The following is a 230,686-nucleotide window of genomic DNA, read 5'->3' as shown; positions in this document are numbered from 1 at the left end:
ACAAACGGAGAAACATAAGTAGCTCCAGCTTTTGCAGCCAAAAGAGCTTGACCAACAGAGAAAACAAGAGTTACGTTAGTTTTGATTCCTTTATCAGAAAAATATTTTGCAGCCATAACACCTTCCTTAGTCATAGGAAGTTTTACAACAATCTGATCATGTAATTCAGCTAACTCCTCACCTTCTTTAACCATTCCGTCAAAATCCAATGCATTAACTTCAGCACTAACATCACCTTCAACAAGATTACAGATGTCAACATAATGCTTCAAGATGTTGTTTTTTCCAGTGATTCCTTCTTTTGCCATCAAAGATGGGTTAGTTGTTACACCATCCAAAACACCTAAAGCTTGTGCTTCTTTAATTTGAGCTAAATTAGCTGTGTCAATAAAAAATTTCATAATTTATATTATTTAAATTGTGTTGATTATTAGGGCGTGACCATATTTACAAAAGGCGCACTCATCAAACCGCTTACGAGCGCCTTTTCCAAATCTGGTCGGGCTATACGCACTACTTAGGTAGTTTGCTTCTATCCCTCACGCAAAATTCAGCTGCAAAATTACGAAATCAATACCAATAACAATTTCAAAAATTAAAATCAATTTGCGAATTATAGTAAAATTCACAAAATATTTACAAACAGTAAATTATTTATTTCTGTTTAGTTCTTTCAATTCGTCTCTAATTTCTTCTAAAACCCTTAAAGTATCTTCTTTGTAACTTTCAGAATTATTTATTTTATCGCTTACTGATCCTAAAATTCTACGAATCACAAACCAAATAATAAGCAAAACTAAAACACCAAAAACAGTTGGCAAAAACTCATTAAACTTTTCCATGATTCTATAATTTATAATGGTTCATTAGCATTTTCTCATACATTTTATCTGGAAGCGCACGTTTCAATACAATCGAAAACTTCTGCATAAAAGCGCCAACTTTATAATGCACATTTGGTTTTTTCACTTGAATAATTTTATAAACCGCTTCTGCCATTTCATTCGGATTACTTCCTGCATCAACGTGATCGTTCATAGTTGCCAAAACGCCTCCATAAACTTTCTCATAAGCCGAATCTTTAATCACTGGTGCATGATAGCGACCAGCAGCAATATTGGTTGCAAAATCTCCTGGCGCAACATTGGTAATTTCAATACCGAAAGATTTCACTTCCATTCTCAAAGCTTCGGTAATCAATTCTAAAGCACCTTTTGATGCCGAATAAACACTTCTATAAGGAAGTCCCATATAACCAGCAATAGAAGTAATATTTATAATTAATCCTGAATTCTGTTTACGCATTTGCGGTAAAACTGCTTTCATCACTTCAATCGGGCCAAAGAAGTTTGTTTCAAAATTATTTCGAATTTCTTCAGTCGGAATTTCTTCCAAAGGCCCAGTAATTCCAACTCCAGCATTATTTATAACGATATCTAATCTTCCAGAGGTTTCAATAATTTTAGAAACAGCATTTTGAATAGATTCTGCATTTCGAACATCTAAAGCAACCAAAGGAAAAACAGAATTTACAACTTTATCAGGATTTCGGCTTGTTCCATACACAACGAAACCTTTTTGATGTAAAAATTCACCAATAGATTTTCCAATTCCTGATGATCCTCCGGTAATTAAAACGACTTTGTTCATTTGACAGATTAAATGTTAGGTTAAAGTGATTATCTATGAGTCAAAATTAATACAACAAGAAAAAATCTTTAGTTTCTTTCATATAATTTCCAACTTTCGAGATGCCCAAAAATAAAAAAATCTTCCAGAAGGAAGATCACAAATTAAGTATTTCTAAAAATAAAAAAATGGCAAGCGACCTACATCGCACCGCTCAACCACGTACCCTTGCTATGTTCCCATCCTGGGGGAGTCTGCAGGAGCTGGTCGTGTAGGACTTGCCGGTGCAAATATACAACCTTTTTATATTTTTGCAAGACCTTTGTTGCTATAAAAATATCGTCGTATATTGGCTTATTCAAATTTTAAACTATGAAAAATTATAACTTCCTAACTCTCATTTTATTAGGAATCACATTAATTGGATGTGGAGATAAAAATAAAGCTGAAAATTCTTTATTTAATATTGATGATAGTGCTTTTCCTGCTCATTTTACCCAAAAAGAAGCGCTTACAATTGGAATTTTAAATCCAAAATCGAAAGAAATCGACAGCGTTGCCTACTTCATAAACGATCAAAGAGTAGGAAGTACAAAAGGCGCTAAAGAATTTAGATTTGAATTAATAGATCAAAAATTAGGTTACCAATACTTAAAAGCTACTGTTTATTTTGGTGGAGATTCTTCTGATGCCACTAAAAGAATTGAAGTTGTTTCTGATATCGAACCAAAATTATTAAAGTATAAAGTTGTCAATACTTTTGTGCACGATACAACTGCTTTTACAGAAGGTTTAGAATTTTATAATGGAAGACTTTTTGAGAGCACAGGACAAAAAGAAGATTCTTATTTTAGAGAAGTAGACTACAAAACTGGAAAAGTAATTAAACAGGTTGATCTTCCGAAAGAATATTTTGGAGAAGGAATTACATTTTTTGGAGGTAAAATATATCAATTATCTTGGCAGGAAAAAACTGGTTTCATTTATGACGCTAATACTTTCAAGCTAGAAAAAACTTTTAAATACGATAAAGATATTGAAGGTTGGGGAATGACGCATGATGACAAATACATTTATCATTCTGACGGAACTGAGAAAATCTGGAAAATGGATCCTACCACTCAAAAATTAATTGATTATATCAATGTATATTCTGGAACGTCAAAAATTAAAGCAATTAATGAGCTAGAATTAATAGATGGCAAATTTTATGCAAATGTTTGGCAGAAAGATGCTATTGCAGTAGTAAATCCAGAATCTGGAGCTGTTGAAAAAATCCTTAATCTTTCAGATTTACGCAAATCATTAAAAGCTAAAAATGCTGAAGTATTAAACGGAATCGCTTACAATCCCCAAACAAAAACAATTTTTGTAACGGGTAAATACTGGGATAAAATGTTCGAAATAACAGTTTCTGAATAAACCTAAGACAAAAACAATTTTACGAATTTCACAGATTTCACGAATTAGTTCGTGATAATTTGTGAAATTTGTGTTTTATAACAATATCAATAATGAAAACATTAATTACAAACATAAAAGAATTACTTCAAGTTCGCGAAACTTCAATTGCTAAAGTTTCAGGTTCAGAAATGGCGGTACTTCCAACAATTAAAAATGCTTTTTTAGTTTTAGAAGACAATCTTATTGCAGATTTTGGTTCAATGGAAAATCTTCCAGAAATTAATCCTGATAAAGTTATTGATGCCACAGGAAAAGTAATTCTACCGTCTTGGTGCGACAGCCACACACATATTGTATATGCAGGAAATCGCGAACAGGAATTTGTTGACAGAATTAATGGATTAACATATGAAGAAATTGCCAATCGTGGCGGCGGAATTTTAAATTCGGCTAAAAAACTAAATGAAACTTCAGAAGATGAGATTTACGAACAATCTAAGACTCGTCTTGAAGAAGTTATGCGTTTAGGAACTGGAGCAGTTGAAATAAAATCAGGTTACGGATTAACATTTGAAGGTGAATTGAAAATGCTTCGCGTAATTAAAAAATTGGCAGAAAATTATCCAATTTCGATCAAAGCAACATTTTTAGGCGCACACGCATTTCCAACTCATTATAAAGAAAATAAAGCAGGTTATATTGATGAAATCATTTCGAAAATGATTCCAGAGATTGCTAAAAATAAACTGGCAGATTATGTCGATGTTTTCTGCGAAAGCGGCTACTTTTCTGTAGAAGAAACCGAAAAAATTATGCAGGCAGGAATTGATTTTGGCTTAAAACCAAAAATTCACGTCAATCAATTTAATTCTATTGGCGGAATTCAAGCTGGGGTTAAATTTAAAGCGCTTTCTGTTGACCATTTAGAAGTTATGAATTCAGAAGATATTGATGCTTTAAAAGATTCAGAAACGATGCCTGTTGCTTTACCTTCTTGTTCTTATTTTTTAAGCATTCCGTACACTCCCGCGCGAGAAATGATTAATGCTGGTTTACCTTTAGCATTAGCCACAGATTTTAACCCAGGCTCTACTCCATCTGGAAATATGAATTTTGTTGTTGCAACAGCTTGTATTAAAATGAAAATGACACCAGAAGAAGCGATTAATGCCGCAACAATTAATGGCGCTTATGCAATGGGACTTTCAGAAACTCATGGAAGTATTACAAAAGGTAAAAAAGCCAATTTAATTGTAACAAAACCAATTTCTTCTTATTATCAAATTCCTTATGCTTTTGGAAGTAATTTAATCGAGTCTGTTTTTCTTGAAGGTAAAATTCTGGAATAAACTTTTATTATTTTCCACAAAATTAAAATCAATTAAACTCAAATATAGCCCATGGTTTCAACCACGGGAAACGTATTGTTACCTATTGTTTAAAAAATCATTCAGAACTAATCCATAAAAAAAGGTCTGTGAAAATGCACAGACCTTTAATATCAAAGTGGTATTTATCCCTTTTGGCTAAATTATCTTAAACTGAAGCTAGTTTTAGAAACTAACTCATCATTATCAAAAACATTGATGAAGTAAGTTCCTTTTGCGAAATCTTTCCCAGGAAGGTCTTCACTAACATTTACGCTTTTGTTTTCGTACTTAACAGTAGTTTTAAAGCTGTATGTTAAAGAGTTATCTCCAAAACTTTCTGTTTTCTTTTCTCCTAAAACGTTGTTTTTAGCATCAATTACTTGTACATAATAAGTTTTGTCACCAGATTTTGCAATTTGGTTTTCAGCAATTGTAAAACTAACTTTTAAGATATCAGCACGACTTGCTTTATCTGTTTCAATTTGTTTTCCTGAGCTTCTCAATTTGTAAGCTGCAGTTTTTGTATTTAACACAGATAATTTAGAACCTCTTTCTACAGTTTTAGAAAGTTCTTCGTTTTGACCAACTAAAACTTCATTAAACTTTTTAGATTCTCCTAAAACTACGATTGTACTATCTCTCTGAGTTGTTAAAACACCATTTTGTTTTTTCAACTCATCGTTTTCAGCAACCAAAGTTTTCATTTTACTTTGCATAGCCTGAACTTGAGATTTGTATTTAGAAACATCCCCTTTAGATTTGTTTAAATCATCCATTAAAGCAACTACTTTATCCCTCTCTTGGATCAACTCATCAGACATTGAAGTATTTTCAGCAATTGCAGCATCGTACGTTGCTTTTAATTCCTGTAAATCTTTCATAACAGATTCTTTTTCTGTCATTGATGTTGTAAGTTCTGTTTTAACTACTTCTGAATCAGAAGATAATTTAAAAATATACACTAAGCTACCAATCAGTAGGACTGCTAAAACTGCGATTATCGCTTTTAGACTTGAATTGTTGTTCTTTGGGTTTTCCATATTTAAAAAATTTTCTTTAATAACAAATTTAAGAATTAATATAAGGTAATAACGTAAGTTAGTACAATTATATTATTTTTGGAAAATAAATTTTTTTAATGGAGAAATTAATCCCTTTCACTATAAATGATTTAGCAAAAGTCACAAATCATCGAAGTGGTGAAATAAAGTTCGGAGAAAAAATGATTGTCATTCCGCCAGGAACTGACAAAGTTGATTTTCTAAAACAAAGTGAAGCTAAATATGTGCTTTTAGGAATTCCTGAAGATATTGGCGTGCGCGCCAATTACGGAAGACCTGGAGCCGCTTCTGCTTGGCAATCTGCCATAAAAAGCATTGCCAATATCCAACATAATCGTTTTTCTAAAGGAAGTAATATTATCATTTTAGGACATATTAATGTTGCTGATGAAATGCGCGAAGTTGAAAACTTAGATTTTAACGACATTGACGATCGTTCTAAATTAAGTCAACTTGTTGAAAAAATAGACAAAGAAGTATCTCATATTATATTTACAATTATTAAAGCCGGAAAAACACCAATTATTATAGGCGGAGGACATAATAATGCATACGGAAATATTAAAGGTGCCGCTTTAGCGAAAGGAAAACCAATAAATGCCATTAATTTTGATGCTCATTCTGATTTTAGAATTCTTGAAGGTCGTCACAGCGGAAATGGATTCTCTTATGCCTATGAGGAAGGTTTCTTAAAAAAATACTTCATTTTCGGACTTCACGAAAATTATACTTCAAAAAGTGTTTTAGATATTATTAAAAAACTGGAAGATCGAGTTCGATATAATACTTACGACAGCGTTAATATTAGAAAAGAAAAAGACTTTAATCGCGAGATGATTACAGCTTTGGATTTTATAAAAAATGATGCTTTCGGAATTGAAATAGACTTAGACGCAATTCCTAACATCGCCAGCAGCGCTATGACAATTAGCGGTTTTTCTGTAGAAGAATTAAGGCAGTTTGTTTCCTTTTTTGCCGAACATAAAAACGCTGCTTATATTCATATTTGCGAAGGCGCACCAGATTTAGACAATGCTCCAAATAATAATTTAATTGGAAAATTAATTGGTTATTTGGTAACCGATTTTATAAAAGCAAACTTAGAACAGGATTGATTTTGAGCATCAATTTCAATCCTAAAACTAAACACGTTTGCCAAATAATCGCCAATTCAAACAAACGATTGACTGAATAAACCTATCTTTGCACAGCATTTTAGTACATCAAACTAAAATACTTAACAAATTAAGATATGTTATTCGAAGATTTATCACTTTCAAAAAGTATACAAAAAGCCGTATTTGAAGAAGGCTATTTAAACCCTACTCCTATTCAGGAACAATCTATTCCGATTGTTTTATCAGGAAGGGATTTAATTGGCTGCGCGCAGACAGGAACAGGAAAAACAGCGGCATTTGCTATTCCAATTATACACCAATTACACCGAATTGTAGGTTCATCAAAAAAAGCAAAACAAATTCGTGCACTTATAGTTACACCAACTCGAGAACTTGCCGTGCAAATTGGAGAAAGTTTTGACACTTATGGAAAATACACCAACTTGACACAATTAACGATTTTTGGTGGTGTTTCTCAGAACCCGCAAGTTGAAACTTTAAAAAAAGGAGTAGATATTTTAGTGGCAACTCCAGGAAGATTACTTGATTTACACAAACAAGGTTTTTTAGATTTTGATCATTTGCATACTTTGGTTTTAGACGAAGCCGATCAAATGTTGGATATGGGTTTTATAAACGATGTCAAAAAAATCGTAAAACTGACTCCAAAAAATAGACAAACCTTACTTTTCTCCGCAACAATGCCTATTGCAATTCGCGAATTGGCAGAAATGTTCCTAAAAGATCCAGAAAAAGTAGAAGTTTCTCCAGTTTCATCAACAGCAGAAAACGTAGAACAACGTGTCTATTTCGTTGACAAAACAGAAAAAAGAAACTTATTATATAAATTGATTCAAGAAGAAAATTTATCAAACGTACTTGTTTTTTCGAGAACAAAACACGGTGCAGATAATGTTGTAAAAGCGCTTCGTAAAAAAGAGATTCCTGCAGAAGCAATTCATGGAGATAAATCTCAAAATGCTAGACAACGTGTTTTAGACGCTTTTAAAAACAAAGAAGTTGGGGTTTTGGTCGCAACTGATATTGCAGCGAGAGGAATTGACATTGAACAACTTCCGTATGTAATCAATTTTGATTTACCGAATATTCCTGAAACTTATGTTCATCGTATTGGTCGTACAGGACGTGCTGGAAATGGCGGAATTGCGATTTCTTTCTGCGGAAAAGATGAAGAGCCATATTGGAAAGATATTAAGAAGCTAATCAAAGTAGATGTAAAAATCATTTCAGATCATCCCTATCCTTGGCATTCAGGAAGTCCAGAAGCTGGAGAAAAACCTAAAAATTCTTCTAATAGAAGCGGCGGAGCTCATAAATCGAGAAAGTCGAATTCTTCTAAAAAAAACAAAAAACGCTGGTATTAAACAGCGTTTTTTTCGTTTATAAGGAAATTTATTATTTTAAATAATTTGACGGGTTCAAAGGGTTTTATAATGATATCATTCATTCCTGCTGTAATGGCTTCATCGGTAATTTCATCTTTATCAAAAGCAGTTAAGGCAACAATTGGAGTATCTATTCCTAGAAGACGAATTCGTTTTGTGGTTTCAAATCCGTTCATCAAAGGCATATTAATATCCATTAAAATCAAATCAAAAACTTCATTTTCTAAAATCCTTAACGCCGCAAAACCATCATCAACAACTTTACATGCATAATTGTTTTTTTCGATAATTTTTTTGGTCACCAATTGATTGATTAAATTATCTTCTACAACCAAAATTTTATAGATTTCATTTGAAGTTAAATCTACTTCTATTTCATTAATTATACTTTTAGTTTTGGCCAAATCATGTTCAAAAGCAATTACAAACGAAAATGAAGTTCCTTTTCCTAGATCACTATCCAATGTAATCGAACTGCCAAAAAGTCCAAGCAACCTTTTAACAATACTAAGTCCAAGACCAGTTCCTTGATAATCTGATTCTTTGCGCCCTACTTGAACAAATTTCTCAAAAACCTTACTTTGATCTACCGCTGCGATACCTATACCATTATCTTTAACCATAAAATTCAAGTGATTTAGCTTTCCTTCAACATTCACTAAATCTACTTTTATTTCTACTTCTCCATCTTTTGTAAATTTCAATGCATTACTTACTAAGTTCATCAAAATTTGCGATAATCGAAGTTTATCCCCAATTAAATATTCTGGAATTTCGGGATCAACATCTATGGAAATTTTGTTATTATTTTTCTGCGAAAGAAAAGATAGCGAGTTCTTAATAACGGTAATTTCGTCTAGAATATTAAATGTGAAATTTTCTAGCACAATCTTATTTTCTTCAATCTTATTAATTTGAAGAATATCATTTACCAAAGAAAGCAAATATCTGGCTGAGAATTTTAGGGAACTTAAATGTTGGCTTTTTGAGATTTCCTCATGTTCTTCTAAAAGCATATTAGTGATACCAACAACACCATAGAGCGGAGTACGTAATTCGTGGCTTATAGTAGAAATAAACTGTGTCTTTAATAAAGAAGCTTCCTCAGCTATTTCTTTTGCTTTTAAAAGCTCTAAATTATGTTTTTTCTTAAATCGGATATTCTTTATTAAAGTGATGATTAAGAAAAGGAGAATTAAAGAAATCAGAATAAATAAAATTACAATAATTCTTGATTTTTTAAGACTTTGGGATTGTTCTACTTTTTCATTTTCGATTTTATCAATTTCTCTTTTGTATTCATCTAGTTCTAAACTGATTCCTGCATTTGAAGCTTTACTTAACTTCCCTTCATTATAAATATCTTCAGAAATTTTATTGTAATTCTTTAAAGCTTCATAAGCTTCTTTATGCTTATCAATTTTATTTAGAAAAGTAGCATATTCTAAATAAGCGTTTGATAAATCTGTTTTTTCTTCGCATTTATTTCCAGCTTCTATTGCTTTTAAAAAATAGACGTTTGCCTCATCATTCTGTTTTTTATGGCTTAGATAAATACCATTAAGCATATTAACAATAACATCGGTAGACTTATCTCCATATTTTCTGTTATTATTTACATATTTCAAGAAAAGATATCCTTCGTCATAATTTTTAATATCAAAGTACGCCCAAGCAATATTGACATTAGTAAAAAATACATCTTTTAAATTATTTGTTTTTAAGCAATAAGCGATAGCTTTCTTATAGTATCGAATTCCTTGATCAAATTCTCCTCGATCAAAGCAATGCATATTTCCTAAATTGTTGTAAATATTAGCTTTTAGAGAATCGTTAGTGGTTTTGTTTGCATAACCTAAGCTTTTTTTATAAAAAAAGATAGACTTGTCAAACTCTGAAACAGCATTATAATTAGCTGCAATTATGTTGTAAGATCTAGCAATAATACAATTGTCTTTTTGTAATGTTGCCGCATTTAAGGCTGTTCTGGAAAGTATTAATGATTTCTCAAAGTTGGATTCTCTGAAAGATGCGAGCGCCTGTTTAACCAGTTTTTCCGTTTTAGGATTTTTACCGCAGTCAGATTGCGCCATAGCCGATTCTATGCCGAAATTCAGGCAAAAAATCAGAAATAAATAAATCCGTATTCGGGGCATCAATCGGGCTAGTTTAATCAAATATACACTTTAAAATAAAAAAAAGCTGTATTTCAAATAAAAATACAGCTTTTCAATTGTTATTTAGACAACTAAGATTAAAATTGTAATCTCAGCGCTACTTTTTCTTATTCTTTTCCGTCTTCCCACTGACCTACTACAGAAGTAGCTAAAGCGTTTCCTAAAACATTAGTTGCGCTTCTAAACATATCGCAAAAGTGGTCAATTGGTAAAATTAATGCAATACCTTCAATAGGAATATCAAACATTCCGCAAGTCGCAGCTACAACTACTAAACTTGCTCTTGGCACACCTGCAATACCTTTACTTGTAAGCATTAAAACCAAAAGCATTGCCATTTGAGTACCTAAATCTAAATGTACGTTGTAGAACTGTGCAATAAAGATACTTGCAAAAGTCATATACATCATACTTCCGTCAAGGTTAAACGAATAACCAAGAGGCAGCATAAACGAAACAATTTTATCTTTTACGCCAAAACCTTCTAATTCCTCTGTTAATTTCGGAAATACAGCTTCACTACTAGTTGTTCCAAAAGCAATTGCCAAAGGTCCAGTTATACGTCTTAATAATTCGGTCATTCTTCCTTTTAGAAAAATATATCCGACTGCAATTAAAATAATCCATAAAGTACTGATTCCGATTAAAAACGAACCGAAAAATTTAAAGTAAGTAATGACCAATTCCTCAGCATCACGAATAGCAAACACACCTGCAATAGCACCAAAAACTCCAATTGGCGCAAATTTCATTACATAGTTTACCATTTTTAAAACAATATGAGATAATTTGTCAAAAGCACCAATAATTGGTTTTACCTTCTCGCCTAAAGACGCAGCTGCCAATCCGAAGAAAATTGAGAAAACTACAATTTGCAGAATTTCATTGGTTGCCATTGCTTCGACGATACTTTTTGGAACGATGTGTTCAACGAAATTATCAAAAGACAAGTTTTGAGTTTTACCAGTAACTTCTGAAGCTGCTGCCATATCTACGTGATCCAATTTTAGACCGACGCCTGGCTGTAAAACATTTACATAAAATAATCCAATTAAAAGAGAAATAAACGAAGCTGTAAAAAACCATCCAATAGCTTTTCCTCCAATTCTTCCAACGGTTTTAATATCGCCTAATTTCGCAATTCCCACTACCAAAGTCGTAAAAACCAACGGAGAAATAATCATTTGCACCAAACGGATGAAGATGGTTGCCAGCATTTTTATTTTACTGCTAAATGCTTGTGCTGCTTCGGGCGAAATGCTGTTGTGCAGTATAATTCCTAATATGGCTCCAAGAACCATCGCAATTATAATCTGCCCTGTTAATCCCGAAAGAAATGATTGTTTTTTAGTTTCTGTAACTTCTTGCATTAATTTATTTTTTAATTATTAAAATATAAGACCCTCACTGTCTTACCTTTTATTAATATGTTTTGTTGATTAAATAAAAATCAGCCAAAACAATTGCTGCCATTGCTTCTACAATTGGCACAGCGCGAGGCACTACACACGGATCATGACGTCCTTTTCCTGTCATTGGTGTAATATTTCCTTTATTATCTAATGAGTCCTGTGTCTGCATGATAGTTGCAACAGGTTTAAAAGCTACTCTGAAATAAATATCCATTCCATTGCTGATTCCTCCTTGAATTCCGCCAGAAAGATTTGTTTTTGTAGTTCCGTCATTATTATACAAATCATTGTGTTCGCTTCCTTTCATTTCAGAACCAGAGAAACCGCTTCCGTATTCAAAACCTTTTACAGCATTAATAGAAAGCATTGCTTTTCCTAATTCTGCATGAAGTTTATCAAATACAGGTTCTCCCAAACCAACTGGAACATTTTGGATTACACAAGTTACAACACCTCCAACAGTATCGCCTTGTTTACGAATATCACGAATATATTCTTCCATAATTGCAGCCGATTTTTCGTCTGGACAACGAACAGGATTGCTTTCTATTTTAGAAAAATCCAATTCCTGGTAAGGCGTTTCTAAGTGAATTGGCCCAACAGATGAAACATAAGCATTGATTTTAATTTCAGGAAGCATTTGTTTTGCAATTGCTCCTGCCACTACTCTACTTGCCGTTTCTCTTGCAGAACTTCTTCCGCCTCCACGATAATCGCGGAAACCATATTTCTGATCGTATACATAATCAGCGTGGCTTGGTCTGTAATTATCTTTTATATGTGAATAATCATCTGACTTTTGATTGGTGTTTGGAATAATAAAACCAATTGGAGTTCCAGTAGTTTTTCCTTCAAAAATTCCAGATAAAAACTGAACTGCATCTGGTTCTTTTCTTTGTGTAACAATTGCCGATTGTCCAGGCTTTCTGCGAGCCATATCTACCTCAATTGCTTCAAAATCTAGTTGAATTCCTGGAGGGCATCCATCGATAATTCCGCCTAAAGCTTCACCGTGAGATTCTCCAAATGTTGTTACTTTATATAGTTTGCCGAAGCTGTTTCCTGCCATTGTAATTTGTTTTGAGCAAATGTAAGTTTTATGAATTAAATTAAAAAATTTAAAACTGGTATTATTAACTAAACATTAACTGGAATAAAAATCACAATTTGGTAAAATTATCCGCATTTTCATAACCTTTTGATAAAATAAATCTAAACAGACTTTCTTTAATTTGTAAAACTTCAAATCAAGAAAAATTGAAAAAGAGAAATGTCGAATTGGTCATTCTTTCTGATGTCCATTTAGGAACTTACGGAAGTCACGCTAAAGAACTAAACAACTATCTTTCAAGCATTAAACCAAAAACTTTAGTCTTAAACGGTGACATAATTGATGCTTGGCAATTCCGTAAATCGTACTTTCCGAAAGCACATTTGCGAGTAATCCAACGCATTATCGGAATGGCATCTAAAGGAACAAAAGTGTATTATATTACTGGAAACCACGATGAAATACTTCGAAAATTCAGTGATATGAATATGGGAAATTTTGCTTTGGTCGATAAATTAGTTTTAGAATTAGACGATAAAAAAGCTTGGATTTTTCACGGAGATGTCTTTGATGCTTCTGTACAGCATTCAAAATGGATTGCAAAATTAGGCGGATTAGGTTATGATTATCTAATTCTAATAAATCGATTTGTAAACTGGTGTCTGGCAAAATTAGGACGTGAACCATATTCTTTTTCTAAAAGAATCAAAGCGAGTGTAAAAAAAGCAGTCAAATTTATTTCTGATTTCGAAACTACTGCAACTGACTTAGCCATCGAGAAAAATTACGATTATGTAATCTGCGGTCATATACATGAGCCAAAAATCATGACCAAAGAAAACAAATACGGATCTACATTATACTTGAATTCTGGTGACTGGGTAGAAAATCTTACAGCATTAGAATATCATAAAAAACGCTGGAAATTATTCTCCTATAAAGCCAGTAATTTTGTTGAAGAAGAAAACCTATTTGAAATGGAAGATATTCTAACTTCACAACTGATCTCATCCATAATATTGAAATAAATTTTAACATTTAGATTGCGAAATTTCAAAAAATGTAAATTATATAACAATTTTCAAAAATTTTATACGTTCTCTTTCTGACTGTAATAATACATTTGAAAAAAATAATTTAACCATTTTATGAAAAAGATAATTTTATCTGCCATTATGCTTTTTGGATTAGCATTCACGGCTCAATCACAAGAAATTTCAAAACACGCTTTAGGATTACGTCTTGGAGACAACAACGGATTTGGTGGTGAGGTATCATACCAATTAGGATTGAATCAAAAAAACAGACTTGAATTTGATTTAGGCTGGAGAAATAGTAGAGATGTTGATGCCATTAAAGGTGTTGCACTTTACCAATGGGTTTGGAACATCGATGGAGGTTTTAACTGGTACGCTGGTGTCGGTGGAGGTTTAGCCGCTTGGGATTACGATTACCGCTACAACGATAATAGATTTAAAGATAGCGGAACTTATGTTTTTGCTGCTGGAGATATTGGTATCGAATACAGATTTAAAGAAGTACCATTAACACTGTCATTAGACGCTAGACCAGAAATTGGTTCTGGATATTATGATGATGACAATTTTGGATTTGACGTCGGTTTAGGGGTTAAATTCAGATTCTAAATAAAAATAAAAAATAATTGTAAGAAGAAAATCCTGTCATTTCACAATGACAGGATTTCTTTTTTTTGACAACATCAAAATTTCTATTTAATTATAATTTCTTTCTTAGAGTGAATTTTTACTACAGTATAAGGATAAGAGATTACCTGCATTGTCATTGCATCTTTTGCAGGGCTATTTTCTTTTACAGTAATAATAATATTTTTATCTGTTTCTTCCACTTTTTCAACGTCGATAGAATAACCGCTGGTGTTTTTTTCGCCCATATTTAAGATTACATAATTATAATCGTGAACATTTGGACTCTTCATTTTATCAGCCAGAAGAGGATCATTTTCGAGCATTTTAATTTCGTTTGGTTCTGTTAAAATCTCAAAAAATTTAATGTTTCCACCACCATCAGATTGCTTTGTCAAAACTTCATACAATGCGTTTGAACTTTCAACTTTCTTAACACCACAAGAAATCATCACAAAAACCGCTAAAACAGAAATTACTTTTTTCATTTATTGCTCTTTAAATTAATGCTTTTCATATTTATAATCATCAACTGCTTTTTGATACAATGCTTCGTATTTAGGAAGAATATTTCTGATATCAAACTTTCTAGCCACTTCTAAAGCATTTGCCTTAAACTGACTTAAAACAGCATCGTCTCTTAAAATTTTCAATGCGTTTTCAGCCATTTCCTCGACATTTCCAACATTGCTTAAATAACCCGAAAAGCCATCAAAATTAACCTCAGGCAAACCACCAGAATTACTAGAAATTACGGGCACACCACACGCCATTGCTTCTAAAGCTGCCAAACCAAAACTTTCAGTTTCAGAAGGCAATAAAAACAAATCGGTCATGCATAAAATTTTATCAATTTCATGGCTATTTCCAAAGAAAATCACTTTATCTAAAATCCCTAATTCTTGGCATAAGATTTCTGCCTTTTCTTTTTCTGGCCCGTCTCCAACCATCATTAACTTAGCAGGAATTTCTTTCTGTACATTATAGAAAATCTTAATAATATCTGGAATACGTTTTACCTTTCTAAAATTACTGATGTGTGTTATAATACGCTCATTTTCATTTGCCATCACATATCTGTGACATGGTGCTAAAGGATCTTTTTTAACTTTATCCAATTCAATAAAGTTCGGAATTACTTTAATTTTATTCTTGATTTTGAATAATTTCAAAGTATCATCTTTCAAACTCTGCGAAACAGAAGTAACATAATCCGATTTATTGATGCTAAAAGTTACCGCCGGTTTATAAAACGGATGATTTCCGACCAATGTAATATCAGTACCGTGAAGCGTCGTAATCATCGGAAGATTAATCCCTTCATTTTTAAGCATTTGTTTCGCCATATAGCCTGCATAAGCATGAGGAATGGCATAATGCACGTGTAAAAGCTCAATTTTATATAATTTAACCATATCGACCAATTTGCTCGACAAGGCTAATTCATAAGGCTGATAATGAAACAATGGATACTCCGGAACATTTACTTCGTGATAATGAACATTCGGATTTAAAAGCGCCAACCTTACTGGTTGACTGTATGTGATAAAATGTATTTCGTGTCCTCTTCTGGCTAATTCGAGACCTAACTCTGTGGCTACCACACCACTACCTCCAAAAGTAGGATAACAAACAATTGCTATTTTCATGGATTAAATTTAATTCTACGAAAATACTCAAAAATCACGTGTAAATAAGCTTTTAAATTGTTAGATTTTTGACAAAATTAGATTAATTCTAGTTAATAAATATTTTTAGAAGCAGACAATATCAAATAAAAAGAACCACTCGTCCCGCTGTCCGCTAAATTCCCGACCAACAAAAACTACGGCTAAAAAGCCTTGTTTTTCTAAATCGGGAGATACCGCTCCCATCGGGGCTAGATAAGATATTTTTGTTTTTCATAAGAACTTTTCTTCACAAACTTTGTCAAAGTTTAAAACTTTGATAAAGTTTCACGCTGTATTGTCATTCCGAGGAACGAGGAATCTTCGTAAGAAACTCGACAAAGATTGGTAATTTTAATTGCGGAGCTACTTGCGGAGATTCCTCGTTCCTCGGAATGACAAACTTTGGCGAAACCTGAAACATTAAAACAAAAAAAGGCATAAAACCTAAGTTTCATGCCTTTCAAATAATTTATAAATCTTTCTTAGAAAAATCTGCTGTGCCAACTATCAGCAGCAGGAACTTCCCAAGATTCATTAAATTCTTCGATATTATTAACCAAATTATTGAAAACAATTGTATTCTCAGAAACAGATTTATCTTTAACCATTTTCTTAAAATCGATTAATGGTTTGTGTGCAATATGTTCGCCAAGTTTAAAAGTAACGTTCATTTTATCTAACAAATCAACGTTATATTTTTTCTCTAAACTTTGAATAAATTCTACTGAACTATCAATTGAACAGCCAGTTGCTGCTTGCACATCTTGATTTACAGCCAATATTATAAATCTATTGTATTTCAATAAAAAAGAAGCTTCTAGACTTGTTCCGTGAGCGGCCCATTCTTCTACAAAAGCTTTTAAATCAGTTTCAATTTCAGAAAACTCTTCCTCAGAAAACTTTCTGTTTGATTGGTAAATCCAAACTCTAGATTCACCTGGTAAATTTTCAAAAGGTATATACATTTTTTAATTTTAAATTGTTGATTTTAGATTTTTTGAAAAGTTTTAAGTTTAATGTTTCAAGTTCAAAAACTTAGAATCTTAGGAACTTAAAAACCTTAGCAACTTTTTTTTACAAATCTTGTGCATTTGCTATTAACTCAGCAACGTCCATTACTTTTATCTCACCTTCTTTATGCGCGTGTTTAATTCCATCTGTTAACATCGTATTACAGAATGGACAACCTGCGGCAATAATATCTGGCTGAACCTCTAGAGCATCTTCTGTACGAAGAACGTTCACTTCTTTATTTCCAGGTTCGGCATCTTTAAACATTTGCGCTCCACCTGCACCGCAACATAATCCATTTGCCTTAGAACGTTTCATTTCTACTAATTCAACGTCTAACTTCTCAATTAAATCTCTTGGTGCTTCGTAAACTTTATTTGCTCTTCCTAAATAACAAGGATCGTGAAAAGTAATTTTTTTACCTTTAAATTGTCCACCTTCAACAGTTAATCTTCCATCATCAATTAATGATTTTAGAAATTCTGTATGATGAATAACTTCGTAATTACCTCCTAATTCAGGATATTCATTTTTTAAAGTATTAAAACAATGAGGACAAGCTGTTACAATTTTCTTTGCTTCATAAGCATTCAGAACTTCAATATTCATCATCGCCTGCATCTGAAACAAAAATTCGTTTCCAGCTCTTTTTGCAGGATCTCCAGTACAGCTTTCTTCTGTACCTAAAACTGCAAAAGAAACATTCGTACGATTCAAAATTCGCACAAACGCTTTAGTAATTTTTTTTGCTCTATCATCAAAACTTCCTGCGCAACCTACCCAAAACAAAACTTCTGGTTGTTTCCCTTCGGCAAGCATTTCTGCCATTGTTGGCACCACTAAACTTTCTGACATCTCTCTCACTTTGTTTAATCGGTTAATCGTTGAATTGTTTAATCGCTAAAAGCAAAATCACAATTTTATAAAAACCGAAGTATTATTTTAAAATTGATTAAACGGTTAAACAACTAACCGAATAAACAATAAATCTTAATTCTCGTTTTTCCAATTCAAACGGTCTTGCTGGCTATACTGCCAAGGCGCACCATTATTTTCAATATTAGTCATCATCGCGTTTAATGACATTGGAGCAGCACTTTGTTCCATAACCAGATAACGACGCATATCCATAATAATAGATAACGGACTAATATTTACAGGACATTCCTCTACACAAGCATTACAAGATGTACAAGCCCATAATTCTTCTGGAGTAATATAATCGTTTAAAAGTGATTTATTATCGGGAACAAAAACACCTTTATTGGCGTCAATATTTTTTCCTACTTCCGTCAAACGATCTCTTGTATCCATCATAATTTTACGAGGAGACAATTTTTTACCCGTTTGATTTGCCGGACAAGAAGAAGTACAACGTCCACATTCTGTACATGTGTAAGCATTTAATAACTGAACCCAGTTTAAATCCTGAACATCACTTGCGCCAAATTTAGCTGGAGCAGCATTTTCATCTGCGGGCGGTGCCGCTGCAAACGGATCGGCATTTGGATCCATCATCAGCTTCACTTCATTTGTAACAGAAGCTAAATTATCAAATTGCCCTTCTAGCTTTAAATTAGCAAAATAAGTATTTGGGAAAGCCAAAAGAATATGCAAATGTTTAGAGAAATATAAATAGTTCATAAAAACTAAAATTCCAGCAATATGCAACCACCAGAAAACTTCAAATAAAAGCACAACCAATTCATTTGACATTCCGTTAAAAATCGGAGCGATAAACTGACTAATTGGAAAACTTCCTGCTTTATGAAAAACACCTCCTGGAACATTTTGCAAATGATAATCTGAAGCGTTCATCAATAAAAACAAAATCATCAAAACAGTTTCAAAATACAAAATGTAATTCGCATCGCTTTTTGGGAATCCAGTTAAATCAGAGTGAATAAAACGTTTCAATCTAATGAAATTTCTTCTGATCCAAAAAACAGTAACCGCAAAAATAACCAGTATTGCTAATATTTCAAACGAAGCAATTAAAACATCATAAACTACTCCCAAATACGGAGCAAAAATTCGGTGTGTACCGAAAAGCCCATCAATTATTATTTCAAGTAATTCAATATTAATAATGATGAATCCCACATAAACAAAAATATGCAGTATTCCTGCAACAGGGCGTCTCACCATTCTTGATTGCCCAAGAGCAATCAAAGCCATGTTTTCCCATCGAGCTTTAGGATTATCTTTTCGATCTACATCTACTCCCAAATTAATGTTTCGGATGATCTTTTTTACGCTCGCTGCAAAAAAACCGAAACCAACTACAAGAAGTATGGCAAACAAAATATTATCTAAATAACTCATTTACAATTATTTTTTATCAGTTGAATTTGTATCTTCAGTTGGCGCCACATAAGGCTTGTTTTTCTTTCCAAAAAGAGAAACATTTACGTAACGTGTTGGATATAAACGAACATCTTGTAAAAGCAATTCAAGCTCTTTAGATGTTTTTGCTAAGTTATTATAAAGAGCATCGTCGTTTAATAATTTTCCAGCAGTACCTTTTCCTGAATTTAAATTAGCCATTAAACCGTCAACTTTGGCAAGAGTTTGATTTAAACTACGAACTGTTTTCCCTAAATCAGCTTTGTTTAAAGAATCAGAAATTTTATTGAAATTGTTTGATGCTTTATTAAAGTTAGAAACCATTCCGTTAATCTGTCCTTTATTAGTGTCTAAAATATTATTTAAACTGCCTGAAGCTTTATGAAACTGCGCCATTGTCTGACTTAGCTCAGCAATTGTTTTCTTCAAATTTTCTTGCGTTTGCTTATCTAAAGTATTGTTTAGTCCGGTAACTAAAACATCAATATTTACAAGCATTTTGTCTAGCTTTTGCTGAATTGGCTCAATTTTCCCTCCTAAAGATTCCGTTAATCCAAGTTCTACATTTGAAGCTAAAGTCTGCCCGTCTTCTGCTAATTCTTTGTCAGCCAAATTCGGAACAATTTTAATTTGCTTTCCTCCAATTAAACTAGGAGAATACAATGATGCAGTGCTCGTTTTAGAAATTGGAAAATCTGTTTTTAACTGAAGTTCAACTAATAATTTACCTGTTACTTCATCTATAGTGATTTTACTTACTTTACCAATTGCAAGCCCGTTAAGTGTAACTGGCGCTGAAGGTGAAAGATCTTCAACATTATCATATTGAACATATAAAGTTTTATAATTTGTAAAAAGATCTCTGCCTTTTAGAAAACTATAACCCCAAATAAATAATAAAATCGATGCGATGACTAATATAGCCGTTTTAATTTCTCTTGTTAGTTTCAAAATTCTAAGTGTTTGTACAAAATTAATATAAATATTCGAACTTAGGCTTATTATTTAATTGCGTCCTGAATACTGATTTTTTCTCCATCTCTAGTTGCCACTAAAAATGCTGCGCCATACCCTTTACTTTTAGCTTCTTGCAAATATTTTTGCGCTGTTTCGTAACTTGAAGTTTCTTCGTAGAAATACTTATATATATTGTTTTCAAATAACATCGTCACATTTTTTAGCCCTTTAAAATTTTTAGGTTCCAATGGCGTTTTTTTAATACTCGCTATCAGCTGCACTTTAAAAAAGGTTCCCTTAGGAGCATTTTTAACCGCTGCAACAGGTGCGGTTGTTTTAGGCTTTACTGGTTTTGAAGTATCTCTTATGGGCCGACTGTCGTCTGACTCGGTTCCTGATCCAAAATACTCTCTTTTATAACTTAAGATTGCCTCTGCAATTGCTCTTGCAATATCATCCTGACCTTCTTCAGAATTTAAAATATTACCTTCTGTTGGGTTAGATACAAATCCAGTTTCAACCAAAACTCTAGGCATGTATGCTTTATGAAGTACCATAAAAGGTGCTTGTTTCACACCGCCTTGACGAAGTTTTTTACCTAATTTTTCAAAATTATCTTCAATTTTGGTAGCTAAAGAAATACTGTTATCTAAATATTCTTCTTGCATCAATGTCATACCGATCATCGATTCTGGCGAATTAGGATCGTAACCTTCGTATTTACGTTTATAATCTTTCTCTAAAGTAATTACAGAGTTCTCTTTCTTTGCTGCTTCAAGGTTTGAGGCAACTTTACTTAAACCCATTACATAAGTTTCTGTTCCGTCGGCAGCTGTATTTTTATTGGCATTACAGTGTATAGAAACAAAAATATTTGAATTGGCTCTATTTGCGATATTGGCTCTTTCGACCAAATCGATAAAAACGTCTGTTTTACGGGTATAAATTACATTAACATTCGGATTTAGCTCTAAAATCTTTCCCACTTTTAGAACAATCGCTAAAGCAATATTTTTTTCAATTCTGCCGCTATAAACAGCTCCAAAGTCATGATCGCCATGTCCAGCATCCAAAGTTACCTTAAACACATTGGACTGACTATGAGCATAAAAAGACAGGATTGTTAGAAATAAAGTAAATATTACCTTAAATTTGTTAATTCTATTCATAAATCTAAAAGTTAATTTTAATAAAATGCAGCTGTTATAATTTTCAGAATTGATTATTTTTGCCAAAAAATTATATGTAAGTTTGACATGTCAAAAAACAAGCCATAATTTTACAAAAATAGCATTTAAACCTTTGCATACAAACTTATTTAATATCGTTTTAATATCATTTTTCCTAACTATAGGTTGTGGTAATTTATATTCGCAAGAAATAAAAAACAAAAAAAAGTCTTTACCTGCTGTAAAACAAACAGATAAAGAATCCAAACCCGTAATCGATACTATAAAGCTAGACACTGTTAGACCTAAAAAGACTTTTTTGGATGGAAAAGTAAAATACAAAGCTAAAGATTATGCAAAAATTGATCAGAAAAACAAACTTATCACTTTATATAATGAAGCCGAATTATACTATAAAGATGTAGAATTAAAATCGGGTATCATTATTCTTAATTATGAAAAGGACGAAGTTTATGCGGGAAGAATAAAAGATTCTGCTGGGGTTTTAGTCCAATATCCTAATTTCAAACAGGGTTCAAGCGAAGTTCAACCCGACTCAATTCGATTTAATTTCAAAACAAAAAAAGCATTAATTTATAATTCTAGAACCGAACAGGGAGAATTTAAAATTAAAGCCGCAGTCACCAAAAAAGAAAACGATTCTGTTTATTTCTTAAGAGGAGCACGTTTTACAACTTCAACAGATGTTGATCATCCAGAATATTATTTCCAAACCAGTAAAGTAAAATTTATTCCTGGAAAAAAAGTAATTACCGGTTTAACCAACATGGTAATTGCAGACGTGCCAACACCTTTAGCACTGCCTTTTGCTTATTTTCCGATGAGTCAGGAAAAAAGTGTTTCTGGTATTATTATTCCTAGTTATAATGATTCTAACACCAGAGGTTTTTCTCTTCAAAATGGTGGATATTATTTTGCTTTAAGCGATCATTATGACTTAACCGTACTTGGGGATTATTACACCAACGGAAGTTACGCCATGCGATTTGAATCTTCATATGCAACAAGATACAAATATCGAGGAAATGTAAATATACGTTTTGAAAATCTAATAAACAGCGAACGTGGATATCCTGATTACTCAAAACAGAACATTTACAATATTCAGTGGTCGCATTCTAAAGACACAAAATCAAACCCAAATTCAACCTTTTCTGCGTCGGTAAATATGGGTAGTAGTAAATACTTTAAACAATCTATTAATCAAGCCAATATTGGTTCGAACCTAAACAACACTTTAAGTTCTTCTATTTCATACAATAAAACTTTTAATACTATTCCAGGATCACGTATTTCGTTATCAGCAACACACCAGCAAAATACACAAACAGAAGATATCATTATGACACTTCCTACATTGCAAGGAAGTATAGACCGTATTTATCCTTTTGCTGGAAAAGACGGCGTTAAGAAAGGGATAATCAAAAACATTAACTTACAATATAATGTAAGCGGAAAAAATGAATTTAAAACAAAAGATTCTTTGTTTTTCAAGCCTCAGATGTTTAAAGATGCCCAAATGGGAATGCAACATACAATTCCTCTTAGTACAAACTTTAAGGTTTTTAAATATTTTAGCGCAAGCGCATCGACAACTTATCAGGAGACTTGGGTAAATAAAACAATCAAAAAAAGCTATGATCCTTCAACAGGACAAGCTGAACCTTCAACTGTAGGTGGTTTTGACTCTTTTAGAACTTACAATTTTAGCACAAACTTAGGAACAACCATTTACGGAACTTTCAATTTTGGCGAAGACAAGAAAATTCAGTCTATAAGACACGTTATGCGTCCAAGTGTAACTTATGCTTATACACCAAGTTTTGAGCGTTATTATGATACTTATGCGGTTGATGCAAGCGGAAGAATCACTTCTGAATATACAAGATTTGAAAACGGTCTTTTTGGACAGCCTGGTAAAGACAATTCTAACGTAGTTGGTTTTTCTTTGAGCAATACTTTTGAAGCAAAAGTAAGAGACAAAGACAGTACTAAAACTGAACCAAAAAAAATAATGCTGTTAAATAACTTAAACTTCAGTACAAGCTATAATTTCAATGCAGACGGAAAAACAACTTTTGGCTGGCAACCTGTATTAGTAAGTGGTGGAACGCAGTTTTTTGACAACAAAATGAATATGAACTTTGGTGCAACATTAGATCCTTACGCGATTGATAATGGAGGTAACAAGCTAAACAAATTCAACATTGATAACGGCGGAAGTTTATTTAGAATGACCAGTGCAAACGTAACGGTAAACTATTCGTTTTCTAGCAAAGGAACCGGCGACAAAGAAAAGAATACCCAAAGTCAGCGGAATGGTGGGCGAAGTGATGATTTATTTGGTACAAACACCGATTTAAATGACACTCGAAATAGCCAATTTGCCAATGAACCTGAAAAAGAAGATGTGATAACAGAGTTTTTTAACTCAAAAATCCCTTTTGACATGACGCTTGCTTACTCTTTAACATACTCTAATATAAATCGAGAGAATAGAATCTCTAATAACTCTCTTATGATTTCGGTCAACACAGACATTACACCAAAATGGAAAGGTGGAATTTCTACTGGTTATGATTTTGTACAAAAAGGAGTTACTTTTACTCAATTCCGTTTTGAAAGAGATTTGTTAAGCTGGAGAATGGCATTTAACTGGCAGCCTTTAGGAACAAATTCTAACTGGAACTTCTTTATCGGAATTAAATCTGGTATGCTTAGTGACATTAAATGGAACAAACGAAGCGTTTCTAATCGATAAACTTTCGAATCAAAATACTTTCATTATGAAAAAAATAATCTTTACCGAGAAAGCTCCGGCTCCAATCGGACCTTACAACCAAGCTGTTTTATCTGGAAATACACTTTATGCTTCCGGACAAATTGCAATTAATCCAGAATCAGGAGAATTGATTACAGACAATATTAACGACGAAACTAACCAAGTTATGCAAAACATTGCTGCAATCCTAGAAGCTGCAGGAATGACTTTTGAGAACGTTGTAAAGTCAACTATTTTCATCATGGACATGAATAACTTTGGAGCAATAAATACGGTTTATGGTTCGTATTTTAACGAAAAAACCGCTCCAGCACGTGAAACGGTTCAGGTGGCTTGTCTGCCAAAAAATGTTAATGTAGAAATATCTATAATTGCTGTGCAATAGCATCTAGTAATAATTGTGCCGTTGCTTCGTTTGTTGCCAGCGGCACATTATGCACATCGCAAACACGAATCAACATATTAATATCTGCCTCGTGCGGATGACTTGACAAAGGATCTTTAAAAAAGAAAACCATTTTTGTAATTCCTTCAGCCACTCTTCCTGCAATTTGTGCATCGCCTCCTAAAGGCCCAGAAAGCATTCTTTGAGTTTTAAAACCCGCAGCTTCAGCTTTACCTCCAGTAGTACCAGTACCAATTAATCTTATTTTTTCATTGTGTAAAACAGCTTCATTTTTAATTAAAAAATCAATTAAATCAGCTTTTTTTCCATCATGAGCAATAATGGCAATTTCCATAAAATCAGAACTATTGATTAGCGACATGATATGCAATTAATCCATCAATAGGTCTTCTTAAAACATTTCCTAATTGAAGTTCATATTTATTGAAAGTTTCTTGTAATTCGTCTTTCAAATAAAATGCAATAGAACCAACAAAATGCACAGGAACCTCTTTGCAGTTATCGAATTGCTTAATGTAATTCTTAACGAAAGATTTCATTCCTTTGAAGATAATTTTTCTACAGAATTCCGTATCCTTATGTTTAATTAAAAACTTAGCATAAGTTGCTAAATAAGCATTTGGATTTGGTTCTTTATATAATTTATTTTTAATAAAATCTGGATCAACGTCGTACTCTTTTTCAAGTTCAACAGCCAATTCTTTAGGCATTTTATTAAAGTAGTATTTTCTAATCAATTCTTTTCCAAAAACGTTACCGCTACAGTCGTCCATAACAATATATCCTAAAGACTGTACTTTTTGATGCAATACCTTTCCATCAAAATAACTACAGTTAGAACCAGTTCCTAATATAGAAACAATTGCTTCTTCTCCTTTTGGAGTTGTTGCGTAAACCGCTGCGTAAGTATCTTCCTGAACATCTACAATAGCGTTAGTAAAATACTCTTGGAAAATTTGAGATAATGCTGTTTTCATTCTATCAGTACCACATCCTGCACCATAAAAGAATAAATGAGTAGCATTTTTTTTGTTTTGTAAGATATCAAAACGGTCGTTTAATCTTTCGATAATTTCCGGACCATCAAGAATTTCAGGATTTAATCCTAAAGTTTGTGTTGTGAATAATACTTTTCCATTATCATCTATCGCAATCCAATCGGCTTTAGTAGATCCACTGTCAACTATTAATTTCATTTGTTTAGTTTTTGGAATTAGGCTTTTTCTATTTTTAATTTAAAAGTGTGATTTTTACATTAATTATAGAGGTAACAAAATAAGAAAATCCCGTTATTGTAGTAACGGGATTTTGCAAAAATATATATTATTATTTTAAACCTGCAATATGTACAGATAAATCGATCAATTTGCTTGAGTATCCGTACTCATTGTCATACCAAGAAACTAATTTGAAGAAAGTTGAGTTCAAACCAATTCCAGCAGTAGCATCAACGATAGATGTTCTTTTGTCAGAGATGAAATCTTGAGAAACAACAGCATCTTCAGTATATCCTAAGATACCTTTTAATTCGTTTTCAGAAGATTTTTTCAATACAGCCATAATTTCTTCGTATGAAGTTTCTTTAGCCAATTTTACAGTTAAATCTACTGTAGAAACGTCAGCTGTAGGAACACGGAAAGCCATACCTGTTAATTTTCCATTTAAGTCTGGAATTACTTTTCCAACCGCTTTTGCAGCACCAGTTGAAGAAGGAATGATGTTGATTGCAGCAGCACGTCCACCTCTCCAGTCTTTTCTAGAAGGTCCGTCAGCTGTCATTTGAGTTGAAGTAGTTGCGTGAACAGTAGTCATTAAACCTTCAACAATTCCGAAGTTATCATTGATAACTTTAGCTAAAGGAGCTAAACAGTTTGTAGTACAAGAAGCGTTAGAAACAACTAAATCAGAAGCTTTTGCAGTTTCATGGTTTACTCCCATTACAAACATTGGAGCGTCAGCAGAAGGAGCAGAAATGATAACTTTTTTAGCTCCTCCTTTTAAGTGCTCGCTTGCAGTTTCGATAGTTGTGAAGATACCTGTACATTCTGCTACTACATCAACATCAACTTCGTTCCATTTTAAGTCAGCAGGATTTCTTTCTGCAGTAATACGGATATTTCTTCCGTTTACGTAAAGTTTTCCTTCTTTTACTTCTACAGTTCCGTCGAAACGACCGTGAACTGAATCATATTTTAATAAATAAGCTAAGTGATCAACATCTAATAAATCGTTGATTGCAACAACTTCTACATTATCTCTATTGAAAGATTCTCTAAAAACGATTCTTCCGATACGTCCAAATCCGTTTATTCCTAATTTTACTTTTGACATTTTACTAAATTTTTGCTTTTGTTTTTATTACACTATTTTCAAAGTCTAATTTCCTCACAATAAACTTCTCTTCTTTTTAAACTTTTATCTTTGATTATGTTGACATGATGTCAGACACTCTTAATAATTCTCTATCAATTTCTGATTTTCCTTTAATAGCTTGCTCTAATGGAGTTAAAACCACTTTATCTTCTTTTAAACCAACCATATAGTTAGATTTTCCTTCTAATAAAGATTCTACAGCTTTCATTCCTAAACGGCTTGCTAAAACACGATCAAAACAAGATGGAGAACCACCACGTTGCATGTGTCCTAAAACAGAAACCCTTACATCGTATTCTGGAAGATTTGCCTCAACATAATCTTTTAGTTCGAATACGTTTTTACCAATTTTATCTCCTTCAGCAATCACCACAATACTTGATGATTTTCCTGAAGCTTTACTTTTTTGAAGTGAATCTAAAAGACGATCTAATCCTAAATCTTCTTCAGGAATAAGAATCTCTTCTGCTCCAGCACCAATACCAGCATTAAGAGCAATATGACCAGCATCTCTACCCATAACCTCTACAAAAAATAGACGGTTATGTGAACTTGCCGTATCTCTAATTTTATCGATACAATCAACAACAGTATTTAAAGCCGTGTCGTACCCTAGAGTAAAACTTGTACCATAAATATCATTATCAATAGTACCTGGAATTCCCATTACTGGAAAATCGTATTCTGAATTAAAAATCAAACCTCCTGTAAAACTACCGTCTCCACCAATTACAACAAGAGCATCAATACCTGCCTTTACAAGATTTTCGTGCGCTTTTTTTCTACCTTCTGGAGTTCTAAACTCAACTGAACGAGCCGATTTTAAGATCGTTCCGCCTTTGTTTACAATATTATTTACACTACGAGGCCCCATTTCTTTGAAGTCGCCTTCAATCATTCCTTGATACCCTCTATAAATTCCGATGCATTCTATATTATGATATGCACAAGTACGAACAACCGCTCGAATTGCAGCATTCATTCCAGGTGAATCTCCTCCTGAGGTAAGAACACCTACTTTTTTTATTGTTTTTGGCATTATTTAAGTATTAAAGTGTAAAATTAGCAAACATTAAGCACTTTTCGGGTTACGATTATCATAAATTAATAAAATCTGTTAAATTCAAACGTTTTCGTTAATAAGTTTTTTCTATGAAAAAATTTCATTAAAAATAAAAAATTGCTATTTTTTTATTAAATCGTCAAAAATTAACAATACCCAAATGAAGTGTTATAAAACTAGAATTTTTCTCTCACATGAAAAATCCTTAAAGTGGGCCTAAATTTAGCACAAAAAAAACCATTATGAGAATAATGGTTTTATAAATATCTTTTTTTAACAAATTGTTAATAATCATTATCAGGAATTAAACCTTGATTATTTGCTGGTTCTTCTTTTTTCTTCTTCTCCTCTTCTTTTTTCTTTTTCTCTTCCTCTTTCTCAGCTTTCTTTTTATTTTTCTCCGATTCTTTCTTGCTTGTAAAATTCACATAATCTGGATTTAAATAAGAATCTTGAAGATCATCTGAGGTTTTAGAAGCACGCTCGATTTTTTGTTTTTTAAACAGCTTGTTTACAAGCTCGCTAAAAGTATCAAAATCCACTTCATAAGAAACACCGACTCCTTGCGTATATCCAATTCCTTGCCCTATATAATTAATATCATTTTCTTTATTAAATAATCGAAGATTCATTGTTCCATCTTCATTTACACGATACAAAATTTCAATATCTCCGACAATTGCAGATTCATTAACCCCTCCAACCGGAACTCCAACCTTTCCATTAATCGTAATTCGCTCATTTACCTGAGAAGAAATATTCGCTACAAACTGACCATCTACTTCCTGCCCTGTTCTTCTGTCGGCAGCAATATAATTTAAATCAATATTTACCTTATCATTATCCGATTTTATAATTCCTCCTAATAAACTCGACGCCGTTTCTGTTAATGTTCCAGAGAAATCGCCTTGACTAAATCCGTCTGTACTCATAAACGAACCTGTTGACAATAAATACAACGCTTGCGTCTGACGTATATCTTTATCATCTAATTTATATTGAATTTCAGATTTCAAGACATTACTAACAGATGGAAACTGAATATCAAAGTTAGGCTCTGGACTTGCCAAATCTCCTCTTAATCCGATAACTACTTCTACAGGAACTTTTTTATTGAATGAAGAAGTATTATCCAAAAGCACAGCCGGATTGGCTTGCGTTTTATAAACTGCTTCTAAATTTAACTGAGCACGCATCGGGTTTCCTTCCCAAATGATTGAACCTCCTTTTTTAACCGCAAACTTTTTATCGATAAGTCCACCGTATTTGAAATTATAAGTCCCTTCGTATGCCTGGAAATCTCCCCACATATTAAATTTACCTAGAGTATTAATTTTAAACAAAAGAGATCCATATCCTTTTCCTTTCATTCCATGGCCAGAATTTCGATCCAGAATAACTTCTACTTCGGCGTCTGGCGTGATATCAAAATCAAATTCAAGTTCAAGTCCGTTATAGTTTTTAGTTTTTTCTTCAATTCCATTCGCTAGATTATATTTTTCCTGTGGCGTAACAAAATGAATCCAACTGCTTTCTCCAACACTTTGCACATTATTAATAGGTATCTTAACCTCTGTGCCTTTTTCAGATTTAGCGTCTACTTTTATAAACAAACCTTCAACAGGACCTCTTATACTAGCCGATCCGTTTATGAACGCTGTTCCGAAATAGGCCGCATCATCACTATCTTTAGTATCTAAAGCCAATAAGCGTTTAGAAGTTATGTTCAAATCCAGTTTCCAATCGCCAAAATTCTTATGCTCAATACTTCCATTAAGCAAACCTTTTGTTCCGTATTTCGTGTCTGTTAACTGATTATTTCTAAATAAAAACTTTTCATTCGTCAAATCAATTACAGTTCGATCGCTTAATTCATAATCTGTATTAAGATACGGAATTGTCATACCTGCCTTTTCTACATACAAACGTCCATTGATTTCTGGTTTTTTCAAGTTTCCAACTACAGATGCATTTCCAGAAACCGAACCTCTAATATTAGACAGCACATCGCCGCCAATCGTTCCTAAAGTTGCTAGATTGAATCCTTCCAATTTCAGATTCATATCCATGATTGTTTCTTTATTTTCTACAGCAAAAGTTCCGTTAGCTCTAAAAGATTCTGTAAAACCATTTTGTATAGAAGAATTAACAGTAAACTTTCTAAAAGTTTCGTCTCCAGAAATATCAAAATTAAGTGTACCTAATTCTGTTTTATTCAACACAAGATGATCAATTTTAATAGATGCCGTTGGCTGATAAACATTTTTATTCTGCTTATAATTGACTCTTCCGTTTAGGTTACCATCAAATACAAATTTGGAATTTAAAGGTGTAATTTTATTGATATCAACATCTTCAAAATTGAGCTCGAGATCTTTATAATCACTTCCTTTCATAACTCCATTCAAATCAATTTTCTGATTTTCGTGAGATAAAACAATATTATCAAATGTGAAATTCTTGAAAAACTGATCAAAAACAATCTGATTATCTGGTCCTGCTTCTTCATTTAAATACCATATATAGTCTTTAAATTTCATTTCCGATTTCTTGATTCCGACAATATTATTTTTATTCTTATCAATAGTATGATATAAATCTAAATTGAAATAATCCTCGCCTTGATTTCCTCCTTTAAATTCAGAACGAACAAAAAGCGTATCTTTAGAAGTAACATTAATTAAATTGAAATCTCGAATCTTATAATAAGGCGTTTTGATGCTATCTAGCTCAACATAAGCATTGTAAAGCGGATTTTTATTATCAACATTTACACGAATATTGTCAAATGTGTTTTTAGCCGCTGTAATTTTTTTAGATCTGAATCTAAATTTAAATTCCTGAAGATCAGAATCGATTTTCCCTCTTACAACTGTTGACGAGTCAATATTAATTTCTGGATAAAGCATTTCGACAACTTTATCGTAAACACGGAAATTGAATCTTAAAAACTGCCCTTTTCTAACTTTATAAGGTTTATAATTGGTATATAAACTACCAACGGAATTCATTACCAGTTTGTCTAATTGGTCAAATCTAAATTTACCAACGATTTTTCCATCCACGACATCATTTGAACTAATTGTAATTGTTCTAATTCTTTCGGCATCAAAGTTTGAATTGATATTTACTTCATCAAAAACATAAGTTGCTTTTGGATTCTGATATTCTGTGTCTTTGATATAAATATTTCCTTGAAGATTTTCAATTGAATTCCCGGTTAACTGAACTTCAACATCTCCTCTAAATTTAGAAATAGAATCTCCAACAAACTTAAGCTTTCTTAAATCTGAATTTTCTACGTTAATGTGAAAATCATATCGATTTTCTTTTTTGCTTAAATCTAACAAACCATCAAAAGTTAAATTCAGATTCGGATCATTTATAGCAATTTGTCCTTTGTAATAAGGAAGTTTAAAATTTCCGTTTACAACAATATTATTATAAGTGTATTTATTATAATCCAACTTAGAAATATCTCCTTTTACTATGGTATTCAAGTATTTCTCTGTAAAACCAACTCCTTCAACATCAAGATTTAAGGTTGTTCTCCCTACGTCTTTTCTTCCTAAAACTGCTCCGACATTAAAATTATCCAGCACAATATTTCCCGAATAAGAAGCTTTATCAATAAAGTCCATATTATTCAGATGCAGATCGACTTTTCCGTTTCCTAAATCAGTCGCCATTTTAAAATCGGTTTCTAAGGCAGTTGTAGAAACTTTAGCTTTTCCGACAATATTAAATTTTCCAATTCTTTTAAGTTCTTTTGGAAGTTTTTTGCCCAAAATTTCTGGAAGCAAAATCACTAAATCATCATAACTAGAAAGCAGTTTATCAAACTTTCCGTCCATGTAAAATTTCTGGGTTTTACTGCCTAAAAGATTTTTAAAGTTTATGGTTCCATTAATTTTCGATCCGTTTGTATCGCTCAATCTTAATTTAGTAAGAGTTAAATCATTAAGCGGACCATTTAATTTGGTTTTGATTTTAAAATGCTGATTTTTACCCAATCCGTCATAAAAATGGCGAATATCGTTGGTAGCAATTGATGCAGAATCTAAAACAACATTAAATCTTACTTTATCTGTAAAATCCAGAAAATCTTCTGGTTTATAATTTAATATCGCAATACCATAAAGAGAAGATCTTTTTGTTTTAACAGCCAGATTTTCTACCTTAATTTGCTTTTTGGTATAACTAAATTTACCCGCAAAATTAGAAACATACAAACCGCGATGATCCATAAAAGAAAACCTATGAATTGTTGTATTAACTTCTGGTCCGTAAAGTTTAAAATCGCTTATGTAGGCATTTAATTTCGTGAAATCTAAAAACTTAGGCGTAGTTTTATTTTCATCGACAACAGAAAATCTTCCTTTTTCGATGTATGCATTTTTAGCAGTTAATAGAAAATGTTTGGTAGATTTTTTCTTTGGTGTATTTTCAACCTCAAACGCTTTAATAAATTTATTGATATTATTCTCGTCTTCACCTTTATAGGTTTTCAGATTAAAGATTAAGCCTGTCAGACGCAAATCTCCAAAAATTAAGTCGCCGTCAAGTAATCGGCTAAGACTTGCAATATCAGTTGTAATAATATCAGAATAAATCAGTGTGTTTTTATGATGATCTAAAATCATCACATTTTTAAGTTTAACACCTCCAAAAATATTAATCGCCGTTTTTTCTACACTGATATTAACTTTATAATCTTCGTTTAAAGAATTAGTGACATAATTGGCAATCTGAGTTTGAACAACAGGTAAAGAAAGTATGATAGCCAATGCCAGCACAAGTAAAATCAACCCAAATAGGGTTCGTGATATTATTTTCTTTACTGTTTTTATAGCTGTTTTAATTTTAGTTTTCTTTTAATTTATTTTGAGCAGACAAAGAACAACTGTTTTTGATAAAAATTCTTTAATTTTGAACACTGCTTAAATCAAAGAAATCATTTCGTTTGATTTGTCAAATATAATTCAAAATTTGTGCCTTTATATGCAAAATCCAGAGGTTTTTATTCTAGCCATCGAAAGTTCATGCGATGATACTGCTGCCGCGGTTTTACATAACGACAAAGTATTGTCAAATGTTGTAGCCAATCAATTAATTCATAATCAATACGGCGGTGTAGTTCCAGAATTGGCTTCTAGAGCACATCAGCAGAATATTGTACCGGTCATAGATGCTGCACTTCGCAAAGCAAATGTACAAAAAGAACAGTTAAGCGCAATCGCATTTACGCAAGGTCCAGGATTAATGGGATCTTTATTGGTTGGAACTTCTTTCAGCAAATCTTTAGCGTTGGCTTTAAAAGTTCCGTTAATTGCTGTAAATCACATGCATGCCCATATTTTGGCTCATTTTATTGATGAAGAAGGTTATGATAAACCTGAGTTTCCATTTTTAGCTTTAACCATTAGCGGCGGACATACGCAAATTGTAAAAGTGAACAGTTTTTTTGATATGGAAATTATCGGCGAAACCACTGATGACGCCGTAGGAGAAGCATTTGACAAAAGCGCAAAAATTCTTGGACTTCCTTATCCAGGCGGACCTTTGATTGATAAATATGCGAAAGAAGGAAATCCGAAAGCGTTTGCTTTTACCAAACCAAAAGTTCCTGGATTAGATTTTAGTTTTTCTGGACTTAAAACTGCTATTTTGTATTTCATCAAAAAAAACAAACAAGCAAACCCAAATTTCATTGAAGAAAATCTAAATGACATTTGTGCTTCGATTCAGCATACGATTATTGAAATTTTAATGGATAAAATTAAATTGGCTGTAAAAGAAACCGGAATTACGCAAATCGCAATTGGTGGCGGAGTTTCTGCAAATTCTGGAATAAGAAATACGCTGAAAGAAACGGAAAGCAAATATGGCTGGAAAACTTTTATTCCGAAATTTGAATATACAACAGACAATGCCGCAATGATTGGAATTGTTGGCTACCAAAAATACTTATCTAATCGTTTTGAAACTTCTTCAGTTGTTTCTAAAGCAAGAATTCAATTCTAAATCATGCAGTTATTTTTTAATCCGAATATAGACGAAACAACCGAAAGTTTTTCTTTTGATAAAGAAGAAAGCAGACATATTATAAAAGTTTTACGAAAAAAAGATTCTGATATTCTTCAAGTTACAAACGGTTCAGGATTATTGTTTGAGACGCAGATTACTTTGGCTTCAGATAACAAATGTACCGTTGAAGTACTTTCGATAAAAAATGCTGAAAAACCTAAATTCCATCTTCATCTTGCCGTTGCGCCGACCAAAATGAACGATCGTTTTGAATGGTTTCTAGAAAAAGCAACCGAAATTGGAATTCAGGAAATTACTCCAATTTTCTGCGATCGTTCTGAGCGAAAAGTAATTAATCGTGATCGTTTTGAAAAAATTATTCTTTCGGCAATGAAACAATGCAACGAAACATTTCTTCCAAAATTAAATGAAGCCGTTTCGTTTAAAGATTTTATTAAGCAGAAAAACAATGGTTTACAATTAATTGCGCATTGCGAAGAAACCGATAAAAAATCTTTGAAAGAAGTTTTAAAATCAAATGAAGACGTTACCATCTTAATTGGTCCAGAAGGAGATTTTTCTGAAAAAGAAATCGCATTGGCATTAGAAAACAATTACAAACCTGTAACTTTAGGAAACACACGTTTAAGAACCGAAACGGCTGCGGTTGTGGCTTGTCATAGTGTTGTTTTTTTTAATGAGGCTTAATTATCCCCTCAATCTTGTCATTTCGACGAAGGAGAAATCTCCGTTAGAAGCTCGACAAAGATTGGCAACTTACTTTACGGAGTTATTTGTGGAGATTTCTCCTTCGTCGAAATGACAAAAATGCGAAAACAAGATATTTAAAACTTATATGAAAAAAATATTCTATCTATTTTTACTAATTTCAATCTCTTCTTTCTCTCAAGAAATTGCTTTGCTTAAATACAGCGGAGGAGGCGATTGGTATGCAAATCCTACTTCTTTGCCAAATTTAATTGCTTTTTGCAATTCTAATATAAATACGCGAATTAAAAGTAAACCTTCAACTGTAGAACCAAGTAATCCCGATTTGCTTTCGTATCCGTTTGTACACATGACAGGACATGGAAATGTGGTTTTTAGCGATGCCGATGTAACGAATTTGCGGAATTATTTAACGGCTGGAGGTTTTCTGCATATTGATGATAATTATGGAATGGATCAGTTTATTAGAAAAGAAATCAAAAAGATATTTCCAAATAATAGTTTAGTCGAAATTCCGGCAAATCATCCTATTTTTCAAAAGCCATTTCCTTTTCCAAACGGATTGCCAAAAATTCACGAACATGACGGAACACGTCCGCAGGCATTTGGAATTTTTATCGACAATAAACTCGTTTTACTTTATACTTACGAATGCGATTTGGGCGACGGCTGGGAAGACGCCGAAGTGCATAACGATCCTGCAAACGTACGTGACAAAGCGCTAAAAATGGGCGCAAATATCATAAATTATATTTTTACTAATTAATCGCAAGTAATTACTATTCACAAATCACTAATTACTTTTCACCAACAAAAAATGCAGCTTACTCACGAAGAAAATCAATTTGAAAGAAAAACATTTCCGATAACGCTAGTTTGCGATCATATTTACTTTCAGCAGAATATTGGTTCTTTGTTCAGAATTTCTGAAGCTTTTGGAGTTGAAAATATTATTTTCTTTGGAAAAGACATTCCGCTTACACCACGTAAAATCAATAAAACTTCACGAAGCACGCATCTTCATGTTGCACATTCTGTTATTGAAGAATTTACTGAACTTCAATCTTTTCTTTTGGATAATAATTTTGAAATTATTTCACTAGAAATAGCATCCAACAGTAAACCTCTAAAAGAAGTTACAATTCCAGAAAACAAAAAAATCGCTCTTTTAATTGGAAGCGAAATAAACGGAATTTCAGAAGAACTTCTAAAACTTTCTCATCAAATTGTTCATATTAATATGTTTGGAAAAAACAGCAGTATGAATGTTGTTCAAGCTGCTAGTATTGCACTTTATGAGATTACTTCTTTTTAAGTTTTTCAACTAAAAAAATTCATTTTAAAAGCATTATTTCAATTTTTAGATAATTTTTAAATATTAAAATAATCGTTAAAAGACTAATAATCACGATGAAATACATAAATAAAAACAAAAAATAAGTAAAAACTTATTAATATTTTTATTTGTGATTTTGTAAGAACCAGTATTCGTAAGGGGTTGTAAAAATTCTCACAAAAAACTTGTTATAAAATTTTTCTGTAATTTCATTTTGTTATAAAATTGTGTAAATATTTAACCAAACAATGTTTTTACAACAAAAAACCCAAATTATTATGAAAAAAGTTATTATTACAACATTTGCAGCTCTAATGCTGTTCTCTTGTCAAAACGAGCAATCAGAATCAACCAATTCAGAATCTATGGCAGCTTCTCGACGCGGATGCGCGACACAAGAAGTTTTAGAAGCACAACTTAAAGCAGATCCGATGTTGGCTATTAAAATGAATGAAATTGAAGCTTTTACTGCTAAACATTCAGTTGGTAATTTTACAGGCCGTTTAGTAAATGGTAAAATCGAAATCCCAGTTGTTGTTAACATTCTTTACAGAACATCGGCACAAAACATTTCAGATGCACAAATTCAATCTCAGATTGATGTTTTAAACAAAGATTTTAATGCTCTTAACTCTGACTACAACAATGTTCCAGCGTTATTTTCTGGCGTAAAAGCAAATATCGGAATCACTTTTGTTCTTGATCAGATTATAAGAAAATCAACAACAAAAACCTCTTGGGGAACAAATGATGCCATGAAAAAAACAGCTCAAGGCGGAATTGCTCCTACTTCTCCAACAACAAAATTAAACCTTTGGTCTTGCAACATTGGCGGCGGAATTTTAGGTTATGCCCAATTTCCAGGAGGTTCTTCGTCTACAGATGGTGTAGTTATCGATTCTCGTTATTTCGGATTATCTGGTACGGCAAATGCTCCATTTAATTTAGGAAGAACTGGTACTCACGAAGTTGGACATTGGATGAATTTACGCCATATTTGGGGAGATGCAACTTGCGGAAGCGATCTTGTAGCAGACACACCAACTCATAACGAAGAAAATTATGGAGTCCCTGCTTATCCTCATTACAGCACTTGTTCTGGAACGCCTGTAGAGATGACAATGAACTATATGGATTATGTTGATGATAAAGCCATGTATATGTTTACAACGGGGCAAAAAAACAGAATTTCAGCAATTTTTACAGCTGGAGGCGCTAGAGCTTCATTTGCACAATAATTGCTAACAAAATAATGCTTAAAGCGAGATGTAATACGTCTCGCTTTTTTTATTTACACCCTATTTTTAAAATGCTTTTTCCTATATTTATAGTCTAAATTTTAAACATGGTCACATCAAAAACTATTTCGAACGGAATTTTAAGAGCTTTAGCAACCATCTTAATAATTGGTATCGTTTTATATTTTTTATATGAAATTCAAACCGTAATCGTTTACTTGTGTATTTCTTTAATTTTATGCTTAATTGCAAACCCGTTGATTTTGTTTTTGAAAAACAAATTAAAATTTGGTAATTCGATGGCTGCGACGACCACAATTATACTTTTTATCTTTTTGATTGTTGGTTTTATTTTGTTGTTTGTTCCTTTAATTATCTCTCAGGCTAATAATTTAGCTTTGTTAGACACAGCTCATCTTCAGACAAAATTTATAGAAACCGAAAAACATCTCGAAGAATATTTCAATATTCAGCATATTGATTTAAACAAAATTATTAAAGATTCTAAACTTACTTCTGTACTTGATTTTAGTTATTTTACAGGATTTATAAATTCGATTATCAATTTTATGGCCGATATGGGAATGGGATTGGTATCGGTATTTTTTATTACTTTTTTCTTTATTAAAGATCAAGACATTTTTAAAGATCAAGCAAGAAGAATACTTCCAGACTCAAACGAAGACAAAATTTTAAATTCAATTACGAAAATAAACCATCTTTTAACTCGATATTTTATTGGTTTATTATTACAGCTAATTGTAGTTTTTATTCTCTATCTAATTGTCTTATTGATATTTGGAAACAAAAATGCCTTTGTTATTGCTTTCTTATGTGCAATTCTGAATATTATACCTTACTTGGGACCAATTATCGGAACTACTTTGGCTGGAATTCTGACTATGATAAGCATGATCGGACAAGATTTTCAATCGGAAATTCTGCCGACAACTATTTATGTTATTATCGGCTTTTTAATTGTACAAGCGATTGACAATAATGTAAGCCAGCCGATAATTTCGTCAAAAAGTGTAAATTCGCACCCGTTAGAAATATTCTTAATTATCTTAATTAGCGGTATTACATTTGGAATTGTCGGAATGATTATTGCCGTTCCTGCTTTTACAATGGTAAAAGTAATTTTAAAAGAATTTTTTCCTAACAATAAAATTGTCTCTGTATTAACCGAAAGAATTTAGCTTTGAACACTTCTATTTTGCATCCAGATATTCAGGAATTTATAATTCGAAATACTGGTGCAGACATAACTAAAATGGCGCTTCAGAAAAATCCGTTTCCTGAAGTCGATTGGATTTTAATTTTAAATCAAATTGAAGCACGTTCTAAAGCAAAAGACAAACTTTCGACTTGGTTTTCTACAGAGAACATCATTTATCCAAGTAAAATTTCGGTAGAACAAACTTCATCAGAAAAAACAGCCGTTTATAAAGCAGATTTAATTTCTGGGAAAACTTTAATTGATCTTACTGGAGGTTTTGGTGTTGATGATTATTATTTTTCAAAGAAATTCAAATCGGTCACACATTGCGAAATAAACGAAGAATTGTCTTCGATTGTGGCACATAATTTCAAACAATTAGAAGTTGAAAATTGCACTTTTTTTTCAGGTGATTCTATTCATTTATTAGAAGAAATAAATCAGAAGTTTGATTGGATTTATATTGATCCGTCAAGAAGAAATGATGCAAAAGGCAAAGTCTTTATGCTGAAAGATTGTTTGCCAAACGTTCCTGAACTTTTAGATTTTTATTTTGAAAAAGCAGATTCAGTTCTAATTAAAACCGCACCTTTATTAGATATTTCGGCTGGATTATCAGAATTAAAAAACGTAAAAAACATTCATATTGTTGCGCTTGAAAACGAAGTAAAGGAATTGCTTTTTGAAATTCATAAAAATTATTCTGGCGAAATAACTATAAAAACAGTCAATATTTTAAAAGAAAAAACAGAAACTTTTGAATTTGTTTTAGGTGAAGATTTATTTTCAACTTATGATTTGCCTGAGAAATATCTTTACGAACCGAATTCTGCAATTATGAAATCGGGAGGTTTTGATGAAGTGAGTTCGAATTTCAAAATCGATAAACTTCACAAACATTCGCATTTGTACACTTCTAAAGAATTAATTGATTTTCCAGGAAGAAGATTTGAGGTTCAAAAAGTCATTTCGTACAATAAAAATGAGATGAAAAACGAACTTGCCAATCAGCAAGCTAATATTACAACTCGTAATTTTCCTGAAACTGTAGAAAACATCAGAAAAAAATGGAAAATAAAAAATGGTGGGAATTTGTATTGTTTTTTTACAACAGATGTAAAAGATAACAAAATAGTTTTAATTTGCACCAAAATAATCTAAACAATGAAACAACTAATTACGCTAACATTTTTTTTATTAACCTTTACCGCATTTGCCCAAAAACAGAAACCATGTGAATATAGTGTAAATGTAAACGATTCAATTGGATCTTATAAAGTGACAAACGAATACTTAATAAGTGAAAAATATTTTGGAGGAAGCTTCAATTATATTTTCTTCTCTCTAGCACAAACTGACGGTTTGCCAACGCTGAATCTGCAATCTATTCAGAAAAGTAAAGATTTTATTAAAGCCAATTGTTTTGATAAAAATTCGAAAATCTTTCTTCAATTAGAAAACGGAAAGATTGTTACGCTAATGCACATCAATCAAGAAAGCTGTGGTACATTAGTTCACGATGACAAAGGCTATGACAATCGTGTAAACACAGGAATTTTCATGTTTATGAAAGATAATTTTGAAGAATTGAAAAAATCTCCAATTTCGATTATGCGAATAAAATATCTTACTAATGTAGAAGATTACATTGTGAAACGTGAACTTACGTCTGAGTTGACGGGTAAAGTGACAAATCCGAATACTTATTTTATGGAGAATATTAGATGTGTAGAATAATCTAATCGCATTTCCATTTTTCGTTGGCTACTTTATCTTTTAAACCTGTTTTCAAATTATAGTGCCACCATTCAGAATCAAATGAATTAAAGCCATTTTTGATCATAGTTTTTTTCAAATAGGCTCTTTTAGCAAGAATTTTTTTTGAAAGCTGTTTGAAATTATGACTCGCCTGAATTCCGAAAAAATCGAAAGAAGTTCCCATATCTACTTCTTTTCCATTTATATCGACTAAAGAAATATCAACGGCTCCTCCTCTATTGTGGATGGAGCCTTTTTTTGGATCAGCCACATATTCTGGATTTGATACTATTTCCCACATCTTTTTCTGAATATCTAAAGGTCTGTAGCAATCAAATAATTTGATTCGGTATCCTTTTTTCAAAAAATCATTATTGGCTGCTATAAGTGCTTTTACGGTCTTCAAACGCAGCATACATTCGGCACAATCGTAAACTTTCGCTTTCAGGAAATTGTCTTCGGTTGCGTATTTCATATCATAGATAAAATCGTTGCTGTAATCTCGTAAGTTTACAAATGTTGTGTCTGAAATTTGTGCAGTAGACTCTTCATCTGTATACGCTTCATTTTGCGCTTGTAATGATGTAAAACAGAAAAGAAGACCGAATATTATTTTTGAAAAACAATTCATTGCTAGATAATTTTAAAAAATTGAAATTAAGCAAAAAATCTCAAAACTGACGCTACATTTACTTCTTCTTTCTATTTAAAATTTATAATAATTAGTCTCGATAAACGTCTTAAATTCCTTTCAAAACAAACTTAATTTTAATATCTTTATGAAAATTAGACCGTTATGACTTTATAATTTTATTATTAATTCTTAAAATCAATTATTATGAATTGCAGAGCCAAATACATTTCTCTAGTTCTATTAAGCACTTTTATCTTTATTTCCTGTAAAAAAGAAATTATAAAAAGTGTTCCTACTACCGATTCTACTTCGATAAAAACAGAAGCTTTAAAAACAGATAGTACGGTTTTAAATCCGATTGATTCTTTATACACTTTGGTAGATAAAAGCGTCATCGGAACGCAATTTTTAACCAAAAGCAGTTTGGCTCCGAGAATAAAAAAATTATTAGGATCGGACTATGAAGAAATGGTTAAAAATTGGAATACAGAAACTCCTTTTGAAAAACAGGAAAATATACTTCACGCGTGGGGATGCAAACAGCACGACTGCAATTCGTATTCTTACGATTTATATATTGATGTAAAAAATAACAAAATTAATGTTTACAAATTTGCCGAGTCTAAACTAACCGTTTTTAAAGAAGATAATTTTGACGTCGAAATAAAAGATGGGCTTTTAAAAGATTTGAATATTAAGAAAGAGGATATTAAGAAGTAATTGTTAATTGTTAATTGTTAATTGATAATTGTTAATTGTTAATTGTTAATTGTTAATGTTTAAATTTCTCCTGTCATCAGAATATTTTCTTTTACTCCTTTGTTTTTCAGCATTCTGAAATGAGATCTTACTGCGTGATAAAACGGATATGATGTATATGGTAAATCATATTCTTTTGCGTAACGTCGAATAATAGGCGTAATATAAGGATAATAGGTATGCCCGACGCCTGGAAAAAGATGATGCGCAACATGATGGGTAAATCCGCCGTATAAAAAATTTGCCAATTTGCTTTCTGTGCTAAAATCCTTAGTTACAATCATTTGGTGCATTGCCCATGTTGCGGAGAGATTTCCATCTTCATCCGTATTGGGAAAATTGGCATCTTCGTCTACATGAGTAGAAACAAGTGCTACAACACCAAGTGCGCTTCCGCACATATGCAAACTTAACCAAGCTAACAGAACTGTATACCAAGGCTGATTTAAAAAAATCATTGGTATAAAAAGCAAATAAATGAGATTTATAATTTTTGCGGCAAATAACCGGTAAACTTCTTTTCTTGGAATTTCCTCCACGACTTTTTTTACATAGTTGTCTTTCTTGCCAAAAAAGTCTTTAAAATCACGAATATAAATCCAATTTAGGCTGTAAAGAGGATAAATAAACCACATGTAAATATGTTGGTATTTATGATAATCAAATAATGGACTATTGGGAAAAATTCTAATAATATTACTTTGTTTTATATCGATATCCCAATCTGGGACATTTGGATAGGCATGATGAAGTCCAATATGTCTTCTCATCCAAAGCCAATGATTACTGCCAAAAAGTTCTAAAACATATAAAAACCATTGATTATGTTTTGGTTTTTTAAATAAAGCTCCGTGTGCAGCATCATGAAAGGCATTTATAAACAAGACAATCATAGTGATACCAGACAGAATATAAAAAAGAAATAGTAAAGAAGTTTTATTCCCAAAAATTAAAATACAGGCATAAAACAAAAAAAAAGCGGCAAGAAGCCCTAAAGACTTCACTACATTCAACAGGTACAAAGAAGATTTTTTTAAGACCGTTTCATTAACTTCTAAACGCATCTTTTTAAAAAAATCATCGGTTCCGGCTTTAAGATAAACCGGTCGTTTTAATTTTTCCATATAGTTATAGCTAGAAATTGTTTAACCCAAATTTAATAAAAAAAAGCTTAAAACATTAAAATACAAACATTTAACAATATCGATTTAAAACAGAAAGCCACTCATTTAGAGTGGCTTTTGTGATTCATTAATTGGTAAGTTTGTTTGATATTTTTGGAAAATTATACTTATTCCTCAAATTTCTTTTCTGCTAAGCGCAGTCGAATATTATGAATACGACCTTCAATTTCTTCCAAATCATTCAGAATATTTCTTTTTTCATAAACTGCGCCGGCTTCGTTAATCATATTTTGCTCTTTTTCTGGAGCAAACAGATCATTTAAATCTACATCTGGAAAATTTTTACTTAAACTAATAATAAATTCAGAACCAATATTAGCTGTACCGTGTAAATATCTTCCAATCATTGCTGGGCTAAATCCTAAAATTGCCCCTACCTCTTTTTGCTTTAATCCTTTAGCTTTAAAGAATTTGCTTAGTTTTTCGTTGTACATCATCATTTAAATTCAACACAAAATGTAGTCATAATATATTTTTTAACATAAAAAATACCAATAAAATATAATATTATTCTTACATTTACATTAAATATGGAAATATTAAGTTATAAACTGCAAATATATGTCAAAATTAATCAATAATACAGATTTTAAAGAAGATAATTCTCACAATCAAAAAGCTTATGAATTTATTAACAAGCATTTACCTTCTACGTATGTTGACTTAACTATTAATCGTTTAATTGAAAAAGGACATGCTGCTCCTAGCAAAGCTTTAATTAGAAACGTAAAGAATAGAACTATACTTAGGAATGATATTTTACTTGCTTTGGTAGAAGTAGCAAATGAAAATAAACAGGCTATCGAGAGAATTAACTTTTTGATTTCTTAATTACAATTTAATCAATTTATAATAAAACTTTAGGATATATGTATAATCAAACCACTACAGAATTTAATGATAAATTTCCCGAAAAGGAAAAAGATGCAAATTTTGAAAAAAATATGACAGTACCTATTGCAGATTCTTTTTATCTGTACGGAATGACTTTTGAACAATATCAAGAAGGTAAAGAAATTCATTCTAAATACTTTGATCAGTTGAAGAATTTAGTCAATTAAAATCTCAAGAATTATTCCATTTATAAAAGAACTTAAAATATACCCATGCCTTCTGGTTTAATTGTAAAGCCGAGGCGAATCATACTTTTATGTTCCTGATAATCTATTAAACTTTCTGTATATCCGACAAACCATTGCAAAGTCACATAATAATTTTCTTCTTTGTAAGGCCTCCAATTCAATTGCGTTTGCAGAGAACCGTAATTAATTAGTCCGCTTCCTTTTCTAAAGAGAACATCGGCACTCCAACGCCCTGGTTTTATTTGGTAACTTGCACTTGCTTCGCCATAACCAACATATTTTGTTAATTCTGGATTGTCTTCTTTATCAACCAAAGGAATCCATCCTCTAATTCCGACAGTCCATCTTGGAGAAACTTGCGATTTTAATGAAAATGCAAGCATATTCCATGTTCTAGAATAAATGGAATCTCTTCCATTAGATTCGTGTTCAAACGAAATTGTGCCATAAGTAAGTCTTCCTCCTTTGAGATAAAAAGGACGCACCATTGCAACTCCAGGATTAAAATTAATTTCAGAAAATGGTTTCGAACTTGCGTAAATATCCCAAAAAGCTTTCTGCGTATACATTAAGTACGGAAAGAAACCTCCTAAAATTGGTTTTGAGTTTAATCTAAGCTTAAAACTAACTTGATATTTTACGTCGGCAGAATTTCGTGTTATAGGTTCATCTAGTGGTACTCCAGTTAGGAAATAATTGTCTCGATGTACTGAAAAACTGTTTTCTTTTAATAAAGAATCTGCTGCTCTAAAGTTTTTTTTCTCTTCTACAATTTGAGAATTAGATTGAATTGAATATAAAATAAGGAAAATTAATATCGATTTTAAACGCATTCGTACTTGTGATTTAGGTTTTTATATTAAGCCATTTACACTAAGTTACGTTTTTTAGTATTCAATAAAAAATATTTAAACTCTCCATTTCAAATTTTACACGATCTGAAATCTATTTCCAATAAAAACAAAAGACCACTCAATTGAGTGGTCTTTATTTAAATTTATATGAGAAATGCTTACTAAATGATTTACATCATAAAAAACAAAGCTCTCTGTAGAACTTCTAGCTGTTTTTGCTGCATTTGTGACTTTCCGAAGGTTTTGTTGGATATTTTTGGAATTAAACTGGAAGATTTAAAATAGCTTCTTAAATCTTGAAAGATCTCTGTCTTGCTTTTTGATGCATCTATCAAAATTAGATCTTTAATTTCTTCTATCATAGATAAACTATTGTATAGATGTTTACTAAATAAACAAACCATAAAATTTGTATTTATTCCTTCTAACTCAAAGAAATCCAATAGTTCAGAGTATTCGTAAACTACAAATACAGAATGATCATAAGAATTTGATTTTTTCTCATTTTCTAACAAAAATGAATCCTCAGAAAATTCAAATTCATCTTTAAATTTTCTTTTGAACATTTTTAAAAAAATCCCCTTATTATCACGAACCAGAACTCTTTCTTTATTGACCATCTCTTAAAACAAATTATATTTTAATGATAAACACCCCGTTATATTCCGCGTATATTACTCATACCGGAATTTGATTATTAATAAACAAAGCTTTAGCTCTTTGAAAAAAAAGCAAAGCCTATAGTAATCTTAGTCTGAATTTTTACTAGAATAATGTAAAAACCAAACGAAAAGATTCTATTAAAAAATACCAAAAACAGAAGGGGCTATTATTTATCGCGAAAAGGGACTTTTACCGATAGAAATCAAATAAAAGTGATTAGGCAATGTATAACAAGGAAAGAGTCTGCAGAATTTAAGATTTGCTAAAAATCTAAAATTGAGACTAAAAATGGAAGATTTTGGAGAGCTTTGAATTAATGGGCGACAACTTTTGCACTACGACTAAATCTAAAAGGGTTAAGCCCGATATTTTTCGAGCTAATTCCTTTTAGATTTAATCATAAAATCGTCTAAACTTTTGGATGTATTTTATTTTTACTCGATCAAAAAAGAAAGTAAAAATTCAAAAAGTAAATATTTTTTATTTCACTTCACTAAAAAGCACACTTATTAGATTTAACTTAATTAATAAGCGTACAAAGGAAAAATCTAAATAAATACAGTCTTAAACACCAACATTGTAATTTTGAGTTTCTGACGGACTCAAAGTTTTCAATTTTTTGATTTTGTCATTCAATTTTAAAATTCGATCCAATTGTTTTTGTTGGATAGTGTATTTAGTATAATATTTATACCATTCTTTCCCGATAAAAAAGGTTGTAACAGAAACTCCTGTAAGTAAACCGATTAAGTAATTAGTTATGTCCATGATTCTATTAGTTTTATTAGTTTATTTTTTTAAGTTATTTTGAGTTTATTATTAAGTTCATTATTTATTAAAAGGCATTTTTATCTCCTTTTAAGGTTACAATTACAGTTAAGAAGCAAATTTTAATATCTTTTATTAAGCTCCAACGCTGTACGTATTCTATATCTGTTGTTACGCGTCGTTTCATATCAGATACTTTTTTTGTTTCTCCGCGCAGACCTGAAACTTGAGCTAAACCTGTAATTCCTGGTTTCACAAAATGACGAACCATAAAATTATTGATGTGGTCGTTATAGTCTGACGTATGTTTAATCATGTGAGGACGTGGTCCTACTACACTCATATTTCCAATCAAAACATTAAAGAACTGCGGCATTTCATCTAAACTGGTACGGCGAATAAATTTTCCGATTGGTGTTACCCTACTGTCGCCTTTCTGAGCTTGTTGAGCTTCATTGGCATTATTAACGTACATGCTTCTGAATTTATAGCACCAAAAACTCTGATTCTTTTTTCCGGTTCTCATTTGTTTGAACAAAACTGGTCCTGGACTTTGTTTTTTAATGATAATAGCCAATAAAGGATACAACCAAGACAAGATGAAAATGATAACCAAAATGCTAAAAACTAGATCAAATATTCTCTTTGCTAATCTATTGTAAGCATTCTGCAAAGGTTCAAAACGAGGTTTTATAACATGAAAATTATTTAAATGGCTTGAGTTGAAATGCTTTTTTGAAATGGACGAAAAATCCGGCACAAATTTCAAACGCATACAATGTTTATCTCCAAGCTCAAAAAAATCATTCAGATCTGAAATAAAATCAGGTTTAGAAACAATGTATAATTCATTGATATTATCTCTCGATGCTTTATCAATTCCTGCACAAAGCGCTAAAGAAAAATCTTCATTGTTGGTGTATTCTTCAGATGAATTTTCATTTAGAATACCCACAAAATTGATAAAGAACGAATTACTTTCTAGATGCGAGGCTAATTCGATACTTGTCTTATTAAAGCCCCAAATTGCAACTGTATACTGTCTAAAAACCCATCCTTTGATCTTTCCTATAACCAATGTGAAAAGAATTCTGGACAACAAAAAGTAAGACAATAAGAAACTTAATTGAATCAAATTTGCTTTGGTTCCAAAGAAATACAGAACATCATCTTGAAAAATGAAAATGTATCCGTGCCATAAAACTCTTTGAGTAAAAAACGCACGCCAGCTGTTTCTAAAAAATTCATCTAAACTAAAAAGAACGTCTACTCTATATAATTGAAAATAAGTAACTGAGAACAACCAGCTTAAAATTGTAATAGGAATCATTTTATTTACAAATAAAGTATTCCAACCTACTTTCTCTTCAATAGCAAAATTCAAAAATATTATTGTTCCAAACACCATCGCAATCATATCGGCAATAGCGCAACACATTATGAAAGTAAATTTATGTCTGTTTCGCATTTCTTATTTTTTTCAGTAAATTATAACTTAACGCTCCTGTAAAACTTCCTATAACTCCGTAAAAAACATCCATTAAATCTGGACTTCTTCTTTGAATTACAAACTGCCCTGCTTCGGCTACACACACTATTATGGCTGCAATAACTATATTTTGTATAAAATTTAAATTCTTGTTATAATTTACATCTGTTACCCCTCTTTTATCTGTATATATTTCCAATAAAAAGCCAACAGCTACAAAAGGAACAGCAGTTCGCAAATTGTAATAATGATTACTCCAGTTCAAAAGCCATCTTGGCAAATAGGTTTCACTAGACAAACTTGGATCAGAAAGCCAAGAGAAGTAAAACACAACCCCGATAACTGTCAGCAATAGTATAAGAACTATTTTATTAAACATTTTTTAGTTTTAAATTTTAGTAAATAAGCTTTGAAATTGGTCAAATAAAAGACTGATTTTAAGCCTCTTTTACTCTTAGCCCTTTTTTATACCAGGGCTTTTTTGCTTGTGCTTCTTGATATTTATATCCGTAACTCGCACCATATCCGTATCCATAAGCCGTTTTCATATTTACTCCATTTATAAGAATACCTACATTTTTCAGCTGTTCTTTTTTAATAAAATTACTTGCCTGAACTAGATTACTCTTATCTGTATAATCATATTTTACAACAAATACCGTCACATCTGCCAAATGGCTAAAGTTTAATGTATCAGAAACAATTTGGACTGGCGCTGTATCAAGAATGATATAATCATAAAGCTCTCTTGCTTCTTCAATCAATGTTTCGAAATTAGAATTTGTTATCAATTGCGAAGGATTTGGAGGCGTTTCTCCCGTAAATAATACGTCTAGGCTATCCGAAAAATTATTGTCTTTTTGTAAAAACTCTTTCCAGTTATCAGTTTTATTCGCCAGAAAGTCTGAAAGTCCTGAAACTCTCCTATTTACATTGAAATAATCATGCAATTGAGGATTTCTTAAATCGACACCAATTAATAATACTTTTTTATTCAGGTTGCTAATGGTTATTGCATTATGAAAAGCGCAAAACGATTTTCCTTCTCCTTGAATTGCTGAAGTATATAATATGACGTTGCCTCTACTTTCTTTTTTTCTTGGCAATAAATAAGACACATTTGAAACTAAGGCTCGAGATGCTTCTGCAATCATAGAACGTGAAGTTGCCGTGTTGTCTAATTTGTCATGTGTTTTAATTTGAGGAATGTGTCCTAAAATCGGGATATTAGAAAGTACTTTCTCAATATCATCTTCATTGTGTATTTTAGTATCAAAAAACAAACGCAAATAGGTAATTCCGAATGGAAGCAATAAAGCAAACATAAATGAACCAAGCATGAATACTTTTGGCTGAGGGAAAATGGCAGAATAATTTGTTTCTGGCGCATTTAGAGTTTTTAAATTAGACTCTAAAATGGCACCGTTTAAAACTGCTTCTTCTCTCTTTTGCAATAAGGCAACATAAGTTTCTTCTTTAAGGCTAAGATTACTGTTGATGTTTCCTAAAACTTTATCTTTTGTCGGAATACTTTTTACTTTAGCATCTACGACGCTTTGTTCTGCTCTGTTAACTCTGCTATTTTGATTAAGAAAATTTAAATATCCTTCTAACGTATTTAATAATTCTTGTTTTTGAACCCTTAACTGAGTCATCAAACTAATATACGCGGGATTATTTTTTTGAGCTCTTTCTAAAATCAATTGGCTGTCTAGAATTCTTGCATTATAATTTACAAGCATTTGGTTAACAGATGGAGATTCTAAATTATAGCCTGTTCCTAAAGTTTGAGTTGGTCCGGCTTGTCTGATATCATTAAGTGCAAAATTGGCAAGTGAGATTTGTTTTTCATTATTAGAAGAACTTTCCTTTTTCTGGCTTCTATCAGCAGTTTGTTCAACAATATAATTGTCCATTACGCCGATATCATTATTTTGCAGGTATTTTTCTTTTACACTTTCAATAGAATCTTTTTCTTTTGTGAAATTTTTTATTCTTTGATTTAAGTAAGAAACTGTATTTCTGAATACTTTTTGCTTGTTTAAAACAATACTTCTATCAAGTAAAACGATAATTTCACCTAAAATTTTTCTTGATTGATCTGGACTAACTCCAACATGACTAAGCTCTACTACTCCTTTGGCTTTTTCGTCAGCTACAACAAAGAGTGATTTTTTTAAGTTTTTTAAGGCTAATGCCGTTGGCTCAACAACTACTTTATATTCATTTTCAAAATAAATAGAAGGATTCTTTTTTGCTTTAGCAGATAACTGAATCTTAAAAGGTAATCCAGCTATAGCCTCAGTTCCTTTGTATCCTTTAATATTCCAAGTTTTTTCTGTGGCTTGATCTTTTATAATAAAACCATCATTATTTACTTTAATTTCATAAGTAACTTCTGGAAGAGAATCTTTGGCAACAGTTGGTATTAAAGCGAAAGGAACTTCATTTACAGTATTATTTTGAACAGTATATACTTTTTCAAAATAAGAGAAATTTAAATTCAATTTTTTTACTACATCCAATAAAAACTCGTTTGAAGTAATTAATCTAATTTCATCTTCTAGATTATCTTCACTGCTTTTTTCAGCTGTACTAATTGTAATTATTTTTGTTTTGTCTTCTTGCTTTTTGTCAAACAAAATAGTAGCCGTAGTCTCGTATGTAGATGGAGTTATTTTTATAAAAATAAAGGCACCTCCCACAAATACAATCAAACTTAGTACAAACCAAGGCCAATATCTCAAATACTTTAAAAGTTCTTTTTTGAAATCCATAATTATTTAATTAAATACAGTGGTATTAATAACAATACGTAAATTTTGATTCTGAAATACTTATCTAATCTTTTTTACACTTATGCTTTTTACTTAGCAATTACAATAATCAATGCCGAAAGAGACGCCACTATTCCGAGCAATTGAAGCGGATCTTTTATAAGACCTCCACTATTTGCTTTTAGTTTATTTGGAGTTACGACAATTACATCATTTTGTCTGATTCTAAAATTTGGATTAGACATCCAAGAAGCTGTCGTAATGTCAACATGGTACACTAAACGTTTTCCATCTACTTCACGAATAAGTTTAATATCTTTTCGAATGGCTGAATAGGTTAAATCTCTTGCCATTCCAATTGCATCAAGCAAACTAATCGATTCCTCGCTAAAAGAGATTACACCTGGTGAGTTTACTTCTCCTAAAATGGTAAATTTATTGTTAAGCACTCGTACTTGAACAGTAGGATTTACGAGATAATTCTCATTTATTAAGCGTTCTTTTATTTTAATTTCTGCATTAGCGGGTGTTAAACCTCCTACTTTAACTTCGTTAAGAATTGGCATCATAATAGTCCCCTGCGGATTAACCAAATAACCCGATAATTTCATCATTTCAACCGAGTTCTGCATATTTGTAACTCCGTAATTTATATTAAAAGGTGCAGCTACAACTGGGTTAAGATCTCCAATGTCAATTTTTAAGATGTCATTAGGCTGAATTTTAGGCGATGTATAGGTTAAGGTCGAATTTGAATAACTATCTAAATCCTGCAAATACAACATTTGCTTTTTGGTAGTACAAGACCCCAACATTAATAAAAGCGATAAAATAAAAGGAAAGAAAAATTTCTTCATGTTAACGGTGTATATATTTATATTTTCTATCACTCTAGAATTATTGAACTATATATTGTTTTAAAGCAAGACCTTTTTTAAGAAATACTGCTTGTGCTGCTGTTAATCCGTGATATTTATAGATTCTGTAGTCTTCATTTAAAACTTTTAATGCCGTTTTAAAACTCGTACTCATACCTCCCATTCTCATTTTAACGATATATTTATCAATGTAACTCATCTTAATTTTATACTTATACAAATAGCGAAGTAAAAATTCTGTATCTGAAGCTATTTTAAAATCAAGATTATACAAGCCATGTTTATCAATTATACTCTTCTTCAAGTAAACAGTTGGGTGCAACGGCAACCAGCCTCCCTTTACTTTTTTAAGACTAAAAACGCCTCCAATTCTGTCGCGAACTAAACGTTCATCAGAATCATTGGTTACGTAAACTCCGTCACCATAAATGCCTTCTATACTCGAATCGGTATTAAAACGAGCAGCAATTCTCGAAATAGCTTTGGTGTCGTAAAATTCATCATCGGAATGCATTAGACCAATAACATCTCCTGTTGCCAATTTCAATCCTTTGTTTATGGCATCGTACATACCTTTATCAGGTTCAGAAATATACTGGCTTATTCTGTCTCGGTAAGACTCAATAACGCGCTGTGTTCCATCTTTAGAATTTCCATCAATGATGATATATTCGATGTCGTGATAATTTTGAGACAACACACTTTTGATCGCTTTTTCGATAGTCGCTTTCCTGTTGTAACATACTGTGATAATAGTGATTCTCATAATAATTACATTTTAAAGTAAATGTTTTTCATAATTTCAAGGTAAAACTAAAACAAAAGAACGCCACTAGAAAAACTTCTCGACGAAGCGCCACAATCCTCGTTAAAACCCAAATTTTGTACTATTGATGTCCTTAATAAGGAAATTGCAAAAAAAGAAAAGAGTATAAAGCAGTATCTTCGAGTTTATCGAAAGAAGTTTATTGATTTAACAATAACTTGTCGAAATAGTTAATAGTGGTAACTAAACCTTCTTTTAATTGTATCTTTGGTTCCCAGCCATTTAACTTGCTTTTAGCCAAAGTAATATCTGGCTGTCTTTGCTTAGGATCGTCTTTCGGAAGTTCTAAATGAATGATTTTCGATTTAGAATTTGTTAATTCTATAACTGCTTGAGCAAGTTCAAGCATTGTAAACTCATTTGGATTACCCAAATTTACTGGACCAAGAAAAGCAGGATCAGAATTCATCATTCTAACCATTCCTTCCACTAAATCATCAACGTATTGAAAAGAGCGGGTTTGAAGTCCGTCTCCAAAAATAGTGATATCTTTTCCTTGCAAAGCCTGCACAATAAAGTTAGAAACTACTCTCCCGTCTGCAGGATTCATATTAGGACCATAAGTATTAAATATCCTGATGATTTTGATAGCCACATTATTTTGATTGTGATAATCCATAAATAATGTTTCAGCACAACGTTTACCCTCGTCATAACAAGAACGAATCCCGATCGGGTTTACATGTCCCCAGTAATGTTCTGGCTGAGGATGCACAAGAGGATCTCCATAAACTTCACTTGTACTAGCTTGCAAAACTTTCGCATTTACACGTTTTGCCAATCCTAAAACATTAATCGCTCCCATTACGGAAGTCTTTATAGTTTTGATTGGATTGTATTGGTAATGAACTGGAGATGCAGGACAAGCAAGATTGTAAATCTCATCAACCTCAGCATAATAGGGTTCTGTAATATCGTGTCGAACCATTTCAAAATAAGGGTTATCCAACAATTCTATAATATTAGATTTGGCTCCTGTAAAATAGTTATCTAGGCAAATTACTTCATTTCCTTCGTTTAGTAATCTTTTGCACAAATGTGAACCTACGAATCCAGCTCCACCAGTTATTAATATTCTTTTCATATTAATTTATATTATTTTTGATTGAATCTACTTTGGTTTGAATTTGAAAAAAATAATGTGACTTAAAACGTGCCAAGTAAAATCCTTCTTTACCATCTAGAAATCCTAATTTTAAAAAATAGGCTCCTAAAAAATAAACAACAGGAAGCAAACCTGTATTTAGAAGACCGTATTTAATCTTTTGGTTAAGTGAAAGAAGTTCGTTTTTAGATTTCTTTAATTGGAGATAACGTTGTGCTTCCCAAGAAGAATACGCATTGTGTTTGGCGATATAATGTTCTAAGTTTTTAAAGTCTTTATGTACAACTTTAGATTTAATAACACCAACTTTTCCTTCTATAATTGGGTGTTCATGAACTTCCATATCTAAATGACTCCACAAATCTTCTTCGATTTTTTCGTACGCTCCTTTAGATTTCTTAAAAAGTGCCGACTTTTGAAATCCGTAACCATATTTAAGTTTTCTTCCCATAAAATAGTTTTCAAACTGTATGGTAAATCCGTTATAGTTTGGATCTAGGGTTTTTACTGCAACTTCATCAACAAATGCTTCAGTAACAAATTCGTCAGCATCCAAAAACAAAATCCATTCATGGCGAAGATTTCCGTTTTGGAGCGTCCAATTACGCTTCTTAGGAAATTTTCCATTCCATTCAAATTGTAATACTTCAGCACCCTTTTCTTTTGCAATAGCTATAGTATCATCAGTACTGCCAGAATCTACCACGATAATTTGATCAAATCGTTTTAATTTATCCAGACAAGAAGGTAAATTAAGTGCTTCGTTTTTAACAGAAACGACTACGGTAATTGGAATTTTATTCAAAGCTTCTAGATTTTATAAATTTGGCAGGATTTCCTGCGACTATATTATTTTTCTCAACATTTTTTGTAACCAAACTTCCTGCACCAACAATAGCATTTTCTCCTATTGTTAATCCTGGCATTATGATGGCTCTTACCCCAATAAAAACACCTTTCTCTATCGTTATTTTTTTTGTAATCAAATTGAAAGCAGGATTTTCAAAAGCATGTGTTCCTGTACATAAATAAACTTCCTGCCCTACTGTAGCATGCTCGAATATTTCTATAACGCCCAATGTATAAGCATTGGCTCTATCTCCTAAACATGCATGATCATGTAAAATCAAATTCCAAGGAATTTGAATTCTCGCTCTTTGATGTACAAATGGTTTTCCATAAATTTTACAGCCAAACAATTTCAGCCAAAATAATCTCCAGGCATTAAAGGGTTTTGGCGTCCAAATACAAAACAATAACCAAACATATTCCCAAATAATCATTTTAATTCGTTGCGAAAATGACCAAGGCGAATCATAAGGTGAATTTTGTGCGTATTCCTGTTCCATTACTATTGATATTTGAGTTTCATCGATTCAAATTCGTTTAAAAATTCAGCTGCTAATTTTTCATTAGAATGTGTTTCATTTACCTTCAAACCAGCAGTAGCCAAATCGTTAATCAGTTTAGGATTCTCAATAAGATCTTTAAGATATTGATTTAGAATTTCAACTCTTTTTTCTACGCGGTGGTCAAAACACAAACCATTTTTATTATGAATCAAAAAATCTTTAAAGCATTCTAAATTTGAAACAATTGTAGCACATCCCCAGCTCATGGCTTCTAGTGGAGAAACTCCAAATGTTTCGCCTTGTTCTGCTATTGAAGGATAAACAAAAACTGCTGCTTTCAAATAGATTTCGTTCAACTTATCGATATCAAAAACGGGTTCCAAAAATCTCACATTACTGTTTGCAGATAGTGCTTTCAATTCATTTAGATAAGATTCACCACCGCCACCTGTTTCTGTAGAATAAGGGCCTACAATAAGCAATTGCCAATCTTTAGCTTCTAAGGCTGCAAATGATTTTATTAAAATATCTAAACCTTTCTCAGGATGTATTCTTCCTGTATAAAGTATTATTTTTTCTTTTTTAGAAAAATCGATAACTCTATTATTACTAAAAGGAAGTGTATTCGGAATCATTACAACTCTATCAAAATACTCTTTCTTGATTTCGTCTTTTATAGCTTTGGCAACAGGGGTTGAATTAGCTCTTAATCTGGCATTTTTTGTGTAAAATTTCATCTGCCCCTTCGGCATTCTTGCCACATCAATCATGCACTTTTTCTTTTGCTTAGATGATAAAAGTATCGGCAGCCAAAAAGTATTAGAAATAATTATATCTGTATTAGCAGCTATTTTTCGAACTGCTTTTAATGTATAAAATAAATCTAAGACCTTTAAAATAACACCAGACGAAGGCACTTTATATCCTTTAACTCTTGTATGATTGATTCCTCCTTCGCTTTCAATATCCAAAAATCCCTGATATGATTTTGATATATAGCTTACTTCATGTCCTTGGTTAACAAATTCTTTTGCCAAACCATACCACATTTTTTCGACAGCGCCACCTAATAATGGAGGGACAGGAAAAAAAGCTCCCTGAACTATAGTTATTTTCATCTTTTTAAATCGTTTTATACAATTCAAGCATTTTTTTTCCGACTGTATCTATATCATATTTATCAACAACCAATTCTCTTCCATGTTTTCCCATCATTTCTAACAGCATGGTTGGTGAGTTGAAAACTTTAAATAACACTTTTTCTAAATTGGCAACAGATAAATCAATCCACCAGCCACATTTATGAATTTCTAGATCTTCCCAAGGTGTTCCCTGAGTTGTAATTACTGGAACTGCTACAGCAAGAGCTTCAGCCACAACAATTCCGAAATTTTCACTATGTGTTGGTAAAACCATAACATCAGCAGATCTTAGAAAATCCCATTTTTCTTCGCCATATTTTGCTCCAACAAAATGGACATTTTTTAAATCTTCTGTAATTTGCATTAAGCTGTTAACATATTCTTCTTCACCACTTCCAGCGATTTCAAGAGTCCAGTCTTCCGTATTACTAGTTCTCCAAGCATCTAAAAGTAATTCTATACCTTTTTTAGGATGAATTCGAGACATGAATATCATTTTTTTTGTTCCGTAATCTTCCTTAATCTTTTTGACATCTCTTAAGTGAATTCCATTTGGAATAATATGAATTGGATTTTTGAAACCTAAAGCTTGGATATTTTTAGCCTCCATTTGCGCAGTTGCATGAAGACATAGAGATCTTTTTAGTGCCGTTTTTTGGTATAAAAACAAAGCTATCTTTTTCTTTATCGGATTGTGCGCCATAATCCAAGGTTCCAACATACCGTGAGGAGAAACAATTACTTTGATTCCTAATTTTTGAGCTACATTTTGAAAAGCCCAATTTTGAGGAGTCCATATTCCATTAATATGTACAATATCTGGTTTTTCATTTTCTAAAAAAGTGCGGTATTCTTTGTTTAAAGAAAACCAGCGTGCTATTTTATTATTAAAAAATTTTACTGGTACTCCTTCAATAGAAATTGGTTCTTTAGAAAGCCCCGTGGCAATACTAAACGAAATATCTTCTTTTAATACTTTGCCTAACAAGCGCATATACTCTGTTGTTCCTCCGCCACTTTTATCAATACTGGCTATATAGTGAATCACTTTCATTCTGGTGGTAATTTATTTGGTTAAGTATACCGTTAAAAGACAAAACCTGTTTCTCTTTTGAAATACTTGTATTCTTGTGACAATTCTTTAATTTCTTTTGCTGGATTTCCTCCATATAATCGATAAGGAGTACTAAAGCTTTTATTTAATAGTGAGTTGGCCCCTAGAACACTATAATCTGGTAAAGTTGCTCCGCCCAAAAGCGTGGATGCTGTTCCTACAAAACAATAATTTCCTATGCTTATAGGATTACTGTCTTGAATATTCAATTCTATATTAATAGAATGTGTTAGCAATTGACTGGAGTAACCTGCAACTGTAACAAAATTTCCAATTTGAATTACATTGGTACAATCAATATGATGATTCTTTGTAATTGCCGAATGTTCTCCTATTATTAAATTTGACTGTCTATCTTTTTGATGTGAAAAATGTTTAGAATCTGTATTCGTTGGAAAACCAGTGATCCAGTTGCCTCTTGCTATACTTGAGTATTTTCCGAGTTTTAGTAAATCTAAATGCACAGCTACATTAAAATTTCCAATGTAAGAATTCGAATCCATAATTAATTTCTTAGGAAAAATCCAAGAAAATCCAATTTTAGCAGATCGGTCAATTTCATATTTAAAAAATTTTACTAACATAAATCGCTTTAATGGCCAAGGCATTAAAACGGTCATTATTTTTAGTACTATCATGCTTATTTTTTTAGCAATTCAACATATTGACGAATGGTGTTATCAAAATCAAATCGTTTTGCATTTTCATACCCCAACTCGATAACTTCGTTTCTAAAATTTTGGTCTTTAAATTTTAGAAATTGATTTACAAAAGCACTTGGATCATCAGGATCAGCATACAAAGCTGCTTTTCCTCCTACCTCATCCATCATTGGTGCTTTATTTGTCGTAATTACGGGTGATCCACAAGCTTGCGCTTCAATTATCGGCCATCCGAATCCTTCAGAATATGATGGAAAAATCATTACTTTACACATAGAATAAAGAGCAACAATTTCATTATCACTAGGGTTTTCTATATGTAATATTTGATTAGAAACTTTTAATTTTTTAATTAATTCTAGTAATTCAGCATTTAATTTTTCTCCTGCTAAAACTAAAATTCCATTCCAATCTTTTTGCAACTCATATACCATATTGATAAGCAGTTTTCTGTTTTTTCGCTCTAAATCTGAACCGACATGCAGAATGATTTCCTTATCTTTTAATTGCTGATATTTTCTAAGTAATTCCTGAATCTGATCGTCTGATGAAGGCATGAATTTTTCAGACAAAGCGTTATGAATAGTAATCCAATTTTTATTTCTTTCTGGTTTATTATCAATTTCTAATAATTGATTTAAAGTAAATTCTGATACAGTAACTAGTTTTTTAGCTGTACACAAAGCATTCAAAATTATTCTTTGTAAAACTTGTCCTGATTTTGTGGCATAACAATAAGTATCGGTAAATCCAAGTCCAGCTCTTATTGCTAAAACATCATGACAAGTTATTATTGTTTTATTTTTAGGTAAGAAGTACAGATAAAAAGCATTCGAATGATCACAAATATGATAGTTTACGGATCTAAGTAAAATAAAATTTAGACTTCTAAAACCTAAAAGCTGAATCGGAAAAACAAAGAATTTATCAATATACGCTAGCCATTTTTCTAAACTTGGTTTTCTTAAAGCTAGTTTTCTAAATATTTCGCGAGGACGAATTGCACTAACCTTAATTTCTGATTTACTGTATCCTTCTGCCATTAAGGATTCAAAAATTTGCATACTAAATTGCTTGTCAGGTTTGTAATTACCTATCAGAATTATTTGATTCATAAAACAGTTTTCTCAAATTGAGTTTCTACTTTCTTTTTGCTTGCGATAACTAATCCGGACATAATAGTTGCATAACCTAAAATACTTGGTTGAGCCCATTGTCCTTGAGCTATTGATATACAAGCTGCTCCGCAAAGAATAAATGGAAGAAGTTTTTTTTCTTGTGGCAATTTAAAAGATGTAATTGCTAAACTAACTGCAAGTATGATACGTAAAACCATTAATCCTCCTCCAAAAATAATTCCTTGTTCTCCCCCTAAACGACCAAACTCCGTTTCTGAAACTAAGAAAACCGTTTTACCTGTTAGCATTTGAGCTCCTGCATTTGTTCCCATCCCTAAATTCCCCGCAAACATTGGCTGACTAAATAGATCAGAAAGCGGACCTAGAAATTCATTTAGAGCCCTTAAAAAAATTGAACTTTTCAAACCCCCTCCATCTACTTTATTTACAGTATCAACTCGATCCATAAATACTTCGGTTCCTAGACTAAAAATGGTTGAATATTTTTGAAGAAATACAACAATAATTGATAAAAGAACACCAATTAATACCACTTTAAACAACATTTTTCCTGTTGTTACAGATGCTATAACTGCAAATAAACCAACTATTGCTACAGCAACAACAGCACCTCTACTAATTGTTAATGGTAAAGCAATAATTAAAGCAATTGTACTTGCGTAGAGCAAAATCTTAGAACAGTGATCCTTAGATAGCCAAAAGTAAAAGACAAAAACTGATACTGCAGTATAAAAAATAGATAATCCAGAAATAAAAGAAAATGTTCCGGGTGGTCTACTGTATCCCATTGCACCAGAAAATCCTGCGCTCCCTTCTCCTCCAATACCAACATTAATAAAGGCAGTTTGAGGACTTGTAAATTGAAAATAAACAATTATTGTCATTACAATATTCATCACCAGTAAAAATTTACCGATTTTAAGTACATCATCCTTTGTAAAAACTTCTCCAATTATAAAGATCAAAGGAAAATGCAGCAACATTATTCTTGCACCATATATACCGACAAATAAATTTTCATGTCCAAAAGTAAGCGTCAGTGCTAATCCGAATAATGTAAATATTAGACCAAAAACAACATATGAATTTATAAACTTTACATTTTGGTATATAGCTCTATATATAATGTAAATCGCTATCGGATCTCTTACAACTAATAAAGGTGTAGCAAGACTTGGTAAAATCCATTTACGAAGAGCTCCTTCAAAAATCCACAGCAAGAAGTACAGCCAAATGGCTGTTTTTATGGACTTATAGTCTACTAGTACTTCTTGTTCTGTTATTGCTATTGTGTTCATAAAAAACTTTTGCTTTTAATTATTTAAGGAAGAAAGTGCATCAGCCATTTCTTGTCCGTAAACCGACCAAGGTCTTGTTTTAGCTTTGCTTTGAGCAGCAAGTCCAAATTCTTCTAACATCTGTGGCTTTTCTAGTATTTTGTTAATTACCTCTTTTATAGCTTCTGAAGAACCAGATGGTACGATCCATCCATCTTTCTCATTTTCTATTAAATCGGTTCCAGCTGTTCGATCTGTTGTAATTACAGGGATTCCTTGTGACATTGCCTCTGTAATTACCAATCCAAATCCTTCAAATAATGAAGGAAAAACAAATACATCATGTTCGTGCATGCATTCTAGTACTTGATCATGCGATAAAGATGGAATCCAGTTATGTTTTTCTAAAGCTGTATTTAATGCTGTGCAATCAGAAACCGATTTATGACCTACTACAGTCAACTCGACTTTATCTTGCAATCCTTCAACGGCTTCAAATAAATAAGAGATTCCTTTGCGTTGCGATAATCCTCCAATAAATAAAACTTTAAGTTTTCTGTTTTCTAAAGACTGATATTTCTTTTCTTTTTTGACCTCTGGAAAACCATACGGAATAACTTTTACTTCTGGTAGATTTCCTTTATATTCTTCTAGCGTTTTTTTTGTAAAACTGCTGGCAACAAAAATTACATCTGCCAGAGCCAATTCTTGGTCTTTTTTGTTCAACTTCTCTTCTGAGTCATTAAAACCTGTAATTGTGCTAGACCAATCTGGGTTAATATCAAACTCTTTTTGCATTAATAAACGAGCACTTCTCCAGTAACCAATTGGCAAATCATAAATGCACTTAAGTCCTAATTGTTTAGCTTCTTTAAAAGTAGATAATGCTCCATCCTCGTAAGCATATACCGCAGCTAATCCATTTTTTTTGGCTTTGGCTAAATTAGTAGCAGTCCATTTATCATGTTCCTGATAGACATTATCAATACAAAAAAAGCCTTTTTCGTGTTTTACCAAAAAATCTAATTTTAGCTTTGAAGCTAACAAACGTCCAAACTCAAAAAAAGATTTAGACTTTGTGTAAGGTTGCCAAGACTTGCTTAAACTTCTTCTTTTTAAATCTTTTAACTTTGGATTGTTTCCTAATTTAAACAGCAATTGATCAGGAAAAATGGCAATTGACGTGAATAATTTAAATAGAAGCTGGTTTTTTAATAACCCAATTACTAAATTCTTTGAATTTGCATTTAAAGTCGGATGAGAAACAAGCAGCTTCATAAAACAGAAATTGAATTAATAAACTGATCGGCCATAGTATTCACATTAGCTCCTTCAATATTCATTGGAACTATATTTAGATTATTTTTTTCGTATTTAATAATTTGCGGAATTACATAATGGCCTTTTGTTGGTGTCCAATTTCGAGAAACACATATCGTATTAAGCTGATGTTCTTTATATGCTGCATAAACACCGCTTTTTTCACTCTGATAATAAGGCGTTGTAGATATTCCGAAATCACTGTTTCTAAGCACTTGCGAAATCACATTTTCTGGCTGAAGACCTAAAACCTCATAGCGAATATTATAATAATCTAATATTGCCGTGTAATTTGTTAATTCTGGTCCGTTTTTTCCAATGAAAACAAATTTTATTGGTTTGCTAAATTGATCTGAATTTATCATTAGATCCTCAATAAAATCTTCAAAAGGAGCTCCATTATGAATCGTTCCAAATAAAACAAATTGAGCAAATTCTCTACGGTCAATTTTTACCGCTGTTAGAGGTATATTGCCACAAATTGGTAAAATTTCTGCATCAATATTATGAGATTTTAGAAAATACTGATAAAGCTGATTTTGTGTATTAATGAAATGAGTTTTGGTATTTTGAATTATCTTTTTAGCAATTACTTGCTGTAATTTGCCAATTAATTTATGTTTTAAAGAAGATTCAGTATCTATTCCTAGCCATAACTCATGAAACATAATATGCCATTTGTGATTTCCTCTTATTTTTTTCAAATAAGAAGGCAACCAAAAAGGCAAACCTTTCGGATTAAAGCTATAAGGCACATATTGTAACGAAATCAAATCTGGTTCAAAATCTTTCAAAACATTCTGCAACCATATCAAACGCTGTTTATTAGTTGTCGATGCTGGAATTCTGTGTGCTATAACAGTTGTTTCTTCTACAATTTGACTTTCAGTAGAATAATAAATAATCTGATCGCATAAAGACAAAATCTGTGCTTTATGACCTGCTTTTATAAGTTTGCCGCATAATCGGCGTGTATAATCACCTACACCATCATTACCTAATTCGACAGAGCCGCAAATGAAAAGAATATCCATATTATTTATACTGAAAATTTAACTTTTATAAATGAATCCAAAACTTTGATAATCTCAGAATTATCTTTTTTATATTCTTTGAACTTTATTTCTTTACTTGAAGAATATTGTAAATGCAAAATAAAATAGTCTGAAATAATACAATTAATCCAGTAGCAATATTGAAAAACAAAACGCCTTTAAGCGTACTTAAATCTAGCATACTAGCAAAAGCAATGATAGCCAAAACGCTAACTGCAATTGACAAAATTGGAGATATAGCCCAGCCTCTCGCACTGTATAGGTTGAAAACTACACCAGTCATTAGCCCAATGCAGCTACTAATGACAGTCAAAAACAATTCATACGACAATCCTTTATAAGAATCTCCAAGAATCCAAAGTATAGGTGCAGGAAAAAGATAAACGAAAACTGTAACGATGAATAATATAACAACTAAAAGAATCATTATTTGTAAAAAACGTTTTAATAGAAGATATTTATCTGATTCTAATTTTGCAAAACGCGGAATAATTAATGTTGTAATAATTACATTAAAAATAGATAATATAACACTCAATCTACTCAAAGCTCCCAACTGAGCCAGAGAACTAGTATTTCCAAATACAGAAATTAACCAAATAGTTATTTGTCCTGAAAGGCAATAATAAATTGATGTAGGCAAAAGACGTCTAACTAAAGCTAAAATGTCTTTTCTAATTTCTTTATCAGGCTGTTTATCTTTAGCGGCCATAGTGTAAACGATTTTCCTCAAGCCAACATTTCCCCAGACGCGAGGAATTCCTCCAGCCATAACTGCCACTAAAGCCCAAGGAAAAATAAACATTGTTAAACCAAGCAAAAGCAATCTTCCAATTCCAACTTCTACCTGATTGCGTTGCAAGGGCAAAATACTCTGATTTAATTTTGGCACAATCTCAAGTAAAGAATCAGACAATGCTGCATAAAATGCTGGAATCATTGCAATCGATATTAAGATAGCCATCAGCCAGCTAGATCCGTTTCTGATTAAAAGATAAATTAAGATTGGAATAGAAACTACAAAACTTGCTACTGCAAATCTTTTTCTAAGATCTAGTCCTGTTGCTAAAACAACACCCATTTTTTCTTTATTATGCCATGCTTTCCCTCCTTTTGACATTACGCCAGTTGCAATACCACTATCTGCAAGCACGGTCATGGTTCCCAACATAGTATTGGCTAAGGTGTAAAAAGCATACTCTTGAACTGGCAACAATCGAATAATTAAAATACCCGAAATTAATCCTATAGCTTGTATTAAGATTTGTGCTCCTCCAGTAATAGAGATTAGCTTTCCCCAGTTAATGAAGATTTCATATTTGGGATGTTGTTTGAATTTTAGCAAAATATTTTTCAAGAAAATGGATTATAATCGTTTAAAAAACTTCAAAAAAATAGGCTACTTTAACCTTTCCCTATTCCTTTTATTTGAAAACCTATGGCTCTTAATTTTTCTGAATCCAGAATATTACGTCCGTCAAATACAAAAGCTGGTTTATACATGTTGACGTAAATCGAATTCCAATCGTATGTTTTAAATTCGTCCCATTCAGTCAAAACCGCAACTGCATGAGATTCATTAAGCGCTTCTTCGTAAGATTTATAAATAAAAATCTGTTTTAATTTCGCTTCAATTTTTTGCTCTGTAAATCCTTTTAGTTCCCACAGATAGCTCATATCTGCTTTAACTTTTTCTTCAGAAACTTTAGGATCATAAACATGAATTTCGGCACCGTCTTCAATTAAATGCTCTGCTACATAAATTGCTGCAGATTCACGAGTATCATTAGTGTCTTTTTTAAATGCCCATCCTAAAAAAGTTATTTTTTTACCGCTTACAGTATTAAAAAGAGAAGTAATAATTTTTTTTGCAAAACGGTATTTCTGATAATCATTTAAAATGGTAATCTGTTCCCAATAATTTGCTACTTCTGGTAAATTAAAGTATCGGCACAAATACACTAAGTTTAAAATATCTTTTTGAAAACAAGAACCTCCAAAACCTACTGATGCTTTAAGAAATTTAGGTCCAATACGACTATCAGTTCCAATTGCAGCGGCTACCTCATCAACATCTGCTTCTGTTACTTCACATAAAGCAGATAAGGCATTAATCGAAGAAATTCTTTGCGCCAAAAATGCATTCGCAGTTAATTTAGATAATTCTGAAGACCAAACGTTTGTAGTTAAGATCTGTTTAGGAGACAGCCAATGCGAATAAACATCAACTAAAGCCTGAATTGCTTTTTTACCGCTTTCAGTTTGATTTCCACCTATTAAAACTCGATCAGCGTTCAATAAATCTTCAATAGCTGTTCCTTCTGCCAAAAATTCAGGATTAGAAAGTACTTCAAATTTAACTCCGTTTCCTGTATGATCTAAAATAGTTTGTAAAGTTTCGGCTGTTCTAACTGGAAGAGTCGATTTCTCCACAATAATTTTATCATTTTTTGCTATTCTAGCAATTTGTCTTGCACATAGTTCGACAAATTTTAAATCAGCAGCCATACCTTTTCCTTCTCCATAATTTTTTGTTGGAGTATTTACGGCTATAAAAATCATATCGGCCGCTTCAATTGCGCTATCAACATCTGTTGAAAAGAACAAATTACGTCCTCTTGCTTCTTTTACAACTTCGGCAAGTCCTGGCTCATAAACTGGTAATTTATCTAAATCTTCTTCATTCCAAGCAGCAATTCGATTTTCATTTAAATCAACAACTGTTACTTTTATTTCAGGGCATTTTAATGCAATTACAGACATTGTAGGACCGCCTACGTAACCTGCGCCTAAACAACAAATATTTTTGATTTTCATTTAATTATCTTTTTCGAGGCAAAAAATGTTTGTTTCTCTTTTACTAATCTATTATTCAAAATAATTTAAAATCGCGAAACCAGAATCTTTTAAAAGCTGTTCTTTTCTCATTAGTTTTATGTCTGATTCCATCATTTCTTTTACTAATTCTGACAACTCATATTCGCATTCCCAGCCTAATTTTGTTCTAGCTTTAGTAGGATCTCCAATTAATAAATCAACTTCTGTAGGTCTAAAATAATGCGGATCTACAGCCAATACTTCTTTTCCGATTGGCAATTGATAATCAGGATTACTGCAAGAAACAACAAAACCTTTTTCTTCAACACCTTGACCTTTAAATTCTAACTCAATACCAACTTCGGCAAAACTCATTCTTACAAATTCACGAACTGGAGTAGTTTTTCCGGTAGCAATTACAAAATCTTCTGGTTCATCTGCCTGAAGAATCATCCACATCATTCGAACATAATCTTTAGCATGTCCCCAATCACGTTGTGCGTCTAGGTTTCCTAAGTATAATTTGTCTTGCAATCCCAAAGCTATTCTTGATGTGGCTCTTGTAATTTTACGTGTTACGAAAGTTTCTCCACGAATTGGTGATTCGTGATTGAATAAAATTCCATTACAAGCGTACATTCCATATGCCTCTCTATAATTTACAGTAATCCAAAAAGCATACATTTTTGCTACTGCATAAGGAGATCTCGGATAAAAAGGTGTAGTTTCTGTTTGCGGAACTTCTTGTACTTTACCATACAATTCTGAAGTTGATGCCTGATAAATTCTGGTCTTTTTTTCTAAACCTAATAAACGAACTGCATCTAAAATTCTTAATGTTCCTAATGCATCTACATTTCCAGTATATTCAGGCGTTTCAAAAGAAACTGCTACATGGCTCATTGCTGCCAAATTGTAGATTTCATCTGGTTGAATTTCCTGAATCAAACGAGTTAAATTTGTACTATCACTCATATCACCGTAGTGAAGAATAAAATCTCTATTCTCGATATGTGGATCTTGATATAAATGATCAATTCTATCGGTATTAAACAAAGATGTACGTCTTTTTAATCCGTGAACGATATAACCTTTTTCTAACAAAAATTCACTTAAATAAGCGCCATCTTGTCCTGTCACTCCTGTGATAAATGCTGTTTTTCTTGCTGGATTCATAATATTATTATAAGGCACAAAGGCATTATGCTGCAATGTTGCAAAATTGATAAAATCTTAATTTTAAAGTCTTTGGGTGAGTCTCTAGATTTAAAGAGAATGAAGCTTTAGTAGCTTTTTTCTTTTAAACTTTCTATGTTTTCTAGAAACCAATTGTAGGTTTTTTGAATTCCTTCTTCTAAATTCACTTGGTGTTTCCATCCGATGTTGTGCATCTTAGAAACATCCATTAATTTTCTTGGTGTTCCATCGGGCTTGCTGTCATCCCAGATGATTTCTCCAGTATGCCCCACAATTTTCTGTATTGTTGACGCCAACATTTTAATGGTCAAATCTTCTCCAGTTCCAACATTATACAAATGTTCTGGCAATTTGTTTTCTAAAGCAAAAACTACTGCTTCTGCCATATCATCAACAAACAAAAATTCTCGCATTGGGGTTCCGCTTCCCCAAAGTATTACAGATGCATTGTTACTCTCTTTGGCTTCGTGAAATTTGCGAATCATTGCTGGCAAAACATGAGAGCTGCTCAAATCAAAATTATCGTGAATACCGTATAAGTTGGTCGGCATTAAACTCACATAATCTTTGTTGTACTGTTTGCGAATAGCCTCGCACAATTTTACACCAGTAATTTTAGCTAAAGCATACCATTCATTCGTTTTTTCTAAAGAAGCGGTTAACAAATAATCTTCTTTTAAAGGTTGTGGAGCAAGTTTTGGATAAATACAAGAACTTCCTAAAAAAATAAATTTATCTACATCTAAATTGTAAGCTTCACTAATTAGATTGTTTTGAATTTGCATATTTTCCATCAAAAATTGATACGGAAAATCATTGTTTGCCAGAATCCCTCCCACTTTTGCAGCGGCGTCTATAATAACATCTGGCTTTACTTTTTGAAGAAATTCTCGAACTGCATATTGATCTCTCAAATCTAGTTCTTTGCTAGATGCACCAATAAGATTGCTGTAACCTTTTGCAGTCAAGCTTCTCCAAATGGCACTTCCAACCATCCCCTTATGTCCAGCAATATATATTATCGCGTTTTTATTAATCATTGTTTTTAATTATTTACAATTACAATAATGGAGAATCGATAGATTCTAATTGCTGATAAACTTGTTTTACTTCTTGAGAATTTTCCTTTTGCAACACCATCAAAGCATCGGCAGTATAAATCAGGATACAATTTTTTACTCCTATAAAAGTTGTATGCATGGAAGTTCCAATTACAATATTTCTATTGGAATCTATAGGATGACCTTTTTCAACCAAATAATCATAAACCGATTCAAAAGAACCAAGATCTGACCATTCAAATTGTGCAGGAACAACTTTAATAGCATCGCTCCTTTCCATAACAGCATAATCAATGCTTATAGATGGTATGTTTAAAGATAATTCATAATCTAGAAAACCGTCTTTATTTCCTTCCCAAGCCGTTTTTGACGCCCAATAAACTTCAGGTTCCTGGCTAACAAGCTCCGCTAAAAACTTGCCAGCTTTGAAACAAAATAGTCCACTGTTCCAGAAATAATTTCCGTTCTCCAGATATAATGATGCTGTTGCTAAATTTGGTTTTTCATGAAATGCGATGACATTTTCATTTTCAAATTCGATATAACCATAACCCGTTTCTGGTTTAGTTGGTTTAATACCAAAAGTTACTAGATAATCTTGGTTTGCAAGAGCAATTGCTTTATGCAAAGCATTACTATACAAATCGTTGCCATCGATAACGTGATCAGATGGAGTAATCAATAAAATATCATCTGGTTCTGATGCAAAGGCTGCAAATGCAATAGCTGCTGCAGTATTACGAGGAAGAGCTTCTACAATATGAGTAAAAGGTTTCTCGAATTTAGACATAATGTCATTGCTCATTTTATAATTCTCAATATTACCAACTACTATAGTTTTATCGGAAATATTTAAATTACGAGCCACCGTTTTTTCAAAAAGCGACTCCCCATCAAAAAGTTCAAGATATTGCTTAGGCAATGTCTTTCTGGAAAGAGGCCATAATCTACTTCCTACTCCTCCAGTTAAAATAACATGTGTAACAGTATTAATTTCCATTTGAATGCACTAAAACCTCTCTTTGATAAACTTCATGACGTAAATTAGTACTCGAAAAACGATGATCTCTAGTATTAAAATACAATTCAATTCCTTTTTCCTCGCAGTAAGTTCTACCAGTAAAATCTCTCTCTTTATATTCGTCTCCTAAGATGCGTACATCAATAGCAAAAGCTTTTAAAATATCTTCTAAATCTTGTTCTGTAGCATAAGGAACAATTTCATCAACAAACTTACACGCCTTAAGCTGTATGTATCTTTCGACAACTGTTTGAGTTGGTTTGTTTTTTGTCGGACGATCTAATGTTGGATCCGTTTGTAAACCAACAATTAAGTAATCACAATGTTGTTTTGCTTCTTCAAGCATTTTAACGTGCCCTGCATGTAACAAATCAAAAGCACTAAATGTAATTCCGGTTCTCATATGCTTAATGTTTTTAAATTAAAAAAATATGCTTGTTAATGTTGAATGCTTAGTAAATCATAATCTGCCATTTTACTGGGGTTACAGAACTTTTTTTTAAATTTTAAAAAAGGGTTCCCCGTGAATAGTTACATTTTAACTACTCAAAAAAATCAAATTATAAATGGTAAAAAAATCAAATTATTATCGATTTTGACTAACTGAAAATGATTAAAACTTCGATAAAAAAACAAGAAATTTTAGTCATTATCACAGCACTAATTCTCTATAATAATTTGAGATAAAATTATAATAATAGGGCTGATCGCAAATCTCATTTTTGTTGCTAAATGTCCTTAATAAGGAAATTTTAGTATAAAACTCATCTATTATTTTCGTGTCTTAGATTTAAATTTACCACTTAGTTTAAAGACCGAAAGTCTTGTAATTATTGATAATTTATAAAAAACTCTTATTTACATCGATTGCGAAATATTTCTTTTCAGAATGTTTGTATTTTAAAAAAGTAGTTACATAAAAGAATATCGTTTTTCTAAAAATTTGAGAGAAATACAAAAAGAGTTAAAAACAACATTTTCTATTAAAAAACTATTTAAAATTTTTACAGAATATGAAATGGTATGTAGTGTACACAAAACCTAAATGGGAAAAAAGAGCAGCAGAACAATTAACTAAATTCAACATAAACTGTTATTGCCCTGTTATAAAAAAGATACAGCAAAGATCAGACAGAAAGGTTAAGGTTGAAGTTCCGTTATTCAACAACTACATATTCGTACAACTGCAAGAAAAAGACAGAAATTTAATATTTGATTCTCCTGGTGTAGTAAGATATTTATTTTGGTTAGGAAAACACGCAATTGTAAAAGACCATGAAATTGCGACTATTAAAGAGTGGCTTGATACTGGAGATACTTCTCAAGAGATATCTGTTATGCAATATCAAATTGGTGATAAGGTACACTTAAATTCTGGACCTTTTTGCGATCAAAATGCTGTTGTAAAAGATATTACAAAAACACACTATGTATTAATTTTAGAATCTTTAGGTTATGTTTTAAAACTAAAAAACGTAAATAATAAATCAGAAAAGAAAGAGCTGATATAAGAAATGCTTATCTTTTTTTACTCTTTTTTATAGAACAAATACAATTGGAAAATTTAATTTTCTAATTGAAAAATCTGACTCTTTTTAATGCCAAGAATCTTAACTAATCGATCTAGTTTTGACAACTTAAGGTCGACCATTCCGTTTTCGATTTTCTCGTATGTTTTTACACTCATTTCCATTTGAATAGCTACATATTCAGGAGTATGATTATTCTGCAACCGATACTCTTTAATCTTTAAGTAGTAATTTTCCATGATATTATTTTTTTATTTTAACTTATTAGTTTTATTACTTTAATAATTAATAAATTACACAAGAAATATCATCTAGTTTCACTAAAAAAAATGGAAACATCGAATTTAAATATGAACTCAATTGAGACCTCTAAAACTTTTGAAATTTCTATCAATTTAGAAACTGTTAAATCAACATCACCCCTTTCAATTTTCCCGTAACCGCTAGTACTCATTTTTAATTCTGCAGCTACATACTCTCGGGTGAAATTTTTTAATTCTCTTATTTTTCTAATATTTTCGTATACACTATATTTCATAAAAAATAAAAAAGTATAAATAATTCATATTTTAAAGCTACTGTCATCATAAAATAAAACTCGCAAAAGTTTTAAATTACATTTGCCTTATTATTGTAAATAAATCACCTTTTAACAGTAACTATTCAATTATTAACAACGTTTAAAGCTAAATGACACTTTTTCTTTATCATTCATTTTAATTTTCGATCAAAAATATAGAATGTTTTGACCATATAATAATAAATCTGTTCAACGGATTTTAAAATCCGATAAAATACACCATGTTGAGTTTTACGGCTTGTATCATCGGTAATAAATTGCTAAAAAACTTACTTTATAAGAGAATAAGCACGTAGTTTTACTTGCTTTAGCTATCAATTTATCACTAACCAAATACTAAAAAAAGTAGTTAAAGCTAAAAGATTGCCATATCACAGAAATGATAGCTTTGAAAAGTTGTTTTTCAAACTTTAAAATAGGATTTAAAAACAGGTAACAAACCAATATAATTTTGTTTTTACAATAAACACTTTTAGTTGCATTGTAAGATCTATAAATAAAAAAACCGTTAATTTAAAAAATTAACGGTTTGTATTATCATGTCTAAGTTACAGCCTTACTGCGTTACTAAAAGTTGCGGATAAGGATTTGAAGCGGTATTTATAATTACTGTAGAAACACCTTCTTTCATATTTACAAGCAACTTACTAAGAGTCGAGTTTGCTTTAAAATTATTATTCATAAATACCCCTGAATATTTACTATTCCAATCTCCATCTATAACCAGAGAAGAAATACTACTTGTAACAGTAGAATTTAAAATACTCACAAAAACAGGGTTGTATATAACTGATGAAAACATAGGTGTTGCATCCGAAAAATTAGATCCCTCAATATGTGCCGCAATTGATTTAATTGTTGATTTCGTATTACTATTGCCTGAAAAGTTAACACCATAAAGAGAAATCTGCTCGCTCTTAATCACATGATTACCATTAAAGTTGGTAAAATCACTATTTATAACCATTGGATAATTATTTGCAGCTAAATCAAGCGCTGTTTGACCTCCACTAAATTTACAATCAATCCATGCATTCAAATTATCAGCTCTTGTTGCTATCATTGAAACTGATGTAGCACAATTTATAAATTGACTTTTATAAAATACTGTTTTATCTACGAAGCTTGAATTATCTGAAACACCACCTGGAAGAGGCTGTTGATAAAAGCCTTTATTACAATTTACAAAAGAAATATTATCAAAAAAATTATTATCAAACCCCATCATCTTATCTAAATGAATACCAATAGTCTGATCTCTAAACACAACATATTTCAACCACACAAAACTCATATGCTGTGTGCCAAAATTTTGTGAAGAATAAACTCCTGTACTTCCACCTTGCAATGTCAAATGTGACAAAACAAAATTATCATCCTGGCCACCGGTAAGGGTAATTAAAGGAAAATCGTCTTTTAAACCAACAATAACTGTTTTACCAGTACCTTTCCCCATAATTCCATGTTTTCTATCAAGAGGCATTTTTAAGGTTGAACTAATATAAAATACTCCTTCCGGAAGATCTGCAATACCTGCATTATTAATTAAATTTTGAATATATGTGGTACTGTCTGGCTTTCCTACTCTATCAGTTCTCCAATTTGGTCCTAAAGGATCTGGTAACGTTTCCCATGTAGGTCTTGCCCAAGGCGTATATTTTGTCCCTAAAATAGAGCTACTTAAATTAGCAAGAATTGTAGAGTTTGTTATTGCCGCGGTTTGCTCTACATTATTATATTTTATAGAATTACTATTATCTAAGTTACCCCATAAATCATATCCTGTAACTGTACCTGTGCTTCTTTTGTACCCTCCTAAAGCATTTATAAGCGTCATATTTGTCCTTGGCGATATTACATCAAATTCAGTATTAAGCTTTTTATTTAATATAAGTACGTTTGTTGCATCAATATCATAAGCTCCGGTACGTACTGCTGAGTATGAATTACCACCTCCTAAATCTGTAATTTTAACATTCCCCATATTAGACGCCTTAAACATCGCATTAGATCCTGCTCCATTAAGATTCCATCCTTCTGCATCAATACCAACAAAAGTAGCCGATTGAAGATTAGTCAACTCTGATGTATCTCCATGAGGTGTTAGAAAATTTGTATGCAAATGCACGTTTCCGTAACTCGGAGTTACTGCATTTCCTTTCATCGTTAATACTTTCGTTATACCTGATTGATGTTTTATAAACCTATTGTTTCTAAAATAACCAGACTGACTGCAATCAATAACTATAGGTCCACCATAATTTATGAAAGAATTATTCTCAAATGTTGCATTCGTTGCTTTCAAAGTTGCCCATTTTATTGATTTAAATGTACAATTAGAAATTACTCCTCCTGCTTCAAGAGTTATGGTTTTATCTGCTGGAATTAAATATTCTACCACAACGCCAGTACTTCCAGCAGCTATAGTAATATTCGAAAATGCATTAAGTGATGGATGCCCATATAATTTTTGATTACTTTTCATAACAATATTCACTCCAGAGTAATCTCCCTTTTCTAATCTTACAGCACCATATTTATCTAAAGCCTGTTGGATAGTTGCTTTTTGTGCAATCGGCAGCAAATAAGCATTAAAATAAGCTACTTCTTCAGCCTGATTGTTTACAACTGGAGTTTCCGGAGTAGTCTTAACCGGAGTTTCATCTATTGCATAATGATAATTCTGCGAAAAACCAGCCGTTGAAAGAAGCAAAAAATAAATTAAATGTTTCATTGTCCTGATATAATATAGGAGTTTGTTCCTGTTTTTCTAAGAAATCCAAATCTCACGTTTCCAGCTGTACTTGTAAATTTAGCGCTTCCTGCTGCAGTATAATTTAATGTAACACCAGAAGCTGCCTGTACCGTTAACACAGCCCCATTGTGAGCTTCTAAGTTAATGGTTTCGCCAACTGCCATGCTTCCAAAATCTGAAGTCAATGTTAATGTAGATGCAGTTGTGCATTCTATTGTATTATTTACATCACTAGCAGCGATATTTCTCGAAGAAGTAAATGAAACAATTGCTGATCTAAATGGAGTACTTGAAGTGCCTCCTGCAGTTTTAGCGTACAAGGCGTAAGGAACACTTAAAAGCTGTGTTACTCCAGTGATATTAAAATTACTTCCTCCTTTTACATCAACTTGTGTTTCTATATAGTAAGGACCTTTATCCCAAGCTATTTTACTAAAATCACCTGTTACAATTGTCCCTGTTCCTATTTCTAAAGAAACTAATCCATTCGCATTAGTCGTTGGAGAATGTGTTTCTTGATAAACGATAGTTCCTGTAGCGGTACTTTGATGAACAATCACTTTTAGGCTTATCTTAGAATTAACAACCAAGCTATTGTCTTGTGCACGAATGATTGCCTGATAACTCATTTTTTCAGGTGATTGTGCAAATACCTTAAATGATAGCGTTACAAATAATAATATAAGGGTATGTGCCAGTTTCATTAGATCTTCCGTTTTTAATTTTTAATTATTTTAAATGATTTCAAAATCTTATTGTCTACATATACTACGAGTATATAAATAGACGGACTAAGATTATTTAGACTGACTTGGGTATCAGCTTGATTAATTGTATTTTGTTTTAAAAGCCTTGCTTGAATATCGTAAAGTCTGTACGATCGCTGTCCGCCTTCCAATTCCATACCATTCATACTTATATTAACAAAGTCTGCAGTTGGATTTGGGTAAACAAACATTTCGGCTTTAGCAGGTTCTTCTACATCTGGGGTATCTAATGTTTCGTCTTTTACTTGCTGTTGAATTCCTTGAGCTACATTGTAAACGGCATCAACTCCCATATAAGTATAAAATACTTGGCCGATTGAATAAGCTACTGTGCCAGAAGTTCCCGTTGCATTGTTTCCAGATGTAATTATAGTTTCCATTAAATTATCATTACTTTGACTAATTCCTACAAAAGGAATAAAAAACATCATAATAATGATTAGTTTTATATGTCTCGGTCGCGAATGCTTCACAGTTTATTATTCTTAGATTATTTTATAGTGCAAAAATATTTAAATTCAAAAAATAATCGATATAATAAAACTTATTTCCGATAATCTGCATATAATGTAGTATTTTAGTGACTATTTACTTACATTGGAAAAGTTAAAAAAACGCTTAATTTTTTTTGATTAGCCATTTAGAAAGTTACAATCCAATTCAGACAAATTGTAACACTAAATATTCTTGGGCTTTTAATCTTAGTAGGAAGATTTACAAAATAACGACGATTTATTTGTTTAATTATATATGTAGATGCTTTTTATTTAATTTTTAATACACCTATCCATATAATTTGAAATTCATAATTATTAAGTGTATAAATAACAAAAAATTTATTCAACCAGCATTTACACAACTGATTTACAAATATTTAAATAGCCTTACTAGGACTATTTTATCCTGATTTATACAATTGAGCAATTTCGGTAGATTTTAGCAAAAGAATTGAGAGCTGAAAAGAAGAAAAAAGCACTTTAAAAAGCATTAAATGAACGGCAAAAAAGCAAATTAAATCAAAAATGGATTTTGAAATACCTACGCTATTTTTTTAATAAAACTTGTCTTATTCAATTCAAAATATGCCATTCATCGAGAATAATGGCTTTATATAGAAAATGCGCGTTTTACTGAAATATTTTTCCTTTTTTTGATCATCTTATTGAATAATAAGTGATAAAATCTATTTAAACATAGAAATAAAATAAAGGCCAAAACTAATTAAACTCTTACATGAAGTAATTGTTAAGCAAATAAAGCTTTAATGAAAAATGTAATCTTATTCCGCTAAATAATTAAAAAAAACACGATTTAAAATCTTGTTTCTTTTTTAGTCCAACGCCAATATTACCATTTTATTTTACTCAACTTTAATTTTAATACAATTAAAATGAAAAGATCTAACAACAATTCAGACAAAGAGATAAATGGAGCTAAGATGGTGTATCCAGAAAGTGCTCTTCATGAACTTTTTGCTAAGCAAGCGGAAGCATCACCAAATGCCATAGCATTAGAATTTGATGATGAAAAGATTACATATGCTTCATTAGCAAATAAGACTAATCAGATAGCGAATTATTTTTTAGAGCAAGGTTTAAGTCCTGGACAATTTGTTGCTGTATCAATGGACAGAAGTCCTAATTTAATTGCTTCACTTTTGGCAATTTTACAATGTGGAGCTGCTTATTTACCATTGGATCCGAAATTTCCAACAGAAAGGTTAGAATTCATGCTTGAAGATTCTGAAGCCGCATTTTTACTTACTACAGAATCTCTTTCTTCATCATTGCCTAATAGTTCAAAAACTATATTAATTGAAGACATATTATCTTCATTAGATCAATATCCTTCTACACCGTTATCAATTACGGTTTTGCCCGAAAAAGTAGCCTATATAATGTATACTTCTGGTTCTACCGGAAAACCAAAAGGTGTAACTGTAACACACAAAAATTTAGTAAACTTTCTTTTTAGTATGGCAATTGAGCCAGGTATCGAGCCGGCAGATAAACTGTTATCGATTACAACTATCTCATTTGATATCGCTGGACTAGAATTATTTTTACCTTTAATTAAAGGCGCTTCAGTCGTTTTTGCTGATTACGAAACGACGCGCGACGGTCAGCTTTTATTCAATCTTTTACAGAAAAAAGAAATCACAATATTACAGGCTACACCAACTACGTGGCAATTGCTATTAGATTCTGGCTGGAATACGCCTCTACCTATAAAAGCACTTTGCGGCGGAGAAGCTATGCCATTAAATCTTGCACGCTCATTAACGGCACGATGTAATTCTCTTTGGAATATGTATGGTCCGACTGAAACTACAATTTGGTCTGCCGTAAAACAAATTAAAGCCGAAGACGAATTAATTACAATCGGATTTCCTATTGCAAATACACAAATATATTTATTAGATGAAAATCGTAAAGTTGTCGAAGCTGGAGAAATTGGAGAAATTGTAATTGGCGGAGACGGAGTTGCAGAAGGTTATTGGAAACGTGAGGAACTTACGGCTGAAAAATTCATCTCGAATCCGTTTTCAGATGAAAAAGATTCTATTCTTTATCGTACTGGAGATTTAGGAAAATTACTTCCGAATGGCGAATTGCAATGTTTAGGACGTATCGATCACCAAGTAAAACTTCGAGGACACAGAATTGAATTAGGTGAAATCGAAGCAACTTTAAATACACTTTCAGGCATTAAACAATCTGCTGTAATTGTAAGCAGACATTTTGGAAATGAAGATAAATTGATAGCTTACTTAAAAACTAGCGGAGAATCAGGAGATGAGAAACTGATTCAAGAAGCACTTTCTAAAGTTTTACCAGATATTTTAATTCCATCAAAATTTATTTGGGTAGAAGAATTTCCGATAACACCAAACGGAAAAATTGACAAAAAAAATCTTCCACTTCCAGAAAATACCAGACCAGATTCTGCTCCTCTTTACAAAAAACCAACTACGAAATTAGAAAAAGACATTGCAAAAATCTGGAGCGAAGAATTAAAAATAGCAGAAATAGGCATTGATGATGATTTCTTTGATATTGGAGGAAGTTCAATTCTTGCTCAAAAAGTAACAACCTCTATGAAACAGTTTTTATCTGTAGATGTTCCTGTTTCAAAAATCTATATTCACCCAACAATTAAAGAACTTGCTTCTATTTTAGAAGAACAAAATGACACCGAAGAATCATTTGAGTTTAAAGCACCAAATCATTATGGAGGTTCTGCAGATATTGCGGTAATTGGTATGGCAGGGAGATTTCCAGGTTCTGATACGATAGAAGAACTGTGGGAAAATCTTAGAGATGGTAAAGAAACCATTTCACTTTTTACAAAAGAAGAACTAGACAGCAGTTTGCCCGAAAGTCTTAGAAATGATCCGCTTTATATTGGTGCAAGAGGAGTTTTGCCTTCTGCAAAAACATTTGATCCAAGTTTCTTCGGATTAAATCCGCAGCTTGCCGCAGCAATGGATCCGCAAATTAGAGTGTTTTTAGAAATTTCATTTGAAGCATTAGAACAAGCTGGACATCTTCCTAAGCATTATAAAGGAAGCATTGGTGTTTATTCTGGAAGCGAAATCAATACGTATTACGAAAACAATATTTTCTCAAATAAAGAACTTAAAAGTTCGATTGGAGAATTACAAATTTATACTGTCAACGGAAAAGACTTTATTGCACCGCGTACTTCTTACCATTTAAATTTAAAAGGACCTTCAGTAAGTGTACATTCTGCTTGTTCTACTTCACTATTGGCTGTTGCCGAAGCTGTAAAAGCAATAAGAACTGGAATGTGCGATGTAGCTCTTGCAGGAGGATCGAGCGTAACTTGTCCTATAAATAGCGGACATCTTTATGACGAAGGTTTTATTAAAAGTCCAGACGGTTCTACTCGCTCTTTTGAAGCTTCTGGAAAAGGAACCGTTTTTAGCGATGGCGCTGGAGTTGTCTTGCTTAAAAGATTAGAAGAAGCAGAAAAAGATGGTGATATAATTTATGGTATAATTAAAGGTGTTGGCGTAAATAATGACGGTGGAGACAAAGGAAGCTTTATGGCTCCAAGTCCAAAAGGTCAGGCCGGCGCTATAATTAATGCATTTAACGATGCTCAAGTCTCGCCTTCGACTATTTCTTATATGGAAGCGCACGGTACTGCAACACCAATTGGAGATCCTATAGAAATTGAAGGCCTTAAAATTGCTTACGGCAAACAAGATAAAAACAACTATTGTGCTTTAGGATCTATAAAAAGCAATATGGGACATACAACGGCCGCTGCTGGTGTCGCTGGATTGATAAAAGTATTGCTAGCCATGCGTCATAAACAAATACCGCCAATGGTTAATTTTGAAAAACCAAATCCTAATATTGATTTTGATAATAGCCCTTTTTATATCAATAATAAATTAATAGAATGGAAATCTGACGGAATCAGAAGAGCTGGTATTAGTTCTTTTGGAATTGGAAGTACAAATGTGCATGTTATTGTTGAGGAATATAACAAAGAACCTATACCGTCTTCAACTGGAAGACCAATGGATATTTTGATGTGGTCTGCAAAAAGTCAAAATAGTTTGTTAGGCTACGAAAATACTTTGGGGCATTTTATTGATAAATCTAAAGAAACACCTTTAGCAGATATTGCTTATTCTTTAAATATTACAAGAGACGATTTTAATCATAGAAGCTTTTTATTGGCAGATTCAACAGCAGATGCGGCTGAAAAATTAATTTCATTAAAAACAAAAAACACTAAATCTTCAATATTAAAAAGTGTGCCTAGCGAATTAGGATTTCTTTTCCCTGGACAAGGATCGCAATATTTGCAAATGGGTAAAAAACTTTATGATAACGAAAAAGTTTATCGCGAAGCCGTAGACAAATGTGCTGATATGTTAATGGGAGAATTGGGCTTAGATATTCGCGAAATTCTTTACCCTAAAGATCATTTTACAGACGCAGAAGAACTTCTTAGAAATACACGTTTAACGCAACCTTCCTTATTTGTTACAGAATATGCTTTAGCCCAATTATGGATGAGCTGGGGAATAAAACCAACTTTCCTTTGCGGTCATAGTATTGGAGAATTTGCTGCAGCACATTTGGCTGGAATTTTAAATCTAAAAGATGCATTGCATATCGTCGCTGTAAGAGGAAGATTAATAAGTCAATTGCCAGGCGGATCGATGCTGATTGTTCGTGTGCCAGTAGAAACATTAAATGAATTAAAACCAGATACACTTTCTATTGCAGCTATAAACTCAAAACAGTTTTGTGTTGTATCTGGAAAAAAAGAAGATATCGCAAGCTTCAATCAGGAACTTGATGCTAAAGAAATTCCGAATAGACTTCTTAATACAAGCCATGCCTTCCACTCTTTTATGATGGAACCAATTTTGGATGACTTTAGAAATGAGTTAGAAAAAATAAAATTGAACATTCCTCGATTGCCAATTATTTCAACTGCAACAGGAACGTGGCTTACAGATACAGAAGCTACAGATCCGACTTATTGGGTAAATCAGTTAAAAAATACGGTGCATTTTGCAGATGCAATGGACACGGCATTCGAATTAGAAGACTTTGTTTTATTAGAAGTTGGTCCTGGACAAACCTTAATAACTTTGGCGCGTCAACAGGCTGCTGGTAAAATTATACCTGCATTTCCAAGTATCAATTTCCCGAAAGACGAAAATGATAATGAGTACACTACATTATTGACTGCATTGGGCGAATTATGGTTACGAGGCATAAATCCTGACTGGAAATCATTTTATGGTGAACAGCAAAGACAGAAAATAGATTTGCCAAATTATATTTTTGACCGCAAACTTTGCTGGATTGAACCTTTGAGTATTGTAGAAACAGTAGTTCCTCAAAAAGCTGTCGTTTCTGAAGCGCCTGTTATTTCAATAGAAACTGAAAATAAAACAGTTGAAACTAAACATTCTAGAAAAGACGAAATCCTTTTTAAAATTTCAGATATTATAAAAAATGCTTCTGGAATAGTATATGAGTCTGAGTCTTCCTCAAATACTTTCTTAGAGTTAGGTTTAGATTCTTTATCGCTTACGCAATTATCAGGAAAGCTGAAAAAAGAGTTTGATTTACCTATTACTTTTAGACAATTAAACGAAGCGTATTCAACTCCTTCTCTTCTTGCAGATTATATAGAACTTAATCTTCCTGAAGAAGTTATTACTGAAATAAAAGAGGTAGAAAAAGTTGTAGAACATACAGCTTCGCCTTCGCAAAACGGAACACAATTATCCTCCAACCAAAGTCAGATTTCTTTAGAACAAATTGTTCAGCAGATTCAGCTTTTGAGTCAGAAAGTAGATCAGCTACAGAATTTTCAAAGCACTTCTGTAAACGGAAATGCTTCATTTGTAAATCTAAAAGCAGAAAATTTTGATGTTTCTAAATTTAACCATGACCTTAAACCTGAGACAAATGGTTCTGTAAAAACTAATGGAAATTCTGCGAATATTTTGGCACTTCATGATCAAGAGCGATTTGAAAACAACAATTATGAAAAGAAATATACGATAAAATCAAATGAACCGCCAGTACAGGGTAGCAAACTTGGAAGAGATGAAAGCGGAAATCCTGCATGGTTCATAGAAGATCCAAATCAGAACGGAAGTTTCGTTAAGATTAAGCTATAAGAGTTAGACAAAAAAAAATAGAAAGTTAATATTTTAAATTACCAATTTAAAAGTTGCAATTACATTTAAAATAGGTGCAAAATGAAAAATCAACCGCAAATACAAATAGAAATGGAAGCTGAAACAAAAATTCAATTTAATCCATTTTCCCCTGAAATCGAAAGAGTAATTCATACAACAAATTCGCAGCAGGAAATATGGACTGATTGCATTTTTGGCGGAAGTGATGCTAACAAGGCTTACAACTTATCTGTATCGATAAATTTTAAAGGAAATTTAATCATCGAGATTTTTGAGCAAGCTGTAAAAACTCTAATCGATCGTCATGAAGCTCTTAGAGCCTCTTTTAGTCCAGACGGTCGCTTTATGTGTATTTACAAAGATTACAGCATCAAAGTTTCTCAAAATGATCTTTCTGAAGCGCCTCCAATTGAAAAAGAATCGTCTATAGACAAACACATTAGAGAACAAGTTAGCGAGCTTTTTGATTTAGTAAGCGGTCCATTATTTAGAGTTAATTTGCTTAAAATTGATGAATTTGAAACAATAGCGACATTAACAATTCATCATATTGTGGGTGATGGACTAAGTATCGATATTATTCTAGAAGAACTTGGCGTACTATATTCTGCTTATCTTGAAGGCAAAGATTACGAGCTGCATGCTCCAGAAAAATTTAGTGAATTTGCCGAAAGGATAAATTCTTTGATGGAAAGCACCGATTACAAACCTTTAGAAGATTTTTGGATTGATATTTATAAAGAATCCGTTCCAACTATCGAATTACCAATTGACTTTGTAAGACCTTCATTAAGAACATACAACAGTAGCCGTCTAGATTTTGCTTTTGATGATGCTATTATTAGTGAATTAAAAAACATCGGAATAAAAACAAGCAGTAGTTTAGTAACAACTTTGCTTGCTTCGTTTGAGATTTTTCTATGCAAACTTACGGGACAAAATGATCTAGTAGTAGGTTTTCCTTCTTCTGGAAATACATTGTACGGCATGAGGCAACTAATCGGAGATTGTGTAAATTTGCTTCCTCTTCGCAGTAAAATCAATTCTGATATTAGTTTTCTAGATTATTTAAAACAAAGAAATACGCAATTATTTGATGCTTACGAACATCAGCAAGTTACTTTTGGACATCTTTTAAAGAGTTTTGCTATTGCGAGAGATCCGTCTAGAATTCCGTTGGTACCAGTTATTCTTACTGTAGATTTGAGCAGAACTATAGAAGATGATTTTTCATATACTGGTCTTACTCATAGCTTTAAGCCAAATCCAAGAGAATACGGAACATTTGAAATTCAGTTGCATATCTTTAGAGCTAAAAGCGGCCCTTCTTTTCAATGGACTTACAACACTACTTTATTCAAACCAGAAACCATAACTAAAATGATGGCTTCTTTTGAAGAAATCATTAAGGAAGTCATAGCAAATCCTACGAATCCATTATCAGATATTGTTGGCGGTAATTATTTAGCAGATTATGCTGAATTAAATGACACCGAAATGGCTTATCCTGATATTACTCTAACAGAGTTACTTAGAAAACAAGCAGAAATTACACCAAATAAAACAGCCGTAGAATTTCATGAATTAAAAACTACTTATAAAGAATTACACGAAAAGGTAAATCAAATGGCGCATTATCTGAAAGATCAAGGCGTTCAATCTGGCGATTTTATTGCCGTATCTTTTCCTAGAAGTCCAGAATTACTATATGCCTTACTTGCTATTATGCAATGTGGTGCGGCCTATTTGCCATTAGATCCAGATTACCCAAAAGAGCGTTTAGAATTTATGCTTAAAGATTCTAATGCAAGAGTTTTATTGACTACCAAAACTTTGTTTGCATCTTTGCCATCATGGCCGCAAACACTTTTTATAGAGGATGCTATAGAAACATTAAATAAGTATTCTGTTTTACCGCTTCCGTTTATGGTTAATTCAGAAAATAACGCTTATATTCTCTATACATCGGGATCAACAGGTAATCCGAAAGGTGTTCCAATTACTCATAAAAATTTAGTAAACTTTCTTTGCAGTATGGCATTGGAGCCAGGTATTAGCGAAAATGACCGATTACTTTCTATCACAACGATTTCTTTTGACATCGCTGGATTAGAATTGTATTTACCATTGATGAAAGGCGCTACATTAATACTGGCAGATCAAGAAACGGCAAGAGACGGAAGACTTTTACTTGATTTGGTAAAGAAAGAAAATATTAATTTCCTGCAAGCAACTCCAACAACTTGGTCAATGCTTTTAGATTCTGGATGGTCAGAAAAATTGCCACTTAAAGCATTATGCGGAGGTGAAGCAATGCCTGTAGATCTTGCCAACGAACTTTTGTCTAAATGTGATACGCTTTGGAATGTTTACGGCCCTACTGAAACCACAATATGGTCATCTGTAAAACAAATAAAAGCCGAAGATAAATTGATTACCATTGGAAAACCAATTGGAAATACTCAGATTTATCTAATTGATACTCAAGGTCAGCTTGTTGCTCCTGGAAATATCGGGGAGATTGTTATTGGTGGCGATGGCGTTGCAAAAGGTTATTGGAACAGACCAGAACTTTCATCAGAAAAATTTATTGCGAATAGATTTTCTTCCAAAAAAGAAGATATAATGTATCGAACTGGCGATTTAGGAAAGTTACTTGCAAACAATGAAATAGAATGTTTAGGACGTCTTGATCAGCAAGTTAAAATTCGAGGTCATCGTATAGAACCAGGAGAAGTTGAACAAGCATTATTGCTATTAGAGGGCATAAAATCTGCTGTAGTTCTAGCCGATGAAAATTTCTTAATCGCTCACATTGTTCCAGAAACAAGCATAGAAGAAGCTGAAAGTCAAGTTGCCTCTTGGCGAGAAACTTTAAGCACTCGATTACCAGCGCAATTAATGCCTCACGATTTTAATATAATCGAAAAGATACCAACAACTTTAAACGGTAAAATTGACCGTAAAGAATTGGGAAAATACAAAGCCAATAAAAAAATCTCTTACACGGCGCCTCGAACTGAAGAAGAAAATATTGTAGCAACGATCTGGAAAGAAAGCTTGAATCTAGATAATATCGACATTTTCAGTGATTTCTTCGAAATGGGCGGACATTCTATCAAAGGTGTAAAAGTGATGATTGAAATTGAAAAACATACCGGAATCCGAATTCCGCTGTCTTCTTTATTCAAATATTCAACAGTTGAGAAATTTGCTAAACTATTAAATACAGGAACAGAAATTTATTCTGATTGTTTGGTTCCAATAAAACCTGCAGGAAGCAAAGTGCCTCTTTTCATTATTCATGGAGCAGGATTGAACGTTTTGAACTTCATGAATCTGAGTAAACATTTTGACGAAGATCAGCCTATTTACGGAATTCAAGGTACTAAACCAAAAGGTTTTGAGGGATGGTATGAATCAATTGAAGCTATGGCTGCGCATTACATTGATGCTATTATAAAAGTAAATCCGAAAGGCCCTTATGCTTTGGCTGGTTTTTCTTTTGGAGGTATTGTAGCTTTTGAAATGACACGCCAATTGAAAGAGCAAGGAAAAGAAGTAAGCTTAACTGGCCTACTCGATTCTTATGTTGATTCTTCTTATTATTACGGAAGTTACAGAAGAAAACAACTTGTTAGATATTTTGATATAACTCATAGAAGATTAGACTTTTTAAAAGAAATGCTATTAAGCTGGAAAGCTTTCAAAATGCGTATAAATGGAAAAAGAGAATATATACTGCAAAGACATTTTGGAAAAAAAGTCGAAATGACGGAACAAGAAGAATTAGCATTGCAGCAATTTATTGAAGCCGATCGTATGGTGAAAAAAATTGTTGACCTCTATCATCTTAAGCCTCAAAATTTTAAAGTGGATTTATTCCGATCAAAAGATGATGAAAATTACAAATTAGATCCGACGCATTTAGGATGGAAAAAAGCAGCTTTAGGTGGTGTTACAATTCATAGCATTTCAGGAAATCACCTCAACATCGTTGCTCCGCCAAATGACAAAGTTTTAGCGAGACTACTTCAAGATATACTAGATGAAAACCATGAAAACCTCTAAGCTCTCTATTTCGTTTTTAGAGATAAAAGGTGTTGATTTTATTCCAGAAAAAGGGTATTCTTTAGATAGTGATGATATTGTTATTTACACTATTTATTTACCCAATTTCATGGATATGAAATCTGATTTATCTCAATTTCTAAATTCTATAGAACTCAAAAGAGTTAAAAGATATTATAAAGAAATTGACAAAGATAGATTTATCATCTACCGATCGATTCTAAAGCTCATTTTAGCAGCTTATACCAAACTAAACATCAAAAACATTTATCTTGATTATGACTTTAATAAAAAACCGTATTTAGCTTCGCATCCTTGGCTTCATTTTAATATTTCTCACTCAGAAGACTTTGCAACAATAGCAGTTTCTAGAAAAAAAGTTGGATTAGATATTGAATATATGAGCAAAGATTTCAACTTTACCAGTATGCTGCCTGATGTTTTTAGTGATAATGAAACAAAAATAATTGAGAATGCCAATGATAAAAAAAATACTTTTTACACTTTATGGACACGAAAAGAAGCCTTTGTTAAAGCCTTAGGGAAAGGTATCGACGAAGATTTTAAATACATTCCTTGTCTTGATGGCGAACATAATCTTGATTTTTCTTTAATAAAAAACTCTCAAAACTGGCAAGTAAGAAGTTTTGATCTAGAAGACGATTATTTAGGAGCGATAGCTTTTGAAGGTTTGCCAACAACTTCTGTGAACATAAATTTGTATAATGTATCGCAAAATATATTTACATTGTTAGAAATGGTCAAATAGCAACATTTCTTCATTCTATGAAATAAAAAAAAATTAAATATCAGATTTAAAAGCCGCTTTATTAAGTGGCTTTTTTGTATTCACTTAATGTTAAATAAATACTATATCGATTTTTCTATTTCAGTTTTATGAATGTGAGCTATTTGCGGAGCAACTCAAAAACCAATTTTAACAAAATTATCGCCATTATTTTGACCATATCTTTGAAAATCATGCGAAATAATTGAAAAATCATTCCATTTATTGATAAAAGTTATAGATTTGTTTCAAAAAACAATAGCAATTTTATTCCTTAAATGGAGAATACCACAACAGATATTTTTTTATGGCAACAGATAAAAAAAGGTGACATTACCGCCTTTGAAAAGCTGTATGATATCTATGCTGATGTTTTACTTACTTTCGCTTTACAATATACTAACGAAGAATCTCTTGCTAAAGACGCGATTCATGATGTTTTCTTAGACATTTACAAATACAGAAGCGGTCTTGCCGAAAATGTAAATGTAAAATCGTATTTGTTTAAAATTACCCAGAGAAATGTTTTCAAAAAGAATAAAGCATCTCAAAAAATATTCTCTTTAAACTCTGATTATGATTCGGTTATACTAAAAGAACTTTCTTTTGAAGACACTTTAATCGAAGAAGAAAACAATACTGCCCTAAATTCTAAACTGGCTTTTGCAATGCAAGAACTTACCGAAAAGCAACGCAAAGCATTGTTCTACAGATTTAATGAAGACAAACCTTATGAAGAAATTGCATCTATTTTAGACATTTCTATCGAGTCTTGTAGAACACTGATATACAGATGTTTGAAAGAACTTCGAAAAAAACTTTAAAAAAAGGTTATTTTTTATGTATATGTTTTACAAGAGTTGTTCTCTTAGTATTATATACCCCATAAAAACATCGCCTTGCAAATTAATTTCAACAAAATATCGAATGATGAAAAAGAATCCTTAAAGGATCGAATTCATCTTGGACTGATCGAACTTCAGCAAAAAGAATCTCGACGCAAGAAAAAGAAAAGATTTTTTGCCTATGGAGCTGCTGCGAGTGTCGCTTTGCTAGTTGCTTTATTTATGAATCAGAATTCATCAGAAAGCGCCAAACCTCTAACAGCATTAGAGCAATTTGCCCAAAATTCTAAATCAACAGAATCAAACCTAGATTTAGAGAATATTTCTCTTGTTTTGCAAGATCAGAAAACTATTTCGGTGCAAGATAGTACTGTAATTAGCTACGGAAAAAACGGCGAAAAAGTTACTGTAGGCCAACAAGCTATAAACACAAATTCTAATAGCGCTTCGGCTTTTAATACAGTTAGAGTTCCTTACGGAAAAAGAACACAAATCGTTTTGACTGACGGAACAACTGTTTGGTTAAACTCGGGTTCTTCGCTAATTTATCCAACTCAGTTTGATGGATCTATTCGTGAAGTATACCTAACTGGTGAAGCTGCTTTTGATGTGGCTCATAACAAAGCCAAACCATTTTTTGTAAAAACAAAAGAATGTAATGTGAGAGTGCTTGGAACGGTTTTCAATGTGAGTTCTTATCCAGAAGACGAAACTGTCCAGACGGCTTTATTGCAAGGAAAAGTTAGAATTACTTACAACAAAAAAGGATTCTTAAACAATCAGGAACTTCAAGAAGATTTGACACCTGGAATGATTGCTACAATCAATAAAGACAAAAAGCAGCTAAAAGTAGAACATAAAGATGTTGCTTCGATTCTGTCTTGGCGAGAAGGTTATTTTACTTTCAAAAGTCAGTCATTAAATACCATTTTAAACAAACTTTCAAAATATTATAAAATAGAATTCATAAAAGGTGCAGACTTAAATCTAGATGCCAATTATTCGGGATCTTTTGCCCTAAATGAAAATCTTAATTCGCTGGCAAATACATTATCCAGCATTACAAATAACAGCTGTACTGTTAATGCAAACCAAAGAACTATTACAATTAAATAAATAAAAAAATCAATTCAAAAACCGTAAATGCCTATGATATAAAACCAAAAATAAACATATCAACCTTATTTGTAAAAACTAACCAAAAAAAAACCAAAAGATGTTGGAACCATCTTTTGGCATTGTAGAACGGTAGTCAACGCTAATTGACTAACTCTTAAATTCAAAACAAAATTATGAATAAAAAACATAATTCAGAAAAGTATTTTTCTGGACGATACCACTATTACCTATATCTGCTGCTTATGAGATCTGTTACTGCATTTATCTGGATAAGTATGTGTAGTTTATATGCGAACCCTTCTTTAGGACAAAATAAAATACATGTTCGTTTCAAGAACACTCCGCTAACTGAAGTTTTTTCTACTCTAGAAAAACAGACTAATTATGTCTTTTTCTATAATGATGACGTTTTAAAGTCTGCCAATACCATTACTTTGGATAAAGACGCAACTATAGAAGAAATCTTAAACAACGCCTTAAAAAGCAATAATTTAACTTTTGATATTATTGATAAACAAGTTGTTGTAAAAAGAAATAAAAAGAAAGCAGAACAATTAGAATATGACCTAACAGGAAAAGTTAACGATAAAAAGGGTAATCCGCTTATTGGTGTAAACGTAATCTTAAAAGGAAAACAAAGCTGGGATATTACCAGAAAAGAAGGAGAATACAGAATGAGAGTTTCTCCTTATGATACTATTGTTTTCAGTTCTTTAGGTTTTAAAACCGTTACAGTTGCTGTAAACAATAAAAGAGTGATTGACGCCACATTAGTACCTGATGTTATGGAACTTCATTCTGTAGAAATCCCAGTATCAAATGGTTATACTGAAATTCCGAAAGAAAGAGTTACTGGAGCAATTGGAGTAATGACTGCAAAAGAATTGGCAGAAGTTCCAACAGTTGACATTCAGTCAAGATTAGAAGGAAAAATGGCAGGTGTAAATGTCGATCCGAGAACTGGTTCTATCAGTGTTCGAGGAACTAATAATTTTAGCGGAACAGGATCGCCGTTGATAGTTATTGATGGTTTTCCGCAATCTAGAGAAGATTTTGCTTTCTCTAAAAGAGGTGTTCCGGGATCTTCTATTTTAAGTTTTCTTAATCCAGACGACGTAGAAAGCATTACTGTTTTAAAAGATGCTGCTGCAAGTTCTATTTGGGGATCAATGGCTGCAAATGGAGTTATTGTCATTACAACCAAAAAAGGTAAAAAAGGCGAGCCAACAATCAATTTTAACACAACTACAAGCGTTGGAGAAAAAATCGATTTGGAAAAACTTCGCGTTATGAATACTGCTCAATATATTGATTACGAAAAAGATCTTGTAAATGGCGGATTTGTTGCTGACAATATCTCAAACTGGCAAGCGCTTAATCCGAGTGCAGCACAGGACAAAAAAGAGGTGAAATCACTGTTGCTCAAAGAGATCAATTGTTGGCACAACTTGGACAAAATGATAATTTAGGACAGATAAACAGATATTTACTTAGAAATTCACTTACAACCCAATATGATTTATCTATAAATGGCGGTAACGAAAAAAGCACATATTATTTGTCTCTAGGATATAATAAGGATCAAGCTGCAATGCAAGGAAATGACTCTAAATCTTATAACATTACATTAAACAACTCTTTTCAGCTTAAAAGCTTCTTAAAGTTAAATACAGGAATTAATTACGTACCAACAACGTATCAAACTAATACAGTTGCAAACGAAGCGCTGTCTAATGTATCGGCTACGGCTTTACGTCCTTACGATATGATTGCTGATGCAAACGGAAACGGAATTGATCGTTATTACCTTTTTAGACCAGAAATTTCAAAAGGATTTGAAGCAAAAGGATATTTGCCTTGGTCTTACAATTTTTTAGATGAACTAAATTATTCTAATGTAATAACAAAAGGTGCCAACATCAGATTAAATGCAAGTTTAACAGCAACAGTTACAAATTGGTTAAATTTTGAAGCATCTGGAATGTATACTTCTATCACAAACAAAACCAAATCGTTAAGCGAGTTAGATAGTTATTATTCTCGAAATATGATTAATCAGGCAACATCTGTTAATACAGCTGGAAAACTAGTTTATGGTATACCGTTGGGATCTTATTTATATAATACGAACACTAACAATGATAACCAGAGTATGCGTTTTCAAATGAATATCAATAAGAATTTTAACGAAAACAATAGTTTACATTTCTTAGCTGGTACAGAAGTTAGAGAAGAACGCAGAGAAGGTTCCAGTCAAAGATACTACGGATATAATATTGACACCAATTCTGGACAATCTGTAAACCCAACAGTTTATTACAATACGGTTTACGGATGGCAAAGTATGATTGGAACTTCTGATAATAGCATCAGTAAATCAAGAAGCCGTTATTTATCTTACTACGGATTGGGTTCTTATGATTTTATGAACCGTTATCATGTTTCAGGAAGTATTCGTTTTGATGATGCAAACATAATTGGAGCTTCTAGAAAAAATAGAGCATTGCCACTTTGGTCTGCAGGAGGTAAATGGGATATTAATAAAGAATTTTTCTTAAGAGATGTAAACTGGCTGAGCAATTTAGCTTTTAGAATTACTTATGGTAAAGGCGGAAGTTCTCCAAGCGGCGGATTTGGAAGCCAAAGTCCTGTAATTAGTATCGGAAGTGTAGATTTTAATACGCAATTGCCAACAGCTTCTATCTCGATACCAGAAAATCCTGAAATTAAATGGGAAACAACAACAACGTTAAATTACGGTTTAGATTACGGTTTCTTCAATAATCGTTTAAGAGGAAGTGTTGATTTCTATTATAAAAAAACTGAAGATATTTTAGCAAATCTTCCTTTCAATCCAACTTACGGATGGTCTTATGTAAATTATAATACAGCAACTCTAAAAGGACACGGCGTAGATGCATCTCTTTCGGGAATTGTAATAAATGCGGCTTTTAAATGGAACAGCAGTATAAATTTCTCTTATAATACCAATGAAGTTACAGATTCTCGTTATGTATTAAACAGCACTAATCAGTATTTTGGTTCATCACCAATGGTTGGAACAAGTATCGGAACAATCTATGCTTACAAATGGGCTGGTTTAGATGCAACCGGACAATCTCAAGTTTATAAAAAAGACGGCACAATTGTAACTTCCAATCAAGGTATTGCATCAATTGATAAAGACGACCTAAAAAAAATGGGAACTTCATTTGCTCCTTATTTTGGAGGATTTATGAATGATTTCTCTTTTAAAAATTTCAGATTAGGAGTACAGATGACTTATTACGCTGGACACGTATTTAGAAATACAGTATTACAAAATTATCCTTCTTATTCTGGAGTACAATATGGAGCTGTTGCTAAAGATGAACTGGTTGCACAAAGATGGAGACAAGCTGGAGACGAAGCTACTACAAATGTACCTGGTTTAACAAATATCAGCTACAACAGCTTAAACCGTTATCAATATGCTGATATTAACGTACTTCCAGCAGACAATATCAGATTGCAGCAGGTTTCATTAGGATATAATGTACCATCAGAATGGTTACAAAAAACATTTATTAAGTCGTTAAGTTTCAATTTTGCGGCTAGAAATTTAGGATTATTATGGGTTAAAAATGATTTAGGAATCGATCCACAATACCTTTCAAACGGTAACTATAATACGCTTGCGCCACAACGCAACTATACATTACAGTTTAATTTCAGTTTTTAATTTAAAAAAATAGACTTATGAAATTTCTAAAATCTAAATTATATATATTCCTCCCTTTACTTTTACTAAACTCATGCAGAGATTATGTTGAAGTGGAACAGGTTGGAAACAACAGAATTTTAAAATACACTTCTGATTACAGAGCTTTGGCAAACAATTACAATGATATGACTTCTTCCGGTGGAATTTATCTTATTGCAAATGATGATGTTGAATTTCCAACAACGTATCAAACCGGAGTTACTACAATTTGGGGAAATAGTTATACTTGGCAAGACAGAATATACGATCCTTCTCAAGGCGATTCAGACTGGACAGGGTTATACAAAGCGGTGTATTACAGCAATGTAATTCTAGATGGCGTAATGGGCAGTGAAAAAGGAACAGACGCAGAGAAAAAAGAAATCACTGCTGAAGCTTACGTTCACAGAGCATTTGCTTACTTACAGTTGGTAAATACTTACGGACCACAATTTGATCCAACTTCTGCGAATTCAGAAAAAGCAGTTCCACTATTATTAAAACCAGAATTATTTTCTTCTTTAGAAAGAAATACAGTTGGACAAGTTTACGATCAGATTATATCAGATTTAAAAAGTGCTTTGGATAATGGCATTCAAAACGATCCTCAATTCAATGTGCTTCCTTCAAAAAGAGCGGTTTATGCATTGCTTGCAAGAACGTATTTGTTAATGGGACAATATCAATTGAGTCTTGAAAATGCTGAGAAAGCTTTACAGATGCAAAACAGTTTAATTGATTTTAAATCATTAGCTACAGCTTACAGTTATCCAGTTTTAATTCAGAATCCTGAAGTTATATTCTCAAAAACGTTGCTTTTAACTTATAACGGAGCGCCATTATCCACAGAGCTTTTAAATAGTTTTGGAGCCAATGATTTACGTTACAATTATTACACAGCTCCAGGAACTAGCTTCTATCCTACTTACACTGGAAGAGGTTTCGGAATATACACTTACAGCTATACAAACGGAATTAATATCGGAGTTTCTGTTCCTGAAATGTATTTAATTGCTGCTGAATGTTATGCAAGATCAGGAAAAATTGCAGAAGCGGTAAACTACCTAAATATTCTAAGAGCAAAACGTTTTAAATCGGGAACAACTTATACTGTTTCGGCAACAACAAACAAGGAAGCTTTAGATTTGGTTTTAGCTGAAAGAAGAAAAGAATTCATCGGACGTGGCTTCCGTTGGTTTGATCAGCGACGTTTAAACTTAGATCCAGTTTATCAAAAAACATATACCAGAGTTTTTAAAGGTCAGACTTACACTCTTGCGCCAAACAGCGATGGTTATGTATTCCCAATCAATCAAAATTATATCGATTTAAGCCCTGAGTTAGGGAAATAAAAAAACTTACAATGTTTACAAAAATTAAAAATATCAAATTAATGGTATTGGCGTTCTGCGCCTTTACCTTACAAGTTACAAGTCAAGAAGTTAAATCGAGATTACAAGGAATGGTCGACATTCCAACTCCTGGATTAACTTTCAGCATGACTTACGATCCAAAAGACGGACCATTAGAAAATGTAAAAAATATCAACGGTTATGCTTATGTTTTCAACGATTACAGATGGCAAATCGAAGACGTAAAAATGAAAAAAAATGGCGCTGTTTACAGCGCCGATTTTACAGTTCCAAAAAACTGTGCTTTTATGGCTTTCAAATTTTATGGCAATACCGAAAATGGTTTGGTCACAGATACAAATCAAGACACAGGTTATATGCTAGTTGCTTTTAAAGAGCCAAAAGTTAAAATGCCAGGTGCTGATTTGGCTTGGGCTACTTTCAGAAACAAAGATTTCAATGGTCAATTTGGCGGTTACTTTAAAGATTTTTCTATTGAAGGGGATGCAACAGAATATTGGTTAAAAAAGGAAGTCGCGGATAATGGCAACAGATTTCCAGAGTTTTTTGATACTTATTTCCAAGTTTTGAAAGTACAAAAACCAGAAAAATTTCAAGAATTAGGAAACAAATTTTTAGGAGATTTTACGAAAAACATGAAAGGGCTTCCGGAAGAAGTTTACACAAAAGTGCATCACATTTATTTATTCGATTTAAAGAATAAAACAAAGGCTGATTCTCTTGAAACTGTAATCACAAAACAATTTCCAAAAGGAGCTTTTGTAAGACAAAAAGCGTATCAAAAAATTATGCCGATTGCCGATGCTGCAGAAAGAAACAAAGTAATGACACAGTTTTTGGCTGATTTTCCATACAGTTCTGAAGTTCCGCCATCACAGCAGTACTTCTATGATAATATTGCCAAAATGCAGTTTACTTACTATTTCGAAAACAAAGATTACAAAACGATTTTGTCAATGATTCCGACAATGAATTTTGCTAATCTAAACGATGCTTATCATCAAAATATTTCGAAAGCATTGTATTTAAAAGTAGTTGATCCCGCGGTTATCGAAACTATGGCAGTACCAATGATTCAGCAAATGCAGAAAAAAGTAAACGACATGTCTTACATGCAGGGAATTTACTGGTCGCCAAATCAGGCAACTGAAAATGCAAAAAATCAGCTTAACAACGAATTGGTAATTCAGATTCGTATGTACGATATTTTGAAAAAATACAAGGAAGTTCTAGAAACTTTCGAATTGCTTCCTTTTGAAAAACGTTACGAAAAAGCAAGTATCAACGATATTCATATCAAAGCTTTAGAAGCATTCAATAAACCAATTATCGAGGTTCTAAAAAACGCCGCAAGAGCAAATACTTTATCAGAAGCTTCAACTGCAAAACTAAAAGAATGGTTTTTGAAAGAAGGCAAAAAAGAAGCTGATTTTCCTGCTTACTTAGAACAATTGAAAAAAGAAAACAAAGCAGAAGAAAAAATTGCCTTGATTGATATCGCAGCTCCTGCAATTAAAGTGCAATTTGCAGACGGAAAAACTAAAGATTTAGCTTTAAACAGCGGAAAAATTATTGTAATTGATTTTTGGGCAACTTGGTGCGGACCTTGTAAAAAAGCGTTTCCAGCAATGCAACAATTGGTAAACAATTTTAAAGAAGACAAACAAGTCGAAATTAATTTTATCAGCACTCAAGAAACTAAAGAAGGCTATAAAAAAGAAGCTTTAGCTTATCTTAAAGAAAAAGGTTTAAAAATCACTACTTATTTTGATTTAGTTAAAAAAGGTGGCGGAACAAATAATGCTTCTTTTACCAACTATGCTCAAATCTTTAAATCAAGCGGAATTCCTAGAAAAGTTGTCATCAAAGACGGAAAAATCCGTTTTACATCTGAAGGCTATTCTGGAAATCCAGGACAGTTAGTTGATGAACTTACAAACGTTATTAATGCTTTAAAAAGCGAATAATAGCTTTTTGAAAATCAAAAAAATATGAAAAAAATAGTTTTACTATGTACACTCGCTTTGAGTGTGCATAGTTTATCAGCTCAGAAAAAAGCAGTAGACGAATCGGCTTATCAATCTTGGAAAAGAATTAATTCTAAAGCTTTATCTTACAATGGAAAATGGATGTCTTACACTACCGTTTTTCAAGATGAAGAAAAAGAAAACAATAAACAGATTATTATTCAGGAAGCTCCAAAAGGAAAACGTTTGGTTTTGGAGAATATTAGCGATTTAAAATTCATCGGGAAAAAAGACTGGATTCAGTACAGCAAAAACGACAGTACACTTTTGCAAAATTTAAAAACAGGAGCAAAAAAACTTTGGAAAAGCAAGCATTACACGAATCCGCTTGAAGGAACTGATTTTCTATATTACACGCGTCCAGAAACGCCAAAAGGCCAAATCTTTTTACAACGTTTGGTTTGTTATAACTTAGAAAGCAACGACAGTATTTTTGTAAACAATATTAAATCGTCTCGTTTTTTAAAGAACAAGTCGATTGTGTATTTACAAGTTGAAAAAGATCAAATATTTCTAAAGCACGGAACAATCGGTGGAAAACAAGAAACAGTTTACAGCGGAAAAGCTTCTGATTTTGGAGATTTTCAATTAAATGATAAAGAAAACGGAGGAACTTTTACTTTAAAAGGAAGCAACAGTTCTGACTTCAATATGGTTTATTATTTCAATTTGAATACGAATTCGACGAAAGCTTTATTCAATTATGATGAAATTGCTTTAAACGATCCTAATTTTTCGATTTCAAAAACCGCTTATGGTTTAAACGAAAATGCTCAATTTATTTCTTTATTGGTAAATTCGAACAAACGTCCTGAAAATACTCAGATTGCAAAATCAAATGTTGAAATATGGAAATCGAATCAAGGAACTATGGAACGTAGACAGGAATTGTTGAGAAGTTCTAAAACGCTTCCAAGTGAACAAAAATTCATTTATGACATTCAAAATAAAAAAGTTATAAAAGTAGCTTCAACTGGCGAATTTGATCAGGTTTTAATTCCAGAATCTGGCAATTTCAAAGGAGTTTTTGCTATTGATAAAAAACCTTATACAGTTGAAGTAGATTGGACTTTTAACGAAAGAAGCGATATTTATTGGATAGATGCAGAAACAGGAAAATCAACCAAAGTGCTTACAGGTGTTTTTGGAGGTATTTCATGGAATCCACAAGGAAGTTTTGCGGTTATGTATGATGAAAAGCAAAAAGTTTGGACTGTATTTGATTCAGATTCAATGCAGTTTAAAAACATTAGTTCGCAAATTCCTTTTCCGGTTTCAGACGAAAACGTAGACATGAAATCTGCTAATACTGCTTACGGAATTGCAGGCTGGTTAAATAACGGAAATACGGTAGTTTTATACGATCAGTTTGATTTGTGGGCAATCGATCTTACGAATCAAAAAAAGGCTTATTCTCTGAGTCAAGGTTACGGAAGAAAAAACAAAGTTGAACTTCGCTATGGTGAAGAAGGTTTTATTGGTAATTTAGATCAAAAGAAAACAGTTACTTTAGTTGGTTTTGATTTCGATCATAAATCCAATGGCGTTTACAGATTAATCAACAATAATTCGGTAACAAAAATATTTGCCAATCCAGATTACAATGTTCGCGTTGAAGCCGTTTCTGGAGATAATTCGAGTGTTTTATTTTCAAAATCAAGCTATACTATTTTTCCTGATTTGTGGTGGGGAACTTCTAGTTTTGGATCACAGTCTAGAATGACAGATATCAATCCGCAACAAAAAGAATATGCTTGGGGAACTGCAAAGGTATTGACTTGGAAAAGCTTTAACGGAAAAGAAAATCAAGGAAATCTATATCTTCCAGACAATTACGATAGTAAAAAAACATATCCTGTAATTGTTCATTTCTACGAAAAACATACAACCGATTTTAATACGTATCAATTGCCAGAAGTGAGTTCTTCTAATATTAATATTCCAAGTTATCTTAGTCAAGGTTATATCGTTTTTCAGCCAGACGTACATTATATTTACGGCGATGTTGGAAACAGCGTTTACAATGATGTAATGAGCGGAGTTGAATATTTAATTGCAAACGGCATTACTGAAAAAGGTAAAATCGGAATTCAAGGACACAGTTTTGGAGGTTACGAAACTTCTTTCTTAACAACTAAAACTGATCTTTTTACTTGTGCTATTGTAGGTTCTGGAGTAAGTAATTTTACTGCCAATTATCCTGTAATGCGATCAAACGGTATTTCGACTATGTTTAAATACGAAGCCGATCAATATCGTATGGGAAGTTCGATGCACGATAACCTTGACGGATACATTAAAAACTCGCCTTTATTTTCTGCTAAAAACATTAAAACACCAATTTTGATTTTCCATAATGATAACGACCGTGCAGTTCCTTATCAGGAAGGACAATCTTTATTCTTCGCGCTTCGTCGTTTAGGAAAATCTGCTTTATTGGTGAATTACAAAAAAGAAGGACATACTTTAGACGACGCTGCCAACAGAAAAGACTGGACGCTCAAAATGCAGCAATATTTTGATTACTACTTAAAAGGTTCAGCAAAACCAGACTGGATGTAATTTAATTTAAAATTATTAAACACATAGAAACATAGATTTTTCATCTTTTTCTTTTGAGGGCAAAGAAGAAGCTAGCTTCCACACATAGAATACTATGTGAATTAACGCAAGTGAAACGCCTTTTTATAAGTCTGTCAACTATGTTTCTATGTGTTAAAAAAAACTGTTGTTTGAAGGTTTCTCACGAAACCTTCAAATAAACAGCAAGGACTTCTTATACCCTTTTCAAACTAAAATTCAATCAAAAAAAAGAACAATAACGATCAACAATGAAAGCAAAATTAATTGTAGCGCATTTACTTTTCTTGTGTCTAACTCAAGTTTCAGCGCAATTTAAAACCACTTTTCCACTGCCTAAAGAAATTAAGCACGGAACACTTCCAAACGGAATGCAATATTTCATCATGCATAACGAATGGCCAAAAGACAGAGCCGATTTTTACTTCGTGCAAAATGTTGGAGCAATTCTAGAAAACGACGATCAAGACGGATTAGCGCATTTCCTAGAACATATGGCTTTTAACGGAACAGAACATTTTAAAGGAAAAGGAATCATCAACATGCTCGAAAAACAAGGTGTTTCTTTTGGAAAAGACATTAATGCTTATACGGCTTATGACGAAACGGTTTATAATATCAGTAATGTTCCAGCGGACAATAAAACTTTATTGGATTCTTGCATGTATGTGTTGCACGATTGGTCTGGTTCTTTGCTTTTGGCAAATAACGAAATTGATGCGGAAAGAGGTGTAATTCGTGAAGAATGGCGCACGAGAAGAAACGCAGATTACAGAGCGGGAGAAAAAATTGATAAAGTGGTTTTTCAAGGTTCAAAATATGCAAAACGAAATGTAATCGGAGATTTGAATGTCATCAATAATTTCAAATATCAAGTATTAAGAGATTATTATAAAAAATGGTATCAACCGCAAAATCAGGCGGTCGTGATCGTAGGGGACATCGACACGGCTTTAATCGAAAAAAGGGTTAAGGAGATTTTCGGTTCGATACCAACCCCAAAGAAAATCAACAAAAGAGAATACGAAAAAATTCCGGTGCAGAAAGAAAACCGTTATGTTTTGGCAACAGACAAAGAATTACAGCGTTCGGGAATTTCACTTTCGCACACTCAGTCAAAACCTTTGGTTCAAGATGAAGCCGAAATGACAAAAAGCATGCAAGAAAGCTTGGCAATGCAATTGATGAATATTCGTTTTGGAGAATATATCATTAACAATGAAACAGCAGGTTTATCTTTTGGAGTTTCTAACAATAACCTTTCTAGGTTAGCAAGTAAATTTTCGCTAAACATTACACCAAAAAAAGGAAAGTTTTTAGAAGCATTTTCAGAAGCTTACAGAGAATATGAAAGAGCGATTCAAAACGGATTTACGCAACAGGAATTAGATCGTTTAAAAACCAAAATGCGAAGCAGTTATGACAATCGTCTGGCAAATAAAGACAAAATCAGCAACGGATCTTGGGCAGAACAATTGCAAATGTATTTCTTAGAAGCCAATCCTGTAATGACGATGGACGAAGAATACAAATGGATGAATAACTTTCTGGATAAAGTTACTTTAGAACAGATTAATACTGTTTTCAGAGCTTTAGAACCTAAACAAAATTTAATCTTATCGGTTTCTGCTCCAGAAGATGCAGCAACAAAATTCCCTGAAGCAAATGATTATTGGAATGCGATGAAAAGCATTTCCAACAGCAAATTGGAACCTTATAAAGAAGAAGAATTAACAGCTTCACTAGTAAAAGAACAATTGACAGAAAAAGCAATTGTAAAAACAAGTGACATTAAAGCATTCGCGAATGCGAAAGAATATACGCTTGCAAACGGCGCAAAAGTGGTTATTTATCCAACGACATTGAGCAAAGACCAAATTCTGTTCTCAGCTTACAGCGCTGGAGGAAATTCACTTGTAGATTGGCAAGAACTTCCGTCGGCACAAATTGCAACGGCTGTGGCGTCTTATTCTGGTTTGGGGGATTATAAATTTACCGATTTAAAAAAGAAACTAACTGGAAAAACAGCAAGTGTTAGTCCGTATATTGGAGGTTTATATGAAGGTTTTAACGGAAGCAGCAACAAAGAATCTTTAACAACTTTACTGCAGCTGACTTATTTATATTTCCAGCATCCGAGATTTGATTCGACTACTTTTGATAAAATAAAAGAGCAATATCAAAACAAACTAAATAATGCTCACAACAGCAATGAAAAAGCTTTAAACGATACGATTTCGGTTTTAAACACCAATTACAGCAAACGAAATTGGGCATTGAATCAGGATTTCATCAATGCTTTTGATTTGAATAAAGCGAAGAAATTCTACTCAGAACGTTTTTCTAATGCAGGAGATTTTACCTTTTTATTCGTCGGAAGCATTTCTGAAAAAGATATTGCTTTAATTAATACCTATTTAGGAAATCTTCCTTCAACTTCAAAAACAGAAAAATACGTCGATCATAAAATTTATATGAAAGACGGAAAAACTGAGAAAACGATCTTTAGAACAATGGATACGCCAAAAACAACGGTTTATCTTCATTTAGAAAACAAAGATGTTGTGTATTCTAAAAAGAATAAAATTCTGAGTTATATGGTTTCTGAATGGCTTACGAAACGTTATTTGGAAACAATTCGTGAAGAAGAAGGCGGCAGTTATGGTGTTCAGGTTGGAGCCAATTTATCGCAATCTCCTACTCCATTATTTTCTTTAGAAATCAATTTTGATTGTAATCCTGACAAAGCAGATGCCTTGGTGAAAATTGTACACGCAGAATTGGCAAGAGTGCAAACAGAAAACATTCCTGCAAATATGCTAGAAGACATTAAACAATCTATAATTAAGAATAATCAGGAGCAGTTAAAAGAAAATAGTTACTGGCTAAGTGCGCTAACTTCTTACGTTCGCAACGACGAAACTCCTCTTGACATTGAACTTCTTAAAAATACATTAAGTACAATTACAGCAAAAGATTTAAAAGAATTTACCGTAAATGCTTTAAAAAAATCTAACAGTGTACAAGTGCTAATGAAAGCAAAATAAGAATCTCTTATAAACCAATTTCCAGATTCCGGTTTATAATATTCTTATCGATTTTTTTATTTTTTATTTTAATTAGTTTTTAAAGGCTGTCTAAATTTTAGATGGCCTTTATTGTTTTTTTAATTAAGATTTTTTGATTTACGGCACAACCGTGGCTCTTTATGTAAGCAAAGAAATAACATAGAAAAAACAATTCTTTTATGTTGCGTCTGAATTCGTATATTCGGCCTTTATTTTGAAAAAAGAGAATGATTGCAAAATTGAATGAAAGAAAATCCTATCCATGGATTGTTGTTGGCCTGCTATGGTTTGTTGCTTTATTGAATTATTTAGACCGACAAATGCTTTCTACTATGAAATCAGCAATGATGGATGACATTCCTGAATTGGCTAAAGCTGAAAATTTCGGCCTTTTGATGGCTGTTTTCCTTTGGATTTATGCGCTGATGAGCCCTGTTTCTGGAATTATAGCAGATAGATTTAACCGAAAAAGAATCATCATAGGCAGTCTTTTTATCTGGTCTGGGGTGACTATGGCGATGGGTTATGCCACAACTTTCAATCAGATTTATGTTCTGCGTGGCATTATGGGTTTTAGCGAAGCCTTTTATATTCCTGCTGCCTTATCCTTAATTGCAGATTACCATCAGGAAAAAACACGCTCTTTTGCAATTGCAATTCATACCACCGGAATTTATTTAGGACAGGCACTCGGCGGTTTTGGAGCCACTATTTCTAAGTATTTTTCCTGGCATTTCAGCTTTCACTCCGTAGGTTTATTTGGTGTACTTTACAGTTTAATACTTATATTTTTTATACAAGAAAAGAAAACTTATTTCTTAGATCCCACAAAAAAGTCATCTGTCCGCAATGAATTCAAACAAATGTTCAAAGGATTGGGAATATTGTTCGGTAATATCTCCTTTTGGGTTTTGCTTTTTTATTTCTCTGCACCAAGTTTACCGGGTTGGGCGGCCAAAAACTGGTTACCCACTTTATTTACTGAAACTTTACATTTAGACATGTCTATGGCAGGACCAATTGCAACGGTAACCATTTCGATGTCTTCCTTTTTTGGCGTTTTAATTGGAGGCGCAATTTCAGACAGATGGGTGATGAAACATCTTAAAGGAAGAATTTACACCAGCGCTATCGGATTGTTTCTTACCATTCCGGCGTTGTTTTTATTTGGCTATTGCTGTGACATAGCCGCTATTGTTTTTGGCGCGGTCCTTTTTGGACTTGGATTTGGAATATACGACACCAACAACATGCCTATTCTCTGCCAGTTTGTTGCTCCCCGCTACAGAGCTACAGGATATGGAATTATGAATTTTGCAGGTATTTCTGCCGGAGCTGTTATCACAGAGTTTTTAGGAAAAGCCGCAGATAATGGAGGCATGAGACACGTTTTTGTACTGCTGTTATTTGTTGTTATTACTGCAATCGTTTTACAGCTGGTGAGCCTACATCCAAAAACAATAGATATGACTGATGAGAATGAGGCTACAAATTCAATCTAAAAAAGAAAGCGATTTGAAAATTAAATAAATACCTCCAACCGCTTTTACATGACAGACTTATTATTTATCTTACTTTATATTCTGAATAAAAGTTAATAAATTCGTTACCGAACATGGCGAGAAAAACTTCTTATTTGAATCTGGATCAACTGTCCCATTTGAGACAATCCCGACAAGTAAACCGTTTTCATCTACTAATGGAGCTCCACTAAGTCCTCCGAATTTCTCAGGCACAAGAATATCTTTTAATAAAATTCGATTTGAAATTGTTTTGTAATATTCAAATTCATATACCCTTTGCGGTCCATTTTCCATCGTTCTGGTCCAGCCTACAACATATAATTTTTCTCCCTGAACTAAAGGAGTCTTTCTTATTTCTAAAGGTATAATATTGGTAGAGTTTTCTTTTATGGAAAATACCAGCCAGTCATTGTCATAAGTGGACTTGGCTTCCAATTTCTCAGACTTGTCTTCATTTAATAATTTATCACAAATTACAATTTCGGACTTATTGTTTAAAGGGTATAATATCCAATTTTTAATATAGTTTTCCAACGACAGAGTTGTCATTCCCTCGGGCTTAATAATCTTAAGTATATGTTTTGCTGTAACAGAAAATGTTTCATTATTATATTTTACAAGAAAGCCACAACTGAATTTTGGCTGATTGTATTTCGGGTTTGTAAATTCGATCCCGTTCACCAAAGCTATTTCTTTAAATACTTTGTTTGAAGAAACCTCCTGTCCGAAGCAACCTGCTGTCCATAAAGTTGCAATAGCAAAAAAAAGTTTAAATTTCATAATACTTCCAAATTTAGAGTTCACTATCGGTCAATACAAAAACTTTTATTTAGGCTAATTTTCATTTCTAATGACTATACATAGTTTTAGTAGCTAGCTATAAAGAGTAAGCTTGCAATGTTTTTCTTGCCCATTTTCCCCAGTCTTTCAAAGCATCCAAAAGTATTTTGTTTAGTCCTTTATTGTCTGTCGGTTTGCCTTTAATTGGTGGAGCTAAATCTTTGTCAGAAACCGGAATCTCAGTAACTTTTGTGGCAAACCATGTCATATTTTCATGCGGCATAGCCAAGCCTAAAATTGTTCCGGGTAAGCCTGTAAAAGATTCTGGACCTCCTGAAAATGGAATTTGAATGGTATAATAAGCAACAACATAAACAGAATCAATAATTATGGCATTTGCTCTGCGACATTCATAGCCCGCAATTTCTCTGGTTTCATCCGTAATTTTCCAGTCAATTTTGCGTAAGCTATCTTTAACTAAGTATAAATCATCGTAAACATTTTTTTGTGTAATACTGGTTTGCGTATCAAGATCTGTGGCGATAACATTTTTTAAATTAGCCATTGCATCATCTGCAATCCAAGCGTTGTTATTTGCCGATTGATTGGTTTCTTCCCATTTGTATAAACTCTTGTTTTTTGAAAAACTGAGAATGCTTTTTGTAGTTTTAAATTGCGGATTGTTTTTTTTATAACTTTCAAAAGCAGCTTGATAATAACTATCAGTTTCTCCTTTTATTTTTTTTGTAATCAAAGCATACATATTCGATTTTTTCTCAAATTCGATTACGCCATTTTGTACAAAGTGCTCATTTTGTGCAAAAGTATTGCAGCTTATCAATACAATTATTAAAATTAAGATGCGATTTATTATTGTTTTCATGGTTTTAGTTTTGTTTAATTTCTCCTCCGCCCATTTTGCTGAAATCCCAGCTTACAGAGAACATAAAGTATCTTTGGATAGTCGTATAAGTACTTTGGCTGATGTTTCCATTATAAGCCGAACGATTAAATCCTACATTTTGGTTCAAAAGATCTCTTCCCGTTATAGAAACTCTTAAATTATCTGATTTTAAGAATTTCTTGGTGATAGATGCATTCCAGATAAAACGTTCAAAAGTTTCCTGAATCACTTGCGTTTTTCCATTATATTGATAATTACCATCTGTACTAATTTCCAGTTTGAAAGGTAACTCTACACTGGTCCAGAAATTTCCATTAAACCCCCAACCATTACTATCACTATTTTCATTGATGCTTGCATCGGCAACGTTGTATGTAGGTCCGAAGCTGGTATTAAAATTATATTTTTTCTCTTTATACTTTGATAAGTTTAAATTAAAGGAGTAAGTTGAATTTTTAGTTTTATTCAGTTTTGTATTGATGTAATTATAGTTTACATTTTTGTTGGCGCTTAAACCAATTCCTGCTGTCATATCAATTGCTTTGATTGTTTTGCCAAAATTACTGTTCAAATAATAACTTGTTGAAGCTTTGTTTTCGAGGTTTACAAATTGGGAAATACTTTCTCCTCTATCATTTGTAACCACATTACTTATTATTGGATTTATTGTAAAATTATACGATCCGTTAACCGAAAAATATTGATTGGTGAGCACTTTGTAGGAGTAATAACTACCTCTAAGAATATTTCTAAAAGAAGGATCTAAATTTGGATTACCAACAATTGTATTTAATTGGTTTTCATTGTTTCGGATAGGCTGTAACTGATCTAATGTCGGCTGATCGGTATTTCCGTTATACGACAAACGAAGCGATTCTCTTTGTTTAAAATTATACTGATAGCTTATCTGAGGCATGTAGTTAACAAATTTTTGCTTAAAATAACTATCTGCATAAACATCATATTGTTTAAAGTTTACACCACTAAATTTAGAGCCAAAAGAAAAAACAGTTTTATTTTTTTTGTAGTTAAAAATCGCTCCAACCTGGTTTATTGTTTGGTCTAATTCATAATTATTACTAAAGATGGAATCCAAAACATTATAATCACCATTTGAAGATTGATTAAAAGATTTACGATCCGCTTTTCCATTACTGATGTTGAATCCATAATTAAGAATTAAAGATAAACTTTTGGATAACGGTTCGGTATAGATTAAATTTGATTTAAAAGCTGTATTGCTAATATTATTGACTTTATTCTGATCGACTACTTTAGTGCTATCCGGACTAATTACAGATGGTGTAAAAAACTCAGCCCTAGAATTTAAGTAACCATCACTTTTACTATTTGTGCTTGATTGGCTTAGATTAAGAGATAATGTTCGGCCCGTCTTTTTAAGTCTTTTGGTTAATAAAGTATTTATATTAAATGCTTTATCATCAACATTATTATTATTTGTCTGTTTCAAATTATTCAATTGGTTACCTTGTTCTTCAGTACCTTTTCGCATTTCTGCGTCACTGGAATTGCTCTTTTTAAACAATCCATCTACATTTAATTTTAAAGTTAAAGTAGTGTCAATTTTAATTTCATAAGCTAGATCAAGTTTATTTTTAGTCATATTTTTTTCAAAATTCTTGTCTGAAGCATTATAAATGCTGCTAGAACTTAAATTTTGCTGGTTAATATCATTACGATTTCCTGAAAGTTTGATGTCGCCAATTTTGTAATTTGCATTGATAGATTCTTTATCCTTGTTCCATTTATTGTCAAAATGTATTCCGCCAGTTTGAACCACTGGAATTCCTTCACCATTAAATTGCCCGTCCCAACTATCAAATTCATCATTTCCATTGTTTGAGAAATAAATACCGCCGTCATCAGTTACTTGATAACCGCTTTGGCCATATTTATCTTTATCTCCCCATCCTAATCCTACTTGCCCTGTGTTGCCTAAAATGCCATAAGCTGCTAATTTTTTCTTATCCCAAAACTTATTAAACATGGCTTGGCCTTTGTAAAAATTATCGGTCCCTCCTCCAAGTTCTACTTTCCCAAAATGACCATTTTTTTTGTCTTCTTTAAGTTTAACATTCAGCGTTTTTGTTTTCTGACCATCATCAATTCCTGTAAAAGCGGCTTGATCGCTTTTTTTGTCGTACAATTGCACTTTATCAACCATGTCAGCACGTAGATTTTTTGTAACTAAAGTAGGATCATCACCAAAAAATTCTTCACCATCAACCAAAACTTTGGTTACAGTTTCGCCTTGAGCGGTAATTTTTCCATCCTTATCAATTTGTATTCCTGGGAATTGTTTTATCAGATCTTCCACTTTTGCATTAGGTTCTATTTTAAATGCTTTTGGATCAAATTCTAACGTATCTCCTTTGATTTTCATAGCGGCTCTATTGCCTTTTATAATTATTTCGGATAATATTCTTCCTTTATCAGCCAAATTAATTTTACCATAATCTTTGATTAACTTGGTGGAATCAACAGAAAATTGATCTACAAAATCAGCATATTTGGGATAAGAAACTAGTAAAATAAATTTACCAGCTTTAATATTATTCAACTCAAAAGAACCATTTTCTTTAGCTCGAGTAAATTTTACTAAAACAGAATCTTTTGCTCTTAACAAAGAGACTGATGCTTCGTTTAGACTAGATTTGTTTATGGTATCTGTTACATATCCTTTAACTGTGCCTGATATTTGTGCCTGTAAAGCATTTGATAAAAAAAGAAAACAGCATACTACTAGAATTGTTTGTCTCATTAATTGGTTGTGGTTTTTTGGAAAAAAGGCATTATAGTTCTATTCTATTTATTGAGAAATAGAAAGAAAATGCATTTGTTGTGAGATTTTTTTTAGATAAGCAAAATTGTAGATTGCAGATTCTACAATAAAAATTGCGATAGTATCTTTTGATCTAGATCTACTGAAAGATATCGGCTTAATTTTATGAAATTCATGTTCTTTTTGAGTGGTTTTGTTGTTAGCAGTTTGAATTTTAATGATTTTAACTAATGATTATTACTATAACTGTTAAATCAATACGATCCAAAAGTAAGTAAAAATACTACAATATTAAAAAAAGACTGCACTTAATATTGTCATCATTAAATATTTAAATCAACAATAATGTTTTATTGCCAATATCCTTTTGAGCTGGTTCATAAAAACACCTAACTAATAGGCTTATCTCTTTATTATCCTTCTGCAAAAGAGAACATTATTTTAGAAAAGTTTTTTAACCTTACTTAGTCAAAATAAGAATATTGACAAATACTCAAGAAAAAGAATATAAAAATACCTCCAAAAATGACGAATCCATTTTGGAGGTATCGTAAACGCAGAAGGGTTGCAATTATAAGCCACAAGCCGCGTCTATTATATGTTTTAAGCATATTTCAAAAACAGCTAAATATGAAAAACAAAAAAGCCACTCGATATGAGTGGCTTTTGTTGTGATCCCAGAAGGATTCGAACCTTCGACCTACGCATTAGAAGTGCGTTGCTCTATCCAGCTGAGCTATGGAACCATTTCTTTTTAAACTTTATGGCAAAGTTTCTGTCGGGGTGGCAGGATTCGAACCTGCGGCCTCCTGCTCCCAAAGCAGGCGCGATAACCGGGCTACGCTACACCCCGAGGCAAATTTAAGCGGAGAGACAGGGACTCGAACCCTGGCGACGGTTACCCGTCGACAGATTAGCAATCTGCTCCATTACCGCTCTGGCACCTCTCCTTGCTCAAGGAATTGCTTCCGTTTTGCGAGTGCAAATGTATAACAACATTCCTTTTCTCACAAGCTTTTTTTTGAGTTTTTTTAGTTTTTTTTTATCTTTTTTCAAAACCACTTCACAATCAAACAAATAGAATTAACAAAAAATTGACTCAAATTTAAAATCTACCCTATTCTATACAAAATTTGAATTTATTCAAATAAAGAGTAAATTTGCTTTATAACTAATATTAAACAGAAAATGAACAAAAGAGTTGTTATCGTTTCTGCCGTTAGAACACCTATCGGAAGTTTCATGGGAGGGTTATCTACCGTACCTGCACCAAAATTAGGCGCTGCCGCTATAAAGGGAGCTCTTTCAAAAATTAACCTAGACCCAAAATTAGTTGATGAAGTTTTCATGGGAAATGTAATTCAGGCTGGTGTTGGACAAGCTCCAGCTCGTCAAGCAGCGCTTTTTGCTGGTTTGTCTGAAGAAGTTGCCGCTACAACTGTTAACAAAGTTTGTGCTTCTGGAATGAAAGCTGTTATGTTTGCTGCCCAAGCGATCGCATGCGGAGACGCTGAAATTGTAGTGGCGGGCGGAATGGAAAGTATGAGCTTGATTCCTCATTATGTACAAATGCGTGCTGGAAATAAATTTGGCCCTGCAACTATGCTTGACGGAATGCAAAAAGATGGTTTAACAGATGCTTATGACAACAACGCAATGGGAGTTTGCGCTGATTTATGTGCAACTGAATACAACATCAGCCGTGAAGAACAAGATGCTTTCGCGATTCAATCTTACGAAAGAAGCGCAAAAGCTTGGGATGCTGGAAAATTTGATAACGAAGTTGTTCCCGTAGAAGTTCCACAAAGACGCGGCGAACCAATTATATTTTCTAAAGATGAAGAATACACTAATGTTAAATTAGATAAAATTCCATCTTTAGCTCCAGTTTTTACAAAAGACGGAACTGTAACTGCTGCAAACGCTTCTACAATAAACGACGGAGCGGCTGCTTTGGTTTTAATGTCTGAAGAAAAAGCAAATGCATTGGGCTTAAAACCTTTGGCTTACATAAAAGGTTACGCAGATGCTGCACAAGAGCCTAAATGGTTTACAACAAGCCCTGTAAAAGCGCTTCCAAAAGCTTTAGACAAAGCTGGGATTTCAATTTCAGATGTTGATTATTTTGAATTCAACGAAGCTTTTTCTGTCGTTGGCTTAGCTAACGCAAAAATCTTAAACCTAGATAACGAGAAAGTAAACGTAAACGGCGGTGCAGTTTCTTTAGGACACCCTCTTGGAGCATCTGGAGCGCGTATTATTGTAACTTTACTTAATGTTTTAGAACAAAACAATGCAAAAACTGGAGCTGCTGCAATTTGCAACGGTGGCGGTGGAGCATCTGCAATTGTTATTGAAAGAGCCTAAATAAATATCATAAAAAATTAGGAGCTGTAAAACCTTTGCAACTCCTAATTTTTAAACTAATAAATTTCCTTAAATGTTCGGAATTTGTAATTTAGCTATAGTACCTGTTCGGTCTGAACCAAGTGACAGAAGTGAAATCGTTACACAACTTTTGTTTGGAGAACATATCGAAATTTTAGAGCGCCAAAATCAATGGGCAAAGATAAGAATTCAATTTGACGACTATATTGGCTGGGTAGATTCTAAGCAATATCAACTTATTACTGAACAGCAATTTAACTTGTTAAGCAAAGAAGCCATTATCTTAAATGCCGATTTGATTGACTACATAACTGCACCAGATAATTTATTACTTCCTATTCCGCTTGGGGCTTCTTTATCTTTTTTGAATAATAGCGAAATCAATACTTCGAATTTTGATTTTGAAGGAACCAAAACTAGTGGCATAAAACCTAAAAGCGCTTTGATAAAAACCGCTTTTATGTATTTGAATGCTCCTTATTTGTGGGGAGGAAAAACACCTTTTGGCATTGATTGTTCCGGTTTTACTCAAATGGTTTACAAATTAAACGGCTACAAAATTCATCGCGATGCTTCTCAACAAGCACTTGAAGGAGATCCGTTAAGTTTTATCGAAGAATGTGAAGCTGGAGATTTAGCCTTTTTTGATAATGATGAAGGAAATATTACTCACGTTGGTATTATAATGGACAATAATTACATCATTCACGCAAGTGGAAAAGTCCGCATTGACCGTTTAGACCACACTGGAATTTATAACCCTGAATTAAACAAGCATACTCATAAACTTCGTGTAATTAAAAAGATTATTTAAAAACACAAATTTGCTTCGCCCGTTTGCTATCGCTTGAGTTACGAATTACCACAGATTAAAAAATCCTTTAATCCGTGAAATCTATGGCAAAAAAAATTCGTGCAAATTAGTGAAATCCGTGTTTTTAAGCACTCAACCGAATCGTCTTTCTAAACTCAGACGGACTATATCCTTTTTGTTTTCTAAAGAACTTATTAAAATGGCTTTCATCCGTAAATCCAAATTCATAAGCAATTTCATTGATACGCTTATCGCTGAATTGCAAACGATGTTCAATCAGTTTTGTTTTATAATTACTTATATATTGCTGCATCGTTTCGCTAGCATGTTTCTTAAAATAACGCCCTAAATACGTATTCGAAATTCCGAAATAATCGCTTATCGATTCTGCTTTAATCTTTTCTGGATAATAAATATTATTCTGAATATATTGCAGAATATCCATTGCCTTTGCTTCTGTACTTATTGTAACCTGCTCTGGAAGATACTTTGCAATATTTCTAGCCACAATAATAATAAGCGTGTTTACCAATTGCTGAATCAATTCCTGATTGTACACATCTTTATCCTGATGTTCACGGCAAATAGCTTCAATCATCACTTTTACCAAACATTTATCCGGATCATTCTTAAGAATACAACCTGGTTGATGATTGGCATTTTGAAGAATATATTCCAATCGTTGGATATTTTCATTCTGCAAACTCGAATTTTTCAAATAAATATCATTAAATCTCAAAAAGAAAAATTTAGTTTGAGTTTCAATCGTAAAATTATGACAGTCTTCTGGCGTTAATAAAAACAAATGACCAGGATCGTATTCAAAAATATTTTTATTAATGCACTGTCTTCCTGTTCCTTCTAAAATATAAACCAGCTCAAAAAAATTATGACGATCTCCAACATCTGGATATTCCTTCAGCGTCTCAAAAGAAACCGTAAAAGGTTCGTATAAGTTTTCTTTTTTCATAATTCAATTTATTTGAAGATGCAAATATACCTAAAAAAGACAAATATATACCAAATAAGAATATTAAAAATGGTATAATTTTGCCTCGTCAAATTAATCAAAATAAAATTACAATCATGGAATATAGAAAATTAGGCAACTCAGAATTAGAATTATCAGCTATAACATACGGCGCTTTTGCCATTGGAGGAACAATGTGGGGAGGAACAGAAAAGCAAGATTCTATAGAATCTGTTCAGGCTTCTATTGATCACGGAGTTACAACAATAGACACCGCACCTTTTTACGGATTTGGTTTAAGTGAAGAAATGATAGGTGAAGCTATAAAACCTTACGATCGTTCTAAAATTCAATTACTTACAAAATTTGGTTTGGTTTGGGACGGTAGCAACAAAGGAAAAGGTGATTTCTTCTTTGATGCAGACGATAATGGCAAAAAAGTTCCGATTTACAAATATTCATCAAAAGAAAATGTAATCAAAGAAATCGAAGAAAGCTTAAAACGTCTTAAAACCGATTATATTGATTTGCTGCAAATTCACTGGCCAGATTCAACAACTCCAATTTCTGAAACAATGGAAGCGGTTGAAACTTTAATTCAACAAGGAAAAATTAGAGCTTTTGGAGTAAGCAATTATAATGTTGCACAAATTCATGAAGCACAAAAGACAGTTCAAGTAGCTTCAGATCAAGTAGCTTATAGTATGTTAAACCGCGCAATCGAAACAGATTTAATTCCATTTACAGTTTCAGAAAACATCGGAATCATTGCTTATAGTCCAATGGAAAGAGGTTTATTAACTGGAAAATATTTCACAGACAGTAAATTAAAAGAAAACGATCACAGAAACGGTTATTTCGGAAAATTCGATTTACAGCAAGTAAAAACTCTAATCGAAGAATTGAGTTCATTAGCACATTCAAAACACATTTCAATTTCACAATTGGTTTTACGCTGGACAACTTTACAAAAAGGAATCGCAATTGTTTTAGCTGGAGCAAGAAACGCAGAACAAGCCATTTCAAACGCCAAAACTATGGATTTCGATTTATCAGTTTCAGAATTAGAATTTATTAATCAGGCAATTGCTAAAATAAAATAATTCTCTTTTTAAAATTTTAAACACATAGAAACATAGTTTTACTTTGTCTTCAAAGGCGTTTCACTTGCATAAATGAACATAGTCTACGCAATCTTGTCATTTCGACTGAAAGGAGAAATCACACCAGGAACTCCGCAAACTAAGTCGCCCATCTTTGGCGAGCAACGTGTGCGATTTCTCGTTCCTCGAAATGACAAGATTGTGTCAACTATGTGTTAGAAACTAGTTTCTTTCCATTCTCTTTTCCAAGAAAGAAAAACCTATGTTTCTATGTGTTTAAAAAAAATCTCAAATAATTAAATAATTTAGAATTTGGGCATGTTTCGCCGCGGCGAACCGGGCTATTCGTTCCAATCTTTTGTGTATCGTTAAAAAACGAGACACAAAAGGATTTCCACTGCTATCCCTCACGCATCCATTTTCATAAGAAACAACTATTAAAATGAAAAAAATATTTATAATTAACGGCGGACAGAAATTCGCACATTCAGGAGGTCAATTCAACAAAACCGTTCAAGATTGGACTCTTGAATTTCTTTCTAAAAATAATAATTACGAAATAAAAACAACTCACATCGAAGACCAAATTGATCTTCAGAAAGAAGTTGAAAAATTCGTTTGGGCAGATTTAATTATCTATCATACACCAGTTTGGTGGTTTCAATTGCCAAACCTTTTCAAAAAATACATCGATGATGTTTTCACGCAAGGACACAACAACGGAATTTATAAAAGTGACGGAAGAAGTCGTGTAAATCCAGATATTAATTACGGAACTGGCGGACTCCTGCACGGACGCAAATACATGTTGACTACAAGCTGGAATGCACCTGCAACTGCTTTTACGCTTCCAGGAGAATTTTTCGATGAAACCTCTGTTGATGACGGCGTAATGTTTGGTTTCCACAAAATGAACAAATTCACTGGAATGGAAAAAATAAACGGATTTCATTTTCATGATGTAGAAAAAGGTGCAACAACAGAAAATATTATTACCTTTAAAGAACAATATACCAAACACTTAGAGCAAACTTTTAAAAATCTATAATCATGATCTCAATTACAGCAATTTTAAAAAGTAAACCAGAGCATCTAATTGAAGTTCAGAACCTTCTGACGCATTTAGTAACCGAAACTAGAAAAGAAACTGCATGTATCCGTTACGATTTACATACTTCAGAAAATGTTTTTATTCTTTGGGAAGAATGGAAAGATCAGCCAGGTTTAGATTTACACAACAGCCAATCTTATCTTCAAGATTTTATTAAAAAAACAGAAACGCTTGTTTCTAGTCCAATTCAGGTTTACAAAACTGCACAGACTTTATAAGTTTTGTTTGCCACGAATTACACAAATTTTCACGAATTGTTTTTGTTAATTGATAATATAAAAATTAGTTCAATTCGTGTAATTCATGGCGAAAAATCCTATACAATATTCAGAAAAAAGCTAAATTGCCTAAAATTCAGAAACATATATTTTTATGAGCAATTATCATCTTGCCGAAATCAATATTGCTAAAATGAAAGGTATCGACATCAACGATCCTATCATGAAAGAATTTGTAGATAATTTAGATGCTGTAAACATTCTTGCTGAAGAAAGCGAAGGTTTTGTCTGGAGACTAAAAGACGATAGTTACAACGCCACAAGTTTGAATCCGTACAATGATGAACAGATTATTATCAATGTATCGGTTTGGGAAAACATAGAAACTTTGGAACATTATATGTATAAAACTTTTCACAGCGAATTTCTAAGACGAAGAAAAGAATGGTTTCACAAATTCGGAAAAACGCATACTGCCATGTGGTGGATTCCAAAAGGACATATTCCAACTACGGAAGAAGCCGTTGAGAAATTAGATTATCTTCAAAAAAACGGAGCATCAGAATTAGTTTTCGATCTTCGAAACAAATATCCAATGCCAGCTCATGCATAGTTTTTTTTTGCCACGAATTACACTAATTTTCCTTTTCTAAGTAAAAAAATTATTCGTGTAAATTCGTGCAATTCGTGGCAAATAAAACTTATTTAATTCCGCCAAAAGCACCGAAACACATATTTTTATGCAAAATTTCGACTTTTGAGAAACCTACTTTTTTCATTAAATCCAATTGATAATTCATAGATCTCGGAGAATCTTCTTTTTCTATATAATCCAAAACCTTCTGACGGTAGTCCTCCCCACCGATTCCTTCCAAATAATCACCGTAACGCTGCCAAGTATATTCGTTTAATAATTCTGTGTCTTGCGTAATCAAATCAGAAATCATCAAACAACCGCTAGGTTTCAATAATTTAAACAATTTAGTAAAAGTCGTTTCCCAATCGTTATCATCACGCAAATGATGCAAAACTGCTCCAGCCAAAATAATATCAAAACTATTTTCCTCTAAATCTACTTCGCGAATATCGCCCTGTTTTATTTCTACTTTTCCGTTGGTTTCCGCTGAAACCCTTTCAAAAGCGCGATTCAACATTGGCAAACTCAAATCGATTAAAGTGCAATCTAGATTTGATAATTTAGACAACATTTTTAAAGTATAATTTCCAGCGCCGCAACCTACGTCTAAGATGCTTTTTGCATTCGGAACAATGCGTTTTGAAGCTTCAGTTATTAATTCTAAAGAGATTGTAGCATCAATTGTTGCTACTTGTCCCGTTTCTAAATTAGAAAATCGTTCGACATCATTGTCAAATCGTTCTTTGATTTCTTCAATAGTTGATTTTTTCATGTCTTTGTTTTTTTTATCTCTCGCAGACAAAGCAGATTGAGTTAATCTTTTTGCTATTATATGATTGGAAATTATTATGATTAAGATGATTTATCTAAAATTAATAATCTGCCTTATCCGATAAATCTGCGAGAGAATTATTTTGTTTTAAAAAGTTATAAGTTTTTTTGTTATAGGTTATTCGTTAGAACTCTCACTTTTAACTTTTAACTTCTAACATTTAACTTAAAATCAAAACTATCTTTTTAATAAATACTTTAAAAATACTATTTTTATCAATTAATAATACTTTAAAAGTATCATGGAATTACGTCATTTAAAATATTTTTTGGCTGTAGCCGAAGAACTGAACTTTACCAAAGCTTCAGAAAAACTTTTTATTTCCCAACCTCCATTAAGCCGTCAGATTGCTGAATTGGAAGATGAACTTCAGGCAAAACTTTTCATTAGAAATAATAAAAAAGTAGAACTAACAGAAGCCGGAAAATATTTCCAAAAAGAAGTTAAATCTCTATTTCAGAATTTGGAACACATTTCATTAAAAACAAAAAAAATAGCAGAGAACGTCTCGGGCGAGTTCAGAATTGCTTATATAAGTTCGATTTATTCTTCTATAATTTCAGATTTAATCAAACATCTGAAAGCGCAATTTCCATACGTAAATTTTAAACTTTTTGAGATTTCAACAACGAAGCAAATCGATGCTTTAGAACAGGGAAAAATAGAAATGGGGATTATTCGATCTCCAATACAATCTCCCAAAATAAAATCACATCTTTGGTTTAAAGACGGATTTTCATTGGTTTACAATAAAAAATCTGTTCAGATAAAATCAGAAAACGATATTTTAAAATTGAAAGACGAAACATTTATTTTCTTCAACAAAGATTACGCGCCGCATTATCACGAAGTTTTATTGGAGCTTTGCGCTTTTTATGGCTTTACACCGAAGATTATTCACGAAGCGAATAACATCAATTCAATTGTGCAATTAGTCAAAAATGGTTTAGGAATTTCGATTGTTCCGTCGAACATTGCCAAAAACAATCAAGATTCTGAAATTGGTTTTATCGAATTGAAAAAAGTGAATCTTCATACTAATGTTTCGATTATAATTTCAAAAGAAGATGATTCTGAGATTACACAATCTGCCGTTGATTTTTTATTGCCGCAAAGACGCTAAGTTTTTTTGCCACAGATTAAAAAGATTAAGAGTATTTTCTCTCATTTTTGTCATTTCGGCGAAGGAGAAATCTCCAGAAAATATCTGCGGAATCTGCTAAATCTCATAAAATCTGCGTAAAATCTGCGTAAAATAAAAACTTTGTGCCTCTGCGACTTTGCGAGAAACAAATTCACAATGCATTTCGTCATAACAAAAAATCGTTACAATTTAGTACAGAAATCCACACTATAAAAAGAGAACTTTTAAATATCTTAGCAAATTCAAATTCTACAATAAAAATTTCAATAAAAAATGGCTGAGCAATCTTCAATTCAGTGTCCAAACTGCGGAACTCCTATCGACGTAAATGATGTCTTAAAACATCAATTGGAAGATAGTATTCGTAAAGAATTTCAACAAAAAGCTACCATTCAAAATAAGGAATTAGAGCTTAAAAATGAGCAGTTTGAAAAAGCTAAAGCCGAATTTGAAGCAAAGAAAAAGCAGGAAAACGAACTTTTTGCTGAACGTTTAGAGCGCGAGAAAAAAACAGCCGAAAAGGAAATTTCTGAAAAACTAAAAGCTAAATTAGAAGAAGAAAACAAAGATCGTTTGCTTTTAATGGAAAAAGAGCTTTCTGAAAAGTCTGAAAAAATCAGAGAATTAAATAAAATGGAAGGCGAAATCGCAAAATTACAACGCGAAAAACTGGAAATGAAAGAAGCGATTCAAGCAGAAGCTGAAAAGCAATTGAATGTGCAACTGACTTTGGAACGTGAAAAAATTAGAAAACAAGAAGACGATAAAAACGAACTGAAATTTAAAGAACTTCAAAAACAGCTTGAAGAACAAAAAAAATTAACTGAAGAAATGAAACGCAAGCAAGAACAAGGTTCTATGCAATTGCAAGGCGAAGTAATGGAATTGGCTATTGAAGAATGGTTGGCAAATAATTTTCCTCTTGACAGCATTGACGAAGTTAAAAAAGGTGCAAATGGCGCCGATTGTCTTCAGATTGTAAACACACGCGAGCATCAAAATTGCGGTTCGATTTATTACGAAAGTAAAAGAACAAAAGCTTTTCAGCCTTCGTGGATTGAAAAATTTAAAAATGATATTAGAACCAAAAGAGCCAATATTGGAGTTTTGGTTACAGAAGTAATGCCGTCTGGAATGGAAAGAATGGGCATGAGAGACGGAATATGGATTTGTACTTATGAAGAATTTAAAGGTTTAAGCGCCGTTTTGCGTCAATCTTTAATTCAGATAAATCAAGCAGTTCAAGCACAAGAAAACAAAGGCGATAAAATGTCAATGTTATATGATTTCTTGACTAGCAACGAATTTCGTTTACAAATCGAAGGAATTGTGGAAGGCTTTACGCAAATGCAAAGCGACTTAGATTCTGAAAAAAGAGCGATGCAAAGAATCTGGAAACAGCGCGAAAAACAAATCGAAAAAGTGGTTCATAATACTTTAGGAATGTACGGCTCAATTCGCGGTATTGCTGGAAATGCTGTTCAGAGTGTAAAAGCATTAGAATTGGATTTTATTGAAGGTGAATCGGAAGATGAAGAACCTAAGGAATTGTTTGAATAATTTTTTTCAAATTAAAACGCCAAGTTTGTCATTTCGACGAAGGAGAAATCTTCGCAAGCAGCTCCGTTCCTATAAGTCAATCTTTGTAGAGCTTCTCGTGGAGATTTCTCCTTCGTCGAAATGACAAAAAATGTGTAAAAAAATATAAATGTTAATCGACTTTCTTAAAAACCGCTAATTTCCCAGAAGGATTTGACAACGTAAGCCTATTATTTTCAATCGAATAATTTGTTGTGCTTTGCAATGCTTTTAAAAAATCTCCTTCTTTATTTCCTGGTGCGCAAGCCACTAAAGTCGAAACTACTTTGGTAAAACGCAAAACATCTTTCTCATAAAAAATCTGTCCTGTAATCGAATTACAGCCGCCAAATCCTGAAAATCTGTTTTCTGCGGAATTAATCTCAAGTCTCGGGAATTCTTTCTGAAAATCGGTTGCAAAAACTTTGTAACCATTTAATTCTTCCAAAACCCAAATATCATGAAGACGATAATCTGTAATAAATTTTCCGCATCCGCTTAATTTTTTCGCTTCTAATTCTGAATTATTTTTAATCTCAACCTTGACACTATAAGGCGAAATTGCACCAGACATTGAATCTTGACAGTCTAATTGCTGAATAGTTATAGTTGCAGAGGTAGTTTCGTTACTTACTTTATACATCCGAACATTTGCATCCATAGCTCGTATTGCATCGACAGCAGGAAAAGTAATACTCTCTTTTCCTGTAATAAGTGAAGTGAAAACAATTTGGTCATTTCCTATTTTAATTCCCCAAAACGGCTCATTTCCAGTTGCTTTAAAATAAAAATTTAAATCGTCTTGGGATGTTCCTGAAGATGTTTTATCTTTTGATTCTTTGCCCGCTGCACTTTTACAGCCTATCATTAAAACTGATAATAGCAATATTGAAAGGATTCTTTTCATAGTATTTCTGTTTAAAAAATGTTCTTCTTAAGAAAAACAACCATAAAATTCTTATGAATTTACGACATTTTTTTGAAAAGCTTATTTAGAATCTTTTCAAATTTATAAAAATATCCAATCTCCAAATTCATCTAAAAGCCGTACTACGTAAAAGATTACGACAAAATACGTAGTCAAAAATATTTTAACATACATAAAAAATATTTTTATTACGTATTTTTATAAGTACAAATACTTATATTTGCCTAGTAATACTTAATTAAAGAAATCATGATTAGAGTAATAGTAGTTGGAAACGGCATGGTTGGTTATAAATTTTGCGAAAAGTTTGTTGCAAAATCAGGACAAGAAAAGTATCAAATTACCGTATTTGGTGAAGAACCAAGACGCGCTTACGATCGTGTTCACTTAAGTGAATATTTCGGAGGAAAAACAGCGGATGATTTATCATTATCTACAACCGAATGGTACTTAGAAAACAATATTATTCTAAACACATCTGAGTTAATTACAGATATTAATCGAGATCTAAAAACAATACATACACACTTAGGAAAAACACATACGTACGATTACTTAGTTTTAGCTACAGGTTCTTCTGCATTTGTTCCACCAATTGAAGGTGTAGAAAAAGAAGGTGTTTTTGTTTACAGAACCATCGAAGATTTGGATGCAATAATGGCTTACGCCAAAAAAATAAAAATAAAAGGTGCAACTGAAGCAGCAGTTTTAGGCGGCGGTTTATTGGGACTTGAAGCCGCAAAAGCCGTTAGAGATTTAGGATTAAATCCGCATGTGGTGGAATTCGCTCCGCGTTTGATGCCAAGACAATTAGATCAAGGAGCGAGCGATATGTTGCAGGCTAAAATTGAAGAATTAAATATCGGAATTCATCTTAACAAAGCAACGCAATATATTGATGGAAACGAAAGTATAACAGGAATGATGTTTGCAAACGACGAATTGTTAAAAGTAGACATGTTGGTTATTTCTGCCGGAATAAAACCTCGCGACGAACTGGCAAGAGTTTCGGGACTTGAAGTTGGTGTAAGAGGCGGAATTGTGGTAAACAATCAAATGCAGACATCAGATCCTTCTATTTTTGCAATTGGAGAAGCCGCACTTTATAACCAAAACATTTACGGATTGGTTGCTCCTGGTTACGAAATGGCCGATGTTGCCGCTGAGCAAATCTTAAATGGCGACAAAACCATGAGAGAAACTATCGATATGTCGACTCAATTAAAATTAATTGGTGTTGAAGTGGCAAGTTTTGGTGATCCTTTTATCGAAAACGAAAATGTAACTGCTATTATTTATGAGAATAAATTAAGTGGAATCTACAAAAGAATTAACGTTACCAAAGATTCTAAAACACTTTTAGGCGGAATTTTAGTTGGAGATTCTAGCGATTATAATTCACTCTTTCAGATTTATAATAATGGAATGGGCTTACCTAAAAACCCAGAAGATTTGATTCTAGGTTCTCGAGATGGTTCTGAAGGTTCTTCTTTGGGAAGTGTAATGGATTTGCCAGATACTGCTGTAATTTGTTCTTGCGAAAATGTAACAAAAGGCTCGATTTGTTGTAAAATTCTAGACGAATCTTGTGCCACATTTTCAGATGTAGTAAAAGCAACTAAAGCAACTTCAGGCTGTGGAGGATGTAAACCAATGGTTTCTGATTTGGTAAAAGCGACTCAAAAAACTTTAGGAAAAGAAGTAAAAGAAGTTATCTGCGAACATTTCAGCTACACACGTCAGGAATTATACGATTTGGTAAAAATCAATAAATATGAAAATTTCTACGATGTTTTAGATCATCACGGAAAAGGTGACGGTTGCGAAGTTTGTAAACCCGTTGTAGCTTCAATTTTCTCAAGTATTTACAATGATACCGCAAACAAACACGTAACAACGCAAGATACAAATGATAGATTTTTGGCAAATATTCAGCGAAACGGAACTTATTCTGTAGTTCCGAGAGTTGCTGGAGGAGAAATTACAGCTGAGAAATTAATTGTAATTGGCGAAGTAGCCAAACAATTCGATTTATACACAAAAATCACTGGAGCACAAAGAGTTGATTTATTCGGAGCACATTTGAGTGATTTACCAAAAATCTGGAAAATCTTAATTGACAATGGTTTTGAAAGTGGTCATGCGTACGGAAAATCGCTTCGTGCCGTAAAAAGCTGTGTCGGAAATGCCTGGTGCCGTTACGGAATGGACGACAGCGCCGGATTTGCTATCGAACTAGAAAACAGATACAAAGGAATCCGTTCTCCGCATAAACTAAAAGGTGGTGTTTCGGCCTGCATTCGCGAATGCGCAGAAGCCCGCGGAAAAGATTTCGGACTGATTGCTGTCGAAGGTGGGTGGAATTTATACATCGCTGGAAATGGCGGTGCCAATCCAAAACACGCTGTTTTATTAGCAGAGAAAATCGACAAAGAAACTGTAATCAAATACATGGATCGTTTCTTAATGTATTATATCCGCACCGCTGGTCCGCTAATTCGAACTTCAACTTGGTTAGAAAAACTAGATGGAGGTTTAGAGTATTTGAAACAAGTAATTATCGAAGACAGTTTAGGAATCTGCGAAACGCTTGAAGCCGAAATGCAGACTTTAGTAAATACTTTTGAATGCGAATGGAAACAAGTTTTGGAAAAACCAAGATTATTGAAACGTTTCAATCACTTTATAAACTCAGAAGAAAAAGACGATAACGCCGTTTTTGTTCCACTTAGAGATCAAAAAATGCCGAAAGCTTGGTCGTAAAAAGTTATTTTAATCTCGCAAAGACGCAAAATCGCAAAGTCAAATCATAAAAAACTTAAAGAAAAAAAACTTTGCGACTTCGCGACTTTGCGAGCAATCTTCGCACTACATAAATAAGCTCCAAAAAAGAAAAAAAATCATTAAACGTTGCTGTCCTTCTTACCCTCTTTTTTACTGCGCCATCATAACTCTCATGATTGTAAAAAGAGGGCTAAGAAACAGGAAATCAAAACTTAATCAAAATGGAAGAGATCTTAAATCAATACGAAACAGTTCACGCGAGCGATGCAACAATTTGGTTCAAAGCTGGTAAAGTAGAAGATTTCCCAACCAACCGAGGCGGATGCATCAAATACAAAAACAAACAAATCGCGATTTTCAATTTTACGCGTCGCAACGAATGGTACGCTTGCCAAAACGCCTGTCCGCACAAAATGGAAATGGTGCTTTCAAGAGGAATGACAGGTTCTGCCGATGATATTCCAAAAATCGCTTGCCCAATGCATAAAAAAACATTTTCACTTGTTGATGGTTCAAATTTAAACGGCGAAGAATATAGCATCGCAACTTACCCAGTTAAGATTGTAGAAGACGAAGTTTTTGTTGGTTTTGTAGACTGATTTAATCTCAATCTTGTCATTTCGACGAAGGAGAAATCTTCACAAGTAGCTCCGTTCCAATAAGCCAATCTTTGTCGAGCTTCTCGCGAAGATTTCTCCTTCGTCGAAATGACAAAACTATCGTAATTACTATTTGAATTAATGCAAGTGAAACGCCTTTAACCGCAAACAAATCTATGTTTCTATGTGTTAAAAAAAACTACCTACAAAAACTTAATTCCGTATCTTTGAAATCTATTATCAAACCAAAAAATGACTACACCTTTTCAAAAAGCAAGCGAATGGATTGATGCTGAAAACGCACAAGACCCAAATATCGAATTAGACCAAAATAAAGAATATCCTAAAGAATTATTGTATTCAAACAGGATGTACGAAAGACTGATGCAGTTTGAACCAAATGCGTCAGAAGAAATTCAGATCGCATCAAAAGCACAGCATATCTGCCGCTGGAAAGTCGCTCGCGAATCGTATCCAATGGATCGTGTTGGCTATTTGAAATGGAGAGAAGAATTGAAAAAATTCCATGCAAAAACTACAGCCGAAATTTTGACAAAAGCGGGTTACAATCAAACATTTATTGATCGCGTTTCATTTTTAATTGAGAAAAAATTACTTAAAAAAGATGCTGAAACTCAATTATTAGAAGATATAATTTGTCTAGTTTTTTTAGAATATTATTTAGAGCCATTCGTTCAAAAACACGACGAAGAAAAACTAAAAAACATCATCAAAAAAACTTGGGATAAAATGTCTGACAAAGGACATCAAGAAGCCTTAAAAATCAATTATTCTGAAGAAAATTTAAACTTAATAAAAGCTTCTTTGGGATTGTAATTTGATTTCTATGAAAAAAAGCAATCAGGAAGAAGATAAAATCACTTTCAAAAATTTACGTCGTCTGTATTTTTTTGCGCTTCTTACTATTGCCTTAACTATAATCGTTAGTCAGTTTTTAGTACAATACAATCTGAATCAACAGTTAAGCGATTCTAAAATCATCAATTTTTCTGGTAAACAAAGAATGCTGAGTCAGAAAATTGTAAAAGAAGTATTGATTTTACACTACGTTTCAGATTCTGCTTCAGATAAAAAAACTTCGCATCTAAAAAGTGTTTTAGCTCTTTGGAAAAAAAATCAAAATGCACTAGAAAATGGAAATGACAGCTTAGCTTTCCCTAAGGAAAAATCAGAAACACTTTCTAAATTATATCTTGAAATCAATCCGATTTTCAATAAAATTGCTCAGACAACAGATTCTTTTTTACTGAATTTAAAGCAGAAAAAGACAACTACTGAAAATCAAAAATTCGTAAACATCATTTTAGAAAACGAAGGCATTTTCCTTTCTAAAATGAATCAGATCGTAACGCAATATGATCTTGAAGCGCACGAAAAAGTAACCGAACAACGCAAAATAGAATACTGGATTTTTGGTTTCACACTTTTGATTCTAGTTTTAGAATTCTTCTTCATTTTCAAACCTACAAACAAAAAAATCGAGCGATTAATTACGCGGCTTTTATCTTCTGAAAAGAAAGCTTTAAAGCTCGCATACGACACAGAAATATTGAGCGAAATCAAAGAAAATTCGGTTAAAGAATTAAAATCGCTCAATTATGCAATGGAAAACACTTTATTGTATTGCCGAATTGCACCCGACGGTTCGATCATTCACATCGGAGAAAAATTTGCCAAATTGCTGAATTATACCAAGTTTTCATCCAATAAAAAATTCTCCGAAGTTTTAACCATTGACGAAAAAGAACAAACCAACTTCGACCGACTAATTTTCGAAAAACAAAGAAGCGGCTGGCAAGGCGAAATCAGTATTTTAAACAAAGAAAACGAAACTATTTGGCTTGATTTGTCAATGGTTCCAGTTATGATTAAAAAAGACGAATTGGAACTTTTAATTGTTTGTTTCAACATCACCGAACGTAAAAAAGCGCAACGAGAAGTTGAACGTTTGAACCTTGAAAACACAACCGAAAAAATCAATCAGCAAAAGATTATTTCGAGTAAAATTGTTGAAAATCAGGAAAACGAACAAAACCGAATTGCTAAAGAAATTCACGACGGAATTGGGCAAATGCTTACGGGGTTAAAATTCAGTTTAGAAAGCATTAATCTCGATGATAGAGAAAAATCAGAACAAAAAATTGAATACTTAAAGAAACTTTCTTTAGACATTATAAAAGGTGTCCGCACGGCAACTTTCAATTTAATGCCTCCAGAATTGAGCGATCACGGAATCGTCTCTTCGCTGGCAAAACTTACGCAGGAACTTTCAAAACTAACCGGAAAAGAAATCCTTTTCTACAACAAAACCGATTTTAATCAGCGTTTAGATTCTTTAATAGAAATCAATATTTACCGTCTTACGCAAGAGGCGATTAACAATGCTATAAAATATGCCGAATCATCACATATAATTGTCGGACTTTCTCATAGCGAAACACTTTTGAGTATTATTATCGACGACAACGGAAAAGGTTTCGACATCAATTCGATCGACAAAAAAAGAAACAGCGAGTCTGGAATGGGACTTTTATTTATGAAAGAAAGAATCCAATACATCAACGGTCGCGTTTTCATCAATTCAATCCCTGGCGAAGGAACGAGAATTACGTTCAACATTCCTATTCTCAAATGAGAAAATTAGTCAATTAGATAATTTTATAAAGTAGCGTAAAAAATTATCTCATTATCAAATTGGCACATTTCTTAATTTTCTAATTGCCACATTAACTAATTATCTAATTAATTAGGGCGAGACACCATCCCGATAAGAGGGCTAATTTACTTTGTCTTTATTCGCCCTCTTATCGGGATACTGTCGGGCTATCCGGGCTACTTCGGTAGCGTCCTCCTATCCCTCTCGCGAGCAAACGGTTTCAAGATATAATCAAGTTCTATTTATCATTTCGAGGAACGAGAAATCTCCACAAGGAGCTCTACAAAGATTGGCGATTTAGATTGCGGAGTTTCTTGTGAGGATTTCTCGTTCCTCAGAATGACAAACTTTTCGCTAAGAAAACTCTTCCGCAATTATAAAATTTGCAAATTCCAACATTAGAAATTTTAATATTGAATTTTAAAATCTAAAAAATTACGTATATTAGCATCTTCTTTTAGATGAATATACGTAAAAATCCAGAATCAAAATTAAGTAAACTATGAGCAATATCATTCGTGTAGTATTGGCAGATGATCATGTTTTTGTTAGAGATGGAATCAAATCTTTATTAGAAAACGAAGCAAACATCGAGGTTGTAGGCGAAGCAATTGATGGGGCAGATGCACTAGAAGTTGTTGCAGCTACTGCACCAGATTTACTTATAGTAGATATTCGTATGCCAAACTTAACTGGTATTGAGGTAGTAGAAAAACTTAGAAGCGAGAACAATAAGATAAAAATCATCATGCTTTCGATGCACGAATCGGAAGAATATGTTTTGAAATCTATAAAAGCTGGTGCCGATGGCTATTTACTAAAAGGATCCTCAAAAGAAGAATTTTTAAAAGCACTTCACAGCGTTGCTGGCGGAGGAAAATATTTCAGCGGTGATATTTCTTCTATTTTAATCGGTCAATTGACTAATTCTTCATCATCATTAGAACCAAAACAAAATCTAAGTGAGGAAATGATGATTACCAAAAGAGAAAAAGAAATTCTGACTCTTTTATTATCTGGAAAAGGAAACAAAGAAATAGCTGAGGCATTAGATATTAGCAAACGTACGGCAGAAGTGCACCGTTTTAACCTGATGAAAAAATTGAAAGTAAAAAACTTAATGGAACTTTCTAATAAAGCGACTGAGTATTCTTTAATCTAGATAAAAAATACGTATAAATACGTAATTATTTTTCAAAAACTGCGTTTTAGCAGGTTTAAACTAAGTTTTAGTACTTATTTTTACATAAAAATATAAGTGCTATGAAAAATACAAACTCATTATCGCAATCACACAAAATTTTATTTTTGAACACATTGGCTTTTACGGTGTGTTTTGCTTGTTGGACTTTAAACGGAGTTCTAGTAACCTTTTTAGTCGATAACGGAATTTTCCATTGGGATGTTATTCAAGTTGGGTGGCTTCTTGGAATTCCGATTTTAACAGGATCAATAATGCGTCTGCCAATCGGAATTTTAACAGACAAATTTGGAGGAAAATATGTTTTTTCTTTTTTACTATTGCTTTGTTCCATTCCGCTTTTCCTTCTTCCCTACGCCGATAGTTTCGCCATGTTTGCATTACTAAGCTTTTTATTCGGAATGGTCGGCACTAGTTTCGCAGTCGGAATTGGTTATACATCAATCTGGTATCCAAAAGAATGGCAAGGGCGCGCATTAGGAATTTTCGGAATGGGAAATGCCGGCGCAGCTATAACAACCTTTTTAGCTCCTTCCCTATTAAATCATTTTTCAATTGAAGATCCGCAAAACGGCTGGAAAACACTTCCTGTAATTTATGCCGTTTCATTAGTCGTAATCGGAATTGCGTTTCTAATTTTTACAGAAAACAAAAAATTAGAAAACAATACCAAAACTATTTCACAAATGCTTACGCCTTTAAAATCAGGAAGAGTTTGGCGTTTTGGAGCCTATTATTTCTTAGTTTTTGGATGCTTTGTGGCTTACTCTCAATGGTTATTACCAAATTTTATGAACGTTTATCAAACCAGTTTGGTTATGGGAGGTTTGTTTGCAACAATGTTTAGTTTACCTTCAGGTGTTATTAGAGCTTTTGGCGGCTATTTATCGGATAAATTCGGAGCAAGGAAAGTAATGTACTGGGTTTTAGGTTCATCTGTAATTTTAAGCGCATTATTATCAATTCCGAAAATGGAAATCACAACTTCTGGACCTGGAATATTGGCGGCTAAAAAAGGGGTTGTAAATGAAATTAGCGACAAAGCCGTAAAAGTGGGAGATAAAGAATATCCGATTACACAAAAGACAGCCAACGCAGCAGAAAATGCTATTTTTCCAACAACATCGAGTTGGCAAGACGTTGTTGTTGCGCACAATCAAAGTGTTGCTAAAAAAGAATTGATTGCAAAAGGAGTCACTGTTATTAAGTTTGATGCCAATATGTGGGTATTTCTAATTTTAGTAATTCTAATAGGTATTTCTTGGGGAATCGGAAAAGCTGCGGTTTACAAACATATTCCAGAATATTTTCCAAATGAAGTGGGCGTTGTAGGCGGAATGGTCGGAATGATTGGCGGTTTAGGCGGATTCTTCGGTCCAATTATCTTCGGCTATTTATTAACTGCAACAGGAATCTGGTCAAGTTCATGGATTTTTATTTTAATCTTTTCAATTGGCTGTTTGGTTTGGATGCATTATACTATAACACAGCTTTCTAAAGAAAAAAAGGTTAAAATAAAACAAGTTGAATTAGAGCCAGCCTATTAAGATAAGATTAAAAAAATATTAGAAATTATGACCTAAATCATAATTAACTACGGCTTTTTCTTATAAATTTACCCTCGATAAAAAATTACCAATTTATGAAAAAACTTCAACTAATTTTATTGCTTATCATTGGATTAAGCTTTGAGATCCAGGCTCAGGAATTAGATGTAAATCTGCAGATTAGGCCACGTTTTGAATACCGCAATGGTTATAAGCAACTTTTACAAGAAGGGCAAAAAGGAACTTCTCAAATATCGCAGCGCTCTCGTTTAAATATTAATTTTAAACAAGAAGATTTAATTGTAAAACTAACTCTTCAAAACACAAGAACTTGGGGAGACGTTGCTCCAACAGCGCTTGCTGATAAAAATGGAGTAGCAGTTTTTGAAGCTTGGGCACAATATAATTTTACAGAAAAATGGAGTGCAAGAATGGGACGCCAAGTACTTTCTTATGATAATCAGCGTATACTTGGCGAACAAGATTGGGGACAGCAAGCGGAAAGCCACGATGCCTTAACAATTTCTTTTCATACAGGAACACAAAAATTAGATTTTGGAGGAGCTTATAATTCAACTGCCGAAAATGTTATTCAAACACCTTACACCGTTGCCAATTATAAAGCGCTACAATATGCCTGGTATCACAATCAGTTCAATGAAAATTTAGGGGTAAGCTTTTTATTGTTGAATACTGGTTATGAATATGCTCCAAATCCAAATCCTGACAACAAATTATTAGTTGATTACAAACAGACTTTTGGACCTTATTTAACTTATAAAAAAGGCAAAATTGACACTAATTTTTGGTTATACGGACAAACTGGAAAAAGTACAGATCAGCAAGTGAGCGCTTGGAATGCGGCGGCTAATTTTGGTTACAATATAACCGAAGCTTTTAAACTTGGTTTAGGTTACGAATTTTTATCAGGAAAAGATTCAAATGACGGAAGTCCTGTAATCAAATCTTTTAATCCGATTTTTGGAACAAACCACGGATTTAATGGTTACATGGATTATTTTTATGTTGGTAATCACCTAAATAATGTTGGTTTACAAGATGCTTTTATTAAATTGAATTACAATGTAAATAAATGGCAATTTGCTTTGATCCCACACGTATTTTTATCTGCTGCGGATGTGGTTACGCCATTAAACGAAAAATTAGATTCGTATTTAGGAACTGAGATTGACGCAACTTTTGGTTATAACTTCAAAAAAGACATAACAGTTACAGGAGGTTATTCTCAAATGTTTGGTTCAAAAACATTAGAATTTATTAAAAATGGAGATGCCAACCACACCAATAATTGGGCTTGGCTAATGATTTCTGTTAATCCTAGAATTTTTAGCTGGAAAAAATAGACATTCTTTAAAATTAGTTTCAAAATTTTACCCTTTTCTTATTTACGGAAAAGGGTATTTTTTTTAACACTTATAAACGATCATATCATTTAATTAATTATATTTGAGCCGATTACGAACCCCAAATTCTATTCTAATGAAACCATTTCTAAAATTATCAATGCTGACTTTTATGGTCACGCAAACTGGTATCGCCCAAAAGTACAACGATGCCTTAATTTCTCAGAACTCAGAAATAAACTTTGCAAAAACGCAAAAAAGAGGAATTAAAAAAAACAACATTATTTATTATGTTGAAAATGACATGCAAACCATATCTGCTTACAAAAAAAGTAAATTGAAATGGCAAACCAATGTAATTTCTGTTTGTGGAGAACCAAAAAAAGGAGAACCAGAAATAAGATATGTAGGTTATAACTCAAATAAACTGCTTATCGTTATCGGAAAACATAATTTTGTAGAAATTGATATTAATAGCGGTACTTCAACGCTTGTTGGTTAAGATTAAAGAAATCTCTAGATATATAAACTGCCCTTTTTCTATTTTGAGAAAGGGTATTTTTTTGGCTTTTAAAACTGTATATTTGATTAACATTTTTTGAACAACTTGCTACATGAAACCGATCATCAAACCTTTAATTTTCATATTGTTTTTAGCGCAATTAAGTTTTGCTCAAACATTTGACACAAAATTGATTTCAAAAGATTCGGAGATAAATTTTACTGAAACACAAAAAAGAGGGATTGAGAAAAAAGGTGTTATTTACTTCGTCGAAAAAGATCAACAAACTATTTCAGCTTATAAAAACAACAAATTACAATGGCAAACAAATGTTATCTTAACTTGCGGAAAACCAAGCGTCGGAGAAGCTAAAATAAGATATATAAAATTTGAGAATTCAAAACTTCACATCGTTTTTGGAAAACATTCTTTTGCTGAAGTTGATATTAAAAATGGTTTAACAAAACTTATTGCCGAAGATTAATTATGAACAATTGGACTAAAAGATGGGACGACCGCTACAAAAACGAAGAATTTGCGTACGGCACAGCACCCAACAATTTCTTAAAAGAACAAATCAAAAAACTAAATCCTAGTTCAATTCTATTCCCTGCTGAAGGCGAAGGGAGAAATGCCCTTTTTGCCGCAAAATTAGGTTGGAAAGTTTCCGCTTTTGATATAAGTGAAGAAGGAAAAAACAAAGCTTTAAAACTTGCTGAATCTAATAACGTTTCGATAGATTATCAAGTTGGAGAATTAGAAACGCTAGATTTTCAGGAGGAACAATTTGATACGATTGCTTTAATTTACGCGCATTTTCCAGCAGCAATTAAATCTAAAATTCACAAACAACTTGATAAGTTTTTACGAAAAGATGGCATTATTATTTTTGAAGCTTTCAGTAAAAAGCATTTAGAATACGTAACCAAAAACGAAAAAGTCGGCGGACCAAAAGACATCGAATCGTTATTTTCGATAGAAGAAATAAAAGCTGATTTTCCTAATTATGAAATCATAGAATTGGAAGAAAAAGAAATCGAACTAAGCGAAGGTTTATTCCATAACGGAACTGGTTCTGTAATTCGATTTGTGGGGAAGAAAAAATAAAAACCATTCGACGCGGAGATGCACTACGGTGCGTCGCTACAAAACTTTGCACCCTTGCTCCTTTGTCACTTTGTCCCTGACTTAAAAATACTTATGCTCCATAATCTCAGATCGAAGTTCTGAAATCCCTAAAATTCCCACACGTTTTCCTTCGGTTTTAATTAACGATTCTTTTTTAAGACTCGACAAAACACGAATTGCTTGTTCTTCAGTTGTTCCTGCAAAATCAGCGATTTCCTTTCGCGAAAGCTCAATATCAATCAAACCGTTGACTTGGCCGAATTTACGATGAATATAAAGCAGTAAATCGACCACGCGTTCACGAACATTCATATGTGCAATTTTTCGAATATTATTTTCGCTTTTGTTTAATTCTTCGGCATAAAACAACATTAAAGCATACGTAAATTCTGGAATCTGTTTTAAAATGTCTAACATCGTTTCATTGCTAAAATTACATAAAACGGTATCTTCTAAAGCGTAAGCTCCGATCAAATACTTTTTACCAGTTCCGAATCCGCGAAAGCCGATTGTATCGCCATTTTTAGTTAGACGTACAATTTGTTCGCGTCCGTTAATGCCAGTTTTCACCGTTTTTACTTTTCCTGAACAAATAAAATAAAGCCCTTGCAATGGCGCACCTTCCGTAATAAACTGTTGCGATTTTTTACACACAAAACTCTGTTTCTTAGCGACATATTGCTTCATTTGCTCTAAATGGAGGTGTTTTTTTATAAAACAATTTTCATTGACACAGCTATAACAAATTGAATGTTCTTCTTTCATGAGTTCAATTTTTGAGCGTGAAACATATTTATTGGTTCTCTTTTCTTGTTATCAAAAATAATAAAAATAAATTTAAAAAATAAGTATTAATACTTAAAAAATACTTATTTTTGTTTTGAGTTAAATAAGTGATTCATCTAAAATCAGAACTTATTAGTTAAGTAGTATCCAAAACCGAATTGTAATGCAAAGTACTAAGATCAAAACTACCTGTTCCTATTGCGGTGTTGGCTGCGGAATAATCGTGACTAACGATGCTAAAAATGGTGTAATGGTCGAAGGAGACAAAGATCATCCCGTTAATAAAGGAATGTTATGTTCTAAGGGAATGAATTTGCACTACGTAGTTAACGATACATCAGATAGAATTTTATATCCTGAAATGCGCGGCAGCAAGCATTATCCGCTAGAACGTGTAAGTTGGGATACTGCATTAGATCGTGCCGCAGCTGTTTTTTCTTCAATTATAAAAAAACACGGACCTGATAGCGTTGGATTTTATATCTCAGGACAATGCTTAACGGAAGAATATTACTTAGTAAACAAATTGGTAAAAGGTTTCTTGAAAACCAATAATATCGATACCAATTCGAGACTTTGCATGAGTTCTGCGGTTGTCGGTTACAAAAAAACTTTTGGAGAAGATTCTGTACCAATTGCTTACGATGATATTGAATTGGCGGACACTTTTTTAATCACAGGTGCAAATCCAGCTTGGTGCCACCCTATTCTTTTCAGAAGATTAGAAAAACACAAAGAAAAAAATCCGAAAATTAAAGTAATTTGCATCGATCCAAGACGAACTGATACAGCTGCTTTTGCCGATTTGCATTTGCAGATTATTCCAGGTTCGGACATTATTTTATATCATGCCATTGCCAAACGTATTATTGAAAAAGGTTATGTAGATCATGATTTTGTAAAGAATAATGCAGAGAATTTCAAACAATATAAAGATCTAGTTTTAGGCACTTCTTTAGAAAAAGCTTCAAAACTATGCGGAATTCCTGTAAACGATATTAAGCTTGCTGCTGATATTATCGGAAAAGCCAAAGGATTTATCTCGCTTTGGGCAATGGGCTTAAATCAAAGTGCGGTTGGCGTGGATAAAAATACTGCTTTACTGAATTTATCTTTATTAACGGGACAAGTTGGAAAACCAGGTTCTGGACCTTTTTCATTAACAGGACAGCCCAACGCAATGGGCGGACGCGAAGTGGGCGGAATGGCAACGCTTTTAGCCGCACATAAAGACATCGCAAATCCAACACATCGTAAAGAAGTTGCCGATTTTTGGGGTGTTGACGAAATTTCAGATAAACCAGGTTTAACAGCTACGGAAATGTTTGAAGCTTTAGAATCTGGAAAAATGAAAGCCGTTTGGATTATTTGCACTAATCCGTTGGTGAGTTTGCCAGATTCTCGAAGAGCCGAAAAAGCGCTCCAAAATGCTAAATTCGTTGTTGTTCAAGATATTTCTCATAATGCCGATACAGCCAAATTTGCCGATTTGCTTTTACCTGCCGCTGGATGGCTTGAAAAAGAAGGGACGATGACCAATTCTGAACGTCGTATTTCTTATTTACCAAAAGGAATTAACGCTCCAGGTGAAGCACTTCCAGATATTGAAATTCTGATTCGTTTTGCTAAAAAAATGAATTTTAACGGATTCAATTTCAACAATGCAGAAGAAATTTATAAAGAACATTGCGCGCTTACCAAAAATACCAATATTGACATTTCATTTTTAAATTATCATCGCCTAAAAACCGAAGGAACTTTTCAGTGGCCAGTTCCAGATTACGGACATCCGGGAACACCGAGATTGTTTACAGATAAAAAATTCTACACGCCGTCTGGAAAAGCGATTTTTAATTTGCCTGTTTCAATCGAAAATACTTCGGTTCAGCCAAACGCAGAATTTCCTTTTATTTTAACAACAGGAAGAATTCGCGATCAATGGCATACGATGACAAAAACAGGAAAAGTTTCGAGATTATTAACGCATATTCCAAGTCCAGTTTTAGAAATAAATCCTATTGATGCTTTTAAAAATGATATTAAAAACGGTGATATTGTTACTGTAACGAGTAAAAATGGAGAAGTTAGAGTAAAAGCAAAAGTTACCGATTCCATCAAAGAAAAAGTGGTTTTTCTACCGATGCATTGGGGAAAACAACTTGAAAATGATTTAAATAGAACGAACAACTTAACAAATACCGTTGTTGATCCAGTTTCAAAAGAGCCTGATTTTAAGTTCACAACTGTTTCTATTTCGAAATATGTAAAACCATTTCAAAAAATTGCAATTGTTGGTGCGGGTGCTGCTTCTTTCCGATTCATTCAAAATTATCGTGAATTTAATAGTACCGATGAAATTATTGTCTTTTCGAATGAGGTAAATCCGTTTTATAATCGTGTTTTGCTTCCCGAATATATGACGGGAGAATTTACGTGGGAACAACTTTTAAAAGTGAGAGACGGCGAAGCTTTTAGCAAATTAAAAATTACGATGAAAGCTGGAGTTGCGATTGAAAAATTAGATGCAACAAAAAAAACAATTTTAGACAGTCAAGGCGAAATTCATACTTTCGATTCTTTAATTCTAGCAACAGGAAGCCGACCTTTTGTTCCCGAAAATGCACAACTGCATCTTCCTGGCCGTTTTACCGTTCGAAGAAAAGAAGATGCCGATCGCTTGAAAAAACATTTAGACAGCACTAATCTTCCGCCAGAAGAACAACATGTTGTAATAATTGGCGGCGGATTATTAGGTTTAGAATTGGCAGCTGCTTTAAAACATAAAAAAGTAAAAACAACGATCATTCAAAGAGCTTCACGCTTAATGGAACGTCAATTAGATCGAATTTCTAGCAAATTATTGGCAGAAGAAGTTCAGCTTCGCGACATTCAGATTTATTTTGATAATGAAGTAAGTACCGTTTTTGAAACAGATAATCCGAATGAAATTGAAATTGCTTTAAAAAGTGGAAAAATCATAACGGCAAATGCGATTGTATACACAATTGGAACTATTCCGAATATAGAAATTGCAAGAGAAAGTGGGCTTTTATGCGGTCGCGGCGTAAAAGTGAATCAGTATTTACAAACTTCAAATCCAGATATTTTTGCCATTGGAGAAATTGCCGAATTCAACAATAAGTTATTTGGAATTACTTCGGCAGCGGAAGAACAAGCCGATATTTTAGCGAATTTCCTTGCGGGCGATATTAGCAGTTATTACAAAGGTTCGATTTTAATGAATATTCTAAAATTAGAAGATATAAACCTCTGTAGTATTGGTGATCTCACAATTCCAGAAAATGATGATTCGTACGAAGAGATTGTTTTTACCGATTTGAAAAAACGTTATTATAAAAAATGCATTGTAAAGGATGATCTTTTGGTCGGAGCAATTTTAATGGGCGATAAAAATGAGTTTGCTGAATTTAAAACTATGATTGAAAGCAAAATCGAATTATCAGACAAACGAAATACGCTTTTAAGAGGAAGTTCAAACACAAAGCCAGTTTTAGGAAAATTGGTTTGTTCGTGCAGTCAAGTTGGCGCTGGAAACATTGAAGAAACCATTAAAAGCGGTGTAAATGATTTCACCGAATTATGCAAAAATACAGGCGCAGGTTTAGGTTGCGGAAGCTGTAAAACGGAAGTTAAGGAGATATTAGCGAAATGCAAATAATTTATTTTGTTTCAGGTTTCAAGTTTCAAGTTGTTGGACCTTAAAACTTGAAACGACGGAATGTCACCCTGAGCGGAGTCGAAGGGCGCTCTAATTGGAATCAGGCTTCGACTCCGCTCAGCCTGACAAACTTGAAACCTGAAACAAAGAAAACCTGAAACCTGAAACAAAAAGAAAAAAATGGAACTAACAAGATTAATAGTAAAAGGAGGCGTTATTTCGCCAGGTGAACTTCGAGAAGTGGTAAATATTGCTTTGGAGGGAGGTTTAGATTCCATTTCGTTTGGTTCTAGACAGGATATTATTTTTCCTCAAGGTTTTAAAACATTAGACAAAACTACTTTAGGAAAACATCATTTTGTTTATCCCGACCAAAAAAGCGGTAATAATATTGTTTCTTCTTATGTTTCTACAGATATTTTTAGAAATACAAACTGGCTTACCGGGAATCGTTTTTTGTATGTTTTGGAAGAATTTAAAGAACAGCCCAAATTAAAAGTCAATATAACCGATCCGAAGCAGCAATTGGTTCCTTTGTTTACTGGGCACTTAAACTTCATTGCTTCAGAACATGAAGATTACTGGTATTTATACATTCGTCTGCCCAAATGGGAAAAAATGGAAGTTTACCCTGTTTTAATTTACAGCTGGGATCTTGCTAAAATTTATTATGAAATAGAAAAAATTTCTGAAGAAGATACTTCTGCTGATATCGAACTGTTGTTTACTTTGGTTAGCGAAGCTTTAGACACTAATAACAGAACCATCGATAAGCCATTGAATATTCCATTTTATCCATTTCCATATTACGAAGGAATGAATCGAATGGGAATTGATCAATATTGGCTCGGATTATACTGGAGAAATAATCAGTACGATTTGGATTTTCTGAAAGAAATGTGCGATTTATGTTTTGAATGTAAAATTGGAAAAATCTGCATTACGCCTTGGAAATCTTTCATTATAAAAGGAATTCCAAAAGACCGAAAACTAGAATGGGAAAAATTTCTTGGCAAAAGAGGAATCAACGTTCGTCATTCTTTATTAGAACTAAATTGGCATTTGCCAGTTGCAATGGAATGGGCTTTAAACCTAAAAACATTTCTAGTTCGTACGCTGGATCAATTTGATATTAGCACTTACGGATTAAATTTTGGAATTTCAGAATACAATCGTGACGGGCATTATTTCACTTCGATTATTATCGAAAAAAATGAACTTCCAGCCGCTTTAGAATCGATTAAAATTAGAGATACTTACAATGTTTTGTTTGCTAAAAATTTCGATCCAAATACGCGCGAATATATTGTGCATTCTCAAGATATAGACAAATTGGAACTGCCAACTATTTTAATTGAATTGAGCAGAAAATATTTTGAAGAATTAGGAAACACAACTACCGAGACCACTGAAAATCAACAAAAAAAAGAAAAACCGCAATTAGATATTTATCAATGTCAAGAATGTTTGACGCTTTACAATTCCGAATATGGAGATGAAACACAGGGAATTCCGAAAGGTGTTCTGTTTGAAAATCTTCCAGAAACGTATTGCTGTTCTTTGTGTGAAGCTCCGAAAAGCAATTTTATAGTTTTAGAACTGGTTAAACAATAAAATTATCTGTAAAAGCTTAACATTTATGTATTTAAAAATTACGTATATTTAGCTTAGCTAAGAAATAACGATAAATCATTATACCTCAGATATTATTTATTTCCTTAGAATCAAGCTATTTTACTCAACAAAAAAATACAGTTATGATAAAACGAAATTCAAGTACTCCTGCTGTAAATAATACTGATATTCCAGCAGAAACAGCTGTAGAAACCACTACAGAAGTGCAACCAGAAGCAAAAGCAACAGTTAAAAGAACCACAAGAACTGCCGTAAAAACACCAGCTTCAAAAACGACAGCCGCAAAAACATCAACGGCAAGAACAGCTGCAGCAAAAGCACCAGTTGCAACAGTTAAACCTGCAGCAAAAACACCTGTAAGAGCCGCTTCAAAAAGTACACCCAGAGCTACTGTAAAAAAAGCAACCACAACGTCGGCAAAAAAAGAACCAATTGTTTCTGAAATTGTAGAAATTCAGACAAATGATATTCCAGTACCTTTTGAAGAAAACAAACCTGTTTTGACTATTGAAAAAATTGGCAAAAAAAACGATATAAAATCAAAACTTAAAGCGAAACTAAAAGCTAAAAAAGAGAAAGAAAAGAAAAGAGAAAAAGCGATAAAAGCTGTTATTAAAAAATTAGAAAAAGCAAAGAAAGCAAAACTAAAAGCAGCCGAAAAGAAAAAGGAAAAAGCTAAAAAGGCAAAAGAAAAAGCCAAAGCTAAAAAAGTTGCTGAAAAGAAAGCAAAAGCTAAAAAGAAAAAATAATATCTAAGAGAGGTTTAACGAAAGTTGAACCTTTTTTTTATTTCAAGACAGTTTGTATAAAGTTTGTCATTCCGAGGAACGAGGAATGACAATATTGCGTAAATAATGAATTACAATTCACAATTAAAAATTATCCCCCAATCGCAATCATACTACGATTATCAAAATGTTTTTTAGGATCATCCATTTCAGAAACACTTACCATTCCTGCGCGAACTTTCTTTTTATTTTTAATGGATTCTGAAATCAAATCAGTAATCGATTCTCCATTTCTAAAAGCGGTCAATAAATCGGTTTCTGAGTTAGAGAAAAGACAATTTTTTATTTTTCCGTTGGCCGTCAAGCGAATGCGGTTGCAACTATCACAAAACGGATTTGTAATAGAACTTATGATTCCGAAATTGCCTTGAAAATTATTTATTTTATAAGTTCTGGCTGTGAAGTTTTTTTCGTCATCTAATTTTTTTATTTCTTTTGAAGAAAAACAGTTTTCAACTAAAGATAAAATCTCATTTTGAGAAACCATTTTACTTCTATCCCACTCATTTCCAGCAAAAGGCATAAACTCAATAAATCGGACAGAAATTGGAAGAAACTTAGTCAGTTTTATAAAATCGACTATCTCGTTATCATTAAATCCTTTCATCAAAACGACATTTACTTTTACTTCAAAATCATTATTTAAAAGCAAATGAAGATTATTAATAACTTTATCAAACTGATTTCTAAGCGTTATCGAATTAAATTTTGATGAAACCAGAGTGTCTAAACTCAAATTGATCTTTTTAATTTTAAACTCCTTTAAAGTCTCGATATGACGATCTATCAAAATTCCGTTTGTTGTGATAGAAAGAGAAACTTCCAATTCTGATAATTTAGAAACAATTTCTGGAAAATCTTTTCTCAAAAGAGGTTCTCCTCCTGTCAATCTAATTTTGTCAACACCATTTTTTACGAAAGTCTGGGCAATTGCAAAAATCTCGTCGGCAGTCATTAGACTTGCTTTTGGAGAAAGCGCAATTCCATCTGCTGGCATGCAATATGTACAACGCAGGTTGCATTTTTCCAGCAAAGAAATGCGTAGATAATTATGCTTACGCCCAAAACCATCCGTTAAAATAGTGTTAGAGGCTGTCATGGTTTTTTCCTTTTAAAATATGAAAAACGTGCAGCAAGTGCGGAAAAACAGCATCCATAGATTCTCTTGCGCCGTTTGTTGATCCTGGCAAAGCTAAAACTACAGTTTTTCCTAAAGTTCCTGCAACTGTTCTAGATAACATTGCGTAAGGCATTCTCTGTTGTCCGTAATTGCGAATAGCTTCTTCGATTCCTGGAATTCTGCTTTCTAATAATGGCTCCAAAGCTTCTGGAGTAACATCTCTTGGGGATAAACCTGTTCCACCAGTAAAAATTACCAGCTGATTTTCTTTAGCGAAAGCTTTAGTTTTTTCCTGAATAATATCCAACTCGTCTGGAATAATCTCGTAATGTGAAGTTTCAACTCCATACGAATCCAATTTTTCAACAATGACTTTTCCAGAACGATCTTCTTTATCTCCAGCAAAAATCGAATCGGAACAAACGAAAACTGCAGCTTTAATTACGTTCGGGAATTTATTTTTAAAAGACGATTTTCCGCCTTCTTTGTTTATTAATTTAATCGTAGAAATTTCGATTTCTTTATCAATCGGTTTTAGCATATCGTACATTGTCAATGCCACGATGGATGCGCCGTGCATAGCTTCAACCTCAACTCCGGTTTTGTAAACGGTTTTAACTTTAAAAATAATATGAATTTCTAAACCTTCAATATTATATTCAACAGCAGTATATTCAATTGGAAGCGGATGACAATCTGGAATTGATAAATGCGTGTTTTTTACCGCAAACAATCCAGCAGTTTTTGCCATTTCACAGACGTTTCCTTTTGGCACTAAATTATTCACCACAGCATCAATTGTTTCCTGTCTGCTGACTTTTACAATTGCCGTTGCGGTTGCGACTCTTAAAGAGCTTATTTTATGGGTAATATCTACCATTTTATTTTTTAACTATTTTGTTTCCAAGTGAATGTATCGTTCTCAAACATTTCTTTACCAAAAATCGGTACATCGGTTTTAATCCAGTTTACGATGGCCTCTGTTGCTTCATAAACTTGTTTGCGTCGTGTTGCCGAAACAAAAACGAATAAACAGATTTCGCCCGCTTTTACAACGCCTAAACTATGATATATGTGCATACAAGTTAAATCGAATTTGGCGAAAGCTTTTTCGCGAATGCTATATAACGCTTCGTTTGCCATATCCGTATAAGCTGAATAATCAATTGCTACAACAGTGTTATCGTGAATAACATCGGCACGAACTTGTCCTAAAAAAATGTTGTGCGCTCCAATTGTGTGTTTAGATTGATGTTTGGCAATCGATTCAGCTATAAATTCAGGAGAAATTGGTCCTTCTACAAATACATTTTTACTCATTTTTTATGTTTTTTTGCCACAGATTATATGGATTAAAATGATTTTTCTTTTTCTTTTGTCAGACTGAGCGAAGTCGAAGCCCTCGTCCAATGGGAGCATCCTTCAACTTCGCTCAGGGTGAAAAACTAAACAAACATCTTTAATTTGCGCTTAATTCGTGGCTACAAATTTATCTCTAATTGTTATTTAAGAACTTTAAAAACCTTTCAATAAACTTTTCAATTCTTTAGATCTAGTTAAAGTCAGCTGCATCCTGCAATCTGCATACATTTTATCCGAAATAACGCCGCCATAACCTTCAGGATAGCATTTAAATTTACAATTTGAATCTCGAAACTTTATCCAGTCTTTTTGAGCAAGAACTAAAGCTGTCTGATCTTTTGTCCCTAATTTCTTTTTCAGCTGATTATAAACTTTATTCAATTCTTTATCTGCTTTATCATAAGCCTCATAAATTTCTGTTTCGCCTGTATAATCGACATGCTTCTGAGAAAACATAATTTGATTGAAACAAAAACAAAAAAACAAAAACATGAATATTTTTTTCATCTTAAAAATTATTAAGTTTTAACTATTTATTTTTTCTTTTAATAAAGTTTTCATTGCTAAAGCTCCGCCTGCAATACTTTTTACATTCTTAAACTTATTTTTCTGAAGGACTTCTATTGCAATTTTACTTCTTATTCCAGATTGACAGAAAATATAAATAGTTTGATTTTTATTCAGTTTTTCAATTTCCTTTTCTAAATGCATTAACGGAATCTGGATTTGATTTTTTAAACTGATTTTCGGCGATTCGTCCCTATTTCTAACATCTAAAAATAAAACCTCATCATTTTCAATTTCATCCAAAACCGAATCAAAATTTATTTCTTGAGCCTGATTTTCATCTGAATTATATTTCCGTTCAAAATCTTCACTTATTATCTGAAGATTAGAAGTTTTTTCAAAATCATATTTCTGTTGTTCGTTGTTCAGAATATTGTAAATCAATATTTTCCCGTTTAAAACTTCACCAATTTCGAGAATTATTTTTATGACTTCATTTGCTTGAAACATTCCAATAATTCCAACTGTAATTCCTATTACGCCAGCATCTTCGCAGTTTAAGAGATTTTGATTTTCATCAGGATACAAACATCTATAAGTTGGTCCGTTTTGATAATTGAAAACCGAAACCTGCCCTTGAAATCTAAAAATAGAACCGTAAACCATTGGCTTATTGGTTAACAAACAAGCGTCGTTTATTAAATATTTAATCGAAATACTGTCTGTTGCATCAACGATTATGTCATATTTTTCAAATAATGCAATCGCATTTTTTCCAGATAATTTTTCTGTAAAAGCTGTTACTTTAATATCAGGATTCAATTCTGAAATCATGATTTTAGCCTGTTCAGCTTTTGATTTTCCAACGGCCGAAGTTCTGTAAATTACCTGACGATGCAGATTCGAAATTTCGATAGTGTCATGATCTATAATTCCGATTTCGCCAACTCCAGCAGCCGCTAAATATGGTAAAATTGCTGCGCCCAAACCTCCTGCACCAATTACCAAAACTTTTGATTTCGATAATTTATATTGGCCTTCCTCTCCTATTTCTGGAAGTATAATTTGTCTGTTATATCTAGTTGACTCTTTCATTATTTTTAATTAACCTCCTGCAAATGGTGGCAATAAAGCAACAACATCACTTGTTTGCAAAACGTAATCTGAAACTTTTGAAACTATTTTTTGATTTACAGCAACGCTAAAAGTCAGTGATTCGAACTCATATTTTGCGTTCAAATCCTGCAATAGTTTTTGCAAGGATAATTCTTCAGAAAAAGATAATTCTTCGAATTCACATTTCGTTTTTTCAGCGATAGCTCCAAAATATTTTACCTCAATCATTATTATAAATTTAAATTCTGGAAAATAAATTCGTCTTCAAAGTGTTCTTGAAAATACGAAATCCAGGTCGATGTATTTCTTACCACTTCGCCAATTACAATAATTGCTGGCGATGATATATTTTTTTCAGATACCAATTTAGTAATTGTATTGATAGTTCCAATTACTTTTTGCTCTGAATTTTTTGTACCGTTTTGGATAATTGCGACTGGCAGATCGTCATTTCTGTTTTGTTGATAAATCGAAATGATTTCGTCTAATTTATGCATTCCCATTAAAACAACTACAGTTGCTGCAGATTTCGAAGCCAGTTGAATATCTTTTGACAACTTGTGATCAGAAGTTGTTCCGGTAATTACCCAAAAACTTTCGGCAACTTTACGCTGCGTCAAACTAATTCCAACTGAAGCAGGAACTCCTAAAGCTGAAGAAATTCCGGGAACAATTGCGGTTTCAATTCCAAAATCTTCAGCAAATTCAATTTCTTCACTTCCTCTTCCAAAAACAAAAGGATCGCCACCTTTTAAACGAACAACATGTCCGTGTTTTTTTGCCATCGAAACAATCAAATCGTTAATCTGATCTTGTGTGTAAGCGTGACAGCCTAAACGTTTTCCAACAAAAACAATTTCAGCATTTGATGCATATCCTAGCAATTCTTCGTTTACTAAGGCATCGTACAAAACTACATCGGCACTTTTTAAAGCTTTAATTGCTTTTAACGTAATCAATTCAATATCACCAGGACCAGCGCCTACAATCGTCAATTTTGGGGTTTTTAAATCTCGCATAGTCTTTAAATTAAATTGATATTCAGATCGTTTAATTCATCAGTCGAATTAATATTGGTTAAATGAAAGTTCTCGCTTTCTTCTATATTGATAATCTGATGCGGTAATTTCGCCAGCAAATCCATCATTTTCAATTCGTTCGCTTCAATTGCTTCTTTAATTATCGGAACAATACTTTTAGAATAAATTCCGATTAAAGGATGTGTTTTACTTTCGGTAGCAAAAACTGTAATTTCAGCTTCTTTGGTATGTTTTGAAATTAATTCCTGTAATAATTCTGTTGAAATTAACGGAATATCACAGCTCAAAATTAGATTGAATTCAGTTTCAGAATGTGATAAAGCCGTATAAATTCCGCCCAACGGTCCTTTATCTAAAACCAAATCTGGGATTTTTTCATACTCCAAATAATCATATTCTTTTGAAGCCGTAACTAATTTTATTTTATCTGTAATAGGCAAAATTGCCTGAATAATATGTTCTATAAATGGTTTTTCCTGAAACAAAACCAATCCTTTCTCCGATTTCATTCTGGAACTTTTTCCTCCACAAAGAATAAATACTGTAAGTGTTTCCATGGTTTTGTTTTTTTGTTGTTTTTGTTTCAGGTTTAAAGTTTCAAATTAAGATCTGTATGTTTTCATTTATATACCGCTTTTCATCAATTACCTCAAACTTTTTCTTTTGTCACTTTAATCTATCGGCAATAATGTTACTAATTGCCCTTTTTTATATTCCTGAGCATCTTCTGGAACAATAAGCAAACTATTTGCAACGGCAAAAGTATTTAGCATTGCTGAACTTTGTCCGTCGAGAACAGTGACTTTTGTTTCGTCATATTTTGCTTTTAAGAATAATGTTTTTCCTGTACTATTTTTAATCTCCGAATTTAATTTACGTACTACTTTTGTTTTATGAATGTTCGAAAATCCTAATTTGTTTTTAATTGCGGGCGAAACGTAAATGTAAAAATTCGTCAACGATGAAGCTGGGTTTCCAGGCAAAGCAAAAACTAAAGTTTCATTTTTTGAGCCAAAGAACATTGGTTTTCCCGGTCTCTGATTGATTTTATAAAACAATTCTTGAACGCCGTTTTGCAACAAAGCTTCTTTTACAAAATCATAATCGCCAACTGAAATTCCGCCAGAAATTAAAACAACATCATATTTTTTTAAAATACTTTTAAGCGCGCTTTTTGTGGCTTTCAAATTATCTTTTACTCTGTAAACTTTCGTTTTTTTGATTCCAATAGTTTCCAGAGCTGCTTCTAGCATAACCGAATTACTTTCGAAAATCTTTCCTTTTTTTAGTTTTTTTCCTGGTTGTACTAATTCGTTTCCGGTTACTAAAATGGCTACTTTCGGTTTTTTGTAAACCTCAACTTCCATGATTCCTAAACAAGCTAAAAATCCAATTGCTGCGGGTGTGATTAAAGTATTGGCTTCAAAAACTATATCGTCTTTTGCAATTTGTTCTCCTTTTTGGCGAACGTTTGAAAGTTTTTCAGGCATTGTGGCAATCAAAATCGAATCTTTGTTTGCCATTACATGTTCCTGCATAACAACAGTATCTGCATTATCGGGAACAATAGCACCAGTAAATATTCGTACTGCTTCGTTTGACTTTAATTTTATGTTTGAATGATCTCCCGCCTGCAAAGTCCCAGCAATATCATATTGATGTCGAATACTATGCATAAAAGCATATCCATCCATTGCAGACTGTCGAAACGGCGGCATGTGGATTGGTGAAATTACTTTTTCTGCCAAAACATATCCTAACGCTTTGCTAACCGAAATTAATTTGGTTGGCATTTTGGTGCTATTAGCTTCAATAATCGCTATGGCTTCTTCTACTTTAATCATTAGGCTATTTTTTACAAGCAAAAAAATACTTATTACAAATATAAGTATTTTTACTTAGTTCAATCAATTAAGTACACTTTTTTTTAAAATATAAATTTAGCTTAATTCTTTTACATAGATTTATAAAAACTCAAATAGCTTTAAAAGTGAAAGTAGTTCTGCTTATTTATTTCTAAAATTACCTTTTGGAAGATAATACAACCAAGCAAATCCAATAAAAAATAAGATTGAAGAAGCTATAAATGCAGGAATTAAAATTTCTTTGTTATTCTCTAATGCATTATTCAAAGAAGCATATAAAAGCCAGATTTGAATACTTACATTTAAAATCAAAATAAAAATAAGTGTCGAAAGTATATTGTTCAGCTTATTAGGGTTAGCGCGATTCTGGCTTCGTCTAAAAGTACTCATATCTATAAATTTAAATTATACATTCTAGATGTCTTTTTTCTCAATCATTGCTTTTACAAAAACAGCATTTTCTTTAAAAACCACTTCTAATTGTGGTAAAGCTCGTGGCGGCGGTCCGGCAATAACATCTCCAGTCGAAGCGTCAAATGAACCTTCGTGACACGGACAATGTATAATTCCAGTGCCTGGTTTGTAATATACTGAACAAGAAAGGTGTGTGCATTTTTGTTCATAAGCTCTAAATTCTCCGCTTTCTAAGTGAATTAATATATATGGAATTGTACTTCCTTCTAAAACAAAACCTCTTGTTCCTCCAACAGGAACATCTTCTTTATTGCAGATAAAATGTTCGCCTTGTACTTCTTCTTTTGGCAATAAAAAGGCTTTTGCAGTTACGAATCCGCTTCCAACCATTAATCCACCAGAAACAAAAGTCAGGAATTTAGCAAAATCGCGTCGGCTGACTTGTGTAGATTCCTGTTTTTTTATGGGGAAATCTTTCTTCCAGTTTTGATTTAAATTATCTTCTTTTGACATGATTCTGGTTTAATAAATTCTTAATTCTGTACTTCCTTTTGGCATCATAATATTGACTTTTGTTTTGACTTTTTCCTGTCCAAAAATGAAGTTATTAATTGGTGTGCTGTTTGGTCTCATTTCTTCGATTTGCTCTCTTGTTCCATAAAACAATGCTCCGCTTGGGCAAACTGTAGCACACATTGGTTTTTTACCAACGCTTGTTCTGTCGTAGCACATTGTACATTTCATCATCAAATCGTACTCTTCGACTTTTTTAGGCACTCCAAAAGGACAAGCCATAACGCAGTTTGAACATCCTATGCATCTTTCTGTGTTTGCGGTATGTACTACCCCAAATTCGTCTTGTGAAATGGCATCAGCTGGACATACATTGGCACAAACCGGATCTTCGCAGTGCATGCAAACCTGAACTGTGGTTTGGATCGTCGACGAACGATCTACATAATTTACACTTATTAAGGTTTGCTGACCGTTGGTTTCACATTCGGCGCAGGCCATTTCGCAGGCTTTGCAGCCAATGCAGCGCTGCATATCTACAAAAAACTCTTCGTTTGTATTAAAATTGGTCAAATTCATAACTTCATTTTTTTATAGATTAAACACTTGCATACGCTTCAGATTCTTTTGCCGGCGGCGCTATTTTTCCTTGCGGATCTAATAAACAGGCACAAACTTTAAATTCCGGAATTTTAGAAATTGGATCTAAAGTTCCCGGCGTTAGTTGATTGGCTGATTTATGTCCCGGCCAGTGATACGGAATAAAAACGGTATCTTTTCTAATGGTTTCTACAATATTGGCAGGAAAAGTTCCTTCGCCTCTTCTTGTTGCAACTCTCACTAATTCTCTTTGTTTGATTCCGTATTTTGCAGCTAATTCTGGATGAATTTCTAACATTGGTTCCGGAAATTGATCTACCAATTTTCCAATTCGACGTGTTTGCGTTCCGCTTAAGTATTGCGAAACAACTCGGCCAGTTGTTAATGTTATTGGATATTCTTCATCTGTAATTTCGCCTGGAAGTTTGTACGGTGCGGGATTAAAATGCGCCTTCCCATCTGGTGTTTTAAACTTTTTATCTTCCCAAAGTCTTGGTGTTCCTGGATGATCTTCTGTTGGACAAGGCCAAAAAACTCCCATCTTATCTTCTACTTTTTTATACGTAATTCCAAAATAATCAGCAGTACCACCTTTTGATGCTACACGCAATTCATTGAAGATTTCTTCACTGTTATTGTACGTGAATTTGTCTTCCTCACCTAATCTTTTGGCTATTTCTAATAAAATTGAAGTATCCGTTCTTGCTTCTCCCGGAGGTGTAACTGCTTGTCTGATTCTTATAACTCGTCCTTCTGCAGATGTTGTTGTTCCTTCTTCTTCTTCCTGTAAAGATCCTGCCAAAACAATATCGGCATGCCTTGCCGTTTCATTTAAGAAGAAATCAATACAAACATAAAATTCTAATTTTTCTAATGCTGAACGTACATAATTATTGTTTGGAAGCGAAACCAGTGGATTGAAACAAATCGAAATTAATCCTTTGATTTCATCTCTGTGAATGGCTTCTATAATTTCATAAGCAGTGAGTCCTTTTCCAGGTAAATCTTTTTCGTCGATTCCCCAAACTTCAGATATGTATTTTCTGTGTTCTGGGTTTTCGATATCTCTGTTTCCGGGTAATTGATCACATTTATGCCCGTGCTCTCTTCCGCCTTGACCATTTCCTTGTCCAGTAATAGTTCCGTAACCACAATATGGTCTTCCAATTCTTCCTGTTGCCAAAACCAGATTGATGCAACCTAAAACATTATCAACACCTTTTGAGTGATGTTCAATGCCGCGCGCGTGCAGTAAAAAGCTTGTTTTTGCTTTTCCCCATAATTCTGCGGCAGCTTTTATTTTCTCTTTATCAATTCCAGTTACTTCTTCTGCCCATTCCAAAGTATAATCTTTAACAGCATCAATCGTTTCCTGAAATCCTGATGTATAATTATCGATAAAATCATGATCTAACATATCGTGATCTACCAAATATTTTAGCATTGCGCCATATAAAGCAGAATCTGTTCCTGGTTTTACATCGAGATGAATATCGGCAGTTCTTGCCAACGGAATCATTCTTGGATCGATTACAATTAATTTTGCTCCGCGATCTCTGGCTTTCCAAATCCAATGTGTTAGGGTTGGGAATGTTTCACTAATGTTGGCTCCAGTTACAATTATAACTTCGGCATATTCTAAGTCCGAATAATTGTTTGAAGCTCGATCTAAACCAAATGCTTTTTTATTTCCTGCCCCAGCGCTTACCATACAAAGCCTTCCGTTGTAATCAAGATTTCTTGTCTTTAAAGCAACACGAGCAAATTTTCCAACCAAATAACTTTTTTCGTTGGTTAATGAAACTCCAGATAACATGGAAAAAGCATGTTTACCATATTTCTCCTGAATACGTTTTATTTCAGAAATGGTTTTATCCATCGCATCATCCCATGAAACTTTTTCAAACCCCTTTCCTTCTACTCTTTGTATTGGGTGCAAAAGTCGGTCTGGGTGATTATTTTGAAGATATCTTTGAACTCCTTTTGGACACAAACGCCCTTCGTTAAACGGAAATTCCATCCACGGTTCAAAACCTACTACTTTATTTTCTTTTACCAATAATTGAATTCCGCATTGCATTCCGCAAAAACAGCAATGTGTTTTTACAACGTCATCTGGTTCATCACGTCCGTTATATCCGTCTACGGGAGCGTAGTTTAGATGTGGCCCAAATGCTTCAATTATTTTTTCAGTTGCTACGGGTAGTTTTGCCATTTTGTTTTTTGTTATTTTTTGTTTCAGGTTTCATGTTTCATGTTTGCGCATAGAACTTGAAACCTAAAACTTGAAACTATTTTTTTCTATCCAAATAAATTTCCGCCTTCTAGTCTGGCTTTTAAATGAGCTTGCGCTAAACGAGATCTTTTTCCTTCTGGACTTAAATCGAGGTGAGAAGTTCCATCTTCGTGTGTAAAATCAAAACCTAGTTCTTTGGTTACGATTTTTAAATCATCTATATGAAGTTTTGTAGCAAATTCTTCTCCAGTATGCGGACAAACTGCCATTCCTTGTTTGATTCCTTCCTGTTTGTAAATATGTGCTCCAATTTGTGCGGGACGCTGAATGATATGAAAGAATTTTCCAAACGGAATCCATATTAAAAACATGATTACGGTTACCGCATGAATTACAGCAAGGAAATCATAGGCAAAACCTTTCATGAACTGATAGGAATAGGTTAAACATAAACCAGTTACAGAAATGGCGATTAATAAAATTAATGGTAACAAATCGCCTTCAAAAGTCTGTGTTGCAATTAATCCAGGATTGGTTAGTCTTCTTCTTAAATAATAAACAGAACCTATAATTACTAACCATGAAGACCAGTTTAAGGCATGAAAAATAAGAAATGCCAAAAAGGAATTTATTTTAAAATCCATCATTTTAAATCCGAAGAAATGTGCTTCGTAGATGGAAATTGAATTTGGTGCAAGCGTAAAATGAATCCATCCAAATGTAAGCGGAATTGTTATCGCAAATGCGGATAAACATCCTAATGCAATACAAAAATGGGCAAACCAGCGCCATTTGCTTCTTGGGTAAATAAATTTTTGAACGACGATATTCTGAGCAGTTTCTTTTCCTAAAAACCACAAATGTGAAAATATTTTTCCTGTAAAAAGAAATTTCAAACTTCTTTTGAAATACATCCAAGTTGGAGGTCTTTGCAACCAAACGGTATATCTGTAAACTATTCCGAAGAAAGCAAATACGGTTCCGAATAAATAAGTGACTAAGGCTGCATCAAAATTCTGCAATTTTCTGGAACCATAAAAAACGAGTATAATGGTAAGTATAGAAACCAGAGTTGCAACAAGTAAGGCTTTGGTATTAAACGTTTTATTTTTCATCTTTAATAAAATTAAATGATTACTTATTTAACTCGGTTTCTCACAATTTTTACGATTGTAAAACCACCAATTGATACCTGTAGCTAATATAGTGAAAATAGCAACACCAATAAAGAATTGATTTACAGTACCATTAGCAGAAATATTATTTCCAATTAATTTAGAAAAGATAAAAGGTCCAAAAGCTGCAATTGCTGCTGTCCAACCAATAACTCCAGCTGCCTGACGTGGATTTTCTTTAAATATGATTGGATATTGTCTAAAAGTACCCGCATTTCCAATTCCGGTAAAGAAGAACATAGCTAAAATTACAGTTACAAAAAGAGGAAATTGTTCCATGCTTGTTGGTGCAACTAATCCCTGCGTTACCAATATGATTGCTCCAGCTAAAATTCCTAAACCTGTAATGGTTGTTAGGATTGCTCCTCCTACTTTATCGGCAACAAATCCGAAAGCAATACGGCTGGCAGAACCTAATAATGGACCATAGAATGCATATACTAAAGGATCTGGCGCATTTGGAAAATCTCCGTAAAGAAATTTAATCATCAGGGGAAAAGCAGCAGACAAACCTGCAAAAGTTCCAAATGTCATTACATAAGTTATCGTGCAATACCAAGTATGTTTGTTTGAGAAAATATCCATTTGTTCTTTTACAGAAGCCATCATTGGAATGCTTCTTAAATAAAACCAACTTAAAATTGCCATAATAATTAAAAATGGAACATACCAAAATGCTGCAGACTGCAAGTAAATTTCCGATTTTTTAACAGCTGTATTTTCAGGATTTATGTTGTCTAAGATTTTTTCGGCTAGTTTTGGATTTGCATTTGCGATAGCTTTTGCTTTAGCTTTTATTGGTAATGCATTAAAAATAACAACATTATCAGTCGAATTTATTGCGTTACTTACCGAATCGATGACGTTTGTCTTTACGTTAGAAAGTATTTTAGTCTGAACTTCAGCATCAAAAGTGGCAAAAACTTCTTTTTGTTTTTCTAAACTTGAAGTTTGTAAAAGCGCTAAAGTTTCTTTAGGATCAACACTTGTAAAGCCTGAAGCAGCACCATAAATTCCGACGCTAATTATCAAAGGCGTAACAAATTGCGCGATCGAAACTCCAAAATTCCCAATTCCTGCTTGTAGTCCTAAGGCTGTTCCTTTTAATCTTTGAGGAAAAAACAAGCTTGTACTTGGCATATAAGAAGAGAAATCTCCACCGCCAAAACCTGTAGTAAATGCTAAAACAGCAAAAACCCAAAATGGCGTATTGACATTCATAATGGCAAAACCAATCCCGATTACTGGAATTAATTTAATTAATGTTGCGAAAGATACTATATGACGTGTGCCAAAAATGGGTAATAAAAAAGTATGTACAATTCTCAAAAAACCAGCTGCAAGCCCAGGAATAGCGGTTAGCCAAAAAAGCTGATCTTTAGAAAAATTAAATCCTAATCCCGGTAATTTAACAGCTATAACGCTCATCATAAACCAAGAAGCAAAGGATAAAATTAAAGTTATTGTTGTTATTGTTAATGTTCTCCATGCAATTTTACTTCCGCCAGAATTCCAAAATACTTCATCTTCCGGATCCCATTTGTCTAACCAAGTTTTCATATCTCTTTTATTTAATTTTTAATGATTGCTTTCTATGTCTCTTGTAAAGTTTGGTAATTTAGTTCTCGTCGCATTTATTATTGTTCTGTGCATCCATAGAAGACAAAGAACAGAAACTACGAAAATAAATATCCAAGAACTTGTCCATAATCCAGTGTAATTAAGAAGATATCCGAAGATTATTGGACCCAAAAATCCTCCTAAACCGCCTATTAATCCAACCATTCCACCTACAACTCCTACTTCATTCGGAAAGTATTCTGGAATATGTTTGTAAACAGCGGCCTTACCAATTCCCCATGAAATTCCGATAAGGATTACCAATACTAAATAAACCCAGAGATTGGCACTAAAATTTATTTGTGTCACTCCTTGCGCTAATAATTCTTTCTTTTTTACTTCTTGATTTTGTTTCACTATGATTTCCTGCCAAGATGTTTTTACCGGAAAAACAGATTGCCTGTTTATTTCGGAATCTTTTTTAGCTTCTATTTGATGTATTTTGTCGTTTACAACTATTTTATCTGCTGCAATTTCTGTTACAACACCATTATTCATTGCCATTACACCAGGACCAGCAGTAAAAATTTCCATTTTAGGAAACATCAGTAAAAAGCTAATCACAATAGAAGAACCTAAAACCCAATACATTACTTTTCTAGCTCCGAATTTATCTGAAAGATATCCGCCAAAAGCTCTAATAACTCCAGAAGGCAAACTGAACATTGTGGCAAACATTCCACCCATTACTAAAGTTGTACCGTAAACATTCATAAAATTGGGAAGAAGCCATTGCGAATAGGCAACAAAAAAGCCAAAAACTAAAAAGTAATAGGTTCCAAAACGCCAAACTCTAGTTTTTTTGAGCGGAGATAATAATTCTGTTATATTTTTTGAAACGCCCTGATTGGTTTTGTTTTTAGCAAAAACAATAAAAAGTATTCCGATAATTACAAGAACAACCGCATAGATAACCGGAAGCATTTTCCAGCCATTTATAGGATCTTTTTCTGATAGATAATTTAATAAAGTTGGCGCAATAAAAGTGGTAATTGCCGCACCTGCATTTCCCATTCCGAAAATTCCCAAAGCTCTACCCTGCCATTCTTTTGGATACCAGACAGATGTATAGCCAATTCCAACTGCAAAACTCGTTCCTACCAATCCAAAGAAAAAGCTTAAAACGGCAAAACTCCAGAAGGAATTAGCGAAGGGCAATAAAAAAAGTGGAATGGAACATAATAAAAGTAAAGTTGAAAAAATAATTTTTCCACCGTATTTATCCGTTAAAATTCCGATTGGTAGCCTAAAAATAGAACCCGAAAGAATTGGAATTCCTAGTAGCCAGCCTATTTCAATAACCGTAAAATTAATAATTCCTTTATCTGCCAAAAAAGTTACTAAAACACCATTTAATGTCCAGCATGCAAAACATACTGTAAAAGCTAGTGTATTTAAAAATAAAATACGGTGTGATAGAGAGAGGTTATTCATATCAAAATTTTAAATATTATTGAAATAAGTTGCACTTCAATAATGCAACAAAATTAAAATCTTAAATACTTACAAAATATGACATATATCATATTAAAGATAATTTAGTCTTTAATATAATAATGCTCTAAAATACAACATATTAAACAATTACAATAAAAAAAGGGTGTTTATTTTCAAATGAAATTAAATATTTATAAACGTTCTATTGTAAGAATTTTAGAATTACTAAGTGTGACTATCTTTAGTTTTGAATTTTCTTAAATCGAATCTGTAATTAACAGACTAAAAGTTTGATTACTTTCTGATTATAAGATGCTTTTTCTCTCATCTCGACGTTTTTATGCTTGTTTTTAAATTTTAGAAGAATTTAAAAACGAAAAAAACAAGTATAAAATACTACATTTTAAATGCTGGATTATTATTTTCCTTAACATTTGTTCAAATTATAAATTATTCGAAAAGCCTTTAAAAACAAGGTATTACGATAGAAATATTTTCATATAAATTGCTCGGAATGAATATTTTTCAAAAAAAACTTTACAAACTTTTGGTTTTTATTATATAAAATTTAACTTTGTCTATAGGATTAGTAGAGTTTAAATAATGTTTCAAACATAAAAATTATTATTGTGAAAACGACAGAAAGCATATCGCATTACATTCTTCCTAAAGTATACACTTATAACACTTTTTGTTATATGTGTTTCTGTTGTTAAAAACCTACTTTTAGTTATGTGCTTTTTAGTCTTTATTTCAAAAGCAGATTTCTTAAATACATCACCAAAAATATTTACTGAGTTTATACAAAAATCATTCAAATGCATTTTTTACTGCATGCGATTGATTCTTGAAACCATACCTATATTTCAAAATTAAAATAACTAACAATTAAAAAAACTAAAATGAAAACAATGCAAACCTGTTGCTGTAAATAAAAAAAGCCATTTCTGCGGCAACAGAAATGGCGAGGCTTAAAGAACATTTATCACTAAATCAAGAACACTTTTAGAGTGCTGTATAAACAGTGCTCAGGGCGTCTTGTTAATTACTTAAAACCAACACAAAGAAATGAAAAAAAAGTTAAACATACACATACTGCTGTTTCTACTCTTCATAACAGCAGGCATACAAGCCCAAAATACTACCCCACTTATTCAGTCAAAATTGGATGGAACTGTAGTCGATGATGTTACAAATCAACCCATTATTGGAGCATCTGTAACTATTAAAGGAACAACTCACGGTGTTATTACAGATGCAGAAGGAAAATTCTATTTTCAAACTGGACAGAAATTTCCTTATACTTTAATTGTAAGTTATATTGGCTACAAAAAGGCAGAAGTTATTGTAGAAAAAAATCCAGTAATTATTAACCTAAAAGAAGAGCGTCAAGAGCTTGATGAATTGGTAGTTGTAGGATACGGAACTCAAAAAAGAAAAGATATTACGGGTTCTGTGGCTTCTGTTCCAAAAGCTAATTTATCTCAAGTTACTTCTTCTGCTGATAATCTTTTGAGAGGTGCAGTTGCTGGGGTTGTAGTCACACAAAGTTCTGGCCGCCCAGGTGCTTCTTCAAGCGTACGTATTCGCGGTGGAAACTCAATTACAGCAGGTAACGAACCACTTTATGTTGTTGACGGAATCTTAATTTATAATGATAACGCGAACAGCTCTGCGGGAGTTACTTATGCAGGTGCAAGTGTAAACGTTTTGTCTACTATTAACCCTGCTGATATTGAATCTATTGAAGTTCTGAAAGATGCCTCTGCAACAGCAATTTATGGTTCTCGCGGTGCCAATGGAGTTGTTATTATTACGACTAAAAAAGGAACAAAAGGACAAGATAATATTTCGTATCAAGGTTATTTCGGATTTCAAAATATTTCAAAGAAATTAAAACTGATGAATGCCAGCGAATGGGCAAGTTTACGAAATGATGTTCAGGCAAGTATCGGTCAAGCTCCTTCGTTTACGGCTGCACAAATAGAAGCTTTTAAAACTTCTGGAAGTTATGATTGGCAATCTGCGGCTTTTAGAACTGCCGCTCCTGTTCAGAGTCATAATTTATCTTTTTCTGGCGGAGATGAAAGATCAAGATATTCGGTTTCTGCTGGCTATTTTGATCAAGAAGGAATTGTTTTAGGTTCTGATTTTAAACGTATTTCTCTTCGCGCTAATTACGAAAGAAACTATTCTCAGAATTTCAAATTTGGAGTAAATGCCAACTACACTTACTCTCTTGCAAACGGCGTAGGAACTTCTGGAAGCGGAAGAACTCCAAATCCTTTAGTTGCTGCCGTTTTGACTGCGCCTGTCGTTCCTATAAAAAACGCTGACGGAAGTTATAATGTAACCAATAATCCGTACACGACTTCTGTAAATGGTTATGTGCCAAATCCGATTAATGATTTGGAAAACACAACTAATCAGACCAATTTAAACAGAATATTGACCAGTTTATTTGGCGAATATAAAATCACCAAAAAACTAACTGCAAAAGTTGCAGTAAGCGGCGACGTTTTAAATACTAAACAAAATTATTATGCTCCTGCAAATACAACTACTGGAGCTGGAACGAAAGGTTTAGCTTCTGTTGGAGATCGTTTAGTTGGTTCTGTTTTGAATGAAAATACATTAAACTATAATACAACTTTTGGAGAAAATCATAAGTTTTCTGCTTTAGGAGGTTACACGCTTCAATATACAAAAGGTGAAGTGGTAAATGCTGGAGCAAACACTTTTGTAAATGATGCCAATACTTACAACGCACTTCAAGACGGTGTTGCTGTAAAACCTTATAGCGAAGCTTACGAAAGCGTACTTAAATCTTGGTTGGCAAGAGTAAATTATTCTTATAAAGGAAAATACAATTTTACACTTTCTGGTCGTGCCGATGGATCTTCAAGATTTGGTTCTGAATCACTTTGGGGTTATTTCCCGTCTGCTGGTTTTTCTTGGAACATTACAGATGAAGAATTTGCAAACAATATTAAAGGTGTTACCGAAGCTAAACTTAGAATTACAGCTGGAACAACAGGAAATCAAGAAATTGGAAATTACCTTTCTCTAGCGTCAATGGGTTCTGTAAATTATTCTTTTGGAGGAACATTATACACTGGTATCGCTCCTACCCGACTGGCAAATCCTGATTTGAAGTGGGAAAAAACAGATCAATATAATGTTGGTTTAGATTTATCATTACTTGATCGAAAAATCAATTTTGTTTTTGATGTGTACTACAAAAAAACAAAAGATTTGTTAATCAGCGTTCCAGTTCCTTTGAGTTCTGGTTATGCAACTGTTCTTCAAAATATTGGTGGAGTTGAAAATAAAGGTTTTGAAGTTGGACTAACAACCGAAAACCTGAAAACAGAAAACTTTGCATGGAATTCAAATGTGGTATTTTCTTTAAACAGAAATAAAGTTACTGAAATCGGAAATGGCGTTAATGAATTTTTTCCTGTAGTTCCAAACGGTTCTTTATTACAGCAACAACCTGTTATTGTAAAAGTTGGTCTGCCTTTAGGAACTTTCTGGGGGTATACAACAAACGGAATTTTCCAGACTCAGGAAGAAGTAAATACTCAGCCAAAAATTAATAGTTTGGCAAATACTAAAGTTGGAGACAGAAAATATGTAGATGCAAATGGCGATGGTGTTATCAATGCTTTGGATAAAGGAAATTTAGGAACTTCTCAGCCAAAATTTGTTGGAAGTTTCAGCAACACCATTTCATACAATGATTTTGATTTGAATTTCTCTTTCCAAGGATCTTATGGCGGAAAAATATTCAACGCTTTAAATCAGCAATTAGAAATTTCTACTCTTGGAACTAACGCAGCGGCTACATTGAATGATCGTTGGACTCCAACAAATCCAAGCAATGAAATTCCGAGAGCGACAAGTTCACCGTTAGGAATTGTTTCTGAAAGATATGTTGAAGATGCTTCTTTCTTAAGATTGAAATTAATAACTCTTGGCTACACATTACCAAAAAGCGTTTCTAAAAAACTGGGAACAAAAAGTGTAAAAGTGTACATATCTGCCGAAAACTTAATTACATGGACAAAATACACTGGATATGATCCAGAAGTAAGTTCATACGAACAAAACAACTTATATCCGGGAATTGATTTTGGTTCTTATCCAAACTCAAAAACATTCATCTCGGGCTTGAACGTAACTTTCTAAGTAAAAAATATATCAAAATGAAAAAGATCATTATAACATTCCTTTTAAGTGCCGGTTTATTGGTATCGTGCACGGAGCTTGAGGTAACCCCAAACTCTTTTGTAACCGAAGACAATTATTTTAATACTCAAGATGATGCTGTAGCAAGTGTAACTGCTGTTTATGCTTCTTTAAGCCTTGATCCAGGAGAACAAAGTTTATTTGGAAGAAACCTTTATTTCTTAACCGATATGGGTTCTGATTATGCAGCAGCAGGAGTTTCTGCAACCAATCCGCAAGTAAGAGCAATGAGCGCTTTAACTCACGATGCTACTACCGACCGTGTTCAAGTGGCTTGGAGACAAATTTATGCGGGAATAAACAGAGCAAATGTTGCCATTGATAATATTCCTAAAGTAACAGGCTCAGAAGTTATTAAAACTAGATTGATTAATGAAGCCAAATTCATTAGAGGTTTATTGTATTTTCAAGCAGTACGTCTTTGGGGCGGAGTTCCGATTGTTTTGCATGAAGCAACATCTATTGATTTAGGAAGCTTAAAAACCAATAGAGCAACTGTCGAAGAAGTTTACGCTCAAATCATTAAAGATTTAACAGATGCTGAAGCTTTGCCTGCAACTTACTCTACAGCAGATGCTGGACGTGCTACTTCTGGAGCTGCAAAAGCGATTTTGGCAAAAGTGTATATTACAAGAAAAGATTGGCCAAATACTATTTTAAAAGCGAGAGAAGTGATTAATGGCGGTTACGGATATGCTTTGTTTGAAGACTTTCAAGATATTTTTACTAAAACTAAAAAGAACGGAAAAGAACATATTTTCTCTGTTCAGTTTGAACCAAATCAAGCAGGAAATGGTTCTAGCGGAAGTACTTTTCAAGCGACTTCTTTCACGGGATTTACAGCAACAGAACCTGCCGATATAGTTTCTGACGTTGCATTATTTTATGATATTTACGCCGCTGGAGATAAAAGAAGAGATGTAAGCTACGCCAAACAATTGCTAAATCCTGCAACAGGAACACTTTATACTTTTCCAAAACCAATTTTCAAAAAATACTTGGATTTGACCAATTTGGCAACGCCTTCTAATGTGGCAATCAACTTTCCTGTGATTCGTTATGCGGACATTCTTTTGTCTTTAGCGGAAGCGATAAATGAACAAAGCGGACCAACCGCAGAATCGTACGAATTGATTAATCAAGTGAGAAGAAGAGCTTTTGGAAAGGCAATTACAACGCCAGATGTAACAGTTGATTTAGTTGGATTAAATCAAACCACTTTTAGAGCGGCAATTCAGGAAGAACGCAAAAAAGAATTTGTTCAAGAAGGACAAAGATGGTTTGACTTAGTGAGATGGGGAACTTTGGTTACTGAAGTGAAAAAAGTAACGGCTAAAAACTCTGTTTCGGAAAGAAATAATCTTTATCCGATTCCACAAAGTGAAAGAAATATCAACCCTGACGGTTTACCACAGAATCCTGGATATTAAATATTAATTTTTAAACATATAGAAACATAGATTTTAAATTATAAATAAGGAAGACAAATGAAACGCCTCTTATCGATTCTAAAAACTATGATTCTATGTGTTTAAAAAATTACAACTATTAAAAAAGCCATATAACTAAAAACTATTAAAAAGATGAAAAAAATTAAAAATACCACTCCAATCAAAAGCTCTGGAAAAGGGCTTCTGATTACGGCATTGCTGGTTGCGCAATTTGGCTTTGCTCAAGAACAACAAGAGTTTAAAGGAACAATCGGAAAAACTCTTGCCGATTCTAAAGAATATTGGCCAGATCCTGTAAAAGCGCCAAAAGGTGCTCCAAATGTGGTTTGGATTTTATTGGATGACGTCGGATTTGGAGCGGCATCTGCTTTTGGAGGATTAATAAACACGCCAACTTTTGATAATCTTGCCAACAATGGACTTCGTTATACCAACTTCCATACAACAGCAATTTGTGCTCCTACCCGCGCGGCTTTGTTAACAGGAAGAAATTCTGGAAGAGTTCACGTTAGTGGATTTTCTCATACTATTTTATCAGCAGGTTTTCCTGGATGGGACGGACGAATTCCTTCTGATAAAGGAACCATCGCAGAGATTTTACGTGAAAACGGTTACAATACTTTTGCTGTTGGAAAATATGGTGTTACGCCAGATGAAGATGCAACAGATGCAGGTCCGTTTGACAGATGGCCAACTGGAAAAGGTTTCGATCACTTCTACGGATTCTTAGGTTCTCAAACCGATCAATACAATCCTGATTTGGTGGAAGATCAAGTTCACATTAAACCAGACGGACGTCACTTAAATGAATTAATTACTGATAAAGCAATCAGCTATATTCAAAAACAGCAAAAAGCAGCACCAGGAAAACCGTTTTTCTTGTATTATGCACCAGGAGCTGTTCACGCACCTCATCAAGTAGCTGAAAAATGGGTTGAATCTTATAAAGGAAAATTTGATGAAGGCTGGGATGTTTACCGCGAAAAAGTATTAGCAAATCAGAAGAAATTAGGAACGATTCCTGCCAATGCAGTTTTACCAGAACGTAATGCTTTAATTACAGAATGGAAAAAATTAACGCCAGATCAGAAAAAAGTATATGCAAGATTCATGGAAGTTTACGCAGGATTTTTGACGTATACAGATTATGAAATTGGAAGAGTTGTTGATTATTTAAAACAAAGCGGACAACTTGATAATACTTTAATTTTTGTTGCGATTGGAGATAACGGAGCGAGTAAAGAAGGAACTTTGCAAGGAACAATTAACCAAAGTTTATTTTCTCAAGGAAAATCTGAGGAAGAAAATCTTCAAAGCAACTTAAATAATATTGGTGAAATTGGAACAGCAAAAGGTTTAAATACCAATTATCCTTTGGGATGGGCGCAAGCAACAAATGCTCCTTTCAAAAACTGGAAACAAGATGCACATTCTGAAGGTGGGACAAGAAATCCTTTAATTGTTTTTTATCCAAACGGAATTAAAGACAAAGGCGGTATCAGAAATCAATACAGCCACGTAACCGATTTACTTCCAACAACTTTAGCCATTACAGGAATTAAAGCGCCAGAATATATCAAAGGAATTAAACAAGATATCATTCAAGGATCTTCATTTCAAGCTTCCTTAGATAATCCGAAAGCAGAATCTTTACATAAAGTACAGTATTATTATATTTTCGGAAACAGAGCCATTTACAAAGATGGATGGAAAGCTTCTGCTGCGCATTTACCAGATTCATTTGCGGTAAAACAATCTTTAGGTAAAAATGAAAAACCAGTTGCAAGTAATTTCGACACAGACGTTTGGGAATTATACAACTTAAACGAAGATTTTAACGAGCGTAATAACTTGGCAAAAAAATATCCTGAAAAATTAGCTGAACTTCAAAAATTATTTGATGAACAGGCAAAAGAAAACAATGTTTATCCGTTGATTGATTGGCAAGATGTTTACAACAGAAGAATTCATAATACTGCTGCCGATAAAGGAAAAACCCTTCAGGACTTAGTAAAACAAGTTACTAAACCTGCAGATACAGAAACTACAAAATAATGATTATTAACCTGCAAGGTTTTAAAATCTTGCAGGTTAATCAAAAAAGAAACAATGAAAAAAATAAAAAATAACATACCAAATCTCAAAACTCCGCAAAAAGGGCTTTTGTTTACAGTTTTACTTTTTGCACAATTTGGCTTTGGACAGTCAAAACCTGATCCAAATTACAAAGGTGTTGTGGGTAAAACTTTAGCAGATTCTAAAGAATATTGGATTGAACCAGTAAAAGCAACAGAAGGCGCACCAAACGTGGTTTGGATTTTATTGGATGATGTTGGCTTCGGAGCGACAAGCGCTTTTGGAGGTTTAATCAATACACCTACATTTGAAAAACTAGCCAATAACGGATTACGTTATACCAACTTTCACACCACAGCAATTTGTGCACCAACACGTTCTGCTTTGTTAACAGGTCGTAATTCACACGCTGTGCATGTTGGCGGATTTTCGCATACTTCTATGTCAGCAGGTTTTCCTGGCTGGGACGGAAGACTTCCTTCTTCGGCGGGAACTATTGCAGAGATTTTGCGTGACAACGGTTACAACACTTTTGCAGTCGGAAAATATGGTGTTACTCCAGACGAAGATGCAACAGATGCGGGTCCGTTTGACAGATGGCCAACTGGAAAAGGTTTCGAGCATTTTTACGGATTCTTAGGTTCTCAAACCGATCAATACAATCCTGATTTGGTTGAAGATCAGACTTGGTTAAATGGAAGTACAAAATTAAATGGTGCAGAAAAAGACAAATCTAAAAATGAATTCGTAACCGATTTAAAAGGAAAACATTTAAGCGAATTGATTACAGATAAAGCGATTACCTATATCGATCGTCAGAAACATGCCGCACCAAACAAACCGTTCTTTTTATACTATGCGCCGGGAGCAACACATTCTCCGCACCAAGTAGAAAAACAATGGAGCGATAAATACAAAGGCAAATTTGATGATGGTTGGGATGCTTATCGCGATAAAGTAATTGCCAATCAGAAAAAATTAGGATTAATTCCTTCTGATTCAAAATTAACAATTCGTGATTCTTATGTTCCGGCTTGGAATACTTTATCTCCAGATGAGAAAAAACTATACGCTCAGTTTATGGAAATATACGCTGGATATTTAGAATATACCGATTATGAGGTAAGCCGAATTGTAGATCATCTAAAATCTATTAATCAGCTGGATAATACCATTTTCTATATTGTTTTAGGAGATAACGGAGCAAGTAAAGAAGGAAGTTCAATTGGTTTAATTGACGAATCTTTTAGAAAACTTTCTGATCCGAAAATTAAAGAAGAGTCTTTGAAAAGTAATTTAGCTAAAACTAATTTATTAGGAACTCCAGCGGCGACAAAAGAAAATTATCCGCATGGATGGGCTTTGGCTGCAAATACACCTTTTAGAAATTTAAAACAAGACGCTCATTCTGAAGGAGGAACAAGAAATCCACTTATTATATATTATCCAAAAGGAATTAAAACCCCTGGAATTCGTACACAATACGGACACGTAATTGATATTCTGCCAACCACTTTAGAAACTGTCGGAATTAAAGCGCCAGAAAGAATCAGAGGAATTGAACAGGATTCAATTCAAGGAACTTCTCTAGCCTATTCTTATGCTGACGCTAAAGCACCTTCAAGACATAAAATTCAGCATTACTATATTTTTGGTTCAAGATCACTTTATAAAGATGGCTGGAAAGCTTCGGCTCCGCATCATCCTGATTACATTGATATTACTCAAAATGATGCTTTATCTAAAAAAGATGAGCCAAGTAATTTTGATAATGACGTTTGGGAACTTTATAACTTAAACACTGACTTTAACGAAAGAGTCGATTTAGCTAAAAAATATCCAGAAAAACTGAAAGAGCTTCAGGCGGAATTTGACAATCAAGCGAAGAAAAACAATCTTTATCCGCTAATTGATTGGCAAGATGTTTTAAGACAACGCATTCACAAAAAGAATAAATAAAAAAATATAACAAAAAAGTTAGTAGTTCAATTAATTTAATTCTACTAAACCCATAGAATTAAAAGATATTTTATTTAGTTTTACATTAACTATTAAAAATCAGACAGATGAAACGAGTAGACTATGAAATTATAGGAAAAAAGATTGTCGTTGGGATAATCTTGTTTTTAGTTCCGCTAGCAATTTTGGCTGGAGGATTAACAATAATTAATCAATTTTTAAAATAAGAAATCATGGCAATAGTTCAAAAAGAAAAATTAGTGAGAGACTTAACGATTAGTTTCTTCATTTATTCATTGCCCGTATTGGCAATTTACCTTTACTTTAAATTAACGGGAGGAGCAGTTAGCGAATCACATTTGACATTGCCTTCTTGGCTAGAATTTGCACAACCCGTTTTTGCCAATATCAGATCTTGGGGATTAATCGTATTTACAATCGTTTTGGGAATTGTAGAATTTGCAGCTGGTTTATACGATGACGATTGGACTGGCGAAGAACGTAAAATTGATATCGTTTGTTTCTTAGCACCAAAATTACTTTTACCGCCTGTAATTGCTTTTTTCAGTTTAACGGCTTTACCTTATTTATTGCCAAACGCGGCAAATTCATTATCATGGGTTCCTTTTTGGGGTGGATTTTTCCTAATCGCAATTGCCGACGATTTAACGCAATATTGGTACCACAGATTGCATCATCAAGTACCATTTTTATGGCGTTTTCATAGAACACACCACTCTGCACCTTACATGGGAATGGCGATGGCTTCTAGACAAAACTTTATTTACACGGTTTTCTTTTCGCAAATCTATTTGACTGCAACTTTAACTTATTTAGGTTTAGGATTACCTGCTTTGTTTGTTTTAGTAATTAAAAGCATCATCACTTTGGGCGCGCACTCCAGTATTGCGTGGGACAAACCTTTTTATAAATACAAAGTTTTACATCCAATTGCTTGGGTTTTAGAAAGACTGATTTCAACTCCTGCAACGCACCACGCGCACCACGCAGACACAAGCGGAGACGGTGTTGGGCACTTTAAAGGAAACTTCGGAAACATGTTTTTTATCTGGGATATGATTTTTGGAACTGGCTTAATCACTCGTAAATTTCCAGAATCTTATGGAACAAAATCATACAAACAAGAAGAATGGTATGCACAGTTTTTATGGCCAATATTCAAATCTAAAAAAGAAGGAAGTTCTCTTGCTGAAGGTGTATTGGCATTTCCATTAAAAGCCAAACCTGTAGAAAATACAGTACAAACTGAAGAACAAACGCCAGTTTTAGAACAAGCTTAATTTCAATAAGTAAATAAAATATAAAGCACGGCAGTGTATTCAAAATCAACCTTGAATACACTGCCAGCTTTTATCAAAACCTTTCTATCATGAAAAATAATAGCATTTTTACAGTACTTTTTTTGCTTTTAACAACAGTAGGTTTTTCGCAAAATAAAAGTTCAAATACCGTTTCGTTAGATATTTTTTACAATAAAATTCAAGCGGAGAAAAAACCACAGATAATTGATGCGCGCGGTCCAGAAGAATTTGCTTTAAACCATATTAACGGCGCCGTAAATTTCAATTTAGAATCGAAAGATTACGTGGCACAAGTAGCAAAATTAGACAAATCAAAACCCGTTTTTACCTATTCAATTGGAGCTGGAAGAAGCGTTTGGTTAGCTGACGAATTATTAAAAAACGGTTTTAAAGAAGCGTACAGTTTAGAAGGCGGAATTGCAAACTGGATCGGAAACGGAAAACCTTTTTATGCCAATTCGAAAAGCAAATTAACGCTTTCTGAATACAATAAAATCATAACAGAAAACAAAACTGTTTTGGTCGATATTGGCTCTAAATATTGTGGCGCTTGTACAAAAGTAAAACCAGTTCTAGAAACCATCAGAACACAATATGGCGAAAATTTAAAAATCATAGAAATTGATTTGGAAACGAGTCCGCAAGTAATTGCCGATTTAAAAACGGTAAAGGTTTTTCCAACTTTAATTTTATATCAAAATGGAAAAGTTGTTTTCAAAAAAGATGGTTTTAACGATTTGAAAAAGGATGTTGATGTGGCATTGGCTTCGAAGTGATAATCCATTTTTTTGCGCAAAGTTCGTTACAATTTTGTCAGGCTGAGCGAAGTCGAAGCCCACGTTAGAAACTCTACAAAGATTAAATTTCGTTACGGAGCTACTTGTGTGGGCTTCGACTTCGCTCAGCCTGACAAACCCTACATGACAAAATTAAACAACGCAAAACCAAAATTCAAAAAATAACTACCAAAATATGGCAAACTATAAAAAAATAACCAAAATTGTTGTTCCCATTTTAATCGTGCTTATTGTTCTCGCAGCCTTTTTATTCTGGCCAATTAATACCGACGGAACATTAGTCAAAACCGATGAAAAATTAGCGGCAGGAAAAGCAGCTTTTCTTTCTAAAAAAGATACTTCTGCGACTTCAGCAAAAAAACCTAATATCATCATTTTACTTGCCGATGATTTAGGAAAATATGATATTTCGCTCTACGGAGGAAAATCTACTCCAACTCCGCAAATTGATTCTTTGGCGGCTTCTGGAGTCACTTTTACAGAAGGTTATGTTTCCTCTTCTATTTGTTCGCCTTCTAGAGCCGGATTGATTACAGGAAGATATCAGGAACGTTTCGGGCACGAATATCAGCCGGGCGATCGTTATCCCAAAAACAATTTAGAATATTACGCTTTTAAATATATCCTAAATACCAATAATTGGAGATTAAATGATAAAATCGAATATCCAAATGATGCTTCAATCGCTACGCAAGGTTTGCCAAAATCTGAAATCACTTTTGCAGATTTGGCAAAACGCGAAGGATACAGCACTGGCATAATTGGAAAATGGCATTTGGGACATAACAAAGGATTTTTTCCTTTAGATCGTGGTTTCGATTATCATTACGGATTTTATCAGGCATTTTCGCTTTTTGCGCCAGAAGACAACAATCCAGATATTATCAATCACCATCATAAAGATTTTACCGATAAAATGATTTGGGGAAAAGGCCGTGTCGGAATTGGACAAATTCGTCGTGATTCAACCATTATTGATGAAAAGGCTTATTTAACGGAAAAATTTGCAGAAGAAGCAGAAGCTTTTATCGATAAAAATAAAACGAAACCGTTTTTATTATATGTTCCGTTTAATGCGCCACATACTCCATTTCAAGTTCGTAAAAAATATTATGATCGTTTTCCGAATGTAAAAGACGAAAACAAACGTGTTTATTTTGCGATGATTAGTGCACTTGATGATGCAATTGGAAGAATCCGTGAAAAAGTAAAAAAAGAAGGTCTTGAAGAAAATACTTTAATCTTTTTTGCAAGCGACAATGGCGGCGCTGATTATACGTTTGCAACAACAAATGCGCCATTAAAAGGCGGTAAATTTTCGCATTTTGAGGGCGGAATTAATGTTCCTTTTGCACTTTCGTGGAAAGGAAAAATAAAACCTAACACCGTTTACAAAACGCCTGTTAGCACATTAGATATTTTTTCAACAATCGCCGCCGCAATTGGTTCTGATTTACCAAAAGACCGAGTTTATGACGGTGTAGATTTAGTGAAAACTGTAAACGAAAATAAACAAGCACACAAAGATTTATTTTGGCGTTCGGGCGATGCAAAAGCGATTCGAAGCGGCGACTGGAAATTGATTGTAAGCGGAAAAACACACGAAACATGGCTTTATAATCTCGCCAAAGACAAATCTGAAACTACCGATCTGGCTTCTAAAAATCCTGAAAAAGTAAAAGAATTACAAACCGCATTACAAAATTGGGAAAAAGGATTAATTAAACCTCTATGGCCTAATTTAACGTATTATGAATTTGATTTTGGAAAGCAGAAATATTTTGTCGATTTGTAATTATAAAAAAACAGATTATAATCGATTTAACTAATTTAGATATCCTAACAGGTTTTTAAAACCTGTTAGGATAAGAACATTAATTAAACAACAAATGTCAACTCAAACCAAACCATTTACTATTCACGAAGACTGGACCGTTGTAATTCTCGGATTTATAATTATTGGAATTTCACTTTTTATCTTTCTTCCAGAAGTTCCCGTTTTTAGCTGGTCAGACACTACTGATTTAACAGCGAAAGTATTTGATTTTAAAAACCTTAAAATACTTTTCATTCAATTTATATATTTAATTTCTATTGGAACTTTTGGTGCTTTTTTAATTGGAAAATCCGTAAAATATTTTCTATTTACTTTTCCAATAGTTTATGTTTTGACTCTAGCTGCACTAATTCTCGCAGGAAATTCTGCCATCAAATCCATCAATTTAGAGGCGGTTATTTTTAGTTTGATAATTGGTTTAGCGATTGGAAACTTTTTCAAACTTCCAGATTGGTTACGATCGGCACTTTCAACAGAAGTTTTTGTCAAAATCGGCTTGGTTTTATTGGGAACAAGCGTCATCTTTTCAGACATTTTAAAAGCAGGATCTTTAGGATTAATTCAAGCTTTAATTGTCGTTTTATCCGTTTGGTATTTTGCTTTTTGGCTTTGCAAGAAATTAAAAGTTGACGACGAATTAACAATGATGATTTCTAGTGCTGTTTCCATTTGTGGTGTTTCTGCTGCGATTGCAACTTCGGGCGCGATAAAAGGAGATTCTAAAAAACTGTCTTATGTCATTTCTATCGTTTTGGTAACTGCAATTCCGATGATGATTTTTATGCCCATTATTGCTAAATATTTCAATTTTCCTGAAGAAGTTACGGGAGCTTGGCTTGGAGGAAGCATCGATACTTCTGGTGCTGTGGTTGCTTCTGGAACTTTGGTCGGGGAAACGGCATTAAAAATTAGTACGATTGTAAAGTTTTCTCAAAATGTTTTATTAGGAATTGCAGCTTTTGCCATTTCTGTTTATTGGACTTACACACATAACAAATCTGGAGAAGTTTTAGAATCAAAACCAACGCTCAATGTGATTTGGGAACGTTTTCCAAAATTTGTTATCGGTTTCATTGCCGCTTCGCTTGTTTTTTCATTTTTCATTACACCCGAAACTCGCGACACGGTAAAAGATAGCTTAAAAAATCTGCAAGGACTTTGGTTTGCATTGGCGTTTACCAGTATTGGTTTAGAAACCAATTTCAAAGATTTGCTTCAAAATAACAGCAAGAAACCTTTGATTGCTTTCTTAATCGCACAATTATTCAACATCATTATTACGCTTATAATCGCTTTTTTACTTTTTAGTAAATAATTAAAAGTGATTAGAATTAAAAACAAAAATATATTACCATGAATACCAAACTTAAAAACGTTGCACTTGCTTTTCTTCTTTCTGGAACGGTGTTTACTTCCAAATCTAATGCTCAGAATAATGCATCAAAACCTAACATCATTTTGATTATGGTTGACGATATGGGTTATTCTGATTTAGGAAATTATGGTTCAGAAATTAACACTCCAAACTTAGATCGATTGGCAAAAGAAGGAACTCGTCTTCGCGAATTTTACAACAATTCTATTTGCGCTCCAACAAGAGCTTCTTTATTAACAGGTCAATATCAGCATAAAGCCGGCGTTGGTTTTTTTGATGTCAATTTAGGATTGCCAGCTTATCAAGGTTATTTAAACAAAGAATCTTTAACCTTAGGCGAAGTTTTCCGTTCTGGCGGATACAGCACACTTTTATCTGGAAAATGGCACGTTGGTTCTGAAGATCAAGCGCAATGGCCGAACCAAAGAGGTTTTGATAAATTTTATGGCATCTTAAAAGGTGCTTCTAATTATTTCGATACCAAACCTTTGCCTTTTGGCAAAACACCTTATCCGGTAAAATTAATTCGCAATAACGAAGAACTGCATCCAAAAGATGATTCTTATTATTTTACAGATGAAATCGGAAATAATGCCGTGACTTTCTTAGACGAACAAAACAAAGAAAACAAACCGTTCTTTTTATACTTAGCGTTTACTGCTCCGCATTGGCCGTTGCAAGCAAAACCAGTTGATATTGCAAAATACAGAGGAAAATTTGATGAAGGCTGGGATGTTTTGAGAGAAAAAAGAATTGAGAAATTAAAAGCCAATGGTATTTTACTTCCCAACCAAACCATTTCGCCAAGAGATCCAGAAGTTCCAGAATGGAGCAAACTGACTTACGATGAAAAACAATTTTGGAAAGCCAAAATGGAAGTTTACGCCGCAATGGTAGACAATATGGATCAAAACGTGGGTAAAGTTTTAGACAAACTGAAAGCCCTTAAAAAAGACAAAAACACACTTATTATTTTTATTTCTGATAATGGCGCTCAAGGCGGATTTAACACTTACAATCCGTTAGGAAGAGGTTTGGTTCGAAATGAAGGGCCTGTTGGAACTTCTGGATCTTTTGATTATCAGGAACAAAATTGGGCTTATTTATCAAACACACCTTTACAGCAATATAAAAACAATATGCACGAAGGCGGTTTTAGTTCGCCATTTATCGCTTGGTTTCCTTCAAAAATAAAAGCAGGAAGAATTGATAAAGGAACTGGACATATTATTGACCTAGCTCCTACTTTTTATGAATTGGCTGGAATTGAATATCCTAAAAATTTAAATGGCGTAAATTCTAATCCATTAGCTGGAAAAAGTTTACTTCCTGTTTTGTTTGAAAATGCTTCTGAAGTAAATCGCGGCGAACCTTTATTCTGGGAAAGAGCTGGAAATAGAGCCGTTCGTGATGGAAAGTGGAAATTGGTTTCTATCTATCCTTCTTACGAATGGGAGCTTTACAATCTAGAAACAGATCGAGGCGAAACCACCAATGTTGCTGCTCAAAATCCTAGAATCGTAAACCAGCTTTCTGCCAAATATTTTGACTGGGCCGATAAAACTGGAGTTGTAGAATACAGTAAATTCAAACTAAAACCAGAAACAATGCCAGGTGGCGCTGCTCTAAAAAAATAATTACTTTTTTGATATTTTAGTAATTATAACCAAAAGGCGATTGTTTAATTACAGTCGCCTTTTTAACAAAGTAACGATACATAAAAAAAAGCAGCAATTACTTTGCTGCTTATGTATTTTATCTTAAAGAAGAAATTAGATTAATTTCTAAACTCATTCAAAGATTTCTCGATAATCTCCAGACATTCATTAATCTGATCTTCTGTCATAACCAAAGGCGGAGCTAATCTAATTTTATTTCCATGAGTTGGTTTTGCCAATAATCCGTTGTCTCTAAATTTTAAGCAGATTTCCCAAGCCAAATCAGATTCTTCGTCTGTATTGATTACAATTGCGTTTAGAAGTCCTTTTCCGCGAACCAGCGTAATTAAGTCATTTTTTTCTGCGATTTTATTTAAACCATCTCTTAAAATAATTCCTAAACGTTCTGCATTTTCAGCTAGTTTTTCGTCTTTAATTACATCTAAAGCTGCAATTGCAACAGCCGCAGCAACAGGATTTCCGCCAAAAGTAGATCCATGTTGTCCTGGCTTAATTACATTCATTATTTCGTCATTACACAAAACAGCCGAAACTGGATAAACTCCACCAGAAATTGCTTTCCCTAAAATTAAAACATCAGGTTGCACATTTTCGTGGTGAACTGCCAATAATTTTCCTGTACGCGCAATTCCAGTCTGAACCTCATCGGCAATAAAAAGAACATTGTGTTTTTCGCAAAGTGCTTTTGCTTTCGCTAAATAACCTTCAGAAGGCACATAAACTCCCGCTTCACCCTGAATTGGTTCAACCAAGAATCCAGCAATATTTTTTGAAGAATTTAAAGCGTTTTCTAGCGCGTCTAAATTATCATATTCAATTTTAATGAAACCATCTGTAAAAGGTCCGAAGTTTTTACGAGCCGTTTCATCATTCGAAAATGAAATAATTGTAGTGGTTCTTCCATGAAAGTTATTCTCGCAAACAATAATCTGTGCTTGATTTTCTGGAATTCCTTTTACTTCATACGCCCATTTTCTAGAAATTTTCAAAGCTGTTTCTACTGCTTCAGCTCCTGTATTCATCGGAAGAACTTTATCAAAACCAAAATATTTTGTTACGTATTCTTCGTAATTTCCTAATTTATCATTGTAAAAAGCACGAGAAGTCAAAGTAAGTTTTTGAGCTTGTTCTACCATTGCACCAACAATTTTTGGATGGCAGTGACCTTGATTTACAGCAGAATAAGCTGATAAAAAGTCATAATATTTTTTACCGTCAACATCCCAAACGTAAACTCCTTCTCCACGCTCTAAAACTACCGGAAGCGGATGGTAATTATGAGCTCCATATTTATTCTCTTTTTCAATCAAAACTTCTGATTTTGACGAAAGTGCTTTTTCTGTACTAATCATAATCTGCTTTTTATTTTTACAAAAATATTAAATTTTAAATTAATTTTAACTACAAAATAACTTTTTGACTTAAAAATAACAAAATAAAAGTCAAAACATACATTTTAAAACCAACAAAAAGACAATATTTATTTAGATAGAAATCCTATTTTGTGATTGATTATTAAAAAAAAGAATTACTTTTATAAATCAGCAACAACAGATTTTTAAAGATTTTTATTGAATGGATTTATTAGACGAATTTGATATCAGTATTATTAAGGAATTAGAAAAAGATGGCAGAATGGCTTTTTCTGCAATTGCTGCTAATTTGAAAATATCAAATACTATGGTGCATCAGCGCATTAACAGAATGATCGAACAAGGTGTAATTGGCGGGATAAAACCAATAATTCAAGAAAAGAAAATTGGTTACGACTGGGCTTCTTTTACTGGAATTACATTAAATAAAGATTCTGATTCTGATCGAATTATTGAAGCGCTAAAAGAAATTCCCGAAATTACAGAATGTTATTATGTTACAGGTTCGTTTACCTTATACATTAAAATAATTGCCAAAAATCATGAACATATGCGTCGTATTCTTTACGAAAAAATCGATGGAATTCCGGGAATCGCTAAGACAGATTCTATTGTAGAACTCGGTTGCGCTTTTAAAAGGAACATATCATTATAAGTATATTTATTCTTACAAAAGAATATTCGTTACAAACCTCACAAGAATTTACTTGTGAGGTTTTTTTGTAACATATTATTTCTGATATTTGTTAAAAATTGTCGAATTATGAAAAACACAGCTCTAATTTTATTCAGTGCAATCTTATTTTCTAATCTTATGAATGCGCAATTAAAACCTGTAAAATATACTGATGGTAGCCAGCAATTAAACGGCTTATTTGTAAAATCTGCTAAGAAAAGCCCTAACAATCCTGGAATTTTACTTTTACCAGCTTGGTTAGGAATTGATAATGCTTCTAAAGGAATTGCTGAAGAATTATCTAAACTTGGTTATCATGTTTTTATCGCTGATATTTATGGAGAAGGAAACTATCCTAAAAATACGGGTGAAGCAGGAAAACAAGCTGGTTTTTACAAAACGAATTTTGACGCTTATCAGAAACGAATTGATGCTGCTTTAAAAGAATTGGTAAAATCGGGAGCCAACGCTGATAATATTGTCGCAATCGGATATTGTTTTGGAGGAACTGGAGTTTTAGAAGCTGCACGCGGACATTTAAATGTAAAAGGTGTTGCATCATTTCATGGAGGTTTAGGGAAAGATGCGAGCAGAAAAGTCGAACCAATTTCTACTAAAGTTTTAGTTTGTCACGGAGCTGATGATCCGTTTGTTTCTAAAGATGAAATCACTTCTTTTCAACAAGAAATGCGCGATTCTAAAGCAGACTGGCAAATGATTTATTATGCAAATTCTGTTCACTCGTTTACAAATCCAGAAGCTGGAAGCGATAATTCTAAAGGCGCGGCTTACAATCCGGTTGCAGCAAAAAGATCTTTTGAGCATTTACAGCTTTTCTTAAATGAAGTTCTAAAAAAATAATACCACAAAACTCAACCCAACCAAAAACAAATTAATCAACCAGCTCAATGTCACATAGTAAAATTAGAGAAGATAAAACCTGTTTGAACTGCAGGCACGTTGTAGAACAAAAATTCTGTCCAAATTGCGGGCAAGAAAATAGCGACAGCCGAAAAACTTTTCATCATTTATTTATTCATTTCTTTGAAGATTTAACGCATTACGAAAATGCTTTTTGGAAAACGATTAAAAATCTGCTTTTTAAGCCTTCAACACTTACAAAAGAATATCTTTCGGGAAAACGTTTGTCTTATTTAGCACCAGTTCGATTATACATTTTTATCAGTTTTATTACCTTTTTATTGATTGCCATGTTTCCTAGCAAAATCAATGGAGATATTGATAAAGGTGAAAAGGAATTAAATAAGGAAATAGCACAAGCTACCAAAGATTTGGACATTAAAAAGAAAGACAAGAAATACTTCCATTTTTTGAACATGAAGAAAATTGATTCTATTCAGAAATATGGAAAAGAAAATGAGAAGCTTAATGCTAGCAGCTATTGGTTTGTTGAAAAAGCAAGTCACGTCACTGAGAAATATACCAAAAAAGAGATTTATGTAAAATTTGTAGAATCTTTTTTTCATAATCTTCCGAAAATCTTATTTATTATAATGCCATTTTTCGCTTTTTTCTTGTGGATTTTTCACAATAAAAAAAGATGGTATTATTTTGATCATGGAATTTTTACGCTCCATTATTTTTCGTTTCTGCTGCTCATTTTCCTCATTATGTTTATAATTGACAGGCTTATTGGTCTTTTTGGAGAAAATAGCCCAATGTCTTATATTTCGGGAATTACATCTTTTACAGGAACTATTTGGATGCTGTATTATTTTTTCCCTGCACATCATCGCTTTTACGGTGAATCAAGAATTGTATCGTTTGCCAAAAGTGTTTGTTTATTCATAATAAACTCCCTTTTTATTCTTTTTTTACTAACCATTTACGTTCTTTACACATTTATTAATTTACACTAACTATAGGAATGAAAAAATTACTCCTTTTATTATTAGTTGTCTCTGCGTATTCTTGCAAAACCACGCAGTCAACAGCTTCCAAAGACAATTCAGATCCAACAAAATACATTAATGCTATTTCTGAAAAAGATCTTAAAAAAATGCTTTACACTATTGCTTCTGACGAAATGGAAGGCCGTGAAACTGGTTCTCCTGGACAGAAAAAAGCTGGTCTTTATATGATCGAACAATACAAAAAAAGCGGTGTATCTTTTCCAAAAGGAGCTTCAGATTATTACCAGCATATTCCTGCAGCATACTTAAATGCTAGACGCAACGAAAACTTAGCTGACTCAGAAAACATCTGGGCTTTTATTGAAGGCTCTGAAAAACCAGATGAAATCTTGGTAATTTCAGCACATTACGATCACGTTGGAATTAAAAATGGCGAAGTTTATAATGGAGCTGACGATGATGGTTCTGGAACTGTAGCTGTTATCGAAATGGCAAAAGCTTTCGCGAAAGCTAAAAAACAAGGCCACGGACCAAAACGTTCTATTTTATTTCTTCACGTAACTGGGGAAGAGCACGGTTTACACGGATCTCGTTTTTATTCTGAAAATCCGTTGTTTCCAATTGCTAATACAATTGCCGATATTAATATTGATATGATTGGTCGTCGTGATGTTGAACATTCGAACACAAATAATTATGTTTACGTAATTGGCGCTGACAGATTATCATCTGATTTACACAATGCTGTTGTGGCTCAAAATGAGAAATACATCAAAATGGACTTGGATTTTAAATTTAACGATCCTAAAGATCCGAATCATTTTTATGAGCGTTCTGATCATTATAACTTTGCAAAACATGGTATTCCATCTATTTTCTTCTTCAACGGAGTTCACGCAGATTATCATGGAAAAGATGATACAGCAGAGAAAATCGAATACGATGCTTTGACGAAAAGAACTAAACTGGCTTTTTCACTTGCTTGGGATTTAGCAAATAGAGAAAACAGACCGGTAGTGGATAAGAAATAGTTTTTTTTTTTTTTTAAGATACTAAGGTTCTAAGTTGCTAAGATTCTAAGATTTCTTTTAGAAACGGTCATAAAAAAAGGATGAGTTTTACTCATCCTTTTTTATTTTATATCTTTTTTGATTTAGTTTTACTCAAAGCTAAAAAACTTAGAATCTTAGCACCTTAGAACCTTAGCAACTTTAACTAGTCATTCATCGAAATCAAAAACTCTTCATTGTTTTTGGTTTTCTTAAAACGATCGTTTACAAAATCCATAGATTCTACTGGATTCATATCAGAAAGATATTTACGCATGATCCACATTCTTTGAAGTGTTTTTTCGTCTAATAATAAATCATCGCGACGTGTACTTGACGAAGTAAGATCGATTGCAGGGAAAATACGTTTATTGGCTATCTTACGATCTAATTGTAACTCCATATTACCAGTTCCTTTAAATTCTTCGAAGATAACTTCGTCCATTTTAGAACCCGTTTCTGTTAATGCAGTTGCAATGATACTTAAAGAACCTCCGTTTTCTACATTTCTTGCCGCTCCAAAGAAACGTTTTGGTTTTTGCAATGCATTGGCATCAACACCACCACTTAATACTTTTCCAGATGCTGGCTGAACTGTATTGTAAGCTCTTGCTAAACGTGTAATAGAATCTAACAAAATCACAACATCGTGACCACATTCTACCAAACGTTTTGCTTTTTCAAGAACGATATTAGCGATTTTTACGTGCTCTTGTGGTTCTCTATCAAAAGTTGAAGCAATAACTTCACCACGAACACTTCTTTGCATATCAGTAACCTCCTCTGGACGCTCATCGATAAGCAAAACTATCAAATAAACTTCAGGATGATTTGCCGCAATTGCGTTTGCGATATCTTTTAAAAGCATTGTTTTACCCGTTTTTGGCTGAGCAACGATCATTCCACGTTGTCCTTTTCCAATTGGAGAAAACAAATCTATAATTCTAGTTGAAACTGAACTTCCTTTTTCAGCAAGTTTGAATTTTTCTGAAGGAAAGACTGGTGTTAAGTGTTCGAAAGAAACTCTATCACGAACTACTTGCGGATCGTGTCCATTAATTTTTAACACACGAACCAAAGGGAAAAACTTCTCTCCTTCTTTTGGAGGGCGAACCACTCCTTTTACAGTATCTCCAGTTTTAAGACCAAATAATCTGATTTGCGAAGTTGATAAATAAATATCATCAGGAGAAGCTAAATAATTATAATCTGATGAACGTAAAAATCCGTAACCGTCTGGCATCATTTCAAGAACACCTTCACTTTCAATAATTCCATCAAATTCAAAATCTGAATCTCTGAAATTATTGCTTTTTTTATTTTTATGATTAGGATTTTGATTGTTGTGATTTCCGTTTCCATTACCATTCCCGTTTTGATTTTGATTCTGATTCGGGTTTTGATTTTGGTTCTGATTCGGATTCTGATTTTTATTCTGATTAGGATTAATCTTTTTGACAGGAGCAATTACTGGAGATTTCTCAGCTGTTTCGGCTACTGGCTCAGAAACAACTGGTTCTGTTGAAACAGTCTCTGAAACTGGTTCTGTTGCCACTTCATTTGCCGCAACTTTCTCTTTATTTAGAGCCACTTTCTTCTCATATGCCGACTTATTGAATTTTACAATTTTAGGCTCCTTTTTTGCTGCTGGTGTTTTATTTGCCTGTACCTCTTCAGTCGCTGTTTCTGCAATTGGCTCTACTGGTGCAGGTGTATCGTTTTTTTGAACAGTTTCCTCTACTTTATCAAATTCTAAAACGGGAGTATTTTTGGTATTTGCTGCTTTGGTTTTTGCTGGTGCAATTCTAGCTCGTTTTGGTTTTTCTTCTTTTGATTCAGAAACTACAGCTGTTTGAGGAGCTTCTGCAGGCGCAAGAGTACTTTCTTGGTGTGCTAAAATCTGACTAATTAAAGTCTCTTTTTTGACACCATTAATCTTTATTGTTTTAGCTAACTTAGCTATTTCTTGAAGCTCAGCAAGCTTCATTTCTTTTAATGCAGAAATATCAAACATGAATATTCTATGAATTTAATTATTTTAAAGGAAATACTGTAAAAAGAATAGGTAGATAATTAATTTGAATTGACCGCAGTATGAAGTGCTTACGGTATTATGATGCAATAATACGAATAAAATTTAATCATACAATAGTATTTTAAAAAAAGAAAATATATTTTTGTAAAACATTTTTAGAACATGATACAAAGAATTCAGACTGTATATTTAATTTTAGCTTTTGCTGTAACAGGCATTTTAATGCTTTTTGTTCCATTATGGACAACAGCCGCAGGAAAGCCTTTCTTTTTTATGCAAGACCAACTTTATACTGTAATATTAGGTTTAACAACTATGCTTACTATTATCAGCATAATTTCATTTAAGAAAAGACAAAATCAGTTTGTGCTAAACAGACTGAACATAATATTAAACTTAATTTTATTAGGATTATTTGTATATCGATCACTAAATTTATCTGGAGAGGCTGAAGTCTCTGAGAAAGGTATTGGGATGTTTATGCCGATTGTTGCTATCGTGTTATTAGTTTTAGCTAATAAAGCCATCAAGAAGGATGAAGATCTTGTAAAATCTGTAGATCGTTTGAGGTAAACCTATAAACTTAATTTATTTGTGCGAAGAAAACCCGAATTTAGTTATTCGGGTTTTTTTATGCCTTAAAATAAATTTATGTAAGTATTTTTCTATAATTTTGTATTTAATTCGTTTTCAAACAAAATGACAACAAATACAAAGATCCATCTTGCAGATGATCATCAGGTATTGATTGATGGGCTTTCTAACCTGCTAAAAACTGTTCCTAATTTTGAAGTAGCAGGAAGTTCTCTTGATGGAACTACAGTATATAATGATGTCATCTCAAATCAAGCAGATGTTTTAATTCTGGACATCAGCATGCCAAAAAAAGATGGCATTGAAACTTTAAAAGAATTTAAAGAAAAAAAAGCTACTTGTAAAGTTATTATTTTGTCTAGTTATGATGATTTAAAAATCATTAAAGAAGTCATGAAACTTGGCGCAAAAGGCTATCTGACCAAAAATTGTGCTGGCGAAAATATTATTGAAGCTGTCGAAGCCGTTCATGATGGTCAAGAATATTTTAGCGATGCTGTTAGAAAAAAGATTTTCAACACTTTCAAAGACAATCCGAAACTGAACCAAAATGCTGTAATAGAAAATCCAATATTAAGTCCGCGCGAGATTGAAATTATCATATTAATTGCCCTAGAATACAGCGGAAAAGAAATTAGCGAAAAACTTTTTATCAGTTCGCATACCGTAGAAACACATCGAAAAAACATCATGAAAAAGCTAAATATCAAAAGTACAATTGGTTTGGTAAAATATGCACTCAAAAACAACTTGATAAATTCGTAAACAACATCTCTTATGTTTGGTTTTCATTTTCTCATATCTCTATTTTTTTCTTTTGCTGAAAAGGGAATTTTTCTTTCTCAGCAAATTTTAAGCGTAACGAAAACTACGACTGGTTTTGCAAATCAGATAAACGATGTAAACCAATTAACAAACAAAAAAATAGTTAGCTTATCAATTATACTCATTGTCATAATTTTTCTTCTTTTTTATTTTCTTTATCAAAACAATAAACTGAAACAAAAAATAAAACGAAAAGACACAAAACAAAAAATACTTCTAAACATTATTAATTCTAGTATTGATTCTCAAGAAATAGAAAGAAAAAAAATTGCCTCTTTTCTCCACGACAACATAAACTCGTTACTTTCGTCGGCAGGATTACATCTAAATACTTTTACAGTACAGCACAACATTACGTCTGACGAAATTACAAAGGCAAAAACCATATTATCTCAAGCACATGAACTTTTACGAGATATCTCGCATGATTTAGTGCCTTCGCTTTTAGTTCGTTTTGGATTGTTTTATGCATTGGAAGATCTTTGTGAAAAAAATTCTAATTCTGCAATTGTTTTTGAATTTTCAAGTTCTATTTCGACAGATAAAAGATATCATGAAAAATTTGAAATGAAAGTCTATTTTATAGTAAGCGAACTTTTTAACAACATCATAAAACATAGCAAAGCAAAAAAGGCCAATCTTTTTATGACAGAAAAAAACAACCAATTGATTTTGCATATTGATGACGACGGAATTGGTTTTAAAACTCAAAAACCAAAAGATTTAGAAGGTTTTGGCTTAAACCGAATTAGAGCTAGAATCAAAAAATATAAAGGAACTATCTCAATCACTTCAAAAGAAAACATCGGAACGCAAATAAAAATTCAGATTCCATTGCCGCATTAAAAATTACTTTGCTCCTATTTCGATAATTTCTAAGTCCTTTATTTTATCATCATCAATTACAAATCGCAACATAGTTCGCACTTTATGAAATCCACTTTTTCCAGCAGCTCCAGGATTCATGTGCAGTAAATTATTTTTCTTATCAAACATCACTTTTAAAATATGCGAATGTCCGCAGATAAATAATTTTGGCGGATTTAAAGCCAATTCTTCTCTCACATTCGGATTATATTTTCCAGGATAACCACCAATATGTGTAATCCAAACCGAAACATTCTCGCATGAAAAACGATTGTTTAAAGGGAATTCTAACCTCGCTTTTGCATCGTCTATATTTCCGTAGACTGCTCGTAAAGGCTTCAGTTTTTTAATAGCATCTGTAACGCTTAAATCTCCAATATCTCCCGCATGCCATACTTCATCGGCTTGATTTACATATTTTAAAATCGTGTCATCAATATGACTATGCGTATCTGAAAGGAGTAGGATTTTGGTCATTTTTATTGAGGTTCAAAGATTCAGAGAGACAAAGGTACAAAGGATTTTTTTGTAGAGACGCACCGTAGTGCGTCTAACATCAAAATTGTAAATAATTATTTTAAAATAGATACGAAAGACGCACTGCGGTGCATCTCTACAGATATGCAGAATAGAAACCTTTGTCTCTTTGTCTCTCTGAACCTTTGTTTCTAAAAGAAAGCAACTTTTTTTCGTACCTTTGCCTCTCTGAACCTTTGAACCTCGACAGTGAGATATTTTATTCAATTTGCTTATAACGGAACACATTATCATGGCTGGCAAATACAGCCTAATGCCTCTTCAGTTCAAGAAACTTTAAACAAAGCTTTTTCGGTTTTATTAAATGAACCTATCAGCATTATGGGTGCTGGAAGAACTGATACAGGTGTTCATGCTAGTGAAATGTTTGGACATTTTGATACAGAGAAAATTTTGGATATTCCAGTTTTGGTTCATAAACTGAATTCTTATTTACCAAAAGACATTGCCATTTTTGACATTATTCTTGTCCATGACGACGCTCATTGTCGATTTGACGCTACAAAAAGGACTTACGAATATCATATCAATACTATCAAAAATCCGTTTTTGCAGGAATTAAGCTGGTATGTAAATCAGAAATTAGATGTTGATCTGATGAATGAAGCAGCGCAATTATTATTGAAACATACCGATTTTCAGTGTTTTTCAAAAGTCAATACCGATGTAAATACTTTTGATTGCACGATTTTTGAGGCATTTTGGAAACAAGAAAAAGGAAAACTAATTTTTACTATTTCGGCAAATCGTTTTTTAAGAAATATGGTTCGCGCAATTGTAGGAACTTTGATTAATATAGGTTTACGCAAAATTACATTGGAAGATTTTGAAAATATAATTGCAAGTAAAAACAGAGAAAAAGCTGGTTTTTCGGTTCCAGCACATGGTTTATATTTAACCAATATTTATTACGATTATTTATAGCAATAAGCTGTAAGCATTAGGCTTTAAGCACTAAGTGTTAAGCCAATTGCCTAAAGCATAAAGCATAAAGCTTTGGAAAAAAATGAAAGCAAAAGCATTCGACACGGGATTATTCAAAAGAATTTTAAAATATACTAAGCCTTATAAATGGCGTTACTACGGTGTAATTATTTTTGCCGTTTCGCTCTCTATTTTCGCTGCCCTTCGTCCTTATTTACTTAAAGAAACTGTCGATGGTTACATCAAAACTCATGATAAAATGGGATTATTGATGTACATTATTTTGATGGGCGTGGTTTTATTGATGGAGGTTTTCTCTCAATTTTACTTTGTTTATTGGGCAAACTGGCTTGGGCAAGATATTGTAAAAGATATTAGAACAAAACTTTTCAAACATATTCTAAGTTTTAGAATGAAGTATTTCGATCTAGTTCCAGTTGGGCAACTGGTAACAAGAGCCGTTTCGGACATTGAATCGATTGCACGTATTTTCAGCCAAGGACTATTTATGATTATAAGTGATTTGATGAAAATGATTGTGGTTTTGATTTTTATGTTTTACATGAACTGGAAACTGACTTGGATTGTTGTAATTGCCATGCCAATTCTGGTTTATATTACAAGAATTTTTCAGCGTAAAATGCAAGTTGCTTTTGAAGAAGTAAGAACGCAAATTGCCAATATGAATTCTTTTGTGCAGGAACGTGTGACGGGAATGAAAATCGTGCAACTCTTTAACCGCGAAAAAATCGAAGCCGAAAATTTCAAAGATATCAATAACAAACATAGAGTCGCTTGGATTAAAACCATTCTCTACAACTCAATCTTCTTCCCGATTGCCGATATTATTTCGTCTATTACTTTAGGCTTGGTCGTAGTATACGGCGGTTTTAGAATTTTAAACGGAGATCATTTTACGACTTTTGGAGATTTGTTTTCGTATACCATGTTTATCGGAATGCTGTTTAATCCGTTGAGGCAAATTGCAGATAAATTCAACGAGATGCAACTTGGAATGATTGCTGCAAATCGTGTTTTTGATATTATTGACACACAAGATCATATTCAGGATACTGGAAAAATTGAAGCGCCAGTTTTTAACGGAAGTATCGAATTTAAAGGCGTACGTTTTAGTTATATTCCAGAAGAAGAAGTCATAAAAGGAATTGACTTATCGGTTTCAGCTGGACAAACTATCGCAATTGTAGGTTCGACAGGTGCAGGAAAATCGACTATTATAAATCTTTTGAATCGTTTTTACGAAATCAACGGCGGCACAATTTCTATTGATGGAGAAAATATCGAAAACTACACTTTGGCTTCTTTAAGAAAACAGATTGCTGTGGTTTTGCAAGATGTTTTTTTGTTTGCCGATACGATTTACAACAACATCACTTTGCATAATCCAGAAATTACGAGAGAAAAAGTAATTGATGCAGCGAAGAAAATCGGTGTCCATAATTTCATTATGAATCTGCCGAATAACTATGATTTTGACGTAAAAGAACGCGGCGTTATGCTTTCGTCTGGACAAAGACAATTGATTGCTTTTTTGCGTTCTTATGTGAGTAATCCAAGTATTTTGATTTTGGATGAAGCAACTTCTTCTATCGATACGTATTCTGAAGAAATGATTCAGCGTGCAACAGAAACAATTACAAAAGGTAGAACTTCTATAATTATAGCACACAGACTTGCAACAATTGTAAATGCAGATAAGATTGTAGTTATGGATAAAGGTTTGATTGTTGAACAAGGAACGCATCAGGAATTATTGCAAAAAAGTGATGGCTACTATAAAAATTTATATGACTCTCAATTTTCAGTGGCTAATTAGTCATTAAAACTTAAGTTGATCAATAAAATAATGCTAATTTAATCTAAAATTGAGGTTTAGTTCAAAATTAAAAAACTGCATATTTCACAATTTGTGATTTAAAATCCGACTAAAAACTGTCAAAATGATTTCAAAACGTTAAAATAGCGTTATAGAAATCATAAAATTGACATTTCAGTATCAAGTAGATAGCTTACATTTTTGGTTTATTATTTATCTTTGAGAGTATAGAAATCAAATGTAAAAGAAAATGCCACAAAACCGATTTTACCCAAACGAACAATTTAAAGAAATAGAAATAAACGCCTCATTACAATTAAAATATGCCATTTCAAACAGAGGAAGATTAATAAGTTTTACCGATGAAATTGAAAACGGCCGAATACTAAAAGGTGGCTTAAGCGACGGATATCCGACTTTCCGTTTTAAGGTTAAGAAAGACGACAAAATCGTTAATAAATACCTCTTCTTATATAAATTAGTTGCTCAATATTTTATTCCAAAAGATTCCGAAGATCAGACTTATGTATTACATCTGGATTATAACAGAAGTAATGACGATATCAGTAATTTACGCTGGGCAACCAAACAAGAAATGATGGCGCACAGCAGAAAAAGCCCACGCGTTATTCAGGCAAAAAAGAATCTTATTGAACACAATCTAAAAGCCGACGGAAGAAAATTAACCACCACAAAAGTGATGTTAATTAAAAAAATCCTAGCAAGACCTGAGCAAAAAACACGTCTTAAAATGATTGCTAAACAATTCGGCGTAAGCGAAATGCAAATTAGAAGAATTGCCAGTGGAGAAAACTGGGGACATGTGAAGATCTAATTATAAATTGTTAATGGTTAATTATTAACGATTTGTCAGGCTGAACGTTCCGAGACTTCGGGAGAAGCCTCACGCAAAACTCTTCGACTTCGCTCAGAGTGACAGTAAATTATGAAAGCCACAGATTACACAGATTAACACAGATTTTTTAAAATCATTTTAATCTGTTTAATCTGTGGCTTATTTTTTTAAATTTTCAAAGGATATCTCAGTATTCACTAAAAACTAAGGACTAATCACTAACAACTAATTACTAAGAACAAATCACTAAATCATAAAAAACAATTCATAATTCACAATTTACAATTCACAATTAACTCGGTTTCTGTGAAAAGACTAAAATCTGTGCTTTTAAAAACAAATTTTCAGACGTTGATTTAAAATAAATCCTTAAATTCGCAATCACAAATAACAAAAGAATAAATCGAAAGATGAGTTTCGGAATTGTAGACTTCATTTTTCGGTAGTTAATACTAAAAACAAAAAAAATGAAATACGACGTTATTGTTTTAGGAAGTGGTCCTGGAGGATATGTAACAGCGATTAGAGCTTCTCAATTAGGCTTTAAAGTAGCTGTAGTAGAAAAAGAAAATCTTGGTGGAGTTTGCCTTAACTGGGGATGTATTCCAACAAAAGCGCTTTTAAAATCTGCTCAGGTTTTTGATTATTTAAAACACGCTTCTGACTACGGATTGAAAGTTTCTGAATTCGATAAAGATTTCCCAGCAGTTGTTCAACGTAGCCGTGGAGTTGCAGAAGGAATGAGCAAAGGAGTTCAATTCTTAATGAAAAAAAACAAAATTGACGTTATTGAAGGTTTTGGAAAACTAAAACCAGGAAAAAAACTTGACGTTACTGATAAAGACAATAAAGTTACTGAATATAGCGCTGATCACATTATCATCGCAACTGGAGCTCGCTCTCGTGAGTTACCAAACTTACCTCAAGATGGTGTAAAAGTAATTGGATACCGTCAGGCAATGACTTTGCCAACTCAACCAAAATCTATGATTATTGTTGGTTCTGGAGCAATCGGAGTTGAGTTCGCTCACTTCTACAACTCAATGGGAACAGACGTTACTATCGTAGAATTTATGCCAAACGTAGTTCCTGTAGAAGACGAAGACATCTCAAAACAATTTGAGCGTTCTTTGAAAAAATCAGGAATTAAAGTAATGACAAACTCTTCTGTTGAGCGTATTGACACAACTGGAGCTGGAGTTAAAGCTTTCGTTAAAACAGCAAAAGGAGAAGAAGTTTTAGAAGCTGATATCGTACTTTCTGCAGTTGGAATTAAAACTAACATTGAAAACATCGGATTAGAAGAAGTTGGAATCGCTGTTGACAGAGATAAAATCTTAGTAAACGCTTACAACGCAACTAATATTCCAGGATACTACGCAATTGGAGACGTTACTCCAGGTCAAGCTTTAGCTCACGTTGCTTCTGCTGAAGGAATTAACTGTGTTGAAAAAATTAAAGGTTTACACGTTGATCCAATCGATTACGGAAACGTTCCTGGTTGTACTTACGCAACTCCAGAAATCGCTTCTGTTGGTTTAACAGAAAAACAAGCAAAAGAAAAAGGTTACGAATTAAAAATTGGTAAATTCCCATTCTCAGCCTCTGGAAAAGCAAAAGCTGCTGGAAATGCTGACGGATTCGTAAAAGTAATCTTCGATGCTAAATACGGAGAATGGTTAGGATGCCACATGATTGGTGCTGGTGTTACAGATATGATTGCTGAAGCAGTTGTTGCTCGTAAACTAGAAACTACTGGTCATGAAATTCTTAAATCTATCCACCCTCACCCAACAATGAGCGAGGCTGTTATGGAAGCTGTAGCTGATGCTTACGGCGAAGTAATTCACTTGTAAAAATATACCGTTTTACGGTTATATATAATTTTTCAATTTATAAAATCCGATTTGTGAAAGCAAGTCGGATTTTTTTATTCCGCAAATATAATTACACCCATTTTTGTCATTTCGACCGAAGAGAGAAATCTCCACAAGTAGCTCGACAAAAATTGGCAAGTAGTAGTATAAAAATACTTGCTAATGCGCCTACTTCGCAGAGTTTCTTGCTAAGATTTCTCTCTTCGGTCGAAATGACAATACTTTGTCTTAAAAAATCATCACTTTTAAGTTAACAAACCTCTAAAACCTCAAAAATCATTAAATATCATTTTACTCAAAGTAATAAAAAGATTACTTTTATAATTCATTATAAAAATGTATTCTAATGGAAGAAACAAAAATATTCTACGCCGACGGAGAAAATCCAAAAATGATTGAAGCTTACAAAAAAGCACAAGAAACTTTTAAATATTTCTGGAGAGAATTATCTTGGGAATACAGACGAATAGTTCCAGGATTGGACGTTGCTTGTGTAAAACTCGCTTTTACTCAAGAAATAGACGGAGAAACTGTTGTAGAACATATGTGGATTAATGATGTAAATTTTGATGGTGAAAATATTTACGGCATTTTAGTAAATGATCCAGATGAATTGACAAACGTAAATAATGGAGATGAAATAGCGATTCCACTTAATCAAATTAGCGATTGGCTGTTTGCTATTGATGGCAAAACATATGGAGCTTTTACAATTCATGCGATGCGTTCTGAAATGAGCGATGAAGAAAGAGAAGATCATGACGCAGCTTGGGGACTAGAATTTGGCGATTTTAATGATATTGAAGTCGTTTCGGATCAAAAAGAAAATCCGGAAAATCTGATTGAACATCCGATGAGCATAAACATGAAAGAAAGCCTAATCGAATTTCTAAAAAATAATCCAGAAGAAATTACTGGCGAAGATGATTTAGGCTATACTTTTTTGCATCGCGAAGCCATTGCCGGAAATAGCAGTTCTGTCGAAATTATAGTAGCATCTGGCGCAGATTTAAAGGCAAAAAATCAATTCGGAAAAACTGCCTTAGATTATGCAAAAGAATTAAAATGGGATCATTTACTGCCTTTGTTGCAATAAACATTCAAAGAATCCGATTTGCTAATGTAAATCGGATTTTTTGTTCTTTTCTTTATAAATAAAAATCGATTTTTAGTAACAATTTCCAGACAAAGTTTTAATAATAAAGCAGTAGTTTTGCAGCGCCCAAAACATATCTGCCATGAATAAAATAATTTTCTACTTAACTATTTTTCTTTTTTTACCGCAACTTTTTTTTGCACAAGCAAAAGCCGAACCTCAAAATATTTTTGCAAAGTCTTATGATTATGTAAATGATTTTGAACACATTCTTACACCAAAACAAGTCAAAGATTTAAGCGATTATTTAAAAGCAAGCGAAGCCAAAACAAAATCTAAAATTCTTATTGTTAGCGCTGCGTCTTTTAGTCCTTATAATGATTTAAACGAATATTCTCGACACTTAGACAATTATTTATTTTCTAAATTAAAAATTGATACAGCCGTATTAATAGTGATAAGCAAACAAATGCGACAAATTCAATTTCAAGGAGTTGCTAAGATTGGTGCAAAAATTACCGATCCAGAATTAAAAGAAATTATTTCGACTTATGTAATTCCAGAATTAAAAAAAGGTGACTATTTTAAAGGTCTTCAGGCTGGAACGCTTCAATTAGTTAAAAAAATAGAATAATAAATACAATCCGATTTGCTCCAACAAATCGGATTTTTTTATGCTTCAAATTCCATTTTCTCCAATAAAAGCAATATCTTGTCTGAGCTTTAAACTAGAAAACTACCAAAATGAATTTAGAAGAATATAAAAAACAATTTTCAGAAGATGATGCCGTTGGGTGGTTAGAAATCGACAAAGAATTCGATCGTCTTTATCCGAATCAGGAACCAAAACATTTTGCGCCAGCAATTAGTTATATGCTTGGCGGAGAACATCCGCTTGACGGCGTAAGCTATTACGAAAGCAAAAATCAGGAAGATCATTATCATTTTGTAACATACGGATTTTCAGAATTGTATTATAACGAAGAAAAAGTAGACGGCGAATTCAGTAAATGGGGATTTGAACTTACTTTTAGATTAAAACCTTTTGAAGCCGATAACGGAAACCCAAGCTGGGCTGTGGCGCTTTTGCAAAACATTGCCAAGTACGTTTTTAGTAGCGGAAATTGGTTTGAAGAATTTCATTATATGCCTGCAAACGGTCCGATTCGTTTGGATACCGAAACCGACATTACAGCTTTAGTTTTTGTAAACGATCCTGAAGTTCCAAAAAAACAAACACCGCACGGAGAAGTTTCTTTCTTGCAAATTGTAGGCATAACGTCTCAAGAATATGAAAATATTAAAGAAAATCCAGAAACGGTTGAGGCTTTAGTTAATAAATTAAAAGAAAATAATCCTTTATTAATTACCGATTTAAATCGAAAATGATCAATTACAATAACAAATTTTTTAAACCTGTAAGTAATTCGGAAAACGGAGAAACCTCTAATGAAACTGTCTTTCATTACAAACAAGAAGGAAACATTTTAACTTCTGAATATTCTGGAGGACAAATCATAAAAGGTCATTTAATTGGTTTAGTTGATAAAACAGGAAATATCGAAATGAGATATCATCAAATAAACAAAAAAGGCGAATTAATGACGGGCTTTTGCAATTCGAAACCTGAAATTTTATCAAATGGAAAAATAAGGCTTCACGAAAGTTGGCAATGGACTTCTGGAGATTTATCAAAAGGAAATTCAATAATTGAAGAACAATAAAAAATCTAAAAACCGCCTGAACGATGAAAAAATTTCTATTACTTTTTCTTATTTTGACCAGTGCCTCTTATGCACAAACTAAAAAAGAAATCCTTGTTGGCGACTGGCAAGGAACTGACACTAATGGTGTAAAAAACAAAATGATTTTTACACCAGATAATTTTATTTCAATGACTATTAATGGCGAGTTTATAGATGGAAAAAATTATATAATCAAAGGAGGAAAAAAAGATGGACAGAAAGCTTTGTTAAAATATGAAATTGACGAATCTAAAGTTCCTGTAACAATGGATATTATCGCTATTGCTTTAGAAAAAGGCAAAGAAGTTGAAAAAGGCAGAATTCTAGCTATTTTAGATTTTAAAAGCGACGATGAAGTTAGAATAAATCTCGGTTTAAACGGCGTCAGAGCTACGGAATTTAATGATTCTAATGCAGGCAGTACAATTTTTCTGAAAAGAAATTAAACAGAAAAAATACATGTTGCACATAGTAGAATTTAGAAACAATCACTTAAGTTCTTTACAAGAAATTTTCTTGGAAGAAAGAAAAAGAACTTTTATATGGAATGATATTTCTGAATTTGAGTTAGATGATTTTATCAAACAAACGCAGGGCGAATGTATTTTAACGGCACTTTGGAATGATATTCCTGTTGGGTTTATTTCGATTTGGATGCCTAATAATTTTATTCATCATCTTTATGTAAATCATAATTATCAGGGAAAAAATATTGGTTCTGAATTACTAAAAGCGGCGATTTTGAAAACTAATTTTCCGCTTACTTTAAAATGTCTTGAAAAGAATACAAAAGCCATTGATTTTTATATCAAAAATGGATTTGTCGAAAAAGAAAAAGGACATTCTAACAACGGAATTTATATTTTATTTGAGTTAACAAAAGAGGTAAAATAACTAAAGTAAAAAACTATGAGTCAGGAAATTCAAAATTACAACGATTCTCAAAGTTTAGAAGACAAAGAAATCTGCGATCTTCTTTATTCAATTATAAATAAAAATTTAACCAAAGCCGAAAGCAAAATCTGGCACGCGCATCCGGTTTGGTTTTTAGACGGAAACCCAATTGTTGGATACAGCAAACTAAAAGGTTCTGTTAGATTACTTTTCTGGAGCGGACAATCTTTTGACGAAGAACAATTGCAAAATGAAGGTTCTTTTAAAGCCGCAGAAATGCGTTACACTCAAATCGACCAAATCAACGAAGAAGATGTAAAACGCTGGCTGACAAAAGCAAAAGAAATTCAATGGGATTATAAAAACATTGTCAAAAGAAAAGGCATACTTATTCGTTTAATGACCAAACCCTATTAACCAAAAAACCACTATGAAATTTTTTCAATTATTTGCTTTTATTTTAATAACCGCCACCACTTTATCACAAACAAAAATGCGACCAGTAGAAGACCTTATAGATCTAAACGACTCAGGATGGAAATCAGTAAAAGAATGGAGCAATTCTGCTAAAAACAAAGTAGAAATTCTACCTGCCGATCCAAAAAAGGCAAAAGATGCTTTATATAACACGCAAGTTACAACCAATTCGCCAATGGGCGCAATTGTTTATAAAACTGGCGGAATTTTAATAGATAACGGCTGGATTCGAATTTTAGGTTCTGGAAGCGCAAAACTAAACCGCAGTCTTCCCGATTGGAATAAAGGAAAATCTTTTAAAGAATTTGGAGAAGCACCTTCTTTTCTTTTAATCGCAGACGATGCTCTCGGCGGATTTTATATCCTAAACGGTGGCGGATTAGGAACAGATTTAGGCAACGTATATTATTTTGCTCCCGATAATTTAGAATATGAGCCACTGGATATTACCTATTCTCAGTTTTTAGAATTCTGTTTTAATAACGATTTAGACAAATATTATTCGGGAAGCCGTTGGGAAAATTGGAAAAAAGAAGTTGCTTCTTTGCAAGGCGATCAAGTTTTTAATTTTTATCCGTTTTTGTGGACAGATGAAGGAAGTGACATCAATAAAGTGCAAAGAAAAGTTATTCCTGTTGAAGAGCAGTATAATTTAAATCTGGATTTAAGAAAACAGCTTGGACATTAAAAATAATACATGCATCTAGAAAAAATTAAATCGATAAAATAATTCCCAACTCCAAATTTGTAAAAAATGATTGAAGATGAAAATTTAGAAAAATCCGTTTTTGAAGAAATTCCAACTGAGAAAATCTATTCTAAAACAGCCGTAAGTGCTGGTACTTTTTTTGGTGGTCCATTTGTTGCAGGATATTGCATTGCAGAAAACTTTAAAGCTTTTAATGATTTAGAAAAAGCTCGAAATACTTACATTGTTACAGCAATTTCTACAATCATAATTACTATTCTTGCTTTCAACATACCAGAGAATATTCCAAGTGTTGTCTTTCCGTTAATTTATGCATTCATAACCTCTTTTATAATTAAAACTTACCAAGAAAAAAGCATTGAAAAACATGTAAATAATGGAGGCGAATTTTTTAATGGATGGCGCGTTTTTCTTATTTCCATTATAAGTGTCGTTATTTTTTTAGCCATAATTTATGCTATTGCGTATTTGTTACCGCACCTAATAAGTTATTAAAACAAAAGATGAATTTTAAAATCCTCCCATTTGTCCGAAACACACCTTAAAATTGTCTTTAAAACACCTCAGCTATTTGATTTTAGATTGTACTTTTATTTATTATTTTCTAAATCAATACGTTATGAGTACTCAAGATTTTACAACAACAATAATAGTCAATAAATCTCCTGAAGAAGTTTTTAAAGCTATCCAAAATGTTCGCGGCTGGTGGTCGGAAGAAATTGAAGGAAAAACAGCAAATGAAGGCGACGAATTCAAATATCATTATGAAGATGTTCATCGCTGTAAAATAAAACTGATCGAAGTAATTCCGAATCAGAAAATCGTTTGGCTCATTGAAGAAAATTATTTCAGTTTTACCAAAGATGACACCGAGTGGACGAATACAACTGCTGTTTTTGATATTTCAAAAGAAGAAAACAAAACAAAACTTACTTTTACGCATGTTGGTTTGGTTCCAGATTATGAATGTTATGAAGTTTGCAAATCAGGTTGGACCAATTACATTCAGAACAGTTTAAAAAAACTTATTGAAACTGGACAAGGAGAACCCAATGCAACTGGAAAACCGCAAACAGAAACCGAAAGAAAGCTTTCTGAAAAATAATCGTTTTTCTTTATAATACTATTTTTAGGCTACATCAATCAGAGATTTGGCTAAATTTATTTGCTTGATGCTGCGCAACTTTGTATCATCAAAAAATAGTATTATGAAAATTATCATTACAGGTTCTTTAGGGAACATCAGCAAACCTTTAGCGAAAGCATTAATCGAAAAAGGACATCAAATTATCGTAATTACAAGCAGCAATGACAGAAAATCTGAGATTGAAAATCTTGGCGCTTCTGTGGCGATTGGTTCTGTAAATGACGTTGCATTTTTAACTCAAACTTTTACAGGTGCAGATGCTGTATATTGCATGATTCCGCGCGCGAATTATTTTGATCCTAATCTTGATTTAGATGCTTTTACTCGTACAATTGGGAATAATTATGCTGAAGCTATTACAAAATCTGGCGTAAAACGTGTTGTGTTTTTAAGTAGCATTGGCGCGCATTTAGAAAGTAATTCTGGGATAATTCAGCGTTATAACGAAATTGAAACTGTTTTAAATAAACTTTCCGATGTTTCGATTACGTTTATGCGTCCGACTTCTTTTTATTACAATTTGCTTGCCTACATTCCGCAGATCAAAAATCAAGGATTTATTGCCGTAAATTATGGTGGAGATGAATTGATTCCGTGGGTTTCTCCAAACGATATTGCAGAAGCAATTGCCCAAGAACTTACAACTCCGCTTGACGGAAAAAAAATACGTTATGTAGCAAGCGAAGAACTTTCTGGACATCAAACGGCAAAAATTTTAGGTGAAGCAATTGGTATTCCAGATTTAAAATGGAAATTAATCAGCGACGAAGAAGTTTTAAATGGATTAATCTCTGTTGGAATGCAACCTAAAATCGCGAAAGGATTGGTAGAAATGTATGCTGGACTTTACAATGGTTTATTGGCTGAAGATTATTATCAAAATCGTCCAGCAGTTTTAGGAAAAACCAAACTCGCAGATTATGCAAAAGAATTTGCTGCCATTTTCAATCAAAATTAATCTATTTACTGCATTATTTTCAACACATAGAAACATAGTCTTTTGAAGCTAAAAAAAGGCGTTTCACTAATTTAAGTTCACATAGTTTAGCTATGTGTAGAAACTTGTTTCTTTTGATCTCTTTTTCCACACAATCTCAAAGCTTTAGTACTATGTTTCTATGTGTTAAATTATTATTTTTTTTAATTACAACAAACGGGTAAAAATAAGTAACTTGTACTATGGCAAATCAGCAACCTCTTCGATTTAAAACTATTAGCGAATTTCATGATTTTAGAGATTTGCCAAAACCCGAACATCCTTTGGTGAGCGTTTACAATTTTGAAGATCTTAAATATCTGAATAGCGAAGAACCCAAAAGTTTAATGCTAGATTTTTATTCGATTGCTTTAAAAAGAAATGCGAATGCTAAAATGCGTTACGGCCAGCAGGAATACGATTTTAAAGAAGGGGTTTTGATTTTTCTTTCGCCAGGACAAGTTTTTTCTATTGAAGGAAATGCCGAAATGCAGCATACAGGATGGTCTTTATTGATTCATCCTGATTTTCTTTGGAATACCCCGCTTGCACAAAAAATCAAACAATACGATTATTTTGGTTATGCAGTTAATGAAGCGCTTCATCTTTCTGATAAAGAAGAAAATATGCTTATTGATATTATCAAAAATATTCAGCAGGAATATAAATCTAATATTGATAAATTCAGCCAAGATGTTATTATTGCTCAGATTGAATTATTTCTAACTTACGCTGAACGATTTTATAACAGGCAATTTATTACTAGAAAAATCAGCAGCCATCAGATTTTAGCGCGTCTAGAAAAATTACTTGAAGACTATTTTACAGACGAGTCTTTAAAACAAAAAGGACTTCCAACCGTTCAATTTATTGCCGAAAACTTACATGTTTCTCCAAATTATTTAAGCGGATTATTGAAAACGCATACAGGTCAAAGCACCCAGCAACATATTCACAATAAATTAATTGAAATGGCAAAAGAGAAACTTTCTACAACCAATTTATCAATTAGCGAAATTGCATTTGATCTCGGTTTTGAGCATCAGCAATCGTTTAGCAAATTATTCAAAACCAAAACAAAGAGTTCGCCATTAGAATTCAGACAATCTTTTAGCTAATTGCTTTATTTTTCATAAATTCGTTACATAAAAAACGAAAAATATGAATCCATTTTTAAGAAATACTTTGGCCGTTATTGCCGGTCTTGTAATCGGAAGCGTTGTCAATATGAGTATCATTTTAATTAGCGGTTCTATAATTCCAGCTCCAAATGGCGTAGACGTTAGCACAACCGAAGGTTTAAAAGCCAACATGCATTTATTTGAGCCAAAACATTTTCTTTTTCCTTTCTTAGCACATGCAATCGGAACATTTGCTGGCGCGCTTACAACAGCTTTAATCGCTATTAAGCACAAAACAAAATTAGCTTTCGGAATTGGTGCATTCTTTTTATTTGGCGGTATTGTCACTATTTTTACGTTGCCTTCTCCAATTTGGTTTAATTTCGTTGATTTGATTTTTGCCTACATTCCTACTGCCTATTTGGCTTCTAAAATTGCCGTAAAAAAGAAAATCTAAAATGAGTAATTCTCAAAACATAAAACCAGCAAAAAAATATTACGAACATTTGGGCGGTAAACTTGGCGAATTGCTTCTGGAAACATTTATTGAGAAAAAATGGATTGCAAAAAAAGAACCTTCTGAAAAGCTTTTCTATATCACAGAATTGGGAGAAAAAGAGTTTGAAAAATTGGGTTTAGATCTTTCAAAAATCAAATCAGAAGTGCTTTAATTTTATAAATTTCTTTGGACTTTCTGCAAATATTATAGCGCTTTATTTCATAACTTAGTTTGTTTTTAAATTTTGAATTATGACTAAGAAAGAAATCGCAAAAAACTTTCTGACATTGGCAGCAAAAGGGCATTCTCATGAAGCTTTTCGATTATATATTGGAAAGAATTTCAAGCATCATAATACGCATTTTAAAGGCGATGCCGAAACCTTAATGCTCGCTATGGAAGAATCTGCCAGAACAAATCCGAATAAGGTTTTCAAAATTCATCATATTTTGAGAGACGGAGATTTGGTTGCTGTGCATTCGCATCTCAAACAAACTCCAGCAGATATTGGTTTTGCTGTCGTTCATATCTTAAAATTCGAATCAGAAAAAATCGTCGAACTTTGGGATTTAGGCCAGCCAATTCCGAAAAATAATATCAATGAAAATGGAATGTTTTAATGTTTGTTTTTTAAACGCAAAGTTCGCAAGGTTTTTTTATCAAGCTTAAGGTTTAAAAACGCTAAGTTCACAAAGCTTTGCGTTCTTCTGCGACTGGCAAACACAAACTGAGAAAAAAACTTGCGAACTTTGCGTTTAAATTTCTCAACGAACGTCAAACCTTAAACCTGAAACAAAAATAACCCTATAAATAACCAAATGAATTTTATTTCCAAGATTTCCTTTCTATTCGTTATCATCTTTACCAGCTGTAACTCAACAGCACAAAAGAAAGATGATTATAAAAAAAGCATCGATAGTTTAGTTCAAAACAGTAATCCAGAATTTAATGGTGTCATTTTAATTTCCCAAAACGGAAAAACTTTGTATTCAAAAGTGAAAGGTTTTGCCAATTTAGAAACTAAAAAACCTTTAAAAATAGATACACAATTCGAAATCATGTCAAACAGTAAACTTATCGCTGCTGTTTTGCTTTTGTTAGAAGTAGAAAAAGGAAAAGTTGATTTGAATTCTCCAATCAAAAAATATCTTCCAGAATTAAAACAAACTTGGGCAGATTCTGTCACAGTTCATCAGCTTTTAAATCATTCACACGGAATTGTCGATTTACAAAAACCTCTGGCTTTTAAACCTGGAACCGATTTTAAATACGGAAATTTAAGCTTCAATCTAGTAGCCAAAATTGTAGCATTCAGTTCTAAAAAAAGTTACAGAGAAGTTGTCGAATCACTTTTTAAAAAATTAAAAATGAATCAGACTTTCTGTTATTCAAAAGATAAAGAACAAAATTTGGCGAAAGGTTATTTTTATAGCAATAATCAATTCGAACCAAATAACTCAAGACAAATTAATGATGAAAGTTTAGGAGCAGATGGCATCATTTCTACTGTTTTAGATCTAGCCATTTGGAATAACAATCTTCATAAAGGGAAAATATTAAAACCTGAATCTTACAGGTTGCTAACGAAAAACACGATTCTTTCGCAACATAATTTCTTTGGAAAAGAAAAAGATGGTTACGGATACGGAATTCGAACTATAGAAAAAGAATCGGTTAAATATCTTGGCCACACAGGCTTGGGAGATGGATTTTCTTCTGTAAATTTGTATTTTCCTGAAAGTGATATAAGTTTGATAATTCTAGAAAATCAAATGCCAGAAGATTCTAAATTATTTTATGCTTCTGAATTTCAGATTAAAAACATTTTGTTAAAAAGCGATTTACTAAGTAAAAAATAATTCAAAATGGCAAAAAATAAAACTACAGAAACCGAAAGCAGCGTTATTGATTTTATAAATGCTGTTGAAGATGACAAAAAGAAAAACGATGCTTTTGAACTTCTAAAAATTTTCCAAGAAACAACAGGTTTTGAACCCAAAATGTGGGGACCAAGCATTATTGGTTTTGGAAGTTATCATTATAAATATGACAGCGGACACGAAGGCAATGCCCCGTTAGCAGGTTTTTCGCCAAGAAAAGCAGCCACAACAGTTTACTTTTCTTTGCCTGAAGAAAATAGAGAGGAGCTTTTGTCTAAATTAGGAAAACATACTTCTTCAAAAGCTTGTATTTATATTAAAAAATTAACCGATATTGATATTGAAATTTTAAAAAAGATTATTTTACTTTCAATAGAATACACACAAAATTTATATCCTTCAAAATAAATGATCACATTTTTAATTCTATTATTTTTAATAGTTCTTGCAGTTTACAGATTTCTTCAACATCCAAAATTTGGAAAAGCGCCTTCTGGAGAAAGACAGGTTTTAATTGAGAAATCGCCTCAATACAAAAATGGAAAATTCCAAAATCAAAGTTTTACGCCAGATTTAGCTGAAGGCGAAAGTATGGCTGGAGTTTTACTTGAATTTTTCTTTAAAAAAGTTGATCGAAAAATTCCAACAGATTTAATTCCGTCAATTAAAACCGATTTAAAAAAACTTTCTCTCGACCAAGATATTTTAATTTGGTTTGGACATTCTTCTTATTTTATTCAATTGGAGGGAAAACGATTTCTGATTGATCCCGTTTTTAGCGGTAACGCCTCTCCTATTCCTGGCACAACAAAATCTTTTAAAGGTTCTGATATTTATACGGTTGATGATCTTCCTGAAATTGATTATTTGTTGATTACGCACGATCATTACGATCATTTGGATTACGATACTATTTTAAAATTAAAACCAAAAACCAAGAAAATAATTACGGCACTTGGTGTTGGTTCACATTTTGAATTTTGGGGTTTTCCATCAGAAAATATAATCGAAAGAGATTGGTATAGCACCATTCAATTAGATGAAAATCTCAAGCTTCATACAACGCCTTCAAGACATTTTTCGGGAAGAAGTTTCAAAAGATGCAACACGCTTTGGACTTCTTTTGTTTTAGAAACTAAAGATTTTAAAATGTATTTGGGCGGTGACAGCGGTTACGATTCTCATTTTGCTGAAATTGGAGAAAAATACGGCCCGTTTGATGTCGCTTTGATTGATAATGGTCAATACAATCAAAAATGGAAATACATTCACAATATGCCCGAAGATGTCATAAAAGCGATGAAGGATCTAAAAGCAAAAAGAGTCTTTCCTGTTCATTCGTCTAAATTTGCTTTATCACTTCATTCTTGGGACGAACCTTTGAATAGAGTTACAGAATTGAATAGTTTATCTGAAAATCCGATTTCTTTGATTACTCCTATGATTGGCGAAAAAGTGGAATTGAAAAATGAAAATCAAGAATTTAAACAATGGTGGCGTAATGTTAGGTAATTGATAATTGTTAATTGTTAATTGTTAATTGTTAATTGTTAATTGTCAATTGATAATTGTCAATTGCAATGTCACCCTGAGCGATCCCGAGGCTTCGGGAGAAGGGCGTTCCTATTGGCACTTGGGCTTCGACTTCGCTCAGCCTGACAACGAACTTAGTACTTGAAACTTGAAACCTAAAAATGAAACAAAAAATATACTCTTTTGCAATTGTATTTCTCTTAACAGTAAATCTGTTTGCCCAAAACACCTACGTCTTTTTAGGTTCATACAATCGTGATAAAACGGCTGAGGCAATTCAGGTTTATCAGTTGGATACTTTGAATGGAAAATTGACCAAATTTGCTTCGGTTAAAAATGTCGTGAATCCCTCCTATTTGGCGGTTTCTCCAAACGGAAGATATGTTTACGCTTGCACGGATACAAAAACACCAAATGCAGGAAGCATTAGCAGTTTTGAGTTTAATCCTGAAACAAAATCACTTACTTTTTTAAATAGCCAAAGAAGCGGTGGTGAAAATCCAGTTTATGTTTCCGTTCTTAAAAATGGAAAATGGATTGTAAATGCGAATTATACAGAAGGAAGCGTTTCTGTTTTTCCGATCTTAGAAAATGGAAAAATCGATTCGATTGCGCAGAATTTTCAATATATGGATGGAAGTGTCAATAAAGAAAGACAAACTAGATCGCACGTACATTCGGCTGTATTTTCTCCTGATTTTGATTATTTATTTTTACCTGATTTAGGCGCAGATAAAATTCGTTGTTATGCATTTGATGAAAATCAGAAAAAGCCTTTAGTTGAAACTAAAAACCCATTTACCAAAACCGATTTAGAAGCTGGACCAAGACATTTAACTTTTCATCCGAATCAAAAATTTGGTTATTGCATTGAAGAAATGGCTGGACAAATAAGTGTATATAATTATGAAAATGGAGTTTTAAATAAAATTCAGCGTATTGCAACACATTCTAATAAAATTAAAGACGGTTTCGAAAGTTCTGACGTACACATCTCGCCCGACGGAAAATTTCTTTACGCCACAAATCGCGGAAAAGAAAACAATATTGCTATTTTTTCTATTGACGAAAATGGACTTTTGAAAAACATTGGTTATCAATCGACTTTTGGCAAACATCCTCGTGTTTTTGCCATTGACGAAAGCGGTAAATTTTTAGTCGCTTCTAATGTTCAAACGGGAAATGTAATTGTCTTTAAAAGAAATCCTAAAACAGGATTATTAAAGAAAACCGGAAAGGAAATTAAAATGCAAGATGTTTCTTGTGTTCAAATAAAAAAGATTTAATTATTTATTCTGTTTTGTCATTCTGAGCGAAGTCGAAGAATATCTCAAGCAAAAAAACTAACTAAAAACTAAAAAAATGACAGCATCAAACTTCAATTTAAAACCAGATATTTTAGAAAATGAAATCGTAAAACTAATTCCGTTAGAAGAAAATCATTTTGAAGAACTATTTAAAGCAGCTTCAGATCCATTAATCTGGGACCAAAATCCTGTCAAAAACAGATATACAAGTGAAGGTTTTAAAACTTATTTTGATATCATAATTACAAAAGGATCATTCTTAATTCTCAATAAAGAAACCAACGAGATTATGGGAACAACTAGTTTTTACGATTACAAACCAGAAGAATCGAGTGTTGCGATTGGTTACACTTTTTTAACTAGAAAATATTGGGGCGGACCATATAACAAATCTTGTAAAAAACTATTAATTGACTATGCTTTTCAGTATGTAAATTCGGTGCTCTTCCATGTAGGAGCAGAAAATTTCCGTTCGCAAAAGGCTGTTCTAAAACTTGGAGCAGAAAAAGCAAGAGATATGTTTATTACTGTAAATGGTGTAGATATGCCTTATTTTGAGTATGAATTGAAGAAATAGTGAATTAGTGACTAGTAAAATCATTTCACATTTACAAAAAAAACAAAAAATGAAAAGAATAACAGTATTCTGTGCTTCTAGTTTTGGCACTGAAAAAGTATATGAAGAACAAGCGATTTTAGTTGGAAAAACGTTAGCAGAACAAAATATAGAATTAGTTTACGGCGGAGCAAATGTCGGTTTAATGGGCGCCGTTGCAGACGGAGCTTTGAATGCTGGAGGAAAAGTTATTGGCGTTCTTCCTAATTTTTTAAGATCGAAAGAAATTGCGCATCAGGGTTTAACCGAATTAATTTTGGTAGAAAGCATGCACGAACGTAAAACTAAAATGAATGAGTTATGCGACGGCGTAATTGCGCTTCCTGGCGGTTTTGGAACACTCGAAGAACTTTTCGAAATGCTGACTTGGGCGCAACTTGGACTTCATAAAAAACCAATCGCAATTTTAAATATAGACGGTTTTTACGATACTTTAATTGAATTGCTTCAGACCATGACGACAAAAGGTTTATTGAAAGAAGTTAATCGAGAAATGCTTTTAATAAGTGATAATATTGAAGATTTATTACATCAAATGAGAAATTATACTGCGCCAACAGTTGGGAAATGGATTGATAAAAAGAATGTGTAACAATAAAAAAGCTATAATGTTAAATTGTAATTTGATACATTCGCAATCAAATTAATCGACCAAAAAAACATGAAAAAAATTACTTTTTTATTATTTACCATTTCTTTAATTACTTTTAAAACTACAGCGCAGGAATCAAAAAATAAATTTGGAATACAAGGAGGCTTAAATTATTCCAGTTTTAGAGGTTACGACTCTTTTACAAATGACAAAGCAGGTTTTGCTTACGTTTTTGGACTTTCATTTCAGCATCAAATTCAGGAAAACTTATCTATAAAAGCCGATTTGAATTATGAGAGAAAAATCCAAAATACCAAAGGTACTGTTGAAATATTAGAGCCGACATTTCCAACAGGTCCAATGGAAGAAAATTACCATTTTAAAACTACAGCCTATTTAAACTATGTCGTGTTGCCTATCATGATTAAATATAATTTTTCTGGAGATAAAAGTTTTTATATAAATGGCGGACCTTATTTGGGCTATTTATTAAAATCAGGCATTAAATCAAAATCTAATATTCCAGGAGTAATAAATGCCGATGATGAAGATACAAATCGCAAAAAGTCATTAGATTTTGGACTCTCAGCAGGAATTGGAAAAGAATTTAAACTGGATACAAATCATCAGATTTATGTAGAAATTAGAGAGAATTTAGGTCTTCAAAACATTTCTAAAACAGAAGTAATAAATGATGGAACGATTAAAACCAATTCTTTAAATTTATTGGTTGGGTTTACATTTAATTAAATTTTGACACTTTTACTGCAACTATTTCATAAATTAGAGGTCGCAAGAAAAAATTGAAGTTTCAGGTGTAAACCAACTTCTTACATCTAACTTATATCTTCTAATCTCAAAAAAAATGAAAACAGAAAACAACAAATTTGCAAAAGCCGAAATGCTGATTCGGAAACCTGTTTCAGAAGTTTTTCAGGCTTTTATTGATCCGAAAATCACGAGTAAATTTTGGTTTACAAAGGGATCTGGAAAATTAGAAGAAAACCAAACAACCGAATGGACTTGGGAAATGTATGGCTTTTCGCTTTCAGTAAAAACACTCGTTTTACAAGAAAATAAAAAGATTGTTATTGAATGGGGAAATCCTGATGAAGTTACTTTGGTAGAATGGGTTTTTAATCCGTTAAACGAACATGAAACTTTTGTTAGCATAACAAACTCAGGTTTTCATGGCGACACAGATAAAATAATCGATCAGGTTCGTAATTCGACTGAAGGTTTTACTTTGGTTTTAGCTGGTGCGAAAGCGTATTTAGAACATAATTTACAGTTGAATTTAGTTTTAGATCGCTTTCCGAAAGGTCTTGCTTGATGGTGATTTAAACGCAAAGAACACAAAGTTTTTACGCAAAGTACGCGAAGTTTTTCGAGAATCATTAAAATGGTAAAGATCGCAAAGCTTTATTTACATAAATCACTTTACAGATAAAGCTTTGCGAACTTAATATATAGATTCTACCTCATCTCGTAATTTAAAAATCTTAGCGCACTTTGCGTTAAAAAAACTGACGTTGCTAGTGAAAACCTGAAACTTGAAACTTGAAACTAAAAAATGGAAACAAAGAAACCTGAAAATATCGATGAATACATTGGCGGATTTCCGAATGATGTTCAGGAAATTTTGGAAAAAGTTAGAATGACGATTCAGAAAGCGGCGCCAGATGCTAGAGAAAAAATCAGTTATTCGATGCCAGCTTTTGAGCAAAACGGAATTGTGGTTTACTTTGCAGCCTACAAAAATCATATCGGATTGTATGCGTTGCCAACTGGACATGAAGCTTTTGCTGCGGAACTTTCTAAATATAAATCAGGCAAAGGTTCTGTTCAATTTCCGTTAAAAGAAAAAATGCCTTATGATTTGATAACTAAGATTGTAAAATTTAGGGTGAAAGAAAATCTAGAAAAAGTAAAAAAGAAATAACTTAAATTTGAAGTTGACCACAAAACTCTTATTCAATGAAAAAATTAAGCTTTCTGTTTATCCTTTTTATTTTTCTTATAAGTAATTTGAGTTTTGCTCAGGACGAATCTGCAATAGAAAAAGAAATTTTAGAGTTGCACAAACCAACCAAAAAAATTCGTGATTCGATTTTAGGATTGCAAAAAGGACTTATTTCAAAAATTGAAATTGAAAAAGATTCTATCATCAAAAATCAATTAATTCTTCGATTAGATGATTTAGAAAATGCAAAAGATCAAAATGATATCAACGAATTAAAACTTGATTTTGCTTTTGCTAAAAATCATCCCAATTCATTGCATTCTCTAAGCTTAATCCGAATACATGTTGGTCGTTTTATTGGCATGAATTTTTATGACACTTTCGTTGATGTTTTTGAAAATTTTACACCCGAAATAAAGAATTCTGAGAAAGGCCTCGAAATGGCAGAAAAGCTTAAATACTTTAAACAAAGTAAAGTTGGAAGCAAAGCTCCAGAGTTCGCTTTAAAAGACATTAATAATAAACCTATTTCGCTCGACGAATTTAAAGGAAAACAATATATTTTAATAGATTTTTGGGCAAGCTGGTGCGGACCATGCCGCGAAGAATTGCCTTATATTAAAGAATTATATCAAAAATATCACGGACAAGGTTTTGAAATAATTAGCATTGCAAAAGACGATAAAACAGATCTTTGGAAAAAAGCTATTGAGAAAGAAAAAATTGAACTTTGGAGACATATTTTTATTTCAGAAGACACAAAAAGCATCATTACAGATTATTTTGTTAACGGAATTCCACATAAAGTTTTAATAGACAAAAATGGCATTATTATTGGAAAATGGAAAGGCAGTGGAGAAAACAACAAACACGATCTGCAAAAGCAATTAAAATCTATTTTTGAAGCCGAATAATATATTTTCTAATGAACAACCTAACCGAACATTACGACAAACTTTATGAAACTTCTGCGGCAACAATTGCAGCAGGAAAATATTCGATAGATTTAGAACTTAAAAATGAATCTGATTCTCGTTTTGGAATAACGTTGCTTATTCGTCCGAACGATGAAATTAAAGCCAATATTCAGCATTTTATTAATGAATTAAAAAAAGTAGAACCTGAGCAGTATTTTTATCCCGAATCGGATATTCATGTTACGGTTATGTCTATTATTTCGTGTTCGGAAAACTTTACTTTAAATCAGATTTCGCCAAAAGAATACATCGAAATTATCTGCCGAAGTTTGGTAGATGTAGACAAAATCAAAATTCATTATAAAGGCGTAACCGCCTCTCCATCAGCTTTGATGATTCAGGGATTTCCTAGTGATGAAACTTTAAATAATTTACGAAATAAACTTCGCGAGAATTTCAAAAAGTCAGGATTACAGCAAAGTATGGACACTCGTTATTCTATCTTTACGGCGCATTCTACGATAATGCGTTTTCAGGAAAAACTCCATAATCCGAAAAAATTAATTGAAATTGCAGAAAAATATCGTGATTATGATTTTGGAGAATTTGAAGTGAAAAATTTAGAATTGGTTTACAATGATTGGTATCAGCGTAAAGACACAACTCGTGTTTTGGGAGATTTTGGTTTGAGATGATTTTTTTTGCCACAAATTTCACTAATTTATTTTTACTTTTTTATCGAATAATAATTTGTAAAATTTGTGGTAAACTTAAATATCAATTTTATTTAAACTTTCCAAAATGCCATAAAACTCCAGACGGATCGTGCAGAAAACATTCGCTTCCCCAATCTAAATATTTTATTGGAGTTAATTTTGCTCCTTCAAATTTTTCTGGAAGATTTAAAGCTAAAAGTTTGCTGTAATAACTTTCTACATCTTCAACTTCGACAAAAATCATTGTATTGTCAATCCAATCTTTTACATAAGCATCTTGCAAATAAAAGGCAATTTCATCAGATTTAAAAACAGACATTTTTGGATCTAAAACTATTTCTTCAAAACCTAAATCTCTGTAGAAGCTTCTAGAAATCTCGAAATTTTTAGATCCAATAAATGGTCTGATTGATTTTATATTCTTTCCCATTTTACTATAAATTTATGTCGTTATAATAAATTAAAAACCATTTGTTATTTATCAGCTTAAATTGCCTTTCCACTTCAAAACCACTATCTGGAATCCAAAATCTTTCAGTTATTAAAGAATCTGTTTTTGTTAACGAATGTTCATATTCTCCAATTTCTATTTTTTCAGAGACTGGAATAGCATGAAACTCCCAATTTTTTCTTGTCCAATTGTATTGTTCAAAGCCAGAAACATGTTTTCCTTCAATCGGAAAATCAACTCTTGAAACTTGAAAAATAGAATCTGAGTGAAATTTTTTATTGAATTCCTCGAAGTTTTCCGCTACTTCAAGTTTTTGTTTTGATGCTTTATTTTTACTTTCAATTAAACCTTGATTTGTTGTTTCAGCTTTTTTTCCATCATTACAACTTAAAAAAGTAATCGAAATCAAAGCAATTATGAATTTAGAAAAGCTTTTCATCATTATCCCTTCTTCAAAATACTTCCCAAACCACGACCAATTTGCTCAATTGCTTCAATACCTTTTGCTAAAGGTGAAGCCGTAAAGTCTTCGTAGGCATCCATGGCGCTTTCTTTTCTATCGTCTTGCGGATAAACCAAAATCACATTACTATCTTCAAAAGATTTTTCGAATTTCTGAGGCAGTTTATCAAAAATTGACTGATAAGAAACCGAGCCTTTTCTAGAAAGATTAAATACAACTAAATCGGTTGGTTTCATTTCGTCAGAAATAGATTCAAAATCTTCCCAATCCGAAACATTTTTAAATCCTAATTTAGCATTCAATTTCAAATTATTAGCAATTTGCTGAATAGTTTCGTGTGTTTTGTATTCGGCGTAAATCACAATCGGAATACTTAATTCTTGCGATAATCTACTGACTTTCTGAATTAATAAATGAAAACCAATTCCTCTTTCTGAAAATGGCGGACAGACAAAAACCAATCTTTTTTCTTCTATAAAATTCTTTTGAAATCGGCAGATAAATAAATTTTTATCTACATTATTGATAATGGAATCTACATTTTCACCGAAAATTTTATCTAAAAATCCTGTTTTTCTTGGCCACCCGACAATCACAATATCCGACATGATTTCTTTAGAAGTTCTTGCAATTCCGCTCGCAGGATTATGATCGATTCTGGCAATTGTATTGATTTTTACTTCAGAAGCCGAAGCCTGAACCACAAATTTATCAACGGCTTTTCTATATTTTAAAATATTCTTTTCTGCCTGATTATTATTGGGAACAATTGTCAACAAAGTCACAGGATTAGATGATTTTTTATCTTTAATTAAAAGAGCAAAATCGAGCAAACTCGCTGCGGCAGAAGTTTTCGCCAACGGAATCAAAATGTGTTCGTCTAAAATCTGATCTTTTTCTGCATCTTCATGCGAAATTTCTTCTTCGCAGATTGCAATCTTTTTAGCCGCTTTTTCGGTTGCAAAAGAAGCTACAATACAAGTAATTAAAATCAGAATAATAGTTCCGTTTAAGATATTTTCATCTAAAATTTTAGCTTTAAATCCAACCAAAATTACCGCCAAAGTTGCTGCCGCGTGCGCACTGCTCAATCCGAAAATAAGCTGTCTTTCGGTTTTGCTGTATTTAAAAACAATTTGCGTAAAGAATGCTGCAATCCATTTTCCAAAAATTGCCACAACACTCAAAGTTCCTGCTACAATCAAAGCTGTCGGACCGCTTAAAATAACGCTAACATCGACAAGCATTCCTACAGAAATCAAGAAAAACGGAATAAACAATGCATTTCCGATAAACTCAATTCTATTCATCAAAGCCGAAGAATGCGGAATTAACGGATTTAAAGCCAAACCTGCCACGAAAGCGCCAATAATTGGCTCTACTCCTGCTACTTCTGCCAAAAAGGCTGCGAAGAAAACCACAGAAAGTACAAAAATATAGTGGGCGTGTTTTTCACTTTCTAACTTCTTAAAAAACCATTTTGCAATTCTCGGAATAACCAAAAACATAATGGCAGAAAAAATCGCTAACGAAATAGTCAATTTAATCCAAAAAGCTTGATTTAGATTCCCTTGACTGCTTCCCATAATTACGGCAAGAATAATCAGAACGGCTGTATCTGTTAAAATTGTTCCGCCGACAGTAATAGCAACAGCCTGATTTTTAGCGATTCCCAATTTACTAACAATCGGATATGCAACCAAAGTGTGCGTAGCAAACATACTTGCGGTTAAGAAACTCGCATTAAAATCATATTGCAGTAAATAAAAACAAACAGGAAATCCGATGGAAAGAGGAAAAATAAAAGTAAAAAAACCAAATAATAAACTCTTATTTCTATTGGCTTTAAACTCATTCATGTCTAATTCTAAACCGGCAATAAACATGATATATAAAAGTCCGATTGTAGAAAACAAGTCTACGGCGGAATTTTTTGCCAAAATATTCAATCCGTGAGGACCGATAATAACTCCGGAAATGATAAGTCCGATAATTCCGGGAATATTAATTTTTTTAAGTAAAATTGGCGAAAGCAGAATAATAAAAAGTATTAACGAAAAAATCAATACTGGATTGCTTAGAGGTAATTCGAATTCTTGTAATAGATGTCTGAAAAATTCTATCATATGGTAACTTTATCTTCTTGTGGCATTATAATTTGTAAAAAGACGTTTTCAGAATTAAAACAAAATCCAGGAAGTATTAATATTAAGAATCAAGTCAATTATAGACTCATTCTTTTACAAAAATACCGAAAAAAGATGAACTTTTGACGGAAAGTGCATATTAAGGATTTAAATTTATTTTGTTGCCGAATTATTAAAATTTAATATATTTTTTAACGAATACGCAAGATTAACATTCAAAGATGAATCTTCATTGCATTATTCAATTATCTTTGTCTTAACAAAAAACGAACAATGGAAGAATGTATCTCTGTTTTTGATATGCTTAAAATTGGCGTTGGTCCTTCAAGTTCACATACTTTAGGACCTTGGCGTGCTGCCGAACGCTTTTTGGAAGAGCTAAAAGACGAAGCAATTTTAGACAATATTACGCGAGTAAAAGTCGATTTATACGGATCTCTTTCTCTCACTGGAAAAGGGCACGCAACCGATCTTGCCGTTATGCTGGGTTTAAGCGGGCAAGATCCTGAATATATTCCTGTTGAAGATATTGCAGGAATTATCAAAAAGATTGAAACTACTAATGAAATCAATTTGGGAAACCAAAAAATGATTCCGTTTTACTTTCTTCAAGACATTGTTTTCAACAAAGACTTTCTTCCTTTCCATGCAAATGGATTGAAATTTACAGCTTATAAATCAGACGATTCTGAATACGAATCTACTTTTTATTCTATAGGCGGCGGATTTGTGGTGAAAGAAGAACGCACAAATGCCAAATTAAAAGAAGAAATAAAATGTGCCTTTCCTTATCCGGTTCAAAATGCGGCGGAGTTATTGAATTATACCATTTCTGAAAACAAATCGATTTCTGAAATTGTATATGAAAATGAAATCTCAATGCGTCCAGAAGCGGAAGTTCATTCTGAATTAATGCGTATTTGGAATACGATGTTAGAATGCATGTATATCGGTTGTCATTCTGAAGGAATTCTTCCTGGCGGACTTCACGTGCGTAGAAGAGCTTTTGATATGCACCAAAACCTAATCGGATTATCAAATTATAACGATCCTCAAAGCTGGCTTCAAGAAATTAGAAAAACCGAAGTTAAATTTCGCCAGATTTTAAAATGGGTTAGCTGTTTTGCACTTGCCGTGAATGAAGTAAATGCTTCTTTAGGTCGCGTTGTTACAGCTCCAACAAACGGAAGTTCGGGCGTAATTCCGGCCGTTTTGATGTATTATATGGTAATTGAAAACCATGATGCAGGCGAAAAAGAAATCAAACAATTCTTGATGGTCGCGGGCGAAATTGGAAGTATTTTCAAAAAAGGCTCCACTATTTCTGCTGCAATGGGCGGATGTCAGGCAGAAATCGGCGTTTCGTCATCAATGGCAGCGGCTGCACTTTGCGAATTAATGGGCGGAACTCCAGCTCAGGTTCTTATGGCGGCAGAAATTGCAATGGAACATCATTTAGGTTTAACTTGTGATCCTATTGGCGGTTTGGTTCAAATTCCTTGTATTGAAAGAAATACGATGGGCGCAATAAAAGCGATTAATGCCGCGGAATTGGCTTTAGAAACTGATTCTAAAAATGCTAAAGTACCTTTAGACAAAGTAATTAATACAATGTGGGAAACGGCAAAAGATATGAATTCTAAATATAAAGAAACCTCAGAAGGCGGACTTGCAATTGCCGTAAATATGGCGGATTGTTAAATATATTTTTTAGCCACAGATTAAAATGATTTTTTCACGCAGATTTGGCAGATTTAAGCAGATTTTGTTTAAAATTAAATCTGATTATTTTTTTGATCGACATAAGATAAAAATTTGTTCGAATCCTTTTAATCCTTTTAATCTGTGGCTAAAAAAAACTCAAAATGACTTAATTTACTGTCTGAAAAAGCTTTCATTGAAAAACATGGAAGTTATCTTGAAGCTTCTCTAAAAACATCACATATTTATTCTATAATAATGGTAGACAGTCAGTTTAGATTGGAATTTAAAGATAGAAAACTGTATTCTGTTGAAATATTCTATTATTGCTGATTCCCATTTTACAATTATTCAATACTTTTACAATATCAAAAACAAAAAAAATGTCAGTAGCTAAGAAAGATTATAAAAGAATCACAACAAAGTCATTAATTGAAATGAAAAGCAACGGAGAAAAAATCTCTATGCTTACCGCTTACGATTATACAATGGCAAAAATCGTTGACACTGCGGGTGTTGATGTAATTTTAGTTGGCGATTCAGCATCAAATGTTATGGCAGGTCACGAAACAACACTGCCAATTACGCTAGATCAAATGATCTATCATGCTTCGTCTGTAGTTCGTGCTGTCGAAAGAGCTTTAGTGGTTGTAGATTTACCTTTTGGAAGTTACCAATCTGATCCTAAAGAAGCTTTACGTTCTTCTATCAGAATTATGAAAGAAAGCGGTGGACACGCAGTAAAATTAGAAGGCGGAAAAGAAATTAAAGAATCGATTAAAAAAATATTACACGCTGGAATTCCAGTAATGGGGCATTTGGGTTTAACACCGCAATCTATCTACAAATTCGGAACTTACAGCGTTCGTGCAAAAGAGGAAGAAGAAGCAGAAAAATTGATTGAAGATGCTCAAATGTTGGAAAAAATTGGCTGTTTTGCTGTTGTTTTAGAAAAAATTCCAGCAGAACTTGCAAAAAAAGTTGCTGATAGTATTTCGATTCCTGTTATCGGTATCGGTGCTGGAGGCGGTGTTGATGGTCAGGTTTTAGTTATTCACGATATGCTTGGAATGAATAATGAATTCAGTCCGCGTTTCTTACGTCGTTACTTAAATCTTTATGAAGAAATGACAAAAGCAATTGGTCAATATGCGGCTGATGTTAAATCTAGTGATTTCCCGAACGAAAAGGAACAATATTAATTTTTGAGGTTCTAAGTTGCGAAGATTCTAAGATACTAAGTTTTTTTAGGCACAAAGGTCCAAAGTAACAAAGTCTCAAAAATTCAAAGATTTTTTTTATGAATTGCCTCCAGCTTTAGCTGGAGGTTTATTTTTAAGACACATTATAGGCTTTAGCCAAATTTCATCAAACTAACTGATTGATTGTGAAAATACTATCTGATAAAAATAATTTGCAAATTCTTCACGAAGACAATCACATTATTGTGGTTAATAAACGTGTTGGCGATATTGTACAAGGAGATAAAACTGGCGATAAACCTCTTTCTGATATTGTAAAAGAATATATTAAAGCTAAATACAACAAACCTGGAGATGTTTTTTTGGGTGTAATCCATCGTTTGGATCGTCCAACAACTGGAATTGTAGTTTTTGCGAGAACTAGTAAAGCGCTTTCGCGAATGAACGAATTGTTTAGCAATCGCGAAACACAAAAAACATATTGGGCGGTTGTCAAAAATAAACCAAAAGAAGCGAAAGCAAAATTGGTTCATTATTTAAAAAGAAACGAAAAAAACAATACTTCAAAGGCACATTTAAAAGAAGTTCCTGACAGCAAATTAGCAAGTTTAGATTATACCATAATCAAAGAACTTCATAATTATACGGCGTTGGAAATCAACCTGCATACTGGACGTCATCATCAAATTCGTGCACAATTATCTGCTATTGGATCTCCAATAAAAGGCGATTTAAAATATGGCGCAGACAGAAGTAATCCTGACGGCGGTATTCATCTTCATGCCAGAAAACTAACTTTTGTTCATCCGGTTTCAAAAGAAAACATTACAATTATCGCTCCAACTCCAGAAGATCCGATTTGGAATGCTGTATGATTTTTATGATTTAATTGTTAATTTTTAAAATTTTATCGATTAACTTGCATAGAGTAAAAAACAAGCTGATCGGAAAAATGGATTATAAAAGTGACATCGGGTATCGAAAAGAAACACTGAAAAAGTTATTATACAACATTCAGAAAAGTGAAGATTTAATAATTCAAGCTTTACATGATGATTTTAAAAAACCTGAGTTTGAAGCTGTTGTTACAGAAACTCATTATGTAATTTCAGAACTTAAAGACACTATCAAAAACATAAATTCTTGGGCGAAACCCAAACGTGTTTTTCCTTCACTTATAAATTTTCCTTCTAGCGATTATATTTACAAAGAACCTTACGGCAATGTCTTGATTATTGCACCTTGGAATTATCCTTTTCAACTGGCCTTATGCCCTTTGATTGCTGCAGTTGCCGCTGGAAACAGGGTTACAGTAAAACCATCAGAACTTACTCCTCACACTTCGGCAATTATTGCTAAAATTATAGAAAAAACTTTCCACATTAATCATGTTGAAGTTTTTGAAGGCGGCGTAGAAGTTTCAAATAAATTGTTGGCACAACGCTGGGATTATATATTTTTTACTGGAAGTGTTGCAGTTGGAAAAATAATTGCAAAAGCCGCAGCAGAAAACTTGACTCCAATAACTTTAGAATTAGGCGGAAAAAATCCATGTATAGTCGACGAAACTGCCAATTTAAGACTTGCTGCAAAACGTATTGTTTGGGGAAAATTTATTAATGCGGGCCAGACTTGCATTGCACCCGATTATATTTTGGTTCAAAAAAATATGAAAGTCAATTTTATTACCTGCCTAATTGAAGAAATCATTAAGGCTTATGGAAAAAAAATAGACAAATCTCCTGATTTTGCGCGCATTATTAATACCAAAAATTGGTATCAACTTACTAATATGATTCAAAATGAGCATGTTTTATTTGGAGGAGAAAGTGACGCTAATAAACTCTACATTGCGCCAACTTTATTAGAAGAACCTGATTTAGATAGTCCGGTTATGAAAGAAGAAATTTTCGGTCCGATACTCCCAATTCTTACATATGAAAATGAAAATGATATTGAAAATGTGGTGAGCCGTTATGAGAAACCTCTTTCATTTTATATTTTTAGTGAAAATAATTCATTTGTTAAGAAATTAATTTCAAAGTACTCTTTTGGAGGAGGATGCGTAAATGATACTGTAATTCATTTCTCAAATAAAAGACTTCCTTTTGGCGGTGTCGGTCATAGCGGAATTGGCGCATATCACGGCCAGCGTAGCTTTGATACTTTTTCTCATCACAAACCGATTGTCAAAAAAGGAAATTGGCTTGATTTGCCAATGCGATATGCTCCTTACAAAGATAAATTAGCTTCAATAAAACGCATTTTAGACTGGCTTTAAAATAGTTACTTTCCTGCGGAATGTTTTGTAGATTTTTATTCGGATTTGATTTAAAATATTATATTTACGTCAAGATACATATATAATATTACAAGTCTATAAAACAATTTTACGCAAAAATGAAATCTACACTTGATCAAATTGAGGACATTAAAAAAAATGGCTATTCTCTTGATTTTGCTACAACTTTTGATCACGCCTTTGAAAATTATAAAAAAATAGCAATATATTCAGGACTTATCTTTTTGGTATTTTCCGTATTTATTGCTTTAGTTTATATGGGAACAATTACAGCTGTTTTCGGAATAGAGAATATCAAAAAAGATTTCATTGGAGAATATAGCAAACGAAAATTATCTGGAGACGAAATTTTAATACATTCTCTCGGATTGGCTACATTGGCTGGTTTACTAGCACCTTTTATGGCCGGTTTTTTAAAAATGGCAGATTCTGCAGACAGAGATGTAGAATTTAATGTTTCAACAATTTTCAGCTATTATAAGGCTCCTTATTTCGTACAATTATTTATAAATGCTTTTATTCCTGCTTTAGTAGGAACAGGTATTTCCGAGATAGTAAAAAACATTGACAGTTCTTCCATAGGAAATACTATTGCAATTGTAATACCGTACTTTATATCCTACTTCATGTTTTTATCAATTCCGTTAGTTGTCTTTGGAAAATTAAAAGGAATTGAGGCTATAAAATCAAGTTTCATCATCGTTACCAAAAACCCGCTTACCATATTTGCTTTTTTCATTTTAGGATTTATCGGCTCTCTTGTCGGTCTTATTGGATGTGGTATCCTTGTACTTTTTACTATCGTCTTTAATTCCTCAATGATTTATGCAACATATTACGCAATATTTGGAATAAAACAAGAAGATTCAATTAATTCAATTGGAAATTCTAGTGTAGATTAAAATAGAAAATTCTTATTCTCAAGGAGACTGACCAACTCTTTTAAAGAATTTTCAAAGGCTTTTTAGTAAACCAACTACCCCAAATTCTATGGCCGTGGACTGTAGTTTTTTCAAATCGGTAATTTCAGGAATTTTCAGTATTGGAAATGCCTTAGAGGCTATTATGGCAAGTTGGCAACTATTTTCTTCTGACATTATTTTCTACAATAACCCAAAACTTATTGTCTTAGGTTTATCTCTTTTTGCATTTCTTTCACTGCTTGTTTATCAGTTTTTTAGAATAAAGGCTAAAATTGGATATTTTATAGAAAAAAAGAAAGAACAAGATACCGTTAGCAAAGAATATCAGCTTTATATTTTATTTTTTGGAATTGCGGTAATTGTAATCGAGATTATCAATGAAATCTTCAAAATCAGGCCTAAAAGTCTTTTAATTTTAAATGTTTCTATTGGTATTGGCGTACTCCTTATTTATGCAATTACAGATAAAATAAAATGGCTTCGAGATAAAATTCAGCAGATTTTTATCTTTTGTTTCTTTATATACATGAGTTATGTAGGCTCAAATATTATACTGCTTCGTAACGATGTTGTACCTATAATAGTTTTTCTAATTTCTTTTTTCTTTTCGTACAATATTCTAAAACCCATAAGAATATATTGGATTTTTGTTGGTTTGGTCTTTACATTTCTAATCCTTACGGTGGCTTTTCAGCTAATTCCAATAAAATCTTCTATTTTACTGATTAATTTTTGCATTCTAATTTTCATCATAAACCAAGTAAAATATGCGGTTTTATTAAATAATCGTGACAATTTTAGATTTGCTAATGAAATTGTCCACAAAGGAAATTCACTTACAATTGCATCCAATCAGAACGGAGAAATTTTATTTTGCAGCGAAACAATTACTTCTATTTTGGGTTATCAGCCTGAAGAAGTTATGGGGATAAAATTCTGGGAATTAACTCAGGATTCTGAATTTTCGACAACATTAAACTCTGTAAAAAATGAAGAAGACAAGATTTACATCAGAAAATTGAAATGTAAAAATGGAGAGTTTAAATACATTCAATGGAAAGACAAAAAATTCTCAGAAGATTTAATTATAAGTATAGGTCAGGATGTTACAGAACAAATTCTTGTTCAAAATCAATACAAAAATCTAATCCAGACAGCAACCGATATCATTTTTGAGTTTGATACTGATGGTAATTTTACTTTCATAAATGAATTTGGAATTTCAATTTTAGGATATTCAGAAAATGAAATTATAAAGAAGCATTATTCAAGTTTTATTCAAGAGCAATATATTAAAAGTGCTGCAGATTTTTACTCCAATCTAGTTTTAAATGAAACTAATAACTCAGTAATAGAAATTCCTATTTTCAAGAAAAATGGAAAAGAAATGTGGATTTCTCAAAAAATTACTGTGCGAAGAAATGAATTCGGCCAATTTGCAGGTTTTTCTGGAATAGCAAGAGATATTACTGAAAAAAAGAACATCGAAAAGGAGAAAAAAAGACGACTTAAAAAAATTGAAGCTTACAATAATTCGACAAAAAAATTATCGACAACCGATTTCAGCAAATATGACAAATTAAATATTGTAATTAATCTGATTCTAAAAGAAGCTTCAACAATAAGCAATGCTAATCGCGTTAGTTTTTGGAAATATGATAGCGATTTAATTACTTGCCAAAACCTTTACAGTCTTGATAATCAAAATTTAAACGATAAAAATATTCTAAACAAAGAATCGTATCCAATATATTTTGAAACTTTAAACAACAAAGCCATCATTAATGCCCCAGACGTTTTCAATAAATTAGAAACTTCTGAATTTCAAAAATTATATTTTACGCAAAATAACATAAAGTCAATGTTAGATGTTCCAATTTTTCTAACGGGACAATTGGCTGGAGTTGTTTGTTTTGAAAGCACCGAAAAAAAACGAGAATGGGACAATGAAGACATCAATTATGCGAGAACAATTTCTGATGTAATTTCATTAGCAATTTCTTCGCAAATGAGATTGGAGGCCGAAAGAAAACTAGAATTCAAAAGTGATCTTTTATCTGCACTTTCATTATGCACAGAAAAATTTTTACTTAGCAAAACTACCGAACAGATGTTTCAGGAAACCTACAACATTATCGGAAGAGCTGCAAAAGTAGATCATATGTATTATTACGAAAAAGATCCAATTTATAATACTGTCTACCAAAAATACAAATGGTCTCGCGAAGGTGTCGCTCACCAGATTACGCCTTTGCGCCATATGACGGAAGAAAATTTAAAAGAAATTTACGACGCCGCTCAGCAAAAGAAAATTGTAAATACTTTGACAAGACAACTTAACGAAGGTTTCTTTAGAACGTTATTAATCAATAACGAAATTCAATCTATTTTAATTTTACCGCTTTACATCAATGATCTTTTTACTGGTTTTATTGGTTTTGATGATTGTTTTAATGAAAGAAAATGGTCTGAAGACGAAATCAATATTTTTCAGGTATTAGCCAATAATATTTCGTCTGCACTTGAAAGAAATCGTAACGAAAGTAAAATACTCGAAAGTGAAGAGAAATTTAAATTAATAGCCAACAATATTCCTGGAACGGTTTATCTATCAAAATTTGATGCTTTTTCTACCAAGATTTTCTTAAATGATGAAGTTCTAAATTTAACTGGATATTCAAAATCTGAATTTATAGAGAATAATTTGTCGTTTCTTTCTTTAATTCATCACGATGATAAAGAAGAAGTTATCAATAATCAAATTGATAATTTGCAAAACGGAATGCCATTGCATAATGTTTATCGAATTAAGCGAAAAACTGGAGAATATATTTGGATTGAAGAGTTTGGAGATGTTATAAAAAGAGATGATGAAATTGAATTTGTTGGCGGAATTTACTTTGATATTACTAACAAAAAAGAAATTGAAGATGCCATAAAAGCCAAACAATTGGCAGAAGCAGCCAGCAAATCTAAATCTGATTTCTTGGCAAATATGTCGCACGAAATTAGAACACCGCTAAACGGAATTATTGGTTTTACTCATTTATTGATGAAAACTGATTTGGAAGAAATTCAGGAAAAATACATGACAACGATAAATCAATCGGCGCATTCACTGCTTGAAATTGTAAATGATATTCTAGATTTCTCTAAAATCGAAGCAGGAAAATTAGAATTGTTTATCGATCTCTACGATATAAAAAAGGTCTTGGCGCAGGTTTTCGATTTAATTGTTTACGAGTCCAATCAAAAAAATCTGAGCTTGGAACTGAACATTGATACCGATGTTCCGAAATTCATTTGGACCGATATTGTTCGAATCAAACAAATCTTAATTAATCTACTTTCTAATGCGATAAAATTTACAACTGAAGGTTCTATCAAATTAAATGTTTCTGTTTTAGAAAAAAAGAAAAATAATTATCATCTAATTCGTTTTGCAGTAATTGACACTGGAATTGGAATTTTAGAAAAAAACCAAAAGAAAATTTTCAAAGCTTTTTCACAAGAAGATAGTTCTACAACGAGAAAATTCGGAGGAACTGGATTAGGATTGACAATTTCAAATCAGTTATTAGCTTTGATGGAAAGCCGATTACAGCTTGAAAGCAAAATAAATGAAGGAAGTACTTTCTTTTTTGATTTAAATCTAAAAACAAGCAATCAAAGTATTAATGATAAATACAATACTGAACTTAAAAGTTTAAATATCGAATTGGACTCTGAAAATATAGAGCGCGACGGCAATAAGATTACATTTTTGATTGTAGAAGATAATAAAGTAAATATGTTGCTTCTAAAAACGATTATTAAAAATCTTTACAACAATGCCTTTATATACGAATGTGAAAATGGATATGAAGCGATACAACAATTTGAAGAGATAAATCCGACGATAATTTTCATGGATATTCAAATGCCAATTATGAATGGTTACGAAACTGCGAAAGCCATCAGAAATAGTCCAAAAGGCCGTGATATTCCAATAATCGCAGTGACCGCTGGAACAGAAAAAGAGGAAAGAAATAAATGCATTTCTGCTGGAATGGACGATTATATTTCTAAACCAATCATGAAAGGAATTGTTGAAGAAGCATTAACAAAATGGCTAGGATAATTTATAGTTTTCAATTCCAGTCCCATATTTCAGTCTAAATCTCCAATTAAGACTTAGACTGTGATTAAAAACTAAACATAAATCTTTCAAATGTAAAATTTATCACAAAAAATCTATAAATTCGTACAACCTTTTAGATATTAAGTTTAAAAACAATTCAATATGAAATGGCAAGGCAGAAGACAAAGTGATAATGTAGAAGACCGAAGAGGTATATCTGGCGGAAAAGCCGTTATTGGTGGAGGAATAATCGGTATCATTATCCTTTTGGTAAATGTTTTTGGAGGTGAAAATGCTCAAATGATCACTCCTGTTTTAGAGCAATTGCAAGGTGGACAAAACCAACAGACTGAAACTGCTGCTCCTTTAAGCAAAGAAGATGAAGAAATGGGGAATTTCGTTAGAGTTATTTTGGCAGATAACGAAGATATTTGGAGTAAAATTTTTGCTGAGCACGGCATGACATACGAAAAACCAAAATTGGTACTTTTTAAAGGTTCTGTACAAACTGCTTGTGGTGGTGCATCATCGGCTTCTGGACCATTTTATTGCCCTGGCGATCGTAAAGTATATATGGACTTGGCTTTTTTTGAAGAATTAAAAAATAAATTTGGAGCAAAAGGAGGCGATTTTGCCATTGCTTATGTAATTGCGCATGAAATTGGTCATCACATACAAACTTTATTGGGAACATCTGCAAAAATGCGTCAAGACCAACAAGGAAAAAGCGAAGCTCAAGCAAATAAATTATCTGTTGCATTAGAATTACAAGCAGACTTTTATGCTGGAGTTTGGGCCCATTATAATCAGGAAAACTTAGATTCGGGAGATATTGAAGAAGCATTAAGCGCTGCAAATGCAGTTGGAGACGACGCGATACAAAGCAAAATGCAAGGACATGTAGTTCCTGATTCTTTTACACACGGAAGCTCAGAACAGAGAATGTATTGGTTTAATAAAGGTTTTAAAACTGGAGATATTAAACAAGGAACTACATTTGAAGAAATTAGATAGCATAATAAACCAAATATAATAACCACCAGAAAAGCCCAACTTTGCCGTTGGGCTTTTTTAATGAAAAAAATTTATTCCGAAGGAATGACTTAAATTCGAATTATATATACATGTAAACAAGTGTCCCTACAGGATACCATACAATATAATATCATTTTTGCTACCGACGAGATATTCCTATGGAATATTAAAAATTTTAAAGACAAAATCAATTATGAACCAACATTAAGAAACATAGCCCGTGGTTTCAACCACGGGAATGTAACATTACGCAACGCATATCCCGATTGTCTCCGTGGTTGAAACCACGGGCTATATTTGAAATTTTAATTATGATTTCAAAGAAATATAAACGCACAAAAAAAGCCTTGAATTTCTTCAAGGCTTTAAATCTGGGTGGCTGACCGGGTTCGAACCGGCGACCCGCGGCACCACAAACCGCTACTCTAACCAGCTGAGCTACAACCACCATTTTTCTGCTTAGCGAGTGCAAATATAGAACAAAGGTTCAGTTCTACAAAGAAAAAAATGAAAAATTTTTATAAAAATTAAATCAAATTTTCTAAGCTATTGACTGCCAAACACCTTTCAACCGTAAAACCCTCTGCAAAATCTTTTCCAACTAGTCTTCCTAAGTCCTGCGCACGATAATTTAAACTCTCAAAGAAGTTTTTACTTGTAATTGGCGTTGCAGGTTCTTTCGAATTTGGATCGTAAAATTGCGTTTTATAAGCAGAAATCGCTTCCACTTTCTTTTTTTCAAATCCTGTAATATCAACAACAAAATCTGGAGTAATATTTTTCCATTGAATATAATGGTAAACAATCTTTGGTCTCCAAGCTTCTTGTTTCTCGCCGTCAATTGAAGTTTCGATTTTCATTAAACCAGAAAGAAAACAAGAATCAGAAACTAATTTACTTCCTTTTCCGTGATCAATATGTCGATCGTCGATTGCATTGCATAATACAATTTCAGGTTTGTATTTACGAATCATTTTTATGACCTCTAATTGATGTTTTTCGTCATTAACAAAAAATCCGTCACGCATCGCTAAATTTTCGCGTACTACAACGCCTAAAATCTTCGCCGCGTCTTTTGCTTCTTGATCTCTAGTTTCTGCTGTTCCGCGTGTTCCTAATTCGCCACGCGTTAAATCTACAATCCCTACTTTTTTACCAAGTGATACTTCTTTTAAAATGGTTCCTGCACAACCCAATTCTACATCGTCTGGATGCGCGCCAAAGGCTAATATATCTAATTTCATTATTTTTTGTTTCAAGTTTCAAGTTTCAGGTTTAAAGTTGTCAACAGAACGTGAAACTTGAAACCTGAAACTTGAAACAATTTATAAACTATTTTTTCAAAACTCTCTTCATCGTCATCGATTTGTTGACGCTTTCTTCCCATTCTTTTTCGGGAATACTTTCTTTTGTAATGCCGCAGCCCATATATAATATGGCTTTATCATCCTTAATCTGCATGCATCGTAAATTTACGAATAAATCAGAACTTGAATTATTTCCCGTAAAAGTGCTATTCAATTCGCCAAGAAAACCTGTATAGAAAGTTCTATCGTAATTTTCATTTTCTAAAATAAAAGCTTTTGATTTTTTCTTTGGCAAACCGCAAACCGCTGGCGTCGGATGCAAAGTATCGATCACTTCTTCTAAAGTTGAATTTTCTTTTAAAACTCCAGAAATATCCGTTTTAATATGCCAAATAGATCCCGCTTTTAAACTGTAAGGTTCTGAAACTACAACTGAAGCTGTAAATTCTCTCAGTCTTTTTACGATAAAATCAGTCACAAATTGCTGTTCATCTTTTTCTTTTTGTTGCCAGACAAGTTCATTTTGAGAATTATCTTTTTGCGTTCCAGCCAAAGCCATTGTTTCAAAAACATTTCTGTTTGCTTTTAGCAATTTTTCTGGCGTTGCTCCCATCCAAAGTCCAATTTTCGGATGAAAGAAACAATAACAAAATGTTGCTGGATATAATTGAACCAAATGCTGAAAAGTTTCAATAAAGTCGAATTCGGCCAAAGAAACTTCTTCACTTCTTGATAAAACTACTTTTTTGAATTCTTCATTTTTAATTGCTTGAATTCCCTGCGCAACTAAATATTCATATTGAAATTTAGCTTCAGGATCAAAAGTCAAATCATCAATTTCAACTGATTCAAATGAAGTTGCTTCTTTTTCTAAAGTGATAATCTCAGATTCGTTTTCTGGAATGAGAACTAATTGTTTTTCATCAAAAGAAGCGAAAACAAATCCTTTTTCGCTATAATCAGCAACTTTATATAATGTATTATTTTGCTGTAAAATGCCAACAAAGTCTGTTGAGTTTGGTTTTGAATAAAGCACAAAAGGTAAATTCTGTTCTTTATGACTTTTAATTTTTAAGAAAAATGGATTCATAATTTATTCATTTTTCTTTCTTTCCAAAACCATATTCGTCAGTTTGCAAAGCGAAATTAAATTCCCTGCTTCATCGGTAATTTTAATTTCCCATAAATGAAGACTTCTTCCTTTATGAATAATTCTCGCAGTTCCAAAAACATAACCTTCGCGAATACTTTTTAGGTGATTTGCCGAAATTTCGATACCTCTTACCTCCTGCTCTTTCGGATTGATAAAAAAGAAAGAAGCCGCACTTCCGACACTTTCTGCCAAAGCTACAGAAGCGCCACCGTGAAGCAATCCCATTGGTTGGTGAACACTCGGATTTACAGGCATTTTTGCAGTTAAAAAATCCTCTCCAGCGTCAATATATTCAATTTTGAGCGTTTCCATTAATGTGTTTTTAGAAAACTCATTACAGCGCGCTAAAATCTGCTCTTTTGTATAATTCATTAAAATAATCTTTAAAATCGTAAAATTAAAGAAAGATAAGACACAAATCGAAAAATCGGATTTTAAAATTAAAAATCAATTATGAACTTGTCAGTTTTTTGCTATTTTTACAAAAACAATCAAAATTAATCTTTGGCTTTTTTTGCCACAGATTACACAGATTAAAAGGATTTACTTTTTTGAGATAGCCACGAATTGCACAAATTTTCACGAATTAAATTGAATAAAAATTTGTGAAAATTTGTGTAATTGCTTCGCCTGTTCGCTGTCGCTCGGGTCGTGGAGAAAAAAAATCATTTTAATCCATTTAATCTGTGGCAAAAAAATAAATCAAATGCGTCAATACTTTGCAATCTTTGTTCTGGGTTTAATATTAGTTTTAAGTTCTTGCCGAACTGACTTTGATACTGTTGCCAGTTCTGGAGATTTAAAGTTTTCAAAAGACACCGTTTATTTGGATACCGTTTTTAAAAATATCGGTTCAAGCACCTATCAATTAAAAGTTTATAATCGAAGTAAAAATGATATTTCGATTCCAATTGTACAGCTAAAAAAAGGTTTAAGTTCTAAATACAGAATGACCGTTGACGGAATGACGGGAAATAATGGAAAGATTTTTAAAGATGTAACGCTTTTAGCGAAAGACAGTTTGTACATTTTTATAGAAACTACAGCCGATATTACAGATGCTAATCCGACTGATTTTTTATATACTGATGAAATTCAGTTTGACAGCGGTGCAAATCTTCAAGAAGTGGCTTTGGTGACTTTAATTCAAGATGCCGTTTTCTTATATCCAAATCAAAATCCGGACGGAACAAAAGAAAAAATTACAATTGACAGTAAAGAGGTTGACGGGTTTTATTTAAGTGAGAATGATCCTGTAAACGGAAACGAACTTCTTTTTACCAAACAAAAACCCTACGTAATTTATGGTTACGCAGGCGTTCCAGAAAACAAAATTGTAAGTTTTGAAGCCGGTTCAAGAGTTCATTTTCACGCTAATTCAGGTTTATACGTTGGGAAAAATGCAACTCTTCAAATTAACGGAAGTGCTTCAACAACAGAAAAACTCGAAAACGAAGTTGTTTTTGAAGGCGATCGTTTAGAATCTCTTTACTCAGATATTCCTGGACAATGGAAATCGGTAATTTTTGAAAAAGGAAGTACAAATCATTCAATCAACCATTTAACTTTAAAAAATGCAACGACTGGTTTAGACTTTAGAAGTCCCCTAAATACAGCACAAATTAAAAACACTCAGATTTATAATTGTGTAGAATATGGCATTTTGGCTCAAAACAGTAAAATCATCGGCGAAAATATCGTGATTAATTATGCAGGTTTATCAAGTTTATCTTGTATTTATGGTGGCGATTACAAATTTACACATTGCACTTTTTACAACAATTGGTCAAACCCTTCTCATTTCGCAGTCAATTTGAGCAATAGTTTGAGCGGGGCAACACCAGAAACAAATCCGTTAACTCAAGCTACTTTCAATAATTGTATTATTTATGGCTCGAATTTTAACGAATTCAATATCAGTAAAAACACGGCCTCCGCTTTTGTTTTTCAATTAAATAATTGTTTGCTGAAATTCGGAAGTACTTCAAATCCTGATTATCAGTTTAAAACAGATCCAACACATTACAACAACATTATTCTAAATGAAAATCCGAAGTTTTATAATGTTTCTCAAAATAAGTTTAATATCGATAAAACTTCTGCCGCTTTTGCGAAAGGGAGTCAGGCCTATGTAATTTCGTTGGATATTTTAGGAATTACAAGAACTTCTCCGCCAGATTTGGGTGCATATCAGAGTCAAGATTTCCCTAAATAAAAACATTAAGTTTATTTCAACATATAAGTGATATAAGAAAATTTAAGTTTTAGCTGAATTTTGCTCTCAAAGATGCAAAGTATTTTGACATAGTACCCATGCAGTTTGTCATTTCGACGAAGGAGAAATCTTCGCAAGAAACTCCGTAACGCAAATCCAATCTTTGTCGAGCTACTTGTGGAGATTTCTCCTTCGTCGAAATGACAAAAAAAGGCAAAAAAAACTTTGCGCCTTCGCGTCTTAGCGAGATTAAATTTTCTCCATTCTGCAAATTCCTCGTATTTACTTTAGAAAAATTTGTAACGCAATTTTAAGACTCGCTTGCTTTTGATGAAGTCTTTTTTTGACATAAAATCGAAAAGAAACAAACGTTTACAAAGAAAAATTGAAGTTCAAAAAATGTTAAATTTTGAACGATAAAATGAGCAAAAAAATTGCATTTTTATGACAAAAAAGAGTGAAAATAAATTATTAAAAAGGCACAGATTCTCTCTTTTTTTTTCGGTTTAGATTGACTAAATTTGCACCTCAATACAACAAACTACACAAATGATCCATTTCTTTGAAAACCAAAGCAAAACTGTTTTTGCCGTACAAACGCAAAACGAAATTTCAGCTCAAGACATTTCAAAATTAAACTGGCTTTTTGCCGACGCGAATAAGATTGAAAAATCTGCATTGACAGGTTTCTTTGTTGGTCCTCGCGCAACAATGATTACACCTTGGAGTACAAATGCTGTAGAAATTACTCAAAACATGGGAATTTCTGGCATTATCAGAATTGAAGAATTTCATCCTGCAACGGAAGATTTTACTGATTTTGACCCAATGCTTTCTCAAAAATTCAACGAATTAGATCAAGAAATCTTCACTATCAACATTCAGCCAGAACCAATTTTGGAGATTGATGATATTGCTGCTTACAACAAAGTAGAAGGTTTAGCTTTAAGCGAAGAAGAAGTAGAATACTTAAATAATCTTTCGACTAAACTAGGAAGAAAATTAACTGATTCTGAAATTTTTGCTTTCTCGCAAGCGAATTCAGAACACTGCCGTCACAAAATCTTCAACGGAACTTTTGTTATTGATGGCGAAGAAAAAGAAACTTCTCTTTTCAAATTAATCAAAAAAACATCTCAGGAAAATCCTAACGATATTGTATCTGCTTACAAAGACAACGTTGCTTTTGTAAAAGGACCAAAAGTGCAACAGTTTGCACCAAAATCAGCTGATAAATCTGATTTTTACGAAATAAAAGAATTTGATTCTGTAATCTCATTAAAAGCCGAAACACACAATTTCCCAACAACAGTTGAGCCTTTCAACGGAGCTGCAACAGGATCAGGAGGAGAAATTCGTGACCGTTTAGCTGGTGGACAAGGTTCATTGCCTTTAGCTGGAACTGCTGTTTACATGACTTCTTACTCTCGTTTGAAAGAAGACAGAAAATGGGAAAATGCAGTTGAAGAAAGAAAATGGTTGTACCAAACACCAATGGATATTTTAATCAAAGCTTCAAACGGAGCTTCAGATTTCGGAAATAAATTTGGACAGCCGCTTATTACAGGTTCTGTTTTAACTTTCGAACATTCAGAAAACGACCGTAAAATTGGTTATGATAAAGTAATCATGCAAGCAGGAGGAATTGGATACGGAAAACTAGATCAATCCATTAAAAAGAAACCACAAGAAGGCGATAAAATCGTAATTCTTGGTGGAGAAAATTATAGAATCGGAATGGGTGGAGCTGCGGTTTCATCTGCAGATACAGGAGCTTTCGGTTCAGGAATCGAATTAAATGCCATTCAGCGTTCAAATCCAGAAATGCAAAAACGTGCTGCAAACGCGATTCGTGGTTTAGTAGAAAGCGACAACAATCCAATTGTTTCTATTCACGATCACGGAGCTGGAGGACACTTAAACTGCCTTTCTGAATTAGTGGAAGAAACTGGAGGTTTAATCGATTTAGATAAATTACCAGTTGGAGATCCAACACTTTCTGCAAAAGAAATTATCGGTAACGAATCTCAGGAAAGAATGGGATTGGTTATTGGTCAAAAAGATATTGATACGTTGCAAAGAATCGCCGACAGAGAGCGTTCACCAATGTACGAAGTTGGAGATGTAACGGGAGATCACCGTTTTACATTCGAATCAAAATCAAATGGTTCAAAACCGATGGATTATGCTTTAGAAGATTTCTTCGGAAGTTCTCCAAAAACGGTTATGACAGACAAAACTATCGATAGAAAATATGCAGATGTTGCTTATTCAGCAAATGATTTCGAAAGTTATTTAAAAGACGTTTTACGTTTAGAAGCTGTTGCTTCAAAAGACTGGTTGACTAACAAAGTGGACCGTTGCGTTGGTGGAAAAGTGGCCAAACAGCAAAATGCAGGACCGTTACAATTGCCTTTAAATAATGTTGGAGTTATGGCTCTGGATTATTTAGGGAAAGAAGGAATTGCAACTTCTATCGGGCACGCTCCTATCTCTGCTTTGATTGATCCGGTTGCAGGAAGTAGAAATGCTATTGCAGAATCGTTATCAAACATTGTTTGGGCACCAATTAAAGATGGTTTAAAAGGTATTTCATTATCTGCAAACTGGATGTGGGCTTGTAAAAACGAAGGTGAAGACGCTCGTTTGTACGCTGCTGTTGAAGGTTGTTCAGAATTTGCAATTGAATTGAAAATCAATATTCCGACAGGAAAAGATTCACTTTCGATGAAACAAAAATATCCAAACGGCGAAGTAATCGCGCCAGGAACGGTTATTATTTCAGCAGCTGGAAACTGTACAGATATTAGAAAAGTAGTGGAGCCTGTTTTACAGAAAAACGGAGATTCAATCTATTATATCAATTTGTCTCAAGATGATTTCAAATTAGGAGGTTCTTCTTTTGCACAAATCAGAAATACAATCGGAAACGAAACGTCTACCATTAAAGATGCTTCTTTCTTCAAAAATGCTTTTAATACAGTCCAAGATTTAATCGGTGAAAACCAAATTTTAGCAGGTCACGATATTGGAAGCGGTGGTTTAATCACTACCTTATTAGAATTGTGTTTTGCTGATGTGAATTTGGGAGCAAAAATTGATTTCTCTGCATTTGCTGAAAAAGACTTATTGAAAATCCTTTTCGCAGAAAACATCGGAATTGTATTCCAAGCTCAATCTGACGAAGCTGTTGAAGCTAAATTAAATGCTAATAATATTGAATTCTTCAAAATTGGATCTGTAACTTCTACAGCAACTTTAGAAATTGCAGATTATAAATTAGACATTCCAACCTACAGAGATGTTTGGTTCGAGACTTCTTATTTGTTAGATCAAAAACAATCTAAAAACGGAAGAGCTCAGGCACGTTTCGAAAACTATAAAAATCAGGTTTTAAATTATACTTTCCCTGCACATTTTACAGGAAAAGCGCCTGTCATCTCGAGCGGAGTCGAGAGACCAAAAGCGGCGATTATCCGTGAAAAAGGGAGTAATTCTGAGCGTGAAATGGCAAATGCAATGTACTTAGCCGGATTCGACGTAAAAGACGTTCACATGACGGATTTAATTTCTGGCCGTGAAACTCTTGAAGATATTCAGTTTATTGGTGCAGTTGGAGGATTCTCTAACTCTGACGTTTTAGGTTCGGCTAAAGGTTGGGCTGGAGCTTTCTTATACAACGAAAAAGCAAAAACAGCTTTAGATAATTTCTTCAAAAGAGAAGATACTTTATCTGTTGGAATCTGTAATGGATGCCAGTTGTTTATGGAATTAGAAGTGATTAATCCTGAGCACGAAGTTCACGGAAAAATGCACCATAACGAAAGCCAGAAACACGAAAGTATCTTTACTTCTGTAACTGTTCAGGAAAATAATTCGGTTATGTTATCGACTTTGGCTGGAAGCACTTTAGGAGTTTGGGTTTCTCACGGAGAAGGTAAATTCAAATTACCTTACGCAGAAGATCAGTACAATATTGTTTCTAAATATGCTTACGAAGGTTATCCTGCAAATCCTAACGGTTCAGATTACAACACAGCAATGATGTGTGACAAAACAGGAAGACATTTAGTAATGATGCCTCACATTGAACGTTCTACTTTCCAATGGAACTGGGCTCATTATCCAAAAGATAGAAATGACGAGGTTACGCCTTGGCACGAAGCTTTTGTCAATGCAAGAAAATGGATTGAGAAAAACTAAGAAATATATTTTATGAAAAGCGCCCGAATTTATCGGGCGCTTTTTTTTTATAGCCACGAATTACACGAATTTCCACGAATTAATTTTCCATTATTGATAAAAGCGAATTAATTAAAAATCTTTTTAATCCGTTAATCTGTGGCATAAAAAACAATTCGTGAAAATTCGTGTAATTCGTGGCAAAAAAAACATCCCAACGCTATCCCCACATCGCTAGGACATTATTTATTTTAATCTTTAAAAGCTGATGCAATTCCAGTTACAATATTGGCAGTTCCAAAAGCAAACAATCCAGAAGCGATTGCCGTTTGCCCAGAGAAATATTGACTTTCGCGAACTATAATACTAAAAATTGTTCCGCCAGCTAATCCGGCAATTAAACCTAGACCAATTGTCGAAATAATCCACCAAGGTTCTGGTTCTGGAATTGGATGTTTCTTTAATAATTCGCGCCACCAGCCAGGATATTTAGTTCCGCACCAACCCATCGCTAAGAAAAAAGCAGTTTCCATACTATTTTAATTTATATAAAGCCTACTCTTTTGCTTTTCGGCTTCCGCATTATGACTGGGATAAAAGTAAGATTTAGGTTTTTGAATTATTCTATGAAATTTCCCGTTTTTGAAAGGGGAAAAATCCCCTTTTTATTGAGCTTAATTTTATTCAAAGGAAATCATTAATTAATGCTAAGCCTAATTTAATAATATCTTAAGGCGGTTTATTCGCCTCTATTTCATGCGATAAATAACTTTGTTGCATGGAAAAATGGAAACAAATTTTAGTCGCTGCAATTTTATTATTTGCCTTTAGTCAAAACTCATTTAGTCAAAAAACAAATTCGATAAACGGAACTGTTTCGGACGGAAAAACTCCTATCGAATTTGTTGATGTGGTTTTGAAACCTGTAAGCGATACTACCAAAACAACTGCATATACGGTTACAGATGCTTCAGGAAAGTTTATTCTCGAAAATATAAATCCTTCCGATTATATCATAAAACTTAGATTGATTGGTTTTAAAACATTCACTCAAAAAATAAAATATACTGGAAATTCAATTTCACTTGGAAATATAACTTTACAAGAAGATGCCAATCTTTTAAATACAGTTGTTGTAAATTCTCAGAAAAAACAAATTCAAAAAACTGCTGAAGGCTTTGTTTTTAATGCCGTTTCTAATATTTCGCAATCTGGCGGAACAGCAATTGATATGCTTAAAAACATTCCTACTGTGGCTGTAGATGCAGACGACGCGATTTCGCTAAGAGGAAAAACACCTTTAATTTTAATTAATGGAAAAAATTCTGCTATTACCAATATGAATCAGATTCCGGCAAGCAGTATTGAAAGTATCGAAATTATTACAAGTCCAACTGCGAAATACGATGCCAATGCCGAAAGCGGAATTATCAATATTAAACTTAAGAAAAACAATTTAAATGGTTTAAATGGCGCTGCAGTTCTTGGAGGTGGTTTTGGCGCAAAAGGAAGAATGAACAGTTCTATTCTTTTAAACAATAAAACTGATAAATGGAATGTTGGTCTTGCGTATGATAATCGTTTTGCAGGAAGAACTAAAAGCATCAAAGGCGAAAGAACCAATTATTTTATTGATGATCAACATTTTATCAATCAAAATAGACATGATGAAAGAACTGAAGGTTTGCAAAACTTAAAATTCAATGCAGATTTTTCCCCAAATGACAGAAATACCTTTTCATTTGAAGCACTTGGAAATATGGAAAGTCAAGATAATGATGAAACTTTAAAAACAGATGTTTTCAACAGTTCAAATCAATTTTATTCTAGCAATAAACGCCATTCATTAGAATTAGAACGTTCAAAAGCCGCAGAATTTGGTTTTAATTACGATCGTAAATTTTCTGATGATGGAAAAAGTTTGAACGCAAATATTACGACTTCTTATAATTTTCACAGAGAAAACACGAATATTGATACCGACAACTATGACGAAAATAATACAATAATTGGCGATACCTTTTGGCAGAGAACACATAATTATGAAAAAGAAAATATCTCGAATGCGATTTTAAATTATGCATTTCCTATTTCAGAAAAATCTATAATTGAAACTGGATATAAAGGAACTTTCCGTTTTTTTAATTCTGATTTTCAAAGCGCAGATTTAATCAATAATGAATATGTAATAAATCCTCTGGTTAGTAATATTTTCGATTTTAATGAACAGATAAATGCCGTTTATGGGCTTTGGAATTCATATTCTGGTTCTAAGGAAAATCAAAAATGGAAATACAATTTAGGACTTCGTGCGGAGCAAGTCAACAATAGTGGAAAAACACAAACAGGAAGCGATAGTTTTTCAAACAATTACCTAAAACTTTTCCCTTCAGCTTCTGTACAATTGAATTTAAAATCGGATGAATCTTTAAAATTCGGTTACAGTAAGCGTATTAACCGTCCTGATTTAGATGATTTGAATCCGTTTATTGATATTACAGATGCTTTAAATCCTCATGGTGGAAATCCGTATTTGAAGCCAGAAATTATTCATATTGTAGAATTAAATTATAATAAAGAATGGGATAAATATTCTCTTTCTGGAAATGCTTTTTATAGAAATGCCAACAATACTATTCGTCAATATGGCACACTGCAAGATAACGGAGTAATTTTATTGCAACCTCAAAACATCGGAAACACAGTTACTTACGGTTTGGAAAGTATTTTCAGTTTTAAGCCTTTTCATTTTTATGATGCAAATATCAGCGTAACTGCTTTTGAGCAAAAAATCGATGCCGGCAATTTAGCACAAACGGAAGATGTTGTCAAAAGTGCTTTCAGCTGGTACGGAAAAATGATTAATAATTTTGTTCCTTGGAAAGGCGGAAAACTTCAAGTTATCGGAAATTACAATTCTGCCGTGGCAACTCCACAAGGAAAAAGAATTCCGATTTACAATGTTGACATGGGTTTTCAGCAAAAGTTAGGAAATGGAAATGCTCGACTTGGATTAGTTGTTACCGATATGCTTAACACTTTAGAAAGCGGTTACAAAAACAATACTTTATTATTTAGAAACAACAGAACTTCTAAATCTGACACACGCGCCTTGATGCTAACTTTTGCCTATACTTTTAAATCTGATTTTAAAGAAAAATTACTAGAAAATCAGTTTTCTACGGAGTAAAAACTTACCAAATATCATTAAAAAGTAAAAATTTCATTCTTGTATTTTTAAGGTTCGATTCTATTGAAAATTTAATTTATATTCGCCAAACCAAAAATCGGCCATTAGATTTTTTAGTCCCAAAAACATTAAACCTACATAGAATGAAATTTTTAAAATTACTTTTTTTAAGCAGTTTATTTTTAACTGTTTTTCAATCTTATTCTCAAATCAAAGTCGATCAGATTACTTATAAAGTTCACGATCATTATATTACCACCACAATCGGATATCCTGTAACGGGAACTTTTATGTCTGAAGGCAAAAAAGAACCAATTGTACAATTGAATCAAGATGGAAGCGGTATTTTTCAGTTTGAAGATTTAACGAAAGAAAATATTGTCTGGGGAATTGAATGTACTGAAGAAGGTGTACCTACTTTTAAAGAAGGATTTAATAGCGCTACTTATACTTTTTGGTATAGAGATAAAAATAAAGAAGACTGGAATTACACGCAGTTTTCAATTCACTTCAATAAGAAGAAAATGTTCATTATGGGCGAACGTATGAAAGATTACGAAGATTATAATGAGATGCAAAAACAATATTCCAAATAAATTTTTCTCTATTTTTTCTAAAATTTACTACTAAAAAGAAAACGTTTTCGTTGAATTTTAATAGTACTCATAAATTTTGCCATTTAATTATATAAAATTAAAAATCATTCCTAAATTTTATTTAATTTGCAGTAAAATTCAATATATTAAACATGGTTCCAATCACACGCCTTTTTGATTTTCCCTACTATCAACAAGAAACTTACAACCTTCCAGTCGCTCTTGCAACCAAAAAAAATGGAGCTTGGGAAAAAACATCTAGCCAGGAATATATTGCAAAAGCAAATGCTGTTTCGAGAGCATTATTGCGCATGGGCGTTCAGAAAGATGATAAAATTGCTTTAATTACTTCAAATAATAGAACCGAATGGAATATCATGGATATTGGTATTTTGCAGACCGGTGCTCAAAACGTTCCAATTTATCCAACAATTGCTGAGGAAGATTACGAATATATTTTAAATCACAGCGGCAGTATTTACTGTTTTGTATCTGATGATGAAGTCTATCAAAAAGTTCAAGCTATTAGAGCTAATGTTCCGACTTTGAAAGAAGTATATTCTTTTAATGAAATTCCAGGTTGCAAACATTGGTCTGATCTTTTGTTATCAGGTGAAGATGAAAGCAATCAAAACGAAGTTGAAGCCAGAAAAGATAGCATTACAACAGACGATTTAGCAACCATTATTTATACTTCTGGAACAACTGGAAGACCTAAAGGTGTAATGCTTTCGCATAAAAATATTGTTTCAAACGTTTTGGACAGCGCGCCAAGAATTCCGTTTGATCCAGGAAAAAGTACAGCATTGAGCTTCTTGCCTATTTGCCATATTTTTGAAAGAATGATTTTGTACATCTATCAATATTATGGTGTTTCAGTTTATTTTGGAGAATCTATTGACAAAATCAGCGATAACTTAAAAGAAGTTCGTCCGACTGTAATTACGGCTGTTCCGAGGCTTTTAGAGAAAGTTTACGATAAGATTTATGCAAAAGGTGCAGAATTAACTGGAATTAAGAAAAAACTGTTTTTCTGGGCAATTGATTTAGGTTTAAAATATGAGCCATACGGAGCAAATGGAGCTTGGTACGAATTTCAATTGAAAATTGCACGCAAACTGATTTTCAGCAAATGGAAAGAAGGTTTGGGCGGAAATCTAGATTTAATGGTTTCTGGAAGTGCGGCTTTGCAACCACGTTTAACAAGAGTTTTTGCTGCGGCAGAAATTCCGGTTATGGAAGGTTACGGATTAACTGAAACTTCTCCGGTAATTGCGGTTAACGATCAAAGAAACAAAGGTTTTAAAATTGGAACTGTTGGAAAACCAATTCGTAATCTTGAAGTTAAAATTGCTCAAGACGGTGAAATTTTAATAAAAGGTCCAAACGTAATGTTAGGCTACTTTAACGATCCTGAAAAAACAGCTGAGGCTTTACAAGACGGTTATTTCCATACAGGAGATATCGGAGAAATTGACGGCGAAGGTTTC

Annotated in this window: 195 protein-coding genes, 4 tRNA genes and 1 other RNA gene (2 of these 200 cut by a window edge); 111 read left to right on the top strand and 89 right to left on the bottom strand. The window is 32.9% G+C overall.

The genetic code is table 11. The features are described 5' to 3' along the window. From fsa to ffs, 4 genes are all read right to left on the bottom strand, one after another. Positions 1–401: the 5' portion of a fructose-6-phosphate aldolase gene (gene fsa, locus P0R33_RS20400; RefSeq protein WP_057116476.1), read on the bottom strand. It extends 256 nt beyond the left edge of the window; the window shows 401 of its 657 coding nt (coding positions 1–401); its start codon is at positions 399–401; its stop codon lies off the left edge, out of view. Positions 402–650: 249 nt separating this feature from the next. Then, on the bottom strand, positions 651–842 hold the full coding sequence (locus P0R33_RS20395; protein WP_276172998.1) for a hypothetical protein: 192 nt from the start codon (positions 840–842) through the stop codon (positions 651–653). 4 nt (positions 843–846) lie between these two features. Then, positions 847–1,650, bottom strand: coding sequence for an SDR family oxidoreductase (locus P0R33_RS20390; RefSeq protein WP_276172997.1), 804 nt, complete (start codon positions 1,648–1,650; stop codon positions 847–849). Between the two features lie 165 nt (positions 1,651–1,815). Beyond that, positions 1,816–1,913, bottom strand: an RNA gene (gene ffs, locus P0R33_RS20385) — signal recognition particle sRNA small type. 88 nt (positions 1,914–2,001) lie between these two features. On the opposite strand from ffs, the gene P0R33_RS20380 reads away from it, so the two are divergent. Beyond that, positions 2,002–3,051: a glutaminyl-peptide cyclotransferase gene (locus P0R33_RS20380; protein WP_276172996.1), complete on the top strand. Its 1,050-nt coding sequence runs from the start codon at positions 2,002–2,004 to the stop codon at positions 3,049–3,051. 92 nt (positions 3,052–3,143) lie between these two features. Continuing rightward, positions 3,144–4,382: an imidazolonepropionase gene (gene hutI, locus P0R33_RS20375; protein WP_276172995.1), complete on the top strand. Its 1,239-nt coding sequence runs from the start codon at positions 3,144–3,146 to the stop codon at positions 4,380–4,382. 182 nt (positions 4,383–4,564) lie between these two features. Here the strand turns inward: hutI and P0R33_RS20370 are convergent, their stop codons facing one another. Continuing rightward, positions 4,565–5,443: a hypothetical protein gene (locus P0R33_RS20370; protein WP_184162319.1), complete on the bottom strand. Its 879-nt coding sequence runs from the start codon at positions 5,441–5,443 to the stop codon at positions 4,565–4,567. A gap of 98 nt (positions 5,444–5,541) precedes the next feature. On the opposite strand from P0R33_RS20370, the gene P0R33_RS20365 reads away from it, so the two are divergent. Continuing rightward, positions 5,542–6,579, top strand: coding sequence for a formimidoylglutamase (locus tag P0R33_RS20365; protein WP_276172994.1), 1,038 nt, complete (start codon positions 5,542–5,544; stop codon positions 6,577–6,579). A gap of 137 nt (positions 6,580–6,716) precedes the next feature. Then, complete coding sequence (locus P0R33_RS20360) at positions 6,717–7,967, top strand: DEAD/DEAH box helicase (RefSeq protein ID WP_276172992.1); 1,251 nt, start codon at positions 6,717–6,719, stop codon at positions 7,965–7,967. Here the strand turns inward: P0R33_RS20360 and P0R33_RS20355 are convergent. The 3 genes from P0R33_RS20355 to aroC all read right to left on the bottom strand — a co-directional run bounded on the left by P0R33_RS20355 (position 7,964) and on the right by aroC (position 12,646). Then, entirely contained in the window at positions 7,964–10,081 is a 2,118-nt protein-coding gene (locus P0R33_RS20355) for a response regulator (protein ID WP_276172991.1), read from the bottom strand. The genes P0R33_RS20360 and P0R33_RS20355 overlap by 4 nt on opposite strands. Before the next feature lie 191 nt (positions 10,082–10,272). After that, positions 10,273–11,535, bottom strand: a complete 1,263-nt coding sequence (locus P0R33_RS20350; RefSeq protein ID WP_276172990.1) for a cation:dicarboxylase symporter family transporter — start codon at positions 11,533–11,535, stop codon at positions 10,273–10,275. A 52-nt stretch (positions 11,536–11,587) separates the two neighbouring features. Continuing rightward, positions 11,588–12,646, bottom strand: a complete 1,059-nt coding sequence (gene aroC / locus P0R33_RS20345) for a chorismate synthase (RefSeq protein ID WP_276172989.1) — start codon at positions 12,644–12,646, stop codon at positions 11,588–11,590. 188 nt (positions 12,647–12,834) lie between these two features. Here aroC and P0R33_RS20340 point away from each other — a divergent pair, with 188 nt between their 5' ends. Both P0R33_RS20340 and P0R33_RS20335 read left to right on the top strand, forming a co-directional pair. Further along, positions 12,835–13,656, top strand: coding sequence for a UDP-2,3-diacylglucosamine diphosphatase (locus P0R33_RS20340; protein ID WP_276172988.1), 822 nt, complete (start codon positions 12,835–12,837; stop codon positions 13,654–13,656). Between the two features lie 120 nt (positions 13,657–13,776). Next, positions 13,777–14,274, top strand: a complete 498-nt coding sequence (locus P0R33_RS20335) for a hypothetical protein (protein ID WP_276172987.1) — start codon at positions 13,777–13,779, stop codon at positions 14,272–14,274. Between the two features lie 83 nt (positions 14,275–14,357). Here P0R33_RS20335 and P0R33_RS20330 read toward each other — a convergent pair whose 3' ends face one another. The 7 genes from P0R33_RS20330 to P0R33_RS20300 form a co-directional block, all read right to left on the bottom strand. Continuing rightward, on the bottom strand, positions 14,358–14,780 hold the full coding sequence (locus tag P0R33_RS20330) for a protease complex subunit PrcB family protein (protein WP_276172986.1): 423 nt from the start codon (positions 14,778–14,780) through the stop codon (positions 14,358–14,360). A 15-nt stretch (positions 14,781–14,795) separates the two neighbouring features. Next, positions 14,796–15,941 carry an N-acetyl-alpha-D-glucosaminyl L-malate synthase BshA gene (bshA, locus tag P0R33_RS20325; protein ID WP_229350141.1) on the bottom strand — a complete coding sequence of 382 codons (1,146 nt, stop codon included), beginning with the start codon at positions 15,939–15,941 and terminating at the stop codon, positions 14,796–14,798. A gap of 503 nt (positions 15,942–16,444) precedes the next feature. After that, complete coding sequence (locus P0R33_RS20320) at positions 16,445–16,927, bottom strand: ABC transporter ATPase (protein WP_276172985.1); 483 nt, start codon at positions 16,925–16,927, stop codon at positions 16,445–16,447. Positions 16,928–17,036: 109 nt separating this feature from the next. Beyond that, a complete protein-coding gene (locus P0R33_RS20315; protein ID WP_276172984.1) occupies positions 17,037–17,828 on the bottom strand; it encodes a (Fe-S)-binding protein in 792 nt (263 codons plus the stop codon). A gap of 135 nt (positions 17,829–17,963) precedes the next feature. Next, positions 17,964–19,298: a (Fe-S)-binding protein gene (locus tag P0R33_RS20310; protein ID WP_276172983.1), complete on the bottom strand. Its 1,335-nt coding sequence runs from the start codon at positions 19,296–19,298 to the stop codon at positions 17,964–17,966. Between the two features lie 6 nt (positions 19,299–19,304). After that, positions 19,305–20,270 carry an MlaD family protein gene (locus tag P0R33_RS20305; RefSeq protein ID WP_276172982.1) on the bottom strand — a complete coding sequence of 322 codons (966 nt, stop codon included), beginning with the start codon at positions 20,268–20,270 and terminating at the stop codon, positions 19,305–19,307. 50 nt (positions 20,271–20,320) lie between these two features. After that, on the bottom strand, positions 20,321–21,445 hold the full coding sequence (locus tag P0R33_RS20300) for an N-acetylmuramoyl-L-alanine amidase (RefSeq protein ID WP_276172981.1): 1,125 nt from the start codon (positions 21,443–21,445) through the stop codon (positions 20,321–20,323). 82 nt (positions 21,446–21,527) lie between these two features. Between P0R33_RS20300 and P0R33_RS20295 the strand changes: the two genes are divergently transcribed. Together P0R33_RS20295 and P0R33_RS20290 are read left to right on the top strand one after the other, a co-directional pair. Next, positions 21,528–24,227, top strand: coding sequence for a putative LPS assembly protein LptD (locus P0R33_RS20295; RefSeq protein WP_276172980.1), 2,700 nt, complete (start codon positions 21,528–21,530; stop codon positions 24,225–24,227). A 25-nt stretch (positions 24,228–24,252) separates the two neighbouring features. Further along, positions 24,253–24,633: a RidA family protein gene (locus P0R33_RS20290; protein WP_276172979.1), complete on the top strand. Its 381-nt coding sequence runs from the start codon at positions 24,253–24,255 to the stop codon at positions 24,631–24,633. On the opposite strand, the gene P0R33_RS20285 is transcribed toward P0R33_RS20290, so the two are convergent. The 5 genes from P0R33_RS20285 to P0R33_RS20265 form a co-directional block, all read right to left on the bottom strand. Continuing rightward, positions 24,614–24,988, bottom strand: a complete 375-nt coding sequence (locus tag P0R33_RS20285) for a methylglyoxal synthase (RefSeq protein ID WP_111379227.1) — start codon at positions 24,986–24,988, stop codon at positions 24,614–24,616. The two genes, P0R33_RS20290 and P0R33_RS20285, sit on opposite strands and share 20 nt — an antisense overlap. A 10-nt stretch (positions 24,989–24,998) precedes the next feature. Next, positions 24,999–25,850, bottom strand: a complete 852-nt coding sequence (locus P0R33_RS20280) for an N-acetylglucosamine kinase (protein WP_276172978.1) — start codon at positions 25,848–25,850, stop codon at positions 24,999–25,001. Positions 25,851–25,980: 130 nt separating this feature from the next. Next, entirely contained in the window at positions 25,981–26,985 is a 1,005-nt protein-coding gene (gap, locus tag P0R33_RS20275) for a type I glyceraldehyde-3-phosphate dehydrogenase (protein ID WP_276172977.1), read from the bottom strand. Between the two features lie 94 nt (positions 26,986–27,079). After that, complete coding sequence (pfkA, locus tag P0R33_RS20270; RefSeq protein ID WP_276172976.1) at positions 27,080–28,066, bottom strand: 6-phosphofructokinase; 987 nt, start codon at positions 28,064–28,066, stop codon at positions 27,080–27,082. Between the two features lie 308 nt (positions 28,067–28,374). Further along, positions 28,375–32,886, bottom strand: a complete 4,512-nt coding sequence (locus P0R33_RS20265; RefSeq protein WP_276175675.1) for a translocation/assembly module TamB domain-containing protein — start codon at positions 32,884–32,886, stop codon at positions 28,375–28,377. 205 nt (positions 32,887–33,091) lie between these two features. On the opposite strand from P0R33_RS20265, the gene tsaD reads away from it, so the two are divergent. The 8 genes from tsaD (at position 33,092) to P0R33_RS20225 (ending at position 40,376) form a co-directional block, all read left to right on the top strand. Beyond that, the gene (tsaD, locus tag P0R33_RS20260; RefSeq protein ID WP_276172975.1) at positions 33,092–34,114 is read left to right on the top strand and encodes a tRNA (adenosine(37)-N6)-threonylcarbamoyltransferase complex transferase subunit TsaD; all 1,023 of its coding nucleotides are present in this window, start codon (positions 33,092–33,094) and stop codon (positions 34,112–34,114) included. A 3-nt stretch (positions 34,115–34,117) separates the two neighbouring features. Next, a complete protein-coding gene (locus P0R33_RS20255; protein WP_276172974.1) occupies positions 34,118–34,825 on the top strand; it encodes a 16S rRNA (uracil(1498)-N(3))-methyltransferase in 708 nt (235 codons plus the stop codon). A gap of 148 nt (positions 34,826–34,973) precedes the next feature. Continuing rightward, on the top strand, positions 34,974–35,612 hold the full coding sequence (locus tag P0R33_RS20250) for a DUF4159 domain-containing protein (RefSeq protein WP_276172973.1): 639 nt from the start codon (positions 34,974–34,976) through the stop codon (positions 35,610–35,612). A gap of 51 nt (positions 35,613–35,663) precedes the next feature. After that, a complete protein-coding gene (locus tag P0R33_RS20245) occupies positions 35,664–36,161 on the top strand; it encodes a TrmH family RNA methyltransferase (protein ID WP_276172972.1) in 498 nt (165 codons plus the stop codon). Between the two features lie 299 nt (positions 36,162–36,460). Next, positions 36,461–37,420, top strand: a complete 960-nt coding sequence (locus tag P0R33_RS20240) for a zinc metalloprotease (protein WP_276172971.1) — start codon at positions 36,461–36,463, stop codon at positions 37,418–37,420. Between the two features lie 107 nt (positions 37,421–37,527). Further along, on the top strand, positions 37,528–38,619 hold the full coding sequence (locus P0R33_RS20235) for an AI-2E family transporter (protein WP_276172970.1): 1,092 nt from the start codon (positions 37,528–37,530) through the stop codon (positions 38,617–38,619). Positions 38,620–38,621: 2 nt separating this feature from the next. Continuing rightward, positions 38,622–39,800 (top strand): class I SAM-dependent methyltransferase, encoded by a 1,179-nt coding sequence (locus P0R33_RS20230; RefSeq protein WP_276172969.1) that lies wholly within the window; start codon positions 38,622–38,624, stop codon positions 39,798–39,800. Positions 39,801–39,803: 3 nt separating this feature from the next. Next, on the top strand, positions 39,804–40,376 hold the full coding sequence (locus P0R33_RS20225) for a hypothetical protein (protein ID WP_276172968.1): 573 nt from the start codon (positions 39,804–39,806) through the stop codon (positions 40,374–40,376). A 1-nt stretch (position 40,377) separates the two neighbouring features. On the opposite strand, the gene P0R33_RS20220 is transcribed toward P0R33_RS20225, so the two are convergent. Next, entirely contained in the window at positions 40,378–41,028 is a 651-nt protein-coding gene (locus P0R33_RS20220; protein WP_276172967.1) for a M15 family metallopeptidase, read from the bottom strand. 207 nt (positions 41,029–41,235) lie between these two features. Here P0R33_RS20220 and P0R33_RS20215 point away from each other — a divergent pair, with 207 nt between their 5' ends. After that, complete coding sequence (locus P0R33_RS20215) at positions 41,236–41,751, top strand: hypothetical protein (protein WP_276172966.1); 516 nt, start codon at positions 41,236–41,238, stop codon at positions 41,749–41,751. A 59-nt stretch (positions 41,752–41,810) separates the two neighbouring features. Here the strand turns inward: P0R33_RS20215 and P0R33_RS20210 are convergent, their stop codons facing one another. Both P0R33_RS20210 and P0R33_RS20205 read right to left on the bottom strand, forming a co-directional pair. After that, entirely contained in the window at positions 41,811–42,914 is a 1,104-nt protein-coding gene (locus tag P0R33_RS20210; protein WP_276172965.1) for an acyl-CoA desaturase, read from the bottom strand. Between the two features lie 167 nt (positions 42,915–43,081). After that, positions 43,082–43,411: a helix-turn-helix transcriptional regulator gene (locus tag P0R33_RS20205; protein WP_276172964.1), complete on the bottom strand. Its 330-nt coding sequence runs from the start codon at positions 43,409–43,411 to the stop codon at positions 43,082–43,084. A 124-nt stretch (positions 43,412–43,535) separates the two neighbouring features. On the opposite strand from P0R33_RS20205, the gene P0R33_RS20200 reads away from it, so the two are divergent. Both P0R33_RS20200 and P0R33_RS20195 read left to right on the top strand, forming a co-directional pair. Next, a complete protein-coding gene (locus tag P0R33_RS20200) occupies positions 43,536–43,805 on the top strand; it encodes a hypothetical protein (RefSeq protein ID WP_276172963.1) in 270 nt (89 codons plus the stop codon). A 38-nt stretch (positions 43,806–43,843) separates the two neighbouring features. Further along, positions 43,844–44,035 (top strand): hypothetical protein, encoded by a 192-nt coding sequence (locus P0R33_RS20195; protein WP_276172962.1) that lies wholly within the window; start codon positions 43,844–43,846, stop codon positions 44,033–44,035. Positions 44,036–44,067: 32 nt separating this feature from the next. On the opposite strand, the gene P0R33_RS20190 is transcribed toward P0R33_RS20195, so the two are convergent. The 24 genes from P0R33_RS20190 to P0R33_RS20075 all read right to left on the bottom strand — a co-directional run bounded on the left by P0R33_RS20190 (position 44,068) and on the right by P0R33_RS20075 (position 68,976). After that, positions 44,068–44,889, bottom strand: coding sequence for a phospholipase A (locus P0R33_RS20190; RefSeq protein ID WP_276172961.1), 822 nt, complete (start codon positions 44,887–44,889; stop codon positions 44,068–44,070). A 191-nt stretch (positions 44,890–45,080) separates the two neighbouring features. Continuing rightward, positions 45,081–45,530: a hypothetical protein gene (locus P0R33_RS20185; protein WP_276172960.1), complete on the bottom strand. Its 450-nt coding sequence runs from the start codon at positions 45,528–45,530 to the stop codon at positions 45,081–45,083. A gap of 607 nt (positions 45,531–46,137) precedes the next feature. Further along, positions 46,138–46,341 (bottom strand): hypothetical protein, encoded by a 204-nt coding sequence (locus tag P0R33_RS20180; protein ID WP_184162437.1) that lies wholly within the window; start codon positions 46,339–46,341, stop codon positions 46,138–46,140. A 67-nt stretch (positions 46,342–46,408) separates the two neighbouring features. Next, a complete protein-coding gene (locus P0R33_RS20175) occupies positions 46,409–47,809 on the bottom strand; it encodes an exopolysaccharide biosynthesis polyprenyl glycosylphosphotransferase (RefSeq protein ID WP_276172959.1) in 1,401 nt (466 codons plus the stop codon). Further along, a complete protein-coding gene (locus tag P0R33_RS20170) occupies positions 47,793–48,209 on the bottom strand; it encodes a VanZ family protein (RefSeq protein WP_276172958.1) in 417 nt (138 codons plus the stop codon). The genes P0R33_RS20175 and P0R33_RS20170 overlap by 17 nt, the downstream gene beginning before the upstream one ends. 58 nt (positions 48,210–48,267) lie before the next feature. Further along, positions 48,268–50,607, bottom strand: coding sequence for a tyrosine-protein kinase (locus P0R33_RS20165; RefSeq protein WP_276172957.1), 2,340 nt, complete (start codon positions 50,605–50,607; stop codon positions 48,268–48,270). 89 nt (positions 50,608–50,696) lie between these two features. Further along, a complete protein-coding gene (locus P0R33_RS20160) occupies positions 50,697–51,464 on the bottom strand; it encodes a polysaccharide biosynthesis/export family protein (protein ID WP_276172956.1) in 768 nt (255 codons plus the stop codon). Positions 51,465–51,504: 40 nt separating this feature from the next. Beyond that, positions 51,505–52,251: a glycosyltransferase family 2 protein gene (locus P0R33_RS20155; protein ID WP_276172955.1), complete on the bottom strand. Its 747-nt coding sequence runs from the start codon at positions 52,249–52,251 to the stop codon at positions 51,505–51,507. A 199-nt stretch (positions 52,252–52,450) separates the two neighbouring features. Continuing rightward, positions 52,451–53,395, bottom strand: a complete 945-nt coding sequence (locus P0R33_RS20150; protein WP_276172954.1) for a UDP-glucuronic acid decarboxylase family protein — start codon at positions 53,393–53,395, stop codon at positions 52,451–52,453. A gap of 1 nt (position 53,396) precedes the next feature. After that, on the bottom strand, positions 53,397–54,221 hold the full coding sequence (locus P0R33_RS20145) for a glycosyltransferase family 2 protein (protein ID WP_276172952.1): 825 nt from the start codon (positions 54,219–54,221) through the stop codon (positions 53,397–53,399). After that, positions 54,214–54,765 (bottom strand): DapH/DapD/GlmU-related protein, encoded by a 552-nt coding sequence (locus P0R33_RS20140; protein ID WP_276172951.1) that lies wholly within the window; start codon positions 54,763–54,765, stop codon positions 54,214–54,216. Before P0R33_RS20140 ends, P0R33_RS20145 begins: the two co-directional genes overlap by 8 nt. Before the next feature lie 2 nt (positions 54,766–54,767). Next, positions 54,768–55,886 carry a glycosyltransferase family 4 protein gene (locus P0R33_RS20135; protein WP_276172949.1) on the bottom strand — a complete coding sequence of 373 codons (1,119 nt, stop codon included), beginning with the start codon at positions 55,884–55,886 and terminating at the stop codon, positions 54,768–54,770. Positions 55,887–55,890: 4 nt separating this feature from the next. Further along, entirely contained in the window at positions 55,891–56,964 is a 1,074-nt protein-coding gene (locus P0R33_RS20130) for a glycosyltransferase (protein WP_276172948.1), read from the bottom strand. A gap of 32 nt (positions 56,965–56,996) precedes the next feature. Continuing rightward, on the bottom strand, positions 56,997–57,662 hold the full coding sequence (locus P0R33_RS20125; RefSeq protein ID WP_276172947.1) for an acyltransferase: 666 nt from the start codon (positions 57,660–57,662) through the stop codon (positions 56,997–56,999). A gap of 2 nt (positions 57,663–57,664) precedes the next feature. Next, positions 57,665–58,801: a glycosyltransferase family 1 protein gene (locus P0R33_RS20120; RefSeq protein WP_276172946.1), complete on the bottom strand. Its 1,137-nt coding sequence runs from the start codon at positions 58,799–58,801 to the stop codon at positions 57,665–57,667. After that, entirely contained in the window at positions 58,798–60,123 is a 1,326-nt protein-coding gene (locus P0R33_RS20115) for a hypothetical protein (protein WP_276172945.1), read from the bottom strand. Before P0R33_RS20115 ends, P0R33_RS20120 begins: the two co-directional genes overlap by 4 nt. A 15-nt stretch (positions 60,124–60,138) precedes the next feature. After that, positions 60,139–61,380 carry a glycosyltransferase family 4 protein gene (locus tag P0R33_RS20110; RefSeq protein WP_276172944.1) on the bottom strand — a complete coding sequence of 414 codons (1,242 nt, stop codon included), beginning with the start codon at positions 61,378–61,380 and terminating at the stop codon, positions 60,139–60,141. Next, positions 61,377–62,456 carry a hypothetical protein gene (locus tag P0R33_RS20105; RefSeq protein WP_276172943.1) on the bottom strand — a complete coding sequence of 360 codons (1,080 nt, stop codon included), beginning with the start codon at positions 62,454–62,456 and terminating at the stop codon, positions 61,377–61,379. The genes P0R33_RS20110 and P0R33_RS20105 overlap by 4 nt, the downstream gene beginning before the upstream one ends. 85 nt (positions 62,457–62,541) lie before the next feature. After that, positions 62,542–63,834 carry a polysaccharide biosynthesis protein gene (locus P0R33_RS20100; protein WP_276172942.1) on the bottom strand — a complete coding sequence of 431 codons (1,293 nt, stop codon included), beginning with the start codon at positions 63,832–63,834 and terminating at the stop codon, positions 62,542–62,544. A 47-nt stretch (positions 63,835–63,881) separates the two neighbouring features. After that, on the bottom strand, positions 63,882–65,294 hold the full coding sequence (locus P0R33_RS20095) for a UDP-glucose 6-dehydrogenase (RefSeq protein WP_276172941.1): 1,413 nt from the start codon (positions 65,292–65,294) through the stop codon (positions 63,882–63,884). Positions 65,295–65,345: 51 nt separating this feature from the next. Beyond that, positions 65,346–66,470 carry a GDP-mannose 4,6-dehydratase gene (gmd, locus tag P0R33_RS20090; protein WP_276172940.1) on the bottom strand — a complete coding sequence of 375 codons (1,125 nt, stop codon included), beginning with the start codon at positions 66,468–66,470 and terminating at the stop codon, positions 65,346–65,348. Between the two features lie 107 nt (positions 66,471–66,577). After that, entirely contained in the window at positions 66,578–67,528 is a 951-nt protein-coding gene (locus tag P0R33_RS20085; RefSeq protein WP_276175674.1) for a GDP-L-fucose synthase, read from the bottom strand. 22 nt (positions 67,529–67,550) lie between these two features. After that, positions 67,551–68,552 (bottom strand): sugar phosphate nucleotidyltransferase, encoded by a 1,002-nt coding sequence (locus tag P0R33_RS20080; protein WP_276172939.1) that lies wholly within the window; start codon positions 68,550–68,552, stop codon positions 67,551–67,553. Beyond that, complete coding sequence (locus P0R33_RS20075) at positions 68,542–68,976, bottom strand: adenylyltransferase/cytidyltransferase family protein (protein WP_184162518.1); 435 nt, start codon at positions 68,974–68,976, stop codon at positions 68,542–68,544. The genes P0R33_RS20080 and P0R33_RS20075 overlap by 11 nt, the downstream gene beginning before the upstream one ends. A 610-nt stretch (positions 68,977–69,586) precedes the next feature. Between P0R33_RS20075 and P0R33_RS20070 the strand changes: the two genes are divergently transcribed. After that, positions 69,587–70,084, top strand: coding sequence for a UpxY family transcription antiterminator (locus P0R33_RS20070; RefSeq protein WP_276172938.1), 498 nt, complete (start codon positions 69,587–69,589; stop codon positions 70,082–70,084). Between the two features lie 53 nt (positions 70,085–70,137). Here P0R33_RS20070 and P0R33_RS20065 read toward each other — a convergent pair whose 3' ends face one another. The 5 genes from P0R33_RS20065 to P0R33_RS20045 all read right to left on the bottom strand — a co-directional run bounded on the left by P0R33_RS20065 (position 70,138) and on the right by P0R33_RS20045 (position 74,635). Beyond that, a complete protein-coding gene (locus P0R33_RS20065) occupies positions 70,138–70,341 on the bottom strand; it encodes a helix-turn-helix transcriptional regulator (protein WP_184162524.1) in 204 nt (67 codons plus the stop codon). Between the two features lie 68 nt (positions 70,342–70,409). Then, complete coding sequence (locus P0R33_RS20060) at positions 70,410–70,640, bottom strand: helix-turn-helix transcriptional regulator (protein ID WP_144219045.1); 231 nt, start codon at positions 70,638–70,640, stop codon at positions 70,410–70,412. 598 nt (positions 70,641–71,238) lie between these two features. After that, positions 71,239–73,416, bottom strand: coding sequence for a hypothetical protein (locus tag P0R33_RS20055; protein ID WP_276172937.1), 2,178 nt, complete (start codon positions 73,414–73,416; stop codon positions 71,239–71,241). Next, positions 73,413–74,141 (bottom strand): hypothetical protein, encoded by a 729-nt coding sequence (locus tag P0R33_RS20050; protein ID WP_276172936.1) that lies wholly within the window; start codon positions 74,139–74,141, stop codon positions 73,413–73,415. The genes P0R33_RS20055 and P0R33_RS20050 overlap by 4 nt, the downstream gene beginning before the upstream one ends. Before the next feature lie 14 nt (positions 74,142–74,155). Next, on the bottom strand, positions 74,156–74,635 hold the full coding sequence (locus P0R33_RS20045; RefSeq protein WP_276172935.1) for a T9SS type A sorting domain-containing protein: 480 nt from the start codon (positions 74,633–74,635) through the stop codon (positions 74,156–74,158). A gap of 959 nt (positions 74,636–75,594) precedes the next feature. Between P0R33_RS20045 and P0R33_RS20040 the strand changes: the two genes are divergently transcribed. The 12 genes from P0R33_RS20040 to P0R33_RS19985 all read left to right on the top strand — a co-directional run bounded on the left by P0R33_RS20040 (position 75,595) and on the right by P0R33_RS19985 (position 102,024). Then, the gene (locus P0R33_RS20040) at positions 75,595–80,889 is read left to right on the top strand and encodes a polyketide synthase (protein ID WP_276172934.1); all 5,295 of its coding nucleotides are present in this window, start codon (positions 75,595–75,597) and stop codon (positions 80,887–80,889) included. Between the two features lie 81 nt (positions 80,890–80,970). After that, positions 80,971–84,981, top strand: a complete 4,011-nt coding sequence (locus P0R33_RS20035; RefSeq protein ID WP_276172933.1) for a non-ribosomal peptide synthetase — start codon at positions 80,971–80,973, stop codon at positions 84,979–84,981. Beyond that, entirely contained in the window at positions 84,968–85,750 is a 783-nt protein-coding gene (locus tag P0R33_RS20030) for a 4'-phosphopantetheinyl transferase superfamily protein (protein WP_276172932.1), read from the top strand. Before P0R33_RS20035 ends, P0R33_RS20030 begins: the two co-directional genes overlap by 14 nt. Positions 85,751–86,046: 296 nt before the next feature. Further along, positions 86,047–86,592 carry a sigma-70 family RNA polymerase sigma factor gene (locus P0R33_RS20025; protein WP_276172931.1) on the top strand — a complete coding sequence of 182 codons (546 nt, stop codon included), beginning with the start codon at positions 86,047–86,049 and terminating at the stop codon, positions 86,590–86,592. Between the two features lie 75 nt (positions 86,593–86,667). Next, positions 86,668–87,729, top strand: coding sequence for a FecR domain-containing protein (locus P0R33_RS20020; protein WP_276172930.1), 1,062 nt, complete (start codon positions 86,668–86,670; stop codon positions 87,727–87,729). Between the two features lie 176 nt (positions 87,730–87,905). Further along, positions 87,906–89,201, top strand: a complete 1,296-nt coding sequence (locus P0R33_RS20015; protein ID WP_276172929.1) for a TonB-dependent receptor plug domain-containing protein — start codon at positions 87,906–87,908, stop codon at positions 89,199–89,201. Then, positions 89,168–91,453, top strand: coding sequence for a TonB-dependent receptor (locus tag P0R33_RS20010; RefSeq protein ID WP_276172928.1), 2,286 nt, complete (start codon positions 89,168–89,170; stop codon positions 91,451–91,453). The genes P0R33_RS20015 and P0R33_RS20010 overlap by 34 nt, the downstream gene beginning before the upstream one ends. Before the next feature lie 17 nt (positions 91,454–91,470). Further along, the gene (locus P0R33_RS20005; protein ID WP_276172927.1) at positions 91,471–92,826 is read left to right on the top strand and encodes a RagB/SusD family nutrient uptake outer membrane protein; all 1,356 of its coding nucleotides are present in this window, start codon (positions 91,471–91,473) and stop codon (positions 92,824–92,826) included. Positions 92,827–92,837: 11 nt separating this feature from the next. Next, positions 92,838–94,814 (top strand): TlpA disulfide reductase family protein, encoded by a 1,977-nt coding sequence (locus P0R33_RS20000; RefSeq protein ID WP_276172926.1) that lies wholly within the window; start codon positions 92,838–92,840, stop codon positions 94,812–94,814. Between the two features lie 24 nt (positions 94,815–94,838). Further along, complete coding sequence (locus P0R33_RS19995; protein ID WP_276172925.1) at positions 94,839–97,436, top strand: prolyl oligopeptidase family serine peptidase; 2,598 nt, start codon at positions 94,839–94,841, stop codon at positions 97,434–97,436. Positions 97,437–97,705: 269 nt separating this feature from the next. Beyond that, positions 97,706–100,501 carry an insulinase family protein gene (locus P0R33_RS19990; protein WP_276172924.1) on the top strand — a complete coding sequence of 932 codons (2,796 nt, stop codon included), beginning with the start codon at positions 97,706–97,708 and terminating at the stop codon, positions 100,499–100,501. A gap of 248 nt (positions 100,502–100,749) precedes the next feature. Continuing rightward, positions 100,750–102,024 carry an MFS transporter gene (locus P0R33_RS19985; protein WP_276172923.1) on the top strand — a complete coding sequence of 425 codons (1,275 nt, stop codon included), beginning with the start codon at positions 100,750–100,752 and terminating at the stop codon, positions 102,022–102,024. A 69-nt stretch (positions 102,025–102,093) separates the two neighbouring features. Here the strand turns inward: P0R33_RS19985 and P0R33_RS19980 are convergent, their stop codons facing one another. The 6 genes from P0R33_RS19980 to P0R33_RS19955 form a co-directional block, all read right to left on the bottom strand. Continuing rightward, positions 102,094–102,825: a trypsin-like serine protease gene (locus P0R33_RS19980; RefSeq protein WP_276172922.1), complete on the bottom strand. Its 732-nt coding sequence runs from the start codon at positions 102,823–102,825 to the stop codon at positions 102,094–102,096. A 97-nt stretch (positions 102,826–102,922) separates the two neighbouring features. Beyond that, positions 102,923–103,708: a GLPGLI family protein gene (locus P0R33_RS19975; RefSeq protein ID WP_276172921.1), complete on the bottom strand. Its 786-nt coding sequence runs from the start codon at positions 103,706–103,708 to the stop codon at positions 102,923–102,925. A gap of 4 nt (positions 103,709–103,712) precedes the next feature. Next, positions 103,713–106,511 (bottom strand): outer membrane beta-barrel family protein, encoded by a 2,799-nt coding sequence (locus tag P0R33_RS19970; protein WP_276172920.1) that lies wholly within the window; start codon positions 106,509–106,511, stop codon positions 103,713–103,715. A 693-nt stretch (positions 106,512–107,204) separates the two neighbouring features. Continuing rightward, positions 107,205–107,278 (bottom strand) — tRNA-Arg (locus P0R33_RS19965). A 32-nt stretch (positions 107,279–107,310) separates the two neighbouring features. Continuing rightward, positions 107,311–107,385: transfer RNA gene (locus P0R33_RS19960), tRNA-Pro, on the bottom strand. Between the two features lie 13 nt (positions 107,386–107,398). Continuing rightward, positions 107,399–107,482, bottom strand: a tRNA-Ser gene (locus P0R33_RS19955). Between the two features lie 238 nt (positions 107,483–107,720). On the opposite strand from P0R33_RS19955, the gene P0R33_RS19950 reads away from it, so the two are divergent. Both P0R33_RS19950 and P0R33_RS19945 read left to right on the top strand, forming a co-directional pair. Then, positions 107,721–108,899, top strand: coding sequence for an acetyl-CoA C-acyltransferase (locus P0R33_RS19950; protein ID WP_276172919.1), 1,179 nt, complete (start codon positions 107,721–107,723; stop codon positions 108,897–108,899). Between the two features lie 73 nt (positions 108,900–108,972). After that, a complete protein-coding gene (locus P0R33_RS19945; RefSeq protein WP_276172918.1) occupies positions 108,973–109,734 on the top strand; it encodes a C40 family peptidase in 762 nt (253 codons plus the stop codon). 124 nt (positions 109,735–109,858) lie between these two features. Here P0R33_RS19945 and P0R33_RS19940 read toward each other — a convergent pair whose 3' ends face one another. Next, the gene (locus P0R33_RS19940; RefSeq protein WP_276172917.1) at positions 109,859–110,704 is read right to left on the bottom strand and encodes an AraC family transcriptional regulator; all 846 of its coding nucleotides are present in this window, start codon (positions 110,702–110,704) and stop codon (positions 109,859–109,861) included. A gap of 116 nt (positions 110,705–110,820) precedes the next feature. On the opposite strand from P0R33_RS19940, the gene P0R33_RS19935 reads away from it, so the two are divergent. From P0R33_RS19935 to P0R33_RS19920, 4 genes are all read left to right on the top strand, one after another. Then, complete coding sequence (locus P0R33_RS19935) at positions 110,821–111,807, top strand: aldo/keto reductase (RefSeq protein WP_276172916.1); 987 nt, start codon at positions 110,821–110,823, stop codon at positions 111,805–111,807. A 442-nt stretch (positions 111,808–112,249) separates the two neighbouring features. Then, a complete protein-coding gene (locus P0R33_RS19930; RefSeq protein ID WP_276172915.1) occupies positions 112,250–112,855 on the top strand; it encodes an NAD(P)H-dependent oxidoreductase in 606 nt (201 codons plus the stop codon). 2 nt (positions 112,856–112,857) lie between these two features. After that, entirely contained in the window at positions 112,858–113,136 is a 279-nt protein-coding gene (locus P0R33_RS19925) for a putative quinol monooxygenase (protein WP_276172914.1), read from the top strand. Positions 113,137–113,290: 154 nt separating this feature from the next. Further along, positions 113,291–113,749 carry a DUF3291 domain-containing protein gene (locus tag P0R33_RS19920; RefSeq protein ID WP_276172913.1) on the top strand — a complete coding sequence of 153 codons (459 nt, stop codon included), beginning with the start codon at positions 113,291–113,293 and terminating at the stop codon, positions 113,747–113,749. Between the two features lie 88 nt (positions 113,750–113,837). Here P0R33_RS19920 and P0R33_RS19915 read toward each other — a convergent pair whose 3' ends face one another. Further along, entirely contained in the window at positions 113,838–114,602 is a 765-nt protein-coding gene (locus P0R33_RS19915; RefSeq protein WP_346429614.1) for a methyltransferase domain-containing protein, read from the bottom strand. A gap of 244 nt (positions 114,603–114,846) precedes the next feature. Here P0R33_RS19915 and P0R33_RS19910 point away from each other — a divergent pair, with 244 nt between their 5' ends. Further along, the gene (locus tag P0R33_RS19910) at positions 114,847–115,728 is read left to right on the top strand and encodes a LysR substrate-binding domain-containing protein (RefSeq protein WP_276172911.1); all 882 of its coding nucleotides are present in this window, start codon (positions 114,847–114,849) and stop codon (positions 115,726–115,728) included. Positions 115,729–116,022: 294 nt separating this feature from the next. Further along, positions 116,023–117,309 (top strand): DUF2130 domain-containing protein, encoded by a 1,287-nt coding sequence (locus P0R33_RS19905; RefSeq protein ID WP_276172910.1) that lies wholly within the window; start codon positions 116,023–116,025, stop codon positions 117,307–117,309. Positions 117,310–117,460: 151 nt separating this feature from the next. Here P0R33_RS19905 and P0R33_RS19900 read toward each other — a convergent pair whose 3' ends face one another. Continuing rightward, positions 117,461–118,234: an META domain-containing protein gene (locus P0R33_RS19900; protein ID WP_276172909.1), complete on the bottom strand. Its 774-nt coding sequence runs from the start codon at positions 118,232–118,234 to the stop codon at positions 117,461–117,463. A gap of 270 nt (positions 118,235–118,504) precedes the next feature. Here P0R33_RS19900 and nirB point away from each other — a divergent pair, with 270 nt between their 5' ends. The 10 genes from nirB to P0R33_RS19850 all read left to right on the top strand — a co-directional run bounded on the left by nirB (position 118,505) and on the right by P0R33_RS19850 (position 130,036). Beyond that, a complete protein-coding gene (gene nirB, locus P0R33_RS19895; protein ID WP_276172908.1) occupies positions 118,505–121,018 on the top strand; it encodes a nitrite reductase large subunit NirB in 2,514 nt (837 codons plus the stop codon). Positions 121,019–121,260: 242 nt separating this feature from the next. Continuing rightward, positions 121,261–121,638 (top strand): nitrite reductase small subunit NirD, encoded by a 378-nt coding sequence (gene nirD, locus P0R33_RS19890; protein ID WP_132988103.1) that lies wholly within the window; start codon positions 121,261–121,263, stop codon positions 121,636–121,638. A 252-nt stretch (positions 121,639–121,890) separates the two neighbouring features. Continuing rightward, positions 121,891–122,475 (top strand): DUF4202 domain-containing protein, encoded by a 585-nt coding sequence (locus tag P0R33_RS19885; RefSeq protein WP_276172907.1) that lies wholly within the window; start codon positions 121,891–121,893, stop codon positions 122,473–122,475. 10 nt (positions 122,476–122,485) lie between these two features. Continuing rightward, entirely contained in the window at positions 122,486–124,294 is a 1,809-nt protein-coding gene (locus P0R33_RS19880; RefSeq protein ID WP_276172906.1) for an ATP-binding protein, read from the top strand. Between the two features lie 523 nt (positions 124,295–124,817). Beyond that, positions 124,818–125,477 carry a response regulator transcription factor gene (locus tag P0R33_RS19875; protein WP_276172905.1) on the top strand — a complete coding sequence of 220 codons (660 nt, stop codon included), beginning with the start codon at positions 124,818–124,820 and terminating at the stop codon, positions 125,475–125,477. Between the two features lie 101 nt (positions 125,478–125,578). Beyond that, positions 125,579–127,063: an MFS transporter gene (locus P0R33_RS19870; protein ID WP_276172904.1), complete on the top strand. Its 1,485-nt coding sequence runs from the start codon at positions 125,579–125,581 to the stop codon at positions 127,061–127,063. Between the two features lie 95 nt (positions 127,064–127,158). Beyond that, positions 127,159–128,427 (top strand): alginate export family protein, encoded by a 1,269-nt coding sequence (locus P0R33_RS19865; RefSeq protein ID WP_276172903.1) that lies wholly within the window; start codon positions 127,159–127,161, stop codon positions 128,425–128,427. Positions 128,428–128,563: 136 nt separating this feature from the next. Beyond that, positions 128,564–128,929: a hypothetical protein gene (locus tag P0R33_RS19860; RefSeq protein WP_276172902.1), complete on the top strand. Its 366-nt coding sequence runs from the start codon at positions 128,564–128,566 to the stop codon at positions 128,927–128,929. 112 nt (positions 128,930–129,041) lie between these two features. Next, the gene (locus P0R33_RS19855) at positions 129,042–129,413 is read left to right on the top strand and encodes a hypothetical protein (RefSeq protein ID WP_276172901.1); all 372 of its coding nucleotides are present in this window, start codon (positions 129,042–129,044) and stop codon (positions 129,411–129,413) included. Between the two features lie 2 nt (positions 129,414–129,415). Next, positions 129,416–130,036: a class I SAM-dependent methyltransferase gene (locus P0R33_RS19850; RefSeq protein WP_276172900.1), complete on the top strand. Its 621-nt coding sequence runs from the start codon at positions 129,416–129,418 to the stop codon at positions 130,034–130,036. 81 nt (positions 130,037–130,117) lie between these two features. On the opposite strand, the gene P0R33_RS19845 is transcribed toward P0R33_RS19850, so the two are convergent. After that, complete coding sequence (locus P0R33_RS19845) at positions 130,118–130,822, bottom strand: Crp/Fnr family transcriptional regulator (protein ID WP_276172899.1); 705 nt, start codon at positions 130,820–130,822, stop codon at positions 130,118–130,120. A gap of 184 nt (positions 130,823–131,006) precedes the next feature. Between P0R33_RS19845 and P0R33_RS19840 the strand changes: the two genes are divergently transcribed. The 3 genes from P0R33_RS19840 to P0R33_RS19830 all read left to right on the top strand — a co-directional run bounded on the left by P0R33_RS19840 (position 131,007) and on the right by P0R33_RS19830 (position 136,906). After that, positions 131,007–134,522: a nitrate reductase gene (locus P0R33_RS19840; RefSeq protein WP_276172898.1), complete on the top strand. Its 3,516-nt coding sequence runs from the start codon at positions 131,007–131,009 to the stop codon at positions 134,520–134,522. Positions 134,523–134,702: 180 nt separating this feature from the next. Next, complete coding sequence (locus P0R33_RS19835; protein ID WP_276172897.1) at positions 134,703–136,136, top strand: rubredoxin; 1,434 nt, start codon at positions 134,703–134,705, stop codon at positions 136,134–136,136. Between the two features lie 143 nt (positions 136,137–136,279). Next, positions 136,280–136,906, top strand: a complete 627-nt coding sequence (locus tag P0R33_RS19830; RefSeq protein ID WP_276172896.1) for a hypothetical protein — start codon at positions 136,280–136,282, stop codon at positions 136,904–136,906. A 130-nt stretch (positions 136,907–137,036) separates the two neighbouring features. Here P0R33_RS19830 and moaA read toward each other — a convergent pair whose 3' ends face one another. The 16 genes from moaA to P0R33_RS19750 form a co-directional block, all read right to left on the bottom strand. After that, complete coding sequence (moaA, locus tag P0R33_RS19825) at positions 137,037–138,044, bottom strand: GTP 3',8-cyclase MoaA (protein WP_276172895.1); 1,008 nt, start codon at positions 138,042–138,044, stop codon at positions 137,037–137,039. Further along, positions 138,031–138,945 (bottom strand): bifunctional molybdenum cofactor biosynthesis protein MoaC/MoaB, encoded by a 915-nt coding sequence (moaCB, locus tag P0R33_RS19820; RefSeq protein ID WP_276172894.1) that lies wholly within the window; start codon positions 138,943–138,945, stop codon positions 138,031–138,033. Before moaCB ends, moaA begins: the two co-directional genes overlap by 14 nt. A gap of 8 nt (positions 138,946–138,953) precedes the next feature. Continuing rightward, the gene (locus tag P0R33_RS19815) at positions 138,954–139,385 is read right to left on the bottom strand and encodes a molybdenum cofactor biosynthesis protein MoaE (RefSeq protein WP_276172893.1); all 432 of its coding nucleotides are present in this window, start codon (positions 139,383–139,385) and stop codon (positions 138,954–138,956) included. A gap of 195 nt (positions 139,386–139,580) precedes the next feature. Then, positions 139,581–139,883: a lysozyme inhibitor LprI family protein gene (locus P0R33_RS19810; RefSeq protein ID WP_276172892.1), complete on the bottom strand. Its 303-nt coding sequence runs from the start codon at positions 139,881–139,883 to the stop codon at positions 139,581–139,583. 69 nt (positions 139,884–139,952) lie between these two features. Then, positions 139,953–141,029 (bottom strand): HesA/MoeB/ThiF family protein, encoded by a 1,077-nt coding sequence (locus P0R33_RS19805; protein WP_276172891.1) that lies wholly within the window; start codon positions 141,027–141,029, stop codon positions 139,953–139,955. A 9-nt stretch (positions 141,030–141,038) separates the two neighbouring features. Further along, positions 141,039–141,278, bottom strand: coding sequence for a MoaD/ThiS family protein (locus P0R33_RS19800; RefSeq protein WP_276172890.1), 240 nt, complete (start codon positions 141,276–141,278; stop codon positions 141,039–141,041). Positions 141,279–141,280: 2 nt separating this feature from the next. Then, complete coding sequence (gene cobA, locus P0R33_RS19795) at positions 141,281–142,069, bottom strand: uroporphyrinogen-III C-methyltransferase (protein ID WP_276172889.1); 789 nt, start codon at positions 142,067–142,069, stop codon at positions 141,281–141,283. A 5-nt stretch (positions 142,070–142,074) separates the two neighbouring features. Next, complete coding sequence (locus P0R33_RS19790) at positions 142,075–142,647, bottom strand: molybdenum cofactor guanylyltransferase (protein WP_276172888.1); 573 nt, start codon at positions 142,645–142,647, stop codon at positions 142,075–142,077. 114 nt (positions 142,648–142,761) lie between these two features. Continuing rightward, positions 142,762–143,934: a gephyrin-like molybdotransferase Glp gene (gene glp, locus P0R33_RS19785; protein WP_276172887.1), complete on the bottom strand. Its 1,173-nt coding sequence runs from the start codon at positions 143,932–143,934 to the stop codon at positions 142,762–142,764. A 162-nt stretch (positions 143,935–144,096) separates the two neighbouring features. Then, positions 144,097–144,345, bottom strand: a complete 249-nt coding sequence (locus tag P0R33_RS19780; protein ID WP_276172886.1) for a DUF6755 family protein — start codon at positions 144,343–144,345, stop codon at positions 144,097–144,099. Between the two features lie 24 nt (positions 144,346–144,369). Further along, on the bottom strand, positions 144,370–144,882 hold the full coding sequence (locus P0R33_RS19775) for a Rieske (2Fe-2S) protein (protein ID WP_276172885.1): 513 nt from the start codon (positions 144,880–144,882) through the stop codon (positions 144,370–144,372). A gap of 9 nt (positions 144,883–144,891) precedes the next feature. Beyond that, positions 144,892–145,461 carry a 4Fe-4S dicluster domain-containing protein gene (locus P0R33_RS19770; RefSeq protein WP_276172884.1) on the bottom strand — a complete coding sequence of 190 codons (570 nt, stop codon included), beginning with the start codon at positions 145,459–145,461 and terminating at the stop codon, positions 144,892–144,894. A gap of 19 nt (positions 145,462–145,480) precedes the next feature. Further along, on the bottom strand, positions 145,481–147,697 hold the full coding sequence (locus P0R33_RS19765) for a molybdopterin oxidoreductase family protein (RefSeq protein WP_276172883.1): 2,217 nt from the start codon (positions 147,695–147,697) through the stop codon (positions 145,481–145,483). An 86-nt stretch (positions 147,698–147,783) separates the two neighbouring features. Continuing rightward, positions 147,784–148,833, bottom strand: coding sequence for an MFS transporter (locus P0R33_RS19760; RefSeq protein ID WP_276172882.1), 1,050 nt, complete (start codon positions 148,831–148,833; stop codon positions 147,784–147,786). Between the two features lie 27 nt (positions 148,834–148,860). Continuing rightward, entirely contained in the window at positions 148,861–150,453 is a 1,593-nt protein-coding gene (locus P0R33_RS19755; RefSeq protein ID WP_276172881.1) for an MFS transporter, read from the bottom strand. 18 nt (positions 150,454–150,471) lie between these two features. Further along, the gene (locus P0R33_RS19750) at positions 150,472–151,947 is read right to left on the bottom strand and encodes an MFS transporter (protein ID WP_276172880.1); all 1,476 of its coding nucleotides are present in this window, start codon (positions 151,945–151,947) and stop codon (positions 150,472–150,474) included. A 1,071-nt stretch (positions 151,948–153,018) separates the two neighbouring features. Here P0R33_RS19750 and P0R33_RS19745 point away from each other — a divergent pair. From P0R33_RS19745 to P0R33_RS19705, 9 genes are all read left to right on the top strand, one after another. Beyond that, positions 153,019–156,141 (top strand): TonB-dependent receptor, encoded by a 3,123-nt coding sequence (locus P0R33_RS19745; protein ID WP_276172879.1) that lies wholly within the window; start codon positions 153,019–153,021, stop codon positions 156,139–156,141. A 17-nt stretch (positions 156,142–156,158) separates the two neighbouring features. Continuing rightward, positions 156,159–157,631 (top strand): RagB/SusD family nutrient uptake outer membrane protein, encoded by a 1,473-nt coding sequence (locus P0R33_RS19740; RefSeq protein ID WP_276172878.1) that lies wholly within the window; start codon positions 156,159–156,161, stop codon positions 157,629–157,631. Between the two features lie 153 nt (positions 157,632–157,784). Then, positions 157,785–159,707 carry an arylsulfatase gene (locus P0R33_RS19735; protein WP_276172877.1) on the top strand — a complete coding sequence of 641 codons (1,923 nt, stop codon included), beginning with the start codon at positions 157,785–157,787 and terminating at the stop codon, positions 159,705–159,707. Positions 159,708–159,761: 54 nt separating this feature from the next. Continuing rightward, positions 159,762–161,687: an arylsulfatase gene (locus P0R33_RS19730; RefSeq protein WP_276172876.1), complete on the top strand. Its 1,926-nt coding sequence runs from the start codon at positions 159,762–159,764 to the stop codon at positions 161,685–161,687. A gap of 233 nt (positions 161,688–161,920) precedes the next feature. Further along, positions 161,921–162,988: a sterol desaturase family protein gene (locus tag P0R33_RS19725; RefSeq protein WP_276172875.1), complete on the top strand. Its 1,068-nt coding sequence runs from the start codon at positions 161,921–161,923 to the stop codon at positions 162,986–162,988. Between the two features lie 89 nt (positions 162,989–163,077). Further along, a complete protein-coding gene (locus tag P0R33_RS19720; RefSeq protein ID WP_276172874.1) occupies positions 163,078–163,785 on the top strand; it encodes a thioredoxin domain-containing protein in 708 nt (235 codons plus the stop codon). Between the two features lie 196 nt (positions 163,786–163,981). Further along, on the top strand, positions 163,982–165,601 hold the full coding sequence (locus P0R33_RS19715; protein ID WP_276172873.1) for a sulfatase-like hydrolase/transferase: 1,620 nt from the start codon (positions 163,982–163,984) through the stop codon (positions 165,599–165,601). A gap of 94 nt (positions 165,602–165,695) precedes the next feature. Continuing rightward, positions 165,696–166,958 (top strand): putative sulfate exporter family transporter, encoded by a 1,263-nt coding sequence (locus P0R33_RS19710; RefSeq protein WP_276172872.1) that lies wholly within the window; start codon positions 165,696–165,698, stop codon positions 166,956–166,958. A gap of 38 nt (positions 166,959–166,996) precedes the next feature. Then, the gene (locus P0R33_RS19705; RefSeq protein WP_276172871.1) at positions 166,997–168,655 is read left to right on the top strand and encodes an arylsulfatase; all 1,659 of its coding nucleotides are present in this window, start codon (positions 166,997–166,999) and stop codon (positions 168,653–168,655) included. Positions 168,656–168,795: 140 nt separating this feature from the next. On the opposite strand, the gene rocD is transcribed toward P0R33_RS19705, so the two are convergent. Continuing rightward, positions 168,796–170,049 carry an ornithine--oxo-acid transaminase gene (gene rocD / locus P0R33_RS19700; protein ID WP_276172870.1) on the bottom strand — a complete coding sequence of 418 codons (1,254 nt, stop codon included), beginning with the start codon at positions 170,047–170,049 and terminating at the stop codon, positions 168,796–168,798. 223 nt (positions 170,050–170,272) lie between these two features. On the opposite strand from rocD, the gene P0R33_RS19695 reads away from it, so the two are divergent. The 4 genes from P0R33_RS19695 to P0R33_RS19680 all read left to right on the top strand — a co-directional run bounded on the left by P0R33_RS19695 (position 170,273) and on the right by P0R33_RS19680 (position 173,651). Next, positions 170,273–170,725: an Lrp/AsnC family transcriptional regulator gene (locus P0R33_RS19695; RefSeq protein ID WP_276172869.1), complete on the top strand. Its 453-nt coding sequence runs from the start codon at positions 170,273–170,275 to the stop codon at positions 170,723–170,725. Positions 170,726–170,833: 108 nt separating this feature from the next. Next, on the top strand, positions 170,834–171,607 hold the full coding sequence (locus P0R33_RS19690) for a dienelactone hydrolase family protein (RefSeq protein ID WP_276172868.1): 774 nt from the start codon (positions 170,834–170,836) through the stop codon (positions 171,605–171,607). Positions 171,608–171,654: 47 nt separating this feature from the next. Further along, positions 171,655–172,626 carry a DUF3667 domain-containing protein gene (locus tag P0R33_RS19685; RefSeq protein WP_276172867.1) on the top strand — a complete coding sequence of 324 codons (972 nt, stop codon included), beginning with the start codon at positions 171,655–171,657 and terminating at the stop codon, positions 172,624–172,626. 8 nt (positions 172,627–172,634) lie between these two features. Next, positions 172,635–173,651 (top strand): M28 family peptidase, encoded by a 1,017-nt coding sequence (locus P0R33_RS19680; RefSeq protein WP_276172866.1) that lies wholly within the window; start codon positions 172,635–172,637, stop codon positions 173,649–173,651. 184 nt (positions 173,652–173,835) lie between these two features. On the opposite strand, the gene rho is transcribed toward P0R33_RS19680, so the two are convergent. After that, a complete protein-coding gene (rho, locus tag P0R33_RS19675; protein ID WP_276172865.1) occupies positions 173,836–175,683 on the bottom strand; it encodes a transcription termination factor Rho in 1,848 nt (615 codons plus the stop codon). A 183-nt stretch (positions 175,684–175,866) separates the two neighbouring features. On the opposite strand from rho, the gene P0R33_RS19670 reads away from it, so the two are divergent. The 3 genes from P0R33_RS19670 to P0R33_RS19660 all read left to right on the top strand — a co-directional run bounded on the left by P0R33_RS19670 (position 175,867) and on the right by P0R33_RS19660 (position 177,969). Then, positions 175,867–176,277: a DUF4293 domain-containing protein gene (locus P0R33_RS19670; protein WP_276172864.1), complete on the top strand. Its 411-nt coding sequence runs from the start codon at positions 175,867–175,869 to the stop codon at positions 176,275–176,277. 126 nt (positions 176,278–176,403) lie between these two features. Continuing rightward, positions 176,404–177,063 carry a response regulator transcription factor gene (locus P0R33_RS19665; protein WP_276172863.1) on the top strand — a complete coding sequence of 220 codons (660 nt, stop codon included), beginning with the start codon at positions 176,404–176,406 and terminating at the stop codon, positions 177,061–177,063. 12 nt (positions 177,064–177,075) lie between these two features. Next, positions 177,076–177,969: an ATP-binding protein gene (locus P0R33_RS19660; protein ID WP_276172862.1), complete on the top strand. Its 894-nt coding sequence runs from the start codon at positions 177,076–177,078 to the stop codon at positions 177,967–177,969. 3 nt (positions 177,970–177,972) lie between these two features. Here P0R33_RS19660 and P0R33_RS19655 read toward each other — a convergent pair whose 3' ends face one another. Beyond that, complete coding sequence (locus P0R33_RS19655; RefSeq protein ID WP_276172861.1) at positions 177,973–178,467, bottom strand: metallophosphoesterase family protein; 495 nt, start codon at positions 178,465–178,467, stop codon at positions 177,973–177,975. A gap of 249 nt (positions 178,468–178,716) precedes the next feature. On the opposite strand from P0R33_RS19655, the gene truA reads away from it, so the two are divergent. The 30 genes from truA (at position 178,717) to P0R33_RS19505 (ending at position 202,188) form a co-directional block, all read left to right on the top strand. Then, on the top strand, positions 178,717–179,451 hold the full coding sequence (truA, locus tag P0R33_RS19650; protein WP_276172860.1) for a tRNA pseudouridine(38-40) synthase TruA: 735 nt from the start codon (positions 178,717–178,719) through the stop codon (positions 179,449–179,451). An 82-nt stretch (positions 179,452–179,533) separates the two neighbouring features. Continuing rightward, positions 179,534–181,288, top strand: a complete 1,755-nt coding sequence (locus P0R33_RS19645) for an ABC transporter ATP-binding protein (protein WP_276172859.1) — start codon at positions 179,534–179,536, stop codon at positions 181,286–181,288. A gap of 250 nt (positions 181,289–181,538) precedes the next feature. Beyond that, the gene (locus tag P0R33_RS19640) at positions 181,539–182,123 is read left to right on the top strand and encodes an HNH endonuclease (protein WP_184161009.1); all 585 of its coding nucleotides are present in this window, start codon (positions 181,539–181,541) and stop codon (positions 182,121–182,123) included. Between the two features lie 488 nt (positions 182,124–182,611). Then, positions 182,612–184,000, top strand: a complete 1,389-nt coding sequence (gene lpdA / locus P0R33_RS19635) for a dihydrolipoyl dehydrogenase (RefSeq protein WP_219071086.1) — start codon at positions 182,612–182,614, stop codon at positions 183,998–184,000. Positions 184,001–184,367: 367 nt separating this feature from the next. After that, positions 184,368–185,117 carry a DUF2314 domain-containing protein gene (locus tag P0R33_RS19630; protein ID WP_276172858.1) on the top strand — a complete coding sequence of 250 codons (750 nt, stop codon included), beginning with the start codon at positions 184,368–184,370 and terminating at the stop codon, positions 185,115–185,117. A 142-nt stretch (positions 185,118–185,259) separates the two neighbouring features. Continuing rightward, positions 185,260–185,751: a TPM domain-containing protein gene (locus tag P0R33_RS19625; protein WP_276172857.1), complete on the top strand. Its 492-nt coding sequence runs from the start codon at positions 185,260–185,262 to the stop codon at positions 185,749–185,751. Between the two features lie 110 nt (positions 185,752–185,861). Then, a complete protein-coding gene (locus P0R33_RS19620; protein WP_276172856.1) occupies positions 185,862–186,506 on the top strand; it encodes a suppressor of fused domain protein in 645 nt (214 codons plus the stop codon). After that, positions 186,503–186,841 (top strand): n-acetylglutamate synthase, encoded by a 339-nt coding sequence (locus P0R33_RS19615; RefSeq protein WP_276172855.1) that lies wholly within the window; start codon positions 186,503–186,505, stop codon positions 186,839–186,841. Before P0R33_RS19620 ends, P0R33_RS19615 begins: the two co-directional genes overlap by 4 nt. A 23-nt stretch (positions 186,842–186,864) precedes the next feature. Beyond that, complete coding sequence (locus P0R33_RS19610) at positions 186,865–187,308, top strand: hypothetical protein (protein WP_276172854.1); 444 nt, start codon at positions 186,865–186,867, stop codon at positions 187,306–187,308. Between the two features lie 13 nt (positions 187,309–187,321). Further along, complete coding sequence (locus P0R33_RS19605; protein WP_276172853.1) at positions 187,322–187,756, top strand: GNAT family N-acetyltransferase; 435 nt, start codon at positions 187,322–187,324, stop codon at positions 187,754–187,756. A 15-nt stretch (positions 187,757–187,771) separates the two neighbouring features. Continuing rightward, positions 187,772–188,173 (top strand): DUF1801 domain-containing protein, encoded by a 402-nt coding sequence (locus tag P0R33_RS19600; RefSeq protein WP_276172852.1) that lies wholly within the window; start codon positions 187,772–187,774, stop codon positions 188,171–188,173. Positions 188,174–188,249: 76 nt separating this feature from the next. After that, positions 188,250–188,921: a DUF2625 domain-containing protein gene (locus tag P0R33_RS19595; protein WP_276172851.1), complete on the top strand. Its 672-nt coding sequence runs from the start codon at positions 188,250–188,252 to the stop codon at positions 188,919–188,921. Positions 188,922–188,987: 66 nt separating this feature from the next. Beyond that, positions 188,988–189,437, top strand: coding sequence for a hypothetical protein (locus P0R33_RS19590; protein ID WP_276172850.1), 450 nt, complete (start codon positions 188,988–188,990; stop codon positions 189,435–189,437). Positions 189,438–189,561: 124 nt separating this feature from the next. Continuing rightward, a complete protein-coding gene (locus tag P0R33_RS19585; protein WP_276172849.1) occupies positions 189,562–190,047 on the top strand; it encodes an SRPBCC domain-containing protein in 486 nt (161 codons plus the stop codon). Between the two features lie 103 nt (positions 190,048–190,150). Further along, entirely contained in the window at positions 190,151–191,047 is an 897-nt protein-coding gene (locus P0R33_RS19580; RefSeq protein ID WP_276172848.1) for an NmrA family NAD(P)-binding protein, read from the top strand. A gap of 221 nt (positions 191,048–191,268) precedes the next feature. Continuing rightward, the gene (locus tag P0R33_RS19575; protein ID WP_276172847.1) at positions 191,269–192,183 is read left to right on the top strand and encodes a helix-turn-helix transcriptional regulator; all 915 of its coding nucleotides are present in this window, start codon (positions 191,269–191,271) and stop codon (positions 192,181–192,183) included. 43 nt (positions 192,184–192,226) lie between these two features. After that, positions 192,227–192,643: a hypothetical protein gene (locus tag P0R33_RS19570; protein ID WP_276172846.1), complete on the top strand. Its 417-nt coding sequence runs from the start codon at positions 192,227–192,229 to the stop codon at positions 192,641–192,643. A gap of 1 nt (position 192,644) precedes the next feature. After that, entirely contained in the window at positions 192,645–192,857 is a 213-nt protein-coding gene (locus P0R33_RS19565) for an ArsR family transcriptional regulator (RefSeq protein WP_276172845.1), read from the top strand. Between the two features lie 79 nt (positions 192,858–192,936). Then, positions 192,937–193,305, top strand: a complete 369-nt coding sequence (locus P0R33_RS19560) for an ester cyclase (protein ID WP_276172844.1) — start codon at positions 192,937–192,939, stop codon at positions 193,303–193,305. Between the two features lie 198 nt (positions 193,306–193,503). Continuing rightward, on the top strand, positions 193,504–194,544 hold the full coding sequence (locus P0R33_RS19555) for a serine hydrolase domain-containing protein (RefSeq protein WP_276172843.1): 1,041 nt from the start codon (positions 193,504–193,506) through the stop codon (positions 194,542–194,544). Between the two features lie 6 nt (positions 194,545–194,550). Beyond that, positions 194,551–194,973, top strand: coding sequence for a DUF1801 domain-containing protein (locus tag P0R33_RS19550; RefSeq protein ID WP_276172842.1), 423 nt, complete (start codon positions 194,551–194,553; stop codon positions 194,971–194,973). Further along, the gene (locus tag P0R33_RS19545) at positions 194,974–196,077 is read left to right on the top strand and encodes an MBL fold metallo-hydrolase (RefSeq protein ID WP_276172841.1); all 1,104 of its coding nucleotides are present in this window, start codon (positions 194,974–194,976) and stop codon (positions 196,075–196,077) included. Between the two features lie 182 nt (positions 196,078–196,259). Further along, entirely contained in the window at positions 196,260–197,384 is a 1,125-nt protein-coding gene (locus tag P0R33_RS19540) for a lactonase family protein (protein ID WP_276172840.1), read from the top strand. 76 nt (positions 197,385–197,460) lie between these two features. Further along, positions 197,461–197,982 (top strand): GNAT family N-acetyltransferase, encoded by a 522-nt coding sequence (locus P0R33_RS19535; RefSeq protein ID WP_276172839.1) that lies wholly within the window; start codon positions 197,461–197,463, stop codon positions 197,980–197,982. Between the two features lie 49 nt (positions 197,983–198,031). Further along, positions 198,032–198,613, top strand: coding sequence for a TIGR00730 family Rossman fold protein (locus P0R33_RS19530; protein WP_276172838.1), 582 nt, complete (start codon positions 198,032–198,034; stop codon positions 198,611–198,613). Between the two features lie 69 nt (positions 198,614–198,682). Next, entirely contained in the window at positions 198,683–199,363 is a 681-nt protein-coding gene (locus P0R33_RS19525; RefSeq protein ID WP_276172837.1) for a porin family protein, read from the top strand. Positions 199,364–199,478: 115 nt separating this feature from the next. After that, positions 199,479–199,946 carry an SRPBCC family protein gene (locus P0R33_RS19520; protein WP_276172836.1) on the top strand — a complete coding sequence of 156 codons (468 nt, stop codon included), beginning with the start codon at positions 199,479–199,481 and terminating at the stop codon, positions 199,944–199,946. 240 nt (positions 199,947–200,186) lie between these two features. Then, positions 200,187–200,555 carry a DUF1801 domain-containing protein gene (locus tag P0R33_RS19515; protein WP_276172835.1) on the top strand — a complete coding sequence of 123 codons (369 nt, stop codon included), beginning with the start codon at positions 200,187–200,189 and terminating at the stop codon, positions 200,553–200,555. Positions 200,556–200,590: 35 nt separating this feature from the next. Next, a complete protein-coding gene (locus tag P0R33_RS19510) occupies positions 200,591–201,490 on the top strand; it encodes a TlpA disulfide reductase family protein (RefSeq protein ID WP_276172834.1) in 900 nt (299 codons plus the stop codon). A gap of 11 nt (positions 201,491–201,501) precedes the next feature. Next, a complete protein-coding gene (locus tag P0R33_RS19505; protein ID WP_276172833.1) occupies positions 201,502–202,188 on the top strand; it encodes a 2'-5' RNA ligase family protein in 687 nt (228 codons plus the stop codon). Between the two features lie 88 nt (positions 202,189–202,276). Here the strand turns inward: P0R33_RS19505 and P0R33_RS19500 are convergent, their stop codons facing one another. Genes P0R33_RS19500 through P0R33_RS19490 form a run of 3 tightly spaced genes read right to left on the bottom strand, consistent with a single transcriptional unit; the run spans position 202,277 to position 205,249 of the window. Further along, positions 202,277–202,639, bottom strand: a complete 363-nt coding sequence (locus tag P0R33_RS19500) for a glyoxalase (RefSeq protein WP_276172832.1) — start codon at positions 202,637–202,639, stop codon at positions 202,277–202,279. A 4-nt stretch (positions 202,640–202,643) separates the two neighbouring features. Beyond that, positions 202,644–203,102 (bottom strand): hypothetical protein, encoded by a 459-nt coding sequence (locus P0R33_RS19495; RefSeq protein ID WP_276172831.1) that lies wholly within the window; start codon positions 203,100–203,102, stop codon positions 202,644–202,646. Further along, entirely contained in the window at positions 203,102–205,249 is a 2,148-nt protein-coding gene (locus P0R33_RS19490; RefSeq protein ID WP_276172830.1) for a cation:proton antiporter, read from the bottom strand. The genes P0R33_RS19495 and P0R33_RS19490 overlap by 1 nt, the downstream gene beginning before the upstream one ends. Before the next feature lie 294 nt (positions 205,250–205,543). Here P0R33_RS19490 and P0R33_RS19485 point away from each other — a divergent pair, with 294 nt between their 5' ends. The 7 genes from P0R33_RS19485 to P0R33_RS19455 all read left to right on the top strand — a co-directional run bounded on the left by P0R33_RS19485 (position 205,544) and on the right by P0R33_RS19455 (position 216,532). Then, entirely contained in the window at positions 205,544–206,971 is a 1,428-nt protein-coding gene (locus P0R33_RS19485) for an L-serine ammonia-lyase (RefSeq protein ID WP_276172829.1), read from the top strand. A 383-nt stretch (positions 206,972–207,354) separates the two neighbouring features. Next, a complete protein-coding gene (gene panB, locus P0R33_RS19480; protein WP_276172828.1) occupies positions 207,355–208,173 on the top strand; it encodes a 3-methyl-2-oxobutanoate hydroxymethyltransferase in 819 nt (272 codons plus the stop codon). A gap of 185 nt (positions 208,174–208,358) precedes the next feature. Further along, entirely contained in the window at positions 208,359–209,048 is a 690-nt protein-coding gene (locus P0R33_RS19475) for an RNA pseudouridine synthase (protein ID WP_276172827.1), read from the top strand. Between the two features lie 77 nt (positions 209,049–209,125). Continuing rightward, positions 209,126–210,454: an aldehyde dehydrogenase gene (locus tag P0R33_RS19470; RefSeq protein ID WP_276175673.1), complete on the top strand. Its 1,329-nt coding sequence runs from the start codon at positions 209,126–209,128 to the stop codon at positions 210,452–210,454. A gap of 119 nt (positions 210,455–210,573) precedes the next feature. Further along, positions 210,574–211,377 carry a hypothetical protein gene (locus P0R33_RS19465; protein WP_276172826.1) on the top strand — a complete coding sequence of 268 codons (804 nt, stop codon included), beginning with the start codon at positions 210,574–210,576 and terminating at the stop codon, positions 211,375–211,377. An 88-nt stretch (positions 211,378–211,465) separates the two neighbouring features. Beyond that, positions 211,466–215,518, top strand: coding sequence for a PAS domain S-box protein (locus P0R33_RS19460; RefSeq protein ID WP_276172825.1), 4,053 nt, complete (start codon positions 211,466–211,468; stop codon positions 215,516–215,518). Positions 215,519–215,680: 162 nt separating this feature from the next. Continuing rightward, complete coding sequence (locus P0R33_RS19455; protein ID WP_276172824.1) at positions 215,681–216,532, top strand: neutral zinc metallopeptidase; 852 nt, start codon at positions 215,681–215,683, stop codon at positions 216,530–216,532. A gap of 395 nt (positions 216,533–216,927) precedes the next feature. On the opposite strand, the gene P0R33_RS19450 is transcribed toward P0R33_RS19455, so the two are convergent. The 4 genes from P0R33_RS19450 to P0R33_RS19435 all read right to left on the bottom strand — a co-directional run bounded on the left by P0R33_RS19450 (position 216,928) and on the right by P0R33_RS19435 (position 219,385). Continuing rightward, positions 216,928–217,001, bottom strand: a tRNA-His gene (locus tag P0R33_RS19450). Positions 217,002–217,080: 79 nt separating this feature from the next. Then, the gene (bshB1, locus tag P0R33_RS19445; RefSeq protein WP_276172823.1) at positions 217,081–217,797 is read right to left on the bottom strand and encodes a bacillithiol biosynthesis deacetylase BshB1; all 717 of its coding nucleotides are present in this window, start codon (positions 217,795–217,797) and stop codon (positions 217,081–217,083) included. Positions 217,798–217,885: 88 nt separating this feature from the next. Next, positions 217,886–218,950: a chorismate-binding protein gene (locus P0R33_RS19440; RefSeq protein ID WP_276172822.1), complete on the bottom strand. Its 1,065-nt coding sequence runs from the start codon at positions 218,948–218,950 to the stop codon at positions 217,886–217,888. 3 nt (positions 218,951–218,953) lie between these two features. Beyond that, entirely contained in the window at positions 218,954–219,385 is a 432-nt protein-coding gene (locus tag P0R33_RS19435) for a PaaI family thioesterase (RefSeq protein ID WP_276172821.1), read from the bottom strand. Between the two features lie 334 nt (positions 219,386–219,719). Between P0R33_RS19435 and P0R33_RS19430 the strand changes: the two genes are divergently transcribed. Then, positions 219,720–221,228 (top strand): hypothetical protein, encoded by a 1,509-nt coding sequence (locus tag P0R33_RS19430; protein ID WP_276172820.1) that lies wholly within the window; start codon positions 219,720–219,722, stop codon positions 221,226–221,228. A gap of 549 nt (positions 221,229–221,777) precedes the next feature. Next, entirely contained in the window at positions 221,778–225,431 is a 3,654-nt protein-coding gene (gene purL, locus P0R33_RS19425) for a phosphoribosylformylglycinamidine synthase (protein ID WP_276172819.1), read from the top strand. A gap of 230 nt (positions 225,432–225,661) precedes the next feature. On the opposite strand, the gene P0R33_RS19420 is transcribed toward purL, so the two are convergent. Next, positions 225,662–225,943, bottom strand: coding sequence for a hypothetical protein (locus P0R33_RS19420; RefSeq protein WP_184160868.1), 282 nt, complete (start codon positions 225,941–225,943; stop codon positions 225,662–225,664). Positions 225,944–226,188: 245 nt separating this feature from the next. Here P0R33_RS19420 and P0R33_RS19415 point away from each other — a divergent pair, with 245 nt between their 5' ends. The 3 genes from P0R33_RS19415 to P0R33_RS19405 form a co-directional block, all read left to right on the top strand. Next, positions 226,189–228,600, top strand: coding sequence for a TonB-dependent receptor (locus P0R33_RS19415; RefSeq protein WP_276172818.1), 2,412 nt, complete (start codon positions 226,189–226,191; stop codon positions 228,598–228,600). Between the two features lie 143 nt (positions 228,601–228,743). Continuing rightward, a complete protein-coding gene (locus tag P0R33_RS19410; RefSeq protein ID WP_276172817.1) occupies positions 228,744–229,196 on the top strand; it encodes a hypothetical protein in 453 nt (150 codons plus the stop codon). Between the two features lie 152 nt (positions 229,197–229,348). Further along, a protein-coding gene (locus P0R33_RS19405) for a long-chain fatty acid--CoA ligase (RefSeq protein WP_276172815.1) crosses the window boundary here: on the top strand, positions 229,349–230,686 show its 5' portion. It continues 441 nt past the right edge of the window; the window shows 1,338 of its 1,779 coding nt (coding positions 1–1,338); its start codon is at positions 229,349–229,351; its stop codon lies off the right edge, out of view.

The organism is Flavobacterium sp. YJ01 (genome assembly GCF_029320955.1).
Classification (GTDB): Bacteria; Bacteroidota; Bacteroidia; order Flavobacteriales; family Flavobacteriaceae; genus Flavobacterium.
Note: the sequence above shows the minus strand (reverse complement) of the source record. Positions and strands in the feature narration are given on the sequence as shown.

Excerpts from the sequence above, each read along its gene's own strand:
- P0R33_RS20395 (WP_276172998.1), bottom strand. The coding sequence starts at position 842 with ATGGAAAAGTTTAATGAGTTTTTGCCAACTGTTTTTGGTGTTTTAGTT.
- P0R33_RS20390 (WP_276172997.1), bottom strand. The coding sequence starts at position 1,650 with ATGAACAAAGTCGTTTTAATTACCGGAGGATCATCAGGAATTGGAAAA.
- P0R33_RS20380 (WP_276172996.1), top strand. The coding sequence starts at position 2,002 with ATGAAAAATTATAACTTCCTAACTCTCATTTTATTAGGAATCACATTA.
- hutI (WP_276172995.1), top strand. The coding sequence starts at position 3,144 with ATGAAAACATTAATTACAAACATAAAAGAATTACTTCAAGTTCGCGAA.
- P0R33_RS20370 (WP_184162319.1), bottom strand. The coding sequence starts at position 5,443 with ATGGAAAACCCAAAGAACAACAATTCAAGTCTAAAAGCGATAATCGCA.
- P0R33_RS20365 (WP_276172994.1), top strand. The coding sequence starts at position 5,542 with ATGGAGAAATTAATCCCTTTCACTATAAATGATTTAGCAAAAGTCACA.
- P0R33_RS20360 (WP_276172992.1), top strand. The coding sequence starts at position 6,717 with ATGTTATTCGAAGATTTATCACTTTCAAAAAGTATACAAAAAGCCGTA.
- P0R33_RS20355 (WP_276172991.1), bottom strand. The coding sequence starts at position 10,081 with ATGGCGCAATCTGACTGCGGTAAAAATCCTAAAACGGAAAAACTGGTT.
- P0R33_RS20350 (WP_276172990.1), bottom strand. The coding sequence starts at position 11,535 with ATGCAAGAAGTTACAGAAACTAAAAAACAATCATTTCTTTCGGGATTA.
- aroC (WP_276172989.1), bottom strand. The coding sequence starts at position 12,646 with ATGGCAGGAAACAGCTTCGGCAAACTATATAAAGTAACAACATTTGGA.
- P0R33_RS20335 (WP_276172987.1), top strand. The coding sequence starts at position 13,777 with ATGAAAAAGATAATTTTATCTGCCATTATGCTTTTTGGATTAGCATTC.
- P0R33_RS20330 (WP_276172986.1), bottom strand. The coding sequence starts at position 14,780 with ATGAAAAAAGTAATTTCTGTTTTAGCGGTTTTTGTGATGATTTCTTGT.
- bshA (WP_229350141.1), bottom strand. The coding sequence starts at position 15,941 with ATGAAAATAGCAATTGTTTGTTATCCTACTTTTGGAGGTAGTGGTGTG.
- P0R33_RS20320 (WP_276172985.1), bottom strand. The coding sequence starts at position 16,927 with ATGTATATACCTTTTGAAAATTTACCAGGTGAATCTAGAGTTTGGATT.
- P0R33_RS20315 (WP_276172984.1), bottom strand. The coding sequence starts at position 17,828 with ATGTCAGAAAGTTTAGTGGTGCCAACAATGGCAGAAATGCTTGCCGAA.
- P0R33_RS20310 (WP_276172983.1), bottom strand. The coding sequence starts at position 19,298 with ATGAGTTATTTAGATAATATTTTGTTTGCCATACTTCTTGTAGTTGGT.
- P0R33_RS20300 (WP_276172981.1), bottom strand. The coding sequence starts at position 21,445 with ATGAATAGAATTAACAAATTTAAGGTAATATTTACTTTATTTCTAACA.
- P0R33_RS20290 (WP_276172979.1), top strand. The coding sequence starts at position 24,253 with ATGAAAAAAATAATCTTTACCGAGAAAGCTCCGGCTCCAATCGGACCT.
- P0R33_RS20285 (WP_111379227.1), bottom strand. The coding sequence starts at position 24,988 with ATGGAAATTGCCATTATTGCTCATGATGGAAAAAAAGCTGATTTAATT.
- P0R33_RS20280 (WP_276172978.1), bottom strand. The coding sequence starts at position 25,850 with ATGAAATTAATAGTTGACAGTGGATCTACTAAAGCCGATTGGATTGCG.
- gap (WP_276172977.1), bottom strand. The coding sequence starts at position 26,985 with ATGTCAAAAGTAAAATTAGGAATAAACGGATTTGGACGTATCGGAAGA.
- pfkA (WP_276172976.1), bottom strand. The coding sequence starts at position 28,066 with ATGCCAAAAACAATAAAAAAAGTAGGTGTTCTTACCTCAGGAGGAGAT.
- tsaD (WP_276172975.1), top strand. The coding sequence starts at position 33,092 with ATGCAAAATCCAGAGGTTTTTATTCTAGCCATCGAAAGTTCATGCGAT.
- P0R33_RS20255 (WP_276172974.1), top strand. The coding sequence starts at position 34,118 with ATGCAGTTATTTTTTAATCCGAATATAGACGAAACAACCGAAAGTTTT.
- P0R33_RS20250 (WP_276172973.1), top strand. The coding sequence starts at position 34,974 with ATGAAAAAAATATTCTATCTATTTTTACTAATTTCAATCTCTTCTTTC.
- P0R33_RS20245 (WP_276172972.1), top strand. The coding sequence starts at position 35,664 with ATGCAGCTTACTCACGAAGAAAATCAATTTGAAAGAAAAACATTTCCG.
- P0R33_RS20240 (WP_276172971.1), top strand. The coding sequence starts at position 36,461 with ATGAAAAAAGTTATTATTACAACATTTGCAGCTCTAATGCTGTTCTCT.
- P0R33_RS20235 (WP_276172970.1), top strand. The coding sequence starts at position 37,528 with ATGGTCACATCAAAAACTATTTCGAACGGAATTTTAAGAGCTTTAGCA.
- P0R33_RS20225 (WP_276172968.1), top strand. The coding sequence starts at position 39,804 with ATGAAACAACTAATTACGCTAACATTTTTTTTATTAACCTTTACCGCA.
- P0R33_RS20220 (WP_276172967.1), bottom strand. The coding sequence starts at position 41,028 with ATGAATTGTTTTTCAAAAATAATATTCGGTCTTCTTTTCTGTTTTACA.
- P0R33_RS20215 (WP_276172966.1), top strand. The coding sequence starts at position 41,236 with ATGAATTGCAGAGCCAAATACATTTCTCTAGTTCTATTAAGCACTTTT.
- P0R33_RS20210 (WP_276172965.1), bottom strand. The coding sequence starts at position 42,914 with ATGGAAAAATTAAAACGACCGGTTTATCTTAAAGCCGGAACCGATGAT.
- P0R33_RS20205 (WP_276172964.1), bottom strand. The coding sequence starts at position 43,411 with ATGATGTACAACGAAAAACTAAGCAAATTCTTTAAAGCTAAAGGATTA.
- P0R33_RS20200 (WP_276172963.1), top strand. The coding sequence starts at position 43,536 with ATGTCAAAATTAATCAATAATACAGATTTTAAAGAAGATAATTCTCAC.
- P0R33_RS20195 (WP_276172962.1), top strand. The coding sequence starts at position 43,844 with ATGTATAATCAAACCACTACAGAATTTAATGATAAATTTCCCGAAAAG.
- P0R33_RS20190 (WP_276172961.1), bottom strand. The coding sequence starts at position 44,889 with ATGCGTTTAAAATCGATATTAATTTTCCTTATTTTATATTCAATTCAA.
- P0R33_RS20185 (WP_276172960.1), bottom strand. The coding sequence starts at position 45,530 with ATGGTCAATAAAGAAAGAGTTCTGGTTCGTGATAATAAGGGGATTTTT.
- P0R33_RS20180 (WP_184162437.1), bottom strand. The coding sequence starts at position 46,341 with ATGGACATAACTAATTACTTAATCGGTTTACTTACAGGAGTTTCTGTT.
- P0R33_RS20175 (WP_276172959.1), bottom strand. The coding sequence starts at position 47,809 with ATGCGAAACAGACATAAATTTACTTTCATAATGTGTTGCGCTATTGCC.
- P0R33_RS20170 (WP_276172958.1), bottom strand. The coding sequence starts at position 48,209 with ATGTTTAATAAAATAGTTCTTATACTATTGCTGACAGTTATCGGGGTT.
- P0R33_RS20165 (WP_276172957.1), bottom strand. The coding sequence starts at position 50,607 with ATGGATTTCAAAAAAGAACTTTTAAAGTATTTGAGATATTGGCCTTGG.
- P0R33_RS20160 (WP_276172956.1), bottom strand. The coding sequence starts at position 51,464 with ATGAAGAAATTTTTCTTTCCTTTTATTTTATCGCTTTTATTAATGTTG.
- P0R33_RS20155 (WP_276172955.1), bottom strand. The coding sequence starts at position 52,251 with ATGAGAATCACTATTATCACAGTATGTTACAACAGGAAAGCGACTATC.
- P0R33_RS20150 (WP_276172954.1), bottom strand. The coding sequence starts at position 53,395 with ATGAAAAGAATATTAATAACTGGTGGAGCTGGATTCGTAGGTTCACAT.
- P0R33_RS20140 (WP_276172951.1), bottom strand. The coding sequence starts at position 54,765 with ATGGAACAGGAATACGCACAAAATTCACCTTATGATTCGCCTTGGTCA.
- P0R33_RS20135 (WP_276172949.1), bottom strand. The coding sequence starts at position 55,886 with ATGAAAATAACTATAGTTCAGGGAGCTTTTTTTCCTGTCCCTCCATTA.
- P0R33_RS20130 (WP_276172948.1), bottom strand. The coding sequence starts at position 56,964 with ATGAAAGTGATTCACTATATAGCCAGTATTGATAAAAGTGGCGGAGGA.
- P0R33_RS20125 (WP_276172947.1), bottom strand. The coding sequence starts at position 57,662 with ATGATAGTACTAAAAATAATGACCGTTTTAATGCCTTGGCCATTAAAG.
- P0R33_RS20120 (WP_276172946.1), bottom strand. The coding sequence starts at position 58,801 with ATGAATCAAATAATTCTGATAGGTAATTACAAACCTGACAAGCAATTT.
- P0R33_RS20115 (WP_276172945.1), bottom strand. The coding sequence starts at position 60,123 with ATGAACACAATAGCAATAACAGAACAAGAAGTACTAGTAGACTATAAG.
- P0R33_RS20110 (WP_276172944.1), bottom strand. The coding sequence starts at position 61,380 with ATGAAGCTGCTTGTTTCTCATCCGACTTTAAATGCAAATTCAAAGAAT.
- P0R33_RS20105 (WP_276172943.1), bottom strand. The coding sequence starts at position 62,456 with ATGGATATTCTTTTCATTTGCGGCTCTGTCGAATTAGGTAATGATGGT.
- P0R33_RS20095 (WP_276172941.1), bottom strand. The coding sequence starts at position 65,294 with ATGAAAATCAAAAATATTTGTTGTTTAGGCGCAGGTTACGTAGGCGGT.
- gmd (WP_276172940.1), bottom strand. The coding sequence starts at position 66,470 with ATGAATCCAGCAAGAAAAACAGCATTTATCACAGGAGTGACAGGACAA.
- P0R33_RS20080 (WP_276172939.1), bottom strand. The coding sequence starts at position 68,552 with ATGGAAATTAATACTGTTACACATGTTATTTTAACTGGAGGAGTAGGA.
- P0R33_RS20075 (WP_184162518.1), bottom strand. The coding sequence starts at position 68,976 with ATGAGAACCGGAATTACATTTAGTGCTTTTGATTTGTTACATGCAGGG.
- P0R33_RS20070 (WP_276172938.1), top strand. The coding sequence starts at position 69,587 with ATGAAATGGTATGTAGTGTACACAAAACCTAAATGGGAAAAAAGAGCA.
- P0R33_RS20065 (WP_184162524.1), bottom strand. The coding sequence starts at position 70,341 with ATGGAAAATTACTACTTAAAGATTAAAGAGTATCGGTTGCAGAATAAT.
- P0R33_RS20060 (WP_144219045.1), bottom strand. The coding sequence starts at position 70,640 with ATGAAATATAGTGTATACGAAAATATTAGAAAAATAAGAGAATTAAAA.
- P0R33_RS20055 (WP_276172937.1), bottom strand. The coding sequence starts at position 73,416 with ATGAAACATTTAATTTATTTTTTGCTTCTTTCAACGGCTGGTTTTTCG.
- P0R33_RS20050 (WP_276172936.1), bottom strand. The coding sequence starts at position 74,141 with ATGAAACTGGCACATACCCTTATATTATTATTTGTAACGCTATCATTT.
- P0R33_RS20045 (WP_276172935.1), bottom strand. The coding sequence starts at position 74,635 with ATGATGTTTTTTATTCCTTTTGTAGGAATTAGTCAAAGTAATGATAAT.
- P0R33_RS20040 (WP_276172934.1), top strand. The coding sequence starts at position 75,595 with ATGAAAAGATCTAACAACAATTCAGACAAAGAGATAAATGGAGCTAAG.
- P0R33_RS20035 (WP_276172933.1), top strand. The coding sequence starts at position 80,971 with ATGAAAAATCAACCGCAAATACAAATAGAAATGGAAGCTGAAACAAAA.
- P0R33_RS20030 (WP_276172932.1), top strand. The coding sequence starts at position 84,968 with ATGAAAACCTCTAAGCTCTCTATTTCGTTTTTAGAGATAAAAGGTGTT.
- P0R33_RS20025 (WP_276172931.1), top strand. The coding sequence starts at position 86,047 with ATGGAGAATACCACAACAGATATTTTTTTATGGCAACAGATAAAAAAA.
- P0R33_RS20015 (WP_276172929.1), top strand. The coding sequence starts at position 87,906 with ATGAATAAAAAACATAATTCAGAAAAGTATTTTTCTGGACGATACCAC.
- P0R33_RS20005 (WP_276172927.1), top strand. The coding sequence starts at position 91,471 with ATGAAATTTCTAAAATCTAAATTATATATATTCCTCCCTTTACTTTTA.
- P0R33_RS20000 (WP_276172926.1), top strand. The coding sequence starts at position 92,838 with ATGTTTACAAAAATTAAAAATATCAAATTAATGGTATTGGCGTTCTGC.
- P0R33_RS19995 (WP_276172925.1), top strand. The coding sequence starts at position 94,839 with ATGAAAAAAATAGTTTTACTATGTACACTCGCTTTGAGTGTGCATAGT.
- P0R33_RS19990 (WP_276172924.1), top strand. The coding sequence starts at position 97,706 with ATGAAAGCAAAATTAATTGTAGCGCATTTACTTTTCTTGTGTCTAACT.
- P0R33_RS19985 (WP_276172923.1), top strand. The coding sequence starts at position 100,750 with ATGATTGCAAAATTGAATGAAAGAAAATCCTATCCATGGATTGTTGTT.
- P0R33_RS19980 (WP_276172922.1), bottom strand. The coding sequence starts at position 102,825 with ATGAAATTTAAACTTTTTTTTGCTATTGCAACTTTATGGACAGCAGGT.
- P0R33_RS19975 (WP_276172921.1), bottom strand. The coding sequence starts at position 103,708 with ATGAAAACAATAATAAATCGCATCTTAATTTTAATAATTGTATTGATA.
- P0R33_RS19970 (WP_276172920.1), bottom strand. The coding sequence starts at position 106,511 with ATGAGACAAACAATTCTAGTAGTATGCTGTTTTCTTTTTTTATCAAAT.
- P0R33_RS19950 (WP_276172919.1), top strand. The coding sequence starts at position 107,721 with ATGAACAAAAGAGTTGTTATCGTTTCTGCCGTTAGAACACCTATCGGA.
- P0R33_RS19945 (WP_276172918.1), top strand. The coding sequence starts at position 108,973 with ATGTTCGGAATTTGTAATTTAGCTATAGTACCTGTTCGGTCTGAACCA.
- P0R33_RS19940 (WP_276172917.1), bottom strand. The coding sequence starts at position 110,704 with ATGAAAAAAGAAAACTTATACGAACCTTTTACGGTTTCTTTTGAGACG.
- P0R33_RS19935 (WP_276172916.1), top strand. The coding sequence starts at position 110,821 with ATGGAATATAGAAAATTAGGCAACTCAGAATTAGAATTATCAGCTATA.
- P0R33_RS19930 (WP_276172915.1), top strand. The coding sequence starts at position 112,250 with ATGAAAAAAATATTTATAATTAACGGCGGACAGAAATTCGCACATTCA.
- P0R33_RS19925 (WP_276172914.1), top strand. The coding sequence starts at position 112,858 with ATGATCTCAATTACAGCAATTTTAAAAAGTAAACCAGAGCATCTAATT.
- P0R33_RS19920 (WP_276172913.1), top strand. The coding sequence starts at position 113,291 with ATGAGCAATTATCATCTTGCCGAAATCAATATTGCTAAAATGAAAGGT.
- P0R33_RS19910 (WP_276172911.1), top strand. The coding sequence starts at position 114,847 with ATGGAATTACGTCATTTAAAATATTTTTTGGCTGTAGCCGAAGAACTG.
- P0R33_RS19905 (WP_276172910.1), top strand. The coding sequence starts at position 116,023 with ATGGCTGAGCAATCTTCAATTCAGTGTCCAAACTGCGGAACTCCTATC.
- P0R33_RS19900 (WP_276172909.1), bottom strand. The coding sequence starts at position 118,234 with ATGAAAAGAATCCTTTCAATATTGCTATTATCAGTTTTAATGATAGGC.
- nirB (WP_276172908.1), top strand. The coding sequence starts at position 118,505 with ATGATTAGAGTAATAGTAGTTGGAAACGGCATGGTTGGTTATAAATTT.
- nirD (WP_132988103.1), top strand. The coding sequence starts at position 121,261 with ATGGAAGAGATCTTAAATCAATACGAAACAGTTCACGCGAGCGATGCA.
- P0R33_RS19885 (WP_276172907.1), top strand. The coding sequence starts at position 121,891 with ATGACTACACCTTTTCAAAAAGCAAGCGAATGGATTGATGCTGAAAAC.
- P0R33_RS19880 (WP_276172906.1), top strand. The coding sequence starts at position 122,486 with ATGAAAAAAAGCAATCAGGAAGAAGATAAAATCACTTTCAAAAATTTA.
- P0R33_RS19875 (WP_276172905.1), top strand. The coding sequence starts at position 124,818 with ATGAGCAATATCATTCGTGTAGTATTGGCAGATGATCATGTTTTTGTT.
- P0R33_RS19870 (WP_276172904.1), top strand. The coding sequence starts at position 125,579 with ATGAAAAATACAAACTCATTATCGCAATCACACAAAATTTTATTTTTG.
- P0R33_RS19865 (WP_276172903.1), top strand. The coding sequence starts at position 127,159 with ATGAAAAAACTTCAACTAATTTTATTGCTTATCATTGGATTAAGCTTT.
- P0R33_RS19860 (WP_276172902.1), top strand. The coding sequence starts at position 128,564 with ATGAAACCATTTCTAAAATTATCAATGCTGACTTTTATGGTCACGCAA.
- P0R33_RS19855 (WP_276172901.1), top strand. The coding sequence starts at position 129,042 with ATGAAACCGATCATCAAACCTTTAATTTTCATATTGTTTTTAGCGCAA.
- P0R33_RS19850 (WP_276172900.1), top strand. The coding sequence starts at position 129,416 with ATGAACAATTGGACTAAAAGATGGGACGACCGCTACAAAAACGAAGAA.
- P0R33_RS19845 (WP_276172899.1), bottom strand. The coding sequence starts at position 130,822 with ATGAAAGAAGAACATTCAATTTGTTATAGCTGTGTCAATGAAAATTGT.
- P0R33_RS19840 (WP_276172898.1), top strand. The coding sequence starts at position 131,007 with ATGCAAAGTACTAAGATCAAAACTACCTGTTCCTATTGCGGTGTTGGC.
- P0R33_RS19835 (WP_276172897.1), top strand. The coding sequence starts at position 134,703 with ATGGAACTAACAAGATTAATAGTAAAAGGAGGCGTTATTTCGCCAGGT.
- P0R33_RS19830 (WP_276172896.1), top strand. The coding sequence starts at position 136,280 with ATGATAAAACGAAATTCAAGTACTCCTGCTGTAAATAATACTGATATT.
- moaA (WP_276172895.1), bottom strand. The coding sequence starts at position 138,044 with ATGACAGCCTCTAACACTATTTTAACGGATGGTTTTGGGCGTAAGCAT.
- moaCB (WP_276172894.1), bottom strand. The coding sequence starts at position 138,945 with ATGGTAGATATTACCCATAAAATAAGCTCTTTAAGAGTCGCAACCGCA.
- P0R33_RS19815 (WP_276172893.1), bottom strand. The coding sequence starts at position 139,385 with ATGAGTAAAAATGTATTTGTAGAAGGACCAATTTCTCCTGAATTTATA.
- P0R33_RS19810 (WP_276172892.1), bottom strand. The coding sequence starts at position 139,883 with ATGTTTTCTCAGAAGCATGTCGATTATACAGGCGAAACAGAAATTTAT.
- P0R33_RS19805 (WP_276172891.1), bottom strand. The coding sequence starts at position 141,029 with ATGAAAGAGTCAACTAGATATAACAGACAAATTATACTTCCAGAAATA.
- P0R33_RS19800 (WP_276172890.1), bottom strand. The coding sequence starts at position 141,278 with ATGATTGAGGTAAAATATTTTGGAGCTATCGCTGAAAAAACGAAATGT.
- cobA (WP_276172889.1), bottom strand. The coding sequence starts at position 142,069 with ATGCGAGATTTAAAAACCCCAAAATTGACGATTGTAGGCGCTGGTCCT.
- P0R33_RS19790 (WP_276172888.1), bottom strand. The coding sequence starts at position 142,647 with ATGGAAACACTTACAGTATTTATTCTTTGTGGAGGAAAAAGTTCCAGA.
- glp (WP_276172887.1), bottom strand. The coding sequence starts at position 143,934 with ATGATTAAAGTAGAAGAAGCCATAGCGATTATTGAAGCTAATAGCACC.
- P0R33_RS19780 (WP_276172886.1), bottom strand. The coding sequence starts at position 144,345 with ATGAGTACTTTTAGACGAAGCCAGAATCGCGCTAACCCTAATAAGCTG.
- P0R33_RS19775 (WP_276172885.1), bottom strand. The coding sequence starts at position 144,882 with ATGTCAAAAGAAGATAATTTAAATCAAAACTGGAAGAAAGATTTCCCC.
- P0R33_RS19770 (WP_276172884.1), bottom strand. The coding sequence starts at position 145,461 with ATGAATTTGACCAATTTTAATACAAACGAAGAGTTTTTTGTAGATATG.
- P0R33_RS19765 (WP_276172883.1), bottom strand. The coding sequence starts at position 147,697 with ATGGCAAAACTACCCGTAGCAACTGAAAAAATAATTGAAGCATTTGGG.
- P0R33_RS19760 (WP_276172882.1), bottom strand. The coding sequence starts at position 148,833 with ATGAAAAATAAAACGTTTAATACCAAAGCCTTACTTGTTGCAACTCTG.
- P0R33_RS19755 (WP_276172881.1), bottom strand. The coding sequence starts at position 150,453 with ATGAAAACTTGGTTAGACAAATGGGATCCGGAAGATGAAGTATTTTGG.
- P0R33_RS19750 (WP_276172880.1), bottom strand. The coding sequence starts at position 151,947 with ATGAATAACCTCTCTCTATCACACCGTATTTTATTTTTAAATACACTA.
- P0R33_RS19745 (WP_276172879.1), top strand. The coding sequence starts at position 153,019 with ATGAAAAAAAAGTTAAACATACACATACTGCTGTTTCTACTCTTCATA.
- P0R33_RS19740 (WP_276172878.1), top strand. The coding sequence starts at position 156,159 with ATGAAAAAGATCATTATAACATTCCTTTTAAGTGCCGGTTTATTGGTA.
- P0R33_RS19735 (WP_276172877.1), top strand. The coding sequence starts at position 157,785 with ATGAAAAAAATTAAAAATACCACTCCAATCAAAAGCTCTGGAAAAGGG.
- P0R33_RS19730 (WP_276172876.1), top strand. The coding sequence starts at position 159,762 with ATGAAAAAAATAAAAAATAACATACCAAATCTCAAAACTCCGCAAAAA.
- P0R33_RS19725 (WP_276172875.1), top strand. The coding sequence starts at position 161,921 with ATGGCAATAGTTCAAAAAGAAAAATTAGTGAGAGACTTAACGATTAGT.
- P0R33_RS19720 (WP_276172874.1), top strand. The coding sequence starts at position 163,078 with ATGAAAAATAATAGCATTTTTACAGTACTTTTTTTGCTTTTAACAACA.
- P0R33_RS19715 (WP_276172873.1), top strand. The coding sequence starts at position 163,982 with ATGGCAAACTATAAAAAAATAACCAAAATTGTTGTTCCCATTTTAATC.
- P0R33_RS19710 (WP_276172872.1), top strand. The coding sequence starts at position 165,696 with ATGTCAACTCAAACCAAACCATTTACTATTCACGAAGACTGGACCGTT.
- P0R33_RS19705 (WP_276172871.1), top strand. The coding sequence starts at position 166,997 with ATGAATACCAAACTTAAAAACGTTGCACTTGCTTTTCTTCTTTCTGGA.
- rocD (WP_276172870.1), bottom strand. The coding sequence starts at position 170,049 with ATGATTAGTACAGAAAAAGCACTTTCGTCAAAATCAGAAGTTTTGATT.
- P0R33_RS19695 (WP_276172869.1), top strand. The coding sequence starts at position 170,273 with ATGGATTTATTAGACGAATTTGATATCAGTATTATTAAGGAATTAGAA.
- P0R33_RS19690 (WP_276172868.1), top strand. The coding sequence starts at position 170,834 with ATGAAAAACACAGCTCTAATTTTATTCAGTGCAATCTTATTTTCTAAT.
- P0R33_RS19685 (WP_276172867.1), top strand. The coding sequence starts at position 171,655 with ATGTCACATAGTAAAATTAGAGAAGATAAAACCTGTTTGAACTGCAGG.
- P0R33_RS19680 (WP_276172866.1), top strand. The coding sequence starts at position 172,635 with ATGAAAAAATTACTCCTTTTATTATTAGTTGTCTCTGCGTATTCTTGC.
- rho (WP_276172865.1), bottom strand. The coding sequence starts at position 175,683 with ATGTTTGATATTTCTGCATTAAAAGAAATGAAGCTTGCTGAGCTTCAA.
- P0R33_RS19670 (WP_276172864.1), top strand. The coding sequence starts at position 175,867 with ATGATACAAAGAATTCAGACTGTATATTTAATTTTAGCTTTTGCTGTA.
- P0R33_RS19665 (WP_276172863.1), top strand. The coding sequence starts at position 176,404 with ATGACAACAAATACAAAGATCCATCTTGCAGATGATCATCAGGTATTG.
- P0R33_RS19660 (WP_276172862.1), top strand. The coding sequence starts at position 177,076 with ATGTTTGGTTTTCATTTTCTCATATCTCTATTTTTTTCTTTTGCTGAA.
- P0R33_RS19655 (WP_276172861.1), bottom strand. The coding sequence starts at position 178,467 with ATGACCAAAATCCTACTCCTTTCAGATACGCATAGTCATATTGATGAC.
- P0R33_RS19645 (WP_276172859.1), top strand. The coding sequence starts at position 179,534 with ATGAAAGCAAAAGCATTCGACACGGGATTATTCAAAAGAATTTTAAAA.
- P0R33_RS19640 (WP_184161009.1), top strand. The coding sequence starts at position 181,539 with ATGCCACAAAACCGATTTTACCCAAACGAACAATTTAAAGAAATAGAA.
- lpdA (WP_219071086.1), top strand. The coding sequence starts at position 182,612 with ATGAAATACGACGTTATTGTTTTAGGAAGTGGTCCTGGAGGATATGTA.
- P0R33_RS19630 (WP_276172858.1), top strand. The coding sequence starts at position 184,368 with ATGGAAGAAACAAAAATATTCTACGCCGACGGAGAAAATCCAAAAATG.
- P0R33_RS19625 (WP_276172857.1), top strand. The coding sequence starts at position 185,260 with ATGAATAAAATAATTTTCTACTTAACTATTTTTCTTTTTTTACCGCAA.
- P0R33_RS19620 (WP_276172856.1), top strand. The coding sequence starts at position 185,862 with ATGAATTTAGAAGAATATAAAAAACAATTTTCAGAAGATGATGCCGTT.
- P0R33_RS19615 (WP_276172855.1), top strand. The coding sequence starts at position 186,503 with ATGATCAATTACAATAACAAATTTTTTAAACCTGTAAGTAATTCGGAA.
- P0R33_RS19610 (WP_276172854.1), top strand. The coding sequence starts at position 186,865 with ATGAAAAAATTTCTATTACTTTTTCTTATTTTGACCAGTGCCTCTTAT.
- P0R33_RS19605 (WP_276172853.1), top strand. The coding sequence starts at position 187,322 with ATGTTGCACATAGTAGAATTTAGAAACAATCACTTAAGTTCTTTACAA.
- P0R33_RS19600 (WP_276172852.1), top strand. The coding sequence starts at position 187,772 with ATGAGTCAGGAAATTCAAAATTACAACGATTCTCAAAGTTTAGAAGAC.
- P0R33_RS19595 (WP_276172851.1), top strand. The coding sequence starts at position 188,250 with ATGCGACCAGTAGAAGACCTTATAGATCTAAACGACTCAGGATGGAAA.
- P0R33_RS19590 (WP_276172850.1), top strand. The coding sequence starts at position 188,988 with ATGATTGAAGATGAAAATTTAGAAAAATCCGTTTTTGAAGAAATTCCA.
- P0R33_RS19585 (WP_276172849.1), top strand. The coding sequence starts at position 189,562 with ATGAGTACTCAAGATTTTACAACAACAATAATAGTCAATAAATCTCCT.
- P0R33_RS19580 (WP_276172848.1), top strand. The coding sequence starts at position 190,151 with ATGAAAATTATCATTACAGGTTCTTTAGGGAACATCAGCAAACCTTTA.
- P0R33_RS19575 (WP_276172847.1), top strand. The coding sequence starts at position 191,269 with ATGGCAAATCAGCAACCTCTTCGATTTAAAACTATTAGCGAATTTCAT.
- P0R33_RS19570 (WP_276172846.1), top strand. The coding sequence starts at position 192,227 with ATGAATCCATTTTTAAGAAATACTTTGGCCGTTATTGCCGGTCTTGTA.
- P0R33_RS19565 (WP_276172845.1), top strand. The coding sequence starts at position 192,645 with ATGAGTAATTCTCAAAACATAAAACCAGCAAAAAAATATTACGAACAT.
- P0R33_RS19560 (WP_276172844.1), top strand. The coding sequence starts at position 192,937 with ATGACTAAGAAAGAAATCGCAAAAAACTTTCTGACATTGGCAGCAAAA.
- P0R33_RS19555 (WP_276172843.1), top strand. The coding sequence starts at position 193,504 with ATGAATTTTATTTCCAAGATTTCCTTTCTATTCGTTATCATCTTTACC.
- P0R33_RS19550 (WP_276172842.1), top strand. The coding sequence starts at position 194,551 with ATGGCAAAAAATAAAACTACAGAAACCGAAAGCAGCGTTATTGATTTT.
- P0R33_RS19545 (WP_276172841.1), top strand. The coding sequence starts at position 194,974 with ATGATCACATTTTTAATTCTATTATTTTTAATAGTTCTTGCAGTTTAC.
- P0R33_RS19540 (WP_276172840.1), top strand. The coding sequence starts at position 196,260 with ATGAAACAAAAAATATACTCTTTTGCAATTGTATTTCTCTTAACAGTA.
- P0R33_RS19535 (WP_276172839.1), top strand. The coding sequence starts at position 197,461 with ATGACAGCATCAAACTTCAATTTAAAACCAGATATTTTAGAAAATGAA.
- P0R33_RS19530 (WP_276172838.1), top strand. The coding sequence starts at position 198,032 with ATGAAAAGAATAACAGTATTCTGTGCTTCTAGTTTTGGCACTGAAAAA.
- P0R33_RS19525 (WP_276172837.1), top strand. The coding sequence starts at position 198,683 with ATGAAAAAAATTACTTTTTTATTATTTACCATTTCTTTAATTACTTTT.
- P0R33_RS19520 (WP_276172836.1), top strand. The coding sequence starts at position 199,479 with ATGAAAACAGAAAACAACAAATTTGCAAAAGCCGAAATGCTGATTCGG.
- P0R33_RS19515 (WP_276172835.1), top strand. The coding sequence starts at position 200,187 with ATGGAAACAAAGAAACCTGAAAATATCGATGAATACATTGGCGGATTT.
- P0R33_RS19510 (WP_276172834.1), top strand. The coding sequence starts at position 200,591 with ATGAAAAAATTAAGCTTTCTGTTTATCCTTTTTATTTTTCTTATAAGT.
- P0R33_RS19505 (WP_276172833.1), top strand. The coding sequence starts at position 201,502 with ATGAACAACCTAACCGAACATTACGACAAACTTTATGAAACTTCTGCG.
- P0R33_RS19500 (WP_276172832.1), bottom strand. The coding sequence starts at position 202,639 with ATGGGAAAGAATATAAAATCAATCAGACCATTTATTGGATCTAAAAAT.
- P0R33_RS19495 (WP_276172831.1), bottom strand. The coding sequence starts at position 203,102 with ATGATGAAAAGCTTTTCTAAATTCATAATTGCTTTGATTTCGATTACT.
- P0R33_RS19490 (WP_276172830.1), bottom strand. The coding sequence starts at position 205,249 with ATGATAGAATTTTTCAGACATCTATTACAAGAATTCGAATTACCTCTA.
- P0R33_RS19485 (WP_276172829.1), top strand. The coding sequence starts at position 205,544 with ATGGAAGAATGTATCTCTGTTTTTGATATGCTTAAAATTGGCGTTGGT.
- panB (WP_276172828.1), top strand. The coding sequence starts at position 207,355 with ATGTCAGTAGCTAAGAAAGATTATAAAAGAATCACAACAAAGTCATTA.
- P0R33_RS19470 (WP_276175673.1), top strand. The coding sequence starts at position 209,126 with ATGGATTATAAAAGTGACATCGGGTATCGAAAAGAAACACTGAAAAAG.
- P0R33_RS19465 (WP_276172826.1), top strand. The coding sequence starts at position 210,574 with ATGAAATCTACACTTGATCAAATTGAGGACATTAAAAAAAATGGCTAT.
- P0R33_RS19460 (WP_276172825.1), top strand. The coding sequence starts at position 211,466 with ATGGCCGTGGACTGTAGTTTTTTCAAATCGGTAATTTCAGGAATTTTC.
- P0R33_RS19455 (WP_276172824.1), top strand. The coding sequence starts at position 215,681 with ATGAAATGGCAAGGCAGAAGACAAAGTGATAATGTAGAAGACCGAAGA.
- bshB1 (WP_276172823.1), bottom strand. The coding sequence starts at position 217,797 with ATGAAATTAGATATATTAGCCTTTGGCGCGCATCCAGACGATGTAGAA.
- P0R33_RS19440 (WP_276172822.1), bottom strand. The coding sequence starts at position 218,950 with ATGAATCCATTTTTCTTAAAAATTAAAAGTCATAAAGAACAGAATTTA.
- P0R33_RS19435 (WP_276172821.1), bottom strand. The coding sequence starts at position 219,385 with ATGAATTATACAAAAGAGCAGATTTTAGCGCGCTGTAATGAGTTTTCT.
- P0R33_RS19430 (WP_276172820.1), top strand. The coding sequence starts at position 219,720 with ATGCGTCAATACTTTGCAATCTTTGTTCTGGGTTTAATATTAGTTTTA.
- purL (WP_276172819.1), top strand. The coding sequence starts at position 221,778 with ATGATCCATTTCTTTGAAAACCAAAGCAAAACTGTTTTTGCCGTACAA.
- P0R33_RS19420 (WP_184160868.1), bottom strand. The coding sequence starts at position 225,943 with ATGGAAACTGCTTTTTTCTTAGCGATGGGTTGGTGCGGAACTAAATAT.
- P0R33_RS19415 (WP_276172818.1), top strand. The coding sequence starts at position 226,189 with ATGGAAAAATGGAAACAAATTTTAGTCGCTGCAATTTTATTATTTGCC.
- P0R33_RS19410 (WP_276172817.1), top strand. The coding sequence starts at position 228,744 with ATGAAATTTTTAAAATTACTTTTTTTAAGCAGTTTATTTTTAACTGTT.